Below are 230686 nucleotides of genomic sequence, written 5' to 3' on the forward strand. Positions count from 1 at the left end.
ATCGACGTAAAACAGGCCCTGGCTTCAATTGGTCAGCCGCACCTGATGCGTATCTTCCAGGAAAGCTTTAGAGAATTGGGACTTTTGACCTCTCAGATCCTGCTTTCTCCTAATGACTTCGGAAGGGATGATTCCAAGAAGAACATCATCAACACGATGAATGTGCTTCTTGAAAATGACTACATCCCTATCATCAATGAGAATGATACCTCTTCAACCGAAGCCATTCAGTTTGGGGACAATGATAATTTGGCTGCACAAACGGCTGCGTTGCTTGATGTGGACCTGTTCATCATCGCTACCAACACGCACGGAGTGTATAAGAAAGGGTCCATTAGCGCCGAAACTCCTGAAACGATCAGGAAAGTAAGCGATATCGACGAGCTTAAGAAAGAGGTGATGTCTGAGACCAAATCTGCCCATGGTACGGGTGGAATGGAGTCGAAGGTTTCGGCTGCAGAGATCACGCAAAAGGCAAAGATCGAGACCTGGATCGTAAACGGGCTTGACGAGAACTTTATATTGAACGCCATTAATGATGAGGTGCATTTCACCAAAATTCATCATTAATATTAATTTTTAATTGAACGAAAGATCCGGAGTTAGTGCTCCGGATTTTTTTGTTTTTGGTATAAGTAGATCCCGCAAAAAAAGCGCTTTTCCGGGACCTTTTTTAATTCTTCCTGGTCACCAGATCGTATACACATGGTATCACGACCAGGTTCAGAAGGGTCGCCGAAAGCAATCCTCCAAGGATCACTACCGCCATCGGGCTCTGGATCTCACTTCCCGGTTCGCCTCCTTTTAGAGCAAGCGGAATTAGTGCCAGCCCTGTTGTAAAGGCCGTCATCAGAATAGGGTTTAGCCTGTCCAGGGCTCCGCTTTTGATAAGTTCATAACCTCTCAGTCCTTCCTTTCTCAGGTCTTCATATCTCGACACCAGCAGAATTCCGTTTCGCGTAGCGATCCCGAAAAGGCTGATGAAACCTATCGTAGACGCAATGCTCACGATACCTGAGGTAAAGTAAACGATCAAAATTCCTCCGATCAAAGCCAGCGGCAGGTTGATCAATACCACGAAAGCCAGTTTCACGTTGTTGAACTCAAAATATAACAACAGGAAGATCACAAAAATAGCGGCTATTGCACTTATCAATAACATTTGTGAAGCTTTCGATTCGCTTTCGAACTGTCCGCCATACTGTATACGATAACCTTCCGGCATATCCACCGAAGAATTTACGGTTTCCCTGATCTCTTCAACGGCACTTCGCAGGTCACGCCCCTGCACATTGGCAGCTACCACGATCTTACGCTGCACGTCTTCCCTGCTGATGGTATTCGGGCTACTTACCGAGGAAACAGTAGCGACCTCGTTCAATGGCACCTGTGCGCCATTGGGTAAACCTATCAGGGCAGTTCTGATGTTTTCAATGCTGTTCCTGAAGTTTTCGTCATAGCGCACTACCAGGTCAAAATATTTCTGACCCTCATACACCTCCCCTACTTCGTGTCCTGCAAAGGCAATATCAACCTGCTCCATAAGCTGACCAACGGTCATTCCGTAAGCGGAAAGGATCTGCCTCTTTGGGGTGATCTTGATCTGCGGAACTTCGATCTGCTGATCAACTGCCACATCGGCGAGACCGTTTATCGGGGTGATCTGCTCTTCAATATCTTTCCCAATGGAATAAAGCTGCTGCAAATCGGGCCCAAAGATCTTGATCGCGATATTCGCCCGGGTTCCCGAAAGCATATGATCTATACGGTGGGCGATTGGCTGACCTAAAGTGATATTTACCCCCGGAACAATGCTCAGCTTTTCCCTGACGTCCTCGAAAAAGTCTTCCTTCGACTTATCTTCAAGAGTAAACGGCACGTCGATCTCGGCCGCGTTCACTCCCTGGGCGTGTTCATCGAGCTCTGCCCTACCCGTTCTCCGGGTAACCACTTCTACTTCAGGCATTTCAAGCAAGAGTTCTTCAACTTGTCTGCCGGTCTTGTTGCTTTCTTCCAAAGCCATCGCCGGAGGCCCCACTACGCTTATTACCATTGAACCTTCGTTGAATTCAGGCAGAAAGCTTCTTCCTAACTGTGTGAAAAGGGCAATACTCAGTAGAAAGGCAATTACCGTTATTCCAATTACGGTTTTCGGGATCCTAAGAGCCCTGTTCAAAGTTGCAGCGTACCTGCGCTCCAGCCATCTTTCGACTTTAGTGCCCTCAGCCTGTTTCAACAGCATTTTCTCCTTTTTCAGCAGATAGGTACACAGCACCGGAGTAACGGTAACAGCTACTACTAAGGAAGTCAGTACAGAAGTGATGAATGCAATCCCAAGGGGTTTCAGCAATCGGCCTTCCATTCCGCCAAGGAAAAACAAGGGCACGAAAGAGACGATAATGATCAGCGTCGCGATAATGATCGAACTCCTGATCTCCACCGATGCCTCCCGCACCACGGTGATCACCGATTGCCTTTCAGCTTTCGGTTTTCTGATGTTCTCCCGCAGGCGTTTATATACGTTCTCCACGTCGATGATCGCGTCATCGACCAGGGCACCGATCGCGATCGCCATTCCTCCAAGACTCATCGTATTGATGGTGTAGCCCAGCATTTTCAGCACTATGATCGACACCAATAAAGAAATTGGAATAGCCAGCAAGGAAATAAAAGTGGTGCGCCAGTTCATCAGGAAAATGAACAATACGATTACCACAAAAAAGGCTCCCTCGAGCAGGGTCATATTCAGGTTACTGATGGAAGCATCGATAAAATCTGCCTGGCGGAAGATCTGACTTTTGATCTCCACACTTTCTGGCAGGCTGGTTTCCAGTTCGGCGATGGCTTCATCCAGCCTTTCCGTAAGCTCCAGTGTATTAACATCGGGTTGCTTGGAAATGGTCAGGATCACGGCCGGCTTTGCATTCAGCGAACCATCCCCGATCTTATCGGCAGCCCCTATATGAACATCCGCAACATCCTTGATCTTGATGCTTTGGCCGTTCACCTGTTTCACCACGGCTTCCTCCAGGTCTTCCAAAGCATAAGCTCTTCCGCTTCCTTTGATGATGTATTGATTTCCGTACTGGTTCAGAAAACCACCCGGGGCATTGGTATTTGCTTCCTTCACCTTTTTTGTGAGCTCCTCAAGGCTTACATCGTAATATTTCATCTTCCCCGGATCGGCAAAGACCCGGTACTGCTTGTAATCTCCACCAATAACTACCACGTTGGCGATCCCGCCTATGGCTTTTATCCGCGGACGGATCTGCCAGTCGGAAAGTGTTCTTAGTTCCATTGGGCTCAGGCTGTCTGAAGTGACTCCCAACAGCATTACTTCTCCCATTATGGAAGAGATAGGTGCCATCCTTGGAGCTCCGATCCCACTTGGTAGGTTTTCCCTAACCATCGGAATTCGTTCACTTACGATCTGCCTGGCCTTGTATATATCGGTCCCCCAGTCAAACTCGACCCAAACAATGGAGATCCCGGCCGCGGAAGAAGAACGGATCCTTCTCACGTTCGGCGAACCGTTCATCGCAGTCTCAAGCTGATAGGTCACCAGTTTTTCGACCTCTTCAGATTCCATTCCGTGAGCTTCCGTCAAAATAGTAACAGTAGGCGCTGTAAGGTCAGGAAATACATCCACGTTCATATCACGTGCGAGGTAAAACCCGGTAACACTAAGCACCACTGCTGCCAGCAAGACCAAAAGCCTGTTCTGAAGAGATACTGATAAAATTTTGTTTAACATCTAACTTATCTTTTCAGAATTAATTAATGTTCGTGCCCATGCGCCGGCGTTGAACCTGACATTGAAGCCATCTTCACCTGATAAGCTCCGGTGGTGACTACCACATCTCCGGGTTGCAGTCCGCTAAGTACCTGCACCTGCCGGCCGTTTCGTTTTCCTATTTTTATAGGGCGTCTTTCAAAGCTTTCTCCGCTTACCTGAACGATCACCGAATAATTACCATAATCTTCCAGTAAAGCAGCTTCAGGCACCACGATCCCCGGCTCTGCATTACCCAGTGCGATCTGTACCTCGGTGAAACTGCCTTCAGGCATTTCAACCACATCGTTCACTTTCACATATACCGGGATCATTGGCTTGCGGTCTTCCACTTCTTTACCAACAGAAACAATGGATTCCCCAGCTACCTCTTTCCACTCACCATTGTCTCCTTTGTACCAGATACTGGCGATGGATTCCTTGGTAGGGTTTTTAGAAGCGCTCAACTGGGTTTTCAGCAATCTTGACTTATCGGTCCCGATAGTTACCAGGTTTGCACCCTGCTCCACGTAAGCTCCGTTGGAAGTGCTGATGGATTTGATGAACCCGTCAAAAGGCGCACGGATCTGCTTTCCGCCTGCTCCGTAATTGGAAGCCAGGGCCCGATAATTTGATTCGGCTACACGAAAGTTGCTTTCTACTCTCTCGAATTCCGCTTTGGGAACTATCTTATCCTCGTAGAGTTCTTTCTTACGCTGGTATTCGGCTTTTGCCTGATCGTACCTGGCTTTCGCCTGAGCGATCTCTGCCTGAATATTGTTGGACGAAAGTCCTTCGCTGCTCACATTCATCAACAGCTGACCTTTTTTCACCTCGCTGCCTTCCGTAAGGTTTTCCGAAACGAAATTTACCATTCCGTTTGCTCCTGCCGCCAGGGTCTTAAAAGTTCCCGGGGCAGCCTGCCAGACTCCGGAGGTATGAACAATGCCATAAACTTCTCCCTGAGTAACAGGTTCAGTTTGGAAATCGATCTTCCAGGCCTGCTCCTTCAGAAAACTGATATCGCCTTCTGCGGCTTCTTCTACATTTTCAGCAGCTTCAGCAGCCGAGCCATAAACCTGAACATTTTCGACCACGATCCTGTCTGAATATTCAGGAGTTTCCAGGTCAAAAACCAGGTAATAAGTCCCGGCTTCCTTAGGTTGCAGCTTCGGAGAAAAGATCCCCGGAGAGGAAGGCGCGTCCACTTTATGGCGAATCCCGCTACCTCCTTTTATCAAACTAACCGTAACCGAACCTTCACGAACAGGCTGGTGTTTGTCAAGCCTGGTGAAGTGAGCAGCAAATTTGCTCGTTTTTCCTTCCACGAGAGCCGGAAACTCCACGAAAAGCTCCGTCTGGTCTGTCCAAACGGTTTTACTTATCGCAGGTACTCCCGAACTCACGTGATTTCCTTCTGCATCATGCGCATGGCCTTCCTCCCCGTTACTTCCGCAGGAAAAAAGCAAAAGCGAGATGCATAACAATAAAATATATCTCATGTCCTTTTTAAGCATTAGTGGTCGTGGTGCTCTGTGCCGTCATCGTGGGTATGGTGGTCGGTTTCCTCGTGCATATCCAGCGAATCCTCTCCCACTGTAAATTCTTCCTGCTCCGTATGCTCACCGTCCATATGACTCCCATCTTCGTTATGCGGGTGCCCGTGCTCTTCCTCCTCGTGACCGTGAGCCTCGACTCCCTCTTCATGTTCATGGCCGTGTTCTGCGCTAGCTGTGTCTCTGCACGCCGAAAAACCAAATACTAATATTGCTGCGAAAAATAAATTCTTGAAATTCATATCGTTTAATTTGAAATTATAATTGATGTTTTAATAGTTCTGCTTTTAACTGAAGTAGTTCTTTTTCCATCTCCAGCATCCTGTTATAAGCATGCCGGTAGAATTCCACTTCCCGGTAATAATCAAGGAAGGAAAGTTCTCCCAGATCATAGGCTTTGAACAAAAGCTCTTCGGAATTAAGGTCCTCAAAGGTTTCCTTGTATTCCAGATATTTTTCATCCAGTAATTGAAACCTCTGAAACTTTTCCAGGAAAGCAGTGTAAAGCTCTGCCTGAACAAATTCGGAATTCGACTGCTCATATTCATACCTTGCTTTGGCAGCCTTGACTTTATTTTTGCTGTTCCAAAGCGGTATGGAAAGTCCGCCCAGAAAACCTGAATAGTTACTGGAACTCACTCCCTGGTAATTATATCCCACACTTAGCTCAGGAAGCACCTTGTTCTTTTCCAGTTTCACCTGTTGCTCGGCAAGCTCGGTTTGGGCCTGTAAGGCTTTAAGTTCAGGGTCGACCGAAAGCTTTTCCTGCCAGATGGCATCCTGGGAAAGCAGTTGGGTTTCTTCAGAGATATGGAGCTGACCAACTTCTATGGCCTGTCCGCCATTCATTTTCTGAAGCTCCCTGAGCACACTTTCCATTCTAATTTCCAGCTGCTCGACCTCAAACTGATCCTGTAACCAGGCTACTTTAGCCTTGTTCAGTTCCAGGATCCCGATCTGTTCGGCTTCGAATAGTCGCCGGATCTGATCATAGACCTCTCTGGCCTGCTCCACTCGTTTTTGTTCCAACTCTTTCCGCTTTTGAAGGACCTGAAGTTCGAGCAGCTGTTTTTTGGCATTCAGCAAAACTTCCTGCCTTAGCCCTTCATATTCCAGCTCCATCAGTGCTTCCTGCTTTTCAATACGCTTGCTTCGGGCGCCATAGACCGTTGGAAATTCAAATCGTTGCGAGATCTGGTATTCATAATAATCATCGGTCTCATGTTCCCCAAAAGGCAGGTAATACGCTGAAGCCTGCGGATCCTGGAGATTGTTTTCAGACTTATTAGCCAGATTCCGGCTCGCCATGAAGGATTGATAAGCCTTGATCTGCCTGTTGTTTTTACTGATCTGTTCCAGTACCTGGTCAACTCCCATATCCTGGGCTGAAAGACCCAATGAGAACAGGCATCCGAAACAGACGGATACTATATATTTATACATTGTAATTTTTTAGGTTTAACCTATTTGAAAGTGATAAGCATAGTGTTTATCAGAAGTTTAACCTAAAGCGGGAGGGCCCCGAAGGGAATAGTTAGAATAATATTTTATGACGAATAAAGGCGGAGGTTGGTAATTCCTGAGCCGTTCTTTCTCTAAGACCCCGTAAACAATCAGCTGCCCATAAACCTCAAATTCCGAAGTGCTTTCTGCCTGTGATTCCTGAAGATTAAACTGCTCTATGGAATTTTCAACAGGTACTTCAGAAGAACTGCTGCTATGAGAATGCATGGCCAGCAGGATCGAAATGATGCCTTTTGGCTCTTCAGATTCTTTTTTGTGATGGTGTTCGTGGGAATGAGAATGAGAATGTGCTAATTCGTGCCTTTGATTTTCCCTATGTTCATGATGAAGATGAGGAACGAACTGGTGAAGCAGAGTTAATGCAAAAACTGCCAGAAGAAATGAAGCGAATATCCTGGGTCTTTCCTTCATGCCTCAAATATAAAGAATAATAACGAGCAGCAAATGGGAGAAAGCTTCCTCGAAACACATTCGGTGCCGGCTCTGTCTTAAAAATTGGCTAAAACACCTCTCCTCAGGCTTCAATTATTTTTCAGGCTATTTCGGCAGAATCCGCGCAGTTCTTCTTATTTTTGCTTCTTCGAAAATCAAGAAAATTATGTACAGAAGTCACACCTGTGGTGAATTACGAATAGAGGACAAACAAAAAGAAGTTACGCTTAGCGGATGGGTGCAGAAGATCAGGGACAAAGGTTTCATGATCTGGGTTGATCTTAGAGACAGGTATGGTGTGACCCAGCTTATCTTTGATGAAGAGCGTACTCCAAAAGAAATGATGGAAAAAGCCTCCAGGCTTGGAAGGGAGTTCGTGATCCAGGCTACAGGAGAAGTGATCGAAAGGGAATCCAAAAACCCTAATATGCCAACGGGCGATGTGGAGATCCTGGTAAAGGAACTTACTATTTTAAACACTTCGGAAGTACCTCCCTTCACTATTGAGGAGGAGACCGATGGCGGGGAAGACCTAAGGATGAAATACCGTTACCTGGACATCAGAAGGAATCCGGTGAAGGAAAAACTGATCTTCAGAAGCAAAGTAGCTATGGAGGTGCGTAATTTTCTTTCTGACAAAGGCTTTATTGAGGTCGAAACTCCTGTATTAATTAAATCCACGCCCGAAGGCGCGCGTGATTTCGTGGTGCCAAGCCGTATGAACGAAGGGCAGTTCTACGCCCTGCCACAGTCCCCGCAGACATTTAAGCAGCTGCTTATGGTGGGTGGAATGGATAAATACTTCCAGATCGTGAAATGTTTCAGGGATGAAGACCTTCGTGCCGACAGGCAACCGGAATTCACCCAGATAGACTGCGAAATGGCCTTTGTGGAGCAGGAAGATGTCCTTAACATCTTTGAAGATTTCACCAGGCAACTGGTCAAAAAAGTGAAAAACGTCGAGGTTAAGGAATTCCCGAGAATGACCTATGCCGATGCCATGCGCAAGTATGGAAATGACAAGCCCGATATTCGTTTTGGAATGGAGTTCGGGGAACTTAATGATCTTGCAAAGAACAAAGGTTTCAATGTCTTTGATCAGCAGGAGCTAGTAGTGGGGATCGCTGTCCCGGGAGCCGCTTCCTTTACCCGCAAAGAGATAGACAAATTAATTGATTGGGTAAAACGCCCGCAGGTAGGAGCCAATGGCCTGGTGTGGGTAAAATACAATGAAGACGGCACTTTAAAGTCTTCTGTGGATAAATTCTATTCTCCTGAAGACCTGCAGGAATGGGCAGAAAGAACCGGAGCTAAACCGGGAGACCTTATCCTGGTGATGGCCGGTAATACCGATAAGACGAGGACTCAGCTCAGCGCGCTGCGTATGCACCTGGCCAACGAGCTTGGATTGAGAAAAGCAGATGAGTTCGCACCTTTATGGGTAGTCGATTTTCCACTTTTGGAATGGGACGAGGAAACCGAGCGATACCACGCCATGCACCACCCGTTCACCTCTCCAAAACCGGAGGACATCAAACTTCTGGATACCGAACCCGGAAAAGTACGTGCCAATGCTTATGACCTGGTGTTGAACGGGAATGAGATAGGCGGTGGTTCCATCAGGATCCACGACAGAAAGACCCAGGAAATGATGTTCGGGCACCTTGGTTTCACTCCAGAAGAAGCCAAAGCTCAATTCGGATTTTTAATGGATGCCTTCCAGTATGGAGCGCCTCCTCACGGTGGTATCGCCTTTGGATTCGACAGGCTGGTTGCCATTTTAGGCGGACAGGAAACCATCCGGGATTATATCGCATTCCCCAAGAACAATGCAGGGCGCGATGTGATGATAGACGCGCCTTCAAAAATTGACGAAGAGCAATTAAAGGAACTAAACCTTCAAATAGTTTCAGAAACAGAATAACATTAAAATCCTGCTTAGGCAGGATTTTTTTATCAACGGGTAAATATGCCGGGTAGAAAAAGAAATCCCCTACTCCTCCGGTTTTTGATCTGGAGAACAAAGAATCTCTCGCAGCAGCAGTTCGTGATGCTCCTTAGCGCACTTATTGGTTTTACTGCAGGGCTGGGTGCGGTGGCCATCAAGAACCTTACGCATTTCATTCAGCTGCTTCTTGAGGGAAAATTCATTGCCAATTATCACCATGCCTTCTATTTTGTTTTTCCGGTAATTGGATTGGCCATCACCATGGTCATTATCAAGTTCTTTCTGCGCCGCCCCGTGGGTCATGGCATTCCCTCTACCCTTTATGCCATCTCGATGAAAAAAGGGATCATGCGACGCATGCATATGTTCGCTTCCCTGATTACAGCCCCCATAACGGTGGGATTTGGAGGATCTGTGGGGTTGGAAGGACCAACCGTAGCCACAGGGGCCTCTTTGGGCTCTAACATTTCCAGGATGTTCAACATGAACCAGGCCACCCGTACCCTGCTTATAGGTTGTGCGGCAGCCGGAGCCATGTCCAGCATCTTTAAGGCTCCTATCGCGGCCATCGTTTTCGCCATTGAAGTCTTCAGCCTTGATCTTACTTTAGCCTCCCTCCTGCCGTTGCTGCTGGCATCGGTATCTGCTATCCTCACCTCTTATTTCTTTTTTGGGTCAGACATCATCCTGCCCTTTAGCCTGAAGGATAGTTTCGAGATCGCTGATGTGCCTTATTACATTTTATTGGGAGTGACAGCTTCTCTGTGTTCCATCTACTTCACAAAGACCTATTTTAAGATCAATGATCTTTTTAAAAATCTAAAGAATCCCATTATGCGTTTGCTGGTGGGAGGTAGCGCCCTGGGAGTATTGGTATATTTCATTCCGCCGCTGTACGGGGAGGGCTATGATGTGATCAACAACCTGTTGCAGGAAGATTATGTACAGGCAATGGGTAATACTTATTTCAATGCCTATTTCGACAATTTCTGGGTGGTGATAACCTTGCTGGCAGGGCTGGTAGTCTTTAAGATCGTAGCCACCTCACTTACATTTAATGCCGGTGGCGTTGGCGGGATCTTTGCGCCTGTACTTTTCATGGGAAGTACTATGGGACATTTGTTCGCTCTTTTTATCAATCACCTCAACATCTTGAAAAGCCCGCTTTCGGTTAGTAATTTCACGCTGGTAGGAATGGCCGGGTTAATGGCGGGAGTGCTTCAGGCGCCGCTTACAGCCATCTTCCTTATCGCCGAACTAACTCATGGTTATGAACTATTCGTCCCCCTAATGATCACTGCTGCGATCTCCTTCATGGTGACCACTCAGTTCTTACCACATTCGGTATATACCATGGAACTGGCCCAACGCGGAGAACTTATCACTCATAATAAAGATCAGGCGGTGCTCACCCTAATGGAGATCAATAAGGTGATCGAGAACAACTTCGTTCCGTTAAAGCTTGGCATGACGCTTGGAGAAATTGTACATAAAGGGGTAATAAGATCTTCCCGGAATATCTTTCCGGTGGTAGATGATGAAAACAATTTCATGGGTATCCTGCTGCTGGACGATATTCGCCCTATCATGTTTGACAAAAAACTGTATGATAAGGTAAAGATCGACGAGCTTATGCAGAGTGCCCCGGAGATCATTGACAGCAACAAGGACGGAGTAAGGACGATCATGAAAAAATTCCAGGACAGTGATGCCTGGAACCTTCCTGTGGTGAAAGAGAATAAATACCAGGGCTTCGTTTCAAAGTCAAAACTGCTCACCGCATACAGAAAAAAATTAATTGAAGTAACTGTTTAATTATGAATACAATACTTAAAATTTTAGGAATTCTGATCCTGCTGGCCATTGGCACCGGGTTCTATTTCAGACTGAATGACAACCTGCTTTTAGGAGACAGGATCATTGGCGTTGCCGTGCTGGCTAGCGCCTTTATTCTCATGCCCTTGTTCCTCTACCACAGGTGGAAAGGGAAGAGATTGAAAGATTACACACTTTCCGATGAAAATCTTAAAAAAATGAAAGAACGGAATAAAGACCAATTTTAGGAAAATAAAATTTTTAGAAATAAATAACACTTTCATTAACAACCGTTTCATTTATTCCAGTATGTTTGTACTTTATTAATTATTATTTTTTTACAATGGAAGGTACAGTTAAATTTTTCAATGAATCAAAAGGTTACGGATTCATCACCAACGACGACACAGGTAGAGATATCTTTGTTCACGTTACCGGTCTTAATGGAGAAACTATTCAGGAAGGTGACAAAGTTGAGTACAACGAAACTGAAGGAAGAAAAGGAATGACCGCATCTGACGTGCGTGTTATCAATGGATAATATACAGTTCTATTTCTAAGTAAAACGTCCTGCAATGCAGGACGTTTTTTTATGCGCTTATTTCAGCTGAAGATCACACGTGGTGCACCTCTTTAATGCCTTCCAGCATCTCTTCGGTCATTCGGTCAATATCGAATTCATGCTGCCAACCCCAGTCTTCACGAGCCCTGGAGTCATCAATGCTTGACGGCCAGGAATCGGCTATGGCCTGGCGGAAATCGGGCGCGTAGTCGATCTCAAATTCAGGGATGTGTTTTTGAATGGCTTTGGTAAGTGTTGCCGGCGTGAAATTCAGGGCCGCAAGGTTATACGACGAACGTATCTTCACATTTTCTGCCGGCGCCTCCATTAAAGAAATGGTCGCACGAATGGCATCATCCATGAACATCATCGGCAGTTCTGTATCTTCTTTCAAAAATGAGGTGTATTTCTTGTTTTTCAAGGCCTCATGGTAGATCTCCACCGCGTAGTCTGTAGTACCGCCTCCCGGTAAAGTTTTGTAACTGATAAGTCCCGGATACCTGATGCTTCTTACATCAACCCCAAATTTATTATGGTAGTACTCGCACCAGCGTTCCCCGGCCTGTTTGCTGATCCCGTAAACCGTAGAGGGTTCCATGATGGTAGTTTGCGGCGTATCCTTTTTTGGAGTGGTGGGCCCAAAAACCGCGATGCTTGATGGCCAGAATACTTTTGATACTTTCTTGTCTTTAGCAAGGTTAAGCACGTGAAAAAGGGAGTTCATGTTCAGAGCCCAGCCTTTCATAGGGAACTTTTCGGCAGTCGCGCTAAGCATGGCTGCCATTAGGTAAACCTCATCGATCTCGTATTGTATCACCAGGTCCTGGATCTGTTCAAAATTGGTCGCGTCGGCTACTTCAAAAGGGCCCGAAGCCATCAGCTCGGGGCTTCCCTCCCTGATATCACTGGCGATGACGTTTTGATTTCCCACTTTTTCCCTTAGCGCCATGGTAAGTTCGGTTCCTATTTGTCCACAAGCACCAATTATCAATATCTTTGAGGCCATAAATTTCAGTTTTAGAGTTAAGCAAAGATATCTATTTCGGCATAGATGAAAAATGATTTAGATTAAGCTTTTCCACGGAAAAAAGTCTGCCAAATTCATACCTTTAGAAAATGAAAAAAATCCTGTTTCTCTTTTCAGCCCTGATCCTAATTTCCTGTAGGGAAGAAGCTCCGCAAAACACCGGTTCAAATTCCGCAGGAAAGGCAGCTTTTTCCGAAGAACTACAGGTTACCACCAACCGCAGGGTAGAGCTTTTGCCCGAAGCCCGGGCAGAAGTGAGCGAATGGCTAGCCTATGCCACCGCGCAGAATGAGATGCAGAACCTGAGGAACAGCACCGGTCACGACATCCTCGAATCCTCCAACAGCATTATGCAGATCATGGAATCGCTGAAGGAATCTACGCCCGACACTCTTCAAACCCCAGCTGTGCAGTCGCGCACCAATGTTTTGGTGACCAAGGCCAAGATCCTTCACCAGCTTTCCAACAAAAAACAAAAAGATGCAGAGGAGATCTTCGAGGTCGCCAACGACCTCATTGTGGAATTCGATAATTTCAAACTGCAGCTCAACGAGCTTTTCCTCAAAACCCCCGTAGATTTCGAGCAGGAACTGGATGAGGAGTTTGAGGAATCCCTCGAATCCACAAGCTCAGATACTCTTCCGCTATTGAGGTAAGAAAAAATATCACAACTACTGCAAATTCTTCACATCAAAAGTTTAGAGATGGACTTTCGATAATCTTCTGCATCCTGAAAAGAATCATATTTTCAACACCACCTGAAAAACTACCGCTCCTCCCTCATTGCCAGCGAATTGAGAATTCGTTAAGAGGATATTATGGAAATCTTAACCAGATTTAAGAAGGGAATTTTGAGGATTCACTAATTTAGTGAGAGACAGGAGTAAAAGGATGACAAATTCTTTTTACTCAGGCCCATAAACCCTAAAAAGTTTAAAAATGAAATCGCTATTCAAAACCACTATTATTGCCCTGATGTTCATCTCAATGATTGGGTGTAAGGAAAAGCAAACGGTAGAAATAAACACGCCCGAAGAGGTTAAGAAAGAAAGGAAAGAGACTGCTGACATTGCAGATCAACATTTTATTGATGGTATGACAGGTAAGGTATGGCATAACTACCTTGAGATAAAAATGGCATTGACTTTATCTGATGCAGATCAAGTGCAGCAAACAGCAAAAGTAATGGCTGAAACTTTTTCCCAGGAAAGAGCCGAGATGAAGTCTTTGGCTCAGCAAATGTCCGAGACAGATGACATTGAAGTCCAAAGGGAGTTATTTGCCAAATTTACTGAAAAAGCAGGGCCGATGTTTGAAGATGCCCTTTCAGGAGGAACGATCTACAAAAAGTTCTGCCCCATGGCATTTGATAACAAAGGCGCTTATTGGTATGCCAGTATAGAAGAAATTTCCAATCCCTATTTCGGAGAAAAAATGCCGAAATGCGGTTCTGTTGAAAAAACCATATCAAAATAAATTCTCGCTTTCACTGTAAATAGGCAGAAAACGAATAATCAACCAACAACAAATTTTCTAAATAATGGAATCAAAAGAAAAGAAGCACGGCGGAATGAAAAAGGGAATGTACACCAAGTTCATGGTCATGCTCGTTCTCTCATTTATTGCAATGTATATAACCATGTACATGAATACCTATTCCTGGGACCATGTTTGGTTTAGTTTGACAAGATTCTATATGGCAATCTTAGGGATCTGTGCAATGGCCGTGATCATGCTCACCGTCATGCTGGGAATGTATAAAAACAAAAAAAAGAATATTGCGATATATGTAGGCAGCCTGGTGATCTTCTTAAGTGCTTTAGGTTTAGTAAGAGCACAAATTCCTGTGGGCGAGGTATTGTGGATGAAGGCAATGATACCTCATCACTCCATCGCGATCTTAACCAGTAAAAGAGCAGATATTAAGGATCCTGAAGCAAAAAAACTTGCAGAGGAAATTATTGAGGCTCAGGAACGGGAAATTGCAGAAATGAAAAAAATTATATACAGGCTTGAAAATGAGGAAGATTAAAGCCTGGTGTTAATTGAAGACAGCCAAGCTAGTGGAAGCGCGTAAGATGTTCCATATTCTCCTAATGCACAAAAAGAGAGAAACAACAGCACTAATCTGGAAAAAAGTAGCTCAATAAAAATAGCGAGAAGTGAAACTCCTTAATGCATTCTTTGTTATCATCTTCAGCATTTCTGCAGTTATACAATATAATGATCCAGATCCGGCCCTGTGGATGGCCATTTACGGTTATGGCGCTTTGGCCTGTACCCTTGCCTTTTTGGAAAAAGATAACAGAATATGGCATTTTGCAGGAATAATTGTTTTCCTGACTTATGCTATATTCCTCTTTTTTGTTACAGATGGTGTACTTTCCTGGCTTACACAGCATCGAGCCGAGAGTATTACCGGCCCCATGGCGCACGAAAAGCCCTGGATAGAATTTACCCGGGAATTTTTAGGGCTGCTTATCTTAAGCTTTGCGCATTTACTCAATCTCCTTTTCAGATTTAAAAAGAACCCTCCAACTCAAATCACAGACCATGAGAATTAGACCGTTGTTTATCTTCCTATTTATTTTTGTTTCTTTTTCTTCGGCCGCCCAGAATAGTGGGACCGTGAATGGGCAGGTTCTTTCTGAATCCTCGGAACCCCTTGCAAATGTGGTGGTGAGCATCTTAAATACTTCCTTCGAAACCTCAACCGGCCTCGAAGGAAATTTCTCATTTCAGGATGTGCCTTTCGGTTCTTATATCCTCAGCATTCAGAAAAAAGGCTACGCAGAAAAGACGCGGGTGGTTGAAGTGGATAATGATGTAGTTGAATTGGAAATAGTGCTTAATTCTGAAATGGAAAAACTCAGGGAGGTTGTGGTGACAGCCCAAAAAAGAGAAGAAGTGATCCAGGAAATACCACTGAGCATCACCAGTCTCTCCTTTGAAGCCATAAAACAAAGCCAGATCCAGAACGTGAACGATCTCACGGCCATTACTCCCAATCTATATGCTAGCGATCCGGGTGATCGAAGGACTGTGACCTCTATAAGGGGAATTGTAAGCACCTCTTACGATCCGGCCGTGGCGACCTATATTGACGGCGTGAACCAATTTAACCTGGACACCTATATCACCCAGCTTTTTGACATTGAAAGAATTGAGGTTCTTAGAGGACCACAGGGAACGCTTTATGGGAGAAATGCCATGGGAGGGGTAATAAACATCATTACCCGAAAACCTGAAAAAGGCACCAACATCTTTGGCGAGGTGAGCCTGGGAAATTATGATCAGCAGCGGTACATGTTAGGATTAAAAACCACTATAACCGATAAATTGTATTTTGGCGCTGCAGGGCTGTATGAGAAGAGGGAAGGTTTTTACACCAATGAGTTTACCGATTCCAGTTATGATGATCAGGAAAATTTCTCCGGAAATTATTACTTTAAATATCTTTTTAGCCCCACCTGGAACGCCACTCTCAACCTGAAGCATTTTTCCGCAGAGAATGAAGGAGCTTTTCCGCTTAACATGGGTATAGAGGGGGCTTTTGAAGATCCTTACACGCTCAACCAGAACGAGATCTCGACCATGAAAGATAATACTTTCAATACTTCGCTGGTAGTCGACCACAAAGGAAGAGGTCTTAACTTCAGTTCCCAGACCGCCTTTCAGCAGAATTACCGCTACTACCATACTCCTATTGACGCCGATTTCTCTCCCTTGGATGCCATGTCTATCATTAATGACTACGGAAAGGATTGGAACAATGTTAAGGTAGCCACGCAGGAATTCAGGTTTTCTTCTCCTGCAGGACCAGGTGATGATCTGGAATGGACAGCGGGAACTTACATGTTCTATCAGGAAAGCCCGGTGAAGCAGGCAACTCATTTTGGGGAAGATGCGGCGATGATGGGTTCAGAAGAAACCAACTTCTCCCTCATCAACACCAGCGAAGAAACAGGAAAAGGGATTGCCATTTTTGGACAGGTAGATTATCAGATAGCCAAAAACATCGGAATAATTGCAGGTCTCAGGTATGACCATGAGTATGTAAAACAATCTGTTCTTGGAGAATACAAGTTGGATTCAGACCCTGAACCAATGTTCGCTTATCAACCCGATACTACGGCCACTGCCAGCTTTAATGCGGTTTCTCCCAAAGCAGGTTTGACGTATGACCTCACTAATGAAAATCTGCTTTTCTTCACCTACAGCCGTGGCTTCAGGGCCGGCGGGTTAACTCCGCTTAGCGCAGATCCTTCACAGCCTCCTTTATATGAGTTCAAGCCCGAGTACAGTAACAATTACGAACTGGGAACAAAAAATTCATTTTTTGACAACAAACTACTGCTGAACGCTACCCTTTTCTATACTGAGGTGACCGATGTACAGGTGCCTACCCTTGTAATGCCCGAGGGGGTGATCGTTACCCGCAATACCGGGAAAATGCGTAGCAAAGGTGTGGAGCTGGAAATGAAAGCTTTACTTTTAAGCGGACTTGAACTGAACTACGACTTTGGATTAACCGATGCCACCTACGAATCTCTTCTCATCGCCCAGGATGGCAGTGAAGTAAACCTGAAGGATAATAAACAGATCTATACTCCAGAAGTTACCTCTATGTTAGCCCTTCAATACAGTTCGCACCTGGGGCTGGGAGAAAACTGGGAATTCCAGGCTCGTGGGGAGTGAAAATACCTGGGAGAACAATACTTTGACCTGGCCAATAATCTTAGGCAAAGCCCATACAACCTCTATAATGCAAACTTAGGCCTTGCTTACAATGATGTAAAAATAGTGGTCTGGGGGCGTAATATTTTTGATACCGAATACATTAGTTACGGATACAATTTTGGCGCCGTGCACCTGAGCAATCCGGCTACTATGGGCGTGACTTTATCTTTCGAAATTTAAATCTGTATTCTGCTGGTTTCACGCAGAGGTCGCAAAGTTGACGCAAAGGACGCAAAATCATTATCTGGGTTAACTGTTTCAAAGAGCCCTTTAACTAAAAAAGGTTCAGCCATTCCGGGCTGAACCTTTTCCTTTCAAAATTGTCATTTTCAGATCTTAATTCGCGACCAGTTTATACACTTTTCCGGTGGTTCCGGTTGGCCCTTCTTCGTCGGTGGTGAGGACGAACATTTCTCCTTTGTTGTTCTGCCCGAAGCTTAGCAGGTAATGGCCCAAACCTTCAGCATCATGACGGTGTACCTTAAGATCTCGGAAATCCCATTTTCCGGAGGCTTCAGGATCGGCGATAAACAGAGCTCCTTTTGGCTGTCCATGATGTTGCGTCCAGGTTCCGAAAATGTACTTTCCATCCATTCCTTTTAATTCACTTCCGCGGTACACATAACCACCTATCACTACCAGGCCTTTGCCGCCGTGGTCAGTACCACCTTGCTTGAACTCGATAACAGGATCTAATAAAGGATTTCCCATCTTATCTTTTTGAGGGCATTCTTCCTTTTCCTTGTCATTATTATAGGCGTTAAAACAATGCGTTCCTTCTTTTACGTTCCAGCCGTAGTTTCCTCCTTTTTTGATCACGCTAACTTCCTCCCAGAGTACCTGTCCCGCATCTCCCGCGATAAGGTCATTGTTACCTTTCATATCAAATGAGAACCGGTAGGGGTTTCTAAGTCCGTAGGCATAGATCTCGTCCATTCCGTCTTTGTCCACAAATGGATTGTCTTCAGGAATACCATATGGCGAACCGCCATCCACATCTATACGGAGAATACTTCCCAGGAGATTCTGTTCCACATCTTGCCCGTTCCCACCGGCGTTCTTGTCATACCAGTCGGGCACGTGGCCCATGTCAATGTCGTTCGCGCCGCCGCCGTCACCAAGAGCTATATAGAGATAGTTATCAGGTCCAAACGCAATGGTACCGGCGTTGTGATTATCCTGTGGCTGATTCACTTTCAGCAGAATGTCTTCAGAATCAATATCGGCCTTGTTTGGATCATCTTCAGAAACTTCAAATTCCGAAATATGACTGGTGTGGTCCCAGCCTTCAGGGGCATCATCATCTAAAGGCGCGCTGTAATAAACGAAGAACCTGCCGTTCTCTTTATAATCGGGGTGAAAAGCAAGTCCTAAGACCCCTCTTTCCTCATGAGCATCCTTAAGTTTTACGATCTTGTCTTTCAGGTTCAAAAATGGCTTCTCTAAAAGGCCTTTTTTTGAGTCATGTATTCTTATAGTCCCGGCCTGGTCTACAATGAACAGCCTGTTAGTATCATCGGGAGCTTCCACCAGCGCCACCGGCGAGATCAGGTTTTCGGCTACAAGTTTCATTCCTACCGTTTCCTGGGAAAATCCTGTGAGCGTAAAGAGCCCAAAGGTGAGCATCATAAAGAACGTTTTCATCTTCATATCGGTTAATGTTTAAAATTGTCATTGTTGATCACTTATAAGTTAATGATTCCAAAACATTTACAAGTTAACCACCTGTTAAATAAGACATTACATCAAATACTCGTCACCCGAAAAACCTTAAGTTTAACAATACTTAAATACAAAAAGAGGCTGAAGCTGATTAACTTGAAAAGTAGCCTGAAATGGCGTTTCTGAACCCTTGTTATGAAAATTTTCATCCTTACTTTCATCTTCTTATTCGCACTAAATTTCACTGCCTTTTCACAAAGGCCTCAGTCGGTAGAAGGAAATGTCAACAACTGGCCGGTTCACGAATACCATCTCACCATAGATGAGGAAATGATGAATTTTACAGGAGACCCTGTAAAAGCAATGACCATCAACGGCAGTATCCCGGGGCCCGTGCTGGAATTCACTGAAGGTGAATACGCGAAGATCCACGTCACCAATAAAATGGACGTGGAGACCTCTGTGCACTGGCACGGACTTTTGCTCCCAAATTTCTTTGACGGCGTGCCTTATCTTACTACCCCGCCAATTCGCCCGGGAGAAACCTTTACCTATGAATTTTCCCTGAAGCAATCGGGAACTTACTGGTACCATTCCCACACCGGTTTGCAGGAACAGAGAGGAGTCTACGGCAGTATTCAGATCAATCCGAAAGAGCAGACCTTGGACTATGACAAAGACCTGGTGTTGGTACTTTCTGACTGGATGGATGAAGATCCGCATGAACAGCTTCGGAATCTTAAAAGAGGAAATGAATGGTACCTCATTAAAAAAGGCCAGGTACAAAGCCTCAATAAGGTGCTGGCGAAAAACGCATTAGGTGCCAAACTGAAAATGAGTTGGCAGCGCATGCCCGATATGGCCATTTCTGACAATTACCACGATCTTTTCCTGGTCAACGGAAAACCGGAGCAGCAGTATCCCGAATTCGCACCCGGTGAAAAGGTGCGGCTCAGGTTCATCAATGCTTCGGCAGCTTCTTACTTCTGGCTCACCTTCGGAGGGGAGGATCCGCTGTTGGTCTCTGCAGATGGCCTGGATGTGGTACCCGTGCAAAAGAACAAGACGTTGATCGCCGTTGCCGAAACCTATGACTTCATAGTCACTATTCCGCAGAGCGGAAAACTGGAAATTCGTGCCACCGCCCAGGATGGTTCTGGCCATGCTTCAGCTTATCTGGGAAATGGAGCAGTTATTCCCGCACCGGTAGTTCCCGAACCCGATCTGATCGAGATGATGAAGAAAATGATGGCTATGGACATGAAGATGGGGGCGCCCGCATCCGAATTCAGGCCAGGTAAGAATGACTCCATTAAGGTGATGAAGAAATATGCCATGGAAATGGATCACATGAATATGGAGATGGACACTGAAGAAATGGACATGCAGCAGGATCACACCGGTCACGACATGCAGATGAATGAGGACATGAAAAGGGATACGCTGGTTATGGACAAGATGAAAGACCCTAACCTGATGGACCCCATGAAAAAACCCCTGCCGGATTCGCTGGTTATTGGTGACGCTATGAAGACCGCAGGTTCGCCAGTCTTTAACTACGATTATTTAAGAGCTCCGGAACCCACTACTATTTCAGACGAGCAGCCGCTTAAAGAGATGCTATTCAATCTCACGGGAAATATGAACCGCTATGTATGGAGCATCAACGGAGTACCACTTTCAGAAACCGATAAGATCAAGATCGAACAGGGTCAGAAAGTAAGAATTACCTTGAACAACCTCACCATGATGCACCACCCGATGCACCTTCACGGGCATTTCTTTAGGGTGATCAATAAGAACGGGGAATATTCTCCCTTAAAGCATACAGTGAATGTGGCGCCGATGCAAAAGACCGTCATAGAGTTTGACGCCAATGAATATGGCGACTGGTTTTTCCATTGCCATGTGTTATATCACCTCAACAGTGGAATGGCGCGGGTCTTCAGCTATGATACTCCGCGAGACGAGCGCCTGGCTTCTTATCCTTTAGCCAATTTGACCACAGAAGCCAATGAATACTTCACCTGGGGTGAGTTTAGCGCTGCAAGTCAAATGGCAGAATTCTATGCCACTACCACCAATATCAGGAACCAGTTCAGGTTGCGGGCCGAGTACGGCTGGAATGAGAACCTGGAAGCCAGCCTTACCTATGAGAGATATTTAAATGATTACCTGCGTGTATTTGTTGGCGGTAATCTCGAGAATGAAATGGAAGACAGCCTGGATGAACTGGAGACCACGGCTGTTGGTGGGTTCAGGTATTTATTGCCCCTCCTTATAGATTCTGAGTTAAGTATAGACAATAAACTCCGGCCACAGGTTGCCTTTGAAGCAGGCCTCATGCTTTTTCCCCGACTGGAATTGTATGGAGAATACGAATACCAGATTGACTTTGGTTGGAACGGTGATCTGGAAGCGGGCAAAGACTACGAAAGTGAGACCGTTTACCAGGTGGGGCTTGAATATGTGCTCAGCAAAGGGTTAAGATTAATGGGAAGTTATGATAACCGGTTCGGCGCCGGGGGCGGAATCTCCCTTTGGTTCTAAAATTTAAAAATCAACTATGGACGTACTTGTATTAAGCATCGGCTTACTTCTTCTTATTCTCATCATCTATGATTTCTTTTTTACCACCCTCTCCGGAAGCGGGGCGGGTTTCATTTCCAAAAATGTAGCCAGCCTTACCTATCGGGCCATGCGGAAATTTGCAGGTCCCACAAACCGGAAGACCTTTGAGTACAGCGGTATGATCGTCAACCTGTGCGTGCTGTTCGTATGGATCGTCATTGTGTGGGCAGGGCTGTTCCTGGTCTATTCATATGACCCCGATGCCATTACCAACAGTAGTTCGAGGCCGGCAAACTGGGTTGAAAGACTGTATTTTACCGGCTATGTACTTTCCACTTTAGGTCTGGGAAATTTCAAGCCAATAACACCCTTTTTCGAGATCATGACCGGGATCTTCTCTTTTTTCGGGTTCATTTTCTTCACCAGCTCGATGACCTATCTGATCTCTGTTTCTTCGGCAGTGATACGGAAAAGGACACTTTCCAGGAGCATTTCCACGCTGGGTAAAAAACCTTCAGAAATCGCCGATAAACTTAAAAACCTGCAGCCATCATACAGGGATCAGCAGATACTTTCCTTGCAGGAGCAGATCACCAGCCATCTGGTGAGCCACCAGGCCTATCCTGTGGTGCATTTTTTCAGCCACCAGAACCCTGAAAATTGCTTCAACCTCAACTTCGTGCGGCTTGATGAGGCGGTAACTATTTTGCTGAAGGAGGATAGGGAAAACATTGCAGGTACTACAGGTAAGGACGAACTACAGCTGCTGCGCAGCACCATGAGCGACCTTCTCATGCATATGAAAGAGAATTTTTCAGCTTCTTTGCCTAAACCAGAAGGCTATACAGACGTTCAAGACCTGGAGGAAGCCACTTTAGAGCAGAGAAGAAAGCTTTTACTGGCCATGCTTAAAAGTGAGGAGTTTGAATGGAGTTATGTGAAATGAATTTGGTCGAACTAATTTTAAGAATACGACAGTTCTCAAGATTTGAAAATCTTCTAGAAGAAAACACTCTGCATAAAGAGTTGTTTTCTATTTTAATCTAAGATGAACTTAGTAACCTTATTTTCCTTCATCTCGTAAGGCCTGTATATAATCCACGATCTTGTCCACTTCTTTATCTGAAATCTTTTCTTCACTGAAAGCCGGCATTTCCCCTAACCCATTCCTTATCTGGTAACGTATGGCAAAACCGGGAATGGAAGTGGTTACTATAGGAGCACCCAATCCTGCAGTGCCGTTGGGATGGCAGGAGTTGCAGTATTTGTGAAACAGCACCTTTCCTTCCTCTACTTCCTGGCTCATTTCAGCCAGTGGTTGTTTGGTATAGGCTTCTTTTTTTGAGGAACATCCCCAACTTAGAAATATAACTATTACTATTAAAATCAGTCTTCCTCCCATGATCTTTACTCTTTAGATATTTTCCAAATCACTCCTGTACCTTTTCTTGGTTTTGCTCCCTCCTCTTTAGAAACGTTTAATATCCCAAAGTCTACAATATATAAAGCATCACCTTCTCTATTGAATTGTACCGACACGGGTCTTTCTAATCCTCCGGTTCTAAGAAAAGTGGCCGGGCCATTTCCTTTTCCTTTGTTGACGGCAAAGTTTTCGACCACTCCGTTACCAGGATTTACTCGCACCACCTTATATCCTACTGGTCTCATTACCTTTCCAACATTGGGTGCCATGTCACCAAATTGTGCAATAAAGACTTCGCCTTCAAAGCCAAATTTCCCGTTGCGGGCAATGTCCATTCCGTTAGAAGATGAATGCACCCCCAATTCCGCAATTGGATGAGGCGGTGAATACGGGTTTTCCTCCAACAGCAGTTTCGGAGCCCCCTTATCGGGCACCTTCATATGAGAAATTTCATGTCCGGCATTATAATCTGGCCAACCGTGCCAGGCTCCTTCCTTGATCTTCCATAGAACATCGCCTGTTCCCCAAACGGGCCTGCTTCCTCTTACATCATAACTGTTCTCGGTAACAAATAGTTCCCCCGTACCAGAAAATGCGATTCCATAAGGATTCCGCAACCCCCACGCTACCAGTTCAGGTTCCCCTCCCTCTAAAGGAATTTTCATGATCGCTCCATTACAGGGAACTGAACCTGCTATTACCTGCCCCGGCCGGGTGGATTGGCCAAAAGGCACATAAGCTCCGGTAGAGACGGAGTCTTTTGGTGCATCTGTCAAAGGGTTTTCACTGGTATAGTTGATACCTTTTAAAACGATATCCTTACATGGAATATCATGAAATTGGGGTTTGCGGGAAAGCCATCCAAAAGCTGCATTATCGGGTCCTACAACTGCCGAATTGGTTGCTGTTCCCTGCCCAAAGTAAATTTCACCATCTTTGATCACGGGTCCGTTCGTATGATGATCTCCCAAACTGGGTAGATTTTCCACCAGGGTATCAACATCTCCGCTACTGTCGATCCTCAGGATCTTTCCCCCTTCCATTTGGCCACCCTCAGCAACGTAGAAATAGCCATTGTTATAGGTTATTCCCGTCCAGGGACCATTTTTTGCTCCTTCTAAAACTAATTCGCTGCTTCCGTCTTCAGAAATTTTTAATAGCCTGGGCGGAAGAAAGATCTCTCCATATGCATATCCCGATTCGATCGCAAAAAGTTGCCCCTCATCGTTTTCTGTTACTGCTGTGGGAAACGTGAGTCCACGGGCAACTACTTCTACATTGTATCCATCAGGAACCAATATATCTGCCGGATCAATCTGCCTTGGACCGGGATCATAATTGAGTTGTCCTCCTCCAGTAGGATTGTCTAAATTAGCACAACCCTGGAGTAACACGAATAAAGAAAGTGTTAGATACCAGAAATAGCCTCTCATTAGAATATTTTTTAGTGGTTAGCAAAAAACGGGAGGCAAGACAAAAGGTTCTTTTTTAATTTACAACATCTGAATCAATTAATCAGCATGTAGAGCAATTAAATACAATGCTAAAATATTATTTATCAAACCATTAACCTGTAACATGATAAAGAATCCAACCCAGGCCGGTAAGACCAATTGCTCCATGAACAACGGCAACCCAAACAGGTATATTTTTATGCCGAATATCTTTTGAAAAGAGGTAGATACCACCAATCGCGGCCGTGAAAAAAATGGCGAAACTGTCCCAGTGTTTGTGATGCTCACTTGTGGTAAGGGCATAGATCAAAAGAATAAGTATTCCCAAGGCCGCCAAAGTGCCGTGAACGATCGCCACGCCTTTTGGCGGATTCTTTTTTTGTAAAACGAATTTTATCATGTACAGCCCCAGGATCACTGCAAGGCTTATCAAAATTATTGCGGTAAGTACCATTAGGAATCTTTTCTGGATTTCACATCTCGTTTATCAAGGGGTGAAAAAGCAGGGCCTTCAATGACATCTCCTGTAGCCTCAAACCGACTGCCGTGGCAGGGACAATCCCAGGATTTCTCGGCATCGTTCCAGTCTACTATACAGTCCATGTGCGTACAAACGGCCGAATGGCAATGCACCTGGCCCGTCTCGTCTTTATAAACTGCCCATTTTTCGTCGTCCACCTCAACCACTTTTCCTTCTCCTATTCCTACTTCGTAAAATCTTTCAGCTTCGGCTTTGCCCGGCAGGTCCTTCAGGTATTGTTTGGCCACATTGATGTTCTCCTTGATGTAATTCTTTGCCGACTTTATCGGCGTGAACCTTTTGGCTTTGTACAACTCTGCCCACTCATTTTCCCTTCCGGAAAGCAGATCTTTGAAGATCATCGCCGAAAGCACTCCGTAGGTAAGCCCATCTGTAGAAAAACCAGTGGCGAAGTAGATACCGTCATCAGAACTTTCGCCAATGTACGGCAGCCCGTCTGCGGGTTTGTAATGCTGCGCGCTCCATTTGTATTCAATTTCGGCCACATCAAATAATTTGCGGGCATGTTGCTCGAGTTTCTCAAAGAACCTCTCGTAATTGTCCTCCTGCCCTACCTTGTGATGCCCGCCAAGAACCAGCACATAGTTCCCGGTGTGGTTCTTAAAAGTTCTCATGGAAGTGTGGAAGGTAGCTTCGGTATCCCAATAGATCCCGTCTGGGTAGTCGCCCGAATTCAGTTTGGCGGCGATGGCATATTCGCGGTGAGGATAAATGGCCGTTTGTACCGGATAGATCCCTTTAGGAGAATGAGTGGCCAGGATCACCTTTTTGGCGGTCACTGTTCCGTGTTGGGTAGAAAGCACATGATCTTCCCCTTTTTCGATATGGTGTACGTTGGTGTGTTCGTAGATGTGGCAGTTTTCAGAATCGATCTTTTCTGCCAGGCCTCTCACAAAAGCTGCCGGATTGAACTGAGCCTGCCCTTCTACTTTAATGGCAGAACTCACCTGCACCGGGATAGGCAGTTCCTGAAGCGTATCTGCCTTTATTCCGTAGTCTTTTGCAGTGATGATCTCCTTTTCAATGGTTTCATCTTTTTTATTCGTCTCGCTGAAGAGGTACCAGGGAACTCTTTTAAAATCGCATTTTATCTCATGTTCCTTTACAAGGTTTTCGATCAGGTCTACCGCGGCCGCTCTGGATTCGGCTACGGCACGAGCCGTCTTCTCATCCCATTTTGACTGAATGTGATGCAGGCGCTTATCGACCATTTTGTAAAGGTTCCCGGTAGAGTCTCCCGTGGTACCGCCCGCCAGTTCATGGCTTTCCAGAACGGCTACTTTTTTTCCCTCTTTAGCGAGGAAATAGGCACTGGTGATTCCGGTAATACCACCTCCCACGATGGCTACATCTACTGTGATGTTATTTTTTAGTGCCGGATAATTCGTTTTTTGGGCTTTGGCTTTCCAGAGAGATCGTGTCATAATCAGGTGGTTTTACTTAAAATTAGCCAATGCAGGCAATACCTACCAAACCTGCGTAGTTAGGATTTTGTTAATCTGTAACAAAGCTGTACTAGCTTCGTCTACTAAGAAACACGCGACATGAGAACCATCATTTTCCTTAGTTTTTTACTTTTTCAATTTTCAACGCTGCAAGCGCAGCAAGTGAAGGCTCAAGTGCTGGAATGGGGCAGCAAAAAGCCCGTTCCCTACGCCAACGTGATCTTCGGCGAGCACAAAGGTGTGGTGACCAACGAAGAAGGTTTTTTCAGCTTTACTTCGGAAGAATTACCGGCCACCCTGGAGATCTCTTCCCTGGGCTATGAAGCAGTGGAACTGAAACCGGAAGAGATCAACAACAGCATCGTGTACCTGAAGCCGGCAAGCATAGAACTAAAAGAAGTTTTCCTTAGCAATAAAGAACTGAGTCCGCGGGAGATCGTGGAAATGGCCAAAGAAAAAGTTGCCGATAATTATGATTTTGACCTGGGCCAGAAAAGAGTGTTTTACAGGGAATCTGATTTTAGCCATATCAGGAAGTTTGATATGAAGGTGGAAGAAAGCACCATTCCTGGTATAGATCAGAACCTGATGGATCGTATTGAGGCAGAAATGCCCAAGGTTACCGATTCTTATAAAGAAGTTTTAGCCGATCTCTACGGAAACTATGACAGCCAGAAAGTGAGGATCGTGAAAGCGGCAAACCTTTATAATCCGCAGAATACACAGTCCCTGGACCAACTTACAGAACACCTGGAAACCCTTTTCAGGCAAAACCTGAAAGAGAGATCCTTCCTCAAGATCAGGTCGGGGCTGCTCGGGGTCAAGGTAGATGAGGACGAATTAAAAGAGGGCTTTGAAGATTCAGATACCGATAAAAAAGAAAAAACTCCGGAAGAAATTGCGGAGAAAGAGGCCAAGATAAAGAAAAACCTTCAGGAAGGCACCGGTAAGGAGATCCAGTCTCTGCTGGCCAACATGTTCTGGAAAGAAGACATTGCATTTAACCTTTTTGAGAAGATCAGAAAATATGAATTTGACCTGCAGGGTATTCTGCACCTGGGGCAGAACACGGTCTATGTGATCAATTTTGAACCCAAACGCCGCGCAGATTTTAAAGGAAAGATCTTTATTGACGCCCATGATTATGGCGTGCACCGCATAGAATATGAAAATGTGAGGCCGCTGAGCAAATTCAGATTGTTCGGCATTAGTGCCATTGATGACATTTACCGCGGCAAAATGTTCTTCATGAAAGATGAAAATGGAAAATACAGCCTCAGTTACCTGGAGCGCGAACTGGGGGAAACCGTCGGCATAGATCGTCCGTTGACCATTATCGAGAAGAACAGGCACGTTCCCGGCCGCAATAAGCAGAATGAGCTTGACCTGGAACTCGACATGCGCTTTGGGCAGGTGGAAAAGTGCAGCTGGTGGTCTATGAGAACAGGCCGCTTGCCAGTGAAGAATATGAAGCTGTAAAAGGGCAGGAAACCTTTGAGTATCAGAAATTCAAATCTTACAACCCAGATTTCTGGGCAGGGTACAACATCATAGAACCCAACGCGGCCATCAAAGAATTCACGGCAATGGAGGCGGAGTAATGCCTTCAACGGTCACGGCTATTTTTTGTGAGAGAAAATCGTATCTTGGGAAAAATTTTCCCGAACCATGAAAAACCTTCTATTTTTCTGCCTTAGCGTGGTATTGTTTACCGGCTTTACAGGCCATGCGCAGGCACCTAAAGAAAATATCAATAAGATGCTGGAGGCCTGGCACGATGCCGCCGCCCGTGCAGATTATGACGCTTACTTCAGCAAAATGGCCGATGAATCCATTTTCATTGGCACAGATCCCACCGAGAACTGGGAAAAAGACGAATTCGCAAAATGGTCAAAACCATACTTCGACAAAGGAAAAGCATGGAGCTTCTCCACCCTTGAACGCAACATCTTTCTGCAGGAAGATTGCGACATCGCCTGGTTCGATGAGCTGCTGGAGACCCAAATGGGAATCTGCCGTGGTTCGGGCGTGGTTGCCAAAGAAGACGGCGAATGGAAGGTAAAACATTATGTGCTTTCCATTGAGATCCCCAATGAAAATGTGGACCAGATCACCGAGATCAAAAAAGACTTCGACCAAAAACTTATTTCCAAAATAAAATCTGAATAGCATGTTTCAAAGAATTGCCCTCCTGGCCCTTTTCCTGGGGTCGGGCCTATGTTTTGCCCAGGAAAAAAAGTCGCTTACCCATGAAGACTACAACCTTTGGAAGCGCGTACAAAATACCCAGATCTCCAAAGACGGGAACACCATTGTCACTACCATAGTGACCGGTACCGGCCGTGGTAACGGATACATCAAGATCTACAATGCAAAGACCGGTGAATCCTTCACTTTTGAGAATGGTTATAACAGTCGTATTTCAGGAGACGGTAATTACGTTTATTTTCTGCGGAAGCCTGCTTATGAGCTTACCCGCAGTGAAAAGAAAGAGGAGGTCAAGGAAGAAAAACGCACTAAAGATGCTTTTTTCATCTATGACGTGGCAACGAATAAGATCCTGGATTCTGTGCAAAGGGTGAAGAAATTCGAAGCGCCCGAAGACGTCACCGGCTGGGTGGTGATCGAGAAGCACAAAGACCTGAAGCCGGAAAAAGACACCACTGCCGCAAAAGCTTCCGAAGAAAAAGAAAAAGACAGCCTGAAGACCAGAAAGCCAGAAAATCTTGCTTTAAAAGCAGATTACGCCCTGGTATACCACCTCAAAAAAGGGAAAACAGACAGCATTTTCCAGATCAAGGATCTTGCCTTGCCTAAAGAAGGGAACCGCTTCATCTTTTCGACCACAAAAGGCGAAAAGAAAGGCGATCTTGGGGTTTTTGCCTATGATGTTAGAGAGATGAGCAGAAAACAGCTGGATACGGGACGGTATTCCTACACTCAACTGGCCATAGACAACAGCGGGCAGCAGCTGGCCTATATTTCGGCAAAGGATTCTACGGAAACCGATTCGCTGAAGTATGAGCTGTTTTACGTAAAAGACCTGGCTCAAAAACAACTTACCGACACCCTTGGAAAGAATCTGAAAAAGAACTGGAAGCTCAGCGCAGCCCAGCAGCCGCAGTTTTCAGAGAACGGTAAAAGACTATTCTTCTACTCCCGCCCTGTGCGTGACCTGGACGTTGACACCACCCTGCTTGATGAGGAAATTCCGCAGGTAGACGTGTGGAGCTACAAGGACAAATTGATCCAGCCCGAGCAAAAAGCCAGACTTGAAGAGTTAAAAGACAAGGCCTACAGATCATTTTATGACACCTCAAGCGGGCAGATCGTGCAGCTGCATGATGAGACGCTGGAGTATATCAAGCTTGGTGACACCGGGGAACAGCGTTACGCGCTGGGTTATACCAGTACCCCGTATAATGTGCAGCGCAGCTGGGAATATCCGTGGTTACGCGATTACTACATTGTAGATACCCAAACCGGAGAAAAAAGGCTGGCCATCGAGGCCCAGGCTATGGACCCGGATCTTTCTCCTGACGGGAATTTCGCGGTTTATTATGATATGGAAGACCGTAACTGGTGGGTACTTGACCTAAAAGCCAACACCAAAAGAAGCCTGACGAAAGACCTACAGGTGAATTTCTTTGATGAGGAAAACGACGTGCCTACCATGCCATGGCCATACGGATTTGGTGGTTTTACAGAAGACGGAAAAGTGCTTCTTTACGACCAGTTCGACATCTGGAGCACTTCCCTGGCAAAAGCTGAAAAACCGGTGAACATCACCCGTGACGGCAGAAAAAACCAGATCGTTTACCGCACGCTTCGGCTGGATCCCGATCACCGGAATAATGCCAGCACCTACCACAAAGATTTACTGGTCACTGCTTTTGATGAAAAAGACAAATCTGAGGCTCTTTTCAGCCTTAATTCCAGAAACGGAAAAAAACAGGTACTTATTGAAGATGCGGCACATCACCTGAGTGATTTCGAATTGGCAGAGAATGACGACAACCTGGTTTTTGCCAAAGAGAACTTTCAGCATTTCCCTGATGTGCACCTGCTAAAAGGACCAAAATCACAGCCTGTACAGCTGACCAATGCGAATCCGCAGCAACAGGATTTCAAATGGGGAACCGTGGAGATGATCTCCTGGGAGGCCTATGACGGCACGCAGCTTGACGGACTCCTGTACAAGCCCGAAGATTTCGATCCCAACAAAAAATATCCGCTTATCACCTATTTCTACGAGAAGCGTAGTGACAACCTCAACCGTTACCACAGTCCGCAGCCAAGCGCCTCTATTGTGAACATGAGTTACCTGGTAAGCAACGACTACGTAGTATTCGTTCCGGATATTGTCTATAAAGAAGGAAAGCCGGGAGAGAGCGCCTATAATGCGATCGTTTCGGGAGTAGAAGCGGTGGAAGAATTAGGATTCATCGACTCCGAAAATATGGCCATTCAGGGACAAAGCTGGGGTGGTTACCAGGTGGCACATTTGGTTACCGTAACCAACAAATTCAAAGCTGCCATGGCCGGTGCACCGGTGAGCAACATGACATCAGCCTACGGGGGCATCAGGTGGCAAAGCGGGTTGAGCCGTGCCTTCCAGTATGAGAAGACCCAAAGCCGAATAGGAAAGAACCTGTGGGAAGGTTTTGACCTGTACATCGAAAACTCTCCTCTTTTTGGGATCCCCAATATCGAAACTCCGCTCTTGATCATGCATAATGATGAGGACGGGGCAGTTCCCTACTACCAGGGCATTGAAATGTTCATGGGAATGCGAAGGCTTAACAAGCCGGTATGGCTTTTGGTCTATAACGACGAGGCGCACAACCTAAGGAAGACCAAGAACAGGTTTGACCTTTCCATAAGAATGATGCAGTTCTTTGATCATTACCTTAAAGGTGCCCCGGCACCCGAGTGGATGACCCAGGGAGTTCCGGCGGTGATGAAGGGCAAAGACCTGCGCTATGACCTGGATGTCAAAGCCACTTCTGCAGGCAGTGAAACAGCTAATTAAAAACTTATGAAAACATCAGTTTTCTTTACTACTTTTCGCATCCAATAAAAATTTATCAATACATGAAGAGAATACACAAGGCATTCCTTTTTCCAATGGCAGCAGCGACGATCATGGTCGGCTGTAAGGATGATAAGGAAACCGCACAAGTTGAAGAGACAAGAGGGATCAACCTCGAGAACATGGATACCACCGTTACTGCCCGCGAAGATTTCTTCCGGTTCGTGAACGGGCGCTGGTTGGACACCAACCAGATCCCAGAAGACAAGACCGTATGGGGCAGTTTTAACGAATTAAGAGAACAGACCGATGCAGATGCACTTGCCCTTTTAGAGGCCGCGTCTAAAAATGAGAAGCTTGATGCGGCCAGCGACCAGGCAAAAGCGGTCTATTTGTACAAGACGATCATGGATACGGCTACCCGCAACGAGCAGGGAATAAAACCTATTGAGCCTTACCTGGCCAAGATCGAAGCAATTGAAACCAAAGAAGACCTGCAGCAATACCTTACCGAAATGCAAAAGTATGGCGGCGGCGGATTCTTCAGCTTCGGAGTGGGCGCCGATGCCAAAAATTCCAACAGGAACGCAGCTTACCTGTCTCCTGGAGGCTTAGGCCTGCCGGACCGGGATTATTATGTGGCACAGGATCCTGATTCTAAGGAAAAACGTGAAAAATATGAGGCTCATATTACCAGGATGCTTCAGTACTTAGGAGATTCAAAAGAGGAAGCAGCACTTAGCGCAAAGAAGATCCTCGCTTTTGAGACCGCTATGGCCGAGCCCAGACTGGACAAGGTGGAGCGTCGCGATGCCCGCAAGACCTATAATCCTATGACAGTGGCCCAACTTCAGAAGACCACTCCGGCTATTAACTGGAACAAATTCTTCAGCGAGATCGGGGCCAAAGATGTGGACACCGTCATTGTTCGTCAGCCCAAGTACATGGCTTCATTGCAGTCGGCACTTTCTGCCAGCAATGTAGATGACTGGAAAGAATATCTAAGATGGACCCTGTTCAATGATGCTGCCGGCATGCTGACCACCGAAATCGAAAGAGCGAACTGGGAATTCTACGAGCAGACTCTTAGAGGTGCCCAGGAGCAACTGCCAAGAGACGAGCGTGCCCTGTCAACCATCAACGGAACAGTTGGCGAAGCCCTCGGAAAATTATACGTGGAAGAACATTTCCCTGCTGAAGCCAAAGCTACTGCTGAAGAAATGATACAGAACGTGGTAAAGGCATTCGAAAACCGAATTGATCAGCTTACCTGGATGAGCGACAGCACCAAGGTAAAGGCCAAGGAAAAGCTGAACACCACTACCATTAAAGTCGGCTATCCGGATAAATGGAAAGACTACAGCACGCTTGAAGTGAAAAAGCCTGAAGAAGGCGGATCTTACTTCCAGAACATGCTGAATGCCGCCAAATGGCACGTGGAAGAGAACATGGCCAAGTTGGGGCAGCCGGTTGACAAGAGCGAGTGGTTCATGGCACCGCAGATCGTGAACGCTTACTACAACCCAAGCTACAACGAGATCGTATTCCCTGCGGCTATTTTACAGCCGCCTTTCTATGACTATAAGGCCGATGCTGCCGTGAACTACGGCGGAATTGGAGCCGTAATCGGTCATGAGATCTCTCATGGATTTGATGACAGCGGCGCACGCTTTGATGCCGATGGAAACCTGAACAACTGGTGGACCGAGAAAGACCTGGAGCAGTTCGAAACTTTAGGTGGAGCCCTGGCAGACCAGTACAGTGCCATTGAAGTGCTTGACAGCGTATACATCAACGGAAAATTCACATTAGGTGAGAACATTGGAGATTTAGGAGGTGTGAACGCCGCCTATGATGGCCTCCAGATACACCTTGAAGAACATGGAAACCCAGGAAAGATCGACGGATTCACTCCGGAGCAGCGTTTCTTTATGAGCTGGGCTACTGTTTGGAGAACCAAGATGCGAGAGGAAGCCTTGAGGAACAGGATCAAAACCGATCCGCACTCCCCAGGACAGTACCGCGCTTATGTTCCATTACAGAACATTGACGTCTTCTATGAAGCTTTCAACATTCAGGAAGGAGATCCAATGTACGTGAAGCCTGAGAACCGGGTGAAGATCTGGTAAGATTCTTCTGAAATATTAGAGGTTCTTTGTCATTCCGACGAAGGAGGAATCTCTTAAAAACTAAAATTTTCTAAGCCTCTTCTTAACAGAAGGGGCTTTTTTTATGTAAAACGACCAGATCAAATTGTTTTCGCCATAAAATAAAATTAACTTTATTACCCCTCTCCGCAGTTAGTCAACCTACTCTCTTTAATTACCGTAAGAGCCATGGACACATACAAGGAAACATTCAACACCTGGAATAAAGTAGCTAAACTCTACCAGGACAGCTTCTTTGACTTTAACCTGTACAATGACACCTATGATGCTTTTTGCGCGCTTTTGCCTGCTGCAGGCTCAAAGATCCTTGACCTGGGCTGTGGCCCCGGTAATATCACCAATTACCTTCTCCATAAGCGAGCCGATTATAAGATCACCGGGATAGATGTCTCTCCACAAATGCTGGAGCTCGCCAAAAAGAACAATCCAACTGCCGACTTTAAGGTCATGGATATCCGCGATCTGCAGACTCTCGATAAAAGATTTCACGGTATCATTGCGGGCTTCTGTGCACCCTATTTATCTGCGGAAGACCTGCGGCAGCTTTGGAAAGCAGCAACCAGATTACTTATTGATCCAGGCATTTTGTATTTCAGCTTTGTTGAAGGTGATCCGCAGGATTCAGGATATCAAACAGGAGGTGACGGTAGTCGGGTTTTCTTCTATTATCATCTTCTTTCTGATATTACTCAGGAGCTCAAGGAAAACGGCTTTGAGATAGTTCAGATCTATTACAAAATTTACCGGCGGCTTGGAAAACCGAAAGAAACACATACGATTTTGCTAACCCGGAAGATATCTTGATAAGTCGATTCACGGAGCTTTTTTTAAATTCTCCGAGAGTTCTTAAAAAAATTAACAATATATTAGCAATCAGATAATTTTTGCTTCTCCCTACACAGCAGGATTATCAGTAATAAAGCTCCAAACCTGATCATATGAAAAAACTCTGCTTATGTGTGGCATTCCTTGCCCTGGGCGCCTGTTCCACGCCTAAATATGTATTAACCACCAGTCTTAAAGACCACCAGGGTTCTTCATCTATGGGGGGCCAGGTAAGCCATTCTGCTTATACAGGCTATTCTGCCACAGGTCCCACTCACACTTACCACTATTATTCAGAGACTAAGGACTCTTCTTTAAAGCCTCTTTTGATCCCTGTGCAGACAGTGGAAGATGAAGGGTTCAAAGAGTTCAAATCCTTCGTGTATCTCTGCAACAAAGGAAAGTTCGGCAAAGCCAGAGAGATTCTGGATCAACAGGAGTTTAAGAACTCTGAAGTAGAGATCTACCTTGAGAGTCTTTTTTTGTTCATGAAAAAAAAGAATGAAGCAAGCCTTGAAAAGCTTACGACTGCTAAGCCAAATTTAATACCTCTGCATTTTGAATTGCTTAAACTTGACATTCAATATGAAATAAACAAAGGTCCCGACCTGGATAAGCCTTACTTCATTCAAAAGTACCAGGAGATCATTGACATATATGAACTTAACGAGATCCAATCTGATCTTATAAAGACGAGAATCAAATATCTTCGATATTCCTAAAAACCAACCAAAATGAAAAAATTCACCTCCCTATTTGTTCTCATGGCCCTGGGTCTGCTATTTACCAATTGCGTTGGGCCCAAGTCTCTGCAAAAACAGATAAATCGCACCGCATATGAACCTGTTCTTATCCTGGATTCTGAACAGGTGCCTGAAAAAAGTGATAAGACAATTGCTTTTGAAGTCCTGAATGAAAGTCCACTCACTCCTGAATCAACTGTTTTCAAGAATGACGGACATTTTTTATACCTGCTCGTCTTTTTCACCTACGAGTATGATATGACAATTACTCTGGGAGACAATGCTAGCAATCCGACGGCACTTTCCGTTCTGCAAAATTCCTTTTTCGGCACATTTGACAGGTCTGGGTTACTTCAAAGAACTCCTAAGGAAGAGGGCAGTGAAACAGATTACAAAGCCATAGTAAGGGTTAAAGAACTTGATATTAAGTGCGATTATATGAACAAAGGATTTGGTTTTGGAAGCTTTAGTACAGCCGAAGCCAAAGCACAGAAATCAGTAGGTAAGATTCTTCTGAATCTTGAACTATATGACCATGAGGGAGCCCTTCTTTTGGAAAAGGATTATGTGGAAAACAGGATCATGGATTTTGCCTCAAACACTACTAATTATTCTAAGGTCAAGAAAATGGCCATGAAAAACCTCGTTGAAAACCTCACAGTTACCAGCCAGGCTGTTGCCCTGGAAATGACCAGGGACATCAATGCCAGCATCCAGGGCCATAAGGAGCTTACGGCCAGTTCTGAGGTTATTAATGAAATTCCTGTAGAAAAGCAATAACCACTCCCATGTGGGCGTGCTGCTAAAACTTAGAATATCTTAGCTGAAATTACATAAAGAATTCCATCACTAGTTTTCTGTACAGCATGAAGTATACCTTTGACACCCTTAGAAATAGATGGGTGATTGCCATAATAACCCTACTGAATGTCTTCATTCCAGCTTTTTTATGGGCATATCTTCGGGATCCACAGTACCAGAACTTTTTTCCGGAAGAACTTTACCGGAATAATATTCTGCCAGTGCTTTTATTCATTCTCCCTCCGATTTACTTCATTTCAAACCGCAAGAAATTCTTTTGGAAAAAAACGGCAATTGAGATCAATGATCAAGCTAAGCAGCTGAAAATAGACGGCACCACATACCTGCTTCAGGAAATTAAGCATTACGAATTCAGAAGGGGAAGTCTTTTTAATTCTGGCACCCGGGAAAGTTTGCATCTGAAATTTGCTGATAAAACAATCTCTGTCATCCCGTGCTGGTCTTCCGCAGCGATCAAAAACTACGATGCTTTTTATCAGCATTTTCTGGTTCAAATGGAAGAGGTTCATCCCGGGAATAAAGAGAGAATTGTGTCCCCTGCTTACAAGATTACTTTTGCGATCATTTTGGTAGTTGGCATTTTTTCTTTTTTCTACTTATATAAGAACATGGGAAGAGAGGCTGCTTATGACGTACTTCCGGGCCTATTACTGGCAGTAGCTATCTTTATTCCTTTCTTTTTTAAAAAGGCAAGAACAAGCAGATAATTCCCCATGGCTTATTCAGGAACAACTAAAAAGAAGTACTTTCAAATGAAAAATTTCTTATTACTATTACTCTTAATTGGCTCATTACATGCAAGCGCCCAGCAGATCAATACCAAATTAAAACAACAGCTGGACTCTATAATGCAAGTGGACCAGGAACTCAGAAAACTCTTCACCTCTATTCCGCAGGAAGAAAAAGAGGTGATCCTGGAAAAATTCGGTTATACAGCTAAAGACCTCGAGCAAAAAGGCTGGGAGATCGTTGCGAAACAGGATACTATACATATTCATCGGGTAAAAGAGATCATCTCCAGCTATGGTTACCCCGGAAAGTCCTTGGTAGGGACCCCAACAAATAAGGCCGCCTGGTACGTGATCCAGCATTCCAACCAGCTGGAGAAATTTTTTCCTCTTATTCAAAAAGCGGGTGAGGAAAAGGAAATACCCATGACCCTTGTCGCCACCATGGAAGACAGAATACTGATGTACCGCGGAGAGGAACAGAAATACGGTACCCAGTTAAAAAGTGGAGTAATAAATGACCCTGAAACAGGGGAAAGAAAATGGCAGTTCTACTTTTGGCCTATCAGATCGCCCGAAAAGGTAAATGCGCTGAGAGAACAGGTGGGTTTTGAGAGAAGCATTGAAGAATACGCGGAATCTATGAACGTTACTTATAAAAAGCTGAAATTGGAAGATGTAAAATAGCTTGGGAATATTTAAGTTTGGCTTAAACAGGACCACATCCCATGCTGGAATATTTCATTATTTGTCTTTTCGCGCTCCTGGCTTCGGGCCTGACCTTTTTTTCGGGATTTGGTCTGGGCACCATCCTCCTGCCGGTTTTCGCGCTGTTCTTTCCGGTTGATATCTCGGTGGCACTGGTGGCCATTGTGCATTTCCTGAACAACCTTTTTAAGCTTAGTCTGATAGGGAAAAAAGCCAATAAACAGGTGCTGCTGAAATTTGGGGCGCCGGCCATCCTGGCTGCCTTTGCAGGGGCTTACCTGCTCACGCTGCTCTCAGAAACCGAGCCCCTTCTAAGTTACTCCCTGGCAGGCCGCAGCTTTGACATCACTCCGCTAAAACTGGTGATCGCTTTACTATTGTTCGTTTTTGCCCTTTTTGACATCATACCCAAACTGGTCAAACTGAATCTCGAACCAAAATACTTGCCGCTGGGCGGCACCTTGAGCGGATTCTTCGGCGGCCTATCCGGTCACCAGGGGGCTTTACGCACGGCTTTTCTCATCAGGGCAGGCCTCTCAAAAGAAGCTTTTATCGGCACCGGCATCGCCATATCGGTGCTCATCGATATTTCGAGGTTAACGGTATATTCCGCAGACATTCTCAGGACCGGTGACAGCATCGATTACGCCCTGTTGCTTGCCGCAACCCTATCTGCTTTTACAGGTGCCGTCATTGGCCACCGGGTGCTTAAAAAGATCACCATCGAAACCCTGCATCTGGCCGTGGGAATTATGCTCCTGGTTTTTTCTGTGCTGCTTGCTGCCGGCATAGTGTGATAAAGCAATTATTATGGGCAGGACCGCCCTTTCTTTAGAAAATGTTAAATTTGTGGTGAACCAGCCTTAGTTAGAGGCAAAACGAGCAATAAATTTGGAAAATTCTATCCGCCCAACGGCGAAAAGCAAACGCATCGATCTTTTAGATGTTTATCGCGGTTTTGCCCTGCTGGGCATCTTTGTAGTGAACATCGTGATCATGAACTCCACTTTCCTCAACCAGGATGAATTTGCTAAGCAGTGGACCTCGGGCATTGATCAGTTTGCTGAACGCGTGCTGCAGCTTTTCTTTTATACAAAGTTCTTTCCTATCTTTTCTTTGTTGTTCGGGCTTGGGATCTCTATGCAGGCCCTGAAGCTGAAAGCAAAAAACAAGCTTTCGTTTTCCTTTTTTGGCCGAAGAATGTTCTTCCTGTTTCTCATAGGGGTGGGACATATCCTTTTCCTTTGGTCTGGCGATGTGGTGCACCTTTATGCCCTGCTGGGCCTCTTCGTCACGCTGCTCCTTTCACGATCAAATAAGATCATCCTCTTTCTTTCAGGTTTCTTCCTCTTATTTCCTTTTTACGATGAGGTGCTTTTTTATCTCTTCGGAAAAATGAATTTTGATCCGGGAAGGTTCCTGAGCGGTTTTGATGGAGCTGAAGTGAACAGGGTGATCAACCACGGCTCTTACCTGGAAGGTTTAAAACTAAGGGCACTGGAGTATATGGCCAACCTGCCCATGCTTCTTGGTTTTCTTGCCCCGCTCGCTCTCTCCATGTTCCTGCTGGGCTTATACCTGGGGAAGAACCGCATTTACGATTCCCTTGAAAGTTATATTACAAAGATCAGGACTCCAATGCTCATTTTAGGGCTAATAACCAACGTATACAGAATTCTTTTCCTGTTCGTGTTACCAGATTACGGAATGTACTCCAACGATCTTCTGCGACCTTATTTTATAAAAGCCATGGTGCTTTCAGATGTTTTCATGGGGCTGTTCTACCTGTGGATCATTGGCTGGTTGTGGTATAATACGAAGTTGAAATTTCTTCTGAAGCCGTTGCGACATGCCGGACGTATGGCACTCACCAATTACCTTATGCAAAGTGTGATAGGACTCCTTCTGTTTTCCTCGGTCGGATTTTCACTTTATGAAACCATGAGCCCCTCACAGACTCTTTCTGTTGCCACAGCCGTTTTTGCCTTCCAGGTGCTCTACAGCAAACTCTGGCTTAGCTACTTCAAGTATGGACCTATGGAATGGCTATGGAGAAGCCTTACCTACAAAAAGGCCTTGCCTATTACCAGATCCAGTAAAAAAGAAATTCCCGAGGCAAAAGAAGGCGCTCTGTAACAAGCCGGTTTATATCGGTTGCTTGAACTCATAATCAAGCTCCCGCATCGCTTTAGATGCGGAAATGATCTTTCCTGCGGAAGGTTTTGAGTGATCAAAGAGCGGTGGTTCCAGCCCCAGTTCCTTTGCTTTTTTCTGATAGTATTCTTCCCGCGGAGGGCTAAGCGGATAAACAGCGTTGAACACCTCTCCAAAAACCTCTTTTTCGAGGATCTTTAGAATGATCCCGATGCAGTCTTCCTGATGGATCAGGTTGACCGGCCCCAGCGGATTGGAAAGGTTTTTTCTGCCCGCCAGGTACTTTACAGGATGCCGTTGAGGCCCGAACAATCCGCCAAACCTCAGCACCGTGGTCTCAAAAAAAGGATTTTTCATTAATATTTTTTCCGCGGCAGCAAGTTCTTTTCCGCCGCGGGATGTGGCGTTGGGCGCAGCAGCTTCGGTGTAGATCTTAAAGCTTTCGGTTTCTGCGTACACTGAAATAGAGCTCACAAAAAGCACTTTTTTGACCTTCGCTTTTTCAATTTCTTCGGAAAGCTTTTTAATTCCACCCGAAAAATTGAAATTCGGATCCTTTCTCAGCCCCGGCGGAATGTCCACGATCAGCACGTCTGTTTCTGCCAAAAATCCGCTGATGTCCCCCGAAATACCTTCCGCAGCCACTTTTACGAGGTAAGGCTGAATGCCTTCAGCTTTCAAACTGTCGAGCTTTGCTTCAGAAGTAGTGGAACCCTTTACCGAAGAACCTTTTTTCAGCAGCATTTTCGCCAGCGGCAAACCCAGCCAGCCGGTTCCTAAAATAGCGATGTTCTTCTTATCTGACATGATTCCTGGGGATTGGTGATTAGGGATTTGGAATTTGGAATTTGGTGCTTTCAAACCGTATCTTTTCTCTTCTCTCTATTCTATTTTCTATATTATTCCAACTTAAAAGAACTCTTCAGGATCACCGCATCATTCAGCACGAAAGGCCTGGGGATCATTTCTGGCCCACGGGGCTCCACGTCGAGTTGCGGGTGGTCAAAAAGATCATAAGCAGATTCATATAACTGAATTGTAGGGTGCATTCCCTTCTCCACCGCCATTACCAGCCTCAGGGTGTCGCGGCTCACCGGATAATACTCCAGCAACCGGTCGTTCCATCGGTTCTTGAAAACATGCAGCTCACTGAATTCCGGCTGCAGCTTTGGCGCTTCATTTCCGTTGGCAGTAAAACTTCGGAAGTCAAAATTCCTGTCCAGGTACAGCTCTAAACGGTTGATCTGCCGGTTAGGTGCGATCTTTACCGAATAAGCATCTTCTTCAGGATTGATCGAGGCTTTTTTCTCTACACTTATAAAAGGAGCCGGCACCTCCACTTTGGGAGCCACGGCTGTATGCCTGAAGGCTGATCCGTACTTACTGCTGAACTCAGGCTTTTCAGAAACTACTTCGGAAGCATTTTCAAAGTAAGGCGCATTCCACTCATCAAGTTGATGATCATACGAATTCCAGGTAGCCACATCTCTTTCTTTGTCATACACGTAAACCAGGCTGTTTGGCCGTGGTCTTTCCGCAGAAAAATCGGCTGTGAAATGCGCTACCATAAAGAACACGAGGAAGGTCAGAAAACTCAAAAAACCGAGCAACTGAAGTTTGCTGTAGCGGGAAAAAACCGGCCACAAAAGCACCCATAGCAATACCGTCAAAATTGCGGTCACAAAAATGATCTTTAGCCCCAAGGCTACCGGAAAACGTACCGTAAAATCTGTAAAGAGGAAGATGGCGGGCAAACTCAGAAGTGCCTGCACAGGCAGTTCTAATCTGGGCTTTTTCAGCATCAGGAACAGCTGGATAATTCCGAAGAAGACCGGAACGATGAAATAGGCTGCTCCCTGAAGGAACACTGCTACAAGCAGGCTCAAAAGAAGCCAGAAAAACAGCGGGGCCACAAAAAGAGCAGCTTCGTTTCCGGGCTTCCTGAAGGCATTATAAATGTAAAGCGCTACAGCCAGACTCAGAAAGGCTGCTGCAGCAATGTAAAAATAGCCGTTGTAGGTGAAGCCATGCTCCATCTCCAGGTACTGCGGATACAGGTACAACGCCAGCTCCCACAGGCCATAACTCAGCAATCCCCCAAGCACAAGCGAAAGCAGCAGGGGCAAAGATCCTTTGAACACCGCCGAAATTTGCAGGTGCTTTTTATAGAAACCGAAACCAATAACCGCAAGGAAGCCCACTGCAGCCAGCAGCAGCATGGGCCAGATCCAGGAGAACGGGTACATGACCAGGTCCAACACCGGAAGATTGAAAAATATCATATCTTCTTCAGAACTCATATCTTCTAAGGAGTTGTGGCTAAAATAATTCAGCAACGGCATGAGGTATTCACCCTGGTGCGCGAGGCTGTTGATGTCCAGGTTAACAGGCAGATCTGTCGCGGTGTGGTAGTCGAAATGATCGTCAATAAAGGCAAAATTGAATCCGTTGATATTTCCCTGCTCCCGCATCACAGTAAGGTCTGTATCGTTGGGCATCATCTTATAAATGCTGTACACGAGGGAATTCCCCACGGGATATTCCACCCCGGCTTCCAGAAATTCTTCCAGCAGCCTGCGATTACCATCATTGGTTTCCAGGAACATTAAGGAATCGCCACCGCTTCCGCGGGACTCGAAATTGAGGACTAGGCCAACATCTTTGGCCCAGGGATGTTCTTCCACAAAAATATCGGCCCCATTAAGACCAAGTTCTTCAGCATCGGAAAATAGCAGGATAATATCATTTTTCGGGGTTTTTCCGGAGGCTAAAAAAGCGCGTACGCCTTCCAGGATGGTCGCTATTCCACTGCCGGCGTCACTGGCTCCAAAAGAGGAATGCATGGCAGAGTCGTAATGCGTGAGCAGTAAGAGCGACTTGCCATTACCCGAACCTTCTATGCGGGCAAGAATGTTCTGCGGACGGGTGAGCAGTCCCTTCTTGTTGAGAGAATAGGCTTCCTGCGTCTGCACCAGAAGCCCCATTTTTTCAAGTTCTGAAACTATATAATTCCGCACTTTTCGGTGGGCAGCGCTGCCAACATAATGAGGTTCCTGAGCCAAAGCCTCTACATGCGAAAAAGCCCTTTTTACCGAGAATTCTTCCGCAGGAATATCCTGCTGCAGTTCAACATGAGGACCTGTTCCGTAGAAACTCCAGAAGATGGCAGCAACAAGGATAAGAAAGGAAAGGAGGGCTTGAATTTTTTTGCTCATAAGCCAAATATATTTAAAAGACAGGCAAGGAATAAAGCTTTCAGCTACAATATCTTAAATAATTGCTAATTGTCTTTTTGAGATTCGGAAATTTCAGGCAAAATATCTATTTTAAGAACTAATAATCAAAGACTTATGTTATGGGAATAAAAAGTTTTCAGGGAAGAAGAGCGGAGCCCGAAAAAGTGGAAACGGCCTCTGTATCGGTCTCAGATTATATGTCCACTAACCTGGTCACTTTTACTGAAGACCAGTCTATCTATGAAGTGATGGAACTGCTTATGAAGCATAGTATCTCTGGTGGATGTGTGGTCGACGAAAAGAACAACCTGGTTGGGGTCATTTCTGAAGGGGATTGTATGAAACATATTTCGGACTGTCGATATTATAATATGCCAGACGATCACAATACCGTAAAGCAACGAATGACCTGCCATGTGGAGACCATAGACGCTAACATGAACGTACTCGATGCCGCCAAGAAATTCATTGAGTGCAAATTCCGTAGGTTTCCCATCGTGAAAGACGGGAAATTGATTGGCCAGATCAGTCAGCGTGATGTATTACGCGCAGCCTTGAATCTCAAGGGAGACAACTGGCATTCTTAGATGCGCTTAACCAGGGCATAATAATCACCTTCCAGGGGCAGGTAACCCTGATCATACACAAAGTAATAGGTATTTCCGGTCTTGGTGGTGTAAATACTCGTGAAATAATCAAAATTAAAACCTTTGGCCAGCAACTTCGTCTTGCTGGTCTTTGTTTTATCGGCCGGGTTTAGTTCCTCCAGGATGCGGTAATTCTTGCGCAGCACGTTGTTCACGTTGCGCACTAGGTTCTTACGGTCCTTGTTCAGGTTGTTGTTATAGGAATTGCGGCAGTAATCACTGCAAAATTTCTTGTCGGTCCTGCCAACGATCTTCTCCCCGCATTCCAAACAGGCTTTTTCCATATTATTAAAGTTAGCACTTTTTCTTTTATGGTTTATGGTTCCTTGTTTGTGGTTTGTGGTTTAGAGTTCAAGATTTTTAGCGATATTTTTGTCTCTTGTCTCTTGTCTCTTGTCTCTAAAATTACTCAATTCCCAATACACGTTACTCCCTACTCAATTTTTCAAGCTCAAGGTTAAGATCATACTGCAGGTCTTCATGTAACTTCGGAATGTTCTTTTTCACCAGTGCCAGCTGTCGGTCAAAGAGGTTTTGCAGGGTTTTGTTGCGATGTATGGAAGGGCTAAAGCTATCCATTTTCTGAAGATAATAGATGAGCAGCTCGGTTTCGGTCTCCTTTTTACCCGAATAGCGGCTGAACTTTTTCACATTCCGAAGGATCTTGCGCATGCTTTTCTTCATGAAATAATAGCTGCTGCGGTTGATCTCTTGAAATTGTTCATCCATTTCCTGTTTTACGGCTTCAATATAGCCTTCTTCATCGGCCGCGGAAAAAAGCAGGTAGGTAAGCAGTTCCTTGTTCTCTTTTTTGAAGCGGGAGAGACGCAAGACGATCTCGAGGAGCTCCCGGGGCGAGCGGTGTTTGAGTTCATCTTTGAGTTCTTTGACCGAAGCGGGTTTCATCATTTTAGACAGTTTTTTCCGAAGAGATAATATTACAAAAATTAAGTGGTGCAGGCGATTTACCGTGTACAAACGCTTACAAACGAATGTAAACGAAAACAAATCAGTATCAACCGGTTATGGGTTTTTTGACGTGGTATGTTTGTCTCGTTGAAATGAACGAATGATTTTCAACTAAACTAATTCTTTAATCATGAATACATTAAGAAACAAAGTACAGTTGATTGGCCACGTAGGTAACGCACCCGAGATCCTAACTCTTGAATCGGGTAAAAAGCTGGCAAAATTCTCTATCGCCACCAATGAGACCTACAAGAACAACAAAGGAGAAAAGATCACCGACACGCAATGGCACAATGTGGTGGCCTGGGGCAAGACCGCAGAACTGGTTGAAAATTATGTACCTAAAGGTAAGGAGATCGGCGTGGAAGGAAAACTTACCAGCCGCACCTATGAAGATAAAGAGGGCAAAAAAAGGTATATCACAGAAGTAGTATGCAATGAGCTGCTGTTACTCGGAAAATAAGGACTTGTATACAATAATACATACGATCATGAATAATTTAAAAAACCATGTACAGCTGTCCGGAAATGTGGGAAAGGCACCAGAGATCCTGAACCTGAGCACCGGCAAAAAACTGGCCCGATTCTCTCTGGCCACCCGTGAGACCTACCGCAATCATTTAGGAGAAAAGATCACGGATACGCAATGGCACGCCATCGTTGCCTGGGGCAAAATCGCCGAAATGATAGAAAAAGAAGTACCTAAAGGCAAGGCAGTAGAAATTGAAGGAAAGCTAAGCAGTCGCAGTTATACTGATAAGAACGGAAACAGAAAATATGTGACCGAGGTTTTGTGCAGGGAACTGCTGTTTCCCGAAAAATAAATATTGTAAAGAAAAATCCCATCATACCGGTGGGATTTTCTTTTTTAAGGGATACGTTACCAGTGTAAAACAGCATATTTCAGCAGGTTATTAAATATTTCCTATATTTAAACTTCCCAAAATCTTCCCCTTAATACATTCCGAATTATGCCTGCTTCAAAATCGTAACCTAAAACCGATCAATATGAAAAATGTTTTCACACTACTATCGCTTGGATTATTATTCTTTGGAAGCGTACAGGCACAATCTTCAGGCAATTCATCAGACAAAGTTAAAGCCTACATTCTCGAGGCCGGGGAAAAGATGGAACAGGCGCTGGCAAACAAGGATGCGGAAAAGTTTGGTTCATATTTCGCAGATGATGCCTTGTTCAAACTCTCAGGCCAGGAGGCCCTACATGGTCAACAGGCTGTAATTCAAGCTCACAAGGGGATGGTGGCCAATGGATTGAAACTTAACATCAATGCGGAGGAAGTCCACAGCTTTGGTAATTATGCTGCCGAAATTGGAAATTACGAGATCACCTCCCCCGACGGGCAAGTAATCGACAAAGGAACTTATTCCACGCTGTGGAAGAAAAATGGCAATGAGTGGAAAATTTACCGGGATATTGTCAGCACCTCGATGAAATGAACAGGAAATAGAAGTTAAACTATAAGTACAACCAAAAACCCGCTTTCAGAGGCGGGTTTGGTTTTTATTTTCTTTTCAAGGTAAGTTTCTCATAAGCCCTTATCTTTTTGATCCCGTGAATGCCTGCCGCCATTCCTGTCAATCCGTAGGATACAAAGCACAGTACGGCGAGCCCAATAAAGAATTGTGAATAGGGTGATAAATTTGCGAACAGGAACTGTGATACCCATACAACAATTGGAAGACTCAACCACTTATTTTTTCGGCTGTACCTGGCCAGTTTTACCAGGAAAGGAAGAAAGAATAAAAAGGGAATAAATCCGTACACAATTGAAAAAACCAAGATAACGTAAGAAGTTTCGTAGAAATTATTATAGTCGAACTCAGAAAGACCAAGCAGGTCAAGAAAGATGAAGATCGAGATTATTGTATGTCCTAAACCTGTTGTAAAGTAAAATCGGTACAGGTAAATAATATACTCATCTTCGGTCGGCAAACGCACTTCTGGGAGCATGACAATTCATTTTTACAGCTTTCTCACGATCAACAGAGAGAGATCCTGTACATGAAATTAGAAAATATCACCAGTATATTTCCTGATTTTTGTCAATCTGCAGATTTAAAAGAAGATCTCCTGCGCCAGTCTGAAAGTGTTGGCATGAGCATCAACTATATTTTTAATATGCGGCGAATAACCGCCGCCCATGCTCACCTCTACGGGGATATTCAGGTCATGACAGGTCTGTAGTACGAACCGGTCTCGTTCCTTGCATCCTGCTTCAGTACAGGCGAGTTTCCCCAGTTTATCGGTCGCCAGTATGTCTACTCCGCTCAGGTAAAAGATAAAATCGGGCTTCTGTTTTTCGATAAGTTTTGGGAGAGTCTGTTTTAGTATCCTGAGGTATTCTTCATCCCGGATTCCATTCTCCAGCTCAATATCCAGGTCAGATCTCTCTTTTTTAAATGGATAATTATTCTTCCCATGCATGGAAAAGGTGAAGACGGAATCATCACCTGCAAAGATCTCGGCAGTTCCGTTTCCCTGGTGCACGTCAAGATCTACCATCAGGATCTTTTTAGACAGGCCCTTCCGAAGCAGCCATTTCGCTGCCACCGCCTGATCGTTGAACATGCAAAATCCTTCTCCCATATTGGTATAGGCGTGGTGAGTACCACCTGCAACGTTCATGGCGATGCCATACCTTAAGGCATACTCTGCAGCTTTTATGGTACCTGAGGCAATAAGGAATTCGCGCTCTACAAGCCTTTTTGAAAGGGGTAATCCAATCTTCCGTGCTTCCCTGTAGCTAAGGGTCTGTTGCTTTAAAGCCTCCACGTATTCCTTATCATGAACCGCAAGAATATCGGCTTCATCAGGGAAGTCAGGTTCAAAGAAATTTTCTTCGGTACAGGTGCCTTCGTGCAGAAGTTGCTGCGGCACCAGCTCATACTTTTCCATCGGGAAACGGTGGCCTTTTGGCAAAGGCAGGACGTATATGGGATGGTAAGCGATCTTGAGCATTCGGTTTAAATTAGACCTAACAGGTTTTGGAAACCTGTTAGGTCTGTCAAAATTTTATCCTATGAAATCACCGTCCCCTCCTTCACCCCTTCTTCATCGGGGTTCACGAAAACAAGTTTTCCTTCCTTGTTCTCTGTCATTAAGATCATGCCTTCGCTCTCTACCCCGCGCAACTTTCTTGGAGCCAGGTTCACCAGCACAGTCACTTTTTTGCCAATAATCTCTTCAGGTTTGAAGCTTTGGGCGATACCCGAAACAATGGTTCTCACATCGATACCGGTGTCAACTTTCAGGACCAGAAGCTTATTGGCTTTTGGCATTTTTTCAGCCTCTACAATGGTTCCAACCCGCAGGTCCATCTTGGTGAAATCCTCAAAAGTGGTGATCTCCTTCTGGGGTTCGGCTTTTTTATTTTCAGCTTCGTTCGCTGTTTTTGTCGCTTCCAGTTTTTCCAATTGTTTCTGAATTTGTTCGTCTTCAATTTTTGAGAAAAGCAATTCTGCTTTTCCTATTTCGTGCCCGGCAGGCAATAATTCGGTCCTCTGGCCTATCTGTTCCCACTCGTTCTCTTCGGAATCTTCCAACACCACTCCACTGGTACTGATGACCGCTTCTGAAGAGGATTTGCCATAATCAAGCATGTTCTTCAGCTTTTCCGCAGTAAACGGCAGGAAAGGCTCACTCAGTGTGGCTAAAGCCGAAGCTATCTGCAGGGCAACATACATGATGGTCTTCACCCTTTCCTCATCGGTCTTAATTAGCTTCCACGGCTCTTCATCGGCCAAATATTTGTTCCCCAGACGGGCCACGTTCATTAACTCTGCCTGGGCTTCCCTGAAACGGTAGCGCTCAATAGAGCTGGCGATCACTGCCGGATAAGCGCGAAGTTCGGCCAGTACCTGTTCGTCTATTTCTGTATAGTTCCCAGGTTCAGGTACGATCCCGTCGTAATACTTGTTGGTAAGCACCACCACTCTGTTGATGAAGTTTCCAAAAATGGCTACCAGTTCGTTATTGTTCCTGGCCTGGAAATCTTTCCAGGTGAAATCGTTATCCTTGGTTTCGGGCGCGTTGGCGGTCAAAACGTATCTCAACACATCCTGCTGGCCGGGAAATTCTTCCAGGTATTCATGCAGCCATACCGCCCAGTTCTTTGAGGTGGAAAGCTTTTTGCCCTCCAGGTTCAAAAATTCGTTCGCGGGTACATTTTCCGGAAGCACATAGCTGCCTTCAGCCTTAAGCATGGCCGGGAATATGATGCAATGGAAGACGATGTTATCTTTCCCAATAAAATGAACGAGTTTGGTGTTTTCATCCTTCCAGTAAGGCTCCCAGTCTTTGCCGGTCTTCTCTGCCCATTCTTTGGTTGAGGAAATGTAACCTATAGGCGCATCAAACCATACGTAAAGTACCTTGCCTTCTGCCCCTTCAACCGGCACGGGAATTCCCCAGTCAAGATCCCGAGTCACCGCACGAGGCCTTAAACCATCGTCTATCCAGGATTTTACCTGTCCGTAAACATTCGGTTTCCAGTCCTTCTTATGGCCTTCCAGGATCCACTCCTTAAGCCATCCTTCATATTGATCAAGCGGCAAAAACCAGTGGCGGGTTTCCTTGAGAACCGGAGTTGCCCCTGTAATAGCCGATTTTGGGTTGATAAGATCTGTAGCGTTATGACTAGTTCCGCACTTTTCGCACTGGTCACCATAACTTTCCTCATAACCGCACTTGGGGCAAGTTCCCACCACGAAACGGTCGGCCAGGAATTGCTGCGCCTGCTCGTCATATAACTGCTGCGTGGACTCTTCAGTGAACTTTCCGGTGTCGTAGAGTTTTTTGAAGAATTCCGAAGCGGTCTTATGGTGCACTTTTGCAGAGGTGCGCGAATAATTGTTGAATGAAATTCCGAAGTCCTCAAAAGACTTTTTTATGATCTTGTGGTACTTGTCCACCACATCCTGCGGAGTTACCCCCTCCTTTTTGGCCTTTATGGTAATCGGTACTCCGTGCTCATCACTACCGCACACAAACGCCACATCCTGCCCCTGCATTCTTAAGAAGCGGGCATAAATATCGGCGGGTACGTAAACCCCGGCCAGGTGGCCAATATGGATAGGTCCGTTAGTGTATGGCAAAGCTGCCGTGATCGTATATCTGTTAGAGGATTCCATCAAATTTTCAGGTTGAATTTTAAAGGCTGTAAAGTTAAGCAAGTGCAGGGGAATACACGTTAAATTCTTGTAAAAGGCCGAGGGAGTGGAGGTATTCCTCACTAAATTTAAGAAAAAAAGCTATGAGATTACTTTTACTTGTTTGTACTTTATTCGTCCTGACTTCCTGTGGTAATAAAAAAATTACCGCCAGTTCTCCGGAAAAATTCGATATGGAGGTTCTGGCCGATGTTATTGCCCAGCAGGACCTGGAGAACATTTATCCTGAAGCGCAGATCGCTAACGGAAGTGAATTCTTTGAAGAAGGAACGGTAGAACGCTCCTATTCGATACTTTATCCGCATTCAACTGATAAGATCCTGGTCATCTGGAAAGATCCTGAACGCACCGAACTGCACCAGATCTACCTTGACGGAAAAAGCCGCTGGCGCTCAAAAACCGGGATACATATTGGAACCACTTATGAGGAACTGGTAGAGCTCAATGGCGGTCCTTTAAAATTCTACGGCTTTGGCTGGGACTACAGCGGCGCGGTTGACTGGAACAAGGGCGGATTGGAGAATTCCAACATCCGGGTATTTCTTGAACCAACCGTAGCTCCTCCCCGAGATTTTTATACAGATAAGGTGATTGAGACCACAGAAGATGAGATCGACAACCTTAAACTCAGGGTCAGGGCTATCATACTTCAACAGCCCGAGGTAACGGGAAATAATTAATGGCCGATCACAATGCCCTGGGGCAGGAAGGCGAGGAAATGGCAGTAGCCTTCCTGGTGAAAAAAGGTTTCCATATCCTGGAACGCAATTACCGTTTCCAAAAAGCCGAAGTGGATATCCTGGCCCAAAAGGAGGATATTTTGGCTGCGGTGGAAGTTAAAACCCGCAGTACACCAGATTTTGGAGATCCGCAGGAGTTTGTCAAGAAAAAACAGATCAATCTTCTGGTAAAAGCTGTAGATCATTACGTTAATGATAATAAACTTGAGGTCGAGGTGAGATTTGACATTATCGCGATCATCAGGAACAAAGCAGGTACGCGTATTGAGCACCTGGAGGACGCTTTTCTACACTTCTGAAAAACTCTTCTGCGGAAGATTTAGCGGTCCACTATCTTAATGTCGTAAACCTCATAGAGGTTGTCGTAGTCGTACTCCATGTTCTTTTTGAGGTATTCAATGATCCTTTTTTTGGCTGTCTCTTGATCCATGGTCGTATCCTTCAGCATAATAGTGGCTCCAAAGGTCACCACCGGCGTATCCTGAAATTTCTCGTTGGTAAAGGTCACTCCTTTGTGCAGCACCTTGATATAGGAAAGATTTTGCAGTTCAGAATCCAATATTTCAGTAAGCTCGGTATTCATGCTGGCCTTCCGCAGAAATGGAGGCTGACTGAACTGCCAGAACATCATCGCACCGATTCCGATCACTACCAAACCGGTGGTCACAAGGCCCATCATTTTACTGCCTTTTAAAAATCGGACTCCCCGCGGATTTACTTTTCCGTAGAAATAGAAAACTAGGGTTGCAGTTAAATGGATGCCGAGCAACTGCAATAGGATCCTGAACAGGCTGCTGAAAACCACCTGCCAATCCATCATATACAGCCCGGCACCCACCAAACCAACGGGCGGCGCCAGGGAAGCCGCAACCAAAATTCCCACTGCCGCGCCTGAAACCAAACTGTCGCGCTCGCTTTGGCAGATATTCACCGCACCGGCAAAGCCTGAAACCAGCGGAAGTAATACCGCGAATTTCGAAACCTGGCTTATCTCTTCCATTAAAGGCGTAAGGGTTGTAAGCGGAAACAACAGCGTCATGAGAAAACTTGCCACTATTCCCACCAGAATGGCCATCCCATACCGGCCAAGACTGCTTTTTAAAAGATCTGTCTTACCGGCTGCGGTTCCCAAAGCGGCATTCATGGCCGGACCTGCAAAGGGAGCTACCAGCATGGCGGCCACGAGTAAAAAATTAACATTGGTGAATAACCCAATCCAAACAATTATTCCCGAAACGAATGAATATCCTATGAGCCCGAAGATCGAGCCTACACTTTGAATTCCTCCCAAATAGATCTCTAGGGAACTCTTTGGTTGTACATCTGCTACCTGGTCGGGAGCTTCTGAAGCCGGGGGATACAAAGCGATAACGCCCCTTGGGATCAAATTCACCTCGGGTTCCTCGTAATCATCGATCTTCTTCAAAAAATCATTTACTTTTTGGTTGGGAAGGTAGATATAGAACACATCCTGGTCGCCATTAGCAAAATGAATAGTGTTTTTTCCGCTGAATTCTTCAACGGTTTTAAGAACCTCATCTTTGTGTCCTCCCGGGATCTTAAGGATAAGCTGTCGCATGAAAAATAGATTTTAATCTGCCAGTAACAGGCTCTCTTACAAGATAAAAGAATCGGCAGAGAAGCACATTTCCCTTAAGGGAACTTTAAGGAATTCGGATTAAATATGCTCCAAAAGTGCATAACACTGAAGATTTATAGAAATCTTAAGGAAATCACGGCAGTCACTGCTTAACTTTAAAATGCACTTCTAACTGCCACCATTATGGATTTGATGACCATCATTTTCTTCATAAGTATCCTGATGATCCTGGCTGGTGGTTTTTTCCGAAAAATTCAGGATATCTCCGTTACCGAACCTTTGCTGGCCCTCATTTTGGGAGTGGTGGTTGGACCAGATGTACTGAATCTTATTAAATCCTCTGATCCTGAAACAGAATTTAAAGTGCTGGAAATTGCCTGTCAATTTACCATTGCCATGGCTCTAATGGCAACTGCCTTACGATTGCCAAAGCACATTTTCAGAAAAAATGCCACGTCGCTTTCAAACCTGGTGATCTTTGGGATGATCTTGATGTGGCTGCTGGGCAGTGGAGTCTTCTACTTTCTCTTTCCAAATTTCACTCTTTTTGAATGCCTTCTAATCGGCGCTATTGTTACACCTACAGATCCGGTAGTGGCATCTACCCTGGTAACAGGAAGAAAAGCAGAGAAATATTTACCGGCAAAGTTGAGAAACACTCTTTCGTTTGAGGCAGGTGTTAATGACGGCCTGGCATACCCTATTGTTTTTTTGGTTCTGTACCTGATGGGCGCAGGTTCCGGAGATCTGGGAACCTGGTTTACCAAGGTCCTGCTTTATGAAAGCATTCTCTCCGCGATTCTAGCTTATGCGGTAGGATATGGTTGTGGATTCCTGATGAAAATAACGCATAAAGCCGGTTATCTCAATGCCAAAACCTTATTATCATTTTCAATAGCCGTTGCCCTACTTCTTTTAGGAGGTTTCCACCTGTTAAAAATGAATCCCATTATTGCTGTTTTTGTAGGTGGCTTTGCTTTTGCCAAGGACATTACGGCTAAAGAAGACCTCAAGGAAGAGAGGATCCAGGAGACGATGGAACGGCTAACGACTATTCCGGTATTCTTTATCCTGGGCTTAATGCTACCCTGGCAGGAGTGGATCAAAATGGGTTGGACACCGGTATGGATCATCGTGCTTATCCTGTTCCTTAAAAGGCTGCCGGCACTTCTGCTCCTTATGCCGGTCATGCCTCAATTTCGGAAGAAAATATACAGCGTGCTCATCATGGGTTGGTTTGGCCCTATTGGAGTGGCTGCTCTTTATTACGCAGTGCTTTCAAAAAACAAAGCGCATTTTGAGGAGGCCTGGATCATTCCCAGCCTTATCGTAGCGGCTTCAACAGTAGTTCATGGTTTGACCAGTGTTCCTTTGGAAAAAATCTATCATCAACAAACTGAAGGAACCAATGAACGGGAAAATCTTGACAGCGGTGAATAAAAAGACCTAACAGGTCGTGGGGACCTGTTAGGTCTATAAAATGTCATTTACGGAAGGTTTCTTTCTACTCCACCTCCACCTTCGCCTTGACATCCAGAGGTTTCAATACCTGCAAAGCGCGATCTACTGAAGTCACTTTTTCGAAGGTTAATAACAACCTCAGTCCGGCACGAGTTTTCTTTTCTTTCATGGTACAGGCATGCGGATGTGTTTGCACGTACTGCAATACCTTCGTAAAGGCCTTGCTCTGGTAGAAACCTGAATTCTGATCGGCGATGAAGTAACCTATCAGCTTGCCCTGTTTCATTACGATCTTCTCCAGGCCAATGGCCGAAGCGATCCATTTGATGCGGACGCTGTTCAAGAGGTCCTGTGCAGGATCGGGCAATGCTCCGAAACGGTCTACGAGTTCCGCCTCGAACTTCTCCAGCTCTTCCTCGTTCTTCACATTGTTGAGCTGAGTGTAGAGATTTAGGCGCTCAGAAATGTTGTTGATGTAATCATCAGGGAACAACAGCTCAAAGTCACTGTCGATCTGAGTATCTTTGACGTATTCTTTATCTTCGGAAACCTGGTCGGCATACAATTCCTTGAACTCATTTTCCTTGAGTTCTTCGATGGCTTCATTTAAGATCTTTTGGTAAGTATCAAATCCTATCTCATTTATGAATCCGGATTGTTCCCCTCCTAAAAGGTCTCCGGCACCCCTAATTTCAAGATCCTTCATCGCGATATTGAACCCGCTGCCCAGTTCACTGAACTGCTCCAGGGCGGTGATTCGTTTGCGGGCATCATCGGTCATCGCAGAGTATGGCGGAGTGATGAAATAGCAGAAAGCTTTTTTGTTGCTTCGGCCAACCCGTCCGCGCATCTGGTGCAGGTCTGAAAGTCCGAAGTTATTGGCGTTGTTGATGAAAATTGTGTTGGCATTAGATACGTCGAGTCCGCTTTCCACGATGGTGGTGGACACCAGTACATCAAATTCCCCGTTCATAAACTTCAGCATAAGCTGCTCCAGTTTCTTCCCTTCCATCTGACCGTGACCGATCCCGATCTTCGCATCGGGCACCAGCCGCTGTATCATGCCCGCAACTTCCTTAATATTTTCAACCCGATTGTGGATGAAGAATACCTGGCCACCTCGTTGTATCTCGTATGAAACAGCATCGCGAATGGTCTCTTCAGAAAAACGGATCACATGGGATTCAATAGGATAACGGTTTGGCGGTGGAGTGGTAATAGTAGAAAGATCTCTCGCAGCCATCAAACTGAACTGCAGCGTACGCGGAATAGGTGTCGCCGTCAGCGTTAAGGTATCCACATTTTCTTTGATGGTCTTCAGTTTATCTTTTACAGCCACCCCGAATTTCTGCTCCTCATCAACAATAAGCAATCCAAGGTCTTTGAACTTCACGGTCTTGTTCACCAGCTGATGGGTTCCTATGATAATATCCACTTTTCCGTTTGCCAACTCCTCCAAAGTGGTTTTTCTTTCCTTGGCAGTTCTAAAGCGGTTCAGGTAATCAACCGTAACCGGAAAATCCTTCAGGCGTTCGGTAAAAGTCTTGTAATGCTGAAATGCCAGAATGGTTGTCGGCACCAGCACTGCTACCTGTTTTCCGTTATCAACGGCTTTGAAAGCGGCACGGATCGCTACTTCAGTTTTTCCGAAGCCAACATCCCCGCACACTAGCCGATCCATAGGGCGTTCATTTTCCATATCGGCCTTGACATCAGCCGTGGCTGTACTTTGATCGGGAGTATCCTCGTAAATAAAGGATGCTTCCAGCTCGTGCTGCAGGTAGGAATCGGGACCAAATCCGAAGCCTTTTTGTAGGCGGCGCTTGGCGTATAGCTCGATTAGGTTATAAGCGATGTGCTTGACCCGCGCCTTGGTCTTCTGCTTCAGGTTCTTCCAGGCGTTGCTGCCCAGCTTGTAGATCTTGGGCGGCTTCCCGTCCTTGCCGTTGTACTTGGAGATCTTGTGTAAGGAGTGAATGCTCAGGTAAAGAATATCCCGCTCGCCGTAGATGAGCTTGATAGCCTCCTGTTTTTTGCCCTCTACATCAATTTTTTGAAGGCCGCCGAACTTCCCGATCCCGTGATCGATATGGGTCACGTAGTCTCCTACTTCCAGGTTAGTAAGTTCCTTCAGGGTAATCGCCTGTTTCTTGGCGTAACCGTTCTTCAGGTGGAATTTATGATAGCGCTCAAAGATCTGGTGATCTGTATAACACACCATTTTCGAGGCTTCATCGATAAAGCCCTGGTACATGGAAAGCACCACGGTCTGGTATTTCACGTCTGTGTCAACATCGTCGAAAATGTCATGAAAACGCTTGGCCTGCTGCTCGCTGACGCAGAAAATATAATTGGTATAACCTTCCTCAGAACGCTGATGCAGGTCCTGGATCAACAGGTCAAAATGCTTGTTGAACGAAGGTTGGGGTTTGGTATTGAACTGAATCGTCTCAACCTGAGACCCTGAAACAAGTTCAGGGTGACGACCCGACATTTCCACCAGGGTGTACTCCTGCAACTGTTCTTGCAAAAGAGCGGAATTGCAGAACAATTCTTCAGGCGTACCGTGTTTAATATCTTCGGAAAGGTCCTTAAAAGCTTCAAGAGCTTTGTTGAAAAGTTTATCGATCTGTGCCGAAAGCAGCTCCAGGTCTTTGGTGAAGACCACGGTCTTATCTGAAATGTACTTCAGAAAACTCTCCCTAACTTCTTCCGTGCGCTTGTGCTCTACATTTGGAATGATAGTGATCTTCTTCACTTTTTCAGTAGAAAGCTGTGTCTCCACATCAAAAGTTCTTATGCTTTCCACCTCATCGCCGAAGAATTCGATACGGTAAGGCTTATCATTGCTGAAAGAGAAAACATCCAGGATCCCTCCACGTACCGAGAATTCTCCGGGTTCGGTCACAAAATCCACTCTTTTGAACTTGTACTCGAACATCACCTCGTTCACAAAGTCGATGGAAAGTTCGTCATCCACCTTGATCTTCAAAGTACTCTTTTCAAGCTCCTTTCGGGTGACCACTTTTTCAAAAAGTGCATCGGGATAAGTGACTATGAGCGCAGGTTTCTTGCGGGAATTGATGCGGTTAAGGACTTCAGCCCGTAAAAGCACGTTGGCATTGTCGGTTTCTTCTATCTGGTATGGCCTGCGGTAACTTCCGGGGTAAAAAAGCACGTGCTTCTCTCCCACCAGCTGCTCCAGGTCATTCAGGTAATAGGCCGCTTCTTCCTTGTCATTAAAGATCAGCAAAAATGGCTTTTCTGAATCCTCAAAGGCATTGGCGATCACAAAAGAAAGTGAGGAGCCAACGAGGCCTTTTAAATGAACATTCTGTTGAGGCTGGGCAATAGCTTTCCCCAGTTCCAGCTGCTGGGCCGACTGTGCAAAGCTTTGGGCGATAGAAGATCTACTCAAAAATTAAATTTTGCGCAAAGATACTAAGTTCTTTGCTTTCAGCTAAAGAGTAGTGTTTTAAGAAGGAGTTAATTTTGGTTAATTGGTGAATAGGAACTGGTTAATTGGGACTATATCCCGGGATTTCAATCCGGGGAATAACAATTCTCAAAAATGACATCTTTGGAGACTTTTATTGGTTCAATCTGAATGCAATCCTTTTTTGCTTTACCCCGGCCCTAAAGGGTGGCAAAAAAGTCTTTCCGAAAAGCCGGTTTCCTCCCTTTAGGGTGGGGAAAAGAAATCGGCATTTCACTTCAACAAAATAACCTCCTCATTCGCCAGGACATACACCTCATTTCTCTCTTTAGGATGCAGAATATGTTTCCCGGTGAACTCTCCAAAAGCGGGAAGTATCATTTGATTCTCATTTTTGAAAAAACAGGGTAGTTTCAGAGATTGACGGGCAAGTCCGTTGATACGGACTCCCGGATGGATGTGTCCTGAAAAGTTGAAAAACCCCGACCTTTCCTCGGGGTGATGGGTTAAAAGAAAGTTTTTTAGGATGATCTCCGGAAAGAGCTTCACTCCCAAAGCCTCATATTTTAAGGGTGAAATAATGTCGTGGTTTCCTTCCACAAGGATAACTTCCGAAGTAATATTATCCATCCAGGCTTCAAAGAATAACCATTCCTTGTTGAGGGAACTGTGAAAAAGGTCACCCAAAAAGACAATTTTTGAAGGCTGAAAGAATTCAACGACCTCGGTGAGCTTCAGAAAATTTCCCTGCACCGCACTCTGAGGCACCGCGCTCCCGAATTTCCTGAAGTGGGAAACCTTCCCCAAATGCACATCGCTGATGAGCAGCATATCTTCTTCCTCCCAGAAAAGGGCGCCCGAATAGTGCAGAATAAAATTCTGCTCAAAAATGGTAATAGATTTAGTCATTTTGGAGGTCATAGATTTTCCCACTGTGCCATCATTCTTTTTACGCGATCCTCCAGTTTTTCCGAAGTCAGTTTTTCCCGCAGCCTGTCGGTAATGATCGGGAAGGCAAAAGGCGTTGGCTTCTCGCAATCTTTCCAGACGATGGTCTGCTGCTCGATACGTTCCATTGCCATGAGCAACCGGCCTTCCTCCAGCTGGTGTTCAAAGGTTTCCCGAAATGCCTGCTGAAAAAGCAGATTATCGGGTTCATAATCCCTGAAAACGCTGAAAAGCAGCTGAGAATTTGACTGAAGGTGTTTTGTTTTGATCATTTTATTCGGAAAGCCTGTAAAAACCATGCCTGAAATGACGGCGATGTCACGAAATTTTCTCCGGGCCATTTCGGTAGCATTTAAACTCTTCTGCAGATCGTCCATGAGATACTCTGAAGTGATCAGGTTGTTGTCAAAGACCTGCTGCATATCTATCGGCTGATCTGAAAGCAGCTCAAATCCGTAATCATTGAAGGCAAGCGAAAAAGTGATGGGTGACAACAGACTGATTCGATAAGCCAGCAAACTTGCCATAGCCTCGTGTACGAACCGGCCTTCAAAAGGATAAAAAATTGCGTGGTAACCCTCACGGGTTTTAAAGGTCTCGATCAGGAATTCATCTTTTCCGGGGATAATGGATTCCTTTTTCTGGCGTTTGAAAATATGGGAAAGAGCTTTCAGTTCAACCGACTTATGGGACTTGCCTGCCGCCACGAACATCTCCTCCCGCAGCAGCTCGCTCATCTGGGCCGAAAAGGTCATTCTCCCTCCTGCCCAGCTTGGGAACCTCGAACTTTTTTGTTTTGACTTCTTGACGATCACCTGCATGTTCTTCACCTTGTAAAGTTCGAGGTTCTTTCCGGCGAAGGTAAACACATCTCCCGGATTCAATTTTGAAATGAACCATTCCTCGATCGTGCCAATGTAGCCGCCTCCCAAATATTTTACTGAAAGCACGGCGTCACCAACAATGGTTCCTATCTGCAGCCGGTGACGCATGGCGATTGCCCGGTTATTCACCTTGAATTTCCCGTTTTCTTCGATCTCCACTTTTTTGTACTCGTCATAGGCCTGCAGTGTCTGACTTCCTTTTGTAATGAAATTCAGGATCCACTCCCATTGATCGTCGGAAAGAGCCTGGTAGCAGAAGGTGGATTTTACTTCAGGATAAATATCCTTCGGAAAGAACCCGTCAGAAACCGCAAGCGTGGTAAGATATTGAACCAAAACGTCAAAGCTCTGCAGGTAAGGAACACGATCTTCAACAGCCGTATTTTTCACGGCTTTCTGAAGGGCCGAAGCTTCAATGAGTTCCATGGCATGTGTTGGCAGAAAATAGATCACGCTCTCTTCTCCCGGGCGGTGACCGCTTCGGCCCGCCCTTTGCAAAAACCGGGCGACCCCTTTTGGCCCGCCTATTTGAATGATGGTTTCTACCGGCGCGAAGTCAACTCCCAGGTCCAGGCTGGAAGTCGCCACCACCGCTTTCAGCTGCTCGTCCCGAATGGCCTGTTCTACCCAAAGCCTTGTTTCCTTATTGATGCTACCGTGGTGCATGGCCAGTTCCCCGGCAAATTCAGGGTATTTCTGAAGAATACGCTGAAACCAGATCTCGCACTGCGAGCGGGTGTTGGTAAAAAGCAAGGTGGTCTTGCTATTCCTGATGATGGGGATGACCTCATCCAACAGGTGCATTCCCAAATGTCCCCGCCACGGAAAAGTTTCCATTTTCTCCGGAATAATAGAACTCACCTTTATCTTCTTATTGATCTTCGCCTTTATCAATACCGAATTTTCAAAAGCCTCCGACCCCGGCCCTAATAAAACTTCCCTTGCCTGCTGTAGATTCCCGATAGTAGCCGAAATGCCCCAGATCTTCATTTTTGGCGAGATGGTCTTCAGCCTGGAAAGCGCCAATTCCACCTGCACTCCGCGTTTGGTACCCAGTAATTCATGCCATTCGTCAATAACGATCGCGTTCAGATCTTTAAATGTCTTGTCGTAGCCTTTTGAGGAAAGTAGCAGTTGCAAACTTTCCGGCGTGGTGATCAGCAGATCGGGCATTTTTTTCTTCTGGGCCGTTCTGATCTTTTGTGGAGTATCGCCCGTTCTTATTCCCACTGTAAGGCCACTACCAATATCCTGCGCAAACCGGTTCGCCGCCTGTTCTATTTCTACGGAAAGTGCCCGCAGCGGAGTGATCCAGATGGCTTTCAGTCCGGGTTTATGTTTGGTCTTATAATCAGGATTTTGCCGAATATAATCCAGCACGATCGGGATCCAGAGGGCGTAGGTCTTTCCACTTCCGGTAGGCGCGTTTAGCAGTCCGTGTTTGCTTTGTAAAAAGGCGTTCCAGGTCTGTTTCTGGAATGGGAAGGGCTTCCAGTTCTGGGAACTGAACCAGTTTTCTGCTATTTTTAAAAGTTCGTTTCTATTCATAATTCTGCTCGGACCCTTCCGTCTCCGCCTCCCGGCGGAGCCACCTTCCCTTAGCAAGGGAAGGAACTTTTGATTGTGCTACTATTTTTGATATTTCTTCATTTATAAATATTCCAAACTCAAGTTTTCATAAAGCTCCCCTCCTTTCTAAGGAGGGGTGTCCGAAGGACGGGGTGGTTTGAAATTATTTTTTATTTCCTCCAACACCCAATCCAGATTCTCAAACACGCTTCTATTCTCAAATCTTACAACCCTAAATCCAAGTTCTTCCAGCTTCTTTGTTCTTGCCGCATCTCTTTCTTCGGCTGTGGAATTCATATGATACTGCCCGTCAAGCTCGATGATCAGTTTTTCTTCGGGGCAGTAGAAATCTACAATGAAATTCAGAATGCTGTGCTGCCTCCTGAATTTTCTACCTTCCAGTTTTTTCTGCTGTAGGTATTTCCACAAAAAAGCCTCTGCCGAAGTGCCATGACTGCGGAGTTTCTTCCAGTACGGCTCGAGAGATTTCTTGTTGTGAATGTGTTTTTTCATTTTTTCAACAGCAGTATTTGTTCTGCAAGATTTTTTGTTTTCATAACGGACCCTTCCGTCTCCGCCTCCCGGCGGAGCCACCTTCCCTTAGCAAGGGAAGGACCTTTTATTTGTGCTACTATTTTAACTACTTCTTCAATTCTAAATTTTCCTAACCCAGATTTTTCACAGGAAACAGCAAAGCTGTTTCCCTAAAGATCCCCTCCTTTTTAAGGAGGGGTGGATTTGCCAAGGGCAAAGACGGGGTGGTCCGTCGCACCTTAATTCTACTTAGGGATCAACGCCTTCAAATCCTCCAACGTATTGGCTTCCTCTATCTTCTTATCCTGCCGCCACCTCAGAATTCTGGGGAAACGAGTGGCCACTCCGCTTTTATGTCTGTTGGACTCCGCGATGCCTTCAAAAGCGATCTCGAAGACCAGTTCGGGTTTTACACTGCGAACAGGGCCGAAACGTTCCAGGGTGTTTTTCTTGATGAAAGCATCCACCTGCCTGAATTCAGCATCGGTCAGACCTGAATACGCTTTTGCAAAAGTGACCAGTTCCTCTTTCTCCTCATCCCATAACCCGAAAGTGTAATCTGTAAACAAATTCGATCTTCTTCCGTGGCCGCGCATGGCGTAGGTGAGAACTGCATCGATTGTTAATGGCTCGACCTTCCATTTCCACCAGTCCCCTTTTTTTCTTCCCACCAGGTAGGGCGAATCCCAACGCTTGAGCATCAGTCCTTCGCTGCGCACTTCCCTTGCACGCTCCCTCTCGGCAACTGCTTCTTCCCAGCGTTCAAAGGAAATGGTATGCGAAAGGTGCAGGGGAAGCTCTTCATGTCCCACTTTGGAATGCAATTCTTCCAGGATCTCCCTTCTCTCTGAAAATGGTTTTTTTCGCAGGTCTTCCCCCTGCCATTCCAGCAGATCATAGGCCTTCAGGATCACCGGGGTTTTCTTCAGAAGGGCTTTGGAAACGTTCTTTCGGCCAATGCGGGTTTGCAGGTCATTGAAGGTTCCTATCTCCCCTTCCGGAAAAGGCAGGATCTCCCCATCGAGAACGGTTCCGTCAGGCAATACTTTTGTAAAATCAGAAAATTCAGGGTATTTATCGGTTACCAGTTCTTCTCCCCGGCTCCATACGAAAACTTCTCCATTGCGCACCACCACCTGCGCCCGAATGCCGTCCCATTTATGTTCTGCGCTCCACTCGGCAGGATCACCCAGATCTCCCGGTTCCCCTTCAATGGCATAGGCCAGGTAGAACGGGTAAGGCTTGGAAAGGTAATCTTCCTCATTCTCCTCTAAAATGAGCTTTTCAAAGGAAATTTTCTGCGGATCCCAGTCGCCCATCAGCTTATAAGCCAGGACATCTTCATCAATATCGGTGGCTTTTGAGAGGGCCCTGGTCATTAGTTTCTGGCTCACCCCTATCCGGAAACTACCCGTGATCAATTTCGTGAAAACAAAGCGTTCGTAGTAATTCAGGGCCAGCCAGTTCTCGTGCAGGTATTCTTTCTTTTCAGATTCTGTCGCAGCTTTAAGGTCGATGATCTCATCGAGGTACTGAGAAAGGCTTTTTTCGCTGTTTTCTTCGGAAGGCGGGATCACCAGGGCAATGGTTTCTGCCAGGTCACCAACAATGTGGTAGGATTCTTCGAAAAGCCACAACGGGATCTGCGCCAGTTCTGCGGCGAAGGTGCGCAACAGGGTTGTATTCACAGGTCTGGGCGGGCGTCGGTGAGAAAGGATGGCGATAGCCCAGACCTTGTCCTTCCCGGGTACCCGCTGAAAATATCGGGTCAAAGCCGCTACCTTTACCGTTGTTTTGTTGGTGCTGTCAAGTTCTTTTATGAGTGCTGCAAATTCTTCCATCGGACCCCTTCCTTCCCTCCCCTGGAAGGGGAGGGAGCTTTATATACTTTTTAAAATATTTTCTTTTCCTGCCCTCTCTTAAAAAGACAGGGAGGTTTGTTCTTTTATTTTCTCCAGACCCAACAGGTTTTGGAAACCTGTTAGGTCTTTAATCTTCTTTTTCCTCCTCTTCTTTGCTGTTCATCTCTGCCAGTTCTCCTTCGTACTGGGTTTCGGCGGTGCGGGCATCATAGCCCTGTTCATTCAGAAATCGGCAGAAGATCTCAGAATAGCCATGGGTGCAGATGACCCTTTCACAGCCTGTGGCTTTAATAGAAGTCAATAGTCCCTGCCAATCGCAGTGATCTGACAGGACAAATCCCCGATCAACCGCCCTTCGCCGTCTCGCTCCGCGAAAGGCCATCCAGCCGCTGGCCATGCCGGTCTCGTAGGGCACCATCTTCCTGATCCAGGCACTCCCCTGCGCGCTTGGCGGCGCCAATACCATTCCGCCTTTTATTTCCTCCTTTTTGACATCCCTGGTGATGCGGATAGTTTTCGGAAAGTCTGCCAGTGGTCGCAGTACCTCGGTCATATTTTCGATGGCACCATGAGTAAAGATCTTGCCGATGGTAGGATCAAGAGAATGCAACAATCGCTGTGCTTTCCCCAGAGAATATCCCAACAAGACAGAAGTTTTTCCTTCCTCCCTGTTTTGTTGCCACCAGGTATTGATCTCGTTCATCACCTGCTCTTGAGGGTGCCACTTAAAAGCCGGTAGCCCAAAGGTGCATTCAGTTATGAAAGCATGGCACTTTACCGGCTCAAAAGGAACCGAGATCCCATCGTCCTCCACCTTGTAATCTCCAGAAAACACCCATACTTCCCCCTTGTATTCCACCCGCACCTGTGAAGAACCAATGATATGACCCGCAGGGTAAAATGAGAATTTTACGTTATTAATGCTGAATGTTTCCCCGTACTCTTTCCCCGCTACTTCTATCTCTCCAAGCCGATGCTTAATAATGGGTACATTGGTATGATGTGTAATATATTGTTTGTGTCCCCAGCGGGAATGGTCTGCATGCCCATGCGTAATAATGGCCTTATCAACAGGCCTCCAGGGGTCGAGATATACATCTGCCTGCTCACAATAAATGCCTTTGTCGTTGAAACAAAGCAGGGGATTTCTATTTTTTAATACCGGCATAATTTCAAGTTAGGATTTTTCTTGCAGGGCAGCTGAAGCATTAGGAAAAAATTAAAATTCAGTATCCGTGGAGTAACCACAGAATCTTTATCTTTGAGTAAAAACGGTAGCATATGTCATTTTCAGATCTTTTTGGAACAGGGGAACACCTCAGGAATTTGGGCCATTTTGCGGCAATTGTCAACCTCGCGGCCGTAGACGGGGAAATCAATGAAAAAGAGGAAGCGCAATTAAAACGTTTTGCCAGCAAACTGGATATTCATGAAGAGGAATACAACAAGGTTCTAAAAAACCCCACTGCATTCCCCATACACCCGAACAACAGTGTGCAGGGCCGGCTGGAGCGGCTTCACGACCTGTTCAAGATCATCTATGCCGACCACTATATCGACGAAGAGGAAGAAGATCTGCTGAAAAAATATGCTATAGGACTCGGTTTTTCAGCCGAAGTTTCTGAAGGGATCATCAAACGTTCCATCCAGATCTTTAGCGGACAAATCAGTTTTGACGACTATGTCTACCTGCTAAACAAGGATGAATAAAATAGTAGTACCGAACGAAAAAAAGGACCTTTCTCAGGTCCTTTTTTTATGGTCGATATTTAGAATGGTTAATTAATATTTCGCCATGAATTCTTCGGCCTTGTCTACCATATCCCTGCTTCCGCAGAAGAAAGGCACCCGTTGGTGCAGTTCTGTAGGTTCTATGTCAAGAATCCGCTTGTAACCGTCACTGGCTTTGCCGCCCGCCTGCTCGGCGATGAAGGCCATTGGATTGCATTCGTAGAGCAGCCTTAATTTTCCGTTAGGCGCCTTCGAACTGGTGGGATAAAAATAGATCCCGCCCTTGATCATGTTTCGGTGAAAATCTGAAACCAGAGAACCGATATATCGGGAAGTGTACGGCCTGTCCTCTTTTTCCTCCTGGCAATACTTGATATAATCCTTTACCCCCTGCGGAAAATGCACATAATTCCCTTCATTTACCGAGTAGATGTGTCCTTTTTGCGGATATTTCATGTTGGGGTGCGACAGGTACCACGAGCCCAACGCGGGGTTAAGGGTAAAGCCGTTCACACCAAAACCGGTGGTGTACACCAGCATAGTTGAGGTACCGTAAACAATGTAACCTGCGGCCACCTGTTTGTTACCGGGCTGTAAAAAATCTTCTATCTGTACGGGAGTACCTACCGGAGTCACCCTTCTGTAGATCGAAAAAATGGTTCCTACAGAAACGTTCACGTCAATGTTCGAGCTTCCGTCCAGCGGATCCATCAGCACCACATACTTGTTGGCATGGTCTCTTTTGCTTCCGGCAATAGTGATGAAATCCTCCATTTCTTCGGAAGCGATTCCGCAGACGATCTCGCGGTTGGTAAGGGTCTGGATGAATTTCTCATTGGCATACACATCCAGCTTTTGCTGGTCCTCGCCCTGCACGTTGGTTTCTCCGGCAGCCCCGGTAATATCTACCAGTCCCGCCTTGTTCACCTCGTGGTTCACCACTTTTGCCGCCAAACGAATGGAATTGATAAGCCTGGAAAGTTCGCCTGAAGAATACGCGAATTCAGACTGATTTTCAATAATAAACTCTCCTAAAGTTTGGTGTTTCTGGACCATTTTAATACTCTTGATTTTAATACTGAACAAAACTAACCCAAATTAATTGAAGCTACTACAACGTTTTCGTAATTTTTACTTAAAATCTAATTCTATTTTTGTCGTTTAAACAAGGCTTATGAAAACTGTCATTAGAAAAGGAAAGAAAGAAGACATGCCCGCTGTTCTTGAGCTCATCAAAGAACTAGCTGCATTTGAAAAGGAACCCGACGCGGTGATCACCACAGTTGAAACACTGGAAAGAGAAGGTTTTAAGGAAAACCCGCTTTTTCACGTTTTTGTAGCCGAAGTGGATGGCAAGATAGAAGGCATGGCCCTTGTTTATTACCGGTTCTCAACCTGGAAAGGCCGTACGCTTCATCTGGAAGACCTTATAGTAAGGGAAGAAAAAAGAGGTACAGGCCTTGGAAATGCGCTTTATAAGCAAGTGATCCAATTTGCCAAAGAGCAGGGGCTGAAACGTGTTGAATGGGTGGTGCTCGACTGGAACAAACATGCCATTGATTTTTACGAGCGCAGCGGTGCCAACATCCTCAAAGACTGGTATACGGTACAAATGGATGAGGACGGGATCACCAGATATGTTGAAATGAACCCATGAAAATATACAAGTTTGGAGGCGCATCGGTCAAAGATGCAGAAGGAGTTAGAAATGTGCTGAAGGTTCTCGAGGCCAACGGCCATGGCAGCAAGGTCATAGTGATCTCGGCCATGGGCAAGATCACCAATGCCCTTGAGGAGGTGGTCAATGCTTATCTTTCTACCGGAAAATACACCGAAGCCCTGCAGCCGGTAAAGGAATTTCACCTCAACATTCTGCAACAACTTTTTCCGAAGAAAGAGGAACCTGTATACGCAAAGGTGAAAAACTATTTTGAGGAACTGGAGAATTTCATTCAGCACAACCGTTCGCAGCAATATGATTATGTGTACGACCAGGTAGTGATCTACGGTGAACTTTTGTCTACTACCATTGTCAGTGAATTTCTAACTGCCGAAGGATATGGAAACGACTGGCTGGATGCCCGAAACTGCATAAAAACTGACAGTACCTACAGGGACGCGCAGGTGCAGTGGCCGGAAACACAGGCCGCGATCATCAATTTGGTCAAAAGGGATCATGTCACCATCACCCAGGGATTCATAGGGACAGACAGCAACAACTTCTCCACGACATTAGGAAGGGAAGGAAGTGATTACACCGCCGGGATTTTCGCTTACTGCCTCAATGCAGACAGCGTAACCATCTGGAAAGATGTCCCGGGCGTACTCAATGCCGATCCACGAGTTTTCGAAAAACCGCGGTTACTGGAACAGATCTCGTATGAAGAAGCGATCGAGCTCGCTTTTTACGGAGCTTCAGTAATTCATCCAAAGACCCTGCAGCCCTTGCAGCGCAAAGAGATCCCATTATACGTCCGTTCTTTTCTGAACCCTGAAAATGACGGGACAGCCGTAAAAAAAGGGCAGCCAATTTCGCCCAAAATACCCTGTTTTATCGTCAAAAAGAACCAGGTGCTCATTTCACTTTCGGCGCTAGATTTTTCTTTTATCATAGAAGAGAACATCAGCCATATCTTCAGTTTGTTCCATAAATACCAGATAAAGGTGGATCTAATCCAAAACTCGGCCATCAGCTTTTCGGTTTGTGTTGACAATAAATTTAATAACTTGGAAAAGTTAATCAACCAGCTAAAGGCAACGTTCAGAGTCACCTATAACACCGGGGTATCCTTGTATACCATCAGGCATTTCGATGATGCCGCCATTAGAGAGCTTGAAAAAGACAAAAAAATACTTCTGAAGCAGACCACCAGGGAAACTGTTCAGATCATTGCGACTCCGTAACCGCCTTAGGCATTAAAAACTTGATCAATGGGAATTGTTAGCGCCAGGGAAGTGGCCAGGGTCATGAATCTTGATAAATTCGGCTTTTTAGGCACTTCAATGGGTTGGGTGGTCTTGCAGACCACTCGACTTTCGGTTATCAACCGGGAATATGAAAAACGCAAGAACCTGCCGGCCACAGAATTCATCGATTCCATTCTGCAGGCTTTCGAAATAGATTTTGAGATCCCCGAAGAAGACCTGAAAAGGATCCCGAAAACAGGGCCTTTCATCACCATTTCCAACCACCCTCTGGGAGGTATTGACGGCATGATCCTAATGAAATTACTGCTATCAAAAAGGGAAGATTACAAGGTTATCGCCAATTTCCTGCTTGAAAGGATCGAGCCTTTACAACCTTATATCATGCCGGTCAATCCTTTTGAAGAACATAAGGAAGCCCAATCAAGCCTTAAAGGCATCAAAGATGCCATTCTACACCTGCGGGAAGGCAGACCGCTGGGAATCTTCCCCGCGGGGGAGGTTTCCACCTACAAAGATCAGCGCATGATCGTGGACCGGCCCTGGGAACCATCGGCGATGAAGCTTATTCAGAAAGCTAATGTACCGGTAATTCCTATTTATTTCCACGCCAAGAACAGCACCTTCTTTTACAGGCTTGCTTCCCTGAGCGATGTTTTGCGTACAGCGAAGCTGCCGAGTGAAATGCTCTCGCAAAAAAAGCGGAAGATCAAGGTAAGGATCGGGAATGTGATCAATCCGCAGGACATGGAGGATATTCCTACTACCGAAGCTTTAACCGCTTTCCTAAGACGAAAGACCTATATGCTGGCCAACGCCTTCGAAAAAAAGCCATTTTTGAAGGGCATTCCAAAGAACTTTAAAATTCCGAAGTCACCCAAGGAGATCGTCGCCGAAACCTCATGCGATCTGATGCTTGAGGAGGTGGAAACTTGTAGAAAACTGGACAAGCGCCTGTTGGAAAGCAAGAACTACGAAGTCTTCCTGGCCAAAAAGGAGATCATCCCCAACATTTTGAAGGAAATAGGGCGGTTGAGAGAGATCACCTTCCGCGCGATAGGCGAAGGCACCAACATGTCTACAGACCTGGATAAGTTCGATGACTACTATTACCACATGTTCCTTTGGGACAATGAAACGAATAAGATCGCGGGCGCCTATCGAATGGGAATGGGGTCCGAGATCTATGAAAAATACGGCATCAATGGTTTTTACCTGCAAGATCTTTTCAGGTTCGAACCTGAGCTGCACCAAATGATGAGTGAATCCATCGAGATGGGGCGTGCATTTATCGTGAAGGAATACCAGCAGCGGCCCATGCCGCTATTCCTGCTTTGGAAGGGGATAGTGCATTGTACTTTACGTTTTCCGAAGCATAAATTCCTGATAGGCGGGGTGAGTATCAGCAACAAGTTCTCCAATTTCTCCAAATCGCTGATGATCGAGTTCATGCGCTCCCATTATTATGACCCTTATATCGCCCAGTATGTAAGGCCGAAAAAGGAATTCAAGGTAAAGCTGAAGGACGGGGACAAGGATTTCGTGTTTGACGAAACCAAGGCAGACCTCAACAAATTCGATAAGATCATTGACGAGGTAGAACCGGGAAGCCTGCGCCTGCCGGTTCTCATCAAAAAGTATATCAAGCAGAACGCCAGAGTGGTTGCCTTTAACGTGGACCCGCTGTTCAACGATGCGGTTGATGGACTCATGTATATTCGGATCGCAGACCTGCCGGAAAGTACCGTAAAACCGGTTATGGAAGAATTTCAGCAGGAATTGGAGAAGAAAGTGACCGAAATGAGAAAAAAAGAGTAACTTTTTGAAGGTTTATGCTCCGGAAGGCTCACTTTCTGCCGAAACCTTGCAGTTCCCTTTCTGGATTAGTATATTCCTCGAACTAAAAGAAGCAAAATGGAAAAGATATTGATAGTGGGTGCCACCGGAAGCACCGGAAAAAGAATTATAGAGATTCTCAACAACAGCCAGAGTTTTGAACCTGTGGCCATGATAAGAAAAGAGGAGCAGAAGAGCATTTTTGACGACATGGAAGTGCAATCTGTCCTGGCCGATCTTGAACAGGACGATTTTTCCGCAGCCTTAAAAGGGATCAAAAAGGTGATCTTTACGGCAGGTTCGGGAAGTAAGACCGGCCCTGACAAGACTACCGAAGTAGATGAAAAAGGTGCTATAAAGATCATTGATGCCGCCAAAAAAGCCAAGGTCAAAAAGTTCATCATGCTTAGCGCCATGGATGCCGATGAACCTTCCAAACACAAGGAACTGGAACATTACCTGGAAGCAAAGGCCAAAGCTGACGAACACCTTAGAAACAGCGGACTAAACTACACCATTATACGCCCAGGCAGGCTTACTGATGACATGGGTATGGGTAGGGTGAAACTCGCTACGAAACTGGATGAAGCAGGAGAAATTGCCCGTGATGACGTTGCCTTTTTGCTCATCATGTCGCTGGCCGATCCTTTGGTAAAAAACATGACATTTGAAGCCATTGAAGGAGAAGAGCCTATCAAGTCGGCTATGATAGAGTTGAGTAAAGGTTAATTAGACATTAGATTTTAGACGTTAGACTTTAGACCTAAGATCGCTGCGCTGATAGAAAAGAGAACAGAGACCGTTTAAAGCCATAAATTAAGTTTAAACCATTCGTGAATTCGTGGCAAAAAGAATTGAAACTAAATCATGAAACCCCTTAGGAATGACATTTCTCCCGGCAGCCGGGTAGCCATTGTACAAAAGCAGGATCAGCGGTCGGGGAAACTTACAGAAGGCACAGTAGCCGACCTTCTTACCAAATCGCCTACGCATCCGCACGGAATAAAGGTGCGGCTACAAACAGGAGAAGTAGGCAGAGTACAACAGATCTTAGATCAACCCGCATAAAATACAAGGTGTCAAAAATCTAAATTTGGCACCTTGTGTTTTTTAAGAATAACTCCTGATCCGCTGGGAATTCAGGATGATAAGCAGCATCAGGGCAAAGATCCCGCCCATCAGGTATTCGAAAGAGACTCCGGCATCCATCAGCAGGCCAACAACCAAAGGGCCGAGCGCAGTACTGATAACCGAGAACATGGTGAACACGCTTCTAATGGCACCCATTTTTTCGATTCCGTAAAGCTCGGCGATGAGCGAAGTCTTCACCGTTCCGGAAATTCCCATAGTGATTCCGGCGGTAATGAGGAATAGCAGCGCGCCAATGATGCTGTTCATAAAAGCAAAAGGAAGCAGACCTAATGATGCGGGAATGAGATAATAGCGGAACATTTTTTTCGCAGTGTACTTATCCACCCAGACACCCCCGAAAAGGGAGAAAAGAAATCTAGTAACTGCGTAAACCGTAAAAAAGGCCGCATATAATTGAACCGACCAGCCTTTATTTTCCACGAATACGTACTGGTAAAAGAAGATGGCCGTTGCCGAAAAACTCCAGATGAAACTGGCCGGCATCATGATGCCGAAACGGCTGTCAAAAACCACCTGTTTATAATCTTTTAAAAGGGCAAAAACAGAAGGTTTTCCCGAAGCAGACAGACGTTCATCAAAAGTATTAAGATCGGTAAATTTGAGCCTGAAGAGGTACAGCAATAAAACAGCGCCACTAAGAACCGCTGCCACCCGCCAGTTCCACCAGGCAATTAGGAAGGAGATGATCAGCGGAAAGATGGCCTCCCCCACTGAAAATCCGAGGGAAGAAAAGCTAAGGGCTTTTCCACGGTCGCGCCCATATTGTTTGGACATAATGGTCATGCTGATGTGTGTCATGAATCCCTGCCCAGTGAGCCGCAGCCCGGTTATCGCCAGGATGAGCAGGATCAAACCATTGGAAAGCCCCAGAAGAATACTGGAGAGCGCCAGCCCGATAACGGTAAAGGCCGTTACCTTTTTCACCGGTATATGGTCTACCGTATGCCCCACAGACAGCATTATGAAGGAAGCGGCTACGGTACAGCCGGCATAAATGGCTCCAAAAGCCCCTTCAGAAATGGAAAAAGCGCGAAGAATTTCGGGCACATAGAGAGAAATGAGAAAGGTCTGGCCAAAAGCTGATAGGAATGTCAGCAGCCAGCCAAAGCTGACCGTTCTAAAATTGCCCTTTATGAAATAGAAGAAATCCTTCAAGAATGCTGTTTTTCATTTAAAACATGCAAAGGTAAAAGGCACAGATCGAAAGCAGGGACCAATTACAATAAAAATGATCTATTAGGCGGTATTTTCTATTAATCATTTGAGTAACTTTTCTTTAAACCTCATTGACGTCATTTCTTAACTTTGAAAAAACAGACCATGAAAAAGCACCGAATTTTCACAACCTCTTTCGCCAGTGTTTATCCGCATTATGTTCAGAAGGCCGAAAAGAAGGGTCGAACAAAAGAAGAAGTGGATACCATTATTCGCTGGCTGACCGGCTACAGCCAGGAAGAGCTGCAGGAACAGCTAGCTCAAAAAAAGGATTTTGAAACTTTCTTTGAGGAAGCTCCGCAGCTGAATCCCAATGTTTCTAAGATAAAAGGAGTGATCTGCGGTTATCGAGTGGAGGAGATCGAGGACGAGCTCATGCAAAAGATCAGGTACCTGGATAAGCTCATAGATGAACTGGCCCGAGGGAAGAAAATGGAGAAGATCTTAAGAGAGTAAAGCTTTTTCTGAATTATGTACAGATTAGTAAAAGGTTTAAAGCACCTGTTTTTTCCTGTCACGTTAATGACGCTGGTGACCATTTTAGGAATTATTCTATCCGTACAGGCTGTATATGTCGCCTTGACCAATGATCACACAGCGGCCATTTATGCGGCTGTTATATTACCATTGACTGTGATCGCGGTCATCCTCTACGCAATTGACCGGGTTTTGATCAAAAGAGTAAACTACTTTAAACTACTCCTGGGAGAAGTTATCGTTCTGGGGCTCCTTTACTACGTGTTTTTCCGGATGTAAACATTAAAGGGGATCATATCTGTTCTGTTCCAAAATGCCGGATGATCTTTGTGGCAATGGTGTCAGCCAGCTTGATATGAGATTCGGCCGTCCAGCCAGCCACGTGCGGACTAAAGATCACGTTGTCCATCAGCAGTAGTTCCTGAAGGGCTTCGGGCATCTCGCCTTCCAAAAACAGGTGTTCAAAAGAGGATTTTTCATACTCCAGCACATCAAGTCCGGCGCCAAGGATCTTTTTCTCCCTAAGGGCCTCTACAAGGTCGGCAGTCACTACGCTTTTTCCACGGGCGGTATTCAGGAACCAGAAAGGTTTTGAAAAGGCAGAGATGAATTCTTTGTTGATCATATTATTCGTTTGGGGAGTCCAGGGAGTGTGAAGGCTCACCACGTCTGCCCTTTTCTGCAATTCTTGAAGCGAGACCTGCTTTGCATTTTCATCTTCCAGGTCTGGAAGTATGTCATGAAAGATCACCTCCACATCAAAGCCCTTCAGCTTTTTAGCAAATGACCTTCCCATATTTCCGTAGCCGATTATCCCCACCGTCTTGCCTTCCAGTTCCACACCGCGGTTGGCTTCACGGTACCACAGGCCTTCCCTAACCTGCCGGTCGGCCCTGTTTAGATGGTTAAAAAGAGACAACAGCATGCCCAGGGCGTGTTCTCCCACAGCATTTCGATTACCTTCGGGGGCAGAAAAAAGAGCGATACCCTTAGAGCGGGCGTAGTCTACATCAATGCTTTCCAGGCCTGCACCTACGCGGGCTACAAATTTTAGGTTTGGGGCGGCATCAATAAATTCCCTGGTGATCTTGAACCGACTTCTGATCACGATACCATCGTACAAATGCTGATTTTCCAGGATCTCTTCGGGAGTCTGGTCATAGGCCTCCACGTTCTCGTGACCGGCTGCAGCAAGTTGTTCAATAAGGGTTGGATGATTGCTATCGGCATGCAGAATGATCATAAAATATCAGATTTTTGGGTAATCGGTTTGGGTGAGGGAATCTTCCACTTCTCCGCTATGCCGGGTGCTGAGCTTTTCGAATAGCATGATGTGCACCTCCTCCCCATTTTTGGTCATAGGGCAGTGTTTAACACCTTTCGGCACAATAATGATCTCCCCTTCTTTCACGGTCTCGGTTTTATCTTCAAATTGCAGGCACAAAGTCCCTTTTAACACCTGGAACAACTCATCTTCCTCTTCATGCTGGTGCCACACAAATTCATCTTTCACCTTGGCTACAAGTACCTGCATGTCATTGACCACGCCAATTTGATGCGGATGCCAATGGTCGCTGAATTTGGTAAGCTTTTCTTTTGGATCAATACTGTTCATGCTGTTTTCTCCGGTTTAATACAAAGCTAAGCAATGGATCGGGATTTGGGGCAGGGATTGCAGCGGCATCTTTTTTGCCTCTTTAAGGCAAAAAAATACAGCGGAAAGCCCGGTGCAAAGCAGCCCCCCCAAAACTAAAACCCAAGAATGAGCTTTGCGATGGTAAAATAAATAAGAATGCCAAAAATGTCATTACTGGTGGTAATAAATGGGCCGGTAGCCATAGCCGGATCTATCCCGAACTTGTCCAGAATAATAGGCACAAATGTCCCTATAAGAGAAGCGATCACGATCACCGAAATAAGGGAAATTCCCACGGTTAGACCAAACCAGAAATCAAACCCTAAGAGAAAAATTCCGGCTACTATTAAAAGTAAGGCTAGCGCGGCGCCGTTCAAAAGGCTCAATAATATCTCTTTTATGAGCCGGTTAAAAAGCGAGCCGCTAAGACTTTGATTGGCCAGACCCTGCAGCACGATAGCCGAGGACTGCACTCCTACGTTCCCTGCCATAGCCGCGATAAGCGGCACGAAAAAGAACAATGCCGCATGCTCCTGCATGGCGGCGTCAAAAGTTCCCAAAACGGTTACCGACACAAAACCTCCCAGCAGGGCCAGGATGAGCCAGGGCAAGCGGGCGCGGGTAAGGCGAAGAATGGAATCATCAGCCTCTACATCTTCAGAGATACCGGCAGCCATCTGGTAATCTTTTTCGGCTTCATCACGAATGAAATCCACGATATCATCAATGGTGACCCTGCCGACCAGCCTTCCCATTTCGTCTACCACGGGAATGGCTTCCAGGTCATATTTCTGCATCACCCGGGCAACTTCATCACCCTTGGTATGCACGTTCACGTAATCTACTTTTGGAATATAAACATCGCTGATGTTGGCCTTGCTGGGTGCAGTAAGCAGGTCCTTCAGGGAAAGCCGGCCTTTCAGCTTTCCGCGGTCATCAACCACGTAAATAGAATGGACCCGCGTCACGTTTTCGGCCTGGGCGCGCATCTCGGTCATACAACCTGTCACGCTCCAGTTCTCGTTAACCTTCACCAGTTCTTTCGCCATCAAACCACCCGCAGAATTTTCGTCATAACGCAGTAGCTCGACAATATGCTCGGCATGCTCTTCATCAATGATCTCCCCAATTACTTCCTGTTTCCTTTCTTCGGAAAGCTCAGCGATGATATCGGCAGCATCATCGGTATCCATGTTCTCGAGCTCTTCGGCGATCTCTTTAGCCGAAAGGTTGTCAAGAATACGTTCCCGCACATCTTCTTCCAGCTCCATAAGAGCTTCGGAAGTCTTGGTGCTGTCCAGCAGTTTAATGATATAGGTAGCCTGGTCGAGTTCCAGTTCATCTATGATCTCGGCAATATCGGCATGGTGCACCTCTTCCAGCAACTGCAAAAGCTCGCCATCGCGGTGTTCTTCAATGAGTTGCTGAATGTTGTCGATATATTCTTCGCTTACCTCAAACTGCATGCGGTTCGATTTTTTGGGTCAGTTCTATGAACCGGGCAGTGCTTAGCTGCTCCGGCCGCAGCCCAAAGATACTATCTTCTTTGATATCTTGGGGCAGGTCAAAGGTTTTGAGACTGTTTCTTAATGTTTTTCTTCTCTGCTGAAAGGCGGTTTTCACCACTTTAAAAAAAAGCTTCTCATCGCAGGGAAGGGAGAAATCCTCTTTTCGGGTAAGCCGAAGGACTCCGCTGTCCACTTTTGGAGGCGGATTGAACACTGAAGGCGGAACGGTAAAAAGGTACTTGGCCTCGTAAAATGCCTGTACCAGAACCGAAAGAATTCCGTAGGTCTTGCTGCCTTCTTTCTCGCAAATTCGCTGCGCTACTTCTTTTTGGAACATCCCTGAAAATTCAGGGATTTGATCCCGCAGTTCGAGCATTTTAAAAACGATCTGAGAAGAGATGTTGTACGGGAAATTCCCGATTATGGCGAACTGATCCTTACCAAAGACCTCCCTGGTATCGTATTTCAAAAAGTCCTTTTCGTGGATCTTTCCCCTAAGAGGTGGATAATGTTCCTGCAGGTAGGCCACACTCTCGGTATCTATCTCTATAACATGAACATCTGTTTCCTTTTTCAAAAGGTATTTTGTGAGCACTCCCATTCCCGGGCCAATTTCCAGCACATGTTCATAACCCGAGTAGCTCAGGGTTTCGGCGATCTTTGAAGCCACATTCTCATCTTTCAGGAAATGCTGCCCCAGGTGCTTTTTTGCCCTTACCTCTCCTTCATTTGCATGGGATGTCTGCTGACCTTTGAACGGACCTTTTTTACCGTAGTTCTTCTTCATGTAACGGATTTTTGCGCAAAGAATTATTGTTCGCTAATGACCTCAAGTTCTGTTCTAAAAGCCACGAACTTTCCTTCAAAAGGTGCGCTTTTGGCTCTCATTTCGGGTGCGTCTTCTTCGTAGTATGTCTGAAGCTTCTCTTTACTCTCTGTGGTGTATTGTACCGAGTAGGTGATCCCGCCCATTTCCTCGTTCACCATTACTTTGGTCATTAAGGCCTTGGTAAACTTTCCGGTGTTGAGCATTTCGGGAATATGTTCTGTCTTCATCCAGTCTACCCACTTGTCGTGCACGTCTTCCTGGATGTTTATGGTCACATTGTAAATGTACATGGTCAAAAAGTTATTTGGAAAAAGGAAGTTATTCGAGTTCGTCTCCCCTCAGTTTCCGGAATTTTTTCCGGGCGTCCACAAAGTAAATACTATCGGCGTAATTAAAGATAATTTTTTCATAAAACTCCTGCGCCTTTTCCGGCTGTTCCAGCTCGGTCGCGTACAATTCCGCTAATCGATAGTGGGCATTATCCCCCAGTACTCCATTTTTATAATGCTGAAGGAGTTTCAGGTAATTAGCTTCTGCCTTGTGATACTGCCCTTCTTCTTCAAACAACATGGCCTGTTTAAGCAGCGCGTCATCCTCGATCTTTTCGCCTTTGTGATTGGTGAGCACAGAATCAAGTACTGTTATCGCTGCTTTCCTTTTTTCCTGAAAGTCCAGCAGATCGGCCCGGGCAAAAAGTTTCAAAGCCGTCTGCGTAGAATCCTCCAGGGAATTCTCGCTTATCATCAGGCTTAGCTCCATGGCGTCATTGGCGATCAACTGCGAAGTAGCCGACTTAAGCACATCCAGCTGAATGGTAGCCCATTTAAAATCTCCCTTATAATAACTTGTTTTGGCTACCTTGAACCTTGCCATCTGGGCAATGATGTCATTTTGCACCAGATTTTGAACCTGGGTATAGAAAATAAGAGCCTGGTTGAACTTTTCTTCCAGTACCAGAATATCGGCCAGAGCCATTTTCACCGCAGCTTCTTCCAGTTTTTTGAGCTGCTGATCCATCAGCTGTCTCAAAATAGCTACAGCTTCCTCTCCTCTTTTCAGGTCAAAAGCGAGAAAATTAGCATGATCTATTTGTAGCGATAGTGTATTAATTCCGGTGCCATATGTTTCAAAAAGTTCTTTGTAGCCCGCTTCAACTTCAGAAAAACGTTTGGGAGGCAGCGTTTCCTTCAGAATATTGAGCCGCAACTGGTGGGCCTGCAGTTTCACCTCTTGCAGAGGGGCTTCTTCTATGATAAAATCCAGGATCTCCAGGGCAGTCTCGGACTGGTCGTCTTCATTGGCAAGAACGGTTAGCCTCATAATTGGAGCCAGTCCCTGTTGCGATCTCCTATAAATGGCCTTTTCCTGTAAAAAGGCCTTTTTGAACTCCTTTTGCTGTACGAAGAGCCAGCTCAGCATTTCGTTGTAGAGAATATTCTGGTCTTCCTGCAGCTTTTTCAGCAGCAGTTTGCGGAAGATGATGTTGGCTTCATTAGCAGGATCTTCGGTAATGAACTGACCGTAAATACGGCTCACCCCCGGCAAAAGTCCGGGATTATTGCCAAGCACGTTGATGTAATTGCTGAACATCTTTTCGATCTCACCCTGTTCCCCGTAAAGCCGCGCCAGCTGAATATGGTATTCGGCATCGGGATTCATTTTCATACCGAGCTCATAGGCTGTCACCGCGTTGTTGAGCAAACTGTACTTTTCAAAAGTGCGGGCAATGGAGAAAGCATAATTTGGCCGGGATTCTATGGCCCTTAAGGCTTCTTTATAGAATTGTTCTGCCTGCTCCCGCTTTTGCTGCAGTTCATAATTATGGCCCAGCTCCACCAGGTAATGCGGCGCATTGGCCGTATTGTTTACTTTGTATTTAAGCAGGTCTTCTGCCTCCTTGAATCTTTCCAGTTGCTGATAGGTGGCAATGAGTCCGAAGAAGATCTCAGGATTCCCCGGCTCCTGCTCCACCAGTTGTTCATAAATGTGAAGTGCTTTTTCAAACTCTCCCCGATCAAAATAGTTCTTTGCCAGTTGCTCGGTCTGGGAAAAACCGGAAACAACAAAAAACAGGCTAATGAAAAGGGCGTAAAGAATGCGCATTCAGGAGTTTTTAATAAAGATAAGAAAATGCGGTCTTAGAAGGTTGTGAATGAGGAAATTATTCCTAAGTAAATAATTCACAATAAAAAAACCTAACAGGTTTTTGAAAACCTGTTAGGCTTGGTGTTGTATTGAAGATTATAAGAGTTAATCTATCATGTCAAAGCCGGTATAAGGAACAAGCACCTCTGGTATTTTGATTCCTTCAGGTGTCTGGTAATTTTCAAGGATCCCGGCCAGCACGCGCGGCAATGCCAGGGAACTTCCGTTAAGGGTGTGAGCCAGTTGCTTTTTACCGTCAGCGGTCTTGTATCTCAGCTTCAGGCGGTTTGCCTGGAAAGTCTCAAAATTGGAACATGAACTAATTTCCAGCCAGCGGTCCTGCGCGGTAGAAAACACTTCAAAATCATAAGTAAGCGCAGAGGTAAAACCGAGGTCTCCGCCACAAAGTCTCAAGATCCTGTAAGGCAGTTTCAGTTCCCGCAGAATGTCTTTCACCTGCTCCACCATTCCGTCTAAAGCGGCATAGGAATCTTCAGGTTTTTCAATGCGAACGATCTCCACCTTGTCAAACTGGTGCAGCCTGTTCAGTCCGCGAACATGAGCCCCGTAAGATCCGGCCTCTCTTCTAAAGCATGGGGTATAGCCCGTACAGGCAATAGGCAGGTCACTTTCAGCAAGCATCTCATCCCTGAACATGTTCGTAACGGGAACTTCGGCGGTTGGGATCAGGTACAGGTTGTCTTCGGTCACGTGGTACATCTGCCCTTCCTTATCGGGCAGCTGCCCTGTTCCGTATCCAGAAGCATCGTTCACCAAAAGCGGCATCTGGTACTCGGTATAGCCGGCGGCCACGTTCTTGTCCAAAAAGTAGGCGATAAGCGCTCTTTGCAGGCGAGCACCTTTGCCTTTATATACCGGAAATCCGGCGCCGGTGATCTTGTTGCCCAGCTCGAAATCTATAATATCATATTTCTTCGCGAGTTCCCAGTGCGGCAATGCGCCTTCGGCCAGTTGCGGCACCTCGCCTTCCTTAAAGATCTCTTCATTATCTTCTTCTGAAGCTCCCGCAGGCACAATGGCGTTAGGTATATTGGGAATATTGTACAAATGCCGATTCAGGGCCGCAGTGGTATCTGCCAGCTTTTCTGAAAGGCTTTTGGAGGTTTCCTTTAATTCGGAAGTCTTTTCTTTTAAAAGATTCGCTTTTTGATGTTCGCCGTTCTTGAACATCAAGCCTATCTCTTTGGAAAGTTTATTGGACTCGGCCAGAGTTTCATCCAGTTCAGCCTGCGTGGAACGACGGGTCTCGTCAAGATCCAGCACTTCGGAAAAGAGCTGTTCGGCATCAAAATTTCTCTTTTTCAAGGCCTCGATATACGCCTCTTTATTCGCCCGAATATTGGCTACCTGTAACATAAATTTCTGTTTTTTGAAGGTTTACCGGAGTGAATTTTCCGGCTTAGGCAACAAAAATAACAAAAGCCCATGAACATTAGTCAATGGAGGAAGGTAAAATCCAGGGGGCGTGCCTAAAATGGTCCCACTTCACTTTTGCCAGGTCAACCGAAGGATCTATAAATGGCTGGTAAGGCCTCCCGTTCACGCTCAACCTGCTTTTCACATAGACTTCCACTTCCCTGCCTTCTTCTGCATACTCCTTTTCAAGACGCTGCGCAAACTGCCAGATAAGATCTGGTTTTGAAGGCATGGCCCGCAGCTGCTTTGATGACAGGTATTCTTTTTGGTCAACAATGATCGTATCCTGCCGGTTGGCCTTGTCCACCACCTTGAACTTGATGATCCCGCTTTTGGAGCGCAGCATCATGCGCCAGCTAAGTCGGTGGCCTTCTTCGGTCCACAGCACATCATCCTGAATGAACCAGTGCCTTACGGGCAACAAAAGCTGCACCACGAACCAGATACCAAGAAAGATCAGCAAAGGCTTCCGGTAAGCGGGAATTTCGAGCTCTTTTTTATCGTAATAAGGCTTTTTCCAGAGAAAAAGTCTGTTGATCTTTTCCGAAGAAAAAAAGAAAAGGGTAAAAGCCAGCGCCAGGTAAGGAAAGATCCCAATGTGGAAGACGTAGCTGTTGAAAAGGTGAAAAAATATGGCGGCCAAAAAGGCGAAAATGCGGGTCCTTTTCCAAAGCAAGAGCGGGATGATGAGCAGATCGAAGAAAAATCCGAAATAGGCGATGCCGTAATGCACCCATTCCTGCTGGAGGAAATCACCTATCAACCAGTAATCTTCCCGCGGTGCCATTAACACCTTGATGAATCTACCATTGAACCAGTCGGGATAAAGTTTTGCGATGGCCGCGTAGGTGTAGACGATCCACATTTGCCCAACAATAAGCAGCCACACCCAACGGGGCATGCTTTGCCGTTTCTTCTGCGGATCCCGCCAAACATCAACCGAAGCATAGCGATGTGCAGGCACCAGGACCATCAAAAAACACAGCAGCATCAACAGGTAATAATGATTGTTATAGGAGGATTTTTGCATAAGGTAAACTCCCGCCCATAACAGGCCATAAAAGAAGACGCACCAGCGGTATTTGAAGCCGACCATCACAAAGAGCCCCAGGACACCCAGCACAGCGTACCACCAGATCATTCCATTTCCCGGAAGGGGCTGGAGGAATTCAAAGCCTATAAAATTGAAGGTAAACTCGGGCTCCATGAAGGTGCGGCACACCCACCCGGTAAAAATGGCCCCGAATGCTTCAAGAGCCAGCAAGGCCCCAAAGATGATCCTGAAAACGATCAGTGCTGAATTATCAATTCGGGTAAATAGCCATTTATTGAACATAATTGTCTTTAATGTACTGCCTGCTAAAGGCCTCATCCTGCTTCATGGCCCGCTTGAGACTCTCCACCGAATCAAATTTCTTCTCATCCCTGATCCGGGTTAAAAGTTCAATGCTGATATATTTTCCGTAGAGGTCTTTTTCAAGGTCCAAAAAGTGGGTTTCTATGGTCTTTTCTGTACCACCCACAGTAGGATTTGTTCCAATGTTCATCATTCCGAAGTGCTGCTCGCCGTCAATTTCGGCCCGCACCACATACACTCCGTTCTTCGGAATTAGTTTATATTCTTCTTCAATATGAAGGTTGGCAGTGGGATATTCAAATTCCTTCCCCAGGCCTTTTCCTTTCACCACAGTGCCGGCGAGGGAAAAAGGATAGCTCAAGTAGCGATTGGCTTTTTCCACATGCCCTTCCAGCAGCGCGTTCCTGATCTTGGTAGAACTTACCGCCACTTCCTCCACGTCCTGCTTGGAGATCTCTTCAACATCAAAGCCGTACTCGCGGCCAAATTCCCGCAGGTCTTCAATATCGGCCGTACGGTTGCGGCCAAAGCGATGATCGTAACCAATGATCACTTTTTTCGCCCTTAGCTTATGCACCAAAATATCCCGAACAAATTCCCTGGCGCTTAGCCGGGAGAACTGCTGGGTAAAAGGATGAATGATGATATGATCAACACCCGACCTGGCGAGGATCTCTTTGCGTTCCTGGATGGTATTGATGAGCTTGATGCCCGCATCTTTTTGCAGCACCATCCTGGGATGCGGAAAAAAAGTAAGAATGGCTGACTCCAGATTTCCCGCTTTCGCGGTATTCACCAGCTTTTCGATTATTTTTTGATGACCCACATGCACCCCGTCAAACGTACCAATGGTCACCACCGTATGATGGGAACTATTGAAAGCATGGGCTCCTTTATGTTCTTTCAAAGTAAAAAGCTATTTTCCGTTAAAGGTATTCATTGTATTGTTAATTCCCGCCGTGCCGAAAGATTTTATCACTTCCACCGACTTCTTAAGCCGTTCGGGAAGCTGCTTTTCCTCCTCTTCATCCCATTCTCCCAACACATAGTCTACCTGCCTGCCTTTGGAAAACTCATCGCTGATTCCAAACCGAAACCTGTTATATTTTGTGGTGTTAAGCTGTGCCTGGATGTCTTTAAGTCCGTTGTGACCGCCATCGCTGCCTTTGGTCTTTACACGGATCGTTCCGAAGGGTAAATTAAGATCGTCTGTGATCACAAGAAGGTTCTCCAGTGGCACTTTTTCTTTCTGAAGCCAGTAGTTCACCGCTTTTCCGCTCAGGTTCATGTAAGTGGAAGGCTTCAGCAGAATGAAGATGCGGCCTTTGAACTTATAGGTGGTAACATCACCCAGCTTCTGGGTTTCAAAGGTGAGGGACTCCTGTTCGGCTAAAAAATCGAGCACTTTGAATCCTATATTATGTCTTGTATTGTGGTATTTAGGGCCAATGTTCCCCAGCCCAACGATAAGAAACTTCTTCATAGGGGGAATTTTTTCTTTTTCAATTTTCTGCTTATGGATCAATCTTCCGAAGAAAGAGAGCATACTATCCTTTTTGTAAAAATAAAAAAGCATCCCGAAACCGGGATGCTTTTATGATCGAAAACTTGTAAAGTCTTATTCGTTAGTCTCAGTAGCCGGTACTTCGTCAGCTGCTGTTTCTTCTCCTTCTTCTTCTTCGTCCTCATCAAGAGCGACAACGTTACGAGAAGTTCTAACCTGGCAAACCACAGTGTTATCTGGGTGCATGATCTTATAGTCATCGCTTTTAAGAGCAGTAACATACAATTTGTTACCGATCTTAAGCGGAGTGATATCGGCTTCGATGAAATCTGGAAGATTTCCAGGAAGACCTTTCACTCTCATGCGGCGAAGGTTGAAACGCAACACCCCACCATTTTTAACTCCACGGGCGATACCGGTAGTATGTACAGGGATTTCCATAGAGATCTCTTTGTCTTCGAAGATCTGGTAGAAATCGATGTGCAAAATAGCATCGGTTACCGGGTGGAATTGGATATCCTGAAGAACAGCATCAAACTTTTCTCCGTCTTTCAATTCAATAACTACAGTGTGAACATCTGGTGTGTACACTAAGTCTTTGAAGGCAATCTCATCTGCTGCAAAGTGTAATGGCTGATCTCCCCCGTATAATACGCAAGGAACCTGTCCAGCATTACGTAAGGCTTTTGTAGCTTTCTTGCCTACGCTTTCTCTTTTAGATCCGTTGATCGTAATTGATTTCATTGTTAAAAATTTTAGGCTGCAAAAGTAGTTCTTTTTTTCCAGCTTTTAAAAGCTTCGCAGCGAATATTTTATAGAGGTGTCGATCTCTGTAAATGCTTCGGAAGGATCTTCTTTCAAAAGGCCATTTTAGATGATGAACTTGGAACTGATGGACCTGTTGTTGTGCACACGGCTCATCACATCGGCAAACAACTCGGCGCAGCTCACAACTCTTATTTTCTTGCTTTCCTGTCTCATAGGAATAGAATCGGTCACAATAAGCTCCAGGAGTTTGGAGTTCTCGATACGCTCATAGGCTTCTCCCGAAAGTACCGGGTGGGTACAGATGGCCCTGACGCTTTTCGCGCCTCTTTCCATCATCACATCGGCTGCTTTGGTAAGAGTGCCGGCGGTATCTACCATGTCATCCACCAAAACCACGTTCTTTCCTTCAACGTTACCAATAAGCTCCATATGAGAGATCACGTTAGCCTTGGCCCTTTGCTTGTAACAGATGACCACATCGCTTTCCATGGCTTTGGAATATGCGTATGCCCTTTTTGATCCACCCATATCTGGAGAAGCGATGGTAAGGTTATCCAGCTCAAGGCTTCTCAAATAAGGAAGAAAAATAGTAGACGCGAACAAGTGGTCAACCGGTTTTTCGAAGAACCCCTGGATCTGGTCTGCGTGCAGGTCCATGGTAATGATTCTCGTTGCCCCTGCAGTTTCCAGCATTTTGGCAATAAGCTTTGCAGCGATAGGAACACGTGGTTTGTCCTTACGGTCCTGTCTTGCCCACCCATAATAAGGAATCACGGCGGTAATATGCCTTGCCGATGCCCTTTTGGCCGCATCAAGCATTAGCAGCAATTCCATTAAATGGTCTGACCCTGGATGGGTGGAACCAATAATAAAGACACGTGATCCTCTTACAGACTCTTCAAAAGAGGGTTGGAATTCTCCATCACTATAGGTGGAAGTGATCACATTCCCCAGTTTGCTGCCGTAAGATTCTGCTATTTTTTCAGCGACGCTCCTGCTCTGCGTACAGGAAAAGATCTTGGCTTCGGTAATTACATTAGACATGTTGTGTTGTTTTTGTATAGGTTGTTGTTTGCCCTGCAAATTTAGAAATTAATTTGTTGTGAGCATCCCAAGGCTTAGGCTTTCTACCGAGTGAAAAAGCAGCTATACAAAGCGTGAAAAATCCAAAAAATATTATTTGTAAAAACCAAAAAATTCATACTTTTGCCGTCCACTTTGAGCTAAAGCTTAAAGCGGAAAGGTTCTTAAAAGACATCTTAATGCTCGAGTGGCGGAACTGGTAGACGCGCTGGATTCAAAATCCAGTGACTTCGGTCGTGTGGGTTCGATTCCCACCTCGAGTACAAGAAACCCCGGAAAATTCAATTTTTCGGGGTTTTTCTTTTCCTACTACCTTCAATTCATTCAATTAGGATATTCTTGTCCAAGTTGTGTTAAAGGAATTATAAGATTCCTTTGCTTTTGCCCAAAGCACACTCGAAATCTTATATTTACCGCCCAATTTTTGAAACCTGAAGTCAATCTTCTAACATTAGTAATTGAAAAAGAAGCTGTTGAAAAGGACAAGCCCCTATGCATTTTAAAGAATTATTTGATGATTCCCCGGTTGCCTTTTATACCTGTGACGCCAATGGCAAGATCAGTTATTACAACCGGTCAGCCGCGGCTCTTTGGGGCAGGGAACCGGTTGTGGGTGAGGAAAGCTGGTGCGGTTCTTTAAAGCTATGCAGTCCTGACGGTTCACCACTACCCAAGGAGGACTCTCCTATGGCCCGGGCCGCAAAAGACGAAAGGCTTCAGAAGCCATTTGAAATTAAAATAGAGCTGCCCGAGGGCTCTTTTCGAAACCTGCTGGTATATCCTCAGCTTAAGCACAACGAAAAAAAAGAAATCACCGGGAGCTATTTTACATTGGTAGACATCAGCGACCGGCACAAAGACCATATCAAACAGGTCACCCTCTCGGCCATCGAGCAATCTTCTGATGACGCTATTGTAAGCAAGGATCTTGATGGAAAGATCACCAGCTGGAATGCCGGCGCTGAAAGGATCTTTGGATATACAGAAAAGGAAGCGCTTGGAAAGCAAATTACCATGCTCATTCCGCAGGACCGCCTCAATGAAGAAACCTATATAATCAGCAATATCAGGGAGGGAAAGAAGATCGACCATATCGAGACCATCCGTCTTGACAAATCGGGAAAGGAGATCCCGATCTCGGTCACGGTTTCCCCTCTAAAAGACGCATCGGGAAAGATCATTGGCGCTTCAAAAGTGGCCAGGGACATCAGCGATAAATTGCAGGTCGAGGAAAAGCAGGCCATGCTTTCGGCTATCGTAGAATCTTCAGATGATGCCATTGTCAGCAAAGACCTAAACGGCATCATCATGAGCTGGAACAGGGGCGCCGAACAGATATTTGGTTACATGGAAGAGGAGGTGATAGGGAAATCGATCAAAATTTTGTTCCCAAAAGAAAGGCTACAGGAAGAAGACGTGATCATAAACCGGGTCATTAACGGGAAAAAGATCGATCACTTCGAGACCATCCGAAGACACAAATCGGGTAGAGAGATCCCGGTTTCAATCACTGTTTCCCCAATTAAAGACAGCCATGGCAGAATAATCGGAGCCTCAAAAGTAGCGCGTGACATCAGCGCCCAGGTGGAGTCTCAGGTTGCCATGGAGAAATATATCAAGAATCTCGAGATCCTAAATTCGGTAGGGAAAAGCATTTCTGAAAAGCTGGATGTGAAAGGCATACTTCAGCGGGTAACCGATGCCACTACCGATCTTACAGGAGCCGCTTACGGAGCATGTTTTTATAAAAATACCGGAGAAAAAGAAGGTGGTTTGCGTCTTTTCACCACTTCGGAATATCAATTACCTTCAGGAAATTCGGTAAAAACATCTCACTCCCGGGTATTCGAATCTTCGTTCATTCCGGAAGAGGTAGTAAGAGTAGACGACATTAGCAATCACCACAATAAAATAAAAAAGGGCTTTCCCTTCGGAATTTCTACACAAAACTCCCCCATAAAAAGTTACCTGGCCGTGCCAATCATCTCTAAATCAGGTTTTCTCATTGGCGGTTTGCAATTTGGACATCCAGCTGCCGGGGCTTTTACCGAAGAACACGAGCTAATGGTGATGAACATTGCTGCCCAGGCCGCCGTTTCTCTTGAAAATTCCAAGCTTTTTGAACAGGTGAAGTCTTTAAGTGCCAAAAAGGATGAATTCATCGCACTTGCAAGCCATGAACTAAAGACCCCGCTAACTACTATAAAAGGATATATACAGGTGCTTTCAAAGCTCAAACAGGAAGGCATGCCGCAGCATTTTTTAAGCAGATCGCTTAACCAGGTAGACAAATTGAACACGCTTGTTGAAGACCTTCTCAACATGTCCAGGATCGAGGCCGGGCAACTGAACTTTCACCTGGAAGTGTTTGACCTCAAAGAGATGCTTCATGACCTCATCGACACCTTCACTTATTCATCTCAAACTCATAAAGTGGTAAAAGATCTGGGAAATTCAGCAGCAATGATTGAAGGTGACAAACAACGCATCGAACAGGCCATACTTAACCTGTTGACGAACGCCATAAAATATTCACCCAGAGCCGATGCTATTTACGTGAGCCTGGAGGTGACGGAAAATCATGTAAGGTTAAAGGTAAGAGATGAAGGCATTGGTCTTACTGAAGACCAAAAAAGACAACTTTTCACCCGTTTTTACAGGGCCGAAGATACTACGGGGATAAGCGGACTAGGTTTGGGCCTGTACCTAACAAAGCAGATCATTGACCGACATCGGGGAAAGATCGAAGTTACCAGCGAGTATGGAAAAGGTTCAGAGTTCTGCTTCACCCTGCCCATGAAAAAATTAGAAACACAAAATAGGCTATATAACAGTAATAGTCTCAGGTAAAAATATTTTAGCGACCTATGAAAAAGATTTTTATTGTTGAAGATGACGAAGGAATACGTGAACTGGTCGAGTTTTTACTCACCACTCAGGATTATTCTGTACAGGCTTTTCCCAACGCAAGGACTTTTCAAAAAACCGTAAAAGAACAGGTGCCCGACCTATTTCTGCTCGATATCATGCTACCAGACGGCAATGGCCTTGACCTGTGCAAAGACCTTAAGGAGTCAGAGGAAACCAGCCATATCCCGGTAGTTCTCATGTCGGCCCACGCAAATGTGGATCGCCTGGAGGGAGCCAATGATTTTATCGCCAAACCATTTGATGTTGATGAACTTCTTTTGCGAATAGGTAAGCAGTTCGCCTAGAACCCAAAAAGCAATTGCCTTAGTTCAGGTTTAAGGTCAGTTCTGTAGTTAAAAAGAATTCATGTGCCAGTTGGCGGGTGTAATTCTCCATTCTGTATTCAAAGCCCAGCCCCAGCTCAAGATCTTTGAAGGAAGTATTTTCAATTCCTATTGAGAAACGCTGTTCTGCTTCAGGTTTAGTTTCGGCCGCAACAGCATACAGAGCTTCGGTGGCGGCCATGAAGTCAAGACTGGAACCAAGAGGTCTTGAAAAGGAAAGTTCATATCTCAATCTATGAATTATGATTTTTCTGAACCGCTGTTCCAGCCTGACCCGGTGAGAAAATACGGAAGCCTGCGGCGAGATCTCGGCCTGCTCAATGATCCTGAACTCATCTGTACTTAAGGAATTAAACATTTCCCTGAACCTGTATCTAAGGCCAAGGCTAAGCACTAAGGATTCGTTTGTTATATAATTGGTGAAATGGTTCAATTCCAGATGGTCATGTTGATAACCGGAAATTCTCTCCCCGTTAGATCTCTCCTGAAGCATTCAGCGGTTTCCTACACCTATATCCATTGACCACTCTTTATCAAGGAACAGTGAAATGCCCAGTTCGTTTTCATAGAAATAGGAAGAGGCATTTTGAGCAAAGACGCTGCTTCCGGGAAGCACAAAGAAGATGATCAGGAAAGGGAATAATTTGCCACCCATGGGTTCTTTTTCATTAGCAGCCTCTAAAATAACAGTTCTTTCGGCAAACAAAAAAACCGACCCCAAAAGAAGTACCAGTAACCCCTACACTATCTGGTCCTTCACGGAAAGTCGGTTATTTTTTGGAACAGCAGTTTCAAAAAGCTGTTCGCAATACCGTTAACAATTAATAAACTATTCAAAAATAGACATTTCTAAAATGAGTTTTTTACGGTTTTCCGTAAAAATGAAAAAACTCTTCAGGTTCAGGCAATTTTCTCCCTAATACCTATTGGTGAATTAATTTCATTAACTGCCGGTCTTGGCATTTTTATCGAGATGTTGTACTTTCGGGGCCTTCAACACCCCCCAAATTATGTCAGAATTCTGGTTATACTTCAAACTGGGCCTGGAACACGTACTTGACTGGCAGGCTTATGATCACATTTTATTTTTAATAGTATTAGTTGCCTGCCACACTTTTCACGGTGCCAAGAGAGTCATCTGGCTGGTCACTTTATTTACCCTGGGCCATACCTTATCGCTGTTCCTTTCGGTCTACGGAATTGTTTCAGTGAACACTAAATGGGTGGAATTCCTTATTGCTGCATCCATATTTATCACAGCGGTCTTCAACATAGTCACCGCGAAAAAGATGGAGAACAAAAAAGACATTACCCTGCTCTACGTAACCTCCCTTTTCTTTGGAGTGATCCACGGACTCGGGTTCTCGTCTTACTTCAAGGTGATCTCTGCAGGAACCGAAAGCAAATTTCTGCCCCTGCTGGAATTTGCCCTGGGAATTGAAGCCGCCCAATTGATCGTGGTGATAATTGTGTTGGTACTTGCCTTTATATTTCAGGGCTTGTTTGGCGTTAGCCGTCGCGACTGGATCCTTGTGGTTTCTTCGATCGTGATAGGAGTGATCTTGCCTATTCTTATTGAAAATTATCTTGCCCTCTAAGCAAAAATTTAACGTCGGGAAATTGTTTTAACTTCACGCCTGCAATATTTTAGTAGAGCTGGAAAAGTTATTTCAAAAGCTTCTTATATTGCACGTTAATTTACACCATGCAGAAAAAGAAGCAATTAAAATACGACAAGGCATATCTAAGGATAGCCAGGGAATGGAGTAAACTGTCACATTGTAAGCGAAAACGGGTTGGCGCACTTATTGTGAAAGATAGGATGATCATTTCCGACGGATATAACGGCACCCCCACCGGTTTTGAAAACGCTTGTGAAGATGAAGATGGTTACACCAAATGGTATGTTCTGCACGCAGAAGCCAATGCCATTCTAAAAGTAGCCGGTTCTACGCAGTCCTGCAGGGAAGCCACTTTATACATTACCATGTCTCCCTGTAAAGAGTGCAGTAAATTGATCCACCAGTCTGGCATTAAACGACTGGTTTATATGGTAAATTACAAAGACGATTCCGGACTTCAATTCCTTAGAAAAGCCGGAGTTGAAGTTCAACAAATTGATGACCTTGACGATTGAAAGGTAACTCGAGAAAATACTTGCCATTGTTATTGGGATTCGCCTGTGCCGTTGGGGTACTATTAGGCGCAGCCCTTGATTTTTCTAGTTACACCTCAAATTCCCTGCTTTCAAATAACAAGAAAAAAGAAAAACTCGCCCGCCTCATAGACTACATTGAATATGAGTATGTAGATGATGTGAATATTGACAGCATTGTAGATGTTACCGTAAATGGCATCCTTACCGATCTCGATCCACATTCCGTCTACATTCCCCAACAGGAATATGCCAGCCTTAGCGAAAGCATGAAAGGCGACTTCGTGGGTATAGGAGTTAGTTTCTATAATGTCAATGATACAATTGCTGTAATTCAGCCACTGGAAGGCGGTCCCAGTGAAAAAGTGGGAATACAGGGAGGAGACCGCATACTTTATGCCAACGGTAAGCCTCTTTTCAACAAGAATATCAGTAACGACTCAATTACCGAACATCTTAAAGGAGAAGAGAATACCAAGGTCGTTCTCAAGATCTACAGAAAAGGAGTGCCAGAACTTCTTGAATTTAACGTAAGAAGAGGCCGTGTCCCGCTACGCAGCGTTGACGCCGCATATATGCTCGCCCCACACCTGGGTTACATCAAGATCAATCGTTTTGCAGAATCCACTTATCAGGAATTCAGGGAAAGTCTTTTAGAACTAAAGCAGAAAGGCGCTACACAGATCGCGCTTGACCTGCGTAACAATCCCGGAGGATACCTGGCTGAAGCTACCCAGATCGTAGATGAATTTTTGCCCGATGATAAGCTCATTCTCCTCACCAGGAATAAGAAAGGAGCCATTGAAAAGACCTTTGCCACCAAAAAAGGGAATTTTGAAAAAGGAAAGTTATTTGTCCTTATCAACGAAAATTCGGCATCGGCCAGTGAGATAGTGGCCGGCGCTTTACAGGATAACGACAAAGGTATCATTGTAGGCCGGCGTTCTTATGGAAAAGGCCTTGTACAAAGAGAAATGGCTCTTGGCGATGGCAGTGCGGTGAGGCTCACCATTGCCAGGTATTACACACCAACCGGAAGGTCTATCCAAAAACCTTATGACCACGGAAACGAAGAATATTTCAATGATTACCTCAACCGCTACAAGAACGGAGAACTTATAAGCGCCGACAGTATCTCTGTAGCAGACTCTCTCAAGTATGTTACTCCCGGCGGAAAAGTAGTTTACGGTGGCGGAGGGATCATTCCAGATGTTTTCGTTCCGAAAGACACTAATTTTGAAAAGGAAAGCCTTAACCTGATGCTAAGAAGCGGTTATATGGACAGGTTCATTTTCGAAGTGCTCGAAAACGACAGGGGATATTATAATTCTCTTGATTTTGAAGAATTCCTTCAAACCGAAATGGTCAGTGAGGAGATCCTGCAGCAGTTCAGGGAATTTACCCGCAGGGAAAACTTTCAGGTGAAGATCACCGAGTACAGGCCGGTGCTAAAGAGATATCTTAAGGCTACCATGGCCCAGCAGCTTTTTGGCAGCAATGCTTTTGAACAGATCGTCAATGAAGGCGACAGGATGATCGAAAAGGTGATCGAACTTTCTTCGGAAGAGTAGTTCGGGCAGCTTCAGGTTCACGAGAACTCATCCCTTCATACAATGGTTTTTCAGCTCTCCTTCCGAAGTAAAAATCTTCAGTTAAAAAAAGGATAATTCAACTTAATTCCAGCTTTTCGTCAAAAGGGGATTATTCCCCAGCTTTTTCAGAAATAGCACGAGACATCAGCAAGATCACCATTAATACTACCACGCAGCTAGAGGCAAGAATTCCTATCAATGCGGTTGCGCTGTCGCCGGCAAGAGGATTTGCGAAGTCAACAAAAGTAAAGTTATAAATGATCAAAGCCACGGCAATGACCAGCAGGGAATAAATGAAGATTTTCATATGAACAGACTTTTTATGTTGGCGGCAAAGAGCTTGACTGCAATAGCCAGCAGGATCACCCCAAAAATTTTACGAACCACGTTAATCCCCTGTTTCCCAAGAAAATGCTCGATCTTGCCAGAGGATTTTAACACGATGTAAACGAAAATTATATTTATGACAATGGCGGCTATGATATTGACCGTTGCATACTCGGCCCGCAGGGAAAGTATGGAAGTCATGGTTCCCGCACCGGCTATTAACGGGAAAGCAAGCGGCACCACCGCAGAGGTTTCGGGAGCTTCATCCTTATAAAGCGTGATCCCCAGGATCATTTCCAGGGCAAGGAAGAAAAGGATCAATGAACCGGCAACTGCAAACGAGTTCACATCTATCCCAATAAGGTTGAGGATCTCCTTCCCCACAAACAAAAAAGCGATCATAAGCAAACCGGCTACTATTGTGGCTTTTTCACTTTGTATGTGGCCGGCTTTCTTCCGCAGGTCGATGATAATGGGTATACTCCCAATGATATCGATCACCGCGAAGAGCACCATACTGGCCGTTGCTATTTCCCTAAAATTCAGCTCCATAATAAATTCGTGCAAAAATACAGCGAAAATCTTAATAAAGACAACTACTTCAGAGTTTTTGAAGAAAATGCGGGGCTATGGGTTTAAAATAAGGAGTTTAAAATGTATTTTTGCCGCATGTTTCAAATTGGCAAAACCATAGTTAGTGAAGAGATCCTGGAGAAGGATTTTGTGTGCAACCTTTCTGCCTGCAAAGGTGCCTGCTGTATTGCGGGAGATGCCGGGGCTCCCCTGGAAGAAAAGGAAACCGAGATCCTGGAGGATATCTATCCAAAAGTTAAACCCTTTCTTCGTGAGGCCGGAATCAAAGCCATAGAAGAACAGGGAACTTCTGTGATAGGTGAAGACGGCGAATTTGAAACCCCCTTAATTGACGGAGCTGACTGTGCTTATGTTACTTTTGACAAGAAAGGCACCGCCCTTTGCGGGATCGAGGAAGCCTACAACCAGGGGCACATAGACTGGAAAAAGCCTGTTTCCTGCCATTTATATCCCGTGAGGACGCAGGATTATTCGGAATTTTCCGCAGTGAACTATCACCACTGGCAAATTTGTGACGATGCCTGCACCCTTGGAAAAGAGCTTCAGGTGCCTGTTTACAAATTCGTTAAGGACGCTCTGATCAGGAAATACGGAGAAGACTGGTACACTGAACTTGAAAAAACAGCCCAGCAGCTTCAGAAAAAATAAGCAGCCTACTCAATAGATCAAAACAAATAGACAAGCTTCAAATCCTCTTTTGAAGCTTTATTTTTATGCCTCTATTTCTCCAACACTCTTGAGAAGTGCAAAATTCACGGCCTTTTTTGCATTTGATATCCACTGTTCACAATTGAGGGGATTCCAAAACCTATCAGATCTTATTAAAATTATTAACAACTTATAAATGTCTATTTTACAGTAATTTACAAGTATAGTTTAACGTAACATCAATAACACTGCGGGCTTGCCGTGTTGAAAACTTTGTTGAAAACGTTTCTGCTGCTGCCTTTATATATCTGCCTGATTTTCCAATATTTGTTAAGCAACTAACCAAAGAATTAATAAAATACTTGAAAACATGTCCCAAGTAGAGCCCATTTTACAGGAAAACAAAGACCGCTTTGTCATCTTCCCCATCAAGCACCACGATATTTGGGACTGGTATAAAAAAATGGAAGCAAGCTTCTGGACCGCGGAAGAAATTGACCTGCATCAGGACCTTACCGACTGGAACCAGAAACTTACTGCGGATGAACGATATTTCATCAAGCACATTCTTGCTTTCTTTGCCGCTTCTGACGGGATCGTAAATGAGAACCTGGCCGAAAATTTCGTCAATGAGGTGCAGTATTCCGAAGCAAAATTCTTCTACGGTTTCCAGATCATGATGGAGAACATCCATTCAGAAACCTATTCCCTGCTCATCGATACTTACGTAAAAGATGAAAAGGAAAAGGACAAACTTTTCAAGGCCATTGAAGTATTTCCCGCCATTCAGAAAAAAGCCCAGTGGGCATTGAAGTGGATAGAATCAGATTCTTTTGCCGAAAGGCTTATCGCTTTTGCCGCGGTAGAAGGCATTTTCTTTTCGGGAGCTTTCTGCTCAATTTTCTGGCTTAAGAAACGTGGGCTAATGCCGGGGCTGACCTTCTCAAATGAACTTATTTCAAGAGATGAAGGTGTGCACTGTGACTTTGCCGTGCATCTGCACAACAACCACCTGGTGAATAAAGTGCCAAAAGAGCGTATTCGCGAGATCATCGTGGATGCCCTGAATATAGAAAGAGAATTCATCACAGAGTCATTGCCGGTCAGCCTGATTGGAATGAACTCTAAATTGATGACCCAATACCTGGAATTCGTTACTGACAGATTGCTAGTAGAACTGGATTGTGAGAAAGAATATGGAACAGCCAATCCTTTCGATTTCATGGATATGATCAACCTGCAGGGAAAAACCAACTTCTTCGAAAAGAGAGTTGGGGAGTACCAAAAGGCCGGTGTGATGAATAAAGATAAAGAATCTGACAAGATCAGTTTCGACGCCGATTTTTAGGCACCTTGAAAAACAATTCCGCGTCCCCCAAGCGCGGTATTGTTTTCCTATAAATAAATTAAACTGTTTTTTCGGGTTTATTTGAACCTGCGGGAATCCTACATCCCATATTGAACCAGCGTTAAAAAAAGAAAGTACTGATATGTATGTAGAGAAACGAGACGGCCGTAAAGAACCAATCATGTTCGACAAGATCACGGCCCGCGTGAGAAAATTGTGCTATGGCCTCAATGAACTGGTAGACCCTGTAAAGGTGGCCATGCGGGTTATTGAAGGACTTTATGACGGGGTGACCACGAGCGAACTGGACAACCTTGCTGCGGAGATCGCGGCCACCATGACCACCGCTCACCCTGACTATGCCAAGCTTGCCGCCCGAATCTCCGTTTCCAACCTGCATAAGAACACCAAAAAGACCTTTTCGGAGGTGATGACAGATCTTTATGAGTATGTCAACCCCCGCACCGGTGAGAAAGCCCCCCTTCTTGCCGATGATGTTTACGAAGTGATCCAGAAGAACAAGGAAAGGCTTGACTCCACCATTATTTACAATCGGGATTTCCAGTACGATTACTTCGGATTCAAGACCCTGGAAAGATCCTATCTTCTGAAGCTAAACGGGAACATCGCCGAGCGTCCGCAACACATGCTGATGCGCGTTTCCCTAGGAATTCATCCAGATGATCTTGACGCGGCCATAGAGACCTATGAGCTGATGTCTAAAAAATATTTCACCCACGCCACCCCTACACTTTTTAATTCGGGAACTCCGAAACCACAGATGTCTTCCTGTTTCCTTTTAACCATGAAGGATGACAGCATTGACGGCATTTACGATACCCTGAAGCAAACCGCTAAGATAAGTCAGTCGGCGGGTGGAATAGGTCTTTCTATACATAATGTAAGAGCTACCGGCTCATATATCTCCGGAACCAACGGAACTTCGAACGGGATCGTGCCCATGCTCCGCGTTTTTAATGACACCGCGAGATACGTGGACCAGGGCGGCGGAAAAAGAAAAGGTTCATTCGCTATTTATGTAGAACCCTGGCATGCCGATATTTTCGATTTCCTTGACCTGAAAAAGAACCACGGAAAAGAGGAAATGAGAGCCCGCGACCTGTTTTACGCTATGTGGATCCCCGATCTTTTTATGAAACGCGTGGAAGAAGACGCTCAATGGACGTTGATGTGCCCCAACGAATGTCCGGATCTTTACAACAAACACGGGGAAGAGTTTGAAAAACTCTATGAAAAATACGAGGCCGAAGATAAAGGTCGAAAAACCATAAGGGCACGAGAACTTTGGGAGAAGATCCTTGAATCTCAAATTGAAACGGGAACCCCATATATGCTTTACAAAGATTCGGCTAACCGAAAATCGAATCAGCAGAACCTGGGAACCATAAGATCATCTAACCTTTGCACCGAAATACTTGAATACACCAGCGAAGATGAAGTTGCGGTTTGTAACCTGGCATCCATAGCCCTTCCCATGTTCATCAAAGGCAATGAGTTTGATCATAAGGAACTATTCCGAATTACAAAAAGAGTTACCCGCAACCTGAACAAGGTCATAGACCGAAATTACTACCCGGTAAAAGAGGCTGAAAATTCGAATTTCAGGCATCGCCCGGTAGGTTTAGGCGTGCAGGGACTGGCAGATACTTTCATTAAACTTCGGATGCCCTTCACCAGTGACGAGGCCAAAAAACTGAACCAGGAGATCTTTGAAACCCTGTATTTTGCAGCCGTTTCTGCTTCAATGGAAATGGCCAAAGAAGAAGGTCCATATTCTTCTTACGAAGGTTCGCCTATGAGCAAAGGGCAGTTCCAGTTCAACCTGTGGGGCATTAAAGATGAAGACCTCAGCGGAAGGTGGGACTGGGCAAAACTGAGAAAACAGGTGCTCAAGAACGGGGTGAGAAACTCCCTTTTGGTAGCACCCATGCCTACGGCATCCACTTCACAGATCCTTGGCAATAACGAGGCATTTGAACCGTACACTTCAAATATTTACACCAGGAGGGTACTTTCCGGAGAATTTATCGTTGTGAACAAACACCTGCTCGAAGACCTCGTGGAACGGGATCTTTGGAATGATGAGATCAAGAACGCCATTATGCGTTCGAACGGTTCCATCCAAAACATAGACATCATTCCGCAGGACCTGAAGGAGCTGTACAAAACCGTCTGGGAACTCAGCATGAAAGACATTATTGACATGTCGCGGCATCGCGGCTATTTTATAGACCAGTCGCAGTCCCTTAACCTGTTCATGGAAAACGCGAATTTCAGCAAGCTCACCTCCATGCATTTTTACGCCTGGAAAAGCGGCCTGAAGACAGGTATGTACTACCTGCGGACAAAAAGCGCTGTAGACGCGATCAAATTCACCCTAACCAAAGAAGAAAAGAAGGAAGACCTGCCGCAGCAGGTTTCCGAAGAAAATAAAAAACCTTCTACAGCGCCGGCCAAGCCCATCGCCCCGGAAGGAACATCCCTCTCCCCCGACGAACTTCGGGCCCTGATCGCACAATCAAAAGAGGCCGAGGGAGATGATTGTTTAATGTGTGGCTCATAATAAATTTAAATAACCAACTCTAAATGGCAACAGTTACCGTTTTTTCAGAAGAAGAGATCATTAACGATCAAAGCATGCCCTCCACCGTTTTTATGTCCGGATTCGAAGATCTGCTAGACATAGACGATATTCTCCCAGAAACGGAGGAACTGGAGCAAATTTTCATCAACTGGTAAGATGAAAAATCACCTGAAACCACAAAAGAGGGAAGCGATCAAAAGATAGCTTCCCTTTTTTGCTATTTTTGGAACCGGTGAAAAATTTAAAAAAATGATGAACTGGGAACAGCTCCTGTCCTTAAGAAAGGCGGGAGATACAAATAAAAGGCTGCGCAAGGAACAAAACGAGACCCGCCTTGGCTTTGAAGTGGATTATGATCGTATCATTTTTTCTTCGGCCTTTAGGAGCCTGCAGGACAAGACCCAGGTCATCCCGCTTTCTAAAACAGATTTCGTACATACCCGGCTAACCCACAGCCTTGAAGTTTCGGTAGTGGGGCGTTCCTTGGGCAGGCTTGCCGGGCAGAAGATCCTTGAAAAGCATCCGCACCTTCGCACCATTCACGGCTACCAAATGAACGATTTTGGGGCCATTGTCGCCGCGGCTGCCCTGGCCCACGACATTGGAAATCCGCCATTCGGACATTCCGGAGAAAAGGCCATAGGAGAATATTTCAGCAACGGTAATGGAAAACGATTTAAAGATCAGCTAACTCCGGAAGAATACCAGGATCTTATCAAGTTTGAAGGAAATGCCAACGGCTTCAAGATCCTTACAGAAGACCGTCCGGGAATTCCCGGCGGAGTGCGTCTCTCATATGCAACTCTCGGTGCATTCATAAAGTACCCTAAGGAATCCCTTCCGCATAAACCCACTACCAATATTGGCGATAAGAAGTTTGGGGTATTTCAAAGCGAGAAAGAGTTCTTTAAGGAAGTTGCTGTAGAGTTAGGGCTCATCTCCACAGGAGAATCCAAAAATGCCAGATTTCACCGGCATCCGCTGGCATTCCTCGTAGAGGCTGCAGATGATATTTGCTATACAATAATTGATTTTGAGGACGGCATCAACCTGGGGCTTATCCAGGAGGAATATGCCCTGGAATACCTGATCAAACTGGTCAAGGATTCCATCAATACCAAAAAGTACCACAACCTGGAAACCCGGGCAGACAGGCTGAGCTACCTCAGGGCCCTTGCGATAAACACGCTTATAACGGAAGCTGTAGAGATCTTCCTTGAAAACGAAGAAGCCATTCTAAAAGGAGAGTTTCATAAATCCCTTTTTGACAAAAGCCGTTATGAGGCGCAGATCGCAGATATCATCAAGATAAGTGTAGACAAGATCTACCAGAGCGAGGAGGTCATAGGAAAGGAAATCGCCGGATACCAGATGCTATCTCACTTGCTGGACACCTACACCCAGGCGCTTTTACCCGAAGAAGGCACGGCTCCTACCAATTACAACAGGCTGGTCTTAAAAATGATCCCAAATGCCGAAGAATATGAGGATCTTTCGGTTTACGGAAAACTTATCAAGGTTTGCAGCTACATTTCTTCCCTTACAGACAGTAACATTGTGGCTTCGTTTAAAAAATTTAAAGGCCTGAAAATATAATTTTTCGTATTTTAACAAACCCCTTCCTTACAGAGGTTTTTAACCCAGCATGAAAAACAGAATCTATTTCACATTTCCGGTCCTGATATTTGCCGTCGTCTTCTGTTATTACCAGATCACAGACCATGGCTCTGCACGCATTTCAGATATCCGGAAAAAACATTCGGAATTCCTGAAGAAGAAAACTCCTAAAAAAGATTCCGGGCTTTCAAGGCTGGAAAAGATCCAGGAGGGAATTCCTCCCAATGCTTATTACGAACTCATGGAATACCTCACCATGAATCCGGCGCTGGGTTATCCCGAACCATATAAAGTAAGGGAGCTGCATGAAAAACTGAAAAAACAGAGAAAAAAGGAAAAGTCTTATACCAAAGCCCCGGGAGAAACCGCAGATAATTCCTGGAGGTCCCGTGGCCCGGTCAATGTCGGTGGAAGGACCCGCGTGCTGCTTTTCGACCCGAATGACCCAGATGCAAAAAGGGTTTTTGCCGGTGCCATTAGCGGTGGATTGTGGGTAAACAATGACATTACCCGCGAAACCTCGTCCTGGCAACAGGTTAGCGGGTTACCGGCTAATCTCAATATTTCATGCATCACTGTAGATCCTCGTGACTCAAATATCTGGTACGTGGGAACAGGCGAGCAGTATACTGCTGGTGATGTTATGGGCACGGGAGTATACAAGACCACAGATGGCGGTGCTTCCTGGACGCAAGTCCTTGATGTGAAGAAATTCAGTACCCCCGGATCCGGGGAAAATGCAAAAGTGGTTGGGGGACTACATTATATTAATGACATCCAGGCCTGGGATAATGGGAATGAGACTGAAGTCTACATAGGGGTGAGTACTCATATCTATGCCAATGCGCGTAACCCCTATAATTTCATGGGGTTTTACGACCGCGGACTATACCGAAGTCTAGACGGCGGCAGCAATTGGGAAAGAATCTTACAGGATGACTCCTTTAATGATTTTGAAATAGATGTAAACGGAAACCTTTGGGTGGCGACCACCGAATCGCCTGGACAGTCCGGTTCAAGGGGAGGAAAGATCTTTAAAAAAGAAAAAGGAGCAGATACTCAGTTCACGCTCATCAATACCATACCAGGTGTACTGCGAACAGAAATAGAAGCATCACAAATAGACCCTGATAAGTTCTACATCCTGGCCGAAACAGCCAATACAGAAGAAGCTGACATCTGGATCACCACTGACGCCTTTACTACGCTGAATCGCCTTCCGGAACCCGCAGACATTGATTACGATGGGATCTCACCCAACGATTTCGCGCGAGGCCAGGCATTTTATAATTTAATGGTGGAATCAGATCCGAATGACGACAATACCGTGTACGTGGGAGGCATCAATCTTTTCAGATCTACCGATGGCGGAACTACCTGGAGACAGATCTCGAAATGGAACAAGGAAGGCCTCTACAAGAGTTCACCCATTTCAGAAGTGCATGCAGATCATCATGTCATGCAGTTCCGGCCCGGTAACAGCAATCAGGCAATCTTTGGTCATGATGGCGGAGTATCATTCGCCAGGGATCTTTCCGCAGCAGCGAACAATGATGTCTTCATCTCCCCGCAAAGAGATTACATCACTACGCAATTCTATTCTGTTGCCGTAGCACCCAGAACCTTCGCAACCGGCGATTACTACCTTGGAGGCACCCAGGACAACGGCACTCAGTTATTTCAGAAGCAGGATCACACCTCCCTTGGTTTTTTAGGTGGGGATGGCGCCCATTCCTTCTATGACCAGGTAGATACAGACTATTTGATCGCGAACCTCGTCTACAATGACCTCATCATCGCCTACGACTACAGCCAGAATGAAGTAACCCTCATTGCCAATAATGAGGACAGGGATGGATTTTTTATCAATCCCCAGACATTGGATTCCAACCTCGACAAATTATATTCCAATGGCCCCGAAGGTACACTATACCGTTATGATAATTTGACCGATCTTAAACCCGTAGGAGATAACCTGACCGATAACGATGTGGTGGCTTCCCGCACTTCCCTTTCAAATTCATTGCTGGACGCTTCTATTAGCGCGCTTGCCGTTTCCCCATACCAGACCAACAGCAGCACAGTATTGCTTGGGCTGGTGAACGGAAAGCTTCTGAGGCTGGAAAATGCCCATGGCGCTTCTTCGGAAGCGAACTGGAAAAATATCGGCAGTTCACAATTTGTGGGAAGTATTTCAGATATTGAATTCGGGAGTACTGAAGCTGAGATCTATGTCACTTTCTACAATTACGGGGTTAAAAGCGTCTGGCACACCAAAAATGCCCTGGATACTAATCCCACGTGGGTAAGCAAGGAAGGAGACCTGCCAGACCTCCCGGTACTTGCCATACTACCCAATCCTGTCAATTCACAGGAAGTGATCCTGGGAACCGAACTAGGAATATGGTTCAGCGACAATTTCGACAGCGACCGTCCCTCCTGGAAACAGGCTTACAACGGGATGAGCGATGTTAAGGTCACCGATCTTGATCTAAAAAAAGGAACAAATGAGGTCTATGCCGCATCTTACGGCCGCGGAATTTTCTCGGGGCAATTCACTACTTCACCTTCTGAAGGAGGAGGGATTACGGATGGAAAGATAGCCGTTTATCCCACGGTATCTAATGGTACTTTTAACCTGCTAACAGCGAATGGATCTGGTCCTGCTGAAGTGTACGTTTATGACCTGCAGGGACAGCTGGTACAGGTTTCTCGTTTCCAGTTGATGTCAAACATTCCCGAACAGGTAGATCTTACCAAAGAGGCTTCCGGGATCTATTTCATACAAACCCAATTTTCAGGAAACCGGCAGGTCGAAAAAGTAATAAGGAAATAGATTTTCTTAGAACTCATACACCAGCCCTACTCCCAAAAGCTGCTTCCATTGAATCCTAGGTCCGCCGGTATCCAGCTTTCCGTCGCCGTCAATGTCTTTCTTGAACTTGACATCGTCGTCATACTTAAGGTGTGAACCCACGTTGGCCTTCACATAATCATTCACCTTCAGGTCAACGTTCAGTTCCCAGTCTACATCCACGTTACCGAATTTGTTCAAATAATCGGAATAAAGCCGAAGCTGATTGGAGAGACCAATATTGTTAAAGATCTGTTTGCTAAAATCACTACTGATCAAAAACCCGAATTCTGTCCTTACTTTTTCTCCAGGCTGAATGATGTTTCCTTCTTCGTCTTTTACTGCCGGAGTTACCCCGAACATCCCTTCATTGGCCAGTTCCTGGTCAAGCACGAAAGTGGATTTCTCGGTCACGGGCGAAATATACACCGTAAGATCTTCGGTTGGGGAGGAATACTCGGTCCCTACCCCCACGAAAGCGTAACCGGGCGCCATGAATTTTGAGATCGGCTCATCTGTGTTGGGATATCGATACCCGTAGGTGAACTGGGTGTTAAAGTTGAGCTTTGCCGAATAATACCAGTTGCTGATGGAATCTCTTCTGTACCCGAAGTTAGAGTTGATCTCAAGTGCGTCTTCCGTCTTTCGCAGCTCCCTCCCCTCCTGGGCGTTCAAACCATATTTGATGGACAGGGTAGAGTTCCAGTTTAAAAGTTCTTTTTTGTATCTCCTTCCGAAGAGAGCGTGCATCAAGGCCGAAACAGAGTTGTTACCACCCGAGTTCCAGTTGACAAAGGCCACTTCGGTCATGTTAAGCCCTACCTTGTTCACCTTTTTCCAGTACGTGATCCTTTCCCTTACCACTACAGTGGTATCAGCAATGACGTTATCGGTTTTTATCTCTTCGGTCACTTCCATCTTCATGATCGGCGGGCCTACAGAGGCAAAATCGGTAAGCATTGGTGTAGTAGGTGGGCGCATGTATATTGTATCCAAAACGACCGTATCGGTTCTTAGGCTGTCCTGTTGTGTAGGATTAGTAATTTGGCCGTAGGTCACGGCCGAAAAGATCAAAAACAGTAGGCTTAGGTATAATCTGGGCATAGGGGGCATGCTAAAATGTTATTCTTAATTCTTCTTCAGAAGGGTGGAAAAACGTTCTTTCAATGTCTTAACGTCAATTCCCGCAATTTCTTGTAATTCAATCACTTTTCCGTGGTCAATAAACCGGTCCGGGATCCCGAAGATCTCCACGGGAACAAAATAATCGTTCCGTTGGGCGAATTCCAGAATGGCAGAACCAAATCCGCCGGAAACCGCACCATCTTCCACGGTAACTATTCTCTCATATTTTTTAAAGATATCATGCAGCAGCAGCTCATCCAGGGGTTTAGCAAACCTCATGTCATAGTGCGCGATCTCTTTCTCTTCGGAAAGACCTTCAAGCGCAAGGCTAACATTCATTCCAACCGAGCCAAGGCTCAAAACTGCCATTTTAGAGCCTGCTTTGAGGCGACGTCCTCTTCCGAAGTCAAGCTGCTCAAAAGGCAGTTTCCACTCCTTTCTAAAACCTCTGCCTCGCGGATATCTTATGGCCAAAGGATGCGGAAGATCAACTTTTTGTGCCGTGTAAAGCATGTTTCGAAGGTCGACCTCATCCAGCGGTGCAAAAATAATCATATTAGGGATACATCTTAAATAAGCGATGTCAAAAATCCCGTGATGGGTGGCACCATCTTCTCCAACCAGTCCTGCACGGTCAAGGCAAAAAATTACCGGGAGATCCTGAAGCGCCACATCATGAATCACCTGGTCGTAGGCCCGTTGCAAAAAGGTGGAATAAATAGCACAATAGACGCTAAAACCCTGAGTGGCCATACCGGCGGCAAGCGTTACCGCATGCTGCTCTGCAATGCCTACGTCAAAGGCCCTTTCGGGAAAGGCATCCATCATGTACTTAAGGGAACTTCCGGTAGGCATGGCCGGCGTGATCCCTATAATATTCTTATTTTTCTCTGCAAGTTCCACAAGAGTCAGGCCAAACACATCCTGGAATTTCAAAGAAAGATCTTTGGAATCGTATGGTAAAAGTTCGCCGGTATCGGGCACGAATTTACCGGGAGCATGATATTTTACCTGATCTTCTTCGGCCTTTTTTAGGCCCTTGCCCTTTCGGGTGATCACGTGGAGAAATTTTGGGCCCTTGATCTTTTTAAGATCTTCAAAAGCCTTTATAAGCCCCTCCAGGTCATGCCCGTCAACAGGACCAAAATATTTAAAATTCAGCGCTTCAATGATATTGTCCTGTTTCGGCTTATAGCCGACTCTGGCCTTGGTCAGGTAATTCTTTAAAGCTCCTACACTGGGATCTATCCCGATCGCATTGTCATTCAGCACGATAAGCAGGTTGGCGTCTGTGACCCCCGCGTGGTTAAGCCCTTCAAAGGCCATCCCGCTGGCGATGGAGGCATCTCCCACCACGGCAATGTGCTGTTTTTCGGTCTCTCCTTTTAAATTTGAAGCAATGGCCATTCCCAGGGCCGCCGAAATGGCCGTAGAGGAATGTCCTACTCCAAAAGTATCATATTTGCTTTCACTTCTCTTTGGGAAACCGCTGATGCCATTTAGCTGCCGGTTGGTATGAAAAACATCCCTTCTGCCGGTAAGGATCTTATGGCCGTATGCCTGATGGCCTACATCCCACACCAGCAGATCATTCGGCGTGTTAAAAACATAATGCAGGGCTATGGTAAGTTCCACCACGCCAAGGCTGGCTCCCAAATGGCCTTCTTTGGTAGCAACGATCTCAATGATGAACCTGCGCAATTCAGCTGCAAGCTGCGGCAGTTCTTCCGCGGAGATCTGTCTCAGGTCAGCTGGAGAATTGATGGAATTTAGAATAGTTTCGGCCATGAATCGCAAAGGTACATTTTGAAATTGTATTTTTGAATATGCAAATGGTTTTTGACGACAGCTATTTTATGCGTAAAGCGCTGGAAGAGGCGCAGCTGGCATATGAAAAAGGGGAAATTCCCGTGGGCGTGGTAGTGGTGGCCAACCAGCAGATCATTGCCCGCGGCCATAATCTCACCGAACTGCTTAACGATGTGACGGCGCATGCAGAGATGCAGGCCATTACCTCAGCAGCCAATTTCCTGGGAGGAAAATACCTGATAGACTGCACCATGTATGTGACCCTCGAACCTTGCCAAATGTGCGCCGGAGCTTTGTATTGGAGTCAGCTTTCCAACCTGGTTTTCGCCGCCGAAGATCCTGAGAGGGGCTATAGAAAAATGGGCGCAAAATTACATCCAAAAACAAAGATAAAAAGCGGCATTTTAGAAGAGGAAGCCTCAGAGCTTTTGAAGCGCTTCTTTATTGAGAGGAGAAATCTGAATTAGGTATTCCGGTATGTATTGGTGACAAAAAAAAGAACCCTGTCAAGGTTAATAACCGCTGACAGGGTTGGCCAAAAGGATCTTCAAAATGAAGACAACCATTGGAAACTGATCCTTCTATTTTGTAATTAAAACCCAGTCTACAAGCACCTCGGCTTTTCCATGTTTTATAAGATCAACAGTCGATGCCGGGAGTCCATTGTAAGGTTCTTCAACTCCATTGGTTTTAAAGGGGTATGCCCCGCCTAAAGCCAGGTTGAGGATGAGAAATTTCGGGTTATCAAAAGCCCATTCCCCATAATGCTCTACCATGGGCTTGGTCACTCTGTAGATCAACCTTCCATCTACTCTAAAATCGATTCCTTCAGGCGACCAGTCAACCGAATATACATGCCAGTCGGTTACATCTTCGCCTTCCGGAAAGAAGTATTTATTGACCAGCGGCGTTTCTCCAGAATAACCGGGACCATGTAAGGCCACTCCGATCCAGTCGGTCTCTCCCACATATTCCATGATATCGATCTCTCCCGTATCAGGCCAATCACCGCCGCCCAGGGCCCAGAAGGCCGGCCAGTAGCCCGCACCTTTTGGCAGTTTCATCCTGGCAGCTGCCGTGCCGTAGGTAAACATCACTTTATCGCGGGTATTGATCCTTCCGGAAATAAAGTCAAAATCATTTCCCTTATAATTAATGTAATTAGGGCTATAATGAGCCTTAAGCACCAGTGCGTTATCAACTCCTTTGGCATCGGCACCTTCGACCATAAAAACAGTCGCCGTAGAATCTATATAGATCTGCTGCTCGTTGTTAACCCAAAAGTCGGTACCCATCACGTTCCATTTCTCACGGTCGAGTTCACTTCCGGAGAAATCCTCGAAGAAGATCGTGTCAGCTACAGCTTTGGAGCCTTGATCCTGCGCATTGATCAACGCGCCTGAAGAAAGCATAAGCCACAGCAAAAGATGGTTTATAATTTTTTTCATATAGATTTTATTTTAATTAAATCGGAAGCTTTCTACTTTAAGGTCCCTCGAGTTTCCTCCAACCATAACCTGAAATTCTCCTTCTTCTGAGGCCCATTCCTTATCGGCATTATAGAACTGAAGCATTTCCTCTGTGATGGTAAACTTCACCTCTTTTGTCTCGCCGGGTTGGAGCTCAACCAGTTCAAAGGCTTTTAATTCTTTCACCGGGCGGGTAGTAGTAGCCACCATATCCCTCAAATATAACTGAACGACTTCTTTTCCTTTCACTTTTCCGGTGTTCTTGACAGGTACTGTGACCGTAATTTCACTATTATGATCCATTTCTTCGGAAGAAAGTTCCAGATCACCATATTCAAAAGTGGTATAGCTTAACCCGAAGCCAAAAGGATATAAGGCATCTCTCCTCTCATCTGTATAAGCCGAATAAGTAACATCTGTAGGATTACTTGGCCTTCCGGTGTTCTTCTGGTTGTAGTACAAGGGTTCCTGCCCAACTGCTCTTGGGAACGATACCGGAAGCTTCCCTGAAGGATTGTATTTTCCGAAGAGCACATCGGCGATAGCGTTTCCGCTCTCGGTACCCAACTGCCAGGCCATGACGATGGCCGGAATGTTTTCTGCAGCCCAGGAAATTTCCAAAGGTCTTCCGTTTTGAAGCACAAGTACTACATTTTTATTGGCTGCGTATATCTCTTGCATGAGTTCTTTCTGAACTCCGGCAAGGCCAATGTTCACCTGACTTCTTCCTTCCCCACTCTGGAAAGCATCTTCCCCGAGGGCAAGGATCACAAGATCAGCCTTTTTCGCAACCTCAACAGCCGCTTTAAAACCAGATTTATCTGTGGTATTGATCTCCAGGGGTTTCAGAAAACTTCGCTCTCCTACTCCGAGATCAGCACCCTTGGCATAGGTCACTTTGACGTTCTTGCCAACCGCATTTTTTACTCCTTCCAGAATAGAAACGGCCGAGTTGGCTTCTCCCTGGGCTCTCCAGTTACCTATAGGAGTGTTCTTATCATCGGCAAGCGGACCAATAACAGCTATATTCTTAACAGAAGAAGCAAGCGGCAAAAGACTTTTTTCGTTCTTCAAAAGAACGATAGATTTTTTAGCCACCTCTCTGGCCACCTTCCTGTGTTCCTGGAAATCGATCTTTTCGGCCATTTCAGGGTTTGAATACCTGTATGGATCTTCAAAAAGACCTAATTTGAATTTTACTCTTAAGATCCTTCGCACCGCATCATTGATCAGCTCCTCATCCACTTTACCTTCCTGAAGCAATTCTACCAGACCGGTTTCATAGGCCCCACCTTCCATGTCCATATCGCTGCCCGCTTTTATAGCAATTTCGGCTGCGTGGGTAAGATCTTCAGCAAAACCATGATCCCTCATTTCGGCAATAGAGGCCCAATCGGAAACTATAAAACCATCCCAGTTCCAGTCTCCTTTCAGGATTTCCCGTTGCAGGTATTTACTTCCGGTGGCGGGAGTTCCGTCAAGGTCGTTGAATGAATTCATGAAGGTTGCCACACCCGCTTTTGCAGCCGCTTTAAAAGGCGGTAGAATGGTATTGTGCAGTTGGTTATCGCCCACATTCACCGTGTTGTAATCACGCCCGGCTTCTGCAAATCCGTAGCCGGCAAAATGCTTGGCTGTGGCCGCAATGGTATTTGGATCGGAAAGATCGGTGCCCTGATAACCCTTGATCTTGGCAACCGCAACCTGCGCGGTTAGAAAAGGGTCTTCTCCCGAACCTTCCATGATGCGACCCCAGCGAGCATCACGGGAAACATCGATCATGGGTGAGAAGGTCCAGTTCACACCATCTGCAGCGGCTTCTACAGCAGAGATACGTGCTGTTTCTTCCATTGCTTCCAGATCCCAGCTGGCTGTTTCTCCCAGGGGAACCGGAAAGATGGTTTTATAACCGTGAATTACGTCATAGCCGATCATAAGAGGAATCTTGATTCGCGAATTTTCCATGACCAGCTTTTGGGCCTCTCGTGTAGCTTCAATAGACAGCACATTGAGCATTGAACCAACAAGGCCCTTTTTAAGTTGTTCTTTTCTGTATTGATTCTTATCGCCACTGGCAGGCCCGGTAAGATCCCAGGTGCCGCTGTACTGTACCATTTGACCTATTTTTTCTTCAAGGGTCATAAGAGAAAGTACTGAATCTACTTTCTTTTCAACATTCTCAACAGAACTCGGGATCTTTGAAGACTGAGCCTGGGTTGAGAAGTATCCAAAAAGGCATATTATAAGTATGCTGAATTTTTTCATTTTTGGCAATTAAATTCCAGGGGGAGCATTTTTGTCCCCCTGGAGATTAACAAAGTTTGTGGGTAAGAACTATTGAAAAACCTTCACATAGTCTACCAACATGGCAGATTCTGTAAATGCAGGATCAATAGTACCGCCAAAGGTTCCTCCCATGGCTACATTCAGGATAAGGAAGAAATCTTTATTAAAAGGAACATCCGGTGAATTGTCAAACTCGTGGAATACCTGATTATCTACAAGGAAGTATATCTTATCTTCTGTCCATTCAACAGAGTAAAGATGAAAATCAGTTTCTACACCCTGGACCGTTGTGGTTTCAGTCACGGCATTCCCTCCTGAATTCCCTGGAAAATGAAGCGATCCATGGATCACGTTTGGCTCATTGCCCTTGTACTCCATAATGTCTATCTCACCTGCCTCAGGCCAACCGGCAGTGTCAAAGTCTGCACCTAACATCCAGATCGCAGGCCAAACACCACCTCCCGATGGAAGTTGTGCTCTTACTTCAACTCTACCATAGGTAAAATCAAAATTATCTTTAGTTGTGATGCGGGCTGAAGTGTAATCAAATTCATTGATAGTTTCAGCTTTTGCAGTGATAACCAGGTTACCATCGGCTACAGCCACATTATCGGCAGTATAATACTGGGCTTCCTGATTACCCCATCCATCAACACCATTTCCTGTTTCAATATTCCAAATGCTTGTATCTAATGATCCTGAATCAAAATTGTCCTCCCACAACAAAGTGCTAAACTGACTTTCGAATTCTGCAGATTCTTCCGGTTCGGTTCCCTCAGGTGAAGTCGTGAGGATTAGATACCACGCAAGGAAGTCATTATTTCCCTGAATGGCACGAAGAACCATGGTATTCTCAGTGATTGAAAGAATTTCATAAGAACTGGCACCAATGTAGTAGCTAATGAAGCCACCGTCCGAAATATTCATAACTGTACCTGTAGACTCAGGAAATCCTGAAGTGGCAGGAGACAGAGAAACAGTCATAGTGCCTGAACTATCGTATGGTAGACATTCATCTTGACTTTCATCTGTACCACCGAAGTTGGGATCATACGCATTGTTGAAAAATGTAAATCCTTTGTTGTCGTAATCATACAGGATATCGCCGTCCTGCGTAAGGCTAAAGGTCATCTCATCCTCATAAAAACAAGAGCTAACCTCTGAACCTGCTTTCTCGTATGGGGCAGCAGCATACCAGAAGCCAGGAACATTCCAACCGTTTTCTGTCGAAGGTGCGGGGCCTACGCCCAGGTGGCCAGGTTGGGCTGCAGCTATATACCAGGTCTTTGTCCCACCACCAGTCAATAGTTGAGTTGTTTCGGGATCACTGAAATCACTAAAAACTGTAACTGTAACCGTGGTATTTGCGGAAGCTCCGCCAGCACCGTAAGCTACAATAGTGACAGTGTAATCATTTATCCCATTTCTATTAAAAGAATGGGTTGTTGTACCGTCATAAGATACTTCTTCAAATCCATCACCATAGATAAATTTATAAGTCATAGCATCATCTGCCGAGACTGAAAAGTCCACTGCCCCACTTCCATCTCCATAGGGCATCTCTTCTGTCTGCCCCACTACTTGTGTAGAAACATTGAAGTTCGATGGATTTATGATCTCCCCAATGTTGAAATCATCATCCACACAGCTCACTGCCAGCATTGACAGAAACAGGAGAGTGATTGTATTTTTTATTTTTAGAATATTTTTCATCTTTCTTCTCTTTTAATTATGAAAATAAACATTGGAGATATAAACATTTGCCTCTCCTGCCGGTGCAGCTGAATATATCAGTTGAGAAATATTCGCAAAATTGGTAAGATTCTCAAATGCCGACAATGGTATGTCTAAACTCACCCATTCATTCTGGGCCGGATTATCTATGACTATTTCGTGTTCTGAATCATCACCTCCCTGCCAAGCGCCGTCAGGTCCAAAATCCACCAGTTTTACCCTGAAAGTGGTAGCATTATCTGTCCAAATTTCAGTATGAAAGTGAGTCATATTGGATACATCAAGTTGGTTAGTAACCGTTTCAATTCCAACATAGTTTAGGTTGTAATAATGTTTGGTGACTCGGCCGTCAAAAGAAACTTCTTCATAATCTGAAACAGACCAATCAGTTCTCCAGGTATCCACCGTGACATCGTCTGCAATATCACTAAACAGGGAAATATACTCCGTATCTCCAACCTTTATGTCATCAAAGTAGAATGTGGTTCCTTCTCCGGGATTTCCAAAGTCATAGAAGATCACCAGATTATCATAGTTTATAGACGGATCAAATGCTTCAAATGTGGTAAGATCAAAGCTCAATTCTTCCCATTCTCCAGAAGTAGTAGTATTAACAAACACTTCTGCTACTATAGACGGATTACCATTGTTATCTGGTGATGAAGAACTATCTTCCAGTTTGAAAAGTATACTTGCACCCTTCTTTGGTGACCATACTTTCATTTTAACAGTGGTCCCTGCTGAGAAATCAACCGGCTCATCAAGACCAAGAATGATACCCGCCCAGGTTTGGGCTCCACTACTTTTATTCAGCTCAGTAACATTGGCACTAGTATTAATACCTGATTGATCTGGATTGGCTACAACCGCACCACTAGCACCACCAAAGCCATTCCATCCATAGTTAAGATTCTCTGACTCAAAGGTAAGTGGCAATTTTACCAGCTCCAGTTTTGTAGTTCTGATATTATCAAAATAATAAGTCTCACCGTTACCTGGGGTTCCGAAGTTGAAGAATAATACTATTCTTCCGTACTCTACAGCCGAATCAATTGAATTAAGATCAAAAGTTAATGTTTCCCAATCTTCACTTACCGTAGTTGTAGTAGAGAACTCTGCACTAAGGGAGTTATCGGCTAAATTTTCAACTTTGAATAATACTGGTGTTCCTGCGGTAGGAGACCACACATCTACCTGAATATAACGCTCTGTAGAGAAATCAATAGGTTCATCTAGCGCAATGGTTGTTCCAGCCCAAACCTCGGAATTAACCGGTTTAGTATATTCAGCAACTCTGCTACTTGGATTTACATTATTAGGATCGGGATTATCTATAATTGGTACTCCATCTACTACATCTGGACCAAAATTGATAAAAGTATAATCTAGTTTTTCAGATTCAAAATCGATGGGTAGAAACAGGGGGTCTGAGATTACTACTTCCTGAGTAAATTCTGTAGTCGCCTCTCCTCCACTCAAGGCAACCACACGAATATTGTAGGTGCCAATGGTTTCATAGGAATGGGAAACAGTTTCACCTGGCATTAGAGGAGTTGGTTCTTCATCTACAGCGTCCCCAAAGTAAACCTGGAACATAGCCGCGAAATCTGCTTCAGCGCTCACAGAAATGGAATAATTATCTTCGGGATCTCGTTCTATAGTAACCTTTAAATTTTCAGGAGCTCTAAAAGATACAGTAAGCGGTTGTGTTCCCTGCGCAGTTTTTCCTGACAGGTTTTTACCCGTTACCACTACATCATAATTGCCTTCAGCATAAATATGCTCCACACTCTCTCCGGCTTTTAAATCGTCTGAAGTAGGGGAGCCGTCCCCAAAATCTACTGAAAACAAGGTAGCACCTTCCCCGGTTGGTGTTATGGTCACCAAGCCGGTATTATCCTGGGTTATCTGGAAGGTAGCTCCAAGATTCTCAGGAGCTGAAAGGCTTTCCAGGTCAACCCCAAGATTATCGTCGTCCATATCACAGCCAATTACTGCAAAGGCAATAAAGAATATGAATATTGTTTTTAAAATGTTTTTCATAATGCTCATTTTAGTATCCTGAGTTTTGGCTCCAGTTTCCTTGTGAAAATTCAATTTCTTCTAAAGGAATTGGGAATAATTCGTTCTTTCCAGTAGTAAAGCCCTCTATTTCCTGGGCAGCTCTACCTGTACGTACAAGGTCAAAGAAACGGTGCCCTTCTCCCATTAATTCAAGTCTTCTTTCAGTGTAGATAACGTCAAGCAGGGTAGCTCCGGCTGAATCAATAGGATCCAAACCTGCTCTTTCCCTTACCATATTCACATAAGTTCGAGCTCTGTCCTCATCTATATTTCCACGCACTAAAGCTTCTGCAGCCATCAGCAAGACATCTGCATACCTTATAGCGCGATAATTGTTAGGCTGAGTAAGATTAGTGTCTCCCAGGTTATCGTTTTTTCTAGGAAGATACTTTCGGTTGAAATACCCTGTATGCTTGTAACCTTCGGAGTAAGAAGCACCAGTCTCTGCAGCCCAGGCTTCTATATCTAATATGGTATAATACCTTCTAATATCATTATCTGTAAAGGCATCATAAGCTTCCTGAACTGGAACATTAAAACTATAGCCAGATTCGAATAAAGGTCCAGAGTAGTTCCTGATCCCCTGGAAACCTACAGCTACGTTTCCTTCGCTACACTGCAAACATCCAAATCCTGCTCCTTCTTCTCCTGTATACTGGATCTCGAAAACAGATTCTGCGCTGTTCTCACCTACATACTCAAACAGGTTCGCGTAGTCCTCATCTCCCTGAGTTCCATAAAGGTGATATTGTCCGCTGTTTATCAGGTCTGTCAATACTGAAGCTGACTCCTGGAACTGCTCCTGGTACAGGTAAGCCTTTCCAAGCAATGCCTGGGCAGCACCTTTGGTGGCTCGTCCAACCTGTGGTGCAGTGTAATCCAGATTATTAATCGCGAATTCAAGATCTGATTCTATTTGATCGTAAACTTCAGATACAGGAGAACGTGGAATAGTAGTCTCATCACCCAAAACAAATCTCTCATCACCTGACAAAGGTATCGGGCCAAACCATTTAACCAGTTCAAAAGTGAAGTAAGCTCTTAAAAAACGGGTTTCCGCGATGATCTGATCTTTTCCCGGGAAATCGGTCTTATCCTTGAACTCCAGAATGTAATTAGCGCGTTGCACTCCTGCAAAGTTCCAATCCCACACATCATCAAGATTGTCATTAACAGGAGTGTGTGTCATTTCATCTACCTGCTGAAAACCGATCACGTCTGTGGCACTTTCACCCCCGCTAAGAGTATTGTCTGAGGCGATCTCTCCAAGCAGAACGTTCACATAAGTTGATTGGAGCACATCATATACCCCGATAAGGGCATTATAATAATCCTGTTCAGAGTTGAAATAGTTCTCTGAGGAAATATTATACTCCTGGGTTTCATCTAAAAATTCCTCTGTACAACCCAAACTGAAAGTAAGAGTAAGAAGCACAAGAAGGGTTTTAGGTTTAAAATTATATCTCTTCATAAGGCAATATTTTAGAAATTAAGATTTAGGCCTACCTGATAGATTCGAGGCAGGGGATAAAAACCGTAGTCAATTCCGCCTCCAATAGCAGCCCCACCGGTTGCTGAAGGGTCAAATCCGCGGTATTCTGTGAAAGTATACAGGTTATTCACCGCAGTATAGATCCTAAGCCTGTCCATTTTAAGTTTCTCAAGGATGTTTCCGTTAAAGCTATAGCCTAACTGTACATTCTGGATCCTGGCATACGAAGCATCTTCTACATAATAATCAGAAAAAACCATATTGGAAGTAGCCCCGGTAGTGACTCGTGGAACAGTGGTGCTTGTTCCGGGCCCTCTCCATCTGTCAAGAATGTAAGAAGCCCTGTTCACATTAGGCTGATTCCTTTCATAGTTTCTCACCATATCATTTCCTATTGATGCGAAGGTGTAAGCGACAAGATCAAAGCCTTTGAAGTTCACATTTAGATTTAATCCCATGGTGGCATCAGGAATTGGATCTCCAATATTGGTTCTATCCTCAGGAGTGATCACTCCGTCACCATTGATATCCACATATCTAAGGTCACCCGGAGCAGCTTCTGCACCTAAGGCTAACTGACTTGGATGAGCAGCAACTTCAGCAGGGGTTTGGAATATTCCATTTGTTCTGTACCCGTAGAAATAACCTATTGGGAAGCCAGCTTCAAACCTTGCCGGTTGTGGTTGTCCTACTCCAAACTGGCCACCTGGAAGAAAATCTGTTCCTTCCACACTCACCACTTCATTGTTCAGGAACATGGCATTATAGGAGATGTTGAAATCTAGATCGTCATTCACCACCTGGTTGTACCGCACAGAGAATTCCACTCCTTCATTTCGGGTGGTCCCGGCATTAATTGTTGGAGATCCCGCTCCCGGGGCACCACCACCAAATATTCCTGAAACAGGAATTCCTGCAACAAGAAGGTCTTTACGGTCTTCCCGGAACAAATCGGCTGAAATATCAAGCTGATTATTGAACATTCTAAGGTCAACCCCAATATTTGTCTTTTCAGCTTCTTCCCAACCGGCATCCGGATTCGCGAGGTTACCCAAAGCTACCCCGTTAATTAACTGCCCGTCGAGCACATAAGTGGCTTCTCCATTCAACAATGCCCTGTAATAGTTAGTGGCACCTGTTTCATCATTACCTAAAGTTCCGAAGCTACCCCTGATCTTCAGGAAGTCGATCACTGCAGAGTCATTGAAGAAATCTTCTTCAGTTACTATCCATCCTGCAGTTACAGATGGAAAATAACCTACACGATTGTCTGGACTAAAGTTGCTGGAAGCATCCCTTCTTAACATTCCGGAAAGAAGATATTTTCCTTTATAATCATATTGTAACCTTCCGAAGAAAGAAAGCTTACGAGTGTCATATACATATGCACTGGTAGTGAGAGCGTCACTTGCCCCCCTTGCAAGACTAATGTCTGCAAATTCCCAGGAGTTATTCGGCACATCAAACCCTGTAGCAAAGAGCCCGTCTCCCCAGTTGCGAATAACGGTCATCCCTCCTGTTAGGGTAACATGGTGCGCTTCATCATACATGTCTTCGTAGGTACCAAAGAGGTCATAGGTGTAACTGTTATCATTGATCCTGTTCTGGTTTACCTGACTTCTGGTGTTATTGAAGACCTTACTTGGCCCAAAATTAGCTATAGGTAAAAAATCTTTGCCTTTACTATTAGTAAGACTGTACCCCAACCTGGAGGTAAAAGTCAATTCTTCAATGGGTGTAAATTCTAACGCAAAAGAACCATTGAACTTATTAAGATCATAGTCGTTGAAGGTGTTCTCAATCTGAGAAAGCGGGTTAATGATCTCATTACCCAGTATTCCTTCCTGATCCTCCTCGTCTATTCCAAAAGTAGGCGCGATATTAAGGGCGTTAAATAACACAGAACCCAGACCATTTTCATTGATGGATTTTCTATCAATATTTGTGTAGATGGTATTGGCGGTGAGATTCAGTTCATCTGTGATATCGATTCCAAGGCTGAATCTGGCAGTATTCCTGGTGAAATCTGACTTCTCTGCTCCTACTATACCTTCCTGGTATAAATGAGAGCCACCAATAGAATAGGTGATCTTTTCTGTACCTCCTGAAACGCTCAGGTAATGATTGTAGACGGGCGCAGTATCAAATACCTCATCCTGAAAATCTGTCCCGGTACCAAGACCGCTTACATCAGGAAAAGGAATTTCCTCACCGTTATTAGCATAACTCTCATTAAGAATAAGTGCATATTCTGTTGCATTCAATAATGGAACTTTTCTGCTTGTCTCCTGCAACCCTACATAAGAGTCAAACTTTACTACAGGAGCCGTATTCTTCTTACCAGATTTGGTAGTTATCAATACAACCCCGTTTGCTCCGGCAATACCATAAATAGCAGCCTGAGCATCTTTAAGAATAGAAATAGAAGCTACATCATTGGGGTTGATCGTTCCCAGATCTCCCTGGTATCCATCAATAAGAACCAAAGGCTGGTTCACGGTATTGGAAGCAATACCTCTAATATTAATACTGATACCCGCACCCGGTGCACCAGATGATGGCAGAACATTTACACCCGCAGCAGTTCCCTGCAGGGCATTTTCAAGTTTAATAGGATTAAGTTCCTCAATGACATCTTCAGAAACCAGGGAAACAGATCCTGTGATATCCTTTCGCTGTTGGGTACCATATCCAATCACTACAACCTCAGCCAGTGACTCGGAATCGGTTTGCAGTACTACGTTTAAAAAAGCATCATTAAGTACAGTAACTTCCTTTGGTTCAAAACCCACATAGGAAAACTGCAGGACGTCTCCGACAGAAAGATCATCAAGAGTGAAATTACCATCAAAATCGGTGACAGTCCCTCTGGTTTGATCCTTGACCAATACATTGACCCCGAGAAGTGGCATATTATCTTCATCTGTCACGTTTCCTTTAACAGAAAACGTTTGCGCATGTACAGATAAAAAACCACCCACAAGAGCAATTAGAATACATGTAAATTTCTTCATGTTTGTAATTGTTAAAATTCTTTGAACTAATTTATTTTAATTCAGCCCAACTCTTTTGAAAAACACCTTTACAAAAAACATACAAGATGAAAATATCTTTTTTTAGATGTTAAGAAGGGCTAAAAAAGCTTTAAATACAGGTTTTATCTAGGATTTCAGCAAAACTCTCAACCAAAGACAATCTGCTGATTACCAGGTTTTGTAGAGGTCATGTAGAGGAAAAAGCTAAAGCTGTAGAGGTCTTAAATGGCAAGAATATAATCTACCAGGTTCACTTCACGCGGAAGATCCATTTTTTTCCGCAAACGATATCGTTTAATTTCGACACTTTTTACAGAAATATTAAGAAGTGGTGCTATTTCCTTAGAAGATAAATTCAGTCTTAAATAGGCACACAATTTCAGGTCGTTCGAGGTAAGATCTGGATGTTTGGCTTTTATCTTTTTAAAGAAATCCTTGTCGGCATTTGAAAAGGCTTTCTTGAAGAATTTCCAATTATCCTCTCCATTAATATCCTGATCTATTTTCTTGATCACTGATCTTACCTCAGAAGATGATCCTGTCTCCTGTAATTTCTGTTTAATACTGGTAAGGAATTCATTTTTCTTTATTAGGCTCATAGTGGAAACAGCCAGCTCTTTGCTCTTACCAGCCATTTCTTTCTCTAACTGCTCATTTTGAAGTTCCATGATCTTCTTTTCAGCCTCGAGATTTCTCATCCTTAAATTCTTTTCATTCTCTCTTATCCTCTTCTCCTGCTCTCTTTTATAGCCTAGATGAACAAGGAACAGAAAACCGAAGAATAACAGTACATAAGTTGCGATAGCCAAATTCCCAAGATACCAAGGTCGGCTGATCTCAAAATCATAAGAGGCCCCCGAAAAAAGTTCATTGCCAATTTTTCCGCGTACTTCAAATGTGTAGTCTCCGAAAGGAAGGTTTTTAAAAGTGGCCGAAGGGTCAGGGCTCCAGTTACTCCAGCGGGAATTGAACCCTTTCAACCGGTAACTGTATACGGGCACCAGGAACTTTTTGTACTCTGTGAAGCCAAACTGGAACGTAAAATTATTCAGCTTATAATTAAAAGTACCGGCTTCTTTTCTGGAAATTGAGGTCTGATCTTCTTCAAGGCCGGAAACCAATACACGGTTTATTCTCAACTCATAATCTGCCAAAGGATCAGAAAGGCTTTGGTTGAATATTAAATAACCATCAACAAGCCCAAGAAGATAACGGCTTTCAGAAAGAGACGAAATATTCTCATACCCCTGCGGAATAGCTCTTAAAGCTTTGGGAATAAAAATTGAATTGAGATCATATCCTTTTTTGAGCTGTGCCAGCTTTACATTCAAAAGCTGTGAATCTCCAAAGGTCCATATTTCGTTCTCCAGGCTTACCACCCTCCCAGAAATGCGTTTATAGCCCTTCAGGATTTGAGCAAGCTCATTCTTTTCTGAAAAGGCATCATCTCCTTTTTGGTATTGAAAGATCTTGTTTCGAGAAGAAAAGTATAGCGTATCATTAAATTCAAAAATGCTGGAAGTAATTCCAATAGTGTTCTTAAAGGTATAATTCTTACTGGAGCTGATATTCCGAAGTGAATCCTCCAAAAGTATCCGGAACACCCCCTTGTGTTCGTTGCCTATCCATATCTCCCCGTTTTGTCGGGTCACTATATGTCGGGAAGAATGAGGAAAATCCTTGACCATAGGATATTCGACAAAGCCTTCTTCTTCTCTTTTAAGCAAACTGAACCCGTTATAATGCCCCTGTATAAAATGTTCTTTGCGTCCCCAATACTTTTTAACTGTCCAGGTTCCCAGGTGGTCAGAGATCTTTTTAGCTTCTTCTCCCTCTACCAAGAAGGTCCCGTTGTTGTGCCCCACGAAAATGTTTCCTTCCACCATTTGTATACTCCACACCTGCCCATTTGTACCGGGCATGAAGGTGAAATCATCATCTTCTAATTTTCTAAAATATAATCCCTGATTGGTACCCAGGTAAAGATGATCTTCTGTTTGCAAAGAGGTATATACCGTTCCTAACCTACCAATATTGTCCTGGAACAGCTTAAATGGGGAGTCCAGATTAATGACGCTTATCCCGTTATCCAGTCCGGTCCACACATTACCTTCCCGGTCTGGGAAAAGGCTAAGCACGGTATTGTTATTGAGTCCGTTCTCCTGCCTAAAATGAGAAACGATCTTTCCATCTCTTCCTGTGATATAGAGTCCGTTTTCCACACTACCCAGCACAAGCGACCCATCCTCAAGTTGCAAGGCAGAAAAAAGACTGATCCCCGCCAGTTTTTCGGAAAGCTCAAGATTATAGGTTTCAAGCTCACTCCCTTCCCAACGGTAGAACTTTCCTCTACGGGAAACCATTTCAAGCCCGTTATTGATTTGGCGCATCTCGATAATTTCTATACCATTTAGTTGGGATGCCGGTATAACTTTTTTCGCTTTTCCATTATCAATTTCAAAGAGTCCAACTTCAGGAATTGAAAAAAAGATTTTGTTGCCAGCCTTATACAGTCCTGTGACCGGTTCCTGAGCAGGCAGATCCAGTACTGAAAATTCCCCGCTTTTTGTATTAAACAGGTAAATGCCTTCAAAACTTTGCAACACTACATCTTCTCCAACACTTTCAATGTGCCAGAACTGTTCCCCGTCCTTTATGGGTTTCGGAAATAAATCGGTTAGACTGGTGTAGGCCAATTGGCCATCGGGTTGCTTGAGCCAGTATCCCACTTCCATGTAAGCCCCCGTAAAGATATGCTCTCCAACTACCTTTACCGAACGCACAATGGTACGATTGGGCATTGGGTAAAGACTCCACTCCGCCCCATTATATTCCATGAGCCCACTACTGTTGGCAACGTAAATGTTTTTGTCCTCCCCCTGCGAGATCATCCAGTTCTGGTTACCGGCACCATAATCAACAGGGTCAAAATTCACCACAGGAGGCAATTCCTGTGCAGTCGCTCCAAGCGAGATCATGAAAAGAAATGAAAGAAAGAAAGAAGAAATTGAGGTTTTTGGAGCGCCCATAAGATTTTCAGGTTCAGTACAAATATAACCGCAAAATCGCTTTATGAAAACTTTTAGGGAAAGCATTTCTCAACTGTTATAATGCGTTAAATATTTCTGCTATGCACGCAATTTTTTTGAAATTGAATCCTCCTGAAAACAGAACAAAAAATTACTATCGGTTCATATATGCTTTCTTCACAGGTAAATGAGAACTTGTTGCGTTCGCTCCTCATCTTATGTACAATTTTCTTTTATGTCTCTCCTACCTTAGCGCAGGACAGCATCTTTCAAAATAAAAAAATATCCCACAGTTTCTATATCACTGCTAATACAGGTGACAGCAAAGAAACCAAAGTGCTAGAGGCCATTACCAAAGCTGCAAAGAACGATAAAGCTTCCAGTGTGTTGCTACTGGGAAATGTCACCAGGGAAAATGGTTATCCAAACGAGCAGGGCGAAAGGGAGGCTGTAAAATCTTTTCTTCGGAAAGATCTTCTGCATCCACTAAGATCTTTCAGCGGAAAAATTTTTCTCACTCCCGGGGAAAACGAATGGAACAGGGATGCACCGCAAAGCATTGACGATCTCGAATCTTTTTTGCAGGATAACAGTAATTCTGAATTTTGGCCCGACGACGGCTGCCCCATTGAAAGGGAATCCATCAACGATCTCATCGAACTGGTTAGCGTTGATTCTCAATGGTTCCTGGAAGATTGGGACAAGTACCCAAAAATGAACTCTGACTGCGACTATAAAACCCGGGAAGAATTTTTTACCGAGTTCAAGGATGATCTAAAAGACAGCCATGGGAAGGTCATAATAGTCGCGGTGCATCACCCGGTGATGAGCAGCAGCCGCATCCCTTTTTTCAGCAGGATCACGGGTGCATCGCCGATTCATTTTGAAAGCAATCAGCAGAAAGAATTGAGGGGAAAACTTGAGACTTTGGCCAGCCTTTTTGAAGATGTCATTTTTGTTTCCGGGAACCATAGAAACCTTCAGTATCTCTACAACGGCCGCAATCCGCAGATCATCAGCGGGGCTGCAGCAGGTACCCAACCTGCAAGGACAAAGGGAGATGCGCTGTTCACTTCAGCAGAAAAAGGATATGCAAAATTCACCATTTTTGAAGATGGTTCTTCCGCAGTGCAGTTTTTTGAACTGAACAAGGAAGAACCGGTTTATGCGCATTCCATAGCAAGAGAAAGGCCTACCCTTGATGAGCTGGATATTGAATATGCAGATATGCCCGAAAAACAGGTTTCTTCCATCTACACTCCTGAAGAAACGAAAAAGACCCACCTGTATGAATGGCTTTGGGGCAGCCGCTACAGGAAAGTCTACAGCCAGCCCATAGAAGCCCCGGTCCTGGCCCTGGATTCTCTTAGGCCTATTTCTGAAGGAGGCGGCCAGCAGTCGAGGAGCCTTAGGCTTATCAACGATTCTCAAAATGAATACACCCTGAGGGCCATGAGAAAAGACCCTCTGCAATACCTGCAGGCCGACGTGGTCAAGACCAATTTTATAGAAGAGTTCCTTCAAAATACCATTGCACAGCGTTTTGTTGCAGATTTTTTCACCACAGCCCATCCATATGCACCATTCGCAGTGAACGATCTCTCCACAGCACTTGACATTCACCACGCAAACCCAAAGATCTATTATGTGCCCAAACAGAAGGGGCTGGATATCTATAACGAAGATTACGGCAATGCGCTTTTCATGCTGGAAGAACATGTAGGGGATGAAAACAAGGAATTCAAAACATTTGGGTCACCAGACAACATTATCAGCACTGCAGACCTGTTGCTGAAGTTGCGGGAAACCAAACAGGCATACGTAGACCAGGAAATGTACCTGCGGGCGCGTATTTTTGACATGCTCATCGGCGACTGGGATCGTCATAGTGATCAGTGGCGGTGGGCTGCTTATAATGAGAACGGGAAAACCCGTTATGAACCCATACCCCGAGACCGTGATCATGCTTTCTCCAAATACGACGGTGCCTTGCTGCCCATTATAAAGTCGGCAGTGCCATTGCTTCGGAAAATGCAGAGTTACGATGAAAGCCTTAAAAGTGCCAAATGGTTCAACTGGTCAGGATATCCTCTAGATCTGAGGTTCATAAAAGAAACCGAATGGGAAAAATGGCAGGAACAGGTCAAATACATCCAGGAAAATCTCACCGATGAGGTGATCGAAGAGGCTTTTGCCGGGCTTCCGAAGGAGGTGGTAGACAACAAAGATATCACCATGATCAAAGAGAACCTGAAAAAGCGCCGAGGAAATTTGGCCGAAATCGCACGTGATTATTTAGAATATCTGCAGGAATTTCAGACCATCACGGGAACCGATGAAGACGACCATTTCAGGATAACGCGGAAAGAAAACGGAGTTACCGAAGTGGTCATTCAAAAAGAGGATAAAGAGATCTTCTCCAAAACATATTCTTCCGAAGAAACAGACGAAATATGGCTTTACGGCCTTGATGGCGATGATGAATTCGTTCTGGAAGGAGAGGCTGATGATCTTATTGAATTGAAGATCATTGGCGGGTATGAGGAGGATACTTATCATTTCAGGAATCCTCGAAAGGCCAAACTTTATGATTATAAAAGCAACGAAAGCATTATTACTAATCCGGCTTCAAGAAAGTGGCTGGTAGATTCTTACGACATCAACCAGTTTCATTACCTCAAGAGAAAATACTCCGAGAATAAGCTCATGCCGGTGCTAGATTACGTGACAGATGCCGGTTTCACTTTAGGCGTAAAAGACATTTACACTACTTATGGCCTGTCCACCAATCCCTTTACCACGCAATATATTTTTAGCGCCCAGTATTTTTTTGCCAGCCAGGGTTATGAACTCAATGCCTCGGCAGAATTTGCCAATGTTTTCTACAAATGGAACTTTAAGCTGGAAGGCCGGTATTCGAGTCCCAATTATTTCATCAACTACTTTGGTACCGGCAACGATACCCAATATGATCGTGATGAGGTAGAAAGAAGGTATAACCGGGTAAAGCTCGAACAAAGTTCTTTCAAGCCATCCCTGGTTTGGCGCAGTGATGCGGAAGCTTTTTTCTCTATTGGCCCCACACTTGAAACCGTGCAGGTTAGATATCGAGAAAACACCTTTTTAGCTGATGTTTTTTCTCCGGAAAATCCTGTTTTTGACCACCAGTTATATGCCGGGGGTGAAGCGGAATACTTTTACGAGAACAAGAACAATCCGTCTTATCCCAGTCTGGGAAGCCGACTAGACGTGATAGCCGGATACAAGCAGAACATTGATGAGAACAACAACGAATTTGGGTACCTGAAGCCGTCATTTTCTATAGACTATCCCTTGATCCCAAGCGGTTTCGCGGTTATCGCCACAAAAGTGGGAGGTACGGCCATAATGGGTGACAACTATGAATTTTACCATGCGGCCACCCTGGGTGGGAACAGGAGTTTGCGAGGTTACAGGAACCATCGTTTTAATGGAAAATATTCCTTTTACCACAGCACCGACCTGCGCACTGCACTTGGCTTAATAAGAACCGATTTTATTCCCCTGATCGTGGGAGTAAGTGCGGGCTTTGATTACGGCCGGGTCTGGACCGAAGATGACGCCACCCACAAATGGCATAACAACTACGGTGGATCTGTATGGATCAACGGCTTTTATGCACTCACTGCGAACTTAGGTTACTATCATGGAGGTGACGGCAACCGACTCACCTTTACCGTCAACTTTAAATATTAAAAAAGAAACCGGCTGTAAAATAGCCGGCTTCTGCCACCATCCTCTATCAAAATAAAAAACAGAGATCAAACATTATTAATAGAGTCCGTTGCCTCTTATATGAATAGCATTTGGGTTCCTTCCTGGTCAGCCTGGTTATAGAAATCACCAATGGTCAATATTCCATCAAGGTCATCAATTAGATCCTTTTCTTTAAGATGGAACATGTCTACAGCCAGTTTACATGCCCAGAGCTTTACCCCTGATGCAGAAAGTATCTCAAGGAATTCGTCCACCGGAGGCATGTCCAGTTTTTCCATTTCTTTTTTCATCATTTTGGTCGCCAGGGCTTCCATTCCCGGGAGGCCTCCTACCATGGTAGGAATGTGCATGGCCGGGTTACCCACAGTGGCCACATGTAAGCCATTCATTTTTTTCTTTTGTATGGCTTCAAGTCCAAAGAACGTAAAGAATATTTCAGCTTCAATGCCTTCCATCCTGGCACCGTTTGCCATTATAAAAGCTGCATATACATTCTCTATGGTCGCCTTTGATAAGATGAAGAGCATCTTTTTTACTTTAGTCTTGCTCATTTTAGTAGGTTTAAATTATATACAACTTTTAGGTTTAGGCACTCCCGCGATCTTGGTAGATATTTTTAGAGGTCCGCCGGGGAAAAGTGCATAGAATTCTTTGATGTCCAGCACCCCGCTTTTTTTAATACCTCTAATAGATAAAGCCTTATCTGCTTTCACCTGGTCCTGAAGCCACTCGATCACTTCCCAGTGACGAGGGGTCATTGTGATCCCTTCGGCCTGTGCTATTTGTTCACCGACTTCCCTGTTCCATTCAGAAAAATCTAATAAGTATCCTTCTTCGTTTACTCTTACGTTTGTTCCTGCTAAAGTTTCCATGATTTTAAATTTTAAAGTTATTGATCTATAGTTTTTTACCTTTTGTACTCATATTTCGGCTCACCAGAGGAATTGGGATCCCTTTCAGCAGCATGTTCCAGTAGATCCATCTAAAGGCGAGCTTGCCCCAGTGATTGAACACGCTCTCTTTGAGCAACTTTAAGGGTCCTATTCCGGGTACAGGGAAAGTTCCTTCCACCGGTTCCTGTTTATAGTTGAAGTCAATAAGAAGCGCTTTGTTCTTTCCGGTTTCAATAAAACAGTTGGCGTGGCCGTCAAATTCGGGTTTAAGTGGTTTTCCTTCTATGTAAAGAAGAATATTATCTGTTAATGTTTCAGCTTCAAAATGCGCTACCGAACCGGCTTTTGAGGCCGGCACATTGGTAGCGTCACCTATCACGAAAACATTCTCATATTCTTTTGATTGAAGCGTATTATGGTCGGTGGGCACAAAGTTCAGGTCATCACCCATTCCGGAGCGGGCTATCACCTCATCTCCCATGTTAGTTGGAATGGTGACCAGCAGGTCATATTCCACTTCTCTTCCGCCGTAATCAATGATCTTGTTATTATCATTATCCACGCTTTCTATCGCAAAATCTATCTCCAGGTTAATGTTCTTCTCTTTCATGAGATAACCAAGGGCCGCGGAACTCTTTTCTTTGGTAAATGCTCCGGAAAGCGGAGTGACATAAGTCAGGTCAACTTTGTCGCGCATCCCCTTCTTCTGAAAATAAGAATCGGCTAAAAAGGCGAATTCCAGAGGCGCTACGGGACATTTTATAGGCATCTCGGTTAAATGAACTACCATTTTTCCGCCTTCCCAGGTTCTTAGTTTATTCCGAAGGGCCAGTGCACCTTCATAAGTATAGAAGTCAAAAACATTTTTATGCCAATTCTTACCCTTCATTCCTTCCACCTCTTCCGGGGCTATTTTTGAACCTGTCGCAATGATCAAAAGATCATAATGAAGCGTCTCATCTTCCAGCTGCACTTTACTGTCTTCCGGAAAGATCTGCTCAATCTTTTTCTGAACATAGTTCACTCCCTTGGGGATGAATTTTTTCCCCGGTTTTTTCACCTGATCCTCAGTATAAATATCAAAAGGAAGGAATAAGAAACCGGGCTGATAGTAGTGCGTTTTGTACTGGTCCACAATAGTTATGTTCCAATCAGATCGTTTTAATTTGGGCCTTAGATGGTTGGCCATCATGGTACCTGCGGTACCGGCGCCAAGAATCACTAAATTTTTCATGATGATCTCTGTTTTTAATTCTGATATAAAGGTACTGCTCAGGCCTCCCGGTAATTGTAACTTTTGTTACGTTAACCCTTTTTTATTAGCAAAAACTGACTAAAATCAGTTTTTTGAGCAGATATCATTAAATTCCTAGCTCTCGAGATAAATTATATCCATCGTTCACTTTTAATATTAAAAAGGACCGGCATCAGTTTCCGCAGAAAATTTTCCATAAAAAAACCCGGATCTAACGATCCGGGTTGTTCATTTTTAAATCTATTTAATTTACTGCGCAGCTCTGTAATCAAATTCCTGGCCGCCCACAGAAATACCTACCATGGCTCCGGCTTTAGGCATGATCGCCACACCAACTCCGTTCTCAAAGGTAATGGCCTCGCCTTTACCTTTGTCCCAAATCACTGCTGAAGCACTTCCGCCAAATTCAAAATTTCCTTCTTTGAATTTATCAAGTGCTTCCTGAGTTTGAAATACGATCAGTTCCCTAAAAGCTTTACCTCCAAACTGGAAACCGATATCTATCTGCCTTAGTTCAGCATACCCAACTAGTTGATCATTTTCATATACAATTCCGTTACCTGCTCCGCCACCAAGGATCCATGCTCCTTTTCCCACGTTCGGAAAAATAGCATAACCTGCGGCATTTGAAAGAGTTCCTTCCAATTCAGCATTGGCTTTCATGAATGCTGCCTTGGCATCTTTAGCATCCATTTGGAGCTGTTTTTTCTTATCCTGGTCAACTATTTGCTCCTTTTCTTTGTCCTTGTTTTTATCCTTCTTATCATAATCCTGAGCCATTACTGCTCCGGAAGAAAGGAATAACATTAGTGCAAATAAGGCAGTTAACTTGTTAAGATTCTTTTTCATGACTAGTTCATTTTTTGGTTATGAATTTAAAATAGTCATAATACACAGAAAAACATGTTAATCAATGGTTATTTCACTCAATATTAAGGTTTTACAGCATCCACCTTAAAGAATTTAAAAAGAAAAACCGGGAAAAATTTCCCGGTTCTTTAAGACTAAGTACCATTTAAATTACCACCAACCCCTTAAATTATAGGTCATTGTTTGAGGCTGATTTGAGCCATAAGCAATACCAACTGCCCTGGCCGCTTCGATCTTTTGTTCCTGAAGATCCTGAGCTTTTAATACAAAATTCCATTCCCTGTCATCTATTTGCCTTACACGCTGACCTATTTGATTTGAAAATCTCTGGGCCTCCTTAAAACAATCTGAAGACGGCTCGATGGCTGATAAGTAGTGTACAGCATTGAGAGCTCCTTCATAGTCCTGACTGGCATTCCAGATGTTTCTGGCGTTTTGCAGGTTCACCTTGCAGTCCTTATCGATCTTTTGCTGATAAACTGGGCCTATTAAAGTTGTTGCCTTTTGGTAACATTCGCTGTTTATATTAGGAATTCCACTTAAAATAAACAAAGACCTATCAAAGTCATTTTGAGCTGCAGCTACTTCAGCTTCCTTCAGTATAAAATCACATTGTGTATTATAATAATTAAGGATCTGTTGCTTTGCTGAAGAAATTAATCTTGATACCTGGGGATTTTGATTACCTATTTGTTTTAGAGCATTGATATAAGCTTTGTTCTCATTAGCTCCTACTCCTTTCACAGATATTGTTGTGCTTCCGAATTTTGTTCCTTCAAATCCGTCTCCTACAAAAAGCTGTACATCCAGGTTAACAGCTACTCGCGGCGGTGCCCCGGCTACTATAGATTTACCGGTCACCTGAATATTAGGAGTGAGAATAAATCTGGTATTATAAGATGCATTTCCAAAGCCATTCATGGAAATGATTTGCCGAAGTTTACTTTGCAAATTGCTCTTTGCTCCGGCAGGTAAATATTCCACCTGGTCTGAAATATAGGGCGCAATACCTATCCGGTCATAATCACTTAAATTTCCATTCTTTTCCTGAGCCAATACGCTAAACGTGTTGATGAACAAGAAGGCTACTGAAATTATATGAATAATTTTTATCATCATGATCTAATTATTTACTTCCTAAAAATAAAGTGGCTTCCCCCAGTCCCCGGGTGGTAACCTTGTTCTCAATATTGAAAGGCGCATCTTCAAGATAATTGCTTAACCCTCTCATGAAACTGCGGGTATCCACAGCGCGTTGCCTTCCATTACGCTCGGTATATAAAGGAATTCTTACCTGCTCAAAGATCATCATGTTCTCTGTAGCATCTATGGTAGAAAATCTTCCCTGAACAGTATTGTCAGCTAACCAGTCTTCAATTAATAATCCCAGTTCATCTTCATTGGGTCCGTATTCCGACTCCAGATCATGCTCCCAGTCATCCCACCTCTTTATGCGGATGGTAACCTCTCTTCCATTTTCGAATAGATCATCAAAATGATCTTGCAAAGAAGAACTGAAATTATCAATGTGAGATAGAACTGCCTCTTCCAAAAGAACAGGAAGTTCAGTAGAGAACGAAGGTGCTCCCGTACCGGCAGCAGTTGCCACCTGCTTGTTAGAGTATGAGTCGAGGCCCTGCAGGTTAAACGTCACTGATTTCCTGGGACCTGTTTGATTCACGTTCCAGGTAAGCTGCATAATAATATCTGCTTTGGCAATAGATTTTAACTGGTCTACCGGACTCTCAGCCACTTCAGCCCCCGAAGATTTGGAACTTCGCATAGCGTCTTCCGCTGCATATGAGGAAAGTGATCTTACTACGGACTCCATATTTTTAAGGGGAAAATCCCGTTCGGCCATTAAACCGTTGATCTTACTTATAACCAAAAGCAACTCGGTATTTTCTTGGAAGGCCCTTTTATAATCGGGAATGCGGGTAGGAATTCCCTGATCATCGAACTCCAGCACATAACCGTTCTGGATACACCAGGCATCACTTGGTACCACCATTAAAGTAGGCTTTTTTGCCTGCGCAATAGCAGCATTGGTTATGAGGGTCAAAAATGTAATTAAAAGTAATTGTTTCTTCATCTTTTTAGGGGATTATATCGTCTGTTCTCAATTGTTGTTTCAAAGCAGGTATGTCGATCTCAACTATATAGCCATAAGCCTCCTTCATATTACTTCGGTTATTCCTAACCAGCTTTTTGTTGTTCCGGGTCTGTTTGATGAAATCTCTGTAATTTCCTTTTTCCGAAAAGAAATGATTAAAGTAGGCATCATACTTTTCGAGGGCATTGACTTCAGTGACCAAGGGTCTCATATTACAATCTGAATTTCCGTTGCGAATACCTTCAAACAGGACATCATGAAGAGCTTCCTGATAAGCTCTTATCTTGGCACTCTTGACATCCTCTCCCGTTCCCCAGGTTTTAACTATTTGCGATCCGTCGTAGTTTTTGCCCATACATTCGGTATCGTAGGAGTAGTATCCCGAAATTGGAGTTTTACAGCCGGTAAAAAACAGGCTTACAACTAGAATAGTAAAGAATAATTTTCTCATAATTAAAATCCTGATGACAGCCCTCTTACGATCCCGGCATCCTCAAGATCCCTCCGCAGTAAAGCTTTATTAACTGATACGATGACTCCTATTTTATATTCGCGTCTTCCAATCTTCATCCGGTCTCCCTGGGCTATTGCACCATTGGTGGTCAAATTCACGAACTTCTGATACTTCCCGCCTTCCATAAAGAAATTTTCAAAAAATGCTGCTTTTTCCTCCTCCAGGTTAGCATTCCTGGCAAGGGCAGGTTGAGAGACACATCCTCTGTCTCCCGCTGGCACTCCTTTAAAGATCACCCCGTGAACCGCGTTCTTTTTGGCTTGTTCGGCCGCCACATGTGGCCTTTTAGAGAAAGACCACACTTTAAGAAGGTAATTCCCTTCAGTTCCTGTTCCCACGCATTCTATTTCATATCTCCATTCATGAGTATCCTCATCTGCCTTTTTCTTAGCACGTCTTTGTGCAGTTGCAGTAGTACACACGAAACTGAAAAGCACAACTGTAAATAAGATCCTGATATTATTTTTCATAGGGTAATTAATTGATTTGTCGTATTAGCATTCCGGAATAGTATTTTCCTCGTTTTCCTTTAAAAACGGTATATTCCTCTTCTGAAGTAGAAGATTCTTCAGATTCCTCATCATAAAGAGTATTGTCCCAAATATGATTAGGGTCTACTTTAATTTTACCAACCCTTTTATAGTGAGTTCGGCCATTCTCATCTATCACCTGCTCAAGAACCTCGAATTTATCTCCCTTTTCCAGACCCTCTTTCAGCCCGATCTTGGCAGAAATTGGATCTCCGCTCAACAAAGGAGACTTGGTTCGGAATTCTTCAAATTTTCTCTGCAATTTTGATATTCCCTTGTTTGTAGCTCTTACAGTAGCTTTTTTGATCAAATCCTGATCTGACTTTTTGGTGAAAGCAGTAGATTGTAGATCGGCCCATGCTGATTGTGATCCTACCAGCCTTAATTTGAACAGGTCTGAAGTTTCAAAGGCTTCTTTTTTTGCCGGATCGTAATTCCTGTTATCCATCCAGAGATTGGAGTAAAATTCGTTGGCAATCTGATCATTCCAAACCAGGCGGTAGAGGTAAGAAGTAGTTTTGACCACATAACCTTTACCCATCACTGTAGCACCTACATTTGCCGCATCGGCAGCTAAAGCCACTCCATCATAACCGGCAATAGAAGCAACATCACTAACAAAGCTCAATACTCCTGAAGCTTTCTGTGCTACCTCCTCCTTATTCACATATTTATAGTCGTTCACAATGAGAAAAGTGTTTCCTATCAGCTCCTCACCTGCATCAGCTAAAAGGGCCTCTCCCCGCTTGCTGTCTTTGGCAATCAATACGTCAAGGTCTGAAGCATTATAGGAGCCCCGGCTTGCCACCAGGTCCATGGTAAATTCCCCTTTGTCGTTTCTACCAAACCATTTAGCTACCAGATCGCGGGCCACTCCGTTCTCATTTAGATATGCCGTGATAACATCAGACTGATCCTTCTCCCCGCCTTCTGCATCGATTAGGTATGGTCCAATATTATGATCATTGAACTTTTCTGATAGTTCAAAGTTTCCAAAGGCATCTCGTATAGCATCAAAATGCAATCTCTCTGTATCATTGATCATCATGGTATAAAGAGAACTACGGCGATACTTTAATCCAGCCTCGGTATTGTCTTCGGAATGTTTTACCTTTTCAATATCTCCTTCTTCCTCTATGACACTGCTACCGGGTACGGTGGTCGATGTAGTATAAGAGCTGCCTGTTTCATTGGATTTCAGGATCTGTTGGTAAGCAATTTCACGTTTGTTTGCGCCATATTCTACCGGAGCGTCAGATGTTGCAGTTGTAGAACTGGTAAAATCACCTGTTGAAGGTCCCGCAGTGGCATCTGCCAGATATTCTGAAGCTCCGGCACTAATATTTGTTGTACTTTGAACCAATTTTCCATAGGTCTGCTCTAGTTCGGCTTTTTTCGCTTCAGAAAATGCTAAGGAACTTTTCTTACTCACCAGCTTCTTAACTGCCATTTGCTTTTCCTGCTCCCCGGTCACGTCAGTAAGGAAGAAATGCGTTAGCTTCCCATCAGGTGATGCTTCCATTTTATATGCTCCTCCATTAAGATCAGCATGAAGGTAATGGGTTGATCCGGGTAAGGCTGCGATATTGACAGTAGAAGCAAAATTCACTTCTGAATATACGCCGGTAAAGGATAGGTCACCCGGAGGAGCTTTATAGGTAATGGTATTTTTACCTTTTATGCTCCCAATATATTGGTTGCCGTGAAAAATGGGAAGTTCAATATGTTCCGCTACTATGCCCACATGAGCAAAGTGAATGGTCACCATATCTTCGGGCGCAGTTATTGTTGCCGCCTTTTTAGCAGCTTTCTGAGCATTGGCAAGCTGAACCGTATGGTCTACCTCTTCCTGTTCCCTGGTTAAAATATGAGCCCAGCGATCTTCATACTTTTCCTCATACTCTCTTTTTTCGGTGGAGGAAACTACTTGAAAATCTCCTTTTTCCACTTTCTTTTTTGCTTTTTTCAGTAATTTTTGGTCGTTACTGGCATCAAAAAGAAAATCTGTGGGATCGAACATGTTTAGCTTTCCAACTACATAATAGGTTTTCCCCGGCTCCAGATCCATCGAAAAAGTTGTGGTCATGTGACCTGCGGGAAAAGCACCCACGATCTGTTGTTCCCCGGGATCCATTTCAGCCTTTATCGTATTATTTCCACGGATGGCACCCTGATAACCCGACTCAGTAAAAATGTGCAGGTTTATTGCCGACCCCTGAAAACCGGCTCTGGCGAAATAAACTATTGCTTTTTCCTCATTAGCCTGAGCAAAACCATACTGAAAGGGTACTAATAAAAGAAGTAAAAAAAGGTAGAATTGTTTCATATAAAGCGATTGGTTAGTTTACTGCAAAACGCGACAGGATCTTTTCTGTTCAAAATCAGCCGGTTAAAATTTCTCCTTGCAGAAAAAATTTTCGGACCAAGTTATCCTTCTTCAACAGGAGCTGTCAATACCTATAAAAGGGTATTTTTAGAAAACTTTAATATTTAATAGCTCAGTTGTTAATATGTTCTAAAAATTTATCGCAACAGATTACTCCGGTAAAAAGGAGCTTTAGGCAAAAAGAAAACAGGAAAATTACACGGCGTAGCACAAGCATTTGAAGAAGGTGAAAAATAAAAAGCTCTGATAATCATCATGATCACCAGAGCTTTTATTGTAGCCTCGCCAAGAAATTATTTGATATGATAACCATATCAATAGCTATAAATTTTAATTTAAAATTGAACTAGATATTGTTGTAAAGAAAAAGTATCTTATACTGAATTATAGAGTAAAAAAAATGCCGTTTTTAATAGAGTAAAAAAATTAGGTCCGGATCATTCCTTAGCTTCAAAATCCGATAGAGTCGTTGGTCAGAGGGATTGAGAAAGGGGAAATCAAGTCAACATCGCTTTGCGTCTTGTCCTCTTGCTTTTCCCCACAATAAAAAAATTGATACTGCAACAAAGCAGCTGATCTTCAAAAAAAACGGGAACTGTCGGTCTTCATTAAAACTGTTCTATCCAATAAGGTTTCCATTCGAATCGTAAAATTCGGTTTTAGTAATAGTGGAATTCTGATCCTTATATTCCATTTTATAGGAACCGTCACTATTTATGGTTTTCCAAATCGAGGTACCGTCGGCGAATGCTGTAATAACTTCAATTAAAGTTCCCTTATAATAAGTTTCGATCACATCTGTTCCTTCACCATCAACATCATATAAGAAGTTGGTGATATAATCACCTGCAGTCACTTTCCACCTAGTTCTTTTTTCTTCCTCATCAAAGAACATTTCTTCGGTACGTCCCGTTGATAAAGCACCGGGATCATGTTTAATCCAGCTCTCCAGGGTATGATCATTTCGATATTTAAAAGATTCGGTTGCAGTAGAGTTTGGGGAATTTATTTCAATTTCCAGATAATCTCCAGCTGAATTGTAAGTATAAATTTTGACGCTAGTGACTTCCGATCCGTTGTTAGAATATAGGCTATTAGTTTTTCGATTTCCATCAGGAAGATGGGTATAAACTTCCCTATAGATGGTATTGAAATTTTCATTCTGTATTTGAACCACAGCTGCCTTAATTTTTAAATCTGAGCCCAATTCAAGAAACTGAACAGCTTCAAATCTGGAGTTATCCATATTCACCTTTTCTATTTTAGAAATCAGATTTGATTCGCTATAGAAAATCTCCACAATCTCATTGAAATTAAGCTCCCCATTTTCAAAAATATCCAGCTCATATGAAGTTGGCAATCCTTCAGAATTATATTCCTTATACCTCAGTTCATAAACTACACGGTTTGGATATTTTTCATATAAAGTTGATGTTGCTAACAATCCTTCTTCCTTTGTTTCGTGAACCCAGTAAATACTGGAAGGAGGTTTAGGAATCCAATCCTCGATGGTAGGGGTGAAATTCATGAATATTCTATTCTGCACATCATAGTTAAGATTAAGATTTTCAGCGAGATGGAGAGCCGCTTCTTCAGGATACACAACAGACAAATTGGATCCAGTAGACATATTGACCTCCGCAATAATTTGACCTAGTACCTTTTCGATAGGTTGCATAAAATCAATACTGGAAACCGTTATAGCATTAACTGTAGAGGCAGTTATTTCAATTCCATTTGATGGATCCTCGTCGTTATCCAAAGACTGGAGGAATGCTGCAATATTTTTAACTTCAATAGAGTTTATGTCTGGATTATTTGATGACGCAATGTCAATGGGATTCATATTTTCTTTAGCAATTCCACTTCCTATAAGAATATCCCCCACATAAAAGGTTACGGTCTCTCCTTCTAGATATTCAAACTCTCCGTTTTCGTCTGTTACACCACTTTTAGTCTCAGTGGTATACTTCAGGCCACTTACTTGAGAATCTATAAAAATTCCTGTTTCAGTTCTGGCTCCCGTTTCTCCTTTGCCTGTATCATCTGTAGAACACCCACAAATTACCGTCAAGCTGACAATAGTAATAATTCTATAGAATTCCCTCATAATTGGTTAGATTTTATGCCGTCGTTCAATGACAACCCATTGTTTTACAGCAATTTAACTGATTTTATTAACTGCATAAATTAATATTAAGTTAATTTTAACTTGAAATGTTTTTAGACATTCTATTAATTCGAATTACCCGAAAAACATTAAAAATTCCTGTTTGAATCTTCTGAATACTGAATGTTAATCCTATACACCTCCCGTAGAGCCTTCGCGCAGCCATTTTTCTGTCATTTTTTCGTAAATCGGAAATAGGATAGGCCGTATTATTAATTGGACAGTGTGGACAACAGTTAATGCTCGCCGGCTAATTTCCTAATTCCATTATTTTGCATTTAAAAAAAGGGTTGCCTGAAGGGCTAAGGAAGCGATTATAGGTAAAGGAGGATTTTATAATTTATTTCAATTTAGCCGACGGTAGGGAATGTATACTAGTAGCGGCAAGTGATTGTGTCAAATAAATAAAACCCTGTAAATCAATAGATAAACAGGGTTTCTAATTAATTAAATAATGTGAAGTAGCCTCGCCAAGAATCGAACTTTTCTCTTGGACCCTGTATTCCTGCTGGGTTTGATAAAATAGTTTCTGAAATGTTGACGATTTGTGAACTCGCATAAGTTGATTTTTCCTCTTGATAATAAAGATAATTATTTGATGTGAAACCATTGAATTAAATATGTCGTGAAGAAAATTTGAGTAAAAAAAGTACCGGTTTTAGAAGGGTTACACCCTTTTTACTAAAAAATTTAAATAGGTTCGGATAATCCTTTTTGTCGAAATCCGTAAAAGCCTCTAGCCATAGGGGTTGCCAAATGGGAAACCAACTCAACATCGCTTCGGCGTGTTGCCCTCTTGCTTTTCCCTACAGACGTAAAATACATAGTTTGGGAACGATTTATCAGTTATTTCTAGACAAAGGCGGCGAGCGAGGGTTCTCAAATTTTCCTAAGCAATTAGATTTCCGTTTGAATCGTAAAATTCGGTTTTAGTAATAGTTGAATTCTGATCCTTATATTCCAATTTATAGGAACCGTCACTATTTATGGTTTTCCAAATCGAGGTCCCGTCGGCGAATGCTGTAATAACTTCGATCAAAGTTCCATGGTAATAAGTTTCGATCACATCTGTTCCTTCGCCGTCCACATCATATAAGAAGTCAGTTATATAATCACCTGCAGTCACTTTCCACCTAGTTCTTTTTTCTTCCTCATCAAAGAACATTTCTTCGGTACGTCCCGTTGATAAAGCTCCGGGATCTTGTTTAATCCAGCTCTCCAAGGTATTATCATCTCGATAATAAAACGTTTCGGTTACAGTAGAGTTTTGGGAATTAATTTCAATTTCTGAATAATCCCCGGCCGAATTGTAAGTATAAATTTTTACGTTAGTTAGTTCCGATCCATTATTGGAATACAAGCTATTCGTTTTTCGATTTCCATCAGGAAGATGGGTATAAACTTCCCTATAGACGGTACTGAAATTGTCATGTTGTATTTGAACCACCGCTGACTTTATTTTTAACTCCGAGTCCAATTCAAGAAACTGAACAGCTTCAAATCTAGAGTTATCCAAATTCACCTTTTCTATTTTAGAAACTAGATTTGATTCATTGTAGAAAATCTCCACGAGCTCATTTGATATAAGTTCCCCATTTTCATAAATGTCCAACTCATATGAAGTTGGCAATCCCTCAGAATTATATTCCTTATACCTCAGGTCATAAATGATACGGTTGGGATATTTTTCATACAAGGTTGATGTTGCTAACACTCCTTCTTCCTTTGTTTCGTGAACCCAGTAAATACTGGAAGGAGGTTTGGGAATCCAGTCCTCGATGGTAGGAGTAAAATTCAAAAATGTTTTATTCTGTACAACATAATTGAGGTCAAGACTTTCAGCGAGATGTAGAGCTGCTTCTTCAGGGTATACAGCAGACAACCAGGAACCAGTCGACATGTTGACCTCTCCAATAATTTGTCCTAATAGCTTTTCAATAGGTTGCGTGAAATCAATGTTGGAAACAGTTATAGCATTAACTGTCGAGGCGATTATATCAATTCCATTTGAAGGATCATTGTCGTTGTCCAGAGACTGCAAGAATGCAGAAATATTCTTAACTTCAATAGAATTTATGTCTGGGTTAGTAGATAACGCGATGTCAATGGGACTCATGTTTTCTTTGGCAATTCCACTTCCTATAACGATATCACCCACATAAAAAGTTACGGTCTCCCCTTCTATATATTCAAACTTTCCATTTTCATCCGTAACACCGCTCTTAGTCTCAGTGGTATACTTCAACCCACTTACTTGAGAATCTATGAATATGCCTGTTTCGGTTATGGTTTCCGTTTCTTCATTACCTGGATCATCTTTAGAACACCCAGATATTAGAGTCAAGCTGACAAGAGTAATAATCCAGTATAGTTTCCTCATAATCGATTGAATTTTATGCCGCCGACAACTAACAACACATTGTTTTACAGCAATTTAACTTATTTTATTAACTGTATAAACTAATATTAAGTTAATTTTAACCTTGATGTTTTGGCCTTCTAGTAATTCTAATTTCTCGACAACATAGAATATTTACTTTTTGTATCCTGAAGCGCCTTCCATTTTTCTCTGGATCTGTCCTTCTGAACATCAGACCCTGTCTAATTTCATTTACTTCCCGTAGAGCCTTCGCGCAACCATTTTCTGTTGCTTTTTTTTCGTAATTCGGAATTAGGATAGGCCGTAATTTAAAATATAAAGTTTAGGTTATTCAGTTAGTGCAGGCCGGCTAATTTCCGAATTACGTTGCTTTGCATTTTGGAAAATGGTTGCCTGAAGGCTAAGGAAGATTATAGGGAAAGGAGGACTCTATTTTGTACTTAATTCGAGTTGGATTTCTATTTAGCGAACTCGTGGTAGCAGCGGCGACCGGAATGGTGCGACTGGATTTTCCCAGGAGCGAAATACAGGGAGTCCTGCTGCCATGGGTTCAAGATCATTTCCGAAGCTCTTTTCCCGCAGCATAGTGAAGGGGAATGTGCTGAGGAAAATTTTATTTTAAAGCGTTTAAAATCGCTGCATATGCAGCATAAGTTTTTCATTTAAGTCTTTAAAGCCTTTATAGACCGATGAACAATCCTTGATTGAATATTTCTTAAGTTCATGGACAGCTTTCCTTCCTGCAGGATCATTGTCCAGATATAAATTGATCTCCTCATAGTTGCCCAGTAATTGAAAGCTATTTTTCAAAAAGCCAAGGGAGTTCAGTACAATACTATCTGAGGAACACACCAGGTCCAAATCCAGTGTAGCGAGGGATAAAAAATCAAACATTCCTTCGAAGAGTAAGAGTTTTTCATTTCCTTTTCTAATGGAACTGTACGATTTAGGAGCTGTCGAATTTTTAAAGAATTTATTCCTAAGCTCCCATCCTCCTAAAGAATTTGGGAGCCCAATTGAGAAATGGGTCTTTCCATTATGGGTGTACCACACCTCCTTACAAAACAATTTGGCAGTAGATTCTGATATCCCTCTTGACTTGAGATAATGAATAAGTGCCGGGTGTTGTAATTCTTTAACCTTAATGACTTCAATGGAACTATTTCTTCTGGTTTGCTTGATTACCGGCGGGTTAAAGAAAAATGAAGTTTGGCTGCTTAGGTAGCGCAGAGCATCTACCGCTGTGCAGGATTTCAACTCCATAACCAGATCTATAACATTCCCTCCTTTTGCAATTCCGAAATCGTACCAAAGGTTTTTGTACAGAGTTACACAGAAAGATGCTTCTTTTTCTGTCCGTAGCGGACTCAGATACCAGGCAGCTTTGCTGGTTTGTTTTTTAGGGACAACACCAAAATCTCCAAGAACTTTTACGATGCTCTTTTGTCTGGCCTCCTTCCAATCCAATAAATTATTTTCCATATGTCATTTTTTCACTTACCTATCTTACCTTATGCATTATTACTGGGCTAAAACTTACCTGAGCTATCTTTCTTGATCTTACCCATCTTACCCTTGGGTAAGATTAGGTAACATTAATTTTTTTTCTTTTACCCGCTTAGAACTCTTTATTGAACCGGCTTTTCCTTTATTAGGTAACTAGGTAACTTTTTTTTACTGTTTTTTATATTACCTAATTCACAATAGCTCCAGAGGAGAATTTTTAAAAAGAGGGCGGACCAGGTATCCATAAACCTGTCGCTTTGGTTCTTTGATCCTTTCGAATCCACGGCTTTTTAATGCCTTTCCCATGCTGATCACATTCAACCGTGAATTAATGCAATTAAGACTGGCAATAATATCCGAGGCAGTCATAAATTCATTTGGATCACTGCTAATTTCAAAGTACTTCGATAGAAATTCTTCCTCCATGGAAGGTTCTTTGTATGGTTTGTTGCGTTCTTCATTTTGCAGAATATCCTGTAATGATAGTTCCGGATCAAAACTTTCTTCACTATAGGCTAAATGATATGCCTGTGCCCATACATCATTAATATCTATTTCCTTGAAGTAGTCAAAGTTGATCTTTCCCAGAAGGTCAAAACACAACCATCGCACAGATCCTGTTTCATCATTAAGAAAAGTGGTCCTATTAGTTGAGCCTACAAAACTGCATATTCTTTGGAGGGAAGTATTTTTCCGGTCATACGGCAATCTTTCATTGATCATAGTTTTAGAAAAATAGGCTTTCAGAGCATTGATTTCCTTTTTTGCCAGGACAGACAATTCGTCAAGGTTGATCAGGAAATTCCTTGCCAGCTGAATCCTGGCATCTTTATCCGTACTCATGTCCTCAGCAAAATAGGTCCGCAATTCAGGAGGACACAGGAAACGGCACCAGGTTGACTTTCCTGAATTTTGTTGTGCCTGCACCAGGACAAGACACTGCTTATTAAAATACTGTTCCTCCAAGGCACATTTCACACATCGAACCAACCACTTCTTGAAATGATACTCGAATAAAGCTTGTTCTTTCAATGGCAAATAACGGGCGAGCTTCACTATATGATCCTTTCCATCCCAGTCAGGTAAAGATTCAAAATATTCTCCAAGCGGATTAAACTTTGGAATCAGATGAGAGTTAAGGAAGATTTCCAGTTTTGATAAGGAGATTTCTATGTTAGCCTGGGCTAGCTCAATGAGAAATGAATTCACTTCTAATTTCTCCCAATTGTATTATGAAACTGTAGTCAAGATCTCCCAAATAATAATTTTTCCTATTGTATTCCTTTTTTAAAAAAAGTCGGATATAGTTTTGGCTTGTAAGATAGAGACGTGAAGTATTGTTCTTCAACTTGGAAAACATATTCTCATTATGATAAAGAAATAGATCCTCGAAAGTAAATAGGTTCTGATCTTCTTTAAAATATCTTGCCTTGATGTTTTCCGGAGAAATTACTTTTCCTTGATACCGAATTTCCTGATAAATTTGAACAAGACGAGCATGTTCCTGATCCAGAAACAAATTTAGATCCCTAGCTTTAGTTCCTGTTCCTCTTACTCGCTGTTTTACGGAATCCCAGCGATTTACTTCCACTTTTCTCTTGAGGCTAATATTTAGCTTCTTTCTGTTTACGCTTATTCTGACATAAAGAGGCGCCTCATTATTTTTTGTACGCTGGGAATAGACCCAGAATAGGACTGAAAAAGTTGCATTTGTTCGCATAACTGATGTTTTTACTTAGACATTTTACGAGAATCCAATCACCAGTTTTGAGTAAACAAAAGACCTTTTAAGATAGAAACAAAAGCTGGAAAAATGTTGACGATTTGTGAACTTTTTTCTTCAATTTCATCTTATTTCAAATAACATCAAAAAAAATGAAAACCCTGACAACTCATTGATTATCAGGGTTTTTAATATGTTAAAGAAATGTTAAAGTAGCCTCGCCAAGAATCGAACTTGGATCTAAAGTTTAGGAAACTTCTATTCTATCCATTGAACTACGAGGCCTATTATTGAGTGGCCGGTTGGTCTAAAGTTTAGGACCCCGATGCTTCAGGGCTATTCTATCCATTGAACTACGAGGCCAAAATTACTTTCACCCAATGAAGCTTATTATGCAGCCGCATCAGGCGGGAACAAATTTAAAAAGTTCCCCTTAGTTTCCCTACCCATAGCTTTATTTTTTTACTCAAATCAGCAAACCGAATTTATTCCTTATTTTTAGGAAAATTAACCACATGAGCATAAGAAACTTACCCTTCGTCCTTTTTATGACATTTAGCCTCAGTGCATTTTCTCAAAACGCAGGAGTTTTCAAAGATCAGTTCGCCCACACCTATTCAATAGTGGCGCGAGATTCGGTAACAGGCGAAATGGCCGTGGGGGTACAAAGCCACTGGTTCTCTGTAGGATCACTGGTGCCCTGGGGAGAATCTGGCGTGGGCGTAGTCGCCACCCAGTCTTTTGTGAACCCGGCTTATGGTCCGCAAGGCCTGAAGCTTATGGAAGAAGGAAAAACCGCTTCGGAAGCATTAGGGATCCTTATCGCCCAGGATGAAGGGAAGGAATTCCGCCAGGTAGCTTTCCTGGACAATGCAGGTCGCACTGAAGCTTTCACAGGAAAAAAATGCGTGGAGGCAGCCGATCACATTACAGGAAAGAATTTTTCCGTCCAGGCCAATATGATGCTTAATAATGAGGTGGTACCTGCTATGGAACTGGCTTTTAGAAGCCACCCTAATCTACCCCTGGCCGAAAGGGTGCTAAAGGTCCTTGAAGCAGCCCAGCAAACCGGTGGTGATATTCGCGGAAAGCAGTCGGCGGCATTGATCGTGGTGGGCCCCGAAAAAGTGGATAATGAGTGGGAGGATAAGCGCATAGACCTGCGGGTGGATGATCACCATGCTCCCGTAGAAGAACTGGGCCGGCTTCTGAAGGTTGCCCGCGCCTATGAATTCATGAACAAAGGAGATGTTGCCATGGAGGAAGAAAACGTCGCTGAAGCGCTTGAGTTCTACGGAAAGGCCATGGAAATGTTTCCGGAAAACCTGGAAATGCAATACTGGACCGCGATAGCTTTGGCCAACAGCGGAAGGTTGCAGGAGGCTAAGCCCATGTTCGACTCTATATTCCAGCAGGATGAGAACTGGCGGGAAATGACCAGAAGATTGCCCGCTTCGGGCCTTTTAAATATTTCGGAAGAAGAATTGGAAGAAATTGTAAATTAGCAAAAATTGACCGATATGAAAACAAGAGGAATTAACCTGATGCTATTTGCCTTTTTACTGAGTATAGTCGTTTCCTGCAAAGACCAGGAGAAAGACCCTGAACAGGCTGCAGCGCAAACCGAAAATGAAGCGCCAGGCAAGGTTACAGAAGATAAGATCAAGGTGAACCCTGCTCACGGTCTTCCGGGACACAGGTGCGACCTGCCGGTAGGAGCGCCTTTAGATGCCGCGACAACTTCAAACCCGACACCTACTTCCGAATTGCCGTCTACCTCGGTATCCCCAATAAGGATTGACCAAACACCAGATGTGAATCCTCCTCACGGCGAGCCTTACCACGATTGCTCTATTCCGGTAGGGGCAAAATTGGAAAAATCATAACATTCCATAACCCGAGTTTTAGCAGATTTTTCGCAGTGGTAATTTCTTAAGGAAACAGAAAATCTGTACCTTAAAAAGAAAAGAGCCATGGAAGATAAAGCATTGGAATTTGCCAGGGAGGCTCATGGTGACCAACTTCGAAAATACGGGGATGAACCCTATATTCAACACCCCATAAGGGTTGCAGGGCTGGTGAGGACGGTGCCGCATACTACTGAAATGATCTGTGCCGCCTACCTGCATGATGTGGTAGAAGACACTCCTGTTTCAATACGTGACATTCAGAGGAAGTTTGGCCAGAAAGTGGCCCTGCTGGTTGATGAATTAACAGATGAATACGTAAAGGAAAAGTACCCACACCTAAACAGGAGAAAAAGAAAGGAAAAAGAAGTGGTCCGCCAATCCAATATTAGCAAGGCAGCCAAGACAATTAAGCTAGCTGATGTTATTGATAATACCCGCGACATCATTCAAAATGACCTGGGATTTGCACGTCGCTACATCCCTGAAATGGCAGCTCTTACCGAAGCCCTGCAGGGAGGAAATTTCCGCCTGTTTTTAAAAGCCTGTTACGAAGTACAACGAGGATTGTATGTTCTTAATAACGACAGGCCGGTTTCTGGAAGAAATGTAAAATAACCTCTTTTTCTGACTTATTTTCAGAAAACCTGAAAAGATGACGTGTTGACACCCTTACCTCAAATCTTCACAACCCCTTTAAATTCAACACCTAACACCAACTCTCCCACCAAATTCCGCATTAAAGGAGATAATTAAGTAGCCCTGTACAGTCTTTGCACATACTGGTATTGAAAATTTATTCGTAAATTTTTGTCTGTTACTTTTCAGGCAAAAGAAATCTAAAAAAACACAAATGAAAGTTTTAGTTATTGGTGCAGGAAATATGGGTCTTACATATGCGGAAGGAATGGCCTCATCAACTTATTTGAACCGCAGAAAGTTAATGGTCTTTGATGTTTCTCCAGACAAGATCATATCCCTCAAGGAAATGGGAATGTTTGATGTTTATGAGAAAATGGAAGATGCCTTACCTCAAGCAGACGTGGTTTTCATTGCGGTAAAACCTTATCACAGCGAGGAACTATTTGAAAAGATGAAGCCCATGATGAACGAGGAGCAAATAGCAGTTTCCCTTATGGCCGGGGTGACCATTGAAACCATTCAACAAGGACTTGGAATAAAGAAGGTGGTTCGTACCATGCCCAATTTACCTGCACAGGTAGGAAAAGGGGTTACTTCTTATACTGAATCTGAAGAGGTTTCCAGGGTGGAACTTTTGATGATCAGGAATTTACTGGACACAACAGGAGAATCCATCCATGTGAAAAACCAGAATTTCATTGATGCCTCCACCGGGATCTCGGGTAGCGGTCCTGCATATGTCTTCTACTTCATGAACTCTATGCTCGAAGCTGCCAAGAAAATGGGCTTTTCAGATAATGATTCCAGGGTACTGGTAAGCCAGACCTTTGAAGGAGCGGTAGAACTTTTTAACCGCAATGATCTTTCCCCAACTCTTTGGATGGACCGCGTGGCTTCAAAAGGAGGAACTACAAGGGCCGCTCTTGACTCCATGGACGATAACAACGTGAAAGAACTTATTAAGGAAGCCGCTTACGCCGCCTTTAACAGGGCAGTAGAGCTGGGAGAAGAAGATTAAATTTCAGCTCTTTAAGAGACAGAGAAAAGCCCGGTTTTGAAAACCGGGCTTCTTTATGTTTTTTCGGGAAAAGATCTTAATTCCTGACACCCAAATTTCTTTTTATTTTTTATTCGAATATTTAGCGAAAATTAAAAATAACACTATATTTGCATCCGCAAAATTGATTGCAAACATTCCTCCTTAGCTCAGTTGGTTAGAGCATCTGACTGTTAATCAGAGGGTCCTTGGTTCGAGCCCAAGAGGAGGAGCAAAAAGCAACAGAAGGCTTTTCAAAAATTCTGGACATATTGAAATTCCTCCTTAGCTCAGTTGGTTAGAGCATTTGACTGTTAATCAAAGGGTCCTTGGTTCGAGCCCAAGAGGGGGAGCAGTGAAGCCCCGCATTTTTATGTGGGGCTTTTTATTTTAAAAACTTTTGGGCGAGAAGCCTGTCCCGAGCGGCAGTCGAGGGGAGCCCAAGAGGAGGAGCTTTTTAAATGCCATCTTTTATAAGGTGGCTTTTTTTTATCACAATACTACCTACCCATTAAATATTAAGTATCCGGAATTAAAAAAGGCTGAAGTTATCTTCAGCCTTTTCTTTTCCTTATCAAGAGTTATTTTTACTCAAACAACCATCTGTAGATATCATTTCCGTTAGCGAACAGCACCAGGGCAATAAGAATGATGAACCCTACCAGCTGCGCGTATTCCATGAATTTCTCGTTGGGTTTTCTTCCGGAGATCATTTCATATAACAGGAACATCACATGCCCACCATCAAGCGCCGGAATTGGCAGTATGTTCATGAAGGCAAGAATGATTGAAATAAAAGCTGTGGTCATCCAGAATGCCTGCCAGTTCCATGCATCGGGGAATAATCCTCCAATGGCTCCAAAACCACCAACCTGGGTCGCACCTTTCTTGGTGAACACATATTTGAACTGCGCCACATAATCGTGCAGCGTCCAATACGCGAGGTCAAATCCTTTGCTGACGCTTTCCCCAAGAGAATAGGTTTCTTTCCTGATATTGATAGAACTTGCCTTGCTTATTCCAATATTTCCTTCTTCATTGGGAGTGACCGAAATGGTTCTCAATCCTCCTGCCAATACCCGCTCACCTTCCTGGTCCAGCTCCATGCTCTCAAATTTTCCGTCACGTCTAAAAACTATCTCCAGCGGCTTGTCCTGGCTCTCCCCTATTTCGCGGGTCAATTCATGCCAGAAGCCTATTTCCACATCGTTCACAGAAATGATCCTGTCTCCTTTCTTCAATCCGGCTTTTTCCGCAGGGCTGCCGGCAACCACAGAATCAAGTACCGGAGCTTCCATTGGCACGAACGGTTGCAGCACTCCCTGTTCGAACATGGTAGAACCTATTTCTTCGGGAATGGAAATGGTCTCTGTTTGCCCGTCCTGGTGCAGAACAGTGATGCTTTCAACATCCCTTAGAAAAAGATATTTATTGATATCTATACTGTTCTTCAGGTCATCTCCATTCACCTCAAGCACACGATCGCCATCCCTGAAGCCCATTTCTTTAAAAGTGTCATCTACGGCAAATCCATTGGGCATGTCTTCCGGAGTGATATACGGACTTCCCCAAACGAACAACACCATCATGTAGATCAGGAATCCCAGGATGATATTCACGGTCACCCCACCCACCATGATGATCAATCGCTGCCATGCAGGCTTGCTTCTGAATTCCCATGGCTGCGGTGGTTTTGCCATTTGCTCGCGGTCCATGCTTTCATCTATCATTCCCGCGATCTTTACATAACCTCCAAGCGGAAGCCAACCAATTCCATATACTGTACTACCTATTTTCTTCTTGAAAAGAGCGAATTTGACATCAAAAAAGAGGAAGAATTTTTCAACCCTTGTCTTGAACAGCTTCGCCGGGATAAAATGCCCCAGTTCGTGCAGCACGATAAGGATTGACAAACTTAAAATGAGTTGTAAAGCTTTTATAAAAAACGGATCCATATGCAATCTTCGAAAATTAAAATCGCACAAAAGTAACCTTTTAAAGGTTGCTAAAAAAGTCCCTGCACCTGCATGGGAATTTCTCAACGTAAAATTCCGGGCTGCGACTTCCCTAATTTGATATTTAGAATGTAATTTTGCGGAAAATCAGTCCAGTATGCTCCGTTTCTTCGCGAAATATAAGTTCTTCGGAATATTCCTTTTTGTGCTTTCGGCTATCATTATTTTGATCATTTACAATGTTCTGAAACCACAGGAGCGGCTTCCGGTATATCAGCCCAACATGGTGAGTAATGAACTGGTAGACTCCACCATTCAGGAGGTGAGAAAATACCACACTATCTCCGATTTTAAGCTCTACAACCAGAACGGGGATACTATTACCCAGGATTTCTACGACGGAAAGATCTACGTAGCCGATTTCTTTTTCACAACCTGCCAAACCATTTGCCCTATCATGACCGATCATATGCTGAAGATACAGGAGAAGCTGAAGGACGATCCTGAAGTCCTCCTGCTTTCACACACCGTGATCCCAAATGCAGACAGTGTTCCGCAGTTAAAGAAATACGCACTCGAAAAAGGCGTAAATGACGCGAAATGGAACCTGGTTACAGGCGATAAAAAACAGATCTACGACCTGGCCCGTAAGTCCTACCTTGCGGCCAAAAGCGAGGGAGACGCGGGTCCTTTTGACATGATACATACAGAGAATTTTGTGCTGGTAGATAAAGAAAAACGCATTAGGGGCTTCTATGATGGGACCAGTTCCGAGGCCATAGATGATCTGCTGCACGACATAGAAATTCTCAAAAAAGAGTGAAATTTTCCTCGTTAAGACTTCCGCTTTTCTGATAAGGATCAGCTTTGCGCTTTTTAATTCTCTCTTTTCGCTTTACAAGTTTTTGTAATCCTGAATTTTGCCTTATTTTTGCCTTGTTTAAAATCAATCTAAATAAACATTGAGTAAGACGATCGCAGATTTGAAGAGAGGCCAGCGCGGTATCATAAAAGAGTTTTCGGCAGAGGTGATCCCCTTGAAGCTGCTGGAAATGGGCTGTCTTCCCGGTAATGAAGTAGAGCTGGTGCAAATGGCCCCATTCAGAGATCCGTTATACCTCAATATCAACGGAAGCCACCTTGCCATTAGAAAGGAAACGGCCCTGAATATTCAAATAGAAATCCTCCCCTAAAAATGGGAAAACAGATCAATGTTGCACTTATCGGGAATCCCAACACGGGTAAGACCTCGGTATTCAATCTGCTTACAGGTTTAAATCAGCAGGTGGGTAATTACCCCGGAATAACTGTTGAAAAGAAGGAAGGGATCTGTAAACTTCCGCGGAACGTTAAAGCTCATATTCTTGACCTGCCCGGAACATACAGTTTAAACGCTTCCTCTCTTGACGAGAACGTGGTCATTGAACTGCTGCTGAACAAGAACGATAAAGATTATCCCGATGTGGCAGTGGTGGTGAGCGATGTGGAGAACCTGAAAAGGAATCTTTTGCTGTTTACCCAGATAAAAGATCTTGAGATCCCTACTATCCTGGTGATCAACATGGCTGACAGGATGAGCAGAAAAGGGATCTCTTTAGATATTCCTGAACTCGAGAAACAACTTAAGACAAGGATAGCACTGGTAAGTGCCCGAAAAAAATCGGGAATTGAAGAACTTAAGGAACATATTCTCAATTACCGGCACATCTCTACAGAGCCCTGTTTGAATGCTTCGGTAATGGATCCTACCTATTTTGATAAGCTACGGAATGCCTTTCCTAACCAGTCGCTGTACAAGCTTTGGCTGGTGATTACCCAGGATGTGAATTTTGGAAACCTGAACCGGAACAGCATTGATAACAAACAGGATTTCCGCACCAAGGACGAAAGCACCCTGAAAAAGATGCAGCAGAAAGAAACCATTCTGCGTTACCAGTTCATCAACGGAGTCCTCAAACAGGCAATGAGCGTTGATGTCAACGCGGCTAAGGGGCTTAGGGCAAATTTTGACCGTATTCTAACTCATAAGGTGTGGGGCTATGTGATCTTTTTTTCCATTTTACTCCTGATATTTCAGGCGATATACGACTGGTCCAGCTATCCAATGGATTTTATTGACGATAGCTTTGTGGTCTTGAGCGAACTGGTAAAACAGAATTTCCCTGCCGGAGATTTTACAAACCTGGTTGCAGAAGGCATCATCCCCGGTCTTGGCGGGATAGTGATCTTCATCCCACAGATCGCCTTCCTCTTCCTGTTCATTTCCATACTGGAAGAAAGCGGGTACATGAGCCGCGTAGTCTTCCTGATGGACCGTACCATGAGGAAATTTGGATTAAGCGGAAAAAGCGTTGTGCCGCTGGTATCAGGGACTGCCTGTGCCATCCCGGCCGTCATGGCTTCAAGAAACATTGAGGACTGGAAGGAGCGTCTTATTACCATTCTGGTGGTACCCTTCACCACCTGTTCGGCAAGGCTGCCAGTTTACCTAATCATTATCGCCCTGGTCATCCCAGACAGATCATTTTTAGGCTTTAACCTTCAGGGGCTAACCCTTATGCTGCTTTACCTGCTTGGTTTCTTTATGGCCATCTTTGCAGCCTGGGTGCTTCATAAAATGCTTCAGATCAAGAGCAAATCATACTTTGTGATCGAAATGCCTAATTACAAAATGCCCATCTTGAAGAACGTGGGGATCAATGTGCTGGAAAAGACAAAATCATTCGTGGTTGGTGCCGGAAAGATCATTCTCGCAATTTCGATCATCCTGTGGGTGCTGGCAAGCTACGGCCCGGGAGATGAATTTGATAACGCCGAAAGCATAGTTCAGGAAAAGTTCAGTGAAACCTATCTTCCGCAGGAAGAATTAGATAATAAAATAGCCTCTTATAAATTACAGCATTCCTATATCGGCAATATAGGAAAAGCCATAGAGCCGGCGGTAGCCCCATTGGGTTATGACTGGAAGATTGGCATAGCCATTGTAAGTTCCTTTGCCGCGAGAGAAGTGTTTGTTGGGACCCTTGCTACCATCTACAGCGTGGGCAGCGATGAGGAAGAAACCATTAAGGCCAGGATGAGCTCAGAAGTCAATCCCATCCTGGGCGGACCACTCTTCACCTTTGCCAGCGGAGTAAGTCTCCTGTTATTCTATGCCTTTGCCATGCAATGTATGAGCACCCTGGCTATCGTAAAAAGAGAAACCAACACGTGGAAATGGCCGGTACTGCAGTTAGTAGCCATGACCGGGATAGCTTATATCGCTGCCCTGGCTGCATTCCAGGCTTTGAGTTAGAATTTAAAAATGATGGAAATGATTCAGGAAATATTAGTCTTTATCACCTTTTTTTGGGCAGTAGGATACATGTTCACGAAGTTCATTTATAAGCCAAAATTCCTCTTCGGAAAAAGCAAAGCTTCAAACAAATCCTGCGGCACTGAGTGTGGAAGCTGTCATTAAGGAGCAATATCCAGTAGGAATCCTAAAGAATATTCTTTAGGAGTGATCTTTTTTGGCGTGGCCGGATAAGGATCTAACTGCAAACTTGAGAACTTGATCTCTCCCAATTCTAATACTTCTGAAGTCCTGCCGGATATGGTCACTTGCCTTTCAAAATAATTCCGGTTGAAGTTGGTCCCCAGCAGTATTTTAGCCTCTCCTTCCCAAATGCAGGCTACGCTTTCCGGACATCGGGAATCAGAGATCACCTTTATAAATTCAACTGAAATATCCCCGAAAATTTTTTCCTCTCCTAACTTTAAAGAATCCATCTCAGCTACCTCGCTCTTTTGAGCTCCCTGAGCAAACATCAGCGGACTGGAATTAAAAAGCATGAACAGGATGATCCCTAATTTTTTCATACTCTAAGGACGAGGTAAACATCCGGGTATTACAGATCAACCCAGCCCAACATCCAGGGTCATCATTACCATGAAACCGCCGATGAAGCCCATGGTGGCAATGTCTGTATACCGTTCCTGTTGTGATTCCGGGATCACCTCCTCCACTACCACAAAGATCATGGCTCCTGCCGCAAAACACAAGGCATAAGGCAAAATGGGCTCAAAGGTCATCACTGCCCAGGCTCCAAGTACCGCTGCCACAGGTTCCACGATAGCCGAAAGCTGCCCGTAATTAAAGCTTTTCCACCTGCTTAGCCCCTGTCCTCTTAAAGGCATGGCCACCGCGAAACCTTCGGGAAAGTTTTGAAGACCGATTCCCATTGCCAGTGCTACTGCTCCACCAATACTAGCCCCTTCAAGCCCCATGGCTGCCCCGCCAAAAAGCACTCCAATTGCAAGTCCTTCAGGAATGTTGTGCATGGTAATGGCCAAAGTAAGCAGTACAGATCTGTGCCAGGGAGTTTTCACCCCCTCTTTATCGGCCATTTTAAAATTCACATGTAGGTGAGGTAAAACCTTGTCCAGCCCAAAAATGAAAAATGCACCCAGGCCGAATCCAACCACTGCAGGAATCACCTTTTGAAATCCTTCTCCTTCGCTCATTTCGATCCCCGGGGCAAGAAGGCTCCAGAAACTGGCTGCCACCATCACTCCGCCCGTGAAGCCAAGCATCCCGTCAAAAAGCGCCCGGTTCATTCTTTTAAAGAAGAATACCAACGATGCTCCGGTCGCCGTTAACCCCCAGGTGAACAATGTGGCTAAAAAGGCTGCCCAAACCGGGTCAATCGATTCAAAGTATGCGATTATATTGTTCATGATTCAATAGGTTTTACAAATAAGTTGTTTGAAACAGTATGGGAGATCAAAAGTTCCTTATCATCAATTTTTACGAGCAGTGACTTGTCATATTCTTCCTTATAGACAATATGTATCTGCTTCCCAAGGGCAATGTGGTTCTTATCAAGGTACCTGAGGAACTCGGTGGAAGAATCTTTTACGCCCACGCAAACTCCCGTCTGACCCTTTTCGAGATCGGCCAGGAGCAGGTTATTGGCGATACGGAAATTCCCCTGCGCATCGGGAATAGGATCTCCATGCGGATCCCTTTTTGGATTTCCCAGGAAATTGTCCAGTTCGTTGGTAAGTTTCGCTGACTTGATATGCTCCAGCTGCTCTGCTATGTCGTGTACCTCATCCCAGGAAAAATTCAGTTTTTCAACCAGGAAAACCTCCCACAGCCGGTGTTTCCGTATCACCTCAACCGCTGTTTTTTTCCCTTTTTCGCTCAGTTTTACCCCCTGGTATTTCTTATATTTTACCAGCTCCTTGTCTGAAAGTTTCTTGACCATATCGGTGACCGAGGAGGCTTTGGTCTCCATTTGTTCGGCCAAAGCATTGGTGCTCACTCCTCCCGAATATTTCTTCTGAAGGTGAAAAATGGCCTTTAAATAATTTTCTTCTGAAAAACTGAACATAAACGAGGTGTGTTTTTACACCCCAAAACTACATTTTTTATTATTCAGAAACAATTTTTAGATACATCTAAAATATATTTATAACTTTGCTAAAAATTATATTGCTTTGAGATCTTTTTTTACTTTCTTCCTTTGTATATCTGTGTTCAATTTGGCCGGGCAAACGGCACGTGTTTCGGGAACTGTCACTTCTGGTGGCAACCCGGTTGAATTCGTGAATATTTACCTGGAAGGAACAGAAAAAGGAACAACCACAGACAAAAGCGGAAAATATTCATTAGAAGCTCCCCTGGGCCACTATGATATTGTAGTAAAGGCAATAGGGTATAAGACCATAAAAAGCCACCTGGACCTTTTAAAACCTGAACCTCGAAAAATGGACTTCGCCCTACAGGAGGACATTACAGGTCTGGACCAGGTGGTTATTTCTGCCAGCCGAACAGGTCAACTGAGGCATACCGCCCCGGTGATCGTTTCGGTTACCTCTTCAAAAGAATTTAAGGCCACCAATTCCATAAGTTTGAGTGAAGGCCTCAATTTTCAACCCGGTTTAAGAATGGAAACCAATTGCCAGAATTGCGGCTTTTCCCAGGTGCGAATGAACGGACTTGACGGTGCCTATTCACAGATCCTTATTGACAGCAGGCCGGTCTTTAGCGCCCTTAACGGAGTTTATGGGCTGGACCAGATCCCTGCCAATTCCATTGATCGTATAGAAGTTGTACGCGGAGGTGGTTCGGCCTTATACGGATCAAATGCCATTGCCGGTACCATCAACATCATCACAAAAAAGCCTACTGAAGATCATTTTGAGGTCGCCGCAAACGTCGCTGCGATCAACGCAGAAGCCGGTGACAAGGCTGTAACCGTGAACGGCACCATTTTATCCAATGACTTCAATGCCGGAATGAACGTTTTTGGGATGTTCAGGGATCGTAATCCGTATGACCACAATAACGATGGCTTTACCGAGATCACTACCGTGGAAAATAACACTTTTGGTTTTAAATCCTTTTTTAAGCCTAACGACCGCAGTGAATTAAGCGTGGATTTTCATACTATCCAGGAGTTTAGACGCGGCGGAAACAAATTACACCTTGTACCTTTTGAAGCCGATATTACCGAACAGATAGAAAGTGAAGTAATAGGCGGCGGCATCACCTACGAAGCCTTTTCAAAAAATAAAGAGATCAGGTACTCGCTTTATAGCACGGCACAGCTTTCTGAAAATGAGAATTTCTACGGAGGCAAAGGGGAAACATATGAAGAAAGCATTAAAGGCTTCGGAAATTCTCTTGATCATACCTATTTACTGGGAGCCCAATTCTCTCTGCCGCAGGAAGATTTTCTTGGTTCCCCGGCAACCTTCACTGCCGGCGGGGAATTCAAGAACAACTTAATGCGGGACCGCAAACCTGGCTATAGTGCAAAAATAGACCAGAACCTTAACATTTTAGGCATCTATGCCCAGCAGGAATGGCAGGCGACGAATAAACTGAAAATACTTGGTGGTCTTCGGGCAGACCTGCACAATGCAGCCGATGAAAATGTGGTTTTCAATCCGCGGCTGAATTTGCTTTATTCACCAACCGAACAGCTCCAGTTTCGTACCAGTTACGCCAAAGGTTTCAGGGCACCCCAGGTCTTTACCGAAGATATCCACGCCCGTATCGCAGCGGGGGAGGTTAGCCTGGTCACCTTTTCAGAGGACCTGCAGTCTGAAACCTCTCACAGCTACCTGGCTTCGGTAGAATGGAGTAAAAGCACCCTTGAGCAGAATTACCGGCTTACCTTTGAAAGCTTTTACACCCGGCTCCAGGCTCCCTTCATTCTGGAACTCATTTCAGAAACCGTTTATGAAAAGAGGAACGGCGAAGGGGCAAATGTTTATGGCCTCAACCTGGATGCTGTGTACGCGCCAAATGAAGACTGGATCCTGCAAATGGGAGGGACGCTCCAGAAAGCACTTTATGATTCCCCGGTGAGGTATAGCGATGATCCTGAAGTTTCCCTTGACCACGCCCGCAATTTCTTTAAATCGCCTAATATCTACGGAAACTTCATTCTTACTTACGCGCCGGTGAAGAACTGGCAGAACAACCTTTCAGGGGTTTACACAGGAAGCATGTATGTGCCTCACCTGGCAGGCTACATTGAAAAGGACAGGCTTGAAAAGACCCGTGACTTCATGGAACTGAATTTTAAAACCGCCTATACTTTCGAACTCGCAAAGAATTTTCAGCTGGAGCTAAACCTGGGAGTGCAGAATATTTTTGATCATTACCAGCAGGATCTTGATATGGGGGTGAACCGGGATGCCAGCTATGTCTATGGACCGTCCAGGCCTAGAACGGTTTTCGTAGGTTTCAAGTTCGGAAATAAACTGCTACAATAAGCCTTTTTAGAACCCTCGCTCCTTCTGGATCTGCTCGTAAGCTTCCTGGACTTTCCTAAACTTTTCCTCGGCACCTTTGATGTAAGCCTCGTCCATGTTCTGGATCTTATCTGGGTGATACTTTTTGGCCATGGTCCTGAAGGCTTTTTTCACCTCGGCGTCGGTGGCCGATTTCTCGATCTCCAGGATCTTATAAGCATTATCGGTGGTCTTGAAAAACATGGCCATGATGCTTTCAAAATCCTTCACACCCAATCGCAAATACTTTCCTATCTCCCTTATCTTGTTCGCTTCGGCGGTACTCACCTGCCCATCGGCATTGGCTATGCTAAAAAGAAAGTGAACGATCTGCAGCCGTGCCGCATATTGGGTGCGTTGCGCCAGGAACTGGGCGATCCTTGCCGCGTTCATTTCCCTTTTGTTCACCACCTCATTAAATGTTCTGAAAATGGCATTTGCACGATCTTTTCCATAGGACTGTACAAAATACATCCTCACGTAATCCATCTCCTGCTGGCTTACCTTGCCGTCTGCCCGAATCACAATGGCAGAAAGCGACAGCAGGTGCAGCTCGAAATCTCCGGGGGTGACCCGCTCTTCCCGCCCAAACATGCCAAAACCACCACCCTTTCGGGAAGAAGAAGTAAGGTTATCAATAAGACTTCCAATAATAAATCCTAAAATAGCTCCCCGAAATCCGTAGAACATGAATCCTAACAGGGCAGCGATCCATTTGATCATGCACAAAATTTTTCAGAAGCAAAGATAACATTTTAAAGCTCTCAGCGCGAAGCAGTCTTCCTTTAAAGCCTTTAGCAGCCAAAGCTTTATCCCTGAGAAATTTACACAGCTTAACTTAATTTGGTATCTTTGCAGACTATTAAGTCTTAATAAAAAAATTAGATATATGTATCCACCGGAATTAGTAAAGCCAATGCGTGAGGATTTGACGAGCATTGGATTTCAAGAATTACATACAGAAGCAGAAGTTGATGAGGCCATGACCAAGAAGGGAACCACCCTGGTAGTGGTGAACTCGGTTTGTGGTTGTGCCGCGGCAAATGCACGCCCGGGAGCCAGAATGTCTCTACAGAACAGCAAACGCCCAGATAACCTGTACACTGTTTTCGCAGGAGTTGACAGGGAAGCTACAGATAAGGCCCGTGATTATATGGTGCCGTTCCCTCCTTCATCGCCATCTATGGCTTTGTTCAAGGACGGGGAGCTAGTTCACATGCTAGAAAGACACCACATTGAAGGCCGTCCGGCCGAAATGATCGCAGAGAATTTGATGGAAGCATATAACGAATTCTGCTAAGATCCTTCAAAAAGAACATTTTAGGCTGTGGATAAACCCACAGCCTTTTTTTATACCCTTTTACCACTTGTACCACCCGAATTATTTTGAGAAATTGCCCCTGATTTCTGCAACCACATTGAAATGAAAAAAATAAAGAAGCTCCTCGCCTACCCATTATCTCTTCTGTTCTATTTATTTTTCTTTTTGACCCTCCTCATATTTCACCCTATACAGTGGCTCAGCCTGAAGCTGGGAGGATATCAGGCGCACAAAAAAAGTGTGGATATCTTCAATTTTTTCCTGCTGCGTTGCCTCAACATTCTGGGCACCAAGTACAGTTTTGAAAATGAGCATGAACTGCCAACCGACAGGCCCTGCATCTTTGTGGCTAACCACCAGGGGATGTATGACATACCGCCTATTATCTGGCACATGCGAAAGCACCACCCAAAATTCGTGAGCAAAAAAGAACTCGGAAAAGGCATTCCCAGCATCTCTTATAATTTAAGGCACGGCGGAAACCTGCTTATTGACCGCAAGAACGGCCGCGAAGCTCTGGTGAAAATGGCAAAATTCGCCGGCTACCTCAACAAGAACAATCGGTCTGCTGTGATCTTTCCTGAAGGTACCCGCAGTCGTACAGGAGCGCCTAAAAAGTTCGCCGTACAGGGACTGCAATTACTCCTTAAGAAAATGCCCGAAGCTACTGTTGTTCCAATCACCATCAACAATTCATGGAAGCTTTTTCGCTACGGAAGCTTTCCGATGGGAATTGGAACGCATATCAAGTTCAAGGTTCACGAACCTATTCCGGTAAACTCCGATGCGCCCGAAAATCTGGTGGCGGTTGTAGAAAGGACCATAACTGCAGATATCAGATAATTATGGAAAAGGATAAGATCCTGAAGAACACCCGAAGGTTTGTTAAAACCACCCTGCAGAATGCCGAAGGCGGACACGACTGGTTCCACATTCAAAGAGTGGTAAAGAACAGCAGAGAAATTGCCGCTGGCGAAGACGTGGATCATTTCATTGTCGAACTTGGAGCTCTCCTGCATGATATTGCCGATTCAAAATTCCATAACGGCGATGAATCTGTGGGACCTATCGTGGCAAGCGAGTTCTTAAAGGAGCAACAGGTTCCTGAGAATGTAATTGATCATGTGGTCAAGATCATTGAGAACATCTCCTTTAAAGGAGGAAATATTGAGCAGGAATTCACCTCGCCTGAACTGGACGTGGTACAGGATGCCGATAGGCTCGATGCCCTGGGAGCCATAGGTATTGCCCGAACTTTCAATTACGGCGGGCACAAAGGCCGCGCATTATATGATCCGGCCATTAAGCCGAACCTCAACATGAGCAAGGAAGAGTACAAAGCTTCCACCGCGCCAACAGTAAACCACTTCTATGAAAAGCTGTTTTTACTGAAGGATCGTATGAACACAAAAACCGGCAAAAAGATCGCTGAAAGAAGACACCAGTTCATGGAATTGTTCCTGGAAGAGTTCTACAGGGAATGGGGCACAGAATCTGAAGAGGAAGCCTAAAAAAGTTTAAGTTGCCCGTCTTTATACTGCTCGTGAAGATCACAATTGAGCACCGGCCGCTCCCTGCCTGAAAGATATTTTTTTCTCCCAATGGCAAACTGCTGGGATATCTGGTCGGCAATGTTGCCCTCGCCTTTCATACGCGTACCAAACCTGCTGTCATTAAGAGTTCCATTGTGACATTCGGCTATTTGATGCAGTACTTTATCGGCTCTGTCGGGCATCGCTCTTCTTATCCATTCAGAAAAAACCTCGCCTATAGCGCCATTAAGTCTTACTACGGTGTAACCTACCCCACACGCGCCCCTTTCGGCAATTTCCTTGATCAAAGGCAATATCTCATGACTATTTATTGACGGAATAATGGGCGCCATCATCACATTGACAGGAATGTCCTTTTCGGAAAGTTTCTCAATGGTCTGCAGCCTCTTTTTAATGCTAGCAGTTCTAGGTTCGAGCAGCTGCCGGGTCTTTTCCTCTAACGAAGTGATCGAGAGATTGACCCGCACCAGGTTATCCTTTGCCAGCTCTTCCAGGATATCTATATCTCTTTGAATAAGGGCATTTTTGGTGATGATGCCCACGGGATGCTTGTATTTAAGGAAAAGCTGCAGCAACTTTCGGGTTATCTGCAGCTTTCTTTCTATGGGTTGATAACAATCTGTATTTCCTGAAAGCACTATGGGTGCAGCCTTCCAGCTCTTACTTCTCAACTTTTGCTCGAGCAACTCCACTGCGTTCCTTTTAACAAGGATTTTCTGCTCAAAATCCAGCCCGGGTCCATATCCCCAGTACTCATGGGAATTTCGAGCATAGCAGTAAACACAACCATGTTCACATCCCTGGTATGGATTGAGGGAAAATTCCAGCCCCACATCGGGGCTGTTCACCTTGTTGACTATAGTATTCGGAAAAGTGTCTATAAAAGTGGTTCTGCTATCTGTTGCTTCCTCCCCTTCTGCAGCACAATAATTGAGGAAATCGTCCCTCATTTCATAGCTCAGTTCAAAGAACCTGTTGGCTACCTGGTGCTGCGCTCCTCTACCCTCAATATGCTCGTTCCCCTTCACAGGAACAAAATTAGGAAAATATCCTAATTATTGGAAAATTTCCATACAATTATTTTCCGGGGAAATCTGCTTTGCGCTTGTTGAGAAAGGCTGAAGTTCCTTCTTTGAAATCTTCTGTTCCAAATGATCTTCCGAACTCCTCTATCTCTATTTCAAATCCGTTCACACCGTCTTCGTAGTTGGCATTCACGGCCTTTATAGCTGCTGAGATGGCCACCATGGAATTTTTCATGATCTTACCGGCGATCTGCTCAGCCAGAGACAACAAGTCCTCAGGAGTGGTCACATGATTCACCAGATTATATTCCAGTGCCTGCCGGGCATCTATCATACCTGCGGTCATGATCATCTCAAAAGCCCTGCCTTTACCCACAAGCTGAGGCAAACGCTGCGTGCCTCCATAACCAGGTATTACCCCAAGAGAAACTTCGGGAAGACCCATTTTTGCGTTGTCACTGGCTATCCTGAAATGTGCTGCCATAGCAAGCTCAAGACCGCCACCCAAAGCAAAACCGTTGATCGCGGCGATCACGGGCTTGGAAAAGTTAGCAACATAATCAAACAACTGTGTCTGGCCTTCAGCTGCAAGTCTTTCTCCTTCTTCCCGGGAGAAATCGGCGAATTCACTAATGTCGGCACCTGCAACAAAAGCTTTTTCCCCGCTTCCGGTAAGGAGGATCACCTTGGCATCCTTATCCTCCTGCGCCTTATTAAATGCCAGGTGCAGCTCGTGTATGGTCGCCTTATTCAGGGCATTGAGCTTCGAAGGCCTGTTGATGGTGATTGTTGTTATTCCGTTATTATTTTCGAATAAGATGTTCGTGAATTTCATATTGGTTTAATTTGGAAAACGCACCTTAAAGATAGTGCCTTTATTTAATTTAGAAGTAAAACTGATGCTGCCGTCGCAGCTCTCCACAATATTTTTGACCATGGCGAGCCCCAGTCCCATCCCGCTTGATTTTGTGGTGAATTTAGGTTCGAACACTTTGGGTTTGTTCTCTTCAGATATCCCGGTTCCGTTGTCAGAAACAGTGAGGCAGGCATAACCTTCCTCTTCGGTCACCGCTACGAGTATTGCCGGATTTTCCACATCTTCAGTTGCCTGAATGGCATTTTTCACCAGGTTTGTAACCACCCGGATCAACTGGGTGCGATCAAATTTTGCCAGGATCTCCTCTTTTTCCGCAGAGAACAAAATATATTCTTCATTAAAAATATCCAGGGCCAGCTTAACTATCTTCGGAACGTTCAAAGTTTCATTCTGCTGAGCCGGCATCTTCGCAAAATTCGAAAAAGCAGAAGCGATGGAGCTCATGGTATCTATCTGATTGATCAGGGTATGGCTGAATTCCTTAACCTTCTGGTCGATATTGGGATCATCGCGATCAAATTTCCTTTCAAAATTCTGAACGCTGAGCCTCATAGGGGTGAGCGGATTCTTGATCTCGTGCGCCACCTGCTTGGCCATTTCACGCCACGCCTGTTCCCGTTCACTGGTAGCCAGCTTCACCGCGCTTTCCTCCAGCTCATCGATCATACTGTTATAGGCGCTCACCAGCGTAAAGATCTCCTCACTTACGTTACCAATATCTATTTTTTGATTGCGTTTGTCCAGCCTGGTCTCGGTTATTTTATCTGAAATGGTCTTAAGACTACGTGTGATGTACTTAGATAGAAAATATGCCAGCAGGATAGCGATCAACAGCATGAACAGGTAAACCTCCACCAGCCTGATCAAAAAATTATGCAGGTCACGGGTGATGAAGTAGTCATCCTCAAGATATGGCAAATTAAGAATTGCCAGCGGCATGAACTTATTATCGGTAATATAGGTGTAAGAAGACTGAAATTTTTTATCGTTCTTGGTAGTGTGCCTTAGAACCCTCTTTGTTGAGGAAGTTTTAAGCCCCTCCATAATGGTTTCATCAAGCTGCAGATCGGTTGTATCTGGGAAGAATGATTGTTTTGACCTAAGAATAAGATCACCTTCGAGACTGTAAATATTAAGAGGCATATTGTGCACCTGGGAGATCTCGTGGATCTTTCCGCGTTCTTTCAGGATAAGCGTGATATTCTCCTCCTTCACCTCATAAGTGGTGCTCTCAATAACGAATTTGATGTTCTCACGAATGGCTTCTTCCTTTCTTTCGAGCCGCTCCTGGTGATATTCCTTAGCCTCTTCCTTGTATTGATACACGGTGATAGCGGCGATAAGGATCGACGCCAGCAACACCAGTAAGATCATAGAAAGAAAGATACGTGTGCGTAAGGAGAATTTTAAAGGCTTCATGAAGTCATATTACGCTTTAAAGGTAACAATTATCAAACCATTCTAAAGTTCGGGATTCTTTGATCTTAGCCGCTTGTATACTTTAATTCCAAGCATCAGCATTCCGGCAAGTAAAAAGATGCCCACCACTCCATAGATCCAGTTCACTGCGTCTTTGACGATCACCAGGAAAACAACGGCGAAAAGTATGAGGGTGGAAACTTCGTTCCACATGCGCATCTGGTTGGAGTTCCACTTGATCACATCCCTCTGAAGCTCTTTGAAGATCAAGTGGCATTTACCATGATAGAGATAAAGGAGCAGTACAAAGCCCAGTTTTACCAGCATCCAGTCCATTTTCAGCCAGGCCGGATTTATGAATAACAGCCAGAACGCGAACAAACTGGCAAGAATAGCCGAAGGCCAGGTGATGATATACCATAGTCTTTTGGTCATCAGCTTTAGTTGTCGCGTCAAAATATGATTTTCGGGCTCAGGTTTTTGAGCAGCTTCAATATGATAGATGAAAAGGCGGGGAATGTAAAAAAGTCCGGCGAACCAGGTGATCACAAAAATGAGATGAAGCGCCTTGATGTAATTGTAGTATTCCAATTTCTGAAGTTTAAATTTCAGGCATCCACACCGCACCAGGCTTCCGCACTTTCTGCCTCTTCACAAAGATAGGCAATCACTTTTCTTTCTGCTGAAAATTCTCCGGAAGGTTATTCCTCAGGAGAAGCCACAGGTTGCATAGCCCATTCATCTATCCAACGTGCCAGCACCTTCACCCATTCATCCCGGTCGTTGAGACAGGGCACCACTGTGAATTCCTTACCGCCTACCTCCTCAAAGATCTCTTTGCCTTCCATAGCGATCTCTTCAAGAGTTTCAAGACAGTCTGAAACGAAAGCAGGAGTAACGATAGCCAGTTTTTTAGTGCCTTCCAGACCCAGTCGTTCAATGGTCCTGTCTGTATAAGGCTTCAACCATGGGTCAAATCCTAATCTTGACTGAAAAGAGACCGAATATTTATCTTTTTCGAGTCCCAGGTATTCCGCTACCAGGCGTGTGGTTTCAAAGCACTGGTGCCGGTAACAGAACTGGTGTGCTGCCGATGGGGTCTGGCAGCATTTGTCGTCCATTTTACAATGGGATCTAGTGATATCGCTCTTCCTGATATGTCTCTCCGGAACTCCGTGATAAGAGAACAAAAGATGTTCGTAATCAACCCCTTCCAGTCTTTCTCCAATGCTGTTGGCCAGAACTCTTATGTAATCTGCATGATTGTAGAAAGCCGGAACCGAAGTGAACTCCATCTTCGGAAAATGCTTTTTCCGAAGCTCTTCGGCCAACACTAAAATGGTTTCTGTTGTTGCCATAGCGAACTGCGGGTAAAGCGGAAATACCAGCACCTCATCCACACCCTTGTCCTGCAACTCCTGAAGTCCGCTCTTGATGCTTGGCTTTCCATAGCGCATGGCCAGGGCAATAGGCACCGAAGTAAGTTCATCAACTTTTGCCTGCAGCCTTTCAGAAAGCACCATCAAAGGCGAACCTTCTTCCCACCAGATCTTTTGATAAGCCTCGGCAGATTTTTTAGGCCTGGTGTTCAGGATGATTCCCCGCACCAAAAGCGTGCGCGCCCAGTAAGGCACATCGATCACCCGCTCATCCATAAGGAACTCGTCGAGATATCTCTTTACATCCTTTGGATCTGTACTGTCTGGAGATCCTAAATTAACCAGTAAGACGCCTTTGCTCATAGCCTGAAATTTGTGTGCGAAAGTACGATTTATAAATTTTTGAGTAAAAGATCGGCTCCATTAAAGATCAATAGAACCATTGAAAAGCCTTATCTGCCTATCCGGCATCAGAAGTGAGCGACATCAGGTACTTTTTAGGGGTGGTCCCGAACTTCTTTTTAAAAGCCGCGATAAAGTGGCTGGATGTGCTGTAACCCACCTTCAGCCCCACCTCGTTCACGTTGAATTCTCCGCTGTCCAGCAGCTTTCGGGCGTATTCCATTTTGTAATCGAACAAGAAACTAAAGACAGAGTCTCCGTAGATCTGTTTAAAACCTTCTTTCAGCTTTTTCATGCTCAGGCCAATTTCCCTTGACAATTCCTGGAGTGAAGGCGGTTCGGCCATGTTAGCGATGACAATATCCTTGGCTTTCCTTATTTTCAGCACATTTTCCTCATCGGTAAGGAATGGACACTGTTCCACATCGGGTTCTTCGGACCTATTGAAATAAAGACTCAGAATTTCATAGGCCTTAGCTTTATAGTATAGGTTTTTGATAGTGGGAACTATATTGTAGTTGGCCAGCTGGTTGAGCACGATCACCATTCCGGGAGAAAGTGGCGCATCTTTATAGTACTGTTTATCCCGGTTCTCCAGATTCAAAAAGCTGATATAGCCGGCTTCTTCAGAAAACAGGGCGTGAAATTTTTTGATGGAGATGACGATCGAGATCACCCAGCTGTTTGGCTGCAGCTCAAGATCAATAGGCAGATCCCTTTGCGGATTATAGAGTAGCAAAGAATTCTCTTCGAGCAGTGGAATCTTATAACTCCCGTTATTAAAGAAGAATCGCCCCTCCCCTTTTCCAGAAAAATGGAACTGGATAAACTTGCTGTTGATGTTGCGGGTCACCTTTACCGGCTGCTTCTGCTCGTTATTGAACTTAAGAAGATAGAAGCCTTCTTCAAGTTTTGTCTTTTCAAAAATTCCTCCAGCGATGTTTTTTTCTTTCTCCTCCATGATGACCTTGATCATAAAATAACGGACAAATTTGCCCAATTTTTCCGAAACCCCTAGTTTCATAGGTAAAATTACGCAAAAATATGATTTGTATCAGTTTTCTGCCGAAAATCACGTGCAGCGACACAAAATGTACTTTCAGCGTTGTTTTTTAAAATAACCTTAACTTAATTTTGTTTCCTCAATTCCTAATCAGGTACATGGAGGATTACAACATATCAAGAGGAAAGCATTTTTATACCATTGGCCTTAGTTATAAAAAAGCCGATGCCGAGATTAGAGGACATTTCAGCCTTAGCGACGAAGCCAAACAAAATTTGCTGAAACAGGCAAAAGACGAAGGTATTGACGGGCTTATTGTCACTTCTACCTGCAACAGGACCGAGATCTACGGTTTTGCACAACATCCTTTTCAATTGATCAAACTGCTTTGTGAGCATACTCACGGAACAGTGGAAGAGTTTGAAAAAGTAGCTTACGTATATAAGAACAAAGAAGCCATTTCTCACATGTTCAGAGTGGGAACCGGGCTTGACAGCCAGATCCTTGGCGACTTTGAAATAATAAGTCAGCTTAAAATTGCCTTTGTCCAGTCTCGTGAAGCCGGGGTGGCAAATGCGTTTTTTGAGAGATTGATCAATGCGGTGATACAGGCCAGCAAAAGGATCAAGAACGAGACCCAGATCTCGTCGGGTGCTACTTCTGTAAGTTTTGCTTCAGTCCAATATATTCTGAACAATTTCGAAAAACCGGCAGAGCAGAACATCCTTCTCTTCGGAACCGGAAAAATTGGAAGGAACACCTGTGAAAACCTGGTGAAACACACCAAGAACCACCATATCACGCTGATCAACCGCACCAAGGACAGGGCCGAGAAGATCGCCGGAAAGTTTGATCTTTCGGTGAAGGATTACGCCGATCTTCAGGCAGAGATCAGGCAGGCTGATATTCTTATTGTTGCTACAGGGGCACAACACCCAACGATCACCAAAGATCTTATTTATAATAAAAAAGAGCTGCTTATTCTTGACCTTTCCATTCCGAAGAATGTTGCCGATGACGTACAGGAGCTGGAGGGCGTGAAGTTGATCCATTTGGACCACCTTTCACAAATGACCGACGAGACGCTGGAACGCAGAAGGGAATCCATTCCGCAGGCAAAAGCGATCATAGCCGAAATTGAAGGGGAGTTCAACCAGTGGCTGGAAACCCGAAAATTCGCTCCTACCATCAAAGCTTTGAAGAAGAAGTTCAAGGCCATGAAAGATGCGGAGATCGATTTCCAGAGAAGAAAGATCACAGGTTTTAACGACCAGCAAGCCGAGATCATTAGTGACAGGATCATTCAGAAGATCATGAACCACTTCGCTAATCATCTTAAGGGAGATTCCAACACCACCGATGAAAGCCTGGAGTTGATCCAGAAAATGTTCCAACTGGAAGAACCCGTGAGAAAATGAAAAAGACCATAAGGATAGGCACCCGCGACAGCGAACTGGCCATGTGGCAGGCGAAGACCGTGCAGAGCGCTCTGGAAAAACTGGGTCATAAAACAGAACTTGTGCCGGTAAAATCACAGGGCGACCTGGTTTTGGACAAACCCTTATATGAATTCGGAATTACAGGGATCTTTACCAAGACCCTGGATGTGGCGATGCTTACCAACACTATAGACATAGCCGTGCATTCCATGAAGGATGTTCCCACTGCCCTTCCGAAGGGAATAGTAGAGGCTGCAGTTCTAAAAAGGGCACATACGCAGGATATTCTGGTCCACAAAGGAACCGATTTTTTAAACGAAGAAGGGATCATCGCCACCGGAAGCCTTAGAAGAAAGGCTCAGTGGCTGCACAAATACCCGAATCATGAGGTGGTAGATCTCCGCGGAAATGTGAACACCCGCCTGCAAAAGCTGGAAGACAACAACTGGAACGGTGCTATATTCGCCGCTGCCGGCCTGGAAAGGATCAATCTTACTCCGGAATCTTATGTAGATCTTAAATGGATGATCCCGGCACCCGCCCAGGGCGCCATGCTGGTAGTTGCTAAGGAAGAAGATGAGTTCTGCAGAAAAGCCCTTATTGCTTTGAACCATGAGGAGTCATCGATCTGTGTTCATATAGAAAGAGAGTTTCTTCGTACCCTTGAAGGAGGATGTACCGCTCCTATCGGCGCTCTTGCCGTGATCGAAGATGAAAAAATTCATTTTAAAGGCGCACTGTTCAGTATAGATGGAAGTCAGAAGCTGGAAGTGGAAAAAAGCATTCCAGTTTCGGAAAATAAGGGCTTTGGAAAAGCCTGTGCAGAGGAGATCCTGGCATCGGGCGGAGCAGAATTGATGAAGCAGATCAAGGACTCCATCAAGAACATATGAAACACCTGTTGTCTACCAAAAAACTGGAGCCTCACCAAAAAGAGCTTTTATTGAATGCCGGGTTTAGCGTGGTAGAAAAGGATTTCATAAGTATCATTCCATTAGATTTTCAGCTGAACACGGTTCCGGAAAACCTTATTTTCACCAGCAAGAATGCGGTGAAGGCAATTCTGAAGCAGCCAGGTCTAAAGGAACTTCAGGAAAAGAAAGTGTTTGCCGTAGGTGATAAAACTTCGGATTTTCTGGAACAAAATGGATTCACTGTTTCTGAAACCACCAACTATGGAAATGATCTGGCCCACAAGATCGTGGCTGAACACAAAAAGGAAAAATTCCTCTTTTTCTGCGGAAAAAAAAGAAATCCTGACCTTCCGGAAAAGCTAAAAAAGAATAATGTTTCTATGGAAGAGATCGCGGTGTACGACACTGTTTTCTCATCCACCAAAATTGATCGTATCTTTGATGGAGTTCTGTTTTTCAGCCCCAGCGGAGTGAAAAGCTATTGTTCCTTGAACGATATATCAAGTAGCACTGCTTTTTGCATAGGAACCACAACAGCTTCCGAAGCAAAAAAGCATACCAAAAATATTATAGTTGCCGCCAAACCTTCAATAGAGAATGTGATTGTACAGGTGGTAAAACATTTTAAAAACTGACCTGCAAGGTTTTCAAAACCTTACAGGTCTGGCACAGGTAATTAATCAAGACCTACAAGGTCGAAAAAGACCTTTCAGGTCTTCTCAAGTAAGAAAATGAAATTAGAAGTATTAGAAAAAGATCGTTTTTACCATATCTACAACAGGGGGATTAATGGGTGTAACATCTTTTCTAATGATGAAAACAGGAATTACTTTCTTAAACAATACCAAAAGTACCTGGTGGATAAAGTATCAACTTTTGCTTATTGCCTTCTCCGGAACCATTTTCACTTCGTAATAAGAATTGATGGGGAACCTAAAGAAGTTACTCAAGGCTTTTCAAATTTCTTTAATTCTTATGCCAAGGCCTACAACAAGGCTGAAAACAGAACCGGCAGTTTATTTGAGAAGCATTTTAGGAGAATAAAAGTGGATAGCGAAAAGTATCTGAAACAAGTAATTATCTATGTAAATTTAAATTCCCAAACCCACTTTGGGAAAGATTACAAAAACTATTTTTTCTCATCATACAAGGAAGTAATAAGTGGGTCTTTTAATATTTTGAAGACAGAGGAACTTCTTGATCTTTTTGGAGGTAAAGAGAATTTTAAGGAAGTCCATGATTCTCGCAGAATCTTCTTGTCTGAACAGCTAACATTAGAATAACATTATAATTATGATAAAGAACGATCTATTTCTAAGAGCCTTGAAGGGCGAAACTGTTGAACGTCCCCCGGTATGGATGATGAGACAGGCAGGACGTTACCTGCCCGATTTCATGAAGCTCAAGGAAAAATACGATTTTTTCACCCGTTGCCGTACTCCCGAGCTGGCTACAGAGATCACCGTAATGCCCATTCATCAGGTAGGAACAGATGCCGCTATACTTTTCAGCGATATTTTAGTGGTTCCGCAAGCGATGAATATTGAAGTGGAGATGAAACCCGGAGTGGGTCCATGGCTGCCGAATCCCGTGCGGACCATGGATGACGTGCACAAGGTGATCGTACCCGATATCGATGAAACGCTCGGTTACGTGCTCGATGCCGTAAAAATGACAAAGAAGGAACTCAATGATGAAGTTCCCCTGATTGGGTTTGCAGGCTCTCCCTGGACCATTCTTTGTTATGCCGTACAGGGACAGGGTTCTAAGAACTTTGACATTGCAAAGAAATTCTGCTTTACCAATCCGCAGGCGGCACATACCCTGCTTCAAAAGATCACCGATACTACCATTGCCTATTTAAAAGCAAAAGTTGAGGCCGGAGTTGATGCGGTGCAGATCTTTGATTCCTGGGGCGGCATGCTCTCACCTAAAGATTACGATGAGTTCTCCTGGAAATATATTCAGCAGATCATCGACGCTTTAAAAGGAGATATTCCGGTCATCGCCTTTGGGAAAGGTTGCTGGTTCGCTCTTGATAAAATGGCCGTTTCGGGCGCTTCTGCCCTTGGAGTGGATTGGACCTGCTCGCCTGAAATGGCACGAAAATTAACCGGCGGGGAGATCACCCTTCAGGGTAATTTCGACCCGAGCCGATTGTATTCGCCGCCTTCAGAAATAAAGGACATGGTCTGCACCATGATCGATGAGTTCGGAAAAGACCGATATATCGTCAACCTGGGCCACGGGATCCTACCTGATATCCCGGTAGAGAATGCCATTGCTTTCGTAGAAGCCGTTAAAGGGTACAAAAAGTAGAACATGAAAGAGAAATTTTACGCGTACATCCAGGACCTGCAGGACAGGATCACTTCCCGGCTAGAAGAGATCGACGGAAAAGCTGTTTTTCGCGAAGATATCTGGAAGCGTAAAGAAGGTGGCGGCGGCCGCACCCGCGTCATAGAAAAAGGTAGCGTTTTTGAAAAAGGCGGCGTGAACATCTCCAAGGTACACGGCCCCCTGGCGCCCGCCATGCAGCAATATTTTAAGGTGGGAGATGTGAATTTCTTTGCCTGTGGCCTAAGCCTGGTGCTGCACCCAAAAAGCCCTATGGTTCCCACCGTTCATGCCAATTGGCGTTATTTTGAGATGTATGACCAGGAGGGTAATACTATCGACAGCTGGTTTGGCGGCGGTCAGGATCTTACTCCTTATTACCTTTTTGAAGAGGATGCCACGCATTTCCACAAGGTCTGCAAATCGGCCTGTGACCGGCATGATCCTCAGTTTTATCCGGAATATAAGCAGAAGTGCGATGAATATTTCTGGAACTCCCACAGGGATGAAGCCCGCGGAATTGGCGGATTGTTCTTTGATTATTGCAAGGCTTCTGAAGAAAGATCTATGGAAGACTGGTACAGCTTTGTGACCGATGTGGGAAACAGCTTCCTCGATGCCTACATTCCCATTGTTCAAAGCAGAATGGATATGCCTTACGCAGAACATAACAGAAAATGGCAGGAGATACGTCGTGGCAGGTATGTGGAGTTCAACCTGGTGCACGACAAAGGCACTCTGTTCGGATTGAAAACCAACGGCCGAATAGAAAGTATTTTAATGAGTCTCCCGCCACATGTTCAATGGGTATATGACCATCATCCCGAACACGGCAGCGAGGAAGAGAAATTATTGAAAGTATTGGAGAAGCCCAGGGAATGGTTGTAAAAAAGTTGACAGAGGACGGTGGTCAGACTGATTAAATATAAATAATTAAGGGCATGTCATTCATTATTCGTGAATTCGTGGCAAAACCCTGAACGAACTTTAAACTTTGAAATCGAGATGTTGATAAGAAACCGAAGATTACGTTCCAGCGAAGCAATAAGAAGCCTGGTGAGAGAGACCAGCCTTTCCCCAAATGATTTCATTGTGCCGCTATTTGTGGTGGAAGGAAAGGATGTAAAAGAAGAGATCGCTTCCATGCCCAACTATTTTCGATACAGCCTTGACCTGCTTGAAAAAGAGGTCAAAGAGCTTTGGAATTCAGGCTTAAAGGCGGTACTGGTCTTTGTAAAAGTCCCTGAAAAACTGAAGGACAACGAAGGAACGGAAGCTTTGAATGCTAACGGACTCATGCAGCGAGCAGTGAAAACCATAAAAAACGCTGTGCCTGAAATGCTGGTGATGACCGATGTTGCGTTAGATCCTTACTCCTCTTATGGCCACGACGGAATAGTGGAGAACGGCGAGATCCTGAATGATGCAACTACCAAAGTACTGGCAAAAATGGCACTTTCCCATGTTAAGGCAGGAGCCGACTTCGTCGCGCCAAGCGACATGATGGACGGACGTATACTGGTGATACGGGAATTGCTGGAAAAGAACAACTACGACAAGGCCGGGATCATGAGCTACAGTGCCAAGTACGCTTCGGCATTTTATGGACCTTTTAGAGATGCTTTGGATTCCGCTCCCGGCTTTGGTGATAAGAAAACCTATCAGATGGATCCTGCCAACCGTGAGGAAGCCATAAAAGAAACACTGATGGATATTGAAGAAGGTGCCGATATTGTCATGGTCAAACCAGGTCTTTGTTACCTGGATATTGTAAGAGACATCCGCAATGCTGTAGACGTTCCTGTGGCTGTATACCAGGTGAGCGGAGAATATGCCATGATCAAGGCCGCAGCAGAAAAAGGCTGGCTGGACCATGATGCGGTGATGCTTGAGCAGCTTACCGCCATCAAAAGAGCCGGCGCGCAAATGATCGCCAGCTACTTTGCCAAAGATGCTGTTAAATTACTCTAACTGAACAACTTTTCAGTTAAATTTACAGGGTGAAAATAAGAGAGAATTTCTTCGGAAGATTCCTTGTCCTGCTGCTGGCGATTTTCAGCCTTGGGGGAAATCATCTTTTTGCCGGAACTCTGCCTGAAATCCGGGAGGATCATTCTCCTTCCGAAGAAACTATAATAGCTGCCCATATTTACCTTTGGGCGACCAGGGAAAATCCCGCACCCGAATTTTCAGAAGCTTCAGAATACCATTTTGTCGGAGATTTTAATGAAAAGGAGCATCTTACTTTTCTAAAGCTTATTTCCTTTAACGTTGATCTCCCCTTTGACTACACAAGGGATATCCGAAGATCTATCACAAACCTCATTTTTCCGACTCATTTTTTCTTGTGAAACCTGCAGTTCCTGATCTTCCTAAGCATCAGGATAACCCGCACTACAAATTGTTTCACATTAAAAAATTTAATAATGGATACTTCTGCCACCCTATTGGGGCTTGGCCTTTTAATGGCTTTCATAACACCAATTGGTTACCTGATCATTGACCAGTCTCGCCGTGAAAAGGCAAGAAAAAAGATTTTATTCAACACTGCATCAGACTTTGACCTGCAGCTTTCAAAACTCCTTATTTTAAGAAGTCTTTCGCTTGGCCTGGACCAGGAGCAACGTAAATTACTTGTCATTGATCCTGCCAATAAGAACAAACCTCAGGTGATCGATCTTCCTGAGTGCAAAATTCATCTGGTCAAAAAATACTTGAACAACAACCCTACAGGCTCGGTTGATGACCTTACTGAGATCTCGCTGCAATTTCACTGCTCCAAAATGGAGAAAAAGATCAGCTTTTTTCAGAAGGATGTTGATCCAGTGACCGAAACGGCCGATCGGCTTCAAAAAGCCCTTGAATGGGAGAAATTTTTGGTTCACGTAAAATAGTTCCAAAAACCGCTTTTTTTACAAACAGGGGCTTTTGCTCCTGTTTTTATTTTCAGGCAGCAGCATCATCCCCTGCCAGGAGTAGGATGAAGGTGTTTTTTTCACCTTTTTTCATCGTTCATTTAGAAACACAATCCTTCCGTTTGCCCAGTAAAATAAGGCGGTTTAAGAATCATTTAGGTTTGTTTTAAAACAATTTCACAGCTTCCTCATGTACCTTTGGGAAAAGCGGCTTTTAACAGAACGCTCTATCACTGCGGAATTCCCCTCTACAAATGTTCTGCAGGGAACAGATTTTTTTTGATCTGAAGTCCAAACGCAATCAAACAGAATAGTCAATGAGTAGAACACCTTCTTCAAAAATAGCTCTTGTAACCGGCGGCAGCAGTGGCATAGGCAAAGCCATAGCAGACAAATTAACTGCCGAAGGGGTGCAAGTGATCGTGGCAGACATTGCTGCCGCCAATACCGAAGAAGAAGGGAAAGTCTACAGAAAATGTGATGTCAGTAAATCAGAAGACATCGACCAGCTTTATCGATTTGTCACGAAGAATTACGGGCAGCCTGACATTCTGGTGCTAAATGCCGGACAGGGAATCAGGGAAAAACTTACCGAGGGAGACCCTGAAAAATGGCAAAAGATCATTCACACCAATTTGATGGGGCCCTTGCGTTGCATCAGGGCATTTACGCCGGCAATGTTGGAAAACAAGGAAGGTAAGGTGGTGTTCATCTCCTCTGTTTCTGCCAATCAACCCCATCCCTACGGTGGGATCTATTCGGCCACCAAAACCGCTCTTGAGGTAATTGCCGAAACCTTAAGACAAGAATCACTCCCCCACCTCAATGTTACCGTTATAAGCCCCGGAATTGTGGATACGGAATTCTTCAAAAATGAGATCTCCGGTGACATGAACATTGAAAACATGGGAATGGGCGCCATTTCTCCTGCAGAGATCGCAGAAGATGTATGGTATGCCCTGAACAGAAAAAAAGGAACGAGCATTAACAAGATCATAACCAGACCAATATTACAGAATTTCTAATCAACTAAAACGATATACATGTCAAAACAAGTCTTAATAACCGGAGGCGCAGGATTCATCGGCTCACATTTGGCCGATGAACTTATCAACAAAGGATATAAAGTTCGGGCGCTCGACAATCTTTCTGAGCAAGTTCACGGAAAGAATGCCAGCAGGCCCGAATACCTTAATCCTGAAGTTGAACTGCAGATAGGAGATGTACGGGACCGGGCGGCCGTTGAAAAGGCGCTGGAAGGTGTGGACGCTGTTTTTCACCTGGCAGCAATGGTAGGAGTCGGCCAAAGCATGTACCAAATAAAAGATTATACAGATGTAAATAATGTAGGAACCGCCGTGCTAATGGAAGCTTTGATGGATAAACCGGTAGACAAACTGGTCACCGCTTCCAGCATGAGCATTTACGGCGAAGGCCTTTATAAAGACTCTGCCGATAACGACAGAATGGAGTGCGAGCGAAAACTTTCTGACCTCAAAAAAGGAAAATGGGAAATGTACGAGGAGAATGGAGATATACTTTCTCCTGTTCCCACGCCAGAAACCAAGCAACCTAATCTGTCATCGGTTTACGCTTTGTCAAAATATGACCAGGAAAGACTCAGCCTTATCACCGGGAAGGCCTATAATTTTCCTGCAACCGCTTTGAGATTTTTTAATGTTTATGGAACCAGGCAGGCACTCTCCAATCCCTACACGGGAGTGCTCGCCATTTTTGCTTCCCGCCTGCTCAACAACAATTCGCCTATGATCTTTGAAGACGGAAAGCAGAAAAGGGATTTCATCCATGTCAACGATGTGGCCCGTGCCTGCCGTCTTGCCATGGAAAAGCCTGAAGCTGACGGTGAGGTTTTCAACATTGGAAGCGGAAACCAGTACACCATTCAATTCATTGCCGATAAGCTGGCAGAGGTAATGGGAAAAGAAGGCATCAAGGCAGAGATCACCGGGAAATATCGTGTGGGAGACATTAGACACTGTTTTGCCGACACCACAAAAACAAAGAAGGTATTGGGCTTTGAACCACAAGTGAAATTTGAAGAGGGGCTGTATGAACTGGCAGAGTGGCTTAAAACTCAGATAGCCACTGATAATGTAAGCAAGGCAAGCAATGAACTTTCTTCAAGAGGACTAACCGTATAAACCAAAAGCTATGGAAATTTCAGAAAAAAAGAATTCGTCAACTCCTGTCCTTGGGATCCTGGAGTGGTTCAGACCAGGCGAATATGAGGAGGTGAAAAATGCCATTGCTGACCTGAAGCGATTAGGAATAACTCATTTACGTACCGGCATTTCGTGGGCAGACTGGTACGTAGAAGGAACAGAAGAATGGTATGACTGGCTTTTCAAAGAGCTGGAACCCCATGTCGAGATCCTGCCGTGTTTTCTTTACACCCCGCCTTCTATAGGCGAAATGCAAAAAACCTCAGCCCCACCAAAAGACTTGAAAGCATATGCCGACTTTATTGATGTGATGATCAATAAATACGGAAATTACTTTGAATGGGTAGAACTATGGAATGAACCCAACAACAAAATAGAATACGATTTCACCCTTGACTATTCATGGAACAAGTTTGCTAAAATGATAAGTATGGCAGCAAACTGGGCCAAAGAAAGAGGCAAAAAAACGCTTCTGGGAGGTATGAGTCCCATTGATCCTAACTGGCTTCAAATGATGGTGGAGCAGGGTGTGCTCGAGAAGATAGATGCCGTGGGAATCCATGGCTTCCCACATGTTTTTGACCAGCAATGGAAAGGCTGGGATGTGAATATCAAGGCGGTAAGGGAAGTGCTTGAAAAGGGTGGATATGACAAAGAGATCTGGATCTCTGAAGCCGGATTTTCCACCTGGCAGAACGATGAGGTAAAACAATACCAGGAGTTCAAAAATGTACTCAACGCAGATGCGGACAGGATCTACTGGTATTCCTTAAAAGACCTGGATCCAAAGAACGCCACCGTGGGTGGATTCCATCTGGATGAAAGAGAATATTTCTTCGGATTAAAAAAGACAGACGGGACTAAAAAATTGCTTTATAAACTCCTCGAAAAAGACGGAGTTGAAAATATTCAGAAACAGGATTATATCTCAAAGCAGTACCAAATTAAGGAAGATGAGCAGTACAGCCTTATAACTGGCGGTGCCGGTTTTATAGGAACAAATCTCGCTTCCCGCCTCCTTTCCGAAGGAAAAAAGGTGATGGTCTATGACAGCCTTTTCAGAGATGGGGTTGAAGAGAACCTGCAATGGCTCAAACAGCAGTATGAAGATAAACTGATCATCCAGATTGCGGGAATCAATGAAACAAGGATCCTACAGAATTGCGTAGAGCATGCCTCTGAAGTGTTCCATTTATGTGCGCAGGTTGCGGTGACCTCTTCGGTGACCAATCCTATTCATGATTTCCATGTGAACCTGCAGGGTACATTTAATCTTTTAGAAGCTATTCGAAACTCGAAACATCAGCCCCCGCTCATCTTCACTTCTACAAATAAGGTGTACGGAAACCTGAAAGATGTGGAAATGATAGAGAACGAAACCCGCTTCTACCCTGCCGATGAAAAAATGAAAAAATACGGAATAAACGAAAAGATCCCGCTTGACTTCCATAGTCCGTACGGGTGTTCAAAAGGGGCTGCAGACCAGTATATTCTGGACTATTCCAGGACTTACGGATTGAAAACGGTGGTCTTCAGAATGAGCTGTATCTACGGACCTCACCAATTTGGAACAGAAGATCAGGGTTGGGTGGCACACTTTCTTATTAGCGCCCTTCAGGATGATCCCATCACCATCTACGGAAACGGAAAACAAGTCAGGGACATTCTCTATGTAGATGATCTTATCGACGCCTTCCTACTGGCTAAAAAGAACATGAATTCCTTGGCCGGAGAAGTCTTCAATATTGGCGGCGGACCGGAAAACACGGTTAGCCTTTTAGAAATACTGAACCTCATTAAGGAAAAAGCAGATAAGAAAATGGATGTAAGTTTTGAGGACTGGCGTACCGGAGATCAATTCTATTATGTCTCCAATACTGATAAGTTCAAAGAAGCTACCGGCTGGAAGCCGAAGTATAAAGTAGGGCAGGGTGTCGAAAACCTGGTCCACTGGCTTTGCGAAAATCGCAATATCGAACTTCCTGCAACTTTAAAATCTAAAAAAGCGATCGCTATATGAGAGCATCCAAAAGTGTACAGGAAATGCCACCTGTTTCAGAAAAAAGAACTGAATTAACGGCTGCTGTTTTAAAAGAGCCACAAAATGTCATTTTAGACAACCTGCAATTACCTCAACCTAAACAGGGAGAGGTGCGCATTAAGCTGGAAGGCTCCGGCGTTTGCGCTTCGAATATCCCGGTGTGGGAAGGCAGGGACTGGTTCGATTACCCTATCACTGCTGGAGAACCGGGCCACGAAGGCTGGGGAATTGTGGATGCCGTAGGGGAAGGTGTTGAAAACCTGACAAAAGGTGACCGTGTTACCGCCCTCACTTACAATGCCTACGCCACCCATGATATAGCCAAAGAAGAAAGCGTGGTAAAGCTGCCCGATTCTTTAGATGGAAAACCATTCCCCGGAGAACCTTTGGGCTGCGCCATGAATATCTTCAACAGGAGCGATATTCAACAAGGGCAAAAAGTAGCCATAGTAGGCAGCGGCTTCTTAGGTACCCTGCTAATCCAACTGGCAAAGTCTGCAGGGGCTGAGGTAATAGCCATTTCGCGCCGGGAATTTTCCCTGGAAACCGCAAAGAAAGCCGGTGCAGATCATCTTATTCAGATGAATGACCATTACGAGATCATTGAAAAAGTAAAAGAACTAACCAACCAAAACTTTTGCGAAAGAGTGATCGAATGTACCGGCAAGGAATGGCCCCTAAACCTGTCCATAGAACTTACCGGCGAAAGAGGAAAACTCATCGTTGCCGGATTTCACCAGGACGGGATGAGGAATGTGAACGTGCAAATGCTCAACTGGCGAGGAATCGATATGATCAGCGCACATGAAAGAGATCCGCAGAAATACATAGCCGGAATTGAAGCCGCCATTAAGGCTGTAGAAGCCGAAAAAATGGATCCTTTCCCGCTATTCACCCATCACTTTGCTCTGGAAGAAATGGAAGAGGCTTATAAACATCTAACCGAACGCCCTGACGGATTTATTAAAGCGCTTATAATTAATCAACCAAAATGATCACAACTCAACCAACCAAAAAGATATTAAACCTTGGTTTTCTTGGAGTCGGCTGGATAGGCCGCAACCGCATGGAAGCCATTCTCAACCATACTCCTGCCACAGCCGCAGCCATTACCGAACCTCATGAAGAAAATGCAAAGGAAGCTCTGAAAAGTGCCGAAAATGCTACCTTAAAAGAGTCTCCTGAAGAAATGTACCAAGATGAGAATCTAGACGGGATCGTGATTGCCACGCCCAGCGCCATGCACGCCGAGCAAAGCATTGAGGCGCTGAGATCTGGCAAAGCCGTATTTTGCCAGAAACCTTTAGGAAGAACAGCCCTGGAAGTAAAACAGGTGGTGGAAGCGTCAAGAAACGCAGATAAACTTTTGGCGGTAGATCTCTCCTACCGCTACACGAAAGCCTTCAAAGCAGTATATGACCTCATTAAAAATGGTGAGATAGGAGATATCTACGCTATAGACCTGGTTTTTCACAACGCCTATGGGCCTGACAAAGAATGGTTCTACGACATTAAAAGATCAGGCGGGGGCTGCGTCATGGATCTGGGGATCCACCTGGTGGACATGGCCCTTTGGACGCTGGATTTTCCGGAAATAAACGAGGTAAAAAGTCACCTTTTTCACAAAGGACAAAAATTGGATTCCTTTGATGAACATGTGGAAGATTTTGCCAGTGTCACTATGACCTCAGAAAAAGACCAGGTGATCAACCTGGAATGTTCCTGGCATGTTTCCGCAGGAAAGGATGCCGTCATTGAAGCCAAATTCTACGGCAGCAAAGGCGGGGCCGCGTTTAAAAATATCAATGGCTCGTTCTATGATTTTACAGCCGAAAAGTACTATGGCACTCAAACTGAAACCCTGGTGACTCCACCCGATGAATGGAGCGGCCGGGCCGGAGTTGTCTGGGCCGAAAAAATGCTCACCCAAAATCGTTTTGATGAAACATCTGCCGAAGAATTCATCAGGACTGCTCAACTAATCGATCGAATATATGGAAGGTAAAGGAATGAAAATATTAATGACCACCGATACGGTGGGCGGAGTTTGGGTATATTCCCTGGAATTGTGCAAAGCTCTCGAGAAGTTCGGAATAGAGGTGCATCTGGCAGCTATGGGCTCCTGGCCCTCCCCGGCACAACAGGTTGCCGCCGAAAAAATGCCGAACGTCGTCTTTTACAAAAGCGATTACCGGCTGGAGTGGATGGAAGATCCCTGGGAGGATGTAGAGCAATCAAGGAAATGGCTAAACAGCATCTATCATACCGTACAGCCTGACATTGTTCACCTCAACAACTACGCGCATGTAGACAGCACCTGGACCTCACCGGTCGTTACCGTTTTCCATTCCTGTGTACAAACCTGGTGGCAGGCTGTTAAAGGCAAAGCGGCACCTAAGGATTGGGACAGGTATACCCAAAAAGTAAAAGAATCGCTCGAAGCTTCAGATGTGGTAGTGGGACCGACCAATTCCATACTCGAAAAAGCGAAAGAGGTACATGGTTTTTCTTCAGAAACAAGGGTCATCCACAATGGGAGACGCAAGTATGCTTCGGAAGAAAAACCTCGTGAAAAGTTCATTTTGTGCATGGGCAGAATGTGGGACGAAGCCAAGAACCTGCCTCTGCTTTCCAAAATAGCGGGAAAACTTCCGTGGCCGGTTTATGTGGCCGGAGAAAGAGTGAATCCCAATACCGGCAAGGAATGTACCGCCGAAAATGTCAATTTCCTCGGAAAATTATCTCCCGAAGAAGTGCAGCAGTGGATGCAACGGGCCAGCGTTTTTGTAAGCCCTACCCGCTATGAACCATTTGGCCTGGCGATACTGGAAGCGGCAAATAACGGCTGCGCCCTGGTGCTAAGTGAACTCGACACGCTGAAAGAACTATGGCAGGAAGCCGCTCTCTTCTTCGATCCTGAAGATGAAGCCGATGCTGAAAAAATGGCCCTGCTCCTGCTTGATAATCCGCTGTTCCTGAAAGAACTTTCTGTAAGAGCCAAAGAAAGGGCAGCAAATTTTTCCGCAGAAAAAATGGGGGCAGCATACCATCAGTTATACCGCGAGATCGCCAAAAAAGAACATAAAGTAGTAAGTGCATGAAAATAGTGATGTTTTACCATTCCCTATATTCTGATTGGAATCATGGGAATGCGCATTTTTTAAGAGGCATTGTCAAGGAACTTCAAAAGAGAGGTCATGACGTGGAAGTCTATGAACCCGAAGGCGGCTGGAGCATGAAAAACCTGCTGAAGGATCATGGCGCCGAAAAGCTGGATGAGTTTCGGCAGTATTATCCTTCTTTAAACCCTCAATTCTACAATCCGGAGAAAAAGCTGAACTACGGGAATATTTTGGGTGGGGCAGACCTGGTCATCGTACATGAATGGAACGAACCGGAGCTTATTTCAGAAATAGGGAAACAAAAGGAGAAATACGGGTTCAAACTCCTCTTCCACGACACGCATCACAGGGCGGTTTCCGACGAAAAGAGCATGTCCAAATATGACTTTTCACATTTTGACGGCGCCCTCGTCTTTGGTGATGTGATCAAAAACATCTACCTGGAAAAGAAATGGGTGGACAAGGTATGGACCTGGCATGAAGCTGCCGATGCCGACTTCTTCAGCCCAAACCGCGATGAAGAAAAAGAAGGCGACCTGGTATGGATAGGGAACTGGGGCGACAATGAACGCACCGAAGAACTGATGGAATTCCTCGTGGAACCTGTGAAAGAACTCGGAATAAAAGCTAAAGTTTACGGAGTCCGGTATCCCGAAAAAGCTAAAAAAGCCCTGGAGGAAGCCGGGATCGAGTACGGCGGTTACCTTCCGAATTATAAAGTGCCTGAAGTCTTTGCAAAATATAAAGTGACCATACATGTGCCGCGACGGCCATATGTTCAAATGTTGCCGGGTATCCCTACTATCCGGCCTTTTGAAGCCCTTTCCTGCGGAATACCCCTCATCTGTTCCCCCTGGAACGATGCCGAACATTTGTTCACGCCGGGAGAAGACTATCTCATAGCCAAAGACGGGAATGACATGGGCTATAAGATCGCCGAGGTGCTGAAGAGTCCGCACCTGGCAAAAAGCCTTTCCGATAACGGAAGAAAGACCATTCTTGAAAGGCATACCTGCGCCCATCGCGTAGACGGTTTGGAAATGATCTTACAGGAACTGGGCATACCCGATGAAAAAATTTTTCCAATTCACAACAAAAGTTTGGAAGCATGAAAAAGAATCTTGAAATTGCCTTTTTCGGGTCCAGCATAGTTTCGGCTTACTGGAACGGGGCGGCAACTTATTACCGCGGCATCGTCAAGGCGCTGCACAAAATGGGGCATAATGTTACCTTTTACGAACCCGATATTTACGAACGTCAAAAGCACCGTGACATAGAAGATCCGGACTGGTGCAAAGTAGTGGTCTATCCTGATGATAAAGTCACGCTGCAGGGATTGCTGCGGCAGGCTTCAGAAGCAGATGTCATCATCAAGGCAAGCGGCGTGGGGGCTTTTGATGAATTTTTGGAAGATGCCGTGGTGCAGCTGAAAAAAGAAGATAACCTGATCATTTTTTGGGATGTTGACGCGCCAGCAACTCTTGACCGTATCGAGTCTGACCCTTCAGATCCTTTCAATAAATTAATTCCAAAGTACGATTTTGTGCTCACCTACGGCGGCGGCCAACCCGTGATCGATGCTTACGAGCGCAATGGAGCGAAGAGATGCATTCCTATTTACAACGCGTTGGATACTGACACCCATTTTCCCGTAGATCCTGATGAGAAGTTTAATGGCAGCCTGGCCTTTTTAGGAAATCGTTTACCTGACAGGGAAGCGCGGGTGGAAGAATTTTTTATCAAACCTGCCCGTAAACTGTCGGGCGAACGCTTTATTCTTGGAGGCAGCGGCTGGGGCGACAAAGCCATGCCCTTCAACATAAAATATGTGGGGCACGTATATACAAAAGATCACAATGCCTTTAACTGCACTCCAAAAGCAGTGCTGAACATCAGCCGCGATAGCATGGCGAAGTACGGCTTTTCCCCAGCTACCCGCGTCTTCGAAGCTGCCGGTGCCGGAGCGTGTATTATTACCGATTACTGGAAAGGAATAGAAACTTTTTTTGAGCCCGGAAAAGAGATCCTTGTAGCCAATGATGGCGATGAAGTGGAAAAGATCCTTTCAGAACTTTCTCCGGAAAAAGCCAAAGAAATCGGGCAGGCTGCTTATAAAAAAGTGCTTGAGAAACACACTTATGAGCACCGGGCAGAGCTATTGGAATCTGTCATTTCTGAAAAACTGCAAACCGAAGCCGAACTAAAATCCTGAAGCATGAAATTTGTAATCATAGGACTTTCCATCACTTCTTCCTGGGGCAACGGCCATGCCACGACCTATCGTGCTTTGCTGAAAGAGCTAAAAGCTCTTGGCCATGATATCCTGTTCCTCGAAAAAGATGTGCCCTGGTATTCGGGAAATCGCGATATGCCAAATCCCGAATTTTGCCGGCTGGGCCTCTATAAAACCAACGAAGAACTCTATTCAGATTATAAGCAGGAAGTCGCTGAAGCCGATGTGGTCATAGTGGGTTCTTACACGCAGCAAGGTGTGGAAGTCGGCAACTGGGCAATTAAAACAGCCACAGGAGTAACCGCCTTTTACGACATTGATACGCCGGTGACACTTGCCAAACTCGAGCGGCAGGATTATGAATACCTAAACCCGGAGATCATCAGCAAGTATGACCTGTATTTGTCATTTTCGGGAGGACCAATTTTGAATCATCTCGAGAATCACTACGGTTCTCCTATGGCCAGAGCGCTTTACTGTTCGGTTGATCCCGATCTTTATTATCCCGAAGAAAAGGAAAAGAAATGGCAAATGGGATACCTGGGCACTTACAGCACAGACCGGCAGCCCACCGTGCAGGAACTGTTGAACAAACCTGCCGCGGAATTTCCCGATAAAAAATTCGTTGTCGCCGGTCCTCAATATCCTGAAGATTTTCCCTGGTCTAAAAATGTGGAAAGAATAGAGCATTTGCCCCCGGCAAAACACAGGGAGTTCTATAATTCCCAAAACTTTACCTTGAATGTGACCCGGGAAGACATGATCAAAGCCGGCTATTCGCCCAGCGTTCGGTTGTTTGAGGCCGCGGCTTGTGGTGTTCCCATAATTTCAGATAACTGGGACGGTATCGAAAGCATTTTTGAACCAAATAAAGAAATTCTCATTGCCAGGACTTCTTCGGAAGTCGCGGAATACTTCCGAAGCATTTCCGAAGAAGAAAGAAAAAATATTGGTGAACAGGCACGGCAAAAGGTTTTGCAGTCGCACACAGCCAAAGCCCGCGCCCTGGAACTGGTAAAATATGTCAGGGAAGTGAGACAGCCTTCCGAAAAAGTATAAAATCAAAAACTATGTCTACCGAAGCAGAAATTAAAGCCTTAGCGCCCTGGTTTCACAACATTCACCTGCCCGACGGCAACATCACCGCTCCCGATCATTTTTTGGGAGATTTCCCGGCCTTTAAATGGAATAACATCAAAAACTCCATTCCCGAAGACCTGAGCGGCTGGAAAGTGCTGGATATTGGCTGTAACGCCGGATTCTATTCCATAGAACTGGCGAAAAGAGGCGCCGATGTGCTGGGGATAGACCTTGACGAACATTATTTGAAACAGGCAAAGTGGACGGCACAGCAATTTGGTCTGGATGACAAAGTGCGGTTCAAACAAATGCAGGTTTATGACCTGGCCCATAGCGAAGAACAGTTTGACCTGGTCTGGTTCATGGGTGTTTTTTACCATTTGAGGTATCCAATGTTGGCTATGGACATACTCACTCAAAAAGTGAAAAAAATGATGGTTTTCCAGACGCTAAGTCTACCTGGCAAGGAAGAAATGGACATTCCCGAAGATGTGGAATTTCATCGCCGGGAGATCATGAAGCAGGATGCTTGGCCAAAAATGGCATTTATCGAAGATAAACTGGCGGGAGATCCTACCAACTGGTGGGCGCCTAATCACCAGGGCATCATCTCTATGTTGAGAAGCTGTGGTTTCAAAGTTTCTGCCATGCCCGAGGATGAAACTTATGTCGCTGAAAAAGATCCCGCCCTGCAATCAAGTCTCGACACCTGGAACTATTCCGAATACCTTTCGGCGGTTGGGAAAGACTGGAAAGAAGAGGTGCAGAAAAAGACAAAAAAGTAGCTCTCCGGAATTTCAACAGGGCGTTTCAGAAATTAATTCACATTTGGGAAAATTCCCTCAAAGCTTTCTTATTTTTGAAGGAACCAACAAAGAACCGCTATGCTCTGCATCAAACACCACTCTACAGATCCTTACTTTAACATCGCCACAGATGAGTATATTTTTAAGCATATGGAAGAGGATTGTTTTATGCTTTGGCGAAACGACAACGCGATCATAGTGGGAAAACACCAGAACACTCTGGCCGAGATCAATCACGAATATGTTAAGGAACGAGGCATCAAGGTAGTAAGAAGACTTTCAGGCGGGGGCGCGGTCTACCACGATCTTGGAAACCTCAACTTTTCCTTTACCCGCACCGGAGACAGCTATGAAATGATCGATTTTCAGCGGTACACAAAACCCATAATTGAAGTACTGAAAGAATTAGGAGTGAATGCGAAATTTGAAGGCCGCAACGATCTTACCATCGAAGGCAAAAAATTTTCGGGCAATGCCGAGCATGTATTTAAGAATAAAGTATTGCATCATGGAACTTTGCTGTTCTCTTCAGAAATGAAAGACATCAGCGGAGCGTTGAAGATCAATCCGCTAAAATATAAGGATCGCGGAGTGAAATCGGTGCCAAACAGGGTGACCAACATCAGTGATCATTTGAAGGAAAAGATAAGCCTGGACCAGTTCACCGATAAGATCATGGACTACATCACCGGGCATTTTGAGGACGCGAGAATGTATGAGTTCACCGAGGAAGATCTGAAAAAGATCCAGGAGATAAGGGATGAAAAATACAGCACCTGGGAATGGAACTTTGGTTACTCCCCCGACTATAACTTTAAACAGGGTGCCCGCACTCCGGGTGGGACCATAGAAATGAACATGAACGTTTCCCACGGCATCATACGCGCCGTGAAGATCACAGGCGATTTCTTCCATATAAGGGACATCAAGCCCATAGAACAGGCGCTGGAAAACACCAAGCACGAAGAAGAGGCCATTCGTGTAAAACTGGAACCTTTCAACCTCAAGGAGTATTTCGACAAGATCTCTGAAGACGACCTCATCTCCATCATGTTTTGATCCCATCAATTATGCAGATGAAAAGGAAGTTCATTATATTGACGAATCAATAAACACTACATGGGATTACTCATTCTATACGCGGTATTAGCGATCTTTTTCTCCTTTCTGTGTTCTGTATTGGAAGCTGCTTTTTTGAGCATCACCCCTTCCTACCTCAGGATGAAGTCAAGAGAGGGTAAAGGTTACGCAAAAACTTTAGTGCACTATAAACAGGATGTGGATAAGCCGCTTATCGCCATTCTAACTATTAACACGGTCGCCCATACTGTGGGCGCGATCCTGGTGGGAGTACAGGCCGAAAAGGTTTTTGGCGACGGCGGAAATATGGTGGGTATCGTTTCGGCGCTTATGACACTTGCCATTCTAGTGCTTTCGGAGATCATTCCGAAGACGATCGGCGCCACTTACTGGAAATCTCTGGGGAACTTTACGGCAAAAACTTTGGATATTTTTGTTTTCCCGCTGAAGTATACCGGAATCTTATGGCTGATGATGCTTACCACCAAACTCATTGGCAAATCGGCCCACGTAAGCACCATGAGCCGGGAAGAATTTATGGCTATGACCGATGTGGCCGAAGAAGAGGGCATTTTCGAGGGCAAAGAGACCACGGTGATCAAGAACATGCTCATTTTTGAGAAGGTACAGGCTAAAGACATTCTGACCCCTTTTTCTGTTGCAGTCACCGAAGATGAGAACACCCCAATAGAAGAATTTTACAGAGCTCATAAGAACCTAAGATTCTCAAGGATCCCCGTATACAGCAAGAAATCGAATAATATCACAGGGTTTATTTTAAAGGACAATGTGCTGGAAGAGATGCTGGAGGAAAAAGGAAGCGAGCCTTTATCTATTATCAAAAGGGATATACATATAGTTCCTGAGGATATTCCCATTCCCGAACTCTTTGACCGGTTCATAAAAGAGCGGACCCACCTTTCCATTGTGGTAGATGAATACGGAAATACGGTGGGGCTGGTGACTATGGAGGATATTATTGAAACCCTCCTGGGGCTTGAGATCATGGACGAAAGCGACAACATTGCCGACATGCAGGTACTCGCCCGCAGGAACTGGGAACGACGTGCTCGCCGCTTGGGTATCCTGAAGCAAAAAGATGAGGAAGATGAATAAAGCCTTTTTGAAAACCCCGCTGGGAACGGCGATTTTAGAAGGTGATGAAAAAGGGGTCTCGAGTATTCTAATTTCTGAAGACCCTCCACAAACAACTCGCAATATTCCTTCACCACTTCAGGAAGCTGTAAAGCAACTACAGGAATATTTTGACGGAGAGCGAACCCATTTTGATCTAAAGCTCAATCCTGATGGCACCGATTTTCAAAAGCAGATATGGCAGGAGCTGCAGGAGATCCCTTTCGGAAAAACCACTTCATACCTCGAGCTTTCCAAAAAGTACGGAGACCCGAAAGCCATAAGGGCAGTCGCGGCCGCGAACGGCAAGAATCCGTTGTGGATAGTTGTGCCCTGTCACAGGGTAATTGGCAGCGACGGCTCACTAACCGGCTATGCGGGCGGGGTGTGGCGAAAGAAATGGCTGCTGGAACATGAGCAGCCCGAAAAACAACAAAGTCTCCAATTTTGACCCTGATGAAAGTATTAAAAAAAACACTTTTTTGGCTCCTCATTATTCTGCCGGTAATTGTTCTGCTCCTATACATCTTTGATTATGGTTATATTTTTAGGGGATTGAAGGTTACTTACCTTACCGGCCATACTACTGCCTACATAGATGATCATCCCCAATTCAGCAACAGAACTATAGAAGCAGGAAAACCTCAGCCCTGGCCTTTGCATAAAGATTATAATTCAGTTAAGGCCACTCCAGGGCTACAGGAGATCAACGAAGATCTTAATACCATAGCTTTTTTGATCATTAAGAACGACAGCATCTGGTATGAGGATTATGCCGGAGAATTTGGAGAAGACTCCCGCACCAACTCGTTTTCAATGGCCAAAAGCATTACCGCTGCCCTCCTGGGAAAAGCCATTTTTGAAGGTAAAATAGAAAGTTTAGAGCAACCCGTAGCCGATTTCTTTCCGCAGTTCGATCGCCGGTTAACAGTGGGAGATTTGGCATCCATGGCCTCAGGGCTTAACTGGAATGAAAGCTATTACAATCCTTTCTCCATGACCGCGAAAGCCTATTTTGGAGATGACCTGAGGGAGCTCATCCTGGACCTGGAAGTGACCGAAAAGCCGGGGCAGGAATTTGAATATCTCAGCGGAAACACCCAGCTGCTGGGCATGGTAATTGAAAAAGCAACCGGAAAAACCCTTGCCGAATACCTGAGCGACAGTTTCTGGAAACCGCTTGGAATGAGAAATGATGCGCTGTGGCAGCTGGATAGCGAAGAAAGCGGTATGGAAAAGGCCTATTGCTGCATCGCTTCAAATGCGCGGAATTTCGCCCGCTTCGGAAAACTGTATAAAGACTTCGGAAGGTGGCAGGAAAAGCAGCTTTTAGATTCAGCTTTTGTCGCCAAAAGCATCAGGCCCAGATTTGAGAAGTCTCCGCATTACGGGTATGGCTTTTGGCTGGAAGAATACAAGGGTAAAAAGATCTTCTATATGAGAGGTATATTGGGGCAGTATGTGATCGTGGTGCCTGAAGATGACCTCATCATTACCCGCCTGGGAAAGGAAAAAATGTCAAAACCTGAAGGAGAAGAGCATTCCAAAGATTTTTATATCTATCTTGAAGAGGTATATAAAATGCTCAACCAGCCTTTATGATCAAAAAGATCTCCTTAAAGAACCTGCTGTTCCTCGACATAGAAACGGTACCCGAAAACGCTTCTTATGAAGACCTTTCCGAAGAGAAAAAGAAACTCTGGGAACTCAAGACCCAGTACCAGCGAAAGGAAGAATTCACGGCCGAAGAATTCTATGACCGGGCCGGGATCTGGGCAGAATTCGGGAAGATCATTTGCATCTCTGTAGGATATTTTGCTTTTCAGGGGGAACTAAGAACCTTCAGGATCACCACTTTTCACGGAGAGGAAAAGCAGCTGCTTCAGCAGTTCAAAAACTTGCTGGAAGATCACTTTAGCAGACCTCAGCATCTGCTTTGCGCCCATAACGGGAAGGAATTCGATTTCCCGTACATCGCCAGGAGAATGCTCATCCACAATATGGAGCTTCCGGTAAAGCTAGATCTCTTCGGAAAAAAACCCTGGGAAGTGCCGCATCTGGATACCCTGGAGCTGTGGAAATTTGGCGACTATAAACATTATACCTCCTTAAAGCTGCTGTGCAATGTGCTGAACATTCCTTCGCCTAAAGATGATATCGACGGCAGCGAGGTTCGAGATGTCTACTATTCAGACCAAAACATTGACCGCATAATTACCTACTGCGAAAAAGATGTGCTGGCTATCGCCCAGGTGGTCCTCAAGCTGAGACAGGAAGAACTTTTGTCTGAAGAGGAGGTACTTTCGGTTTAGCAATTCCCTTAATGAAATGTTATCATACATTCCTGCCTCTCAAACTTTTACTATATTTAAAGTAAAGGTGCCAAAAGTCCCTTTTTTGGCCTCTTCTAACCGCTTTAATAACCAAAAAACAACCGATTATGTATCTGTACGTAGAACAATGGAATGTCACTCAAAAATGGATGGAACTTTCAAAAGAAGAAAGACGGGCCTACATGAACAAAGTAGGAGAAGCCATCAATGATCTACAAAAAGCGGGCATTGAAAATCTGGGATGGGCAATGAACGACGAGCATACCCCGTACCGAAGTGATTATCGTTATATGGCACTTTGGAAGCTTCCGTCCCTTGAAGATGTAGAAAAATTTGAAAAAGGTATTGAAGAAGCGAAGTGGCATAAATATTTCTCACAGGTGAATTCCCGCGGAAAGATCATTCCTTTGAATGAAGCCATTGATTTCCTCGTTAATCTCGAGAAGCATTCAACTTCTATAACAGAGTAGCACACTGTGAACGAAACGGTTCCGTTTTCAGGCATATACTAGAATACTTGAGAACGGAACCGTTTGGTTTTTCCACTATTTAAAGCTGCATCTCAGGGATCTCCCCTTCCACGATCAGCGTGCCTTCGGTGGCATTTTTAATGTCTTCCACACTTACTCCCGGCGCTCTTTCCAAAAGCTTGAAACCTTTGTCGGTTACCTCGAGAACTGCCAGGTTGGTCACGATCCTGGTCACACATCCCACTCCGGTTAAAGGCAGCGTACATCTTTTAAGAAGCTTTGATTCGCCTGCACGATTGGTGTGCATCATTGCCACGATGATATTTTCGGCGCTGGCCACAAGATCCATCGCGCCGCCCATTCCTTTTACCATCTTCCCAGGAATCTTCCAGTTGGCGATATCACCGTTCTCTGCGACCTCCATGGCTCCCAGAATAGTAAGATCTACATGTTGCCCACGGATCATTCCAAAGCTCATGGCAGAGTCAAAAAAACTGGCTCCCGGTAAAGCGGTAATGGTCTGTTTCCCTGCGTTGATAAGATCGGCGTCTTCTTCTCCTTCAATTGGAAAAGGCCCCATTCCCAGAATCCCATTCTCGCTCTGGAATTCTACCTGTATATCATCACGTACAAAATTGGCCACCAAAGTTGGTATCCCTATTCCAAGGTTGACGTAGTAGCCATCCTTAACTTCCTTAGCAATTCTTCTTGCGATTCCTTCTTTATCTAACATTTCTATAATTTGAAGATTAGTGGATTTGAAAAATTGAAGATTATTTTTTCTTACTCGACGAAATGATCCTTGATATAATCCTGATTATTGAGTTTAGCTCTGTAGGCAATTCAGGTTTAGGATCCGGGTAATGAGGTGAGGCCTTGCACAGCTTCAACCAGTAATTCGTTTCATCTGATTCTTTAGCTGCTATTTTAAACTTATGAATAAAATCCGCATTACTTTCCGCATTTTGCGCCTCCCATACATTTGCTCCTATCGAAGTTCCACTTCTAAAGAGCTGAGAAGCCATTTCATACTTATGAAGAGATCTCAATTTTTCAGAATAATCAATAGCATCAAGTGCAAAATTGAAGGTTTTGTTTACAATCAAATTTTCTTTGTCATCTCTCATAAGTTGCAGTTTTAGAATTCATTTTCAAATCATCTCATTCTCAAATTTTCAAATCAATTATTTTTTTCGAACTGTTCTTTGTTCAATTCTTTTTTCATAGTCCTTCCCCTGGAAGATGCGCTGCACGAAGATCCCGGGAATGTGGATCTGGTTAGGGTCTAGTTCACCCGGTTTGACCAGCTCTTCCACCTCGGCAACCGTAATTTTGGCGGCGCCACACATTAACGGATTGAAGTTACGTGCTGTTCCTTTAAAAATGAGGTTTCCGGCCTCATCTCCTTTCCAGGCTTTGACGAATGCGAAATCGGCCTTATAAGCCTCCTCAAGCACATACATTTTTCCGTTGAACTCCCTGGTTTCTTTGCCCTGGGCCACTTCAGTACCGTAGCCTGCAGGAGTATAAACAGCCGGAAAGCCTTGTTGAGCAGCCTGACATTTGGCAGCAAGGGTTCCCTGCGGAGTTAATTCCACTTCCAGTTCCCCGCTAAGCATCTGGCGTTCGAATTCGGCATTTTCTCCCACGTAGGAGGAGATCATCTTATCGATCTGTTTCTTTTGAAGCAGCAGTCCCAGGCCGAAATCATCCACCCCGGCATTGTTTGAGATACAGGTAAGGTTCTTTACATTAAGTCGTACCAGCTCGGCTATGGAGTTTTCCGGGATACCACATAACCCGAAGCCCCCGAGCATAAAGGTCATCCCGTCATGAACGCCTTCCAGGGCTTTGGAAACGTCCTCTACAGTTTTCTTGATCATTGTTGGTTATTTTATTCCGAAAAATACAAAAATAATGGCCGTGTCCCAACGGAACCACGGCCACAATTGTGATTTTCGCAATAAATTCAGTCTTATCTAGAAATCCAGTTCATCGGGAAGGGAATCTCCTTCTTCTACCTGGTTCTTTCCGTAGTTCTCACAGTTGGTTTCTATGCTCAGGTTCTCCGGTTTCGGGAATTCTCCTTTTGAAACCTCCAGCTCCTTATCTGCATAGACCTTTTTCATGTACATCCCCCAAATTGGAAGGGCCATGGTAGCTCCCTGACCGTAAGTCAAGGTTGGGAAATGCACCGAGCGGTCTTCTGCTCCTACCCACACCCCGGTAACCAGGTTTGGAACCATTCCCATGAACCATCCGTCACTCTGATTTTGCGTGGTTCCAGTCTTTCCTGCAATGGGATTGTCAAAGTCGTACGGATAGCCCGTAACGGCTCTTTTATAATGTTCTGCCCCTGTAGCCCAGGTGCCTCGAAGCCTTCTACCAGACCCGTACTGGGTTACCCCTTCGAGCAGGTTCACCGTTACATAAGCAGCTTCCTTACTAAGAACATCCTTGGTCTCAGGCATGTGCTGGTATAAGATAGTTCCATTCTTATCTTCAATGCGGTTTACGATCACCGGTTTTACGTATACTCCTTCATTCGCAAAGGCGCTGTAAGCCGATACCATTTCAAAAACACTCAGGTCGGCCGTACCTAATGCAATTGAAGGAACTTCAGGAATATTTTCAGCATCGATCTCCAGTTTTTCAAGAAGGTCGATAACAGGTTTTGGCCCAATGCGGTCGATCAAACGCGCGGTTACCGTATTCACCGATTGTGCCAGGGCAGCTTTAAGGCTGATCATCCCAGCATATTCCCCATCACTGTTACGTGGCGTCCAGTCATTCTGGTTGCCGTGCTTGCCCGCTTCAATGGTATGCAGACTTTGAGGCAGAGTATCACACGGTGACAGGTGTAACTGATCAATGGCAGTGGCATAAACGAAAGGTTTAAAGGTAGAACCAACCTGCCTCTTTGCCTGTTTTACATGGTCGTATTTGAAGTGTTTAAAGTTCACACCTCCTACCCAGGCTTTTACCTCTCCCGTTTGTGGGGTCATGGACATCATCCCTGCCTGTAGATGTGACTTATAGTGAATGATTGAATCCCGAGGGGTCATGATTGTATCTTTGATCCCGTCCCAGGTAAAGATCCTCATGTCTGTCTTTTCACCAAAGGATTTCACGATCTCTTCATTAGATTTCCCCTGGGCTTTAAGCACCCGCCATCTTTCACTGCGGCGCATGGCATCCTGTATAATATCATTTCTTTCTTCAGCAGTAACATCTCTGAAAGGAGCTGTTTTATTGCTCTTGTTCTGCCTGTCGAATTCCTTCTGAAGGTGCGCGATATGATCTTTTACCGCTTCTTCGGCATACTCCTGCATTCTCGAGTCGATGCTGGTGTAGATCTTTAGTCCGTCACGGTAGATATTGTACTCGCTGCCATCGGGCTTCGGGTTCTTTTCGATCCAATCTTTCATAAAGCCCTGCAGGTAGACCCTGAAGTAGGTAGCAACCCCTTCGTCATGTCCCTGCGGAGTGAAGGTAACCTTTAAAGGCAATTGTTGCAGAGAATCCTCCTCTTCCTCAGTTATATATCCATTGACCTCCATTTGGCTTATAACCACATTCCTTCTCTCAAGAGCATTTTCCTTGAACCTTTCCTTTACCGGATTGTATAATATCGGATTTTTAAGCATGGCCACCAGCACCGCGGCTTCCTCCACATTGAGGTCTTTTGGCTCCTTATCAAAATAGATCTTTGCAGCCGATCTCACCCCAACCGCCTGGTACAAAAAGTCGTACTTGTTCAGGTACATGGTAATGATCTCTTCCTTGGTGTACTGACGCTCTAACCTGGTAGCGATGACCCATTCCTTTGCTTTTTGGATGACACGTGCGAAAGGATTTCGGGATGCATTTTCTGTAAAAAGAAGTTTCGCAAGCTGCTGGGTAATGGTACTGGCCCCTCCCCTTTTCCCGAGGAAGACTGCAGCTCTCACCGTTCCGCGAGCATCGATACCCGAATGCTCAAAATACCGCTCATCCTCGGTCGCAATAAGAGCTTCCACAAGATGTGGAGGCAGATCTTCAAATTTTATCGGTGTACGGTTTTCATTATAGTATTTCCCAAGGGTTTCCCCGTCTGAAGAAAAGATCTCTGTAGCCAGGTTGGTCTCGGGATTCTCAAGTTCTTCAAAGGTTGGCATGGTTCCGAATACACCCCAGCCGGCCAGTAAAAATAAAAGTACAGTAAGCGATAATCCTATTGCAAAAAGAGACCAGAACCAGGATTTATACTTGCTGTATTTCCTTCTTTTTTCGGCCTCCTGCTTTTTTGCTTTCGCAGTTTTTTTAGTGTTGCCCATGGGCTGTAAATTAATTTGTGCTATTCTCTATTCTAAAACCAACCTCGGTCACGCCCTCCAGGCTTTCAATGCCGCTCACGCTATCCCTTTTTCTCATCGCCTGCTGAATGTTCACGGTATATTCCCCTGCTTCGGAAAACTGAAAATTCTCTTTGTACCACAGTTTGCTTTCCTTCACCTCACCAAAGCCTGTGCCAAGCCACTCTCCAGACGGTTTTGCCATCTCATACTGAAGGGTGTCACTGATCACCCTGCCGTAGGGAAAATTGATCTCGGTGATGAGGTAAAGATTGCTGTAACGGTAATCTGAATTGTTCCGAAGATTAATGAAAAGATTGTAATTCTTCAGGGTATCTGGCGCCTGCACCTTGAAACTCACCACCGAATCTTTATGCCACTCATCTGGAAGGCTTTTGTACTCATCATATACCCTGTTCTTATCGCAGGATATCAAAAGGAGTAAATTCACCAAAATGAAGAGAGGGGCTTTAACTCTACCCATTTCTTTGGGGTTTTCTTTTCTTTCTTTTGTTCTTTCTCTTTTTCTTTCCACCTCCGCCTTTCTTATCAAAGCGGGTAAGGCTGTCCTGTCCTACCGCATTGGTAAAGTCGGTTTTTGATTCTTGTTGCAGGTCTACGGCATACTCCTCGAGGCTGTTCACCGATTCCTTTTTGGAGTTCTTCTTAATGATGTCGTTAGCCTGTTCTGCCGTAAGCGTGTGCCAGTTGCTCCAGTCGCCCTCATAAGCGTACCATAAAAGTCCTTTAAAAATATCGATTTTCTGACACACTGCGGTTCCTTTTTTAGTGTGCAGTTTGATATCAGACTTCGGAAAATCCTTTAAAGCATCAAGATAGGTATCCAGTTCATAATTCAGGCAGCATTTTAGCTTTCCGCACTGACCTGCCAACTTCTGAGGGTTCAGCGAGAGTTGCTGATATCTTGCCGCTGAAGTGTTCACAGACCTGAAATCGGTCAGCCAGGTAGAACAGCAAAGCTCTCTTCCGCAGGAACCAATACCTCCCAAACGGGAAGCTTCCTGCCTGAAGCCCACCTGTCTCATCTCGATCCTGGTGTTGAACTCGCGCGCGAATTCCTTGATCAATTGCCTGAAATCCACCCTTTCTTCCGCAGTATAATAAAAAGTGGCTTTTGAAGCATCTCCCTGAAATTCAATATCACTTATCTTCATTTGCAGGTTGAGCCTAATGGCGATCTCACGAGCACGCACTTTCATGCTTTCCTCCCTCTCACGGGCTTCCTGCCAAATATCGATATCCCGCTGTGAAGCTTTTCTATATACCTTCAGGATCTCCTTGCTGTCAGGGCGAACCTTCTTCTTCTTCATCTGTACCCGCACCAGTTCTCCTGTTAGGGCTACCACCCCCACGTCATGGCCCGGGTTTGCTTCAGTAGCAACCACATCTCCCATGCTGAGGCTTAAATTCTCTGTATTTATATAAAAATGTTTCCTTCCGTTCTTAAAACGGACCTCCACCAAATTGTACGGCTCAACTCCTTGCGGAAGCGACATATTTGCCAGCCAGTCAAAAGCCGACAATTTGTTGCATCCGTCTGTTCCGCAGGTGCCGTTATTTTTACATCCTTTTGGCTGACCGTCCTTGCCGGTAGCACAACTACTACATCCCATAATCTATATGTTGAAATCCTGGAAGCCTGGAATACAGGCTCCCGGATTTTATATTATTAAAAAATCTGCTGAGGTAAATATACCATTATTTATGGAACGCACTGTTGAGAAACTAATTGTCAACGTTTGTAAGTAAGTACCTCAGAACGTCCTTTTTTGAAGATCTGGTTGCTGTTGCCCTTTCCTTTGCGAAGCGCCTTTTGTTCCTCGTAAGGTAATGCGGCTATTTCCTGACATTTATCTGAACAGCAATTGTTCATTTTTTCGGCGCATTCCTCACACTGAATAAAGAGCAGGTGACAGGCCTCGTTGGCACAGTTTACATGAGTGTCACAAGGTTTTCCGCACTGGTGGCAGTTGGAGATAACGTCCTCGCTTATGCGTTCCCCCCTGCGGTGGTCAAAAACAAAGTTCTTTCCTAAGAATTTATTCTCCAGCTTCAGATTCTCTACCTGCCGGGTGTATTCAATGATCCCGCCTTCCAGCTGAAACACATTCTTGAAGCCTTTATGTTTGTAATAAGCACTGGCTTTCTCACAGCGAATTCCCCCGGTACAATACATCACCAGGTTCTTGTCTTCTTTATGCTCTTTAAGGTCCTCTTCAATAATGGGCAAGGAATCCCTGAAGGTATCCACATCTGGCGTGATGGCGCCTTTAAAGTGACCTATTTCACTTTCGTAATGGTTCCGCATATCCACCAGCACCGTATTCGGGTCATCCAGAAGTTCATTGAACTTTTGAGCATCTACGTGCACTCCTTTATTTCTTACATCAAAGGTGTCGTCGTTAAGACCATCGGCGACGATCTTGTCTCTTACTTTCACTTTAAGTTTCAGGAAAGACTTAAGGTCATGCTCAATAGCGATGTTAAGACGAACATCCTTCAGGAAATAGATCCCGTCAAGAAAATTTTTAAAGGTTTCAAAGTTGGCGGCGGGAACAGAAAGCTGCGCATTGATGCCTTCGTGAGCTACATAAATGCGGCCGAGAACTTCCATTTCATCCCAGGCTAAAAAGAGATGGTTCCTGAAAAGTTCCGGATTTCCGATCTTGGCATATTGGTAGAAAGAGAGCGTGAGCCGGTCTTCCCCGGCTTCTTCTAAAAGGGCTGCTCTTTCTTTAGCGCTTAATTTATTGTACAGTTGCATGCTATACTAATTTATAAGGTTAAAGAAATTTGGCGCAAAGATAAGGCTTTAAATGAAAAAATGCCCCGATGGTCATCGAGGCATTTTTTTTCGAACGGCTAATTCGTTATTTAATATTTTTTAATTCTTCAACTAAAAATTAAATAACGTTAGCCACCGTCCACCCGGCAGCTGCAGTTCAGATTCACTACTGATGCACTACCGGAAATACTTAAAATAATATTTCTTTTTAAAAATTTCATGTAGTTAATGTGTTGCTTTACCCTTTAGATGCAGGAAAGCAAAAAAGGTTGCGTAGGAATGTTATGAGTATATGAAAACTTATCTTATTTTAGCACAACTATCATATAAACAGAAGCTGAAATAATGAGTAACGAGAAAGAAAAAGAAGCGAAATTAAAAGCCCTCAAACTCACTCTTGACAAGATGGACAAGACCTATGGCAAGGGAACGGTGATGAAGATGAGCGACCAGAGCGTGATGGACATCGATGCCATCTCCAGCGGGTCTTTAGGTTTGGATCTTGCCCTTGGGGTGGGCGGATATCCGCGAGGAAGGGTTATTGAAATATACGGTCCCGAATCTTCGGGTAAAACAACCCTTACCCTTCATGCCATTGCTGAAGCTCAAAAAGCCGGTGGTATCGCCGCTTTTATTGATGCTGAACATGCTTTTGATCGCTTTTATGCTGAAAAACTCGGGATCGATCTCGAAAACCTGATCATTTCCCAACCAGATAACGGAGAACAGGCCCTGGAGATCGCAGATAACCTGATACGTTCAGGAGCCATTGATATCATTGTAGTGGATTCTGTTGCGGCTTTGACCCCAAAGAGCGAGATCGAAGGGGAAATGGGAGATTCTAAAATGGGACTACATGCCCGTCTTATGTCTCAGGCACTTCGGAAATTAACCTCTTCCATCAGCAAAACCCACTGTACCATGATCTTCATCAACCAATTGAGAGAGAAGATCGGGGTGATGTTCGGGAATCCTGAGACCACTACAGGTGGTAATGCGCTTAAGTTCTATGCTTCCATTCGTCTGGACATCAGGAGATCTACGCAGATCAAAGACAGTAACAGCGAAGTACAGGGGAACAAGACCCGAGTGAAAGTTGTGAAGAATAAAGTAGCGCCGCCATTTAAAACCGCCGAATTCGACATCATGTATGGAGAAGGGGTTTCAAAGATCGGGGAGATCATCGATATTGGTGTTGATTATGAGATCATCAAGAAAAGCGGATCGTGGTTCAGCTATGAAGATACCAAACTGGGTCAGGGTCGTGACGCGGTAAAGACACTTCTAAAAGATAATCCGGATCTCATGGAAGAGCTGGAAACCAAAATAAAAGACGCGATAAAAGTCGCAAAAGCTTAACATAAAAATCCCGGAAATTTCCGGGATTTTTTCATTTTTAGCGCAACCATTCCATTAGATCTGCATCTCATTAAGACAGGCCTCCAATTCCTGAACCTAATGAAATTATTACAATCGCTCTTCGCGCCCGGTTGCCCTTTTCCAAGTGAAATAGAACACAGTTTTTTTTCACAATCCACTGGCATTGAAGTTTTAACATTAGGAACTACCTCAAAGTATGTTGAAGTGAACAATGATTTTTATATATTTAAATTCTGGCAAGTAAAAAACAGCCGGGAAGAAAACACATTTTTTACCCTACAGAACAACAGCACCTAAAATCACTTTATTGAGGATTAGTCAACTCATACAAAAATGTAAGAAACAGGACATCAAGGCGCAGGAGCAGCTTTACAGGCTATTTGCGCATAAATTATTTCCTGTTTGCCTCAAGTATTCGGCCAGCTACCAACAGGCAGAAGATAATTTGCAGGACGCATTTTTAATGATCTTTGACAAAATTCCCCAATACAAGAACAAAGGCTCTTTTGAAGGTTGGATGAAGAGGATCACGATAAATGTTGCCCTTCAGAAGTACAGGAAACAAACGGTCTTTGAGATCATCAAAGAGGACCATTTAAAAGAACCCGAAATTGAAATTGATGAAGATGCTGTTTCAGTCGATTTTTTACTGGAGATCATTCAACAACTGCCCGATCGCTACAGGCAGGTTTTTAACCTGTATGTGCTTGATGGTTTTTCCCATAAAGAGATTGCAGAGGTAATGAACATCTCCACAGGAACATCTAAATCTAACCTGGCCAGAGCCCGGGTGATCTTAAAAGATAAGATTGAAGACAGTCTTAATAAATCTACCGCCCGGTCAATGTAATGAAGGAAAGGAAGTACATAGACAGATTGTATCAGGAAAAATTCAAGGACTTTGAAGCTACTCCTAATGAAGCTGTCTGGAGATCAATATCTGCAAAACTCCAGGAAAGGGAACAAAAGCGAGTTTTCATTACCCCTTTCTGGTCACGCATGGCAGGGATCGCGGCTGTCCTGGCCATCATTTTCCTCATTGGAGACTGGATCTTTCCCGCGCAAACCGGCGCTTCTATTGCCAATGAAGATCTGGAAGAAGAATTGCTAAACAGAGAGAACAACCTGGCCGGCAACAGACTCATGATCAACCCCGATGAAATGCCGACAAACGGACCTGTCTTTGATGAGCCGGTAAAAGACCAGCCCTTTAAAAGACCTTCCGAAAATGCCGAACTCATCCCGATAAAGCCACCCAAAAGCCGGGAAGCCATCACTTCAGAAAAGAACAATATTGCCTCATCGCAGTTCACCCGAAAAAGATCTGAAAGCAAATCCGGGATCAAGAAAAGATCACTTTTTGATGAGATAAACAGGCAGGAACAGCAGGTGGTAGAAGAAAGCTCCCGAAGCAATTTTGAGGTATCTACCCATGCCGCCCCCATTTACTACGGCAACTTCGGGAAAGGCAATTTCCTCGACCCAAGGTTCAAAGAGAACAACAGTGAAGGGGAGGTTACCTTTTCCTACGGGGTTAACATCGCCTACAACATTTCTGACCGGGTAAAGATACGCTCGGGGGTGAACAAGGTGAACATGAGCTTCAACACCAACGGCATTCCTAATCAGGCAGTGGTAGATCCTACCAACATAAGCAGCGTGGCCTTCAGCGACCAGACAGAAGTGGTTTCTGATGCCTCGGGAAGATCCTCCACAACAAAGCAACCCGTCGCGAACAACAACCGGGAGTTCCTCACGAACTTTAATTCTGGGTTATTGAATCAAAAAATGGGTTTTATAGAAGTCCCCGTGGAACTTGAATACAACCTCATAAACAAGAGATTTGAGCTTAATCTTATTGGAGGAGCCAGTACTTTGTTCCTTGATGAAAACCGGGTTTCCATGAACTCCGGGAATGTTTCGGCAATTGGCAAGGCCAGCAACCTCAACGAGATCAGCTTTAGTACCAACATTGGATTGGGAGTGGATTATAACCTTTCAGAAAAGTTCAAGCTTAATTTCGAGCCCATGCTCAAGTACCAGTTTAACACCTTTAGCTCTAATCCCGCCGGGACACAGCCTTATTACCTTGGGATCTACTCCGGGTTCAGTTACAAGTTCTAAAACCTGCCCTTTTCCAGCTCGTTTAATATGACCTCCCGGGTTTCCTCCCTAAGGAATTTCTTATCATCCTGCGTCTTTCCTTCCGTAAAAATGAATTTTTTAACCTTTACCCTCATTCTCCCCGGACTGCCTTTTGAAAAGACATACGGAAACCGCTTTTTGTTATCATAAAAGATCATTGGCACAATAGGGATCTGGTGGTCAATGGCCAGCCTGAAAGCCCCGTCTTTGAAGGTATCAAGCACCACATCAAGATCATCGGGCACGCCACCTTCGGGAAAAATGCAAATGCTCGTTCCTTCATTCAGCCTTCGTTGTGCCCTTTCAAAAACCTCTTTGCGGCTTCGCTGATTTCCACGGTCAACCAAAATGCAGGTGCGTTTATAGAAGTAGCCAAAAAGGGGAATTTTCACCAGTTCTTTTTTTCCGACGAAAACGAAAGGGTTCCTCACGGTGACCAGCATAAGCATAATGTCGGTCATGGAAGTGTGGTTGGCCACCAGCATGTAACTTTCTCCTTTTTTAAGCTTTTGTTCTCTTTTTATCTTCGGAAGGAATCCCATTCCGAATAGAATGAAAAAAGCCCACCAGCGGGCAAGAATAAAGAACTGCGGATAGAATTTGGTGCGGGAGGTGAACAGCAGCAAAAGCGGTAAAAACAGGATTATGGGAACCCCCATGAGGATATAGAACCAGACTCGCCATAAGGCCACCAGGAAGATTCGGAGGATTCGCATGGAACCAAAAATAAGGAATTGGATTGAAGGAATTCCCTAAAATGGATACCTTTGTGCAAAAATAGAAAAAGCCGATGTCCAGAGTACTTACCGGAATTCAAAGCACAGGAACACCTCATTTGGGTAACATTTTAGGAGCGATCATCCCTGCGGTTGAGATGGCAAATGACCCGAAAAATGAATCTTTCCTGTTCATTGCGAACCTACATACCCTCACCCAGATCAAAGATGCAGAAGTGATGAAAGAGAATACCCTTTCTACTGCTGCCACCTGGCTGGCTTTTGGGCTGGATATTGAAAAATCGGTTTTTTACAGGCAAAGCGACATTCCGCAGGTGACCGAACTCAGCTGGTACCTCAGCTGTTTTTTCCCATACCAGAGGTTGACGCTTGCACATTCCTTTAAAGACAAGGCAGACAGGCTGGAAGATGTTAATTCCGGGTTGTTCACCTATCCTATGCTCATGGCTGCAGACATCCTGTTGTATGATGCCGAAATAGTGCCGGTTGGAAAGGACCAGTTACAGCACCTGGAAATGACCCGGGATGTGGCATCTCGTTTCCACACCAAAATGGGCGACACTTTCGTAATGCCCGAGGCAAGAGTTTCTGAAGAGACCATGTACGTGCCCGGAACAGACGGTGCGAAAATGAGCAAATCAAAAGGCAATACCATCAACATTTTCCTGCCGGACAAGAAACTGCGAAAGCAGATCATGGGGATCCAAACCGACAGCACTCCACTGGAAGACCCAAAAGATCCTGAAAATGACAATGTTTTCAACATTTACAAGTTACTGGCGACTAAGGAACAGACTGAGGAAATGCGGCGCAACTATGAAGCCGGAGGCTATGGATACGGTCACGCAAAACAAGCTCTTTACGAGGTGATCATTACCCGCTTTGAAAAAGAGCGTGAAAAATATCATTTTTACATGGAGAACCCGGCAAAGATCGAAGAAGCCCTGGCAGTAGGCGCCGAAAAAGCCAGAAAAACAGCCGATGACGTCCTGGTGCGAGTTCGTGAAAAACTTGGTTACTAAACCACCTCGAACAATTTTCCGGGAAGAGGACGCACCACTCCTTTGAGTTCCATATTGAGCAACAGGGTCGCCGCTTTGAAAGTTGGGATGCTGCAATTAAGGGCGATAAAGTCGAGTTGTTCCTTTCCGTGTTCTTTCAGGAATCCATACAGCATTTTTTCCTCTTCTTCCAGCTCAACAAAAAGCTGTTTTTGCACCGGTTTTTGAGGAGACTCGATCTGCCAGCCAAGCATGTAGATTAGGTCTGCTGCTTCGGTCAACACGTGGGCCTGCTGCGATTTGATGAGCATGTTGCACCCCCTGCTCTGTTCATCGCGGGGCCGGCCGGGAACAGCGAACACTTCACGGTTATAGGAATTGGCAATATCAGCAGTAACTAAAGAACCACCTTTTTCGGCACTTTCTATCACTATGGTCGCTTCGCTGAGGCCTGCAATGATGCGGTTGCGCTTCAGGAAATTGTTGCGGTCAAAAGCATCGGTGCTCCAGAAATCGGTTAAGAAACCACCATTTTCTTCTATCTGTCTTACGTATTTCTGATGTACCTTCGGATAGATCTGGTTAAGCCCATGTGCCAGGCAACCTACAGTTTGCAACTTGTTCTTCATGGCGGCACGTTGAGCGCAGATATCTATTCCGTAGGCAAAGCCCGAAACTATGATTGGATCAAGCGGATTTAAGTCTTCTACCAGTTTTTCACAAAAGGCCATTCCGTGTGCTGTGGCTTGTCTCGTCCCAACAATACTGATCATCCTTTTCTTCTGAAGGTTAACCTTACCTCGCTGAAAAAGCAAAATGGGTCCGTCAAGGCAGTGCCTGAGACGTTCGGGATAATTCTCATCCCGGTAATACAGACAGGAAATGCTGTTCTTGCTGATGAATTCCATCTCCTTTTCAGCCGCCCGCAAATGAACCGGATCATGAAGGTCCTGCAGCTTAGACTTGCCTACCCCATCGATCTTTAAAAGACCACTTACTTTCTCCTTAAAAACCGCTTGCGGGGAACCTGTTTTCCTGATGAGCTTTTTAGCCGATGCATCCCCTAAGTTCGGCACGTGCTGCAGGGCCAGAATATATTGTAAATCAGAAGGATCCATAGCAAAAAATCAGAAAGGAAAATTAAAATAAAAATTTGTTAATAAATTTGGAGCAGCCTCTTTTTTCTGAATTTAAATTATTCTACATTTGTTCAAATGGCAGTAGCAAATCACATCCACGATCTTTTGTACCGGTACGAATGCGTGATCCTACCGGAATTCGGGGCTTTTATCACACAACATCATTCAGCCCGCATCGAGCAATCCACAAACGAATTTTTTCCGCCTAAAAAGTCTGTTTCTTTTAACCGTCAGCTGGTTAAGAATGACGGCTTATTAGCCAATTACATTGTGGAAGTGGAAAACATTCCTTACTCTGCCGCAATAGAGAAACTGCATGAGTACGTGCAGGACCTCAACGCTGTTCTTGAAGAGAACAAGGTGGTGACCCTGGAAAAAATAGGAACTTTCAACCTTTCTGAAGGAAACAAGCTGCAGTTCGAACCCGTTGCCGAAAACAACTACCTGAAAGAAGCTTTTGGGCTTAGCGGCTTTAGCTCTCAGGAAGTGCTTAGAGAAACCTACAAGAAACAGGCTGAAGAAGTTGAAGAAAAAGCACCTGTGGCCTTTACCCCTGAAAAAAGATCTTCTGGAGGCTGGCTTAAATACGCTGCCGTTGGCTTACTTGCTCTTGGGCTTAGTGGTGCTGCCGGAATGAACTTCTACAGCAACCAGATCACCGAGCACAACCTGGCAGAGCAGCAAAAAGCAGCTACCCAGCTGGAAAACCAGATACAACAAGCTACTTTCGTGATCCCTAATCCGCTGCCTGCGGTAACTCTTAAAGTTGCCAAGCAGTCCGGAAAATATCACATCGTGGCAGGAGCTTTCCGTCTTGAAGAGAATGCCGAGAAAAAAGTTCAGCAGTTAAAAAAAGAAGGTTACAAAGCCCGCCAGATAGGAGCCAACCGATTCGGCTTGCACCAGGTGGTGTACAGCAGCCATGAGGACCGCCTGGAATCTCTTAGAACATTGAGGGAGATTAAAAAGTCAAATCCCGGGGCCTGGTTATTGGTTCAGGAATTATAATTCCACTGCTTCTTTAGGCACTTCTTTATTCCAAAATAGTTTTTTAATATACCCTTAACGCCTGCGGTTTGTTAAAGCGCCTTACCTTTGGCTAAAATTTCAGCTAAATGCACGCAAAGACTCCGGAAGAATCGAGAACCATAATGACCGACCTGGTCTTACCCAGTGAAACAAACCCGTTAAACAACCTTTTTGGAGGGGAACTTCTCGCCAGAATGGACAGGGCTGCCAGTATTGCCGCGCGTCGTCACAGCCGCCGGATAGTGGTGACCGCATCGGTGAATCACGTGGCCTTCAATAAGGCAGTTCCATTAGGAAGCGTTGTGACTGTTGAAGCAAATGTTTCGCGGGCTTTTAAATCCTCAATGGAGATCTATATTGATGTTTGGGTAGAAGACCGCGAAAGTGGTACCCGCAGTAAGGCTAATGAAGCTATTTACACTTTTGTGGCTGTTGATGAGACAGGAACTCCCGTAAAGATCCCTGCCTTAGAGCCAGAAACCGATCTTGAAAAAGAGCGTTTCGCCGCCGCTTTAAGAAGAAAGCAGTTAAGTCTGGTACTCGCCGGGAAAATGAAACCGGGTGAGGCTACCGAATTGAAAGCTCTTTTCGAGAACAGCTAGTATTTTCCTTACATTTTATAGATCCAGTGCTCAGGGTTGAGCTTGGTGGAGTTCTGGTACAAAAGGAAATGAAGAGTCGTTTTTCCTGAGCTGCCGCTCGTGGCCACTTCGCCCAGTTCCTGCCCTATGGATACTTCATCGCCTTTTCTCACAAAGATCTTGTCCAGGTTATTGTAGATGGAAATGTAATCTCCATGCCTTACCATAACGGCTTTGTTGGCGCCTTTTACGGCCTGTACCTCACTAACCACTCCGCCAAAAATAGCCTTGGCCTTCCCGCCTTTTTCGGTGTCTATACGCACTCCGTTGCTATTGATAGTAATGGATCTCACCACAGGGTGCGGCTGGGTACCGAAGCGCATTGAAACGATCCCTGATTTTACCGGCCATGGCAGTTTTCCTTTATTGCTGGCAAAATTCGCCGCCAAAGCTTTGGCTTCGGGAGTAAGTTTGAAAACCTCCCGTGATTCTGAACCGCTCTCCTTATTGTTCCTGGCGATCGCCGCCGCGATGATTCGTTCGATCTCCCGGTCAATGGCATTCACCTCCTGTTGCTTTTTACGAAGCTGACTGGCGTACTGTCCTTCCTTCTTCCGGATTGTCTCGATCAATGACTGTTGGGCCTTCCGGTCTTCCTCGAGTTTGGCCCTGGTCTTCTTGTTTTCGGCAATTAACCTGTCCTTCGCCTGCTTTTGTTCAGCCAGGCTCTTATTCAATTTCTGAAGTTCAGCAGCCCTCGCTTTTATCTCATCCCCCTGCTGTTTCCTGTAGTTGGCGTACTGTTTCATGTACTGAAGCCGTTTATAGGCCTGTAGAAAGCTTTCCGCAGAAAGAAGGAACATGATCCTGCTTTGCTGCGATTTGCTCCTGTAAGACTTCTGTATCATCTTCTCGTAGTCCTCCTTCAGCCTCTCCAGTTCCTTTCGCAGTTCGCTTATCTTGTTCTGGTTGGAATTGATCTCGCGGGTGAGCAGATTGGCCTGCTGATTAGTCACTCTTATCAGGTTTTCTGTAGATCTTATTTGTTGCTGAAGATCCTCCACCTCGGTAAGTATGGATTTCTCCTTTTTCAGGTTTGAAGTACGCAGGGAATTGATCCTTTTGATCTCCTGCTGAAGTTCAAGCCTTCGCTGTTCCAGTTCCTCCCTCTTATCTGCCTGAGCAAAAAGGTTAAGGCTGAACAGCAGTATTCCGGTAAAAATGAGGTTTCTGACTACTATTGGGGGGTTCATTCTATATAGATTTCTTCATAGCCCGAAGGTATTGAAAAAGGAAAAGAAACCGGCACATTAAGATCAATTCCCCTAAACTGCATGTCTATGCGGGTATTTTGAGCTCCTTCATTGGCGACGATCTGAATCTCGCCTGGAAAAAGCTGCTGTCCTATCTTCTTGTATTCAGGATAAGTTACGGTCACGCTGCGGTTGGATTTCTCCTCGCCTATTTGTTGTGCCAGGGCCTTATAACTTCCTGCGTCAAGCAAGAAAAGCTTTTTCAGAAATGTTTCCGCGGAAGGTTGTAGTTGGTATCCTCTGCTTGATTCACTCAATTTGTAACGCTCCTCCCGAAGGTCATAGATTGCCTGTCCCAGGATCAAATTCTGAACCTTTTGATAATCCAGGGGAGTTCCAAGCAATTCGCTTAGAAATTTGAAATCTCCGTCAAAATAGGTTTTCCCGATCTTCTCGTAGAATTGAACGGAGTTAGGAGTGATCATCACTTTTGCCAAAGGTATTCCCAGTAACTGTCCGCTCATCCAGATGGTATCGTTCTTCTTCATTCTGAAATTTACCGTCACGCTCTGGTCCTTCTCCTCGGTAGTGTATCGCACGTTAAGCTTTCCCTGTAGAGTATTGAAATCAACTTCATTCTGATAGTGATTTGCCACCACTTTGGCTACCGCCTCATCTTCGGGAGCGGTGGTTCCCATTTCCGCTTTCTTGGATCCACAGGAAGCCAATACAAGCGCAAATGTGAATAATAAGATCTGGAGTTTTTTAGTCATCATTTTGTTTTTTCAAGTTCATCTGCCTTTTTCAGGTATTCAGAAGCTTTTTCCGGTTTTTGAAGCCCTTCATAGGTCTTTGCCATTTCACCATAGAACTCCTTTTCCATTACCGGGTCATCAATAATGAAATCAAGACCCATCATCAAGGTTTCTTCCGCTTCAGAAAAGTTACCGGACCTGTTCTGCGCCCTGCCCTTGTATAAGTAAAGCAAAGGTTGGGCCGGAAAGATCTCAATGGCATTACCGCTCACCTCAATGGCTTCGGAATATTTTCCGAATTCAAGCTGCAAAGATATAAGCTCTTTGTACAGGCCAAAATCAGCTTTACTTGATTCGAGCGCCAGCTGAAAGTATTTCAAAGCAGGTTCAGTCTTCCGTTTTTCAAGGAAAAAAGTTCCCAGCTGCTTATAGACTTTAGTATTGTTCTCATCTTCTGAAAATACCTTAACCAGGTCTATCAAATCTTCTTCCAAACTCGGATTTTCGGCCACAAACATTAAAAAATCGTTCAGCGCCTGATATTTCGTAACCTCGTCTACCTGGTCGCTTCCCAACACTATACGCAGGGAATTGACCGCCTCTTCGGTTTTGTTCTCATTGAGATAAAACTTGTACAAAGCAAGATGCACCAGCTCCGATGAAGGCTTTTTCTCCAGGAGCTGCTTCGCCGCTTCAAAAGCCTCCTCGGCCCGGCCGTTCTCGCTATAGACAAAAATGAGGTTAAGGTAATTTCTTTCGTCTTCGGGATCCTCTGCGATCTTGCTTTCAAGATCCTGTATCTGCGCTTCCACATTATTGGTCCTGGCATAAACCTGACGGCGCAGGCTATCCCTGTTGGTGCTGGAACCTTTCTTGGCATCGAGGGAATCAAGCAAACTGATCGCCTCTTCATATTTTTCGTTTAGAATGTACAGGTTGGCAAGATCTTCAGAAAAAGAAGGGGAAATCGTAGCAAGGGTTTTAACCACAGGCAGAGCCTTTCCAAACTCTTCGCTCAAAAAATAGCTTTTATACAGCTCTTCCAGGATTGCCGTGTTCTTTGGAAGGGCAGCTCTTCCCTTTTCCAGGTAAGCGGCTGCCTGGGTATATTTTTGAAGGGCGTTGTGGTTCTTCCCCAGCTCAAGATAAACCACCGGCTGGTCATCTATTGCCAGACTTTGTACCAGCTCATCAATGGCCTTTTCGTAATTCTCTATCGCCTTTTGCTTAAGGGCTTCAAAAAAATGCTCCTGGAAAGCGTCATTCACCTCTCCCAGGTCTACGGCCTCCACCTCCACTATAGGTTTCTCCTTGTCCTGGGCGTATGTGGTAGGAAAAGTAAAAAGCAAGGCCAAAAATAATATTATGAGAGTAATTTTTTTCATAATTAGCCTTGCTTTTTAAGTTTATTTATTCCAGAACCGAGTAATCTCCAATGCTGATCTCGGTGAACTCTCCGTCGAATTTCGCAAAGTTTCCTATCATGGCATTTTTCAATTTGGCGTTCTTTACCTCGGAAAATGTCTGGATCAAACTGTTTTCAATGCTTGAATCAGTGATCTTACACCCGTTCCCGATAGAAACGTTAGGCCCTATTTTAGCGTTTTTCAGTTCCACATTCTCCCCTATGAAGCAGGGTTCAATGATCTCTGAATTTTCCATTTTTACATCATCAGCCACCAGTTTTTCACCATCATTCTGAAGGAAATTCAGCATGCGGGTGTTGGTCTCCACGGTAACCTGTTTATTACCACAGTCCATCCACTCGTCTACCTTCCCGGGAACAAAGATCATTCCCTTTCGCTTCATGGCTTCGATCCCGTCGTTGATCTGATATTCCCCGCCACGAATGATGTTCTTGTCCAGCACTTCCTGAAGTTCGTTCTTAAGAACGGCGGCATCTTTAAAGTAATAGATCCCGATCACTGCCAGGTCTGAAACAAACTCTTCAGGCTTCTCGACCAGGTCATCGATCTGCTTCTTCTCGTTTAGCTGCACTACACCGTAAGCAGAAGGGTTTTCTACCTGCTTTACCCATATCACCCCATCAGCTTCTTTATCTAACGTAAAATCGGCCTTAAAAAGTGTATCAGCATATGCAATCACTGCCGGGCCCTCCAAAGAATCTTTTGCGCACATGATCGCATGACCTGTTCCAAGAGGCTTGTCCTGGTAATAAATAGTGCCTTTAGCACCCAAAGTTTTGGCGATCTCCTTAAGATCGGTCTCTACCTTTTCACCAAAATCTTCTCCTATGATAAACGCAATTTCATCGATCTTTTCATCCAGCACCTTCGCGATATCTTCTACCAGCCGGTGAACAATGGGCTTTCCGGCGATTGGGATCAAAGGTTTTGGAACTGTTAAAGTATGAGGACGAAGCCGCGACCCGCGACCCGCCATAGGTACAATAATTTTCATGCTTTTAGTATTGAGTATTTAGTAGTGAGAATAGAGAGCTCTTTCTCTCCATCTCTTATCTGTATTTCTTGATTGTTTATTGATCATTGAAAATTGATCACTGCTATTTGGTTCCGGTACTTCCAAAGCCGCCGGCTCCGCGAGAAGTTTCTTCCAATACATCAACTTCTTTCCACATGATATGCTCGTGCCTTGCGATCACCAGCTGCGCAACCCGCTCGCCATTTTCCACGGTAAAATCTTCATTGGAAAGATTAACCAGAATAACTCCGATCTCTCCCCGGTAATCGGCATCAATGGTGCCGGGCGAATTAAGCACGGTAATTCCCTTTTTCGCTGCAAGTCCACTACGGGGCCTTACCTGGGCCTCATATCCTACCGGAAGCTCGATGAAAAGTCCGGTCTTGATAATTGTCCTTTCCAGGGGTTTTAAAGTAATGGGTTCAGGATTGTTCGCTCTCAGGTCCATCCCGGCAGAACTTCCGGTTTCATAGGCCGGTAAGTCGTGGGCAGATCTGTTGATAATTTTAACGTTCATGTGATAAATATTGATTCTGAAGGCTTTATCCCTTCTTCAAGATTTGTTTTAACTGATCTTTTTCTGCGTACCATATCAGGGCAAAAAAGATAAGAATTAATATACTCCCCAAATAATAATTATTTCTAAAAACATAGAAATAGATCACCGAAAAGCTGATGGAAAGCAGCAGATAGCTACCAATACGCTTAAGGTCGTAAGGAACCGGGTAATATTTTCTTCCGAAGTAAAAAGAAAGCAGCATCATGCTCCCGTAAGCGGCCATAGTGGCAATGGCCGATCCCACGTAACTGTAATAAGGGATGAGCCAAAAGTTGAGCACCAGTGTGAGTGCCGCCCCAAAAAGGGAAATATAACCTGCAAACCTGGTGCGGTCGCTTACTTTGTACCAGACCGACAGGTTGTGATAGATCCCTAAAAACAGGTTGGCCATAAGGATCATGGGCACCACTATCATGGCCTCCCAATAAGAAGAATCCCTAATGAGCAGCAGTTTAAGAAGATCTGAAAAAACAGTGACCGTGATAAGGATCGCGGAGCCGAATATGACAAAATATTTGGTTATCAATGCATAGGTATGCGTGGCATCCTTTTCTTTGGAATGGCTAAAAAAGAAGGGTTCGATCCCCATTCTGAAGGCGGTGGCGAAAAGTGTCATGAACAGGGCCAGCCGGTAACAGGCGGCATAAGCTCCAACTTCAGATTTTGCGATGTCCTGCGGAAGTAACCAACCCAAAAGGATCTTGTCGAAAACCTCATTTATGACAAACCCTATCCCCGCTATTAAAATTGGAGATCCGTATTTCAGCATCTTTTTCCAGAGCTGCGTGCTGAAGTGATATTTCAGCTTGAGGTAGAACGGCAGCATCACCAGCAAAGTAAGGGCGCTGGCGATTAGGTTCGAAATGAAGATATAGGCGATCTCAAAATCGGGTTTATAGATCTTTTGCAGCATGTCACTATCTTCTGCCCATAGAGGAAGCGCCACAATAAAGAAGATGTTCAGTCCCAGGTTAATGGCCACGTTCCCGATCTTGACCATGGCAAAGATGGCCGGTCTTTCGGTGGCTCTTAGCCATGCAAATGGAATGGTCACCAGGGCGTCAAGCGCCAGGATCAACAACACATAACTGATGTAATGCGAAGCTATGGCAGTGGCTTCAGAAATGGCATCCTTCAGCAGGAATCCCAGAACAAGAAAAATCCCGGTCGTAAGGATCAGGGAAATGGAAGAAGTTGAAACCACTTCCTTCCTATAATCTTCCTGGTGAAAAAAGCGGAAAAAGGAAGTTTCCATTCCGTAGGCAAGCAGCACGTTGAAAACCGCCATCCAGGAAAAGACGATGGCTACCTCCCCGAATCCCTCGGTAGGTAAATAAGCTGAGTACAGGGGCAGCAGCAGGAAAGAAAGCATCCTGGGCACCACAGTGGCAACGCCGTATACGAAGGTTTGTTTAAAAAGCTTTTGGAGGAGGGCCAATAGTACTTTGGTTGATTCTTATCACACAAATGTACTATAGGTGAGCTTAATGCCGAATATTTTCAGGCTTTTTTATTTCCACATCGACCGTATCTTTCTTTTTGATACCGGTGATCCTGAAATATTTTTCCTTTCCGTTCCGGGTATACTTCACAACCGCCTCTCCTTCTTCCAGTTCAAAAGGGATCTTTTCAGGCAGCTGCGGAGGCTTATTCCCGTACTCCTTTTTCGGGTCAACATGCATGATCACATCCGGCGCCTTGCCTTCATCTGAAGGGATCTTGAAATAAGCCACGTACAAATTCTCTGCGGCGCCGGACTTCTCGATAACGGCTTTCCTTCCGCGAAAATAAACCGAATCCAGTTTTACTTCAGCCTCTTCTTCGGCAGGAATGAACAGACTAAAACCAGAATCAGCCCCTTTTACCCCGCCGGTCCAGGTGGTGTAGTAAGCTTCCTGTAGAGCTAAGGGAGACTCCTCCTGCAATTTTTTGCCATTGGCACAGCTTGCCATGCCCAGGATAATAGATGCTGCGGAAAATATATGTAGAAGCTGTTTCATGGCGAAATATTTATTTGTTCATCAAGTTAAAAACAAATTTGATACCAATTAAAAAAAGAAAACCCCGAACCTGAAGGAACGGGGTTTTAAAAATTTGATTTTCAGATGTTTTCCTGAAAAAAATTTATTTATTCAAAGCTTCAGCTCCACCAACGATCTCAAGGATCTCGTTAGTAATGGCAGCCTGACGGGCTTTGTTATAGGATAATTTAAGTGAGTCACGCAGTTCAGTAGCGTTATCGGTCGCTTTGTGCATGGCGGTCATACGCGCACCGTGCTCTGAAGCGAAGGAATCCCGAAGCGCCTTGAAGATCTGCATTTTCAAAGACTTTGGGATCAATTCAAGAACGATCTCTTCTTTAGAGGGTTCAAAAATATAATCTAAAGTCACTTCTTCATCAGTCTCTACTGGCACGATAGGCAGGAACTGCTCTTTCATGACTATCTGGGTAGCAGCGTTCTTGAACTGGTTATATACAAGAACGATCTTATCGTACCTTCCCTCAACGAACTGCTGCATCAGGTCTTCGGCGATCTCGGCTACGTTGTCAAAACTAAGATCGTCATAGATCTCATTGTTGTTCTTGTAGATATCGAAATTCTTCCGAAGAATGTCATTGGCCTTTTTACCAATGGTCATAATGTCGATATTCTTCCCGCTGTAATCTTCAGCAGCCAGCTGCTTTACCGCCTTTACGATGTTGGAGTTGAACGCTCCAGCCAATCCCCTGTTCGAAGAAACAGCTACGATAAGCACATTGTTCACCTCACGCTGCTCGGCATACTTGCTGCTCTGGTCGCTGTCAAGAGTAGCACTAAGGCTCTGCAATAATTCTGAAAGCTTTTCGGCATAAGGCCTCATGGCAGTGATCGCATCCTGCGCCTTGCTCAACTTGGCAGCCGATACCATTTTCATGGCACTGGTGATCTGCATGGTTGAGGAAACCGAGGTGATCCTGCTTCGTAATTCTTTTAAATTGGCCATTCTTTGTAGTTATGAGTTAGAAGTTATGAGTTATGAATTCTTAATAATAGAAACCATAATTTTCATTAACTCGTCACACTTAGCAATTAAAATTTTACAATCTGTATTTGAAGTTGCCTCAATAAGCTCTAACCAATATTTAGTTTCATCAGCTTCCTTTAAAGCAATTCCAAATTTATTTTTAAAATCTTTTGTGCTTACTCCCCTTTGTGCTTCTCTAACATTAGCTCCAATGCTAGTTCCACTTCTCAATAGCTGGGAAGCCAGCTCAAATTCTTTTTTTTCTTTCAAAGAGCGAGTGAAGAAAACGATGTCACAAGCAAATTGGAAACTTTTAATCCTAATGGGGCTGTTTTCCAATTTGCTCATAACTCATAACTCTTAACTCAGCACTGGCATGTTATGCCTTATATTTAGCCGAAAGTTCCTTGGCTACGTTAGTCAACGTATCGGTAACTTCATCTGTAAGTTTACCGGCCTTTAATGTGTCAAGCGTATCTCTGTGCTTGGCGTTAAGGAACTCCAGGTAATCTTTTTCAAATTCTCTTACTTTCTCAACCGGAACATCTCTCAAAAGGTTCTTAGAACCGGCGTAGATGATCGCGATCTGCTCTTCAACAGGGTAAGGGTTGTTTTGAGCCTGCTTAAGGATCTCCACGTTACGCTTACCTTTTTCGATCACGCTTAATGTCGCAGGATCAAGATCTGAACCGAACTTGGCGAATGCTTCAAGTTCACGGAACTGAGCCTGGTCAAGTTTCAATGTACCTGCCACCTTCTTCATTGATTTGATCTGAGCAGATCCACCCACACGAGATACAGAGATACCCACGTTGATCGCAGGACGAACCCCTGAGTTGAACAAATCTGACGTTAAGAAGATCTGTCCATCGGTGATCGAGATCACGTTTGTTGGAATATATGCGGAAACGTCACCTGCCTGAGTTTCGATAAGCGGTAGTGCAGTTAATGAACCACCACCTTTTACTTTATCTTTCAACACTTCCGGAAGGTCGTTCATGTTCTTCGCGATATCATCATCAGCGATCACTTTTGCAGCACGCTCAAGTAATCTTGAGTGAAGGAAGAAAACGTCTCCAGGGTATGCCTCACGTCCCGGTGGACGACGAAGAAGCAAAGATACCTCACGGTAAGCAACCGCCTGCTTGGAAAGATCATCATAAACGATCAACGCAGGACGACCTGTATCCCTGAAGTACTCCCCGATCGCAGCACCTGCGAATGGAGCATAAACCTGCATTGGAGCAGGATCTGATGCGTTTGCGGCAACAATAGTGGTATAAGCTAAAGCTCCTTTATCTTCAAGTGTCTTGGCGATACCCGCAACAGTTGAAGCTTTTTGCCCGATAGCTACATATATACAATAAACAGGTTCCCCTGCATCGTAAAATTCTTTTTGGTTAAGGATGGTATCAATAACCACAGCAGTCTTACCTGTCTGACGGTCACCAATCACCAATTCCCTTTGTCCACGACCAATCGGCACCATGGCATCGATAGCCTTGATTCCTGTTTGAAGCGGCTCGGTTACCGGCTGACGGTAAATTACCCCGGGAGCTTTACGCTCTAATGGCATTTGGAAAGTTTCCCCTTCAATAGGCCCTTTTCCGTCGATAGGTGCACCAAGAGTGTCAACCACACGTCCAACGATTCCTTCTCCCACATTGATAGAAGCAATACGCTGAGTTCTCTTAACGGTTGCTCCTTCTTTCACTTCTTTGTATGAACCTAAAAGTACAACCCCAACGTTATCTTCCTCAAGGTTAAGTACAATTCCTTCCAATCCGCTTTCGAATTCAACCAACTCCCCGTACTGTGCGTTGGACAGTCCGTAGACGTTTGCAATACCGTCACCTACGTTAAGAACGGTACCAACTTCGTTCAAAGAAGCTTTCGCCTCATATCCGGAAAGTTGTTTTTTTAATATTGCTGATACTTCAGCCGGATTAATTTCTGCCATAATTATTTAGAATAAAATGCTGCGCCCGGGCGCAACGGTTTTAATTAAATTTTTGAAACGTATGTGTTGTTTTTAAATTCCCTTTTCAGGTTGTTTAGCTGTGCCTGAACACTTCCATTGTACTGGATGTCTCCCACACGCAGGATAAAACCTCCAATGATAGACTCATCGATGATGTTCTCGATCTTGGCCTCATTCCCGGTCAATTCCTTCACCTTTTGCTGGATCTTGGTCTCAAGAGCCGGCGTTAAAGGAATGGCCGTGGTCACTTTTGCTACCTGCACGTTGTTCATTTGATCGTACAGGAACATGTATTTTGCCGCTACCTGCGAAAGGATCTCAAGCCTGTTGTTCTCCATAAGAAGATCGAACATTCCAGAAGTGATCCCATTCACATCTTTAAAGATCTCAAGAAGGGCATTTTTCTTAATGCTATCCTTGATCACAGGACTCTTTAAAAAAGTTCTAAGGTCCCCGGTGCCGTCAATGGTCTCACGAATAAGCACCATATCATCATTCACCTCTTTGGTAACTTCTTTGTCTTTTGCAAGGCTGAATATAGCCTTCGCGTATCTTAAAGCTGCTTTGCTTCCCTGCATGATCTTAGTTTAAGGTTACGTCATCAAGCATATCCTCAACCAGCTTCTCCTGCTTGGCTTTGGTTGAAAGCTCTTCACGTACTACTTTCTCTGCGATTTCTACTGAAAGGGTTGCCACCTTGTTCTTAAGGTCTGCAAGAGCAGCATTCTTTTCATTCTGTATGGTAGCCTTTGCCTGAACGATCATCTTCTCACCCTCTTTCTGAGCTTCCTCTTTAGCTTCAGAGATCATTCTTTCTTTGATCTCTCTTGCTTCCTTGATCATGTTATCACGCTCAATACGGGCCTCCTTCAAAAGCTTCTCATTATCAGCCTGCAGGTTCTGCATTTCCTTACGGGCATTTTCAGCCGAATCAAGCGCATCCTGGATTCCCTGCTCACGTGCATTCAATGCATCAAGAATGGGTTTCCATGCAAACTTCTTCAGTAAAAGGATCAATACTACCAGGATAATGATCTGCCAGAAGAACAGTCCAAAAGAAAAATCGTTAACTAACTTTTCCATATTCTATTTAATTTCTTGTATCGTTTAATTTGTAATAATTCAAGCCTTGCAGCCAACCGCTGCAAAGCTTGAAGTTCTTTTTGATTGATTATACCGCGAAAAGGGCAGCGAAAGCAACACCTTCCAAAAGGGCAGCGATAATAATCATTGCAGTTTGGATTTTTCCGGCTGCTTCTGGCTGACGTGCAATTCCTTCCATTGCAGCGCTACCAATCTTACCAAGACCGAATCCGGCTCCAATAATGATCAAACCAGCTCCAATCAAATCTAAATTTAAGGCTTCCATACTTAGTTATTAAAAATTAAACTTACTCTTATTTACGTTTATACTTGCTTATAATACTGGGATATCTTCGTTATCTGCAGGATGTTCGTGGTCATGCTCCTCTACCGCCATTCCAATATAAAGGGCGCTTAACAAGGTGAAGATATATGCCTGTAAGAAGGCTACTAATAATTCGATTACAGAGATGAAAATGGTGAACCCAAAGAATGCAGGGCCAGCGATCCAGTTCTGGAAGATCACGATCAATCCAACAAGTGTCATCACGATTACGTGACCCGCGGTCATGTTGGCGAAAAGTCGGATCATAAGTGCGAATGGTTTGGTGAACATTCCAAGCACCTCGATAGGCGCAAGAATGATCTTCATAGGCACAGGTACACCAGGCATCCAGAAAATGTGTTTCCAGTAATCTTTATTTCCGCTGAATTGTACAATGATGAAAGTAACCAGGGCCAATGCAAAAGTCACGGCAATGTTACCGGTAACGTTCACCCCAAGTGGTGTCATCCCTAACAGGTTCAGGATCCAGATAAAGAAGAATACCGTTAAAAGGAAACCTGTATATTTTCTATAGTTCTTACCAATATTAGGCTTTGCGATCTCATCACGCACATAAAGCACAAGCGGCTCAAGCACCCTTCCAAATTTCTTTGGAAAAGCTCTTTTTTGGTAAGTTTTCGCCAGCTGGGAGAAGATGATCAACATCAATATACTTACCAGGATCATAGTTAGGACGTTCTTTGTGATAGAGAAATCCCAGGGTCTTTCATTTGCAGGGAAACCGGCTTCATTATAAGTGATGGTCCCTTCAGCATCTGTTTTGTAGATATGGGAGTGGTAGAGGCGATAGTGCTGCCCGTCTACCTCCACGATGTCTTCGCCGTGGTGGAATTTTCCTGAAGAAAACACTTTCAACCCGCCATCCCAAAGAATGACCGGAAGCGGGAATCCATAATGCGCACCTGTCTCCCCGTCTGAAAAGAAATTAACATAGTAAGAATCCTGAAGGTGGTGATCAATATACGCCTGGATCTCTTCTTCGGTGTTCACTTTCGCATCCTCTCCTTCCTGAGGTTCCTTCGCGCTAAATGCCTGGGAGTTAAAACTCACAAACATTAAAAGACAGGCTAATAAAAACTTCGCAATGTTTTCCTTTTGCATTTTCAGGTAAATTTCAGTCCTTTAATTTGGGTGCAAATGTACATAATTAAATAAAAATACATACCCCTAAGGGCCGAATTGTTTCTACAACCCCAAAACCCTGTAATTACCTGTCATTTGAGAAGTTAGCCTCGTTCAAAATCTTTATTACATAAATAATTTCCACCACCACACATACCACATAAGGAACGAAAATATGCAGAAACACCGATTTATCGATCTCGTAACCTGCCGTTTTCAGCAGGTACAGCAGCAAGCCGAGCTTCACTACCCCGGTGACCATAAAGATAAAGCCCAGTTGTTGTTTAAGCTGTTCACTCGCCAGTATCATCGTGCTGGTAAATAAGAAAGTGATGCCGACATTGAACTTGTAGGCAAAGTTGATAAGCTCTAGGGAAGCCTTAGGCTCCATAGAAGTGTAAATCCAGTAATGGATCCCGTAGGTTACCCCTGCTACAAAGAACAGCAATAAGGAAAACCTCAGCAGGTGTTTAAACATAAATAAAAGAGAATTACTTGTTGAAGTGTTTCAACTGTCTTAGAACAACATAAACAGAGGCCACCAGACCAAACAGGACAAAACCTATGGTAAACCAGTTCTTACCAGATGGATATCTTTCGTCCAGTTTCTTTCCAATCCAGGCGCACACAAAAATGGTAGCTCCCATCTGGAAAGCGATACCCGAAAAGATGGCCCAGTTCTTAAGCTGACTTCTCTTCTTTTGGTCGTCGTTCTCCTCTTTCATTGTTAATGGCTTTCATGGCACCGCGCATGGTACAGGTAGCATTGAAGGTCGCTCCCGGCTCTACAGCAAGTTTTCCTACCACGGCTTCCCCGTCGATCACGGCGGTACTGCGCAGGCTTAAGGTACCGGAGATCTTCAGGTTACCTGTGAAAGCACCTTCAACATCGGCATTTTCGCATTCCAGCTCACCGGTGATGACTCCTTCTTTGCCAATTACCACTTTGCCGGGAGTTTTAACGGTTCCTTCCACATGACCGTCTATGCGGAAACTTCCCATTCCTTCAATATCGCCTTTGATCTTGGTGCCTTGTGAGATCTTGTTTTGTTCTTTACTCAATTCAGAAGTAGGTCGGTTCTTTTTTTCTTGTGCAAACATTAATAGGGGGGTGTTAGTAGAGATTGTAAATAATTTTCTAAGTTTTTATGGATCTGCACGATCCGGTAGTTTGGGGTTGAAATATAAAAAGAATTTTTCTGTATCTGGTACTTCTTATTCACTGAAAGCAGCTCTGCAAACCCTTTTGCTCTTTCGGGAGAACCAAAACCGTGGACCACCACCAGCACCTGTTGTGCATCATACACATCTTTGGAAACATTAAGATGTGTATAATCTAATTCTTCCAGGATCTTTTCCAGCCTGCTTTCGAATTTTTCCACCTCTTCATTCTGCCCCTTTTCAAAAGGGAAAACCAGTTTAAAAGAAGTGGCTGCAGAATCTGTCAGGAATTCTGCGGCGGGCAATGCCGGTACAGCTGTATTCAACAGTTCCTGGGCTCTTTTCCCCTCTACCGACTGCGGATAATTCAGCGCCACAAAACTGAGACTTTCCGCATAGCGGTCCAGCCCGCTCAGTCGACCTTCGGCCATAGCTTTTAAAAGTTCCAGTTTAGGCACAATTTCATCGCCGGCAAAATTCTGAATGAGCTCATTGCTTTGGCTGATCACCTCTTCATAACGCTGCTCCTCGTACAAAGCGTACACCTCTTCATAGAGAGCCGTAGGGTTGTTCTCGTCTTCCCTCAGGCTCTCGGGGTTCTGCAAAATTGCCGCATACCTGGAATCGGGATATTGGGTGATAATGTCATTTTTAAGAGACTGGGCTTTCGCCAGTTCTCCAAATTCTGAATAGATCTTATACAGGTTATATTTTGCAGGAACCAATAACCTTTCTTCAGGTTCATTTTGCAGTACGAATTCCAGTTTTTCTGCTGCCAACTCGTTCTCATCGAATTTTTCACGATAGATTAAACCTAATTGGTAGTTCGCAAAATTACGGTCAGCCGCGATACTGTCAAGCATCGCTGGATCTTTAGGGATCTTTGCAAGGTAAGTTTCGGGGTCAAACCTGGGATCATCGGCTGTGGCCGGCAAAGCAGAAATCGTGTCGCTGGTCGCTAGAACACCTGCCTGACCTCCTGTTCGCCAATTGTCGGCAAGTTTTCGGTTACCCCACACCCTTGTGAATTCCTGCTTTCCGTAGGCGACGGTAGTGGGGTTATAAAAATAGAAACCGGAACCCAGAGTTGGCATTCCCGGCATACCGCTTCTCTTATTCTCAAAATAGTTCTCTGCCACATTCTCCTCTTCGGCCTCCGGTTCATCGGCCTCCAGAGACCTTTCTTTTAATCCGGCGGCATAAGAGGTGAAAAATTCCCGCTGTTCTTCTTCGGAAAGGGAAGCGATCCGCAGGACACTGTCGGTAGACCTGGCGAGTTGCTCATAGTAGATCACATCGTTCAGGTTATCGTGCTTTCTTTTGATAATCCTGAATTCACGGCTGTTCTCTGCCAGCTTCTGAAGGGTACTGTCATAATACGCGCCGGCGACTTCAAAATTGGCAGCGTCAAAATTGATGTTCCCAAGGGTTTCATAATCCAGCGATTGCAGATACAAGTCTGTAGAAGGCGACTGCAGCGACCTGTTGTAATAATCAACCGCCAGGTCAACAGAATCCATTTGATAGTGGAATTCGGCCAGTTCAAAATAGATCTTATCCAAAAATGGACGATTTTCCCTGTTTTCTGAAAGCTCTGTAAGATACTCCAGAATGGCTACTTTTTCTCCTGGCGCGATCTCCTGGTTCCTGACCTGAGCTATCTGGGCGTTGATCATATACACCCGGGGAGATCTGCGCTTTAGGTCGATGACCTGCTGGTAAGCATAGTTTGCGCTGTCCTTTTTTTCAAGGGCATCATAAAGCTGTCCGGTGATAAACCAGTACCGGCCTTCTTCCTTTTTATCGTCTGTAAGCCGGGCGGCTTTATGGATCTGTACAACAGCGCTATCCAGAGCGCCTATGTTCATATAAGCCTGGGCAAGAGCAGCAGAAGCATTGGCCCTGTTCTCTTCTTCCAGCTTTTCATCCTCAAGGATCTTTTTCAGGTTCTTAATAGCCAGTTCGTCAAACTCCAGGCGCATATTGGCCTTTTCACGCCATATTTTTGCCTCGTTGATGGTATTGCTCAGCGGATATTTATGCAGGATATAGTTGAAGGCTTCCAGTGCGGGTACAAAACGCTGATCGTAATAACGAGCTTTCCCAAGTAAAAGATAGGCTTCATCTATCTGTGGATTCCTTTCACGACCGTCAAGCAACATGGAATGCCGCTGAATGGCTTTGACCGCCTTTTCTTCGGCTACGGCAAAATTCGGATTCTGATTGGTTCCCGGCACCATCACCTCCTCGCTCACATGCAGCCGCTCTACCGGAAGAATTGCCCAGTAATTGTCCTGATAGCTTTGGTTAAGCTCTTCTTTACCAAGCTCCAGAGCGAGATTGCCGTTATACAAGGTATTGTACTCGGCTGTAACCGCGTGCCAGTTGCGGCTAAGAAAGGTATTCTTCTTTCTTGAGCAGCCAATGATACCTGCCAACAACAGCAGAAATAAAAAACTTTTTAGAATTGTTTTCAAACCGGTCCCCTATCTTATTAGAAATAACTTGAGTACCTCTCAAATTATTATTCAGGAAAGTAAAAATAGGGAATTTTTCCCAGCCTTATTCTTCAGCAGGAACCAATTTACCGGCAGTAACTAGGGTTACAGGATATTTTCCTTTTCGTCCTCCACCTCTTCCCCGGAAAAGAACTGCTCCAGTTCCCTAAGAGTGGCTTCAGAAGTTTTGATGTCCTTCACCACTTCTCCCCTGTCCAGCACCACGATACGCTGACAAACCTCGGTAACGTGTATAAGATCATGGCTGGAAATAAGCACGGTCACTTCAGCATTTTCGGTGATCTCACGAATGAGATTCTTTAGCCTTATCTGGGTGGTTGGATCAAGATTGGCAAAAGGTTCATCAAGAATGATTACTTCAGGATTTCCTATTAAAGCAGCCACTATCCCCACCTTTTTTTGGTTTCCTTTCGAAAGATCTCTTAAATACTTCCTTCTGCCAAGGATCTCCCCATTGAAAAAATCTTCAAATCCCTTCAGAAAGCTAGCCACATCAGCTTTATTCTGCCCCCGCAATTCGCCAATGAAATTGAAGTATTCCTCGGGAGTGAGATAGCCAATCAGGAAAGTTTCATCAATGAACGAGGCGGTAAAAGGTTTCCAGGCCTCGCTCTGGCTCACCGTGATCTCGTTGTTGAAAATGCTTCCGGTAGTAGGCTGAATGAGATCAAGCAGGAGGCTGAAAAAAGTGGTTTTCCCGGCACCGTTGTTTCCAACAAGCCCAAAGCTTTGTCCTTTGGGGATCTCAAGATGCGGCACATCCAAAACTGTAGTGCCATTATATACTTTTGAAAGATTGGTTACTGTTATCATACTCCTACTCTCCTGTTTGTTTAAAGCCATTGATCATGGCATATTTACTTTTTACATAGGCCTGTTCTACAAGGTTCATGAGGTGTGGCCTTAACAAAATTCCCATCACCCCTAATCCCGAGAGGACTCCTGCACCCGCCTGAAATCCCAGAAAACTGGAAACTCCCCAGAAGATAAGCACCGGTACGATCATTAGCGGCAGGGCTACGAGCCATTGAGTCGCCCCGGTTCCCTGGTAGTTCATGAACGCGCTCTTCTCCAGGTCGATCCTTTTTCGGTTAAAGGAACCGGCATACAGCAAGACCGGAATATTCACGCCGATATTAAAGAGAGCACAGCAAAAATTGATCACCAGGATCTTCCATCCAAAGTACAGGTATGGAGTGGTTAGAATTGCAAGCACCACCACACTAAAGGTCATTAATCCCGCTTTTGACGAAAGGTATTTTTTCAGGGGAATGTTCTGTGCCATCATCATCGAGAAATAAGTGGAATCCCAGGAAGGGATGAACTGCCCGAAATTGATCATGAAGATACCGGTCATGAAGATGCCAACAAAAACAAAGATGGACGGCATGGACTGGTAGGTTTCCTGCGGATAAAAGATCAATCCGTAACCAAGAAGGATCACAGACATGAAAATGATCGTTCGGGGCCTTTTGTTACGCCAGATCATTTTAAGGTCCAACTGCAGAAAAGGCGCAATATCTCCGAATTTTCGGGTCCAGTTGAAATCCCTGGTATTGGCCTCCTGCACTTTTCCGCGGATGGATTCATCGAGATAGAACCGGCTTTCCAGCACTTTCCTGTTCCATAGATACAGTGACAACAGCATGAAAACAGGGATCAGGCTAAATAGCGGATTTTCAACAATAAAATCAAATCCTGAGGCGAAAGCTTCAGTAATGCTCCATATTCCGAAGTACTCCAGCAACCATAAAGCCAGTGCCACACCCAGGTAAGGCAGTAAAGCCTTCAGGTTATCGGCGAAATATTTTTTCAGAAGAAAGTTGGCGTAGTTCACGCACAGGTCAAGGGAGAACACTGCGACCATCCAGCCAAGTACAGCCCAGGGAGAAAATTCAGACTTATAGATAGTGAAAATTCCGAAGGGAAGGATCACCAGCAGGGGCAAAAAATTAAAAAAGGAGAACAGCGATTTCACCAGCACATAATCCACCACTTTCCTTTTGGGAATGGGCGTTGCCATCAAGGGTTTAATGCTGATCACCGGCAGGGTTTGTATCATGAATCTCACCACCAGCTCCAGGAAGAACCATAAGAGCAAAAATTGGTTGACCATATGCAGAGGTTCTTCTTCTGGATAGAATTCCTTGAGCAAAGGATAAAGCCCCAGACCCAAAAACAGGAAAGCAACCGAAAAATACAAAACGAGAAAACCCATCAAGATTTTCAGCCCCAGGCTCTTTCCAAAACTAGAGGATCGCACAAAAGCTTTCCACTGAAGGGAGATAAAATATTTGAACATGCTGCAGGTTTGCTTACAAGTCTGGAAATTTACAATTTTGTTACAGATATTAAGTATCAGACTTTGTACTTTTGCGCCTAAAGAATCAAATAATGACCAAGTTTTTTCCTCTAAAGATCAAGGATGTAATTAGAGAAACTTCACAGGCCGTAAGCCTGGAATTCGACATACCCGAAAACCTGAAGCAGGAATTCGCTTTTAAGGCCGGGCAATATATCACCATTAAAACTGAAGTTGAAGGTAAGGAGATACGCCGTGCCTATTCGCTTTGCACTCCACCAACAGACGAGACCTTCAAAGTAACCGTAAAAGAAGTGAAAGGCGGAATGTTTTCTGTCATCGCCAATAACCGTCTGCAACCGGGTGATGTGCTGGAAGTACATCCTCCAGAAGGGAAGTTCGTTTTTGAACCTTTGAACGACAGCCATCCTCATACTTACGCGGCTTTCGCTGCAGGTAGCGGGATCACGCCGGTGCTTTCTATTCTTAAAACCGCTTTGGAGCAGGAGAAATACAGCCGGTTCGTACTGATCTACGGAAATAAAACTCCGGATGATACCATTTTCTTCAAGGAACTTCTTGAATTGCAAATGGAACACCCCGACAGGCTGTTCGTGGAATTTGTTTACAGCCAGACCAAAGAGGAAGAATCTCACTACGGAAGAATTGATGAAAGCACGGTGAATTACGTGCTGAAAAACCGTTTCCAGGGCACTACCTTCACCCGTTTCTATCTTTGCGGGCCAGAAGCCATGATCAATCATGTCACAGAGGTACTTCTGAAGAACGATATTGAAAAAGAAAAGATCCTTTTCGAATTGTTCAACACCGAAGTTGAAGGAGAGGTCAAGTCTGATCTTGAAGGACAAACCGAAATTACCATCATTCTTGATGATGAAGAGACCACCTTCACCATGCCGAAGAATACTACCGTTCTTGATGCGGCCTTAGACAATGGCATTGATGCGCCATACTCCTGCCAGGGTGGAATTTGCAGCAGCTGTGTGGCCCGTATCACTGAAGGGGAGGCCGAAATGGAGAAGAATTCCATCCTTGTGGATAGCGAGATCGAAGAAGGTTTGGTCCTTACCTGCCAGGCACACCCGCTTTCTTCAAAGCTGAAAATAGACTATGACGATGTATAATTCGTCATCCTTAAAAAGGACATTTTAGAGAAGATCTTTTCCCGGCTTCGGGAAAAGATCCAGATGACAAAAATCACTCCTTAGCTATTTAAGAAATTCTATATTTATAGAACTTAAATAGCTAATAATGAGTGTTTTAACTTCTTTCGGGTGGCGTGCTGTTCTCCTGTTGCATTTTCTCGTCGCAATGCTCAGGATACTCTATGCCGTAAAGGGCGGATTCGATCTTGATGCCGAAGAAGCACAATACTGGCTATGGTCCCAATATCCCGACTGGTCCTACTATTCCAAACCACCTCTAATAGCTTATATCAATGCTTTCACCACCTCTATATTAGGGAGTGTGGCATGGGCTGTGCGTCTTAATGCGATCACCCTGGGAAGCCTACTCGCTTTGGGGGTCTATCATATTACCCGACAGGTGTACCAGAATAAAAAGCTCGCTTTTTTAGTTTCTGCAGGCTTGCTGGTCCTCCCCTCCTATCACTATGTATCTCTTTTCTTTACAACAGATATCCTTGCGGTGCTGGGCTGGCTGTTCACCACTTATTTTTTCTATCGCGCCTCTAGGGAAGAAGGCTTAAAGAACTGGTTTTTCGCAGGACTCAGCATGGGCATAGGCTTATTAGGAAAATACACCCTGCTCTACTTTATCCCTTTTTCACTGCTTTACCTGGCATTCCTCAACAGAAAGCTTCTTCGCCAAAAAGGCTATTACCTGTTTTTGCTTACGGCCACTCTCCTCTTTCTCCCTGTGATCATCTGGAATGTGCAGAACGGCATGATGGGCGCCTTACATGTCGCGCATCTGGCCGGGGCCGGAAAGGAATTCCCGGGATGGTCTAAAGTTTTGGCCTATCAATCAGAATTCCTGGGAGGACAGCTTTTACTCAATTTGCCGCTTTTGTGCCTGCTGTTTTTTTGGAAAAGGTTTAAAATAGCCGACTTTTTAAAAGGTGATTTCGAGAGGTATGTACTGGCAACGGTAGGCTTCGTGTTCCTAAGCTTCTTCCTGCTTGCCTTCTTTAAAAGGATCCGTATCAACTGGCTGTTGTTTTCCTATTTTCCGTTATACATTATCCTGCTAAGAGCTATTTTAAGATCGGGGTTGATCTACAGGGTCAAAAATTACCTGGCTGTCACTTTCTTTTTGCTGATCGGGCTCTTGTTCCAGCCAATTATTGCGGCCTACAGCCTTCCGGCTTCAAAAATAGTTCCGGTGACCGTAGATCCTTTTAGTAAGCTCATGGGATGGCGCGAACTCGGACAGTTTTTGGATCAGGAGATAAAAGGGCATTTTGAGGAGGAGGATTATATCATTCTTTCAGACAAGTACCAGATAGCCGCGCAGATGTCATTCTATACTCCCGGACAGCCAAGCACTTATTGCCTTCCTTATGACCGGAGAAGAATGAACCAGTATGATCTTTGGGGGATTCCTTCAGATGTGGCCGCAAACCAAAAACAGGTGGTCTTCATCAAAACCTCACCTTTGGAAAAAGACGAACTGCAGCAGGCTTTGATCCCTGCGGAAAAGATCACTTACCGCACTCACTTCCCGGTGGTGTACAAGGGCCAGCAGATAAAGACCTTCTACATCTATTTTTTAAACGGAATGCCCCAGGCGGAGGCAAATTTCAACCGGTACTGACCTCAGCTTAAAACTTCGCGGATCTTGCTCACCACCTGTTCTGAAGGAATGGTTCGCATTACTTCTTCATAGCCTTCAGGAATGCTCTTTCCGTATACAGAGGTTGGAATGGCAGGATATTTCCGAAGATCGGGCAGCAGGGAATTGGTTTCTGGCTGCTTGAAGGGGACGAAGCCGGTATAAGGATGAGTAAGGCCCCAAAGCGTGATCACCGGAATACCAAAATTAGCCGCTAAATGCCCGTTTCCGCTGTCCATCGAAAGCATAGCGTCAAGATTGGAGATCAGGGCCAGTTCTTCTCCAAAAGAGATCTTTCCGGCCACATTCACCGTATGCGGAAATTCCATTTTCCACTCTTTGAGAATGGCGATCTCCTTTGAACCGCCTCCAAAAAGAAAGATCTTTAGATCATCTTTTTCCAGCTCTCTCAAAACCTCTTTCATAAGATCCCGGGGATACGATTTGGAGTCGTGTTGCGCAAACGGCGCGATCCCCAGCCATTTTTTGGGTTCCTTCCCAATAAGATCTTTTACCGCCGGGGGCAGTTGCCGTCTGTGCAGGCAGGTTGCTTTTTCAAGGTCAATTTTCAAGCCAAGAGCCGTAAAAACATCAGCATAGCGCTGGTGAGTGGTTTTGAGTCTTTTGAAAACCTTGTGGTCCCGCCGGGTTAACGCTTTTTTTTCTCTTCTGCCCTTATTGATCTGTTTTATGGGAATTCCCTGCAACTGGAAAAACACCTTGAGGATGTTTGACCGCAGCACATTATGAAGGTCGGCCACCGCGTCTATCCCCAGATCCTGAAGCTCCCGTGACAATCTCTTTAGCCCTGCCACTCCTTTGTGCCTGCCATGAACTTCGGCAGCATACACCTGCACATTAGGCATATCACTATATAACGGTGCAAGGAATTTGCGGGTTAGAACGGTGATCTTGAGCTCAGGATATTCTTCTGTTACCCGCTTAATCACGGGCACAGTCATGGCAACGTCTCCCATGGCCGAAAGCCTTATTACCAGAATATGTTGAAGACGTGCCATTGTTAGATCCTGAAAAACTTATTTTTTTGTTCCTCTTAGTACGGGATTAAGTTCCTCGTCATTGTACATTTTCATCTGCTTGTAGACCTTCATGTATTTATCTCCGTTCTCAATATCCTTGAGAAGCTGATCAATGGCAGTGGAAAGATCCACTCTCTGCTCAAGTAATACATTCAGTTTATTCTGGCAGGCTTGCCTGTGTTCCTTACTCGCGTCTTCGCGATTAGCCTCCTCGTCCATGTGGTAGATCTTCAAGGCAAGAATAGAAAGGCGGTCAATGGCCCAGGCCGGACTTTCGGAATTGATGCTAGCATCTTCCTTTGGCTGCACATCTTTGTACTTGTCAAGGAAATAGCTGTCAATGTACTCTACCATATCTGTACGGTCCTGGTTAGAGGCGTCTATCTGGCGTTTCAGCTTAAGCGCCGCAACAGGATCGATGTTCGGGTCACGAATGATATCCTCATAGTGCCATTGTACAGTGTCTATCCAGCATTTTCTGAACAGCAAGTGCTCTATTAAATTTCTTTTCTCATCATACGGGTTCACGAACTCCTGCCCTACCGTGTTAATAATATGGTACTTTTCAATGACCTCCTGGAAGATCTTGTTTGCCTTATCTGAAAACATGTCAATTATTTTAAATGTTCAAATTGGAATGAAGCTCTTTAATGGCTTCGGAATTATTCCGTGGTTGCAAAGGTAATCAGATTTTTAGGTTTTTTTAAGCCTTTGAGCCGCCGGAAATGACCGATCAAAAGAACAACATCAGAATAAAAGGAAGTAGCAATACCAGCCAAAGAATGATCTCCCTGAACCATTTATCATCTGAAACCTGGAAGTAATTGGTCACGATTATGGCCAGGGGCGCAAAAAAGAAAATGAGTTCGCTGCTGTTCTTGGTAGGCGCGAATACGGCCACGGTCATGGATAGCAAAATGAAAAGCAGAATTATAAACAATGAAGTTTTGGTATTGGCGCTGGCTTTCTGAATCACTCCCAGGTAAAAGAAAGAGGCCCATACCGTAAGCGCCAGTAACAATGCCAGGGGAATTAAAATAACGGGCTCCCGGTAGAGCGAAAAATCAAAATTTGCCGCTACGAACCAGTCAGAAAAAGTAAAAAAACTATCTGTGATCAAGAGATCCAGACTGGTGACTATTGAAAAGAGCACAAGAAACGCCACTATTGGCACCAGCCAGTTCTTGAACCGGTAACCTTCATGCACTAAAATTCCGAAGTACACCAAAAAAAGGAACAGGATGCTCCAAAAGTAAAATATTGAGGCAATGCCTATCCAAAAGGTGGCGTCAAAGATCTTTTGCACCGTATCACGTTGTGATCTTAAGCTGATTATCCGCCTCAGGGCCAGCAGCACCAGTAAATTGGCCAGGATGGCAGCATCATTCTGCAAAGCGGCCAGGAACATGCAGGCAAAAGCTGCGAATAAGATGGTTTTATAAGCGTTTCGGGTGGTAAGCTCATTCCTTTTTGAGACAAAATTCAGCAGGAACACGCTAAGCAAAAGAAGCGCCAACACTCCCAGCTTCCGAAGTGAAAAAAGAAACCCCGATTCCAGGGCTTCAGAAAAGTTGGCGATCACAAAAAAAACCGAAATGTATAAAGCTACTATGACAAAGGTGATGGGCCTTGATTTGCTAAAAAAGCTTGTTAACATTATGGTTTTTTATATTTTTGTGGTTCTAAATATAAGTACTATGAAGGATATCTTTGAGGGTATACAGTCGTTTTTTGAGGATTTTGCGTTTGCACCTCTAGATTACATGCGTGACCTGGAGCTTGACAGCTGGTTTCTTGCCAATGCTGTGAACTGGCTTTTCATCCTGGTAGGTTTTGCCGCCTTCCTTTACTGGATGAAGCAATTGAAAAACATCAATGACCGCAACGAAGAGAACCGCGATTCTACCGCGCACTCTTTCTTAGGATAGATCAAATCCAAGGTCCTTTCTAAAATACATCTTATCAAAATGGAGTTTTTCTGCATTTTGATAAGATTTTTTTAGTGCCTGTTTGTAATCATCACCAAACGAAGTGATGGCTATCACCCTTCCGCCGCTGGTCTTGATCTTCCCGTTCTCTTCGGAAGTACCCGCGTGAAAAATTAATGACCCTTCTACATTTTCAAATCCGGTGATCTCCTTGCCTTTTTCATAAGCTTCAGGATAACCTCCTGAGACCAGCATCACTGTAGTGGCCGATTGCTCGTTAACCTCGAGTTTTACCTCATTCAATTTTCCTGAAGAAACCTTTTCAAAAACCTCCACCAGGTCTGATTCTATTCTTGGCAGTACCACTTCGGTCTCCGGATCTCCCATTCTCACATTGTACTCGATCACGTAAGGGTCATCTCCCACTTTGATAAGGCCAATGAAAATAAAGCCTTTATAGTCGATCTCCTCTTTTTTAAGACCTTCAACAGTTGGCTTTATGATCCTGCTCTCGATCTTATCCATGAAAGCCGCATCGGCAAAAGGTACGGGTGATATCGCTCCCATACCGCCGGTATTCAAGCCAGTATCACCTTCGCCGATTCGCTTGTAATCTTTGGCAGTAGGCAATGTAAGATAGTTTTCTCCGTCGGTGAGTACAAATACGCTCAGCTCAATTCCATCAAGGAATTCTTCGATCACCACGGTCGCACCGGCTTTCCCGAATTTATCATGCGAAAGCATGTTTTCCAGTTCCTGTTTTGCCTCTTCAAGGTCATTCAGGATCAAAACCCCTTTCCCGGCAGCCAGACCATCTGCTTTTAAAACATATGGAGGCTTCAAAGTTTCCAGGAACTGCTTGCCGGCTTCAAGGCTTTCCTTTTTGAAACTTTCGTAAGCGGCAGTGGGAATGTTGTACATCGCCATGAATTCCTTGGCTCTTTCCTTACTACCTTCCAGTAAGGCACCGCGCTTTGAAGGACCTATTACCGCCACATTTTTAAGTTCCTCATCCTGTTTAAAGAAGTCGGTTATTCCCTGTACCAAAGGGTCCTCGGGACCAACTACCAGCATTTCCACGTTTTCGCGAAGCACAAAATCTTTGATCGCATCAAAATCAGTGACTTTAATGGAAACATTTGTTGCTATTTTTGCTGTTCCGGCATTACCCGGAGCAACAAACAATTTGTCGCATTTTTCACTTTGGGAGATCTTGTATGCAAAGGTGTGCTCGCGACCGCCGGAACCTAAAATCAGGATATTCATGTGGAAGTGGTTTTAAATCTTGCGTCAAAAATAAATGTTTGTAAATTGAAGCACCAATTAATTGGCATAAAAAACAATTATCTTTAGCGTATTGAACTGGTTCAGCCTATCATTACAACTCAACAGATTCCCCATTAACCGGGCTAAGAATGCTTTGACGGAAATACAGCGTATTCCCGAGGCAAAATATGCCGATTATGTAGAGCGCAAGAAGAAGGAGATCGTCAACTACCACCTGAAAAACACCGCTTTTTACAGGGATTTTTTCAGCGGTAAGGAATTCACCCGCTGGGAAGATGTCCCCATCATGAAGAAGGCCGATTTGCAGCGCCCTTTAGAAGAACGGTTCAGCAGGGGATACAATTCCAAAAATGTGTATGTGGGCAAGACCTCCGGAAGCAGCGGTCATCCTTTTATTTTCGCTAAAGACAGGTTTTGCCATGCCCTTTCCTGGGCAGAGTTCAATGACAGGTACCAGTGGTACGGGCTGGACCTGGATCGCTCTGTGCAGGCGCGTTTCTACGGAATTCCCCTTGATCGCTTCGGGTATTTCAAGGAACGCCTGAAAGACAGGTTTGGCTTCAGGTACCGTTTTCCCATTTTTGACCTCAGCGAGGAAAAGATGGAAGAATTCCTGATAGATTTTCAGAAGAAAAAATTTGATTACGTCAACGGCTACACCAGCTCCATAGTGCTTTTCGCAAAATTCCTTCAGAAGAAAGGCATCGTTCTCAAGGAGATCTGCACCAATCTTAAACTTTGCATCGTGACCAGTGAAATGTTCTTTGAGGAGGACAAAAAACTGCTCGAGAAGCAATTCGGCGTACCTGTGGTAAATGAATACGGCGCCAGTGAACTGGGTTTACTGGCCTTTCAAAATCCTGAAAAAGAATGGGTCTTCAACAGCGAGACCATGTATGTCGAAGTGGTGGATAAGGACGATAAAGTGCTGCCTTTTGGCGAACAGGGCCGAATTGTCATCACTTCACTTTACAACAGGGCGCAACCGTTCATAAGGTATGACATTGGTGATACCGGTACCCTTTCCGAAGAAAGCACGCTTAAAAAGCCCATTTTAAAGGAACTTTTAGGCCGAACTAATGATGTGGCGGTACTGCCCAGCGGAAAAGTGGTTCCCGGCCTTACTTTTTACTATGTAACCAAAAGCGTGATCGAGAACGACAGCCAGATCAAGGAATTCATCGTGCAGCAAACTGCCCCCGGCTCTTTTAAGATAATCTACGTTTCAGAAAAGGAACTGTCTTCAGAAAAAAGAAAGAAAATAACCTCAGCAATGGCTTTGTATTTAGAAGACGGGTTGGACCTTGAATTCGAGCACAAGCAAACTCTTAACCGCAGTAAAAGAGGAAAGTTAAAGCAGTTCGAAGTGTTATTTTAAGTCTACTTTTCGTCGGCTCTTGACCATGAATTGCTCCCAAAGAAAAAGCAGCATCCAGAAACCGCTTTTTAGCGCGGAAAACCCCAGAACTTTCCTGTACACCTTGTAGTTGTAGCCCAGCATTTCCCATTTATTCGCCGAAATGGAATGTTTTCTCACCCGGTAAGTGGCCAAAGGCTCTGTTATTCCACGGGCGCCTCCGGCTTTTTTGACGGCCAACAGCCACAGACCCCAGTCCTGCCGCTTCCTGATCAACGGACAAAAGATCTTTCCCAGATGTGAAGCATCATAGATACCGGTAAGATTCCCCACGTAATTGGCTTTAAGGAGTTTCGAAAATGGCAATTCCTCGAGGGCCTCTATCTTTTTGACCAGGCTTTTGCCGTCTTCATCCATTAATTCATAGCTGGAATAACAGACATAAACCTTCTCTCTTGCCATAAAATCGAGCTGGGTCTTTAGTTTGTGAGGTTTCCACAGGTCATCTGCATCCAGAAATGAAATATAATCTCCCTTTGAGGCTTTGATACCAATGTTGCGTGCAAATCCGGCACCCTGGTTAGCCGGCAGAGAATGCAATTTTATCCGGTCGTCTTCAGCCATAAGATCCTCCACTATTTTCGCGGTTTGATCATGTGAGGCATCATCGATTACCAGAAGTTCCCAATTTTCATGTGTCTGCTGTTGAATAGAGGAAATACTTTCAGCTATAAAGGCTTCGGCATCATGTGCAGGCATTACAATGGAAACAAACGGACTTTTTTTCATCAGATCTTCTAAAGGGGGATAATCAATTTTAGTCTTCCCCATTATAAAAATATCTTTTGAACGTCCAAATCCATAGTTCGAGGCACTTTATTTTTTAATGTGTTTGGAGAAATCTTTGTGTTCGCTCCTGTGCAATTCCTCTTGGCTCAGGTTCCTGAAGTAGTCATAGGTCTTCTGCATGCCTTCGCTTCGGGTAACCTTTGGTTCCCACCCCAGGATCTCTTTGGCGCGGGTGATATCAGGCTGGCGCTGCATCGGGTCGTCTTCAGGTAAGGGTTTGTAGACTATCTTTTGCTGTGTGCCGGTAAGCTTGATGATCTCTTCGGCAAAATCCTTAATAGTGATCTCATTGGGATTTCCAATATTCACCGGATGGGAATAATCACTAAGCAGCAGCCTGTAGATGCCGTCAACCTGATCATCTACATAGCAGAAGGAGCGTGTTTGAGAGCCGTCTCCAAAGACAGTTAGATCTTCCCCGCGTAAAGCCTGGCCAATGAAAGCAGGAATAACCCTTCCGTCGTTCAGCCTCATCCTGGGGCCATAGGTGTTAAAGATCCTTACAATTCGGGTTTCCAGCCCGTGGTACCGATGGTAGGCCATGGTGATGGATTCCTGGAAACGCTTGGCTTCGTCATATACTCCCCTCGGGCCTATTGTGTTCACATTTCCGTAATAATCCTCGTTCTGCGGATGCACCAAAGGATCTCCATATACTTCCGAAGTAGAAGCGATAAGGATCCTGGCATTCTTTTCTTTGGCAAGCCCCAGCAGATTATGAGTTCCCAAAGAACCGACTTTCAGGGTCTGAATAGGGATCTTTAGATAGTCTATAGGGCTGGCAGGAGAGGCGAAATGGAGAATATAATCCAGGCTTCCTGCTACATGAACAAAGGTGGAAACATCATGATGATAAAATTCAAAATCTTCGTTTTTGAAGAGGTGTTCAATGTTCTTTCGGTCGCCGGTAATGAGGTTATCCATTCCAATTACCTTGTAACCTTCCTGAATGAATTTGTCGCATAAATGGGACCCGAGAAACCCCGCAGCTCCCGTGATCAAGATCTTCTTCTTCATGATGTGATTTTAACAGCTTGAAATTAGTGATTTTTTGTGGCTATACAAGAAGCTCAGCTTCTTCCTTACAGCTGAAGTCGGGATTTAAGAATAATTTAACCGTATTCTCACAGCTGTAAATCTTTATTTCCCTTCATAATGAGTAATTTAATAGGTCCAACTAAAAAAGAGGTTATGAGAAAATTATTATCAAATTTTCATGTGAACGTAAGCCCAACAGAACGTGCGGTGTCTCTTTTGGCGAGTGCCTATTTCCTGTATGAGGGCCTGGGGAAATCAAGAAAAAGCATTTTTGACACCGTTTTAGGCGGATATTTGATGTTTCGTGGCGCGACCGGAAACTGCGCGGTCTATGATGCCATTGGCAAGACAAAACCCGACAACCGAAGCCGAAATGTCAACATTCAGGTACGTCAAATAATCAACAGACCTCGTAAGGATGTATATGAGTTTTGGCGCAATTTTGAGAACCTGCCCTTGTTCATGGAGCACCTGGAAACCGTGGATACCTTAAACGACAGCATATCTGTATGGGAAGCCAAGATTCCCGGCGGGATTGGCAAAGTGCGGTGGAAGAGCGAGATCGTCAAAGAACGGCCCTATGATCTCATTGGCTGGCAGTCTTTACCGGGGTCATCTATAGAAAACGCCGGAAAGGTGGAGTTCAAAGATGCATCAGACCATGCCACCGAAGTGCACGTGGTGATCTCTTATCATGCCCCGGGAGGTATAGCCGGCGAAGGCGCTGCAAGATTGATCAATCCGGTATTTGAAGATATGCTGCGGGAAGACATATCCAATTTTAAATGGTTCGTGGAAAAAAAGATCCCTTTAGTCTAAGCCCAGGAATAG

General features: G+C 44.6%; 211 protein-coding genes and 4 tRNA genes (2 of these 215 running past the window's edge). 102 read left to right on the forward strand and 113 right to left on the reverse strand.

What is annotated here, in order from left to right:
• Positions 1-570, forward strand: the 3' portion of a protein-coding gene (proB, locus tag BLS64_RS01050) for a glutamate 5-kinase (RefSeq protein ID WP_093112213.1). The gene continues 210 nt to the left of window position 1, outside the view; only the last 570 of its 780 coding nucleotides appear in the window; its start codon lies beyond the left edge, outside the window; it ends in the stop codon at positions 568-570.
• Positions 571-673: 103 nt separating this feature from the next.
• Here the strand turns inward: proB and BLS64_RS01055 are convergent, their stop codons facing one another.
• The 4 genes from BLS64_RS01055 to BLS64_RS01075 all read right to left on the reverse strand — a co-directional run bounded on the left by BLS64_RS01055 (position 674) and on the right by BLS64_RS01075 (position 7263).
• Complete coding sequence (locus BLS64_RS01055; protein ID WP_093110873.1) at positions 674-3754, reverse strand: efflux RND transporter permease subunit; 3081 nt, start codon at positions 3752-3754, stop codon at positions 674-676.
• 23 nt (positions 3755-3777) lie between these two features.
• Positions 3778-5274: an efflux RND transporter periplasmic adaptor subunit gene (locus BLS64_RS01060; protein ID WP_093112215.1), complete on the reverse strand. Its 1497-nt coding sequence runs from the start codon at positions 5272-5274 to the stop codon at positions 3778-3780.
• A gap of 312 nt (positions 5275-5586) precedes the next feature.
• Positions 5587-6771 carry a TolC family protein gene (locus BLS64_RS01070; RefSeq protein WP_093110877.1) on the reverse strand — a complete coding sequence of 395 codons (1185 nt, stop codon included), beginning with the start codon at positions 6769-6771 and terminating at the stop codon, positions 5587-5589.
• A 57-nt stretch (positions 6772-6828) separates the two neighbouring features.
• Positions 6829-7263 carry a hypothetical protein gene (locus tag BLS64_RS01075; RefSeq protein ID WP_093110879.1) on the reverse strand — a complete coding sequence of 145 codons (435 nt, stop codon included), beginning with the start codon at positions 7261-7263 and terminating at the stop codon, positions 6829-6831.
• 187 nt (positions 7264-7450) lie between these two features.
• Between BLS64_RS01075 and aspS the strand changes: the two genes are divergently transcribed.
• The 4 genes from aspS to BLS64_RS01095 all read left to right on the forward strand — a co-directional run bounded on the left by aspS (position 7451) and on the right by BLS64_RS01095 (position 11588).
• Positions 7451-9208, forward strand: a complete 1758-nt coding sequence (aspS, locus tag BLS64_RS01080; protein ID WP_093110881.1) for an aspartate--tRNA ligase — start codon at positions 7451-7453, stop codon at positions 9206-9208.
• A gap of 45 nt (positions 9209-9253) precedes the next feature.
• A complete protein-coding gene (locus tag BLS64_RS01085) occupies positions 9254-11047 on the forward strand; it encodes a chloride channel protein (protein ID WP_093110883.1) in 1794 nt (597 codons plus the stop codon).
• A 2-nt stretch (positions 11048-11049) separates the two neighbouring features.
• Complete coding sequence (locus BLS64_RS01090; RefSeq protein WP_093110885.1) at positions 11050-11295, forward strand: hypothetical protein; 246 nt, start codon at positions 11050-11052, stop codon at positions 11293-11295.
• A gap of 95 nt (positions 11296-11390) precedes the next feature.
• Complete coding sequence (locus BLS64_RS01095) at positions 11391-11588, forward strand: cold-shock protein (protein WP_093110887.1); 198 nt, start codon at positions 11391-11393, stop codon at positions 11586-11588.
• A gap of 73 nt (positions 11589-11661) precedes the next feature.
• On the opposite strand, the gene BLS64_RS01100 is transcribed toward BLS64_RS01095, so the two are convergent.
• On the reverse strand, positions 11662-12615 hold the full coding sequence (locus BLS64_RS01100; protein ID WP_093110889.1) for an NAD-dependent epimerase/dehydratase family protein: 954 nt from the start codon (positions 12613-12615) through the stop codon (positions 11662-11664).
• Between the two features lie 110 nt (positions 12616-12725).
• Here BLS64_RS01100 and BLS64_RS01105 point away from each other — a divergent pair, with 110 nt between their 5' ends.
• From BLS64_RS01105 to BLS64_RS15380, 5 genes are all read left to right on the forward strand, one after another.
• On the forward strand, positions 12726-13292 hold the full coding sequence (locus tag BLS64_RS01105; RefSeq protein WP_093110891.1) for a hypothetical protein: 567 nt from the start codon (positions 12726-12728) through the stop codon (positions 13290-13292).
• Positions 13293-13575: 283 nt separating this feature from the next.
• Positions 13576-14112: a DUF3347 domain-containing protein gene (locus BLS64_RS01110; RefSeq protein ID WP_093110893.1), complete on the forward strand. Its 537-nt coding sequence runs from the start codon at positions 13576-13578 to the stop codon at positions 14110-14112.
• Between the two features lie 64 nt (positions 14113-14176).
• On the forward strand, positions 14177-14668 hold the full coding sequence (locus BLS64_RS01115; protein WP_093110895.1) for a DUF305 domain-containing protein: 492 nt from the start codon (positions 14177-14179) through the stop codon (positions 14666-14668).
• Positions 14669-14798: 130 nt separating this feature from the next.
• Positions 14799-15200 carry a transmembrane 220 family protein gene (locus tag BLS64_RS01120; RefSeq protein WP_093110897.1) on the forward strand — a complete coding sequence of 134 codons (402 nt, stop codon included), beginning with the start codon at positions 14799-14801 and terminating at the stop codon, positions 15198-15200.
• Entirely contained in the window at positions 15190-17334 is a 2145-nt protein-coding gene (locus tag BLS64_RS15380; RefSeq protein WP_093110899.1) for a TonB-dependent receptor, read from the forward strand. Before BLS64_RS01120 ends, BLS64_RS15380 begins: the two co-directional genes overlap by 11 nt.
• A gap of 378 nt (positions 17335-17712) precedes the next feature.
• On the opposite strand, the gene BLS64_RS01130 is transcribed toward BLS64_RS15380, so the two are convergent.
• Positions 17713-19026, reverse strand: a complete 1314-nt coding sequence (locus BLS64_RS01130; RefSeq protein ID WP_218124589.1) for a PQQ-dependent sugar dehydrogenase — start codon at positions 19024-19026, stop codon at positions 17713-17715.
• Between the two features lie 207 nt (positions 19027-19233).
• On the opposite strand from BLS64_RS01130, the gene BLS64_RS01135 reads away from it, so the two are divergent.
• A complete protein-coding gene (locus BLS64_RS01135; protein WP_093110901.1) occupies positions 19234-21588 on the forward strand; it encodes a multicopper oxidase domain-containing protein in 2355 nt (784 codons plus the stop codon).
• A gap of 16 nt (positions 21589-21604) precedes the next feature.
• Positions 21605-22555, forward strand: a complete 951-nt coding sequence (locus tag BLS64_RS01140) for an ion channel (RefSeq protein ID WP_093110903.1) — start codon at positions 21605-21607, stop codon at positions 22553-22555.
• A 117-nt stretch (positions 22556-22672) separates the two neighbouring features.
• On the opposite strand, the gene BLS64_RS01145 is transcribed toward BLS64_RS01140, so the two are convergent.
• From BLS64_RS01145 to BLS64_RS01160, 4 genes are all read right to left on the reverse strand, one after another.
• Positions 22673-23011: a c-type cytochrome gene (locus BLS64_RS01145; RefSeq protein ID WP_093110905.1), complete on the reverse strand. Its 339-nt coding sequence runs from the start codon at positions 23009-23011 to the stop codon at positions 22673-22675.
• 5 nt (positions 23012-23016) lie between these two features.
• The gene (locus BLS64_RS01150) at positions 23017-24465 is read right to left on the reverse strand and encodes a PQQ-dependent sugar dehydrogenase (RefSeq protein ID WP_093110908.1); all 1449 of its coding nucleotides are present in this window, start codon (positions 24463-24465) and stop codon (positions 23017-23019) included.
• A gap of 133 nt (positions 24466-24598) precedes the next feature.
• Positions 24599-24940: a complement C1q domain-containing protein gene (locus BLS64_RS01155; protein WP_093110911.1), complete on the reverse strand. Its 342-nt coding sequence runs from the start codon at positions 24938-24940 to the stop codon at positions 24599-24601.
• Entirely contained in the window at positions 24940-26451 is a 1512-nt protein-coding gene (locus tag BLS64_RS01160; protein WP_218124590.1) for an FAD-dependent oxidoreductase, read from the reverse strand. The genes BLS64_RS01155 and BLS64_RS01160 overlap by 1 nt, the downstream gene beginning before the upstream one ends.
• 120 nt (positions 26452-26571) lie before the next feature.
• Between BLS64_RS01160 and BLS64_RS01165 the strand changes: the two genes are divergently transcribed.
• The 12 genes from BLS64_RS01165 (at position 26572) to BLS64_RS01215 (ending at position 39634) form a co-directional block, all read left to right on the forward strand.
• Positions 26572-27951, forward strand: coding sequence for a carboxypeptidase-like regulatory domain-containing protein (locus BLS64_RS01165; RefSeq protein WP_093110915.1), 1380 nt, complete (start codon positions 26572-26574; stop codon positions 27949-27951).
• Positions 27903-28073 (forward strand): hypothetical protein, encoded by a 171-nt coding sequence (locus tag BLS64_RS15115; protein WP_176763402.1) that lies wholly within the window; start codon positions 27903-27905, stop codon positions 28071-28073. Before BLS64_RS01165 ends, BLS64_RS15115 begins: the two co-directional genes overlap by 49 nt.
• Before the next feature lie 67 nt (positions 28074-28140).
• Complete coding sequence (locus BLS64_RS01170; RefSeq protein WP_093110917.1) at positions 28141-28641, forward strand: nuclear transport factor 2 family protein; 501 nt, start codon at positions 28141-28143, stop codon at positions 28639-28641.
• A 1-nt stretch (position 28642) separates the two neighbouring features.
• Positions 28643-31504, forward strand: coding sequence for a S9 family peptidase (locus BLS64_RS01175; protein WP_093110919.1), 2862 nt, complete (start codon positions 28643-28645; stop codon positions 31502-31504).
• A gap of 62 nt (positions 31505-31566) precedes the next feature.
• Positions 31567-33633 carry a M13 family metallopeptidase gene (locus BLS64_RS01180; protein ID WP_093110921.1) on the forward strand — a complete coding sequence of 689 codons (2067 nt, stop codon included), beginning with the start codon at positions 31567-31569 and terminating at the stop codon, positions 33631-33633.
• A gap of 207 nt (positions 33634-33840) precedes the next feature.
• Positions 33841-34476, forward strand: a complete 636-nt coding sequence (locus BLS64_RS01185; protein WP_093110923.1) for a class I SAM-dependent DNA methyltransferase — start codon at positions 33841-33843, stop codon at positions 34474-34476.
• Between the two features lie 134 nt (positions 34477-34610).
• Positions 34611-35219 (forward strand): hypothetical protein, encoded by a 609-nt coding sequence (locus BLS64_RS01190; RefSeq protein ID WP_093228599.1) that lies wholly within the window; start codon positions 34611-34613, stop codon positions 35217-35219.
• A 12-nt stretch (positions 35220-35231) separates the two neighbouring features.
• A complete protein-coding gene (locus tag BLS64_RS01195) occupies positions 35232-36020 on the forward strand; it encodes a hypothetical protein (RefSeq protein WP_093110927.1) in 789 nt (262 codons plus the stop codon).
• 86 nt (positions 36021-36106) lie between these two features.
• Positions 36107-36769 carry a hypothetical protein gene (locus tag BLS64_RS01200; RefSeq protein WP_093110929.1) on the forward strand — a complete coding sequence of 221 codons (663 nt, stop codon included), beginning with the start codon at positions 36107-36109 and terminating at the stop codon, positions 36767-36769.
• Between the two features lie 45 nt (positions 36770-36814).
• The gene (locus BLS64_RS01205; RefSeq protein WP_143019254.1) at positions 36815-37477 is read left to right on the forward strand and encodes a DUF6624 domain-containing protein; all 663 of its coding nucleotides are present in this window, start codon (positions 36815-36817) and stop codon (positions 37475-37477) included.
• A gap of 41 nt (positions 37478-37518) precedes the next feature.
• A complete protein-coding gene (locus BLS64_RS01210) occupies positions 37519-38295 on the forward strand; it encodes a sulfite exporter TauE/SafE family protein (protein WP_245693348.1) in 777 nt (258 codons plus the stop codon).
• A gap of 94 nt (positions 38296-38389) precedes the next feature.
• Positions 38390-39634, forward strand: coding sequence for a DUF418 domain-containing protein (locus BLS64_RS01215; protein WP_245693349.1), 1245 nt, complete (start codon positions 38390-38392; stop codon positions 39632-39634).
• Between the two features lie 9 nt (positions 39635-39643).
• Here BLS64_RS01215 and BLS64_RS01220 read toward each other — a convergent pair whose 3' ends face one another.
• Both BLS64_RS01220 and BLS64_RS01225 read right to left on the reverse strand, forming a co-directional pair.
• On the reverse strand, positions 39644-40459 hold the full coding sequence (locus BLS64_RS01220; protein WP_093110933.1) for an NAD(P)H-binding protein: 816 nt from the start codon (positions 40457-40459) through the stop codon (positions 39644-39646).
• 92 nt (positions 40460-40551) lie between these two features.
• Positions 40552-42867 carry a M20/M25/M40 family metallo-hydrolase gene (locus tag BLS64_RS01225; protein WP_093110935.1) on the reverse strand — a complete coding sequence of 772 codons (2316 nt, stop codon included), beginning with the start codon at positions 42865-42867 and terminating at the stop codon, positions 40552-40554.
• Positions 42868-43007: 140 nt separating this feature from the next.
• Here BLS64_RS01225 and BLS64_RS01230 point away from each other — a divergent pair, with 140 nt between their 5' ends.
• Positions 43008-43475: a CBS domain-containing protein gene (locus BLS64_RS01230; protein WP_093110937.1), complete on the forward strand. Its 468-nt coding sequence runs from the start codon at positions 43008-43010 to the stop codon at positions 43473-43475.
• Here BLS64_RS01230 and BLS64_RS01235 read toward each other — a convergent pair.
• Positions 43472-43819: a hypothetical protein gene (locus BLS64_RS01235; RefSeq protein ID WP_093110939.1), complete on the reverse strand. Its 348-nt coding sequence runs from the start codon at positions 43817-43819 to the stop codon at positions 43472-43474. The two genes, BLS64_RS01230 and BLS64_RS01235, sit on opposite strands and share 4 nt — an antisense overlap.
• A gap of 142 nt (positions 43820-43961) precedes the next feature.
• Positions 43962-44441: a hypothetical protein gene (locus BLS64_RS01240; protein ID WP_093112223.1), complete on the reverse strand. Its 480-nt coding sequence runs from the start codon at positions 44439-44441 to the stop codon at positions 43962-43964.
• Between the two features lie 193 nt (positions 44442-44634).
• Here BLS64_RS01240 and BLS64_RS01245 point away from each other — a divergent pair, with 193 nt between their 5' ends.
• The 3 genes from BLS64_RS01245 to BLS64_RS01255 all read left to right on the forward strand — a co-directional run bounded on the left by BLS64_RS01245 (position 44635) and on the right by BLS64_RS01255 (position 45962).
• A complete protein-coding gene (locus BLS64_RS01245; RefSeq protein ID WP_093110941.1) occupies positions 44635-44967 on the forward strand; it encodes a single-stranded DNA-binding protein in 333 nt (110 codons plus the stop codon).
• A 28-nt stretch (positions 44968-44995) separates the two neighbouring features.
• Complete coding sequence (locus BLS64_RS01250) at positions 44996-45328, forward strand: single-stranded DNA-binding protein (protein ID WP_093110943.1); 333 nt, start codon at positions 44996-44998, stop codon at positions 45326-45328.
• Positions 45329-45512: 184 nt separating this feature from the next.
• Entirely contained in the window at positions 45513-45962 is a 450-nt protein-coding gene (locus BLS64_RS01255; RefSeq protein WP_093110945.1) for a YybH family protein, read from the forward strand.
• Between the two features lie 64 nt (positions 45963-46026).
• Here the strand turns inward: BLS64_RS01255 and BLS64_RS01260 are convergent, their stop codons facing one another.
• From BLS64_RS01260 to metG, 3 genes are all read right to left on the reverse strand, one after another.
• On the reverse strand, positions 46027-46476 hold the full coding sequence (locus tag BLS64_RS01260; RefSeq protein WP_093110947.1) for a hypothetical protein: 450 nt from the start codon (positions 46474-46476) through the stop codon (positions 46027-46029).
• A 105-nt stretch (positions 46477-46581) separates the two neighbouring features.
• The gene (locus BLS64_RS01265) at positions 46582-47484 is read right to left on the reverse strand and encodes a histone deacetylase family protein (RefSeq protein WP_093110949.1); all 903 of its coding nucleotides are present in this window, start codon (positions 47482-47484) and stop codon (positions 46582-46584) included.
• A gap of 59 nt (positions 47485-47543) precedes the next feature.
• A complete protein-coding gene (gene metG / locus BLS64_RS01270; protein ID WP_245693350.1) occupies positions 47544-49655 on the reverse strand; it encodes a methionine--tRNA ligase in 2112 nt (703 codons plus the stop codon).
• A gap of 122 nt (positions 49656-49777) precedes the next feature.
• On the opposite strand from metG, the gene BLS64_RS01275 reads away from it, so the two are divergent.
• Both BLS64_RS01275 and BLS64_RS01280 read left to right on the forward strand, forming a co-directional pair.
• Entirely contained in the window at positions 49778-50374 is a 597-nt protein-coding gene (locus BLS64_RS01275; RefSeq protein ID WP_093110951.1) for a hypothetical protein, read from the forward strand.
• Entirely contained in the window at positions 50374-50733 is a 360-nt protein-coding gene (locus BLS64_RS01280; RefSeq protein ID WP_093110953.1) for a YraN family protein, read from the forward strand. The genes BLS64_RS01275 and BLS64_RS01280 overlap by 1 nt, the downstream gene beginning before the upstream one ends.
• A 20-nt stretch (positions 50734-50753) precedes the next feature.
• Here the strand turns inward: BLS64_RS01280 and BLS64_RS01285 are convergent, their stop codons facing one another.
• Positions 50754-52013 carry a DUF389 domain-containing protein gene (locus BLS64_RS01285; RefSeq protein ID WP_093110955.1) on the reverse strand — a complete coding sequence of 420 codons (1260 nt, stop codon included), beginning with the start codon at positions 52011-52013 and terminating at the stop codon, positions 50754-50756.
• A gap of 204 nt (positions 52014-52217) precedes the next feature.
• On the opposite strand from BLS64_RS01285, the gene BLS64_RS01290 reads away from it, so the two are divergent.
• A complete protein-coding gene (locus tag BLS64_RS01290) occupies positions 52218-53474 on the forward strand; it encodes a cation:proton antiporter (RefSeq protein WP_093110957.1) in 1257 nt (418 codons plus the stop codon).
• A 64-nt stretch (positions 53475-53538) separates the two neighbouring features.
• Here the strand turns inward: BLS64_RS01290 and mfd are convergent, their stop codons facing one another.
• From mfd to BLS64_RS01325, 6 genes are all read right to left on the reverse strand, one after another.
• Positions 53539-56913: a transcription-repair coupling factor gene (gene mfd, locus BLS64_RS01295; protein ID WP_093110959.1), complete on the reverse strand. Its 3375-nt coding sequence runs from the start codon at positions 56911-56913 to the stop codon at positions 53539-53541.
• 291 nt (positions 56914-57204) lie between these two features.
• The gene (gene pdeM, locus BLS64_RS01305; RefSeq protein WP_093110963.1) at positions 57205-57840 is read right to left on the reverse strand and encodes a ligase-associated DNA damage response endonuclease PdeM; all 636 of its coding nucleotides are present in this window, start codon (positions 57838-57840) and stop codon (positions 57205-57207) included.
• An 8-nt stretch (positions 57841-57848) separates the two neighbouring features.
• Positions 57849-60311 carry a ligase-associated DNA damage response DEXH box helicase gene (locus tag BLS64_RS01310; RefSeq protein ID WP_093110965.1) on the reverse strand — a complete coding sequence of 821 codons (2463 nt, stop codon included), beginning with the start codon at positions 60309-60311 and terminating at the stop codon, positions 57849-57851.
• A gap of 147 nt (positions 60312-60458) precedes the next feature.
• Positions 60459-60845, reverse strand: a complete 387-nt coding sequence (locus BLS64_RS01315; protein WP_093112227.1) for an endonuclease domain-containing protein — start codon at positions 60843-60845, stop codon at positions 60459-60461.
• 266 nt (positions 60846-61111) lie between these two features.
• The gene (locus tag BLS64_RS01320; RefSeq protein ID WP_093110967.1) at positions 61112-62707 is read right to left on the reverse strand and encodes an ATP-dependent DNA ligase; all 1596 of its coding nucleotides are present in this window, start codon (positions 62705-62707) and stop codon (positions 61112-61114) included.
• A 148-nt stretch (positions 62708-62855) separates the two neighbouring features.
• On the reverse strand, positions 62856-63896 hold the full coding sequence (locus tag BLS64_RS01325; RefSeq protein ID WP_093110969.1) for a ligase-associated DNA damage response exonuclease: 1041 nt from the start codon (positions 63894-63896) through the stop codon (positions 62856-62858).
• A gap of 113 nt (positions 63897-64009) precedes the next feature.
• On the opposite strand from BLS64_RS01325, the gene BLS64_RS01330 reads away from it, so the two are divergent.
• A complete protein-coding gene (locus BLS64_RS01330; protein WP_093110971.1) occupies positions 64010-64438 on the forward strand; it encodes a tellurite resistance TerB family protein in 429 nt (142 codons plus the stop codon).
• Between the two features lie 72 nt (positions 64439-64510).
• On the opposite strand, the gene fbp is transcribed toward BLS64_RS01330, so the two are convergent.
• Positions 64511-65515, reverse strand: coding sequence for a class 1 fructose-bisphosphatase (fbp, locus tag BLS64_RS01335; RefSeq protein ID WP_093110973.1), 1005 nt, complete (start codon positions 65513-65515; stop codon positions 64511-64513).
• 118 nt (positions 65516-65633) lie between these two features.
• Between fbp and BLS64_RS01340 the strand changes: the two genes are divergently transcribed.
• The 5 genes from BLS64_RS01340 (at position 65634) to BLS64_RS01360 (ending at position 70288) form a co-directional block, all read left to right on the forward strand.
• Complete coding sequence (locus BLS64_RS01340) at positions 65634-66116, forward strand: GNAT family N-acetyltransferase (RefSeq protein ID WP_093110975.1); 483 nt, start codon at positions 65634-65636, stop codon at positions 66114-66116.
• Entirely contained in the window at positions 66113-67363 is a 1251-nt protein-coding gene (locus BLS64_RS01345) for an aspartate kinase (protein WP_093110977.1), read from the forward strand. Before BLS64_RS01340 ends, BLS64_RS01345 begins: the two co-directional genes overlap by 4 nt.
• A 27-nt stretch (positions 67364-67390) precedes the next feature.
• Positions 67391-69202, forward strand: coding sequence for a GNAT family N-acyltransferase (locus tag BLS64_RS01350; RefSeq protein ID WP_093110979.1), 1812 nt, complete (start codon positions 67391-67393; stop codon positions 69200-69202).
• Between the two features lie 96 nt (positions 69203-69298).
• Positions 69299-69949 carry an SDR family oxidoreductase gene (locus BLS64_RS01355; protein WP_093110981.1) on the forward strand — a complete coding sequence of 217 codons (651 nt, stop codon included), beginning with the start codon at positions 69299-69301 and terminating at the stop codon, positions 69947-69949.
• A 138-nt stretch (positions 69950-70087) separates the two neighbouring features.
• Positions 70088-70288, forward strand: a complete 201-nt coding sequence (locus BLS64_RS01360) for a YwbE family protein (RefSeq protein WP_093110983.1) — start codon at positions 70088-70090, stop codon at positions 70286-70288.
• Between the two features lie 42 nt (positions 70289-70330).
• On the opposite strand, the gene BLS64_RS01365 is transcribed toward BLS64_RS01360, so the two are convergent.
• Entirely contained in the window at positions 70331-71527 is a 1197-nt protein-coding gene (locus BLS64_RS01365; RefSeq protein WP_093110985.1) for an MFS transporter, read from the reverse strand.
• 165 nt (positions 71528-71692) lie between these two features.
• On the opposite strand from BLS64_RS01365, the gene BLS64_RS01370 reads away from it, so the two are divergent.
• Positions 71693-72043 (forward strand): DUF2200 domain-containing protein, encoded by a 351-nt coding sequence (locus BLS64_RS01370; RefSeq protein ID WP_093112229.1) that lies wholly within the window; start codon positions 71693-71695, stop codon positions 72041-72043.
• A gap of 15 nt (positions 72044-72058) precedes the next feature.
• The gene (locus tag BLS64_RS01375) at positions 72059-72343 is read left to right on the forward strand and encodes a hypothetical protein (RefSeq protein WP_093110987.1); all 285 of its coding nucleotides are present in this window, start codon (positions 72059-72061) and stop codon (positions 72341-72343) included.
• 13 nt (positions 72344-72356) lie between these two features.
• Here BLS64_RS01375 and BLS64_RS01380 read toward each other — a convergent pair whose 3' ends face one another.
• The 12 genes from BLS64_RS01380 to BLS64_RS01435 form a co-directional block, all read right to left on the reverse strand.
• Positions 72357-73307 carry a 2-hydroxyacid dehydrogenase gene (locus BLS64_RS01380; RefSeq protein WP_093110989.1) on the reverse strand — a complete coding sequence of 317 codons (951 nt, stop codon included), beginning with the start codon at positions 73305-73307 and terminating at the stop codon, positions 72357-72359.
• Between the two features lie 6 nt (positions 73308-73313).
• Positions 73314-73679 carry a cupin domain-containing protein gene (locus BLS64_RS01385; protein WP_093110991.1) on the reverse strand — a complete coding sequence of 122 codons (366 nt, stop codon included), beginning with the start codon at positions 73677-73679 and terminating at the stop codon, positions 73314-73316.
• 134 nt (positions 73680-73813) lie between these two features.
• Complete coding sequence (gene mgtE / locus BLS64_RS01390) at positions 73814-75166, reverse strand: magnesium transporter (protein ID WP_093110993.1); 1353 nt, start codon at positions 75164-75166, stop codon at positions 73814-73816.
• A complete protein-coding gene (gene rsmA, locus BLS64_RS01395; RefSeq protein ID WP_093110995.1) occupies positions 75156-75995 on the reverse strand; it encodes a 16S rRNA (adenine(1518)-N(6)/adenine(1519)-N(6))-dimethyltransferase RsmA in 840 nt (279 codons plus the stop codon). Before rsmA ends, mgtE begins: the two co-directional genes overlap by 11 nt.
• A gap of 23 nt (positions 75996-76018) precedes the next feature.
• Positions 76019-76327: a DUF4286 family protein gene (locus BLS64_RS01400; RefSeq protein ID WP_093110997.1), complete on the reverse strand. Its 309-nt coding sequence runs from the start codon at positions 76325-76327 to the stop codon at positions 76019-76021.
• A 28-nt stretch (positions 76328-76355) separates the two neighbouring features.
• The gene (locus BLS64_RS01405) at positions 76356-78140 is read right to left on the reverse strand and encodes a tetratricopeptide repeat protein (protein WP_093110999.1); all 1785 of its coding nucleotides are present in this window, start codon (positions 78138-78140) and stop codon (positions 76356-76358) included.
• A 147-nt stretch (positions 78141-78287) separates the two neighbouring features.
• Positions 78288-79559 (reverse strand): serine--tRNA ligase, encoded by a 1272-nt coding sequence (gene serS / locus BLS64_RS01410; protein WP_093111001.1) that lies wholly within the window; start codon positions 79557-79559, stop codon positions 78288-78290.
• Between the two features lie 76 nt (positions 79560-79635).
• Complete coding sequence (locus BLS64_RS01415; protein ID WP_093111003.1) at positions 79636-80955, reverse strand: HTTM domain-containing protein; 1320 nt, start codon at positions 80953-80955, stop codon at positions 79636-79638.
• A complete protein-coding gene (locus BLS64_RS01420) occupies positions 80945-81883 on the reverse strand; it encodes a bifunctional riboflavin kinase/FAD synthetase (protein ID WP_093111005.1) in 939 nt (312 codons plus the stop codon). The genes BLS64_RS01415 and BLS64_RS01420 overlap by 11 nt, the downstream gene beginning before the upstream one ends.
• Positions 81884-81892: 9 nt before the next feature.
• Positions 81893-82522 (reverse strand): aminoacyl-tRNA hydrolase, encoded by a 630-nt coding sequence (gene pth, locus BLS64_RS01425; protein ID WP_093112231.1) that lies wholly within the window; start codon positions 82520-82522, stop codon positions 81893-81895.
• A 72-nt stretch (positions 82523-82594) separates the two neighbouring features.
• Complete coding sequence (locus BLS64_RS01430; protein ID WP_093111007.1) at positions 82595-83224, reverse strand: 50S ribosomal protein L25/general stress protein Ctc; 630 nt, start codon at positions 83222-83224, stop codon at positions 82595-82597.
• Positions 83225-83350: 126 nt separating this feature from the next.
• Complete coding sequence (locus BLS64_RS01435; RefSeq protein WP_093111009.1) at positions 83351-84292, reverse strand: ribose-phosphate pyrophosphokinase; 942 nt, start codon at positions 84290-84292, stop codon at positions 83351-83353.
• A gap of 220 nt (positions 84293-84512) precedes the next feature.
• On the opposite strand from BLS64_RS01435, the gene BLS64_RS01440 reads away from it, so the two are divergent.
• The 3 genes from BLS64_RS01440 (at position 84513) to BLS64_RS01450 (ending at position 87546) form a co-directional block, all read left to right on the forward strand.
• Positions 84513-84594: transfer RNA gene (locus BLS64_RS01440), tRNA-Leu, on the forward strand.
• Positions 84595-84823: 229 nt separating this feature from the next.
• Complete coding sequence (locus tag BLS64_RS01445; RefSeq protein ID WP_093111010.1) at positions 84824-87181, forward strand: PAS domain S-box protein; 2358 nt, start codon at positions 84824-84826, stop codon at positions 87179-87181.
• A 17-nt stretch (positions 87182-87198) separates the two neighbouring features.
• Entirely contained in the window at positions 87199-87546 is a 348-nt protein-coding gene (locus tag BLS64_RS01450; protein WP_093111012.1) for a response regulator transcription factor, read from the forward strand.
• Positions 87547-87565: 19 nt separating this feature from the next.
• Here BLS64_RS01450 and BLS64_RS01455 read toward each other — a convergent pair whose 3' ends face one another.
• Complete coding sequence (locus tag BLS64_RS01455; protein ID WP_093111014.1) at positions 87566-88078, reverse strand: DUF2490 domain-containing protein; 513 nt, start codon at positions 88076-88078, stop codon at positions 87566-87568.
• On the reverse strand, positions 88079-88240 hold the full coding sequence (locus tag BLS64_RS15120) for a hypothetical protein (protein WP_176763403.1): 162 nt from the start codon (positions 88238-88240) through the stop codon (positions 88079-88081).
• Between the two features lie 355 nt (positions 88241-88595).
• Here BLS64_RS15120 and BLS64_RS01465 point away from each other — a divergent pair, with 355 nt between their 5' ends.
• The 3 genes from BLS64_RS01465 to BLS64_RS01475 all read left to right on the forward strand — a co-directional run bounded on the left by BLS64_RS01465 (position 88596) and on the right by BLS64_RS01475 (position 91311).
• Complete coding sequence (locus BLS64_RS01465; RefSeq protein WP_093111017.1) at positions 88596-89183, forward strand: HupE/UreJ family protein; 588 nt, start codon at positions 88596-88598, stop codon at positions 89181-89183.
• 107 nt (positions 89184-89290) lie between these two features.
• The gene (locus BLS64_RS01470; RefSeq protein ID WP_093111019.1) at positions 89291-89722 is read left to right on the forward strand and encodes a deoxycytidylate deaminase; all 432 of its coding nucleotides are present in this window, start codon (positions 89291-89293) and stop codon (positions 89720-89722) included.
• A complete protein-coding gene (locus BLS64_RS01475) occupies positions 89719-91311 on the forward strand; it encodes a S41 family peptidase (protein WP_093111021.1) in 1593 nt (530 codons plus the stop codon). Before BLS64_RS01470 ends, BLS64_RS01475 begins: the two co-directional genes overlap by 4 nt.
• A gap of 130 nt (positions 91312-91441) precedes the next feature.
• On the opposite strand, the gene BLS64_RS01480 is transcribed toward BLS64_RS01475, so the two are convergent.
• Positions 91442-91639, reverse strand: coding sequence for a hypothetical protein (locus BLS64_RS01480; RefSeq protein ID WP_093111023.1), 198 nt, complete (start codon positions 91637-91639; stop codon positions 91442-91444).
• Positions 91636-92211 carry a MarC family protein gene (locus tag BLS64_RS01485; protein WP_093111025.1) on the reverse strand — a complete coding sequence of 192 codons (576 nt, stop codon included), beginning with the start codon at positions 92209-92211 and terminating at the stop codon, positions 91636-91638. Before BLS64_RS01485 ends, BLS64_RS01480 begins: the two co-directional genes overlap by 4 nt.
• Before the next feature lie 117 nt (positions 92212-92328).
• Here BLS64_RS01485 and BLS64_RS01490 point away from each other — a divergent pair, with 117 nt between their 5' ends.
• The 6 genes from BLS64_RS01490 (at position 92329) to BLS64_RS01510 (ending at position 101307) form a co-directional block, all read left to right on the forward strand.
• Positions 92329-92901 (forward strand): DUF3109 family protein, encoded by a 573-nt coding sequence (locus BLS64_RS01490; protein WP_093111027.1) that lies wholly within the window; start codon positions 92329-92331, stop codon positions 92899-92901.
• A 370-nt stretch (positions 92902-93271) separates the two neighbouring features.
• The gene (locus tag BLS64_RS01495; protein ID WP_093111029.1) at positions 93272-94249 is read left to right on the forward strand and encodes a ribonucleotide-diphosphate reductase subunit beta; all 978 of its coding nucleotides are present in this window, start codon (positions 93272-93274) and stop codon (positions 94247-94249) included.
• 142 nt (positions 94250-94391) lie between these two features.
• Positions 94392-96833: a ribonucleoside-diphosphate reductase subunit alpha gene (locus BLS64_RS01500; protein WP_093111032.1), complete on the forward strand. Its 2442-nt coding sequence runs from the start codon at positions 94392-94394 to the stop codon at positions 96831-96833.
• A 23-nt stretch (positions 96834-96856) separates the two neighbouring features.
• Entirely contained in the window at positions 96857-97009 is a 153-nt protein-coding gene (locus tag BLS64_RS15125) for a hypothetical protein (RefSeq protein ID WP_176763404.1), read from the forward strand.
• Positions 97010-97106: 97 nt separating this feature from the next.
• Complete coding sequence (locus BLS64_RS01505) at positions 97107-98450, forward strand: deoxyguanosinetriphosphate triphosphohydrolase (RefSeq protein ID WP_093112233.1); 1344 nt, start codon at positions 97107-97109, stop codon at positions 98448-98450.
• A gap of 49 nt (positions 98451-98499) precedes the next feature.
• A complete protein-coding gene (locus BLS64_RS01510; RefSeq protein ID WP_093111035.1) occupies positions 98500-101307 on the forward strand; it encodes a T9SS type A sorting domain-containing protein in 2808 nt (935 codons plus the stop codon).
• A gap of 6 nt (positions 101308-101313) precedes the next feature.
• On the opposite strand, the gene BLS64_RS01515 is transcribed toward BLS64_RS01510, so the two are convergent.
• Together BLS64_RS01515 and BLS64_RS01520 are read right to left on the reverse strand one after the other, a co-directional pair.
• On the reverse strand, positions 101314-102429 hold the full coding sequence (locus tag BLS64_RS01515) for a DUF3078 domain-containing protein (protein WP_245693351.1): 1116 nt from the start codon (positions 102427-102429) through the stop codon (positions 101314-101316).
• 24 nt (positions 102430-102453) lie between these two features.
• Positions 102454-104238: a 1-deoxy-D-xylulose-5-phosphate synthase gene (locus BLS64_RS01520; RefSeq protein WP_093111037.1), complete on the reverse strand. Its 1785-nt coding sequence runs from the start codon at positions 104236-104238 to the stop codon at positions 102454-102456.
• 38 nt (positions 104239-104276) lie between these two features.
• On the opposite strand from BLS64_RS01520, the gene BLS64_RS01525 reads away from it, so the two are divergent.
• Positions 104277-104726, forward strand: coding sequence for a nucleoside deaminase (locus BLS64_RS01525; protein WP_093111039.1), 450 nt, complete (start codon positions 104277-104279; stop codon positions 104724-104726).
• 114 nt (positions 104727-104840) lie between these two features.
• On the opposite strand, the gene BLS64_RS01530 is transcribed toward BLS64_RS01525, so the two are convergent.
• From BLS64_RS01530 to BLS64_RS01560, 7 genes are all read right to left on the reverse strand, one after another.
• Entirely contained in the window at positions 104841-105707 is an 867-nt protein-coding gene (locus BLS64_RS01530) for a glycoside hydrolase family 16 protein (RefSeq protein ID WP_093111041.1), read from the reverse strand.
• Positions 105708-105719: 12 nt separating this feature from the next.
• On the reverse strand, positions 105720-107993 hold the full coding sequence (gene bglX / locus BLS64_RS01535) for a beta-glucosidase BglX (protein WP_093111043.1): 2274 nt from the start codon (positions 107991-107993) through the stop codon (positions 105720-105722).
• Positions 107994-108062: 69 nt separating this feature from the next.
• Positions 108063-109727, reverse strand: a complete 1665-nt coding sequence (locus BLS64_RS01540) for a family 16 glycosylhydrolase (RefSeq protein WP_093111045.1) — start codon at positions 109725-109727, stop codon at positions 108063-108065.
• Between the two features lie 12 nt (positions 109728-109739).
• The gene (locus BLS64_RS01545; protein WP_143019255.1) at positions 109740-111791 is read right to left on the reverse strand and encodes a hypothetical protein; all 2052 of its coding nucleotides are present in this window, start codon (positions 111789-111791) and stop codon (positions 109740-109742) included.
• 10 nt (positions 111792-111801) lie between these two features.
• Positions 111802-113283: a RagB/SusD family nutrient uptake outer membrane protein gene (locus BLS64_RS01550; RefSeq protein WP_093111049.1), complete on the reverse strand. Its 1482-nt coding sequence runs from the start codon at positions 113281-113283 to the stop codon at positions 111802-111804.
• Between the two features lie 11 nt (positions 113284-113294).
• On the reverse strand, positions 113295-116318 hold the full coding sequence (locus BLS64_RS01555; RefSeq protein WP_093111051.1) for a SusC/RagA family TonB-linked outer membrane protein: 3024 nt from the start codon (positions 116316-116318) through the stop codon (positions 113295-113297).
• Positions 116319-116560: 242 nt separating this feature from the next.
• Positions 116561-119368 (reverse strand): triple tyrosine motif-containing protein, encoded by a 2808-nt coding sequence (locus BLS64_RS01560; protein WP_245693352.1) that lies wholly within the window; start codon positions 119366-119368, stop codon positions 116561-116563.
• Between the two features lie 168 nt (positions 119369-119536).
• On the opposite strand from BLS64_RS01560, the gene BLS64_RS01565 reads away from it, so the two are divergent.
• Positions 119537-123103 carry a BamA/TamA family outer membrane protein gene (locus tag BLS64_RS01565; RefSeq protein WP_093111053.1) on the forward strand — a complete coding sequence of 1189 codons (3567 nt, stop codon included), beginning with the start codon at positions 119537-119539 and terminating at the stop codon, positions 123101-123103.
• A gap of 95 nt (positions 123104-123198) precedes the next feature.
• On the opposite strand, the gene BLS64_RS01570 is transcribed toward BLS64_RS01565, so the two are convergent.
• From BLS64_RS01570 to BLS64_RS01640, 15 genes are all read right to left on the reverse strand, one after another.
• The gene (locus BLS64_RS01570) at positions 123199-123675 is read right to left on the reverse strand and encodes a DsrE/DsrF/DrsH-like family protein (RefSeq protein WP_093111055.1); all 477 of its coding nucleotides are present in this window, start codon (positions 123673-123675) and stop codon (positions 123199-123201) included.
• 15 nt (positions 123676-123690) lie between these two features.
• Complete coding sequence (locus BLS64_RS01575; RefSeq protein ID WP_093111057.1) at positions 123691-123996, reverse strand: TusE/DsrC/DsvC family sulfur relay protein; 306 nt, start codon at positions 123994-123996, stop codon at positions 123691-123693.
• 25 nt (positions 123997-124021) lie between these two features.
• On the reverse strand, positions 124022-125251 hold the full coding sequence (sqr, locus tag BLS64_RS01580; RefSeq protein WP_093111059.1) for a type III sulfide quinone reductase, selenoprotein subtype: 1230 nt from the start codon (positions 125249-125251) through the stop codon (positions 124022-124024).
• A gap of 270 nt (positions 125252-125521) precedes the next feature.
• Positions 125522-126121 carry a lipid-binding SYLF domain-containing protein gene (locus BLS64_RS01585; protein WP_245693353.1) on the reverse strand — a complete coding sequence of 200 codons (600 nt, stop codon included), beginning with the start codon at positions 126119-126121 and terminating at the stop codon, positions 125522-125524.
• Between the two features lie 171 nt (positions 126122-126292).
• Complete coding sequence (locus BLS64_RS01590) at positions 126293-127261, reverse strand: hypothetical protein (RefSeq protein WP_093111061.1); 969 nt, start codon at positions 127259-127261, stop codon at positions 126293-126295.
• 7 nt (positions 127262-127268) lie between these two features.
• Positions 127269-128234, reverse strand: a complete 966-nt coding sequence (locus tag BLS64_RS01595; RefSeq protein ID WP_093111063.1) for a DUF6175 family protein — start codon at positions 128232-128234, stop codon at positions 127269-127271.
• Positions 128235-128238: 4 nt separating this feature from the next.
• A complete protein-coding gene (locus tag BLS64_RS01600) occupies positions 128239-128706 on the reverse strand; it encodes a hypothetical protein (RefSeq protein ID WP_093111065.1) in 468 nt (155 codons plus the stop codon).
• Positions 128707-128708: 2 nt separating this feature from the next.
• Positions 128709-129239 carry a hypothetical protein gene (locus tag BLS64_RS01605; protein WP_093111067.1) on the reverse strand — a complete coding sequence of 177 codons (531 nt, stop codon included), beginning with the start codon at positions 129237-129239 and terminating at the stop codon, positions 128709-128711.
• Positions 129240-129246: 7 nt separating this feature from the next.
• Positions 129247-131625 (reverse strand): hypothetical protein, encoded by a 2379-nt coding sequence (locus tag BLS64_RS01610; RefSeq protein WP_093111069.1) that lies wholly within the window; start codon positions 131623-131625, stop codon positions 129247-129249.
• 679 nt (positions 131626-132304) lie between these two features.
• Positions 132305-133795: a hypothetical protein gene (locus BLS64_RS01615; RefSeq protein ID WP_093111071.1), complete on the reverse strand. Its 1491-nt coding sequence runs from the start codon at positions 133793-133795 to the stop codon at positions 132305-132307.
• Between the two features lie 949 nt (positions 133796-134744).
• On the reverse strand, positions 134745-136235 hold the full coding sequence (locus BLS64_RS01620) for a hypothetical protein (RefSeq protein ID WP_143019256.1): 1491 nt from the start codon (positions 136233-136235) through the stop codon (positions 134745-134747).
• Positions 136236-136862: 627 nt separating this feature from the next.
• Positions 136863-137717: a toprim domain-containing protein gene (locus BLS64_RS01625; protein ID WP_093111075.1), complete on the reverse strand. Its 855-nt coding sequence runs from the start codon at positions 137715-137717 to the stop codon at positions 136863-136865.
• 216 nt (positions 137718-137933) lie between these two features.
• Positions 137934-138950 (reverse strand): VapE domain-containing protein, encoded by a 1017-nt coding sequence (locus tag BLS64_RS01630; protein ID WP_093111077.1) that lies wholly within the window; start codon positions 138948-138950, stop codon positions 137934-137936.
• Positions 138931-139461, reverse strand: a complete 531-nt coding sequence (locus tag BLS64_RS01635; protein ID WP_093111079.1) for an Arm DNA-binding domain-containing protein — start codon at positions 139459-139461, stop codon at positions 138931-138933. Before BLS64_RS01635 ends, BLS64_RS01630 begins: the two co-directional genes overlap by 20 nt.
• A 216-nt stretch (positions 139462-139677) precedes the next feature.
• Positions 139678-139749: transfer RNA gene (locus BLS64_RS01640), tRNA-Arg, on the reverse strand.
• Positions 139750-139979: 230 nt separating this feature from the next.
• Here BLS64_RS01640 and BLS64_RS01645 point away from each other — a divergent pair.
• The 6 genes from BLS64_RS01645 (at position 139980) to BLS64_RS01670 (ending at position 143402) form a co-directional block, all read left to right on the forward strand.
• The gene (locus BLS64_RS01645; protein ID WP_218124591.1) at positions 139980-140969 is read left to right on the forward strand and encodes a DUF1028 domain-containing protein; all 990 of its coding nucleotides are present in this window, start codon (positions 139980-139982) and stop codon (positions 140967-140969) included.
• Positions 140970-140984: 15 nt separating this feature from the next.
• Positions 140985-141350 carry a hypothetical protein gene (locus tag BLS64_RS01650; RefSeq protein ID WP_093111081.1) on the forward strand — a complete coding sequence of 122 codons (366 nt, stop codon included), beginning with the start codon at positions 140985-140987 and terminating at the stop codon, positions 141348-141350.
• Positions 141351-141437: 87 nt separating this feature from the next.
• Positions 141438-141989 (forward strand): HD domain-containing protein, encoded by a 552-nt coding sequence (locus BLS64_RS01655; protein WP_093111083.1) that lies wholly within the window; start codon positions 141438-141440, stop codon positions 141987-141989.
• Positions 141990-142185: 196 nt separating this feature from the next.
• A complete protein-coding gene (proC, locus tag BLS64_RS01660) occupies positions 142186-143031 on the forward strand; it encodes a pyrroline-5-carboxylate reductase (protein WP_256325184.1) in 846 nt (281 codons plus the stop codon).
• A gap of 177 nt (positions 143032-143208) precedes the next feature.
• Positions 143209-143282, forward strand: a tRNA-Asn gene (locus tag BLS64_RS01665).
• 46 nt (positions 143283-143328) lie between these two features.
• Positions 143329-143402 (forward strand) — tRNA-Asn (locus BLS64_RS01670).
• Between the two features lie 234 nt (positions 143403-143636).
• Here BLS64_RS01670 and rseP read toward each other — a convergent pair.
• Positions 143637-145004, reverse strand: a complete 1368-nt coding sequence (rseP, locus tag BLS64_RS01675) for an RIP metalloprotease RseP (protein ID WP_093111087.1) — start codon at positions 145002-145004, stop codon at positions 143637-143639.
• Positions 145005-145161: 157 nt separating this feature from the next.
• Between rseP and BLS64_RS01680 the strand changes: the two genes are divergently transcribed.
• From BLS64_RS01680 to feoB, 3 genes are all read left to right on the forward strand, one after another.
• On the forward strand, positions 145162-145827 hold the full coding sequence (locus tag BLS64_RS01680) for an SCO family protein (RefSeq protein ID WP_093111089.1): 666 nt from the start codon (positions 145162-145164) through the stop codon (positions 145825-145827).
• 139 nt (positions 145828-145966) lie between these two features.
• Positions 145967-146197, forward strand: a complete 231-nt coding sequence (locus BLS64_RS01685) for a FeoA family protein (RefSeq protein ID WP_093111091.1) — start codon at positions 145967-145969, stop codon at positions 146195-146197.
• A gap of 2 nt (positions 146198-146199) precedes the next feature.
• A complete protein-coding gene (gene feoB / locus BLS64_RS01690; RefSeq protein WP_093111094.1) occupies positions 146200-148299 on the forward strand; it encodes a ferrous iron transport protein B in 2100 nt (699 codons plus the stop codon).
• Between the two features lie 161 nt (positions 148300-148460).
• Here feoB and BLS64_RS01695 read toward each other — a convergent pair whose 3' ends face one another.
• From BLS64_RS01695 to BLS64_RS01705, 3 genes are read right to left on the reverse strand one after another with little or no spacing between them, the layout of a single operon-like run.
• Positions 148461-148865 carry a hypothetical protein gene (locus tag BLS64_RS01695; protein WP_093111096.1) on the reverse strand — a complete coding sequence of 135 codons (405 nt, stop codon included), beginning with the start codon at positions 148863-148865 and terminating at the stop codon, positions 148461-148463.
• A 36-nt stretch (positions 148866-148901) separates the two neighbouring features.
• A complete protein-coding gene (locus BLS64_RS01700) occupies positions 148902-149723 on the reverse strand; it encodes a ZIP family metal transporter (RefSeq protein WP_093111098.1) in 822 nt (273 codons plus the stop codon).
• Positions 149720-150382 (reverse strand): metal-dependent transcriptional regulator, encoded by a 663-nt coding sequence (locus tag BLS64_RS01705; protein ID WP_093111100.1) that lies wholly within the window; start codon positions 150380-150382, stop codon positions 149720-149722. Before BLS64_RS01705 ends, BLS64_RS01700 begins: the two co-directional genes overlap by 4 nt.
• A 106-nt stretch (positions 150383-150488) precedes the next feature.
• On the opposite strand from BLS64_RS01705, the gene BLS64_RS01710 reads away from it, so the two are divergent.
• Entirely contained in the window at positions 150489-152777 is a 2289-nt protein-coding gene (locus tag BLS64_RS01710) for a TonB-dependent receptor (protein ID WP_093111102.1), read from the forward strand.
• 6 nt (positions 152778-152783) lie between these two features.
• Here BLS64_RS01710 and BLS64_RS01715 read toward each other — a convergent pair whose 3' ends face one another.
• Complete coding sequence (locus BLS64_RS01715; protein WP_093111104.1) at positions 152784-153518, reverse strand: TerB family tellurite resistance protein; 735 nt, start codon at positions 153516-153518, stop codon at positions 152784-152786.
• Between the two features lie 166 nt (positions 153519-153684).
• Here BLS64_RS01715 and BLS64_RS01720 point away from each other — a divergent pair, with 166 nt between their 5' ends.
• From BLS64_RS01720 to BLS64_RS01730, 3 genes are all read left to right on the forward strand, one after another.
• Positions 153685-154095, forward strand: a complete 411-nt coding sequence (locus BLS64_RS01720) for a BrxA/BrxB family bacilliredoxin (protein ID WP_093111106.1) — start codon at positions 153685-153687, stop codon at positions 154093-154095.
• A gap of 132 nt (positions 154096-154227) precedes the next feature.
• Positions 154228-154959, forward strand: a complete 732-nt coding sequence (locus tag BLS64_RS01725; RefSeq protein WP_093112243.1) for a lysophospholipid acyltransferase family protein — start codon at positions 154228-154230, stop codon at positions 154957-154959.
• Between the two features lie 2 nt (positions 154960-154961).
• The gene (locus BLS64_RS01730) at positions 154962-155627 is read left to right on the forward strand and encodes an HD domain-containing protein (protein WP_093111108.1); all 666 of its coding nucleotides are present in this window, start codon (positions 154962-154964) and stop codon (positions 155625-155627) included.
• On the opposite strand, the gene BLS64_RS01735 is transcribed toward BLS64_RS01730, so the two are convergent.
• The 6 genes from BLS64_RS01735 to BLS64_RS01760 all read right to left on the reverse strand — a co-directional run bounded on the left by BLS64_RS01735 (position 155624) and on the right by BLS64_RS01760 (position 161732).
• Complete coding sequence (locus BLS64_RS01735) at positions 155624-156697, reverse strand: PA0069 family radical SAM protein (RefSeq protein ID WP_143019257.1); 1074 nt, start codon at positions 156695-156697, stop codon at positions 155624-155626. The two genes, BLS64_RS01730 and BLS64_RS01735, sit on opposite strands and share 4 nt — an antisense overlap.
• A 49-nt stretch (positions 156698-156746) precedes the next feature.
• Complete coding sequence (locus BLS64_RS01740) at positions 156747-157529, reverse strand: enoyl-CoA hydratase/isomerase family protein (protein WP_093111110.1); 783 nt, start codon at positions 157527-157529, stop codon at positions 156747-156749.
• A gap of 6 nt (positions 157530-157535) precedes the next feature.
• On the reverse strand, positions 157536-158990 hold the full coding sequence (locus tag BLS64_RS01745; protein WP_093111112.1) for a sensor histidine kinase: 1455 nt from the start codon (positions 158988-158990) through the stop codon (positions 157536-157538).
• A 42-nt stretch (positions 158991-159032) separates the two neighbouring features.
• Positions 159033-159581 carry a CopD family protein gene (locus BLS64_RS01750; RefSeq protein WP_093112247.1) on the reverse strand — a complete coding sequence of 183 codons (549 nt, stop codon included), beginning with the start codon at positions 159579-159581 and terminating at the stop codon, positions 159033-159035.
• Between the two features lie 110 nt (positions 159582-159691).
• Entirely contained in the window at positions 159692-160732 is a 1041-nt protein-coding gene (gene hemH / locus BLS64_RS01755) for a ferrochelatase (RefSeq protein ID WP_093111114.1), read from the reverse strand.
• Positions 160733-160829: 97 nt separating this feature from the next.
• Positions 160830-161732, reverse strand: coding sequence for an AraC family transcriptional regulator (locus BLS64_RS01760; protein ID WP_093112249.1), 903 nt, complete (start codon positions 161730-161732; stop codon positions 160830-160832).
• A 200-nt stretch (positions 161733-161932) separates the two neighbouring features.
• Between BLS64_RS01760 and hemA the strand changes: the two genes are divergently transcribed.
• The 25 genes from hemA to BLS64_RS01885 all read left to right on the forward strand — a co-directional run bounded on the left by hemA (position 161933) and on the right by BLS64_RS01885 (position 185861).
• A complete protein-coding gene (gene hemA, locus BLS64_RS01765; RefSeq protein ID WP_093111116.1) occupies positions 161933-163192 on the forward strand; it encodes a glutamyl-tRNA reductase in 1260 nt (419 codons plus the stop codon).
• Positions 163189-164106, forward strand: coding sequence for a hydroxymethylbilane synthase (gene hemC, locus BLS64_RS01770; RefSeq protein WP_093111118.1), 918 nt, complete (start codon positions 163189-163191; stop codon positions 164104-164106). Before hemA ends, hemC begins: the two co-directional genes overlap by 4 nt.
• Entirely contained in the window at positions 164103-164762 is a 660-nt protein-coding gene (locus tag BLS64_RS01775) for a uroporphyrinogen-III synthase (protein WP_093111120.1), read from the forward strand. Before hemC ends, BLS64_RS01775 begins: the two co-directional genes overlap by 4 nt.
• A 96-nt stretch (positions 164763-164858) precedes the next feature.
• Positions 164859-165410, forward strand: a complete 552-nt coding sequence (locus tag BLS64_RS01780; RefSeq protein WP_093111122.1) for a hypothetical protein — start codon at positions 164859-164861, stop codon at positions 165408-165410.
• Between the two features lie 10 nt (positions 165411-165420).
• On the forward strand, positions 165421-166446 hold the full coding sequence (gene hemE, locus BLS64_RS01785) for a uroporphyrinogen decarboxylase (protein ID WP_093111124.1): 1026 nt from the start codon (positions 165421-165423) through the stop codon (positions 166444-166446).
• A 3-nt stretch (positions 166447-166449) separates the two neighbouring features.
• Positions 166450-167352, forward strand: a complete 903-nt coding sequence (gene hemF / locus BLS64_RS01790; protein WP_093111126.1) for an oxygen-dependent coproporphyrinogen oxidase — start codon at positions 166450-166452, stop codon at positions 167350-167352.
• Between the two features lie 111 nt (positions 167353-167463).
• On the forward strand, positions 167464-168435 hold the full coding sequence (hemB, locus tag BLS64_RS01795) for a porphobilinogen synthase (protein ID WP_093112251.1): 972 nt from the start codon (positions 167464-167466) through the stop codon (positions 168433-168435).
• Positions 168436-168464: 29 nt separating this feature from the next.
• Positions 168465-168815 (forward strand): hypothetical protein, encoded by a 351-nt coding sequence (locus BLS64_RS01800; protein WP_093111128.1) that lies wholly within the window; start codon positions 168465-168467, stop codon positions 168813-168815.
• Between the two features lie 75 nt (positions 168816-168890).
• Positions 168891-169358, forward strand: a complete 468-nt coding sequence (locus tag BLS64_RS01805; protein WP_093111130.1) for a hypothetical protein — start codon at positions 168891-168893, stop codon at positions 169356-169358.
• 338 nt (positions 169359-169696) lie between these two features.
• Positions 169697-170404, forward strand: a complete 708-nt coding sequence (locus BLS64_RS01810) for an SDR family oxidoreductase (protein WP_093111132.1) — start codon at positions 169697-169699, stop codon at positions 170402-170404.
• A gap of 18 nt (positions 170405-170422) precedes the next feature.
• Complete coding sequence (locus BLS64_RS01815) at positions 170423-171541, forward strand: SDR family NAD(P)-dependent oxidoreductase (protein ID WP_093111134.1); 1119 nt, start codon at positions 170423-170425, stop codon at positions 171539-171541.
• 10 nt (positions 171542-171551) lie between these two features.
• Positions 171552-173582: a GDP-mannose 4,6-dehydratase gene (locus tag BLS64_RS01820; protein WP_093111136.1), complete on the forward strand. Its 2031-nt coding sequence runs from the start codon at positions 171552-171554 to the stop codon at positions 173580-173582.
• A complete protein-coding gene (locus BLS64_RS01825) occupies positions 173579-174598 on the forward strand; it encodes an MDR/zinc-dependent alcohol dehydrogenase-like family protein (protein ID WP_218124592.1) in 1020 nt (339 codons plus the stop codon). Before BLS64_RS01820 ends, BLS64_RS01825 begins: the two co-directional genes overlap by 4 nt.
• A complete protein-coding gene (locus BLS64_RS01830) occupies positions 174595-175608 on the forward strand; it encodes a Gfo/Idh/MocA family protein (RefSeq protein ID WP_093111138.1) in 1014 nt (337 codons plus the stop codon). Before BLS64_RS01825 ends, BLS64_RS01830 begins: the two co-directional genes overlap by 4 nt.
• Positions 175609-175624: 16 nt before the next feature.
• On the forward strand, positions 175625-176704 hold the full coding sequence (locus BLS64_RS01835; protein ID WP_176763405.1) for a glycosyltransferase family 4 protein: 1080 nt from the start codon (positions 175625-175627) through the stop codon (positions 176702-176704).
• Positions 176701-177837: a CgeB family protein gene (locus BLS64_RS01840; RefSeq protein WP_093111142.1), complete on the forward strand. Its 1137-nt coding sequence runs from the start codon at positions 176701-176703 to the stop codon at positions 177835-177837. The genes BLS64_RS01835 and BLS64_RS01840 overlap by 4 nt, the downstream gene beginning before the upstream one ends.
• A complete protein-coding gene (locus BLS64_RS01845; protein WP_093111144.1) occupies positions 177834-178937 on the forward strand; it encodes a CgeB family protein in 1104 nt (367 codons plus the stop codon). The genes BLS64_RS01840 and BLS64_RS01845 overlap by 4 nt, the downstream gene beginning before the upstream one ends.
• A 3-nt stretch (positions 178938-178940) precedes the next feature.
• Positions 178941-180017: a CgeB family protein gene (locus BLS64_RS01850; protein ID WP_093111146.1), complete on the forward strand. Its 1077-nt coding sequence runs from the start codon at positions 178941-178943 to the stop codon at positions 180015-180017.
• An 11-nt stretch (positions 180018-180028) separates the two neighbouring features.
• Positions 180029-180823, forward strand: coding sequence for a TIGR04290 family methyltransferase (locus tag BLS64_RS01855; protein WP_093111148.1), 795 nt, complete (start codon positions 180029-180031; stop codon positions 180821-180823).
• Positions 180824-180922: 99 nt separating this feature from the next.
• Positions 180923-181903 (forward strand): lipoate--protein ligase, encoded by a 981-nt coding sequence (locus tag BLS64_RS01860; RefSeq protein WP_093111150.1) that lies wholly within the window; start codon positions 180923-180925, stop codon positions 181901-181903.
• 60 nt (positions 181904-181963) lie between these two features.
• Positions 181964-183040 carry a CNNM domain-containing protein gene (locus BLS64_RS01865; RefSeq protein ID WP_093111152.1) on the forward strand — a complete coding sequence of 359 codons (1077 nt, stop codon included), beginning with the start codon at positions 181964-181966 and terminating at the stop codon, positions 183038-183040.
• Positions 183033-183509 (forward strand): methylated-DNA--[protein]-cysteine S-methyltransferase, encoded by a 477-nt coding sequence (locus tag BLS64_RS01870; RefSeq protein WP_093111154.1) that lies wholly within the window; start codon positions 183033-183035, stop codon positions 183507-183509. Before BLS64_RS01865 ends, BLS64_RS01870 begins: the two co-directional genes overlap by 8 nt.
• Before the next feature lie 5 nt (positions 183510-183514).
• A complete protein-coding gene (locus BLS64_RS01875; RefSeq protein WP_093111156.1) occupies positions 183515-184660 on the forward strand; it encodes a serine hydrolase domain-containing protein in 1146 nt (381 codons plus the stop codon).
• On the forward strand, positions 184657-185370 hold the full coding sequence (locus tag BLS64_RS01880; protein WP_093111158.1) for a 3'-5' exonuclease: 714 nt from the start codon (positions 184657-184659) through the stop codon (positions 185368-185370). The genes BLS64_RS01875 and BLS64_RS01880 overlap by 4 nt, the downstream gene beginning before the upstream one ends.
• Before the next feature lie 128 nt (positions 185371-185498).
• Positions 185499-185861 (forward strand): DUF6616 family protein, encoded by a 363-nt coding sequence (locus BLS64_RS01885; RefSeq protein WP_093111160.1) that lies wholly within the window; start codon positions 185499-185501, stop codon positions 185859-185861.
• 79 nt (positions 185862-185940) lie between these two features.
• On the opposite strand, the gene BLS64_RS01890 is transcribed toward BLS64_RS01885, so the two are convergent.
• The 7 genes from BLS64_RS01890 to trhO all read right to left on the reverse strand — a co-directional run bounded on the left by BLS64_RS01890 (position 185941) and on the right by trhO (position 192980).
• Entirely contained in the window at positions 185941-186594 is a 654-nt protein-coding gene (locus BLS64_RS01890; protein WP_093111162.1) for a CoA transferase subunit B, read from the reverse strand.
• A gap of 40 nt (positions 186595-186634) precedes the next feature.
• Positions 186635-186988 (reverse strand): four helix bundle protein, encoded by a 354-nt coding sequence (locus BLS64_RS01895; protein ID WP_093111164.1) that lies wholly within the window; start codon positions 186986-186988, stop codon positions 186635-186637.
• Positions 186989-187045: 57 nt separating this feature from the next.
• Entirely contained in the window at positions 187046-187744 is a 699-nt protein-coding gene (locus BLS64_RS01900) for a CoA transferase subunit A (RefSeq protein ID WP_093111166.1), read from the reverse strand.
• A 96-nt stretch (positions 187745-187840) separates the two neighbouring features.
• Positions 187841-190177 (reverse strand): penicillin-binding protein 1A, encoded by a 2337-nt coding sequence (locus tag BLS64_RS01905; protein WP_093111168.1) that lies wholly within the window; start codon positions 190175-190177, stop codon positions 187841-187843.
• Between the two features lie 10 nt (positions 190178-190187).
• On the reverse strand, positions 190188-190679 hold the full coding sequence (locus BLS64_RS01910; RefSeq protein ID WP_093112255.1) for a gliding motility lipoprotein GldH: 492 nt from the start codon (positions 190677-190679) through the stop codon (positions 190188-190190).
• The gene (locus BLS64_RS01915) at positions 190672-191829 is read right to left on the reverse strand and encodes a PSP1 domain-containing protein (RefSeq protein ID WP_093111171.1); all 1158 of its coding nucleotides are present in this window, start codon (positions 191827-191829) and stop codon (positions 190672-190674) included. Before BLS64_RS01915 ends, BLS64_RS01910 begins: the two co-directional genes overlap by 8 nt.
• A 119-nt stretch (positions 191830-191948) precedes the next feature.
• On the reverse strand, positions 191949-192980 hold the full coding sequence (gene trhO / locus BLS64_RS01920) for an oxygen-dependent tRNA uridine(34) hydroxylase TrhO (RefSeq protein ID WP_093111173.1): 1032 nt from the start codon (positions 192978-192980) through the stop codon (positions 191949-191951).
• 366 nt (positions 192981-193346) lie between these two features.
• Here trhO and recA point away from each other — a divergent pair, with 366 nt between their 5' ends.
• The 3 genes from recA (at position 193347) to BLS64_RS01940 (ending at position 196505) form a co-directional block, all read left to right on the forward strand.
• Complete coding sequence (gene recA / locus BLS64_RS01925) at positions 193347-194360, forward strand: recombinase RecA (protein ID WP_093111175.1); 1014 nt, start codon at positions 193347-193349, stop codon at positions 194358-194360.
• Positions 194361-194688: 328 nt separating this feature from the next.
• On the forward strand, positions 194689-195231 hold the full coding sequence (locus BLS64_RS01935) for an RNA polymerase sigma factor (RefSeq protein ID WP_093111179.1): 543 nt from the start codon (positions 194689-194691) through the stop codon (positions 195229-195231).
• Entirely contained in the window at positions 195231-196505 is a 1275-nt protein-coding gene (locus tag BLS64_RS01940; RefSeq protein ID WP_093111181.1) for a hypothetical protein, read from the forward strand. Before BLS64_RS01935 ends, BLS64_RS01940 begins: the two co-directional genes overlap by 1 nt.
• On the opposite strand, the gene BLS64_RS01945 is transcribed toward BLS64_RS01940, so the two are convergent.
• Complete coding sequence (locus BLS64_RS01945) at positions 196502-197242, reverse strand: lysophospholipid acyltransferase family protein (RefSeq protein ID WP_093111183.1); 741 nt, start codon at positions 197240-197242, stop codon at positions 196502-196504. The two genes, BLS64_RS01940 and BLS64_RS01945, sit on opposite strands and share 4 nt — an antisense overlap.
• Positions 197243-197316: 74 nt before the next feature.
• Between BLS64_RS01945 and trpS the strand changes: the two genes are divergently transcribed.
• Positions 197317-198285: a tryptophan--tRNA ligase gene (trpS, locus tag BLS64_RS01950; protein ID WP_093111185.1), complete on the forward strand. Its 969-nt coding sequence runs from the start codon at positions 197317-197319 to the stop codon at positions 198283-198285.
• Here the strand turns inward: trpS and dprA are convergent.
• Positions 198282-199382: a DNA-processing protein DprA gene (gene dprA / locus BLS64_RS01955; RefSeq protein WP_093111187.1), complete on the reverse strand. Its 1101-nt coding sequence runs from the start codon at positions 199380-199382 to the stop codon at positions 198282-198284. The two genes, trpS and dprA, sit on opposite strands and share 4 nt — an antisense overlap.
• Positions 199383-199478: 96 nt before the next feature.
• Here dprA and BLS64_RS01960 point away from each other — a divergent pair, with 96 nt between their 5' ends.
• Positions 199479-200411 (forward strand): HU domain-containing protein, encoded by a 933-nt coding sequence (locus tag BLS64_RS01960; RefSeq protein WP_093111189.1) that lies wholly within the window; start codon positions 199479-199481, stop codon positions 200409-200411.
• A 107-nt stretch (positions 200412-200518) separates the two neighbouring features.
• Positions 200519-201034, forward strand: a complete 516-nt coding sequence (locus BLS64_RS01965; RefSeq protein ID WP_093111191.1) for an acyl-CoA thioesterase — start codon at positions 200519-200521, stop codon at positions 201032-201034.
• An 8-nt stretch (positions 201035-201042) separates the two neighbouring features.
• On the opposite strand, the gene BLS64_RS01970 is transcribed toward BLS64_RS01965, so the two are convergent.
• The 20 genes from BLS64_RS01970 to BLS64_RS02065 form a co-directional block, all read right to left on the reverse strand.
• Positions 201043-202266, reverse strand: a complete 1224-nt coding sequence (locus tag BLS64_RS01970) for a murein hydrolase activator EnvC family protein (protein WP_093111193.1) — start codon at positions 202264-202266, stop codon at positions 201043-201045.
• Positions 202263-203042: a DUF4292 domain-containing protein gene (locus BLS64_RS01975; RefSeq protein WP_245693355.1), complete on the reverse strand. Its 780-nt coding sequence runs from the start codon at positions 203040-203042 to the stop codon at positions 202263-202265. Before BLS64_RS01975 ends, BLS64_RS01970 begins: the two co-directional genes overlap by 4 nt.
• Positions 203039-204406: a tetratricopeptide repeat protein gene (locus BLS64_RS01980; RefSeq protein ID WP_143019258.1), complete on the reverse strand. Its 1368-nt coding sequence runs from the start codon at positions 204404-204406 to the stop codon at positions 203039-203041. The genes BLS64_RS01975 and BLS64_RS01980 overlap by 4 nt, the downstream gene beginning before the upstream one ends.
• 25 nt (positions 204407-204431) lie before the next feature.
• Positions 204432-205442 carry a sugar phosphate nucleotidyltransferase gene (locus BLS64_RS01985; protein ID WP_093111199.1) on the reverse strand — a complete coding sequence of 337 codons (1011 nt, stop codon included), beginning with the start codon at positions 205440-205442 and terminating at the stop codon, positions 204432-204434.
• A 103-nt stretch (positions 205443-205545) separates the two neighbouring features.
• Positions 205546-205980, reverse strand: a complete 435-nt coding sequence (dut, locus tag BLS64_RS01990; protein WP_093111201.1) for a dUTP diphosphatase — start codon at positions 205978-205980, stop codon at positions 205546-205548.
• Positions 205981-206005: 25 nt separating this feature from the next.
• Positions 206006-207460: an oligosaccharide flippase family protein gene (locus BLS64_RS01995; RefSeq protein WP_093111203.1), complete on the reverse strand. Its 1455-nt coding sequence runs from the start codon at positions 207458-207460 to the stop codon at positions 206006-206008.
• A 46-nt stretch (positions 207461-207506) separates the two neighbouring features.
• A complete protein-coding gene (locus BLS64_RS02000) occupies positions 207507-208022 on the reverse strand; it encodes a hypothetical protein (protein WP_093111205.1) in 516 nt (171 codons plus the stop codon).
• A gap of 124 nt (positions 208023-208146) precedes the next feature.
• Complete coding sequence (atpG, locus tag BLS64_RS02005) at positions 208147-209007, reverse strand: ATP synthase F1 subunit gamma (RefSeq protein ID WP_093111207.1); 861 nt, start codon at positions 209005-209007, stop codon at positions 208147-208149.
• Positions 209008-209037: 30 nt separating this feature from the next.
• The gene (locus BLS64_RS02010; RefSeq protein ID WP_093111209.1) at positions 209038-209376 is read right to left on the reverse strand and encodes a four helix bundle protein; all 339 of its coding nucleotides are present in this window, start codon (positions 209374-209376) and stop codon (positions 209038-209040) included.
• Positions 209377-209407: 31 nt separating this feature from the next.
• The gene (gene atpA / locus BLS64_RS02015) at positions 209408-210988 is read right to left on the reverse strand and encodes a F0F1 ATP synthase subunit alpha (protein WP_093111211.1); all 1581 of its coding nucleotides are present in this window, start codon (positions 210986-210988) and stop codon (positions 209408-209410) included.
• 44 nt (positions 210989-211032) lie between these two features.
• Positions 211033-211587: an ATP synthase F1 subunit delta gene (atpH, locus tag BLS64_RS02020; RefSeq protein ID WP_093111213.1), complete on the reverse strand. Its 555-nt coding sequence runs from the start codon at positions 211585-211587 to the stop codon at positions 211033-211035.
• A gap of 4 nt (positions 211588-211591) precedes the next feature.
• The gene (locus BLS64_RS02025; protein ID WP_093111215.1) at positions 211592-212092 is read right to left on the reverse strand and encodes a F0F1 ATP synthase subunit B; all 501 of its coding nucleotides are present in this window, start codon (positions 212090-212092) and stop codon (positions 211592-211594) included.
• A gap of 88 nt (positions 212093-212180) precedes the next feature.
• The gene (gene atpE / locus BLS64_RS02030; protein ID WP_029036344.1) at positions 212181-212378 is read right to left on the reverse strand and encodes an ATP synthase F0 subunit C; all 198 of its coding nucleotides are present in this window, start codon (positions 212376-212378) and stop codon (positions 212181-212183) included.
• Between the two features lie 48 nt (positions 212379-212426).
• Positions 212427-213539 carry a F0F1 ATP synthase subunit A gene (gene atpB / locus BLS64_RS02035; protein ID WP_093111217.1) on the reverse strand — a complete coding sequence of 371 codons (1113 nt, stop codon included), beginning with the start codon at positions 213537-213539 and terminating at the stop codon, positions 212427-212429.
• Positions 213540-213645: 106 nt separating this feature from the next.
• A complete protein-coding gene (locus tag BLS64_RS02040) occupies positions 213646-214038 on the reverse strand; it encodes a hypothetical protein (protein WP_093111220.1) in 393 nt (130 codons plus the stop codon).
• Between the two features lie 13 nt (positions 214039-214051).
• Positions 214052-214285: an AtpZ/AtpI family protein gene (locus tag BLS64_RS02045; protein WP_093111222.1), complete on the reverse strand. Its 234-nt coding sequence runs from the start codon at positions 214283-214285 to the stop codon at positions 214052-214054.
• Complete coding sequence (locus tag BLS64_RS02050; protein WP_093111224.1) at positions 214242-214661, reverse strand: bactofilin family protein; 420 nt, start codon at positions 214659-214661, stop codon at positions 214242-214244. Before BLS64_RS02050 ends, BLS64_RS02045 begins: the two co-directional genes overlap by 44 nt.
• Positions 214661-217198, reverse strand: coding sequence for a type IX secretion system periplasmic lipoprotein PorW/SprE (gene porW, locus BLS64_RS02055; RefSeq protein WP_093111226.1), 2538 nt, complete (start codon positions 217196-217198; stop codon positions 214661-214663). Before porW ends, BLS64_RS02050 begins: the two co-directional genes overlap by 1 nt.
• A gap of 126 nt (positions 217199-217324) precedes the next feature.
• Complete coding sequence (locus tag BLS64_RS02060; RefSeq protein ID WP_093111228.1) at positions 217325-218053, reverse strand: ABC transporter ATP-binding protein; 729 nt, start codon at positions 218051-218053, stop codon at positions 217325-217327.
• A gap of 4 nt (positions 218054-218057) precedes the next feature.
• Positions 218058-219542: a DUF5687 family protein gene (locus BLS64_RS02065; RefSeq protein WP_093111230.1), complete on the reverse strand. Its 1485-nt coding sequence runs from the start codon at positions 219540-219542 to the stop codon at positions 218058-218060.
• Between the two features lie 92 nt (positions 219543-219634).
• Here BLS64_RS02065 and BLS64_RS02070 point away from each other — a divergent pair, with 92 nt between their 5' ends.
• Both BLS64_RS02070 and BLS64_RS02075 read left to right on the forward strand, forming a co-directional pair.
• On the forward strand, positions 219635-220687 hold the full coding sequence (locus tag BLS64_RS02070; RefSeq protein WP_093111232.1) for a ferredoxin--NADP reductase: 1053 nt from the start codon (positions 219635-219637) through the stop codon (positions 220685-220687).
• A 127-nt stretch (positions 220688-220814) separates the two neighbouring features.
• Entirely contained in the window at positions 220815-222338 is a 1524-nt protein-coding gene (locus BLS64_RS02075; protein WP_093111234.1) for a glycosyltransferase family 39 protein, read from the forward strand.
• A gap of 2 nt (positions 222339-222340) precedes the next feature.
• Here the strand turns inward: BLS64_RS02075 and BLS64_RS02080 are convergent, their stop codons facing one another.
• The 3 genes from BLS64_RS02080 to BLS64_RS02090 form a co-directional block, all read right to left on the reverse strand.
• Positions 222341-223375 (reverse strand): glycosyltransferase family 9 protein, encoded by a 1035-nt coding sequence (locus BLS64_RS02080; protein WP_093111236.1) that lies wholly within the window; start codon positions 223373-223375, stop codon positions 222341-222343.
• 18 nt (positions 223376-223393) lie between these two features.
• On the reverse strand, positions 223394-224005 hold the full coding sequence (locus BLS64_RS02085) for a DUF4254 domain-containing protein (RefSeq protein ID WP_093111238.1): 612 nt from the start codon (positions 224003-224005) through the stop codon (positions 223394-223396).
• A gap of 124 nt (positions 224006-224129) precedes the next feature.
• Complete coding sequence (locus BLS64_RS02090; RefSeq protein WP_093111240.1) at positions 224130-225053, reverse strand: DUF6427 family protein; 924 nt, start codon at positions 225051-225053, stop codon at positions 224130-224132.
• Positions 225054-225093: 40 nt separating this feature from the next.
• Between BLS64_RS02090 and BLS64_RS02095 the strand changes: the two genes are divergently transcribed.
• Positions 225094-225324 (forward strand): DUF6341 family protein, encoded by a 231-nt coding sequence (locus tag BLS64_RS02095; protein WP_093112257.1) that lies wholly within the window; start codon positions 225094-225096, stop codon positions 225322-225324.
• Here BLS64_RS02095 and purD read toward each other — a convergent pair.
• Entirely contained in the window at positions 225316-226590 is a 1275-nt protein-coding gene (purD, locus tag BLS64_RS02100; protein ID WP_093111242.1) for a phosphoribosylamine--glycine ligase, read from the reverse strand. The two genes, BLS64_RS02095 and purD, sit on opposite strands and share 9 nt — an antisense overlap.
• A 154-nt stretch (positions 226591-226744) precedes the next feature.
• Between purD and BLS64_RS02105 the strand changes: the two genes are divergently transcribed.
• Positions 226745-227989 (forward strand): phenylacetate--CoA ligase family protein, encoded by a 1245-nt coding sequence (locus tag BLS64_RS02105; protein WP_317039623.1) that lies wholly within the window; start codon positions 226745-226747, stop codon positions 227987-227989.
• Here BLS64_RS02105 and BLS64_RS02110 read toward each other — a convergent pair.
• Together BLS64_RS02110 and BLS64_RS02115 are read right to left on the reverse strand one after the other, a co-directional pair.
• Positions 227981-228799 carry a glycosyltransferase family 2 protein gene (locus tag BLS64_RS02110; RefSeq protein WP_245693356.1) on the reverse strand — a complete coding sequence of 273 codons (819 nt, stop codon included), beginning with the start codon at positions 228797-228799 and terminating at the stop codon, positions 227981-227983. The two genes, BLS64_RS02105 and BLS64_RS02110, sit on opposite strands and share 9 nt — an antisense overlap.
• Before the next feature lie 45 nt (positions 228800-228844).
• Positions 228845-229834 (reverse strand): UDP-glucuronic acid decarboxylase family protein, encoded by a 990-nt coding sequence (locus tag BLS64_RS02115; RefSeq protein ID WP_093111248.1) that lies wholly within the window; start codon positions 229832-229834, stop codon positions 228845-228847.
• Positions 229835-230008: 174 nt separating this feature from the next.
• On the opposite strand from BLS64_RS02115, the gene BLS64_RS02120 reads away from it, so the two are divergent.
• Positions 230009-230674, forward strand: a complete 666-nt coding sequence (locus BLS64_RS02120) for an SRPBCC family protein (protein WP_093111250.1) — start codon at positions 230009-230011, stop codon at positions 230672-230674.
• On the opposite strand, the gene rfbD is transcribed toward BLS64_RS02120, so the two are convergent.
• Positions 230666-230686 carry the final stretch of a dTDP-4-dehydrorhamnose reductase gene (gene rfbD / locus BLS64_RS02125; protein ID WP_093111252.1) on the reverse strand. 828 nt of this gene lie beyond the right edge of the window, so 21 of the gene's 849 nt are visible here — the last part of the coding sequence; its start codon lies beyond the right edge, outside the window; it ends in the stop codon at positions 230666-230668. The genes BLS64_RS02120 and rfbD overlap by 9 nt on opposite strands.

The sequence above is a fragment of the Salinimicrobium catena genome (assembly GCF_900102915.1).
GTDB lineage: Bacteria > Bacteroidota > Bacteroidia > Flavobacteriales > Flavobacteriaceae > Salinimicrobium > Salinimicrobium catena.

Bases quoted from the DNA above. Each gene is read 5' to 3' on its own strand.
- BLS64_RS01855 (WP_093111148.1), top strand. From the start codon at position 180,029: ATGTCTACCGAAGCAGAAATTAAAGCCTTAGCGCCCTGGTTTCACAAC.
- BLS64_RS01525 (WP_093111039.1), top strand. From the start codon at position 104,277: ATGCAAATGGTTTTTGACGACAGCTATTTTATGCGTAAAGCGCTGGAA.
- BLS64_RS01245 (WP_093110941.1), top strand. From the start codon at position 44,635: ATGAATACATTAAGAAACAAAGTACAGTTGATTGGCCACGTAGGTAAC.
- BLS64_RS01945 (WP_093111183.1), bottom strand. From the start codon at position 197,242: ATGCGAATCCTCCGAATCTTCCTGGTGGCCTTATGGCGAGTCTGGTTC.
- BLS64_RS01510 (WP_093111035.1), top strand. From the start codon at position 98,500: ATGAAAAACAGAATCTATTTCACATTTCCGGTCCTGATATTTGCCGTC.
- BLS64_RS01905 (WP_093111168.1), bottom strand. From the start codon at position 190,177: ATGGGCAACACTAAAAAAACTGCGAAAGCAAAAAAGCAGGAGGCCGAA.
- BLS64_RS01605 (WP_093111067.1), bottom strand. From the start codon at position 129,239: ATGAAAAATAATATCAGGATCTTATTTACAGTTGTGCTTTTCAGTTTC.
- BLS64_RS01840 (WP_093111142.1), top strand. From the start codon at position 176,701: ATGAAAATAGTGATGTTTTACCATTCCCTATATTCTGATTGGAATCAT.
- BLS64_RS01810 (WP_093111132.1), top strand. From the start codon at position 169,697: ATGAGTAGAACACCTTCTTCAAAAATAGCTCTTGTAACCGGCGGCAGC.
- BLS64_RS01560 (WP_245693352.1), bottom strand. From the start codon at position 119,368: ATGGGCGCTCCAAAAACCTCAATTTCTTCTTTCTTTCTTTCATTTCTT.
- bglX (WP_093111043.1), bottom strand. From the start codon at position 107,993: ATGAAAAAATTCAGCATACTTATAATATGCCTTTTTGGATACTTCTCA.
- BLS64_RS01135 (WP_093110901.1), top strand. From the start codon at position 19,234: ATGAAAATTTTCATCCTTACTTTCATCTTCTTATTCGCACTAAATTTC.
- BLS64_RS02010 (WP_093111209.1), bottom strand. From the start codon at position 209,376: ATGAGCAAATTGGAAAACAGCCCCATTAGGATTAAAAGTTTCCAATTT.
- BLS64_RS01450 (WP_093111012.1), top strand. From the start codon at position 87,199: ATGAAAAAGATTTTTATTGTTGAAGATGACGAAGGAATACGTGAACTG.
- BLS64_RS01325 (WP_093110969.1), bottom strand. From the start codon at position 63,896: ATGCCGGTATTAAAAAATAGAAATCCCCTGCTTTGTTTCAACGACAAA.
- pth (WP_093112231.1), bottom strand. From the start codon at position 82,522: ATGCTCTCTTTCTTCGGAAGATTGATCCATAAGCAGAAAATTGAAAAA.
- BLS64_RS02095 (WP_093112257.1), top strand. From the start codon at position 225,094: ATGAAGGATATCTTTGAGGGTATACAGTCGTTTTTTGAGGATTTTGCG.
- atpH (WP_093111213.1), bottom strand. From the start codon at position 211,587: ATGCAGGGAAGCAAAGCAGCTTTAAGATACGCGAAGGCTATATTCAGC.
- BLS64_RS01625 (WP_093111075.1), bottom strand. From the start codon at position 137,717: ATGGAAAATAATTTATTGGATTGGAAGGAGGCCAGACAAAAGAGCATC.
- BLS64_RS02060 (WP_093111228.1), bottom strand. From the start codon at position 218,053: ATGATAACAGTAACCAATCTTTCAAAAGTATATAATGGCACTACAGTT.
- BLS64_RS01565 (WP_093111053.1), top strand. From the start codon at position 119,537: ATGCTTTCTTCACAGGTAAATGAGAACTTGTTGCGTTCGCTCCTCATC.
- BLS64_RS01220 (WP_093110933.1), bottom strand. From the start codon at position 40,459: ATGTCAGATAAGAAGAACATCGCTATTTTAGGAACCGGCTGGCTGGGT.
- BLS64_RS01850 (WP_093111146.1), top strand. From the start codon at position 178,941: ATGAAATTTGTAATCATAGGACTTTCCATCACTTCTTCCTGGGGCAAC.
- pdeM (WP_093110963.1), bottom strand. From the start codon at position 57,840: ATGACTAAATCTATTACCATTTTTGAGCAGAATTTTATTCTGCACTAT.
- BLS64_RS02085 (WP_093111238.1), bottom strand. From the start codon at position 224,005: ATGTTTTCAGATAAGGCAAACAAGATCTTCCAGGAGGTCATTGAAAAG.
- atpE (WP_029036344.1), bottom strand. From the start codon at position 212,378: ATGGAAGCCTTAAATTTAGATTTGATTGGAGCTGGTTTGATCATTATT.
- BLS64_RS01980 (WP_143019258.1), bottom strand. From the start codon at position 204,406: ATGAAAAAAATTACTCTCATAATATTATTTTTGGCCTTGCTTTTTACT.
- BLS64_RS01165 (WP_093110915.1), top strand. From the start codon at position 26,572: ATGAGAACCATCATTTTCCTTAGTTTTTTACTTTTTCAATTTTCAACG.
- BLS64_RS01595 (WP_093111063.1), bottom strand. From the start codon at position 128,234: ATGAAGAAACAATTACTTTTAATTACATTTTTGACCCTCATAACCAAT.
- BLS64_RS01115 (WP_093110895.1), top strand. From the start codon at position 14,177: ATGGAATCAAAAGAAAAGAAGCACGGCGGAATGAAAAAGGGAATGTAC.
- BLS64_RS01495 (WP_093111029.1), top strand. From the start codon at position 93,272: ATGTCCCAAGTAGAGCCCATTTTACAGGAAAACAAAGACCGCTTTGTC.
- BLS64_RS01520 (WP_093111037.1), bottom strand. From the start codon at position 104,238: ATGGCCGAAACTATTCTAAATTCCATCAATTCTCCAGCTGACCTGAGA.
- BLS64_RS01745 (WP_093111112.1), bottom strand. From the start codon at position 158,990: ATGAAGCCTTTAAAATTCTCCTTACGCACACGTATCTTTCTTTCTATG.
- BLS64_RS01700 (WP_093111098.1), bottom strand. From the start codon at position 149,723: ATGAACAATATAATCGCATACTTTGAATCGATTGACCCGGTTTGGGCA.
- aspS (WP_093110881.1), top strand. From the start codon at position 7,451: ATGTACAGAAGTCACACCTGTGGTGAATTACGAATAGAGGACAAACAA.
- BLS64_RS15120 (WP_176763403.1), bottom strand. From the start codon at position 88,240: ATGGGTGGCAAATTATTCCCTTTCCTGATCATCTTCTTTGTGCTTCCC.
- BLS64_RS01635 (WP_093111079.1), bottom strand. From the start codon at position 139,461: ATGCGAACAAATGCAACTTTTTCAGTCCTATTCTGGGTCTATTCCCAG.
- BLS64_RS01820 (WP_093111136.1), top strand. From the start codon at position 171,552: ATGGAAATTTCAGAAAAAAAGAATTCGTCAACTCCTGTCCTTGGGATC.
- BLS64_RS01860 (WP_093111150.1), top strand. From the start codon at position 180,923: ATGCTCTGCATCAAACACCACTCTACAGATCCTTACTTTAACATCGCC.
- rseP (WP_093111087.1), bottom strand. From the start codon at position 145,004: ATGGATCCGTTTTTTATAAAAGCTTTACAACTCATTTTAAGTTTGTCA.
- BLS64_RS01900 (WP_093111166.1), bottom strand. From the start codon at position 187,744: ATGATCAAGAAAACTGTAGAGGACGTTTCCAAAGCCCTGGAAGGCGTT.
- BLS64_RS01975 (WP_245693355.1), bottom strand. From the start codon at position 203,042: ATGATGACTAAAAAACTCCAGATCTTATTATTCACATTTGCGCTTGTA.
- BLS64_RS01430 (WP_093111007.1), bottom strand. From the start codon at position 83,224: ATGAAATCAATTACGATCAACGGATCTAAAAGAGAAAGCGTAGGCAAG.
- feoB (WP_093111094.1), top strand. From the start codon at position 146,200: ATGGGAAAACAGATCAATGTTGCACTTATCGGGAATCCCAACACGGGT.
- BLS64_RS01645 (WP_218124591.1), top strand. From the start codon at position 139,980: ATGAGCATAAGAAACTTACCCTTCGTCCTTTTTATGACATTTAGCCTC.
- BLS64_RS02065 (WP_093111230.1), bottom strand. From the start codon at position 219,542: ATGTTCAAATATTTTATCTCCCTTCAGTGGAAAGCTTTTGTGCGATCC.
- atpG (WP_093111207.1), bottom strand. From the start codon at position 209,007: ATGGCCAATTTAAAAGAATTACGAAGCAGGATCACCTCGGTTTCCTCA.
- BLS64_RS01540 (WP_093111045.1), bottom strand. From the start codon at position 109,727: ATGAAAAATATTCTAAAAATAAAAAATACAATCACTCTCCTGTTTCTG.
- fbp (WP_093110973.1), bottom strand. From the start codon at position 65,515: ATGGTCCAGAAACACCAAACTTTAGGAGAGTTTATTATTGAAAATCAG.
- BLS64_RS01160 (WP_218124590.1), bottom strand. From the start codon at position 26,451: ATGACACGATCTCTCTGGAAAGCCAAAGCCCAAAAAACGAATTATCCG.
- BLS64_RS02025 (WP_093111215.1), bottom strand. From the start codon at position 212,092: ATGGAAAAGTTAGTTAACGATTTTTCTTTTGGACTGTTCTTCTGGCAG.
- BLS64_RS01190 (WP_093228599.1), top strand. From the start codon at position 34,611: ATGAAAAAACTCTGCTTATGTGTGGCATTCCTTGCCCTGGGCGCCTGT.
- BLS64_RS01155 (WP_093110911.1), bottom strand. From the start codon at position 24,940: ATGGTACTTACCGCAATAATTTTGATAAGCCTTGCAGTGATCCTGGGG.
- BLS64_RS01260 (WP_093110947.1), bottom strand. From the start codon at position 46,476: ATGCTCCCAGAAGTGCGTTTGCCGACCGAAGATGAGTATATTATTTAC.
- BLS64_RS02050 (WP_093111224.1), bottom strand. From the start codon at position 214,661: ATGTTTGCACAAGAAAAAAAGAACCGACCTACTTCTGAATTGAGTAAA.
- BLS64_RS15125 (WP_176763404.1), top strand. From the start codon at position 96,857: ATGGCAACAGTTACCGTTTTTTCAGAAGAAGAGATCATTAACGATCAA.
- BLS64_RS01650 (WP_093111081.1), top strand. From the start codon at position 140,985: ATGAAAACAAGAGGAATTAACCTGATGCTATTTGCCTTTTTACTGAGT.
- BLS64_RS01380 (WP_093110989.1), bottom strand. From the start codon at position 73,307: ATGATCATTCTGCATGCCGATAGCAATCATCCAACCCTTATTGAACAA.
- BLS64_RS01695 (WP_093111096.1), bottom strand. From the start codon at position 148,865: ATGAAAAAATTAGGGATCATCCTGTTCATGCTTTTTAATTCCAGTCCG.
- BLS64_RS01105 (WP_093110891.1), top strand. From the start codon at position 12,726: ATGAAAAAAATCCTGTTTCTCTTTTCAGCCCTGATCCTAATTTCCTGT.
- BLS64_RS01865 (WP_093111152.1), top strand. From the start codon at position 181,964: ATGGGATTACTCATTCTATACGCGGTATTAGCGATCTTTTTCTCCTTT.
- BLS64_RS01070 (WP_093110877.1), bottom strand. From the start codon at position 6,771: ATGTATAAATATATAGTATCCGTCTGTTTCGGATGCCTGTTCTCATTG.
- BLS64_RS01555 (WP_093111051.1), bottom strand. From the start codon at position 116,318: ATGAAGAAATTTACATGTATTCTAATTGCTCTTGTGGGTGGTTTTTTA.
- BLS64_RS01830 (WP_093111138.1), top strand. From the start codon at position 174,595: ATGATCACAACTCAACCAACCAAAAAGATATTAAACCTTGGTTTTCTT.
- BLS64_RS01480 (WP_093111023.1), bottom strand. From the start codon at position 91,639: ATGAAAATCTTCATTTATTCCCTGCTGGTCATTGCCGTGGCTTTGATC.
- trpS (WP_093111185.1), top strand. From the start codon at position 197,317: ATGTCCAGAGTACTTACCGGAATTCAAAGCACAGGAACACCTCATTTG.
- BLS64_RS01230 (WP_093110937.1), top strand. From the start codon at position 43,008: ATGGGAATAAAAAGTTTTCAGGGAAGAAGAGCGGAGCCCGAAAAAGTG.
- BLS64_RS01825 (WP_218124592.1), top strand. From the start codon at position 173,579: ATGAGAGCATCCAAAAGTGTACAGGAAATGCCACCTGTTTCAGAAAAA.
- BLS64_RS01095 (WP_093110887.1), top strand. From the start codon at position 11,391: ATGGAAGGTACAGTTAAATTTTTCAATGAATCAAAAGGTTACGGATTC.
- BLS64_RS01615 (WP_093111071.1), bottom strand. From the start codon at position 133,795: ATGAGGGAATTCTATAGAATTATTACTATTGTCAGCTTGACGGTAATT.
- BLS64_RS01060 (WP_093112215.1), bottom strand. From the start codon at position 5,274: ATGAGATATATTTTATTGTTATGCATCTCGCTTTTGCTTTTTTCCTGC.
- BLS64_RS01455 (WP_093111014.1), bottom strand. From the start codon at position 88,078: ATGCTTCAGGAGAGATCTAACGGGGAGAGAATTTCCGGTTATCAACAT.
- BLS64_RS02040 (WP_093111220.1), bottom strand. From the start codon at position 214,038: ATGTTTAAACACCTGCTGAGGTTTTCCTTATTGCTGTTCTTTGTAGCA.
- BLS64_RS01890 (WP_093111162.1), bottom strand. From the start codon at position 186,594: ATGTTAGATAAAGAAGGAATCGCAAGAAGAATTGCTAAGGAAGTTAAG.
- BLS64_RS01875 (WP_093111156.1), top strand. From the start codon at position 183,515: ATGAAAGTATTAAAAAAAACACTTTTTTGGCTCCTCATTATTCTGCCG.
- BLS64_RS01970 (WP_093111193.1), bottom strand. From the start codon at position 202,266: ATGAACCCCCCAATAGTAGTCAGAAACCTCATTTTTACCGGAATACTG.
- BLS64_RS01225 (WP_093110935.1), bottom strand. From the start codon at position 42,867: ATGAGCAAAAAAATTCAAGCCCTCCTTTCCTTTCTTATCCTTGTTGCT.
- BLS64_RS01965 (WP_093111191.1), top strand. From the start codon at position 200,519: ATGCACGCAAAGACTCCGGAAGAATCGAGAACCATAATGACCGACCTG.
- BLS64_RS01550 (WP_093111049.1), bottom strand. From the start codon at position 113,283: ATGAAGAGATATAATTTTAAACCTAAAACCCTTCTTGTGCTTCTTACT.
- atpB (WP_093111217.1), bottom strand. From the start codon at position 213,539: ATGCAAAAGGAAAACATTGCGAAGTTTTTATTAGCCTGTCTTTTAATG.
- BLS64_RS02115 (WP_093111248.1), bottom strand. From the start codon at position 229,834: ATGAAGAAGAAGATCTTGATCACGGGAGCTGCGGGGTTTCTCGGGTCC.
- BLS64_RS01705 (WP_093111100.1), bottom strand. From the start codon at position 150,382: ATGTTCAGTTTTTCAGAAGAAAATTATTTAAAGGCCATTTTTCACCTT.
- BLS64_RS01485 (WP_093111025.1), bottom strand. From the start codon at position 92,211: ATGGAGCTGAATTTTAGGGAAATAGCAACGGCCAGTATGGTGCTCTTC.
- BLS64_RS01100 (WP_093110889.1), bottom strand. From the start codon at position 12,615: ATGGCCTCAAAGATATTGATAATTGGTGCTTGTGGACAAATAGGAACC.
- BLS64_RS01775 (WP_093111120.1), top strand. From the start codon at position 164,103: ATGAAACACCTGTTGTCTACCAAAAAACTGGAGCCTCACCAAAAAGAG.
- BLS64_RS01465 (WP_093111017.1), top strand. From the start codon at position 88,596: ATGTCAGAATTCTGGTTATACTTCAAACTGGGCCTGGAACACGTACTT.
- BLS64_RS01590 (WP_093111061.1), bottom strand. From the start codon at position 127,261: ATGATGATAAAAATTATTCATATAATTTCAGTAGCCTTCTTGTTCATC.
- BLS64_RS01280 (WP_093110953.1), top strand. From the start codon at position 50,374: ATGGCCGATCACAATGCCCTGGGGCAGGAAGGCGAGGAAATGGCAGTA.
- BLS64_RS01265 (WP_093110949.1), bottom strand. From the start codon at position 47,484: ATGCTCAAGATCGCTTACCATCCCATATACGTCCTGCCTTTGCCAAAA.
- BLS64_RS01250 (WP_093110943.1), top strand. From the start codon at position 44,996: ATGAATAATTTAAAAAACCATGTACAGCTGTCCGGAAATGTGGGAAAG.
- BLS64_RS01895 (WP_093111164.1), bottom strand. From the start codon at position 186,988: ATGAGAGATGACAAAGAAAATTTGATTGTAAACAAAACCTTCAATTTT.
- BLS64_RS01415 (WP_093111003.1), bottom strand. From the start codon at position 80,955: ATGTTCAATAAATGGCTATTTACCCGAATTGATAATTCAGCACTGATC.
- BLS64_RS01780 (WP_093111122.1), top strand. From the start codon at position 164,859: ATGAAATTAGAAGTATTAGAAAAAGATCGTTTTTACCATATCTACAAC.
- BLS64_RS01985 (WP_093111199.1), bottom strand. From the start codon at position 205,442: ATGAAAATTATTGTACCTATGGCGGGTCGCGGGTCGCGGCTTCGTCCT.
- dprA (WP_093111187.1), bottom strand. From the start codon at position 199,382: ATGGATCCTTCTGATTTACAATATATTCTGGCCCTGCAGCACGTGCCG.
- BLS64_RS02110 (WP_245693356.1), bottom strand. From the start codon at position 228,799: ATGGGGAAGACTAAAATTGATTATCCCCCTTTAGAAGATCTGATGAAA.
- BLS64_RS01575 (WP_093111057.1), bottom strand. From the start codon at position 123,996: ATGGAAACTTTAGCAGGAACAAACGTAAGAGTAAACGAAGAAGGATAC.
- BLS64_RS01090 (WP_093110885.1), top strand. From the start codon at position 11,050: ATGAATACAATACTTAAAATTTTAGGAATTCTGATCCTGCTGGCCATT.
- hemF (WP_093111126.1), top strand. From the start codon at position 166,450: ATGAAAGAGAAATTTTACGCGTACATCCAGGACCTGCAGGACAGGATC.
- BLS64_RS01195 (WP_093110927.1), top strand. From the start codon at position 35,232: ATGAAAAAATTCACCTCCCTATTTGTTCTCATGGCCCTGGGTCTGCTA.
- BLS64_RS01885 (WP_093111160.1), top strand. From the start codon at position 185,499: ATGTATCTGTACGTAGAACAATGGAATGTCACTCAAAAATGGATGGAA.
- metG (WP_245693350.1), bottom strand. From the start codon at position 49,655: ATGGAATCCTCTAACAGATATACGATCACGGCAGCTTTGCCATACACT.
- BLS64_RS01600 (WP_093111065.1), bottom strand. From the start codon at position 128,706: ATGAGAAAATTATTCTTTACTATTCTAGTTGTAAGCCTGTTTTTTACC.
- BLS64_RS01140 (WP_093110903.1), top strand. From the start codon at position 21,605: ATGGACGTACTTGTATTAAGCATCGGCTTACTTCTTCTTATTCTCATC.
- recA (WP_093111175.1), top strand. From the start codon at position 193,347: ATGAGTAACGAGAAAGAAAAAGAAGCGAAATTAAAAGCCCTCAAACTC.
- BLS64_RS01330 (WP_093110971.1), top strand. From the start codon at position 64,010: ATGTCATTTTCAGATCTTTTTGGAACAGGGGAACACCTCAGGAATTTG.
- BLS64_RS01285 (WP_093110955.1), bottom strand. From the start codon at position 52,013: ATGCGACAGCTTATCCTTAAGATCCCGGGAGGACACAAAGATGAGGTT.
- BLS64_RS01515 (WP_245693351.1), bottom strand. From the start codon at position 102,429: ATGCCCAGATTATACCTAAGCCTACTGTTTTTGATCTTTTCGGCCGTG.
- sqr (WP_093111059.1), bottom strand. From the start codon at position 125,251: ATGAAAAATTTAGTGATTCTTGGCGCCGGTACCGCAGGTACCATGATG.
- BLS64_RS01130 (WP_218124589.1), bottom strand. From the start codon at position 19,026: ATGAAGATGAAAACGTTCTTTATGATGCTCACCTTTGGGCTCTTTACG.
- BLS64_RS01210 (WP_245693348.1), top strand. From the start codon at position 37,519: ATGCTGGAATATTTCATTATTTGTCTTTTCGCGCTCCTGGCTTCGGGC.
- BLS64_RS01370 (WP_093112229.1), top strand. From the start codon at position 71,693: ATGAAAAAGCACCGAATTTTCACAACCTCTTTCGCCAGTGTTTATCCG.
- BLS64_RS01505 (WP_093112233.1), top strand. From the start codon at position 97,107: ATGAACTGGGAACAGCTCCTGTCCTTAAGAAAGGCGGGAGATACAAAT.
- BLS64_RS01170 (WP_093110917.1), top strand. From the start codon at position 28,141: ATGAAAAACCTTCTATTTTTCTGCCTTAGCGTGGTATTGTTTACCGGC.
- BLS64_RS01075 (WP_093110879.1), bottom strand. From the start codon at position 7,263: ATGAAGGAAAGACCCAGGATATTCGCTTCATTTCTTCTGGCAGTTTTT.
- hemC (WP_093111118.1), top strand. From the start codon at position 163,189: ATGAAAAAGACCATAAGGATAGGCACCCGCGACAGCGAACTGGCCATG.
- BLS64_RS01805 (WP_093111130.1), top strand. From the start codon at position 168,891: ATGGATACTTCTGCCACCCTATTGGGGCTTGGCCTTTTAATGGCTTTC.
- BLS64_RS01275 (WP_093110951.1), top strand. From the start codon at position 49,778: ATGAGATTACTTTTACTTGTTTGTACTTTATTCGTCCTGACTTCCTGT.
- purD (WP_093111242.1), bottom strand. From the start codon at position 226,590: ATGAATATCCTGATTTTAGGTTCCGGCGGTCGCGAGCACACCTTTGCA.
- BLS64_RS01960 (WP_093111189.1), top strand. From the start codon at position 199,479: ATGGCAGTAGCAAATCACATCCACGATCTTTTGTACCGGTACGAATGC.
- BLS64_RS01530 (WP_093111041.1), bottom strand. From the start codon at position 105,707: ATGAAAAAAATTATAAACCATCTTTTGCTGTGGCTTATGCTTTCTTCA.
- BLS64_RS01730 (WP_093111108.1), top strand. From the start codon at position 154,962: ATGGAAAAGGATAAGATCCTGAAGAACACCCGAAGGTTTGTTAAAACC.
- BLS64_RS01055 (WP_093110873.1), bottom strand. From the start codon at position 3,754: ATGTTAAACAAAATTTTATCAGTATCTCTTCAGAACAGGCTTTTGGTC.
- BLS64_RS01570 (WP_093111055.1), bottom strand. From the start codon at position 123,675: ATGAGCAAGACTAAAGTAAAAAAGATGCTCTTCATCTTATCAAAGGCG.
- BLS64_RS01355 (WP_093110981.1), top strand. From the start codon at position 69,299: ATGGAAAAGATATTGATAGTGGGTGCCACCGGAAGCACCGGAAAAAGA.
- BLS64_RS01585 (WP_245693353.1), bottom strand. From the start codon at position 126,121: ATGAAAAAGAATCTTAACAAGTTAACTGCCTTATTTGCACTAATGTTA.
- hemA (WP_093111116.1), top strand. From the start codon at position 161,933: ATGGAGGATTACAACATATCAAGAGGAAAGCATTTTTATACCATTGGC.
- BLS64_RS01320 (WP_093110967.1), bottom strand. From the start codon at position 62,707: ATGGAAGAATTTGCAGCACTCATAAAAGAACTTGACAGCACCAACAAA.
- BLS64_RS01500 (WP_093111032.1), top strand. From the start codon at position 94,392: ATGTATGTAGAGAAACGAGACGGCCGTAAAGAACCAATCATGTTCGAC.
- mgtE (WP_093110993.1), bottom strand. From the start codon at position 75,166: ATGCAGTTTGAGGTAAGCGAAGAATATATCGACAACATTCAGCAACTC.
- BLS64_RS02000 (WP_093111205.1), bottom strand. From the start codon at position 208,022: ATGAAACAGCTTCTACATATATTTTCCGCAGCATCTATTATCCTGGGC.
- BLS64_RS01940 (WP_093111181.1), top strand. From the start codon at position 195,231: ATGAAGGAAAGGAAGTACATAGACAGATTGTATCAGGAAAAATTCAAG.
- BLS64_RS01870 (WP_093111154.1), top strand. From the start codon at position 183,033: ATGAATAAAGCCTTTTTGAAAACCCCGCTGGGAACGGCGATTTTAGAA.
- dut (WP_093111201.1), bottom strand. From the start codon at position 205,980: ATGAACGTTAAAATTATCAACAGATCTGCCCACGACTTACCGGCCTAT.
- BLS64_RS01880 (WP_093111158.1), top strand. From the start codon at position 184,657: ATGATCAAAAAGATCTCCTTAAAGAACCTGCTGTTCCTCGACATAGAA.
- serS (WP_093111001.1), bottom strand. From the start codon at position 79,559: ATGTTACAGGTAGCCAATATTCGGGCGAATAAAGAGGCGTATATCGAG.
- BLS64_RS01405 (WP_093110999.1), bottom strand. From the start codon at position 78,140: ATGCGCATTCTTTACGCCCTTTTCATTAGCCTGTTTTTTGTTGTTTCC.
- BLS64_RS01385 (WP_093110991.1), bottom strand. From the start codon at position 73,679: ATGAACAGTATTGATCCAAAAGAAAAGCTTACCAAATTCAGCGACCAT.
- BLS64_RS01655 (WP_093111083.1), top strand. From the start codon at position 141,438: ATGGAAGATAAAGCATTGGAATTTGCCAGGGAGGCTCATGGTGACCAA.
- BLS64_RS01290 (WP_093110957.1), top strand. From the start codon at position 52,218: ATGGATTTGATGACCATCATTTTCTTCATAAGTATCCTGATGATCCTG.
- trhO (WP_093111173.1), bottom strand. From the start codon at position 192,980: ATGCAACTGTACAATAAATTAAGCGCTAAAGAAAGAGCAGCCCTTTTA.
- BLS64_RS01720 (WP_093111106.1), top strand. From the start codon at position 153,685: ATGTATCCACCGGAATTAGTAAAGCCAATGCGTGAGGATTTGACGAGC.
- BLS64_RS01445 (WP_093111010.1), top strand. From the start codon at position 84,824: ATGCATTTTAAAGAATTATTTGATGATTCCCCGGTTGCCTTTTATACC.
- BLS64_RS02090 (WP_093111240.1), bottom strand. From the start codon at position 225,053: ATGTTAACAAGCTTTTTTAGCAAATCAAGGCCCATCACCTTTGTCATA.
- BLS64_RS01490 (WP_093111027.1), top strand. From the start codon at position 92,329: ATGTTTCAAATTGGCAAAACCATAGTTAGTGAAGAGATCCTGGAGAAG.
- BLS64_RS01815 (WP_093111134.1), top strand. From the start codon at position 170,423: ATGTCAAAACAAGTCTTAATAACCGGAGGCGCAGGATTCATCGGCTCA.
- BLS64_RS01375 (WP_093110987.1), top strand. From the start codon at position 72,059: ATGTACAGATTAGTAAAAGGTTTAAAGCACCTGTTTTTTCCTGTCACG.
- BLS64_RS01340 (WP_093110975.1), top strand. From the start codon at position 65,634: ATGAAAACTGTCATTAGAAAAGGAAAGAAAGAAGACATGCCCGCTGTT.
- BLS64_RS01180 (WP_093110921.1), top strand. From the start codon at position 31,567: ATGAAGAGAATACACAAGGCATTCCTTTTTCCAATGGCAGCAGCGACG.
- BLS64_RS01185 (WP_093110923.1), top strand. From the start codon at position 33,841: ATGGACACATACAAGGAAACATTCAACACCTGGAATAAAGTAGCTAAA.
- BLS64_RS01545 (WP_143019255.1), bottom strand. From the start codon at position 111,791: ATGAAAAACATTTTAAAAACAATATTCATATTCTTTATTGCCTTTGCA.
- BLS64_RS01085 (WP_093110883.1), top strand. From the start codon at position 9,254: ATGCCGGGTAGAAAAAGAAATCCCCTACTCCTCCGGTTTTTGATCTGG.
- BLS64_RS01205 (WP_143019254.1), top strand. From the start codon at position 36,815: ATGAAAAATTTCTTATTACTATTACTCTTAATTGGCTCATTACATGCA.
- BLS64_RS01400 (WP_093110997.1), bottom strand. From the start codon at position 76,327: ATGTACATTTACAATGTGACCATAAACATCCAGGAAGACGTGCACGAC.
- BLS64_RS01315 (WP_093112227.1), bottom strand. From the start codon at position 60,845: ATGAAAAAACACATTCACAACAAGAAATCTCTCGAGCCGTACTGGAAG.
- BLS64_RS01915 (WP_093111171.1), bottom strand. From the start codon at position 191,829: ATGGGATGTAGTAGTTGTGCTACCGGCAAGGACGGTCAGCCAAAAGGA.
- BLS64_RS01360 (WP_093110983.1), top strand. From the start codon at position 70,088: ATGAAACCCCTTAGGAATGACATTTCTCCCGGCAGCCGGGTAGCCATT.
- BLS64_RS01620 (WP_143019256.1), bottom strand. From the start codon at position 136,235: ATGAGGAAACTATACTGGATTATTACTCTTGTCAGCTTGACTCTAATA.
- BLS64_RS01235 (WP_093110939.1), bottom strand. From the start codon at position 43,819: ATGGAAAAAGCCTGTTTGGAATGCGGGGAGAAGATCGTTGGCAGGACC.
- BLS64_RS01740 (WP_093111110.1), bottom strand. From the start codon at position 157,529: ATGAAATTCACGAACATCTTATTCGAAAATAATAACGGAATAACAACA.
- hemE (WP_093111124.1), top strand. From the start codon at position 165,421: ATGATAAAGAACGATCTATTTCTAAGAGCCTTGAAGGGCGAAACTGTT.
- BLS64_RS02045 (WP_093111222.1), bottom strand. From the start codon at position 214,285: ATGAAAGAGGAGAACGACGACCAAAAGAAGAGAAGTCAGCTTAAGAAC.
- BLS64_RS01760 (WP_093112249.1), bottom strand. From the start codon at position 161,732: ATGGAGGAGAAAGAAAAAAACATCGCTGGAGGAATTTTTGAAAAGACA.
- BLS64_RS02070 (WP_093111232.1), top strand. From the start codon at position 219,635: ATGACCAAGTTTTTTCCTCTAAAGATCAAGGATGTAATTAGAGAAACT.
- BLS64_RS01835 (WP_176763405.1), top strand. From the start codon at position 175,625: ATGACCACCGATACGGTGGGCGGAGTTTGGGTATATTCCCTGGAATTG.
- BLS64_RS02120 (WP_093111250.1), top strand. From the start codon at position 230,009: ATGAGAAAATTATTATCAAATTTTCATGTGAACGTAAGCCCAACAGAA.
- atpA (WP_093111211.1), bottom strand. From the start codon at position 210,988: ATGGCAGAAATTAATCCGGCTGAAGTATCAGCAATATTAAAAAAACAA.
- rsmA (WP_093110995.1), bottom strand. From the start codon at position 75,995: ATGAAGAAGAACTACGGTAAAAAAGGTCCGTTCAAAGGTCAGCAGACA.
- BLS64_RS01435 (WP_093111009.1), bottom strand. From the start codon at position 84,292: ATGTCTAATGTAATTACCGAAGCCAAGATCTTTTCCTGTACGCAGAGC.
- BLS64_RS01150 (WP_093110908.1), bottom strand. From the start codon at position 24,465: ATGAGAGGCTATTTCTGGTATCTAACACTTTCTTTATTCGTGTTACTC.
- BLS64_RS01715 (WP_093111104.1), bottom strand. From the start codon at position 153,518: ATGATCAAATGGATCGCTGCCCTGTTAGGATTCATGTTCTACGGATTT.
- BLS64_RS01470 (WP_093111019.1), top strand. From the start codon at position 89,291: ATGCAGAAAAAGAAGCAATTAAAATACGACAAGGCATATCTAAGGATA.
- BLS64_RS01910 (WP_093112255.1), bottom strand. From the start codon at position 190,679: ATGGGTAGAGTTAAAGCCCCTCTCTTCATTTTGGTGAATTTACTCCTT.
- BLS64_RS01350 (WP_093110979.1), top strand. From the start codon at position 67,391: ATGGGAATTGTTAGCGCCAGGGAAGTGGCCAGGGTCATGAATCTTGAT.
- hemH (WP_093111114.1), bottom strand. From the start codon at position 160,732: ATGAGCAAAGGCGTCTTACTGGTTAATTTAGGATCTCCAGACAGTACA.
- BLS64_RS01255 (WP_093110945.1), top strand. From the start codon at position 45,513: ATGAAAAATGTTTTCACACTACTATCGCTTGGATTATTATTCTTTGGA.
- BLS64_RS01240 (WP_093112223.1), bottom strand. From the start codon at position 44,441: ATGAAACCCGCTTCGGTCAAAGAACTCAAAGATGAACTCAAACACCGC.
- BLS64_RS01175 (WP_093110919.1), top strand. From the start codon at position 28,643: ATGTTTCAAAGAATTGCCCTCCTGGCCCTTTTCCTGGGGTCGGGCCTA.
- BLS64_RS01845 (WP_093111144.1), top strand. From the start codon at position 177,834: ATGAAAAAGAATCTTGAAATTGCCTTTTTCGGGTCCAGCATAGTTTCG.
- BLS64_RS02075 (WP_093111234.1), top strand. From the start codon at position 220,815: ATGAGTGTTTTAACTTCTTTCGGGTGGCGTGCTGTTCTCCTGTTGCAT.
- BLS64_RS02080 (WP_093111236.1), bottom strand. From the start codon at position 223,375: ATGGCACGTCTTCAACATATTCTGGTAATAAGGCTTTCGGCCATGGGA.
- BLS64_RS01345 (WP_093110977.1), top strand. From the start codon at position 66,113: ATGAAAATATACAAGTTTGGAGGCGCATCGGTCAAAGATGCAGAAGGA.
- BLS64_RS15380 (WP_093110899.1), top strand. From the start codon at position 15,190: ATGAGAATTAGACCGTTGTTTATCTTCCTATTTATTTTTGTTTCTTTT.
- BLS64_RS01200 (WP_093110929.1), top strand. From the start codon at position 36,107: ATGAAGTATACCTTTGACACCCTTAGAAATAGATGGGTGATTGCCATA.
- BLS64_RS01310 (WP_093110965.1), bottom strand. From the start codon at position 60,311: ATGAATAGAAACGAACTTTTAAAAATAGCAGAAAACTGGTTCAGTTCC.
- BLS64_RS01610 (WP_093111069.1), bottom strand. From the start codon at position 131,625: ATGAAACAATTCTACCTTTTTTTACTTCTTTTATTAGTACCCTTTCAG.
- BLS64_RS01145 (WP_093110905.1), bottom strand. From the start codon at position 23,011: ATGGGAGGAAGACTGATTTTAATAGTAATAGTTATATTTCTAAGTTGG.
- BLS64_RS01110 (WP_093110893.1), top strand. From the start codon at position 13,576: ATGAAATCGCTATTCAAAACCACTATTATTGCCCTGATGTTCATCTCA.
- BLS64_RS01680 (WP_093111089.1), top strand. From the start codon at position 145,162: ATGCTCCGTTTCTTCGCGAAATATAAGTTCTTCGGAATATTCCTTTTT.